This window comes from Arthrobacter sp. D3-16, from assembly GCF_054408515.1.
Genome location: NZ_CP096437.1, coordinates 2,323,321 through 2,553,507, shown reverse-complemented (window position 1 = coordinate 2,553,507; position 230,187 = coordinate 2,323,321). Strand labels below are relative to the sequence as shown.

The window sequence follows — 230,187 nt, the reverse complement described above, 5'->3', positions numbered from 1 at the left end:
TCAATTCGAAATCGGAAAGGACCGGCTGGGACGGACCGGCGTGGTGAATTCCGAGCGGGAGCGCCGGATGGCGGTGGAAAAAGTGGCCCGGGCAGCCTTCGAGGCCGGCCTGGACCTCCGCGGCCTTGCACAGAGCCCGCTTCCCGGCCAGGACGGAAACGTCGAATACTTCCTGTGGATAAAGCGCAGGATCAGCCAAGAGTTGCCTAAGATCGAAGAGCGAGACGCAGCCACTGCTGCCTTGCTCGGACGTATCTGGCACAACCACTAGAAGGCGGAACCTGATGAGCAGGCGTGTACTGGTCCTCGCCCACACCGGCCGTGAGGAATCACTAAAGGCCGCCTGGGAGGCCTGCGCCCAGCTGCATGCCTCCGGCATTGTCCCGGTGATGCAGGAGTCCGAGCTGGATGACATGGAACGGTTCTTTGGGCACCTGTCCCAGCCGGTGGAAGTGCTCCACGACCACGTCCAGCTCCCTGACGTTGAACTGGTGATGGTTCTCGGCGGCGACGGCACCATCCTGCGGGCAGCCGAGCTGGTCCGTGAAGTGGACGTGCCGCTGCTGGGCGTGAACCTGGGCCATGTAGGCTTCCTTGCCGAGAGCGAGCGGGCGGACCTGGCCCAGACCGTTGAATGGATCGCCAGCCGGGACTACACGGTGGAAGAACGCATGACCATCGATGTCCAGGTGTGGGTCCGGGGACAGAAGATCTGGCATACCTGGGCACTGAACGAGGCTGCGATCGAGAAGGCCAACCGGGAGCGCATGCTGGAAGTGGTCACGGAGGTGGACGAGCGTCCGCTCACGACTTTCGGCTGCGATGGCATCGTGCTCGCCACCCCCACGGGTTCCACGGCCTACGCGTTCTCGGCAGGGGGCCCGGTGGTATGGCCGGAGGTGGAGGCCCTGGTCATTGTTCCCATCAGCGCCCATGCGCTGTTCGCCAAGCCGCTGGTGGTATCGCCGCGCTCACGGCTCGCCGTAGAAGTCCTGGGCAGGACAGATGCCCAGGGCGTGCTGTGGTGTGATGGCCGGCGTTCGGTGGACCTGCCGCCAGGCGCCAGGGTGGAGGTCACGAAATCAGCCACACCCGTACGGCTGGCGCGAACCCATCAGACACCCTTCTCGGCCCGGCTGGTGCGGAAGTTCGAACTGCCCATCCACGGTTGGCGGGGGCCCGTCCCCAAGGCCGGCGCCATCCACACCGGCCCCATTCCCATCGTCCGGACACCGCGGCCCATGCCGCCGCTTCAGCTGCCGCACAGCGGGCAGCCGGACATCGATCCCGATCCCTCAACCGCAAAGTGAACCATGCTTGAAGAACTGAGAATCCGCGATCTGGGCGTCATTACCGACGCAACATTGCCGCTGGGCCCGGGGCTGAGCGTGGTGACCGGCGAGACCGGCGCCGGCAAAACCATGGTGGTCACCGCCGTCGGCCTCCTCCTGGGAGCCCGTTCGGATGCCGGTGCCGTCAGGAGCGGCGCCAAGAGCGCAACGGCCGAGGCAGTGCTGAAGCTCGACGCCGGCCACCCCGCCATCGCGCGCGCACTGGAGGCAGGCGCCGAGGCGGAAGAATTCGACGGCGGTGCCGAGCTTATCCTCGCCCGCCGGCTGGGTGCTGACGGGCGCAGCCGTGCGTTCCTGGGTGGGCGGGCCGCCCCTGTCGGCGTCCTGGCCGAAATCGGCGAAACGCTGGTTGTGGTCCACGGCCAGTCGGACCAGATCCGGCTCAAGGGTGCCGTTGCCCAGCGCGGCGCGCTGGACAAGTTCGCCGGCGAAACGCTGGCCGGGCCCCTCGCCGACTACCAGGGCCTGTATAACCACTGGAAAGCCATCCAGTCCGAGCTGGACGCCCTCCGCAGTGCCGCCCGGGACAGGCTCCGCGAAGCCGAATCCCTGGAAGCAGCACTGGCCGAGATTGACGACGTGGACCCGCAGCCCGGTGAGGACGAACTCCTCAAGGCGGAGGCAGTCAAGCTCGCCAATGTCGAGGAATTGCGGATCGCGGCAAGCACTGCCCACCAGGCCCTGATCGCCGAGGACTTCGGCGAAGCAGGTGACGCCACCACCTTGGTGGACGCCGCGAAGCGGACCCTTGAGCACGTTGCCGAGCACGACGCCGAACTCGGTTCCGCAGCAGCACGCCTGGCCGAGGTGGGCTTCCTCCTGAACGATATCGCCACCGAACTGGCCAGCTACCAGGCCGGTCTGGACAGCGAAGGACCGGAACGGCTGGCGGAGATCGAGGACCGGCGCGCCGTCCTGGCCAAGCTGATCCGAAAATATGCCCCGTCCATCGACGAAGTCCTCCAGTGGGCTGAAAACGCCAGGGTGCGCTTTGACGAACTGCAGGATGACTCAACCCGCATCGAAACACTGGACGCGGAAGTGGTGAGGGCCGAGGCTGACCTGCAGAAGCAGGCCGCTGCCATCACCAAGATCAGGACCAAAGCCGCCAAGGAGCTCTCCTCGCGGGTCAGCGCCGAACTCAAGGCCCTGGCCATGGCAGACGCCACCCTGGTGATCAACCTTGAGCCGGCCGGCCAGCTGGGAGCGCACGGCGCGGACGAGATCAGCTTCCTGCTGCAGCCGCACTCAGGAGCTCCGGCGCGGCCCCTGGGCAAGGGGGCGTCCGGCGGTGAACTCTCCAGGGTCATGCTGGCCATCGAAGTGGTGCTTGCCGCAGTGGATCCCGTCCCCACGTTCGTCTTCGACGAGGTGGATGCCGGAGTGGGCGGACGCGCCGCCGTCGAAATCGGGCGCAGGCTGGCCATGCTGGCACGGCACGTGCAGGTGCTTGTGGTCACGCACCTGCCGCAGGTGGCGGCGTTCGCGGACCAGCACATCACTGTGACCAAGACCTCGGTCAGGGGAGCCGACGGCAAAACGGCCACCGGGTTTACCTCAAGTGATGTCCGCCTCCTTGACGGCACCGAACGGGTCCGCGAACTGGCCCGGATGCTGGCCGGCCAGGAGGACTCGGAGTCAGCGCAGGCACACGCCCAGGAACTGCTGGACGACGCGAAACTGCTGCCGCAGCGGGCCTGACAGCGGCACGCGCGAGGGCAATGCAGCGGGGCCGCCCTTGCTTACGGGACGCCCGGACGCGCAGACTGGATCGTTTGGGAAAGCAGTTCCCGACCCGTGGAAGGCTCATTTGATGATAGGCTCGAATTCCGTGGTGCAGCGATCAAATTCCCGTGTAAATTCCCGGTTCCCGGGCTCGTCCAAGACGACCAAACACATCTTCGTAACCGGTGGTGTGGCGTCCTCGCTCGGTAAGGGACTGACGGCATCAAGCCTCGGTCATCTCCTGCGGGCACGCGGCCTGTCTGTAACTATGCAGAAGCTCGATCCCTACTTGAACGTGGATCCGGGCACGATGAACCCCTTCCAGCACGGCGAAGTCTTTGTCACTGACGACGGCGCTGAGACGGACCTGGACATCGGACACTACGAGCGCTTCCTCGACGAAAACCTCGAGGGCTCGGCGAACGTAACCACGGGCCAGGTGTACTCCACCGTTATCGCCAAGGAACGCCGTGGCGAATACCTCGGCGACACCGTGCAGGTCATCCCGCACATCACGGATGAGATCAAGCGCCGCATGCGGCTGCCCGCCGAAGGCAAGAACGCTCCGGACGTCATCATCACCGAAATCGGCGGCACGGTGGGCGACATCGAATCCCAGCCGTTCCTCGAATCGGCCCGCCAGGTCCGGCAGGACATCGGCCGCACCAACGTTTTCTTCCTGCACGTCTCGCTGGTCCCGTACATCGGACCGTCCCAGGAACTGAAGACCAAGCCCACCCAGCACTCCGTCGCAGCCTTGCGCTCCATCGGCATCCAGCCCGAAGCGATCGTCATCCGCTCTGACCGCGAAGTGCCGGACGCAATGCGCGAAAAGATCGGCCGGATGTGCGACGTCGACATCGACGCCGTAGTGAACGCCGCCGATGCGCCCAGCATCTACGACATCCCCAAGACCCTGCACTCCCAGGGCCTGGACTCCTACATCGTGCGGGCCCTGGACCTTCCGTTCAAGGACGTGGACTGGACCAGCTGGGACAAGCTGCTGGAAGCCGTCCACAACCCCAAGCACCACGTGGAAATCGCCCTGGTCGGCAAGTACATCGACCTTCCGGACGCCTACCTGTCCGTCACCGAGGCCCTGCGCGCCGGCGGCTTCGCCAACGACACCAAGGTCAAGATCCGCTGGGTCCCCTCGGACGAGTGCGAAACCCGGGAAGGCGCCATCAAGGCACTGGACGGCGTCAACGCCATCTGCGTCCCGGGTGGCTTCGGCATCCGCGGCCTCGAGGGCAAGCTCGGTGCGCTGAAATTCGCCCGTGAAACCAAGCTGCCCGTCCTGGGACTTTGCCTGGGCCTGCAGTGCATGGTCATCGAGTACGCCCGTAACGTTGTGGGCCTGGAAGGCGCATCCTCCAGCGAGTTCGAGCCGGATTCGAAGTACCCGGTCATCGCCACCATGGAAGAGCAGCTCGACATCGTCGAGGGCAAGGGCGACCTTGGCGGCACCATGCGCCTGGGCCTGTACGAGGCCAAGCTCGACGCCGGTTCGGTCATCGCAGGTACGTACGGCAAGACCACCGTCAGCGAACGCCACCGCCACCGCTACGAGGTGAACAACAAGTACCGCGACCAGATCGCAGCCGAAGGGCTGGTCTTCTCCGGCACGTCCCCGGACGGCAAGCTGGTGGAATTCGTCGAGCTGCCCGCCGACGTCCACCCGTACTACGTGGCCACCCAAGCGCACCCTGAACTGAGCTCGCGCCCCACCCGGCCGCACCCGCTGTTCGCCGGGCTCGTCAAGGCAGCCCTGGACCACCAGGAGGGCTCCGACACGGCAGCCGGCCTGGATACTGTTGCCTCCGAAGCCGGGCAGTCCGGTACCGTAGCCGCTAAGTAGTTCCGCACGACAAAAAGGACGGCGCGATGCCCGGTACACCTGAAGCCACCCCTGCAGTAAAGGTTTCGGATGCACCGAGCCCGCGCCGTCTTTTGTCTACCGAGAAGGTCTACGAAGGCCGGATCTGGGATGTGGTCAGCGACAGCTTCCAGTTGCAGGAAACGGGCGAGGCCCTCACCCGGGACTACATCGAACATCCGGGTGCCGTGGCCGTCCTGCCGATGAACGACGACGGCGAGATCCTCCTGCTCAAGCAGTACCGGCACCCCGTGGGCATGGACCTGTGGGAGATTCCCGCCGGACTGCTTGACGTCGAAGGCGAGGACTTCGTGGTGGGGGCAGCGCGCGAACTCGCCGAGGAAGCGGATCTTGCGGCGGGCACCTGGAACGTCCTGGCCGACTTCTTCAACTCCCCAGGTTCCTCCAGTGAGGCCATCAGAATTTACCTCGCCCGGGACCTCACCGACGTCCCGCACCATGAACTCCATGAGCGGACGGACGAGGAAGCCGACGTCGAGTTCCACTGGATCAAGCTTGACGACGCCGTGGAGTCGGTACTCGCCGGAAGGCTCCACAACCCTTCCGCCGTCGTTGGAATCCTTGCCGCCGCAGCCGCCCGCACTGAGGGATATGCCAATCTCCGCCCCGCGGACGCGCCCTGGCCCGCGCACCCCAGCCAGCGCTGATGGTCCCTGGTCCTTCTGCTGAAGCGGCTCCTGCTGAACTGGCTCCTGCTGGACCGGCCGCGCACGGAGAGGTTCGGGACGCCGCGCCGCCGGCCTTACCGCCAACAGCCATCGACCGCGGCATCACCGACTACCTCCAGCACATGGGCGTGGAACGCGGTGTTGCGGCCAATACGCTGGCAGCCTACCGCAGGGACCTGGCCCGCTACTCCCGCTACCTGGCAAAAGCCGGCTGCAGCCGCCCCCAGGACGTCACCCGCCACCACGTGACCGGTTACGTCCGGGCGTTAACGGAAGGGTCCGACGGCGGATCGGCCCTAGGTGTGCGGTCCGCGGCCAGGACTGTGGTCGCCGTCAGGGGGCTGCACAAGTTCTGGGCCTTGGAAGGCTTCACGCCTGCGGACCCCGCCAGCGACGTCCATCCGCCCATGCCCGGAAAGCGGCTGCCGAAGGCCATCAGTGTGGACGAGGTAACCAGGATCCTTGAGGCAGCGGGTACAGACACTGCCACGGGCTTGCGTGACCGTGCCTTGTTGGAGTTTCTCTACTCCACTGGTGCGAGGATCAGCGAGGCCGTGGGCCTGGATGTGGACGATATTTCCCTGCAGGAGGCGGAAACCGGGCCGGCCATCGTACGGCTCTTTGGCAAAGGCTCCAAGGAAAGGCTGGTGCCGCTGGGCTCCTATGGAGCCCGGGCACTCGACGCCTACCTGGTCCGCGGGCGTCCCCTGCTGGCGGCCAAGGGGAAGGGCACCCCCGCGTTGTTCCTGAATGCCCGGGGAGGCCGGATCAGCCGCCAGAGCGCCTGGACCATCCTGAAGGCCGCAGCCGAGAAAGCGAACATCACCAAGGACGTCTCGCCGCACACCCTGCGGCACTCCTTCGCCACCCACCTGCTCGAGGGCGGTGCAGACGTCCGCGTGGTCCAGGAGCTGCTCGGCCATGCATCGGTCACCACCACCCAGGTCTATACCTTGGTCACGGCTGACACCCTGCGCGAGATCTATGCGGCAGCACACCCCCGTGCCCTGGGCTGAGCTTGCTCGAAAACAGCCAGCCTTGGGACAGCTAGAGCAGCGCCTCGATGGTCAGTTCCACCGGGCCCAGCAGGAAAGCCAGCGCCGACGTGCCCATTCCTGCGAGCAACATCAGTCCCGGATGCGCCAAACCGATCACTACCCGGCGCAGGCGCGGGCGGCCGCGGAGGAATGACTTCGGCACCCGTGAGAGCGTGGGGACCTGCCGCCAGCCACGAAGCCTCCTCAGGAACCAGGCGCACCGGGCGACAAACGCCAGCCATAGAACGGCCACCACAACCGGGAACAAGGCTGCCATCAGGTTGAAGCCCAGAGCTGTCACCTCACGTTCAGAGTCTCCCGCCACGGCTTGGATGGTGGTGGAGATGGACGCGCTGAGCACCACCGATATGGCCCACACCATGAAGGCCGCAACAAGGGCCAGGAAACGCACAAAGAACAGGCCCAAAACTGATTCCCGGGCGGGCTTCACTTGCTGCCGGGGAGTCACGTGCAGCACGGCCAGGGTGCTGAACAGGGTGGGCAGGGCAGCGGCGGCCACCAGCAGGTACCATGTCCACCCTGCCAGGTCCACGAATTCATCCACAACAATCAGCACCGTCCAGAAGCAGGCCCAGGCCCAGCCCCAGTACAAAGGGTTGCGGACCAGCCACTCCGGCAGGCGGGTGTCAATGGTGGAGATACGGGCCGGCCGTATCCCGTGTGCAGTTTCGGGAGCCACACGTAGAGCTTGGCATATTCACCGCCCCGTGGCGCTTCCTCGCCGGGAACCCGCCAACCCCATAGGCTTGAGCGCATGACTGCAGCAAGGGTGACTCTCTGCTTCCTGCTCCGTGACGGGTCTTCGGGCCCGGAGGTGCTGCTGGGCCTTAAACGGACAGGTTTCGGGACCGGAAAAATCGTGGGTATCGGAGGACACGTCGAACCGGGGGAGAGCGACGCGGAAGCCGTGGTCCGCGAAGTCAGGGAAGAAACCGGGGTGACGGTCCGGCAGGAAGATCTGGCGGACGCCGGCGTCGTGCAGTTCGTGTTTCCGGCCAAGCCGGCGTGGGACATGCACACCCGCCTTTTCACCGCCCGGCGATGGCTTGGGGAGCCGGAAGAAAGCGACGAGATCATGCCGCAGTGGTTCCAGACCGGCATCCTTCCGGTGGACCGTATGTGGCAGGATGCCGACCACTGGCTTCCAGTGGTGCTCGAAGGCGGCAGGGTCAATGTGGTGGTCACGCTGGACAGCGACAACGAAACCGTCGCGTCGTCCGTGAGCCTCCTGCCCTAGGCGTTAATGAACGACGGCGGGATGTCCACCCAGCGTGGCCGTCCCGCCGTCGTACGCTCCGCCCTTCAGCCTATGGAACGTGCCGTTCCTCGGGACCGACATATTCGCTCAACGGGCGGATCAGGGAGTTTGAATCCAGCTGCTCCATGATGTGCGCCGTCCACCCGGTGATGCGGCTGGCGACGAACAGGGGAGTGAACGTGGCGGTGTCGAACCCCATCAGGTGGTAGGTGGGGCCGGCAGGATAGTCGAGGTTGGGCTTGATGGCCTTGGCCTCGTCCATGGCCGTCTCCAGCCCCTGGTAGAGGCCAAGGAGTTCGGGCCGGCCGTAGTGGGCCACCATCTTGTCCAGGGCAGCCTTCATGGTGGGCACGCGCGAGTCGCCGTGTTTGTACACGCGGTGCCCGAAGCCCATAACCTTCTTCTTCTGGGCCAGGGCGTTCTCCATCCACGTCTTGGCCCGGGCTGCCGCTTCCTCCAGGGACTCCTGCGGGCGGATTCCGATTTCGTCGAAGGTGTGCATTACGGCCTCGTTGGCCCCGCCGTGCAGCGGTCCCTTCAAAGCACCGATGGCCCCCGTGACGGCCGAGTGCAGGTCGGCGAGGGTTGACGTGATCACCCTGGCCGTGAAGGTGGAGGCGTTAAAGGAGTGCTCCGCGTAGAGAATCATCGAGACGTTGAAGGCCTCCACCACCTCCGGCACCTGCTCCTCCCCAAAGGTCATCCACAGGAAGTTGGCCGAATAGCCCAGGTCGTCACGCGGCTCAATGACATCCTGCCCGTGGCGGCGGCGCTGGTCGTAGGCCACCACTGCCGGCATGGCCGAGAACAAGTCGATGGCCTTGGCCATGTTGGCCTCGCGGGAGGAGTCTTCCGCCAGCGGGTGCCGCGCGCCCATCACCGAGGCAGCGGTCCGGCAAACATCCATGGGATGGGAACTCTCCGGCAGTGCATTGACCACCTGTTTGACCACCGGGTCCAGGGGCCGGCCGCCCCGCTCCCGTGCAGTGAACTCCACCAGCTCCTGTTCCGTGGGAAGTTCACCGTTCCAGAGCAGGTAGGCCACCTCCTCGAAGCTGCACCTCGCGGCGAGCTCCTGAACCGGGTAGCCCCGGTACAGCAGGGAATTGGTATCCGGGTTGACCTTCGAGACGGACGTGTAATCCACCACGACGCCGGCAAGGCCCTTTTTGATGTCCTCTTCAGCCATGCTGAAACTCCTTCGTTCCTGTCGCCTGTTGTGCCGGCCGGAGCCGGCGCGGTTTTCCCTACTCCCCGGGGACCCGGAAATTGAACACTCCGCTGTCGAAGCGGTTGTAGCCTTCGTAGTCAACAAGATCGTATAAGCGTGCGCGGGTAAGCATGCTGCCCACCTGCGCCTCCTGCGTGCCCTGGGCCTTGATCGCTTCCAGCGTACGCTCGGCAGCGCCCATGGCACTACGGAGAAGGGTGACGGGATAGATCACCATGTTCACCCCGACGCCCTGGAGCTGGTCCACCGTGAACAGCTCGCTCTTGCCGAACTCTGTCATGTTGGCCAGGATGGGCACGTCCACTGCTTTGCGGATGGCCTGGAATTCAGCCAGGTCCTTCATGGCCTCCGGGAAGATCGCGTCCGCTCCTGCTTCCACAAGGGCTCTGGCCCGATCCTGCGCGGCGGCGAGCCCGTCCACGGCACGGATGTCGGTCCGGGCCATGATGAGGAAGTTGGGGTCACGGCGGGCGTCGGCGGCGGCACGAATCCGCTTGGTCGCCGTCTCCAGGTCCACCACGTTTTTGCCGTCGAGGTGCCCGCAGCGCTTTGGGTTGAACTGGTCCTCGATGTGCAGCCCGGCCAGGCCGGCGTTTTCGATCTCCTGGACAGTGCGGGCCACATTCATTGGTTCGCCAAAACCGGTATCTGCGTCCACGATCGCTGGCAGGTCCGTCATGCGGGCGATCTGCCCGGCCCTGGTGGCAACTTCGGTCAGGGTGGTCAGGCCGATGTCCGGCAGGCCCAGGTCGTTGGCCAGGACCGCCCCGGAGATGTAGACCCCGGCGAACCCCTTCTCCTCGATCAGCCGGGCCGAAAGCGGGTTGAAAGCGCCCGGGAACTGCTGGACGGTCCCCGAAGCCAGGAGCTCCCGGAACCGGATCCGCTTCTGCTCCGGCGTGACCTTGGAATACAGCATCAGAAAAGTCCCTTCGGAGCGGCGGCCAGGTCGATGACGCCCGGAGCCGCCGTGATGTTCAGCTGGTCCAGCTCACCTGCCGCGAGTTCTGGGAGGCGTTCGACGGCGGCCAGGAACCTTTCGATTTCAGCCTCTTCCACGAGACCCGCGGCCAGCGTCCGGAACTTGTTGATGTACTGCTCGCGGCCGAAGGGGCGGGCACCCAGAGGGTGGGCGTCGGCCACGGCAATCTCGTCCGTGATCACGGTGCCGTCAGCCAGGGTGATTTCCACGGAGCCGCCGAAGGCTTTTTCATTGATGTCCAGGGAGTGGTAGCGGCGGGTCCATTCCGGGTCCTCCTCCGTGGACACCTTCTGCCACAGGTCCACCGTGTCCGGGCGGGCTGCGCGTTCGGGGGAGTAGGAGTCCACGTGGTGCCAGGCGCCGTCCTGCAAGGCAACCGTGAAGATGTAGGGGATGGAATGGTCAAGGGTTTCCCGGGATGCGGTGGGGCTGTACTTCTGGGGGTCATTGGCGCCGGAGCCGATGACGTAGTGCGTGTGGTGGCTCGTCCTAATGAGGACGGATTTCACCTTGGCCGGGTCGGTAGTCTCCGGGTGCTCACGGTTCAGCTTCCGGGCCAGGTCGATCCAGGCCTGTGCCTGGTACTCGGCGGAGTGTTCCTTCGTGTAGGTGTCCAGGATGGCGCGCTTGGCTTCCCCTGCTTCCGGCAGTGGAACCAGGTAGGAGGCATCCGGGCCATCGAGGAGCCAGGCGATCACCCCGTCCTCGCCTTCGTAGATCGGCACCGGGGACGTCTGACCGCGCATGGCCCGGTCCGCGGCCTCAACGGCCATCTTTCCCGCGAACGCCGGCGCGTGCGCCTTCCAGGTGGAGATTTCGCCCTTGCGGGACTGCCTGGTCGCGGTGGTGGTGTGCAGCGCCTGCCCCACGGACTGGAAGATGGTCTCGACGTCGAGCCCCAGCAGGGTGCCGATGCCGGCCGCTGCCGACGGGCCGAGGTGGGCCACATGGTCGATCTTGTGCTTGTGCAGGCAAATCGCCTTCACGAGGTTCACCTGGACTTCATAGCCCGTGGCGATGGCCCGCACCAGGTCCCGGCCGTTGGAGCCCACGTGCTGGCCCACAGCGAGGATCGGAGGGATGTTGTCGCCAGGGTGGGAGTAGTCGGCAGCCAGGAAGGTGTCGTGGTAATCCAGTTCGCGCACCGCCACGCCATTGGCCCACGCCGCCCATTCCGGTGAGATGCGCTCGCCGATGCCGAAGACCTTGGCACCCTTTCCACCGGAGCTCGGACCATGGGTGAGGGCCTGCGCCCGGGCTGCCACGATCGGTGCCCTGTTGAGGGAAGCCACGGCCACCGAAGCATTGTCGATCACCCTGTTGATGACCATGTCGGTGACCTCGGCGGGCACCTCCACGGGGTCGGCGGCAACCCTGGCGATTTTGTGCGCAAGCTGGTCCTCGCGGGGCAGGTTTTCTTCGCTCTTGTAGACGCGGACGTGGTGTTCCTTGACCATGGTGCTCCTTTAGCGGGATGGATGGGTGGCTTTGATGTGGGACAGGCTGCGGTGCAGGTGGAGGGTAGTGGCTGCCTGCGCCAGGCCCGGGTTGCCAGTGGCGATGGCCTCGGCGATGGCCGCATGTTCGGCTGCTGCGGCTGTGAGTCGTGCTGCGTCGTCGGCGGCGAGGCGGCGGATACGGACCAGGTGCACCCGCAGGCTGCGCATGGCCTGGGCCAGGTAGGAATTGGAGATCGCGGCATCAACGGCGGAGTCCAGCCGGTCCACCAGCAGGTAATAGTCCTGCAGTGCCGGTGCCGGGCCGGCAATGAGTGACGGCGCTGCCCGGAACTCTGCCTCCAGGTTCCAAAACGTTGCGGGATCGCCCCGCTCCGCGGCCAGGGCGGCAGCCTTTCCTTCCAGCGTCTCCCGGAGCTCGAAGAGTTCGTCGATATCCGCCAGTGAGATGCCCGTGACGACGACGCCGCGGCCGCCTGCCGCCGTCGTCAGTCCTTCTGCGGTGAGCCGGCCCAGTGCCTCCCGGAGGGGCGTGCGGGAGATCCCCAGCCGCTCAGCCTGTTCCACCTCGGCGAGCAAAGCGCCCGGCTGGAGTCGCCACTGGACGATGTCGTCGCGGAGTGCGGCGTAGGCCCGGTCGCTGGCTCGCACTGGCTGTCCCTTCGTTGGCAATTACCCCATTGTATACAGCGAATGGCTTTAGCAGCAGGATTCCGTCTGAATTACTCATCAAGAAGTGGTTCTTGTATACATACGGCGCTGCCCATTGAGCTGGAGACAATGTCAGGCATGGACGGCCCCGTCAGCGCCCGCCCCACCGGTATTCGTTTTCCGGCCGCCCGGGGGTTCCATATCGGGCGGTCCTGGACACTGTTCCGGCATCGGCCAAATACTCCAGGTAGCGGCGCGCCGTGACCCGGGACATGCCGAGTGCATCCATGACCTCGGTTGCGGAGACGGCGCCCTCTTGCAGCTTCATGAACTCCTGGACGGATGCCAGCGTGGAAACCGAAAGGCCCTTGGGCAGGGGCAGCTCGGATGGTGCACGCAGGCTGGCGAACGCCTGGTCCACGTCGGTTTGGGAAGCACCCGCCTTCCCGGACCCGCCCCGCGGGCCCGCGAGTTGTTGCCGGAACTGCTGATAACTTGCCAGCTTGTCCGCGAAGGTCGCGTAGGTGAACGGCTTGATCAGGTACTGGACAACGCCGATCGCAACTGCGCTGCGGACAATGGCCAGCTCACGGACGGCAGTGATGGCGATGATGTCCGCCAGTATTCCCGCCGCCCTCATCCGGCGCGCAATGTCCAGGCCGTGAAGGTCGGGCAGGTTCATGTCCAGCAGGACAAGTTCCACGGGGTTTCCCGCAGCAGCAAACTCGGTGAGGAGCCGCAGGGCAGACTGGCCGTCAGGGGCGGTGCCGGCAAGTTCGAAGCCCGGCAGCCGGCCGACATACGCTGCATGCGCGGCGGCCGCGATGGCTTCGTCCTCGACGACGAGGACCCTGATGTTGCTCACTGTTCGTGCTCCTTCTGTGCCGGCACCGCTGCGGGGAGGAACACTTCGAACTTGGCGCCGCGCCGTCCGTTGATGGTCAGGGTACCTCCCAGGCGCTGCACCGCCTGCCGCACCAGGGCCAGCCCGATGCCCCGGCCACCGGGGCCCGCCGCCTTGGTGCTGAATCCGTGCCGGAAGATCCTCTCCGCGTCATCCGGATCTATGCCGGGACCGGAATCGTGCACAGTGATGTCCAGTCCTTCCTCGTCCGACTCCACCGTCAGCTCCACCCGCCGTGGCGGCGGACCGTCGGCGGCAGCATCCATGGCGTTGTCAAGCAGGTTACCAAGGATGGTTACCAGGTCCTGGACGGCAATTCCCGCCACGGTCGCGGAACCGAGCGCCGTCACATCCAGCTGGACTCCACGTTCATGGGCCTCGGCCACCTTGCCCATCACCAGGGCACCCAGAACTGGTTCGTCCACCGAGCTGACCATGTCATCCGTCAGCTGCTGACTGAGTTCCAGGTCCTTCGTCGCGAACGCCAGGGCCTCCTGCGTTCGGCCCAGCTCCAGTAGCGACACCATGGTGTGCAGCCGGTTGGCGTGCTCGTGCGTCTGCGCCCGCAGTGCATCGGAGAGTGTACGCATCGTTTCCAGCTCGCTGCCCAGGGCCTCGATCTCTGTCCGGTCCCGGAGCGTCGCCACCGTACCGTACACGGGGGTTTTCCCGCGGCTGCCGGTCGGCTGGGGCCCCTTCGCGGGTCCCTGGTTGACCACCAGGATGCGGGAGCCGGTGAGGAGGATCTCGTCCTTTGCGCTGCGCCCCGACTCGAACAGGCTCCGCAGCCCCTCATCAAGTGGCAGGTCGGCCAGCGACGGCGGCCGGGTGGGGTCCTTGCTGCCGGGACCGTCAAGCCCCAGCAGCTCGGCCGCCTGATCGTTGTACATCACCACACGGCCTTTTGTATCGATAAGGATCAGTCCCTCCCGCACGGAATGCAGCACCGATTCGTAGTACGCGAACAATTGGGCCAGTTGCTCGGGCCCCCAGCCGCGGGTGACGCGGCGGAGGTACCGGCCCAGCAGCCACGAGGCCAGCGAGCCTCCCACCAGCAGTGCAAGGCCAATGGCCAGGAGGGCGGGCAGGCGCCCGGCGAAAGCCACATCCACGGTCCGCACCGTGACGCCGACCGAAACCATGGCCCTCACTGAACCGCCGCTGTCCTCAACCGGAACTATGGTCCGCACCGAAGGCCCAAGGGTTCCTGCCGTCACCTCGGTGAAGGCTTCACCCCGAAGCGCGGCGTCAATGGAACCGATATAAGGCCTCCCCAGTTCCTCATCCCGGGGATGCGTCCACCGCGTCCGGTCCGGCGCCATGATGGTGATGAAGTCCACGTCCGTTGCCGCCATGACGTCCTTGGCATAGGGCTGAAGGATGGCCGAAGGGTCCGGGGCGGCGGCGGCCTCGAGCACCAGCGGGCTGGCGGCGATGGACGCGGCGATTCCTGACATCCGCAGGCCCGCTTCGTCGTAGGTACGGTCGCGGGCGTCAACGTAGGTAGCTGATCCAACGATGGCGATGAACACCACCACAATCAGCAGGTTTGCCACGAAGAGCCGCCGGGCGATACTCCAGCGGTGGATCATCTGTACCTCCCGGGCACGTTCGGCGACACATAGGGGCTCCACGACCAATATGAACGCAACGGTGAGCTGGGTCACCACCTGTCCAATGATGGATATCACACCGGAGGACGCGTTCAGCCCAGAGATTGTGCCGCAGCGTCTATCAGATTATCCAAAGGAGACACATCATGGCTTCTCAACGAGGAGAGTCGCTTGACACCGTGAAGTCGCGGCGCAAGGGCATCGACAAATCGCACTACCTCTACATCGCTGTTATTGCCGCCGTCATCCTCGGCGCGTTGGTGGGACTGCTGTTCCCTGAAGTTGGCAAGTCCATGAAGCCGCTCGGCGACGGCTTCATCAAACTCATCAAGATGATGATCGCTCCGGTCATCTTCTGCACCATCGTCCTGGGCATCGGCTCGATCGCGAAGGCTGCCACCGTAGGCAAGGTAGGCGGCCTGGCGCTGGGTTACTTCGTCCTGATGTCGACGTTCGCGCTCGCCATCGGCCTGGTGGTCGGCAACTTGATCCATCCGGGCGAGGGCCTGAAGCTTGCCCCCTACGACCCCAACAAGAAGGCGGAGGTAGACAGCACCGTTGCCTTCCTCCTTGGCATCATTCCAGGAGATATTCCCGTTCTCCCCACCCTCTTTGCTGCAATCCTCGTAGGGTTTGCCCTCCAGAAGATGGGCCCGCAGGGCGCGCCCATCCTTAAGGCCATCGGCCACGGCCAGGTCCTCGTATTCCGCATCCTGATCATGATCATGTGGCTTGCCCCCGTGGGCGCCTTCGGTGCCATTGCCGCCGTCGTGGGAGCTACCGGATTCCAGGCCATTGTCAGCATGTTCACCCTGATGGCTGCCTTCTACATCACCTGCGCACTGTTCATCGTGGTCATCCTGGGCGGCCTGCTCAAGGTGGTCACGGGCGTCAACATTTTCAAGCTGATGAAGTACCTGGGCCGCGAGTACCTGCTCATCTTCTCCACGTCATCCTCCGAAGCTGCCCTGCCCCGCCTGATCGCCAAGATGGAACACCTCGGTGTCTCCAAGCCCGTTGTGGGCGTTACGGTACCCACCGGCTACTCCTTCAACCTTGACGGAACGGCCATCTACCTGACCATGGCCTCCCTGTTCGTTGCCAACGCGATGGGCACGCCGCTGGACCTGGGTGCACAGGTCTCCCTGCTCATCTTCATGATCATTGCCTCCAAAGGTGCAGCCGGTGTCACCGGTGCCGGCCTTGCCACGCTTGCTGCCGGCCTGCAGGCCCACAAGCCCGAGCTGCTGGGCGGCGTGGGCATGATCGTAGGCATCGACCGTTTCATGTCCGAGGCCCGCGCCCTGACCAACTTCACCGGCAACGCCGTGGCCACCGTGCTCATTGGCACGTGGGTCAAGGAGATCGATGGTGGCCAGGTCAACCAGGTGCTCTCCGGCGAACTGCCCTTCGATGAGCAGACCATGATTGCCGGCCATGCTGCGTCTGCAGCTACTGAAACCGAGGCACGGCCGGTGCCCGCCAACGCCTAGGCGCCAGCACCTGCCACCCACCGCAACTGCCCCCGCAGCCCCCTCGCTGCGGGGGCAGTTGCGTGCCCGGGAAAGGCAACCTTCGACCTCAACTAGAGGGTAAAGGCTCAACATCCGCGGAAAGTCAAGTTGCCTGGAATACCGTGTCGGGCGCTGTAACCTTGGGAAGAAGAAGGAGCGTTGCTGGGCAGCCAGCGGCAGGAAATCACCGTCATCGAAAGTGTGGATAGATACGTGAGCAGCGAACAGGGTTCGGCAACTCTGGAGGGCACGCAATTCGACCTGGAAGACGCGGTGATGGGACCCACGGGGCGCCCATACCGCGAGTTCCCGGAACCTGCGCCCCTGGCCTCCCACGGTCCGGCCCGCGTGATCGCCATGGTGAACCAAAAGGGCGGCGTCGGCAAAACCACATCCACTATTAACCTGGCAGCAGCGCTGGCTGAATACGGCCGGCGTGTGCTTCTGGTCGACTTCGATCCCCAGGGCGCGCTGTCTGCCGGCCTGGGCGTGAACCCGCATGAACTCGACCTCACCGTGTACAACGTGCTGATGGACCGCAAAGTGGATATCCGGGATGCCATCCACCAGACCGGCGTTGAAAACGTGGACCTCCTGCCGGCAAACATCGACCTCTCCGCTGCTGAAGTCCAGTTGGTCAATGAGGTTGCACGCGAGCAGGTCCTGGACCGTGCCCTCAAGAAGGTCGAAGACGATTACGACGTCGTCCTCATCGACTGCCAGCCGTCCCTTGGCCTTTTGACCGTCAACGCGCTCACCGCGGCGCACGGCGTCATCATCCCGCTGATCTGCGAGTTCTTTGCCCTCCGTGCAGTGGCACTGCTGGTGGAGACCATCGACAAGGTCCAGGACAGGCTCAACCCCCGCCTGCAGGTGGACGGCGTGCTGGCCACCATGTACGACGCCCGGACGCTGCACAGCCGCGAAGTTATTACCCGCCTGGTGGAGGCCTTCGGTGACAAGGTCTTCGAGACCGTCATCAAGCGCTCCATCAAGTTCGCCGATGCCACCGTTGCCGCGGAGCCGATCACCAGCTACGCCGGCAACCACGTGGGAGCCGATGCCTACCGCCGGCTGGCCAAGGAACTGATCTCGCGCGGCGGCGCACCCTAGCTACGCTGTGGCCGAATCCAGGCCCGGCTTCGAGGTGCGGCTGGCCAACTTCACGGGTCCCTTCGACCTCCTGCTCGGACTGATCGCCAAGCACCAGCTGGACATTACCGAGGTAGCCATCGCCACGGTGACCGACGAATTCATCAAGTACATCCGGAACCTGCAGAAGCTGGGCGAGGAGTGGGCCCTGGATGAGGCCAGCGAATTCCTGGTGATTGCCGCAACGCTGCTTGATCTCAAGGCCGCGCGGCTCCTTCCGGCGGGGGAGGTCGAGAACGATGAAGACATCGCGCTGCTCGAAGCGAGGGACCTGCTCTTCGCGCGGCTGCTCCAGTACAAGGCCTTCAAGCACGTGGCCGGACTCCTTGGCGAGACCCTTCACCAGGAGGCCATGCGGTTCCCCCGGCAGGTCGCCCTCGAAGAACACTTCGCCGCCATGCTTCCCGAACTGGTCTGGAAACACACTCCGGAACAGTTCGCCCGCCTGGCCGAAGCGGCACTGGTGCCCAAGGCTCCAAAGCAAACCGAAGTAGGCCTGGCACACCTGCACGGCGGCAATGTCAGCGTGAAGGAGCAGGCAGAAGCAATGGGCCTGCGGCTTCAGATTGAATCCCCGCTGACCTTCCGGGCCCTGATTGCCGATGCCGGGTCCACCCTGGTGGTGGTCGCGCGGTTCCTTGCCCTCCTGGAGCTGTTCCGGGACAGGGCGGTTTCCTTCGATCAGCTGTCACCGCTGGGAGACCTGGCTGTGCATTGGACTGCCGGCAACGGGGAATGGTCAGCGGAAAACCTGAGCGAAGAATTTGAGGAGCAGCTGTGACTGGGCAGGCAACACAAGGTACCGGCGAAGGGGAGACAACTATCGCAAACCTTCCGGGTGGGCCGAAAGCCGCCCTTGAAGCGGTGCTGATGGTCATAGACCAACCCGCCACGGAGGAGGAACTGGCTGCCGGACTCGAACTTCCGGTTGACGCGGTCGCCGCCCTGCTCGCAGAACTCCAGCGGGATTATAGCGGCTATACTGTTAAAGCCCCGGATATGGATCAAGCCAGTGGAACTGGTTTCGGCTCCAGCCCCCGGGGTTTTGAATTGCGGAACGTCGCCGGCGGCTGGCGGATCTACTCCCGTGCTGAATTCGCCCACATCGTGGGCAAATATGTGCTGGAGGGCCAAACAGCCAGGCTTACCCAGGCCGCCTTGGAAACGCTGGCGGTGATCGCATACCGCCAGCCGGTTTCCAGGGCCAGGGTTTCCGCAATCAGGGGAGTCAATGTTGACTCTGTCGTACGGACGCTCGCCCAGCGCGGACTTATCGAGGACTCAGGAACGGATCCGGAGTCCGGCGCGGTCCTCTACCGGACCACTTCATATTTCCTGGAACGGATGGGAATCAGCTCTGTGGCTGAGCTGCCGCAGCTGTCCCCACACCTCCCGGGGCTGGACGGCATTGCGGAGTTCTACGACGCCGAAGGAATGTAGCCAGGGCACCACCCTGGCGGCACGCAAGAGTACTTATAAGGGCAGACTATTTCTGCACGGCTGGTTAAGGTAGTCCTTGGACACCTTTCCGGTCAACACATCGAAGGACGGGTCATGACACAGGCGGGACGCCAGGGTTCACCACGTAAAGGTTCGGGACGCGACAGTACCGAACGCAACACATCACAGCGCAGCGCCCCCCAGGGTGGTGCCTCCGGCGGCGGGTTCCGCGGCGGGGCCGCCAAACGCGGCGGCGGATTCGGCAGCGACCGCCCGCACCGGGCGCCGAAGCCGCGCGAGGAGCGGTTCATCGATCCGGACCAGGCACCGGCCGGTGGCCAGGGGGGCCGCGGAGCAACGGAACCCAAATCTGCAAAGCCTTCCTCCCGGAAGCCTGCCGTACGCAAGCCGGGTGCCAAGAAGGCACCGGGAACGCCCGGCGCGCTGAAGCCAAAGCCACGCACCGGCGCCCCGGGGGCAGCAGCTTCCCGTGCTTTCGGCAGCGAACGTTTCGGCCAGAACCTGGGTCCGGTACGCCGGCCAACCCGGAAGAAGGGCCCGCGCGGCGAAGTTCCCCAGTCGGAACTTCACGATGCCGACGGCGTGCGCCTGCAAAAAGTCATGGCCTCCGCGGGCGTAGCGTCACGCCGCGTCTGCGAGGAAATGATTGCCGAGGGCCGGGTGGAAGTGGACGGCCAGGTAGTCACCGAGCTCGGCGTGCGCGTCGACCCGAAGACCGCGGTCATCCACGTTGACGGACTGCGGATCCAGCTGGATGAGAACCTCGTGTACATGGTGTTCAACAAGCCCAAGGGCGTTGTTTCCACCATGGAGGACCCCGAAGGCCGTCCCTGCATCAGCGACTTCCTTCGCCACCAGCACGGCGAACGCCTCTTCCATGTGGGCCGGCTCGACGTCGCCACCGAGGGGCTGCTGCTGCTGACGAACGACGGCGAACTTGCCAACCGCCTGACGCACCCCTCCTATGAGGTGCCCAAGACGTACCTGGTCCAGGTCCGGGGCCCCTTCCCGCAGGGAATCGGCGCCCAGCTCAAGGAAGGCGTGGAACTGGAGGACGGCTTTGCTTCGGTGGATTCCTTCCGCCTCGTTGACTCCACCCCCGGCCACGTCCTGATCGAGGTAGTCCTGCACTCCGGCAAGAACCGCATCGTCCGCCGCCTGTTCGACGCCGTCGGATTCCCGGTCCTGCGGCTGGTGCGCGTCAAGGTGGGACCCATCGGTTTGGGCGACCAGCGCCAGGGAAGCATCCGCAACCTCGGCAAGCAGGAAGTCGGCCATCTGCTGGCATCCGTAGGGCTCTGAGGCATGTCCGCTTTCCACAGCCAGGGCCGCGGGCACCTGGACGGTCCGGTGGTGGTCATCGGTACGGGGCTGCTGGGCACCAGCATCGGGCTGGGCCTGCGCGGCCGGGGCGTTCCGGTTTACCTGTCTGACCCTTCGCCCACCAACCAAGCTGTAGCGGTGGATATCGGCGCCGGCCAGCCCTTGGCCGGGCTTGCGGGTGCTGTGCCGCAGCTGGTGGTCGTCGCTGCCCCGCCGGATGTCACGGCAGATGTTGTGGCAAAGGCGCTGGCTGAGTACCCGGACTCCGTGGTGGTGGACATCGCCAGCGTCAAGGCGGAGATCCTCTCGGCACTGCGCAGCCGCGGCGTGGACCTCTCCCGCTATGTGGGCACACACCCTATGGCCGGACGGGAAAAGTCCGGGCCGGTCGCAGCCCGCGGGGAACTCTTCACCTCGATGCCCTGGGTGGTGTGCCCGGCGGAGGAAACCTCCGGCGCAGCCCTCCAGACGGCCCGCTCGCTGGCCACGGACCTGGGGGCGGTTGTTTCCCAGTTCACAGCGGACGAACACGACGAAGCCGTGGCCCTGGTATCGCACCTGCCGCAGGTCATGTCATCGCTGTTGGCCAGCAGGCTGCAGGGTACGCCGCTGCACGCGTTGTCCCTCGCGGGCAACGGACTGCGCGACGTCACCCGGATCGCTGCCAGTGATCCATCCCTGTGGGTGCAGATCCTGGGCGGCAATGCCGCCAAGGTGGTCGAGATCCTTTACGGCGTGCGGGAGGACCTCAACCGCCTGATCGGCACACTGGAGGAGCCCACCGCACCGGGCGCCCGCCTCGACCTCGCACAGCTGATGAGTGAAGGCAACGCCGGCCAGGCCAGGATTCCGGGCAAGCATGGCGGGCCTCCCCAGGCGTATTCGTGGCTCACCGTCCTGGTGGACGACAAACCCGGCCAGATCGCACGGCTCCTCACAGAAATCGGTGAGATCGGCGTGAACCTGGAGGACCTGCGCCTGGACCACTCTTCGGGCCAGAACGTGGGTATGGTGGAAATCTCCGTGTTGCCGAACAAGCATGACCACCTGATCGAGGCACTCAACGACCGCGGATGGCGGGTACTCCAGTAATGACACAAGAACTTCTTGACACGCTGCCCGCGCTCCGCGTCGGCAGGCCGCTGGTGGTTGCCATCGACGGGCCGTCAGGCTCGGGCAAGTCCAGTGTCAGCAAGGAAGTGGCCCGCAGGCTCCGGCTCGCGTACCTGGACACCGGTGCCATGTACCGCGCCCTTACCTGGTACTGCGTTACCAAGGGCATCGACCTGGAGGACGGTGCGTCCGTGGAGCAGGCGTCCCGGGACCTGGTCCTGGACCTGAGCACCAGCCCGCAGGAGGAGTACGTCCGGGTGGACGGGATCGATGTCACCGACGCCATCCGGGAACCCGCCATTTCCTCAGCTGTCAGTGCCGTGGCCACCACCCTTGGTGCCAGGACAGAGCTGATCCGGCGGCAGCGCGAACTGATCGAAAAGCACCACCGCCGGATGGTGGTGGAAGGCAGGGACATCACCACCGTCGTCGCGCCCGGGGCTGAAGTGCGGATGCTGCTCACCGCCAGTGAGGAAGCGCGGCTGCGCCGGCGCGGAATCCAGCTCGGCGGCACCCAAAACGCGGAGCAGCTGGCGGCACAGGTGACCCACCGCGACGCCAAGGACTCCACGGTGGTCAACTTCACGCAGGCCGCTTCCGGGGTGGTAACCCTGGATTCCTCGGACCTTGACTTCGACCAGACTGTTGCCGCGGCGCTCGTGATTGTCACCAAGGTCCTGAACCGTGACTGAACCCAGCGTCGGAAAGTCCGGGCCGCAGATCCCGTCCGCCTGGACCATGACGTGGAGCCGGCCGGTGGGCTGGATCCTGGACCACCTGGTCTACCGGACATCCGTCACCGGCCGGGACAACGTTCCCACCGGCGGCCCGGTGATCTTTGCCGGCAACCACATCAGCTTCCTGGACGGGCCGGTGATGTTCGGCGCGTCACCACGGCCCATGCACATCCTGGTGAAACAGGAGATGTTCAAAGGCTTCCTCGGCCAGGTGCTGACGGCGTCCGGGCAGCTGCCCGTCGACCGCGCGGGGGACCGTGCTGCGCTGCAGCGCTGCAAGGAAGTGCTCGACGCCGGCCGTTGCGTGGGGATTCTTCCTGAAGGCACCCGGGGGAGCGGTGCTGCCGCGGACATCAACGGGGGTGTGGCCTGGTTGGCGCTGAACTCCGGCGCTCCGGTGGTGCCCGTGGCGATCCTGGGCACGCGCAAAGGGAACGAGCACCTTGATTCGGTGCCGCGGCCGGGCAGGCGTTTCCATGTCAGCTTCGGTAATGCGCTGACACTGACCCGCCGGGCCGGGGAAAGCGGGCGTGCTTCAATGGACAGGGCGGCGCTGGAGATCCGGGCCGCATTGTCAGGGCACGTGCAGGATTCCATCCAGCTCACGGGGCAGCCCCTGCCGGCGGCAGATTTTTTCAAAGACTTCACAGCAGTAGCCGGGACGCCGGCAGATGACCACTAAGGACAATGCAATGAGCGATACAACACAAACGACCGGCCCCTCCGGCGCCGGCGACGACGAATATACCCCTTCGGGCACCGACCAGGTGGCCGAGCGGCTTGCGGCGATCGACGACGACGAGGCCGAGCTCCGTGCCGCGTCCCTCCGGGCCGGCCTGGAGGACTACGAGCTCGACGAGGACGACGCCGCGCTGCTCAGCGGTGAATATGACGACGAGGACTATGACGGTCCGGTCAAGCTCGATCCGGTGCTGGCCATCATCGGACGCCCCAACGTGGGCAAGTCCACCCTGGTCAACCGTATCCTTGGCCGCCGCGAAGCGGTGGTGGAGGACACCCCTGGCGTCACCCGTGACCGCGTGATGTATTCCGCCAACTGGAACGGGCGCAACTTCACCCTCGTGGACACCGGGGGCTGGGAACACGACGCCCGCGGCATCCACGCCCGCGTGGCCGAGCAGGCCGAGATGGCCGTAGAACTCGCGGACGCAGTCCTCTTCGTCGTCGATTCCGCGGTGGGTGCCACTGCCACTGATGAAGGCGTGATGAAGATGCTGCGCCGCAGCAAGAAGCCCGTCATCATGGTAGCGAACAAGGTGGATGACTTCGCCCAGGAGGCAGATTCCGCTGCGCTGTGGGGACTCGGATTCGGCGAGCCCTACCCCGTCTCGGCACTGCACGGCCGGGGCGTGGCCGACCTGCTTGACCACGTGATGGATACGCTTCCCGAGTTCTCCACCATCGAAGGACTGGAGCGGTCCGGCGGCCCCCGCCGCATCGCGCTGATCGGCCGCCCCAACGTGGGCAAGTCGTCTCTGCTGAACAAGCTGGCCGGTACCGAGCGCGTGGTGGTGGACAACACTGCAGGCACCACCCGGGACCCGGTGGATGAATTCATTGAACTCGGTGGCCGCACCTGGCGTTTCGTGGACACGGCAGGCATCCGCCGCCGCCAGCACATGGCCCAGGGCGCGGACTACTATGCCTCCTTGCGGACGCAGGCCGCGCTCGAGAAGGCGGAGGTCGCCGTCGTGCTCCTCGCCGTGGACGAGGTCCTCAGCGAGCAGGACGTCAGGATCCTGCAGCTCGCCATTGAATCGGGCCGCGCCCTGGTGCTCGCCTTCAACAAGTGGGACCTGCTCGACGACGAACGCCGGCGCTACCTCGAACGCGAAATTGAGCAGGACCTGGCCCATGTGGAGTGGGCACCCCGCGTCAACATCTCGGCCAAGACGGGGTGGCACAAGGACCGCCTGGTTCCGGCCCTGGACCTGGCGCTGGAGAACTGGGACAAGCGCATTGCCACCGGTCGCCTCAACGCCTTCCTCGGCGAACTCGTGGCCGCACACCCGCACCCCGTCCGCGGCGGCAAGCAGCCCCGCATCCTCTTCGGGACCCAGGCCTCAAGCCGGCCGCCGAAGTTCGTGCTGTTCACCACCGGATTCCTGGACCCCGGATACCGCCGTTTCATCACCCGGCGGCTGCGGGAAACCTTTGGTTTCGAGGGCACTCCCATCGAGGTCAACATGCGTGTGCGGGAAAAGCGCGGCAAGAAGCGTTAAGTCCGACACACCTCGGCGCAAAAGCCGGAAAGTGTCACTTGCACCCTCCGGAATCGTGTAAGCTCTTCTAGGTGGTTCGGCCGGACTGCTGGTGGAAATCCCCGGGTTAGCCCGTGGATGAAGCACAGCGGAGAACGGCGGAACTAACGGGCTGTAGCGCAGCTTGGTAGCGCACTTGACTGGGGGTCAAGGGGTCGCAGGTTCAAATCCTGTCAGCCCGACCATGAAGGACCGGAACCACGCGGAAACGCGGGTTCCGGTTCTTTCTTGTTTCCGGCTAGTCAGCCTTCAGGTGGAGGAGCCGCGGGAGCACCCCCACACTTCGGCGATCAGTACCTGATGTAGACGATGTGACAATTCCGTTTGTTGTCATGCTTCTTGCCCCACTCATACCAGTCGTGGCCCCACCTGCCATGGCAGTGGTAAAGGTACTTGTAGTTGTTGTTGTGGTGGCCGGAGTGGTGGCGGTCATGGCGGCGATCACTGTGGTCGCGGCCGCGGTCGCGGTCCCTCTTGTCGTTGTAGTCCCTGCTGTGCGACGCCCCACGGTCACGGTCTCGGTCGTAATCGCCAGCATAAGCAACACCAGCTGATCCACCGAAGATCAAGCCGGTAGCAAGGGTGGCGGAGCCGAGAAGGCGGGATACTTTGTTCATTGCATTTCCTTTAGGTGATCGAATGATCGATACCGCGGGAACGGGTGAGCCGGCAGAGTGGGCACGGCCTTCGTTGGGCGCGGTCCACTCCGTTGTTGACTCGCCTGTCTGCGGTTTTGTCTCAAGCCCGATCGGCGCTAAAGAAGCGCCTTGCTTGAGGGTGACAGCGCCGGCGTCAGAGGTGAACCTGATACTTCCCCCGGTGCATCGCTGCGGGGCGCTGTAGTGATGACTGAACACATGGAAAAGGCCCAGTTAGGCACTGTGTGTGAGCAGTGAGCGCCGGTGTCTGGACCCTCATGAAATCAGTTGCCGTCCTCCATGTATTTTCGTTGGGAGGGACGTGGCAACTACGATACTCCGTATTTTTCGCCTGTGAAGATCCCTGCTTTTATTACAAGAAGGTCCCTGCAAACATAGTGTTGAGAGGTGCTGACGACGCCTCCCGCAGGTCTCTGCGCGGGTTTTCGGGCTACTCACCGGTATGACGGCATGAAGCACAGCGCCCGTGCCTGGTTGTTACGGAGCCTCCTACGGGCGAGGCCGGGCAGGCCTGGCGTGAAAGCAGGAATTGCACACAATGGGAGCCTTCCGGCGCATCCCTCCAAGCGCGGCTCGGGAGTTAGCCCTACTGACAGATGGTTGCGCTTACTTTAGGAACTTGGACGTCCTGCGGTCGGCAAGGATCTTTCCCTTTGTCTGGCAGGTGGGGCAGTACTGCAGGGCAGTATCGGCGAAGGACACTTCACGCACGGTGTCCCCGCACACGGGGCACGGCATACCTGTCCGGGCATGGACACGCATGTGGCTGCGTTTGACGTCCTTCAAATCCTTCGGCGGCTTTCCGCGGGCCTCCGCCAGCGCCGTGCCCAGCACGCCGTGGATGGAATCATAGAGGACCTGAACCGTTTCCCGGTCCAATGATTTGGCAGTGGCGAAGGGGGAGATCCGGGCGGCGTGCAGGATCTCGTCACTGTACGCGTTGCCGATGCCGGCGATCACGCTCTGGCTCCTGAGCAGCCCTTTGATCTGCTGCGAACTGCCGGCGAGGATCTCGGCCAGCATGCCGGCGTCGAACGCTTCGGTGAAGGGGTCCGGCCCGAGTGTGGCGATGCCCGGGACGTCCTGGGGCTCCCGCACCACATAAACGGACAGGCTCTTCTTGGTTCCGGCCTCGGTGAGGTCGATGCCGCGCGGCCCATCGGGGCCGCTAAAGGCAAAGCGGGCCGCGATGTGGCCCTTGCCCATCCTCAGCTGGGCGTCGGTGGGGGAGTCCTTGAAGCGCACCCAGCCCGCCCTGGCCAGATGGAACACCAGCGATATCCCGCCGGTGTCGATGCTGACGAACTTACCGAAGCGGCGCACTCCCGTCACCGTCCTGCCTTCCAATGCATTGAAGGGGGGATCAGCCGTCTTGAGCACGGCGAAGGAAACAATCTGCACCTTGGTTACCGAAGTGCCCCGCAGATGCTCATCAAGGAATTCAGCCAGGCCGGCCACCTCGGGAAGTTCCGGCATGTCTTATCCTGCCTCTTCCCGGAGTGCCGGAAGGGTGCGTGCGCTCATGGCTCCCATCTTGTCAGAATCCCCGGCGAAGGCTCCGGCAGTTGTGCCTATACTTTCAGCGGCGGCCTGTTTGGCCCCGTTGACCTTGGTGTTCGACCCCATGAAAGGCCCCTGATGAGCAACATTCCCGAAGACCTGTCCTACACCGCCGAACACGAGTGGGTTTCTGCTCCCACTGCCGACGGTGTGGTGCGGGTGGGCATCACCGACTTCGCCCAGGATGCCCTCGGCGACGTCGTCTACGCCCAGATGCCGGAAGTGGGCACCAAGATTACGGCGAACGACGTTGTGGGCGAGGTTGAATCCACCAAGAGCGTCAGTGACATCTACGCGCCGGTCACGGGCGAGGTGGTGGCCCGCAACGAGTCACTGGACACGGATTCCGCACTGATCAACACCGATCCCTACGGCGACGGCTGGCTCATCGAGGTCAAACTCGCCGAAGCAGACGCCGTTGAGTCGTTGCTCAGTGCATCGGAGTACGAACAACAGGTAGGCTAAAAGCTAACCGGTAAATCCGGTTCGGCCAGCGGTGCAGACGGCACGTCTTCGCACGTCAGCGGCCGGATCGGGAGCCGGCGCCGGACCTGCGAGGCAGGCCCGGACGGCAAATGTTAATTGCAGGCGTCAGAGCTGCAACGTTCAAGAGGAGGAATCCATGGCTGGCCACACACACAACCCTGCCGATGGCGAATACGGCAATGGTGCGGCCAAGGCGTCGGAGACCACCTCGATCCATCTCACCCCCGTGCGGGATGAACCCACTATTGCCCCCAAGCTGTCATCCGAAGAGCGCAACTCCGTTGAGGCACTGCCGGCTGGATCCGCACTCCTCGTTGCGCACAGCGGCCCGAACGCCGGTGCACGCTTCCTGCTCGACTCGGACGTCACTACCGCCGGCCGCCACCCCGACGCCGACATCTTCCTGGACGACGTCACGGTCTCCCGCCGGCACGTCGAATTCCGGCGCACCGCCCGGAGCTTCGAGGTAGTGGACAAGAACAGCCTTAACGGCACCTACGTTAACCATGACCGCGTTGACAGCGTGGAGCTCAAGTCCGGCAGTGAAGTCCAGATCGGCAAGTTCCGCCTCACCTTCTACCTGAGCCCTGCCAGCGCTGCAGGCCGCGGCTGATTCGGGGACCGCTGCCTGTGGCAATGGCACAACCGGAACGCCGGGGACCGCAGGTCCTGAACATCGGGGAGGTCCTCGCTCAGCTCAGCGGGGACTTTCCCGGCATGACAGCGTCAAAAATCAGGTTCCTTGAGGAAAAGGGACTGATCAATCCCCGCCGCACGCCGGCGGGCTACCGGCAGTATTCCGACGGCGACGTGGAGCGGCTGCGTTTCGTCCTGGCTTTACAGCGGGACCAGTACCTGCCGCTGAAGGTTATCAAGGACTACCTTGACGCCATCGACAGGGGAGAACGCCCCGAAAACCTGCCACCCGGCGTCGTGGTGTCCCCGCGCATTGTCTCGGACGAACTGGCCGCTGAACTGCAGAGCCGGGGGCGGAAGCTCACCGAGGAGCAGCTGCGAACGGAGTCCGGGGCCAGCGTACCCCTGCTCCAGGCCCTCCTGAGCTTCGGTTTGATCAGCCACTCCAACGGGCAGTTTGATGAGCACGCCCTGCAGGTGGCCAGGGCCTGCGTGCAGCTGGAAAGCCACGGGCTCGAACCCCGCCACCTGCGGCCCTTCCAGGCAGCTGCCGAAAGGGAGTTCGGTCTCGTGGAACGTGCCGTGGCGCCGCTTGCTTCCCGCAAGGACGCCGCTTCCCAGGCGCGGGCGGCGGAGGCCGCCCGCGAAATCAGCGACCTCTGCCTCACCCTGCACCGGGCTCTGGTGCAGGACCACATCTCACGCATGGACATCTGATGATTGAAGTCGAGATCGTAGGCGTTCGGATCGAACTGCCTTCCAACCAGCCACTGGTCCTCCTGCGGGAGATGCACGGTGAACGCCATGTGCCCATCTGGATCGGCACCCCGGAGGCAAGCGCCATCGCCCTTGCCCAGCAGGGTGTGGTTCCGCCACGGCCCATGACGCACGACCTCCTGGTGGACGTGGTCGAGTCGCTGGGCCACTCCGTGGTCAGCGTGAACATCGTGGCCGTGGAGGACAACATCTTCTACGGCCAGCTCCAGTTCGAGAACGGCACCACCGTCAGTTCGCGTGCCTCCGACGCCCTTGCCGTCGCCCTTCGCGCCAAGTGCCGGATCTGGTGCGCGGACTCCGTGATGGACGAAGCCGGCGTACGGATCACCGAACACGATGAGGGCGAGGACACGGAGCCCGGCCCCACTGTCGACGAAGAGCGCGAACTGCGCCGGTTCCGGGAGTTCCTGGACGACGTGGAACCCGAGGATTTCGACGGCTAAGGTCACGTTAAGGTTAAAGCTGAGGATGAAAGTTTCGACACGCCTCTTCGAAGTGCCCAACGTCTTTGACCTTGGGTCCCCACGGGCCTAACGTCTAAGTATCGAGTTCCCATTGCTTACGGCAGCCGCGCAGGTCACACTGGAAGGTGCGCCCCGCGGAAATTACAGGCATGATCTTCATTCCTGTTAAGGCTGCTGCAGTTCTTCTCGGGGAGCTTATGACAAGGAGGATCCAGGTGAGTCCCAAAGGCGAAGCAGGCGGGCTGAAACAGCCCACGGCTGGTGTTGCTGTGCCCGCAAGCGGTGCCCAGGGCCTCCTGTTCACCGAAGATCTCCCTGTCCTGGATGAAGACGCAGGCTACCGGGGTCCCACCGCCTGCAAAGCAGCGGGCATTACTTACCGCCAACTGGATTACTGGGCGCGCACCGGACTTGTGGAACCTGCAGTCCGCGGTGCCGCCGGCTCGGGATCCCAGCGGCTCTACGGCTTCCGCGACATCCTCGTCCTTAAGGTCGTGAAGCGCCTGCTCGACACGGGTGTGTCGCTGCAGCAGATCCGCACCGCCGTGGAACACCTGCGTGAACGCGGCGTGGAGGACCTGGCGCAGATCACGCTCATGAGCGACGGCGCCAGCGTCTACGAGTGCACCTCCGCGGACGAAGTCATCGACCTCGTCCAGGGCGGCCAGGGTGTCTTTGGTATCGCTGTTGGACGCGTCTGGCGCGAGGTGGAAGGCAGCCTGGCATCGCTTCCCAGCGAACATGCCGCGGAGCAGTCCTTTCCCGACGACGAACTGAGCAAGCGGCGGGCCGCCCGCAAGATCAGCTGACGCTGCAGCACGGTTTTTAAGCCAACAACAGAGGCCGCTCTCCATGGGGAGGGCGGCCTCTGCTGTTGGCGTCGCTTTTTCCTACCTTGCCCGGCTGCGCAGGCCGCTGCCAACCGCCATCAGGTTGGCCAGCAGGTCATCAAACAATTCCGCGGCGGCCTTGGCGGAGTCGCCGGGCCAGTGGTGCACGGGGTGGGCGGCGCCCTGGATTTGCTGCCAGTTCGCCTGTTCCGGGATTCGGGGGCTCAAGAGGAGCTCGCCGAACATCGACTCCATCTCCGCAAGCCGGTAGCTGTGCTCGGAGGACCCTGACCGCACCCGGTTGGCGATGATGCCGGCCGGTGAAAGGTTGGGCGCGAACTCCTGGCGGAACAGCTGGATGGCCCTCATGGTGCGTTCGGTGCCGGCCACGGAGAACAGCCCCGGCTCGGCAACAAGCGCCACCTTGTCGCTGGCTGACCATGCCATCCGGGTCAGGCCGTTCAGGGATGGCGGGCAGTCGATCAGGACGAGCTGGTAGTTCTCGGCGGTGGCCAGGACCGAGGACAGCCGCCGCAGGTCGCGGCGGCTGAGGTCCGGCCGGTCGTAAATTCCCGTGTAGGCGGAGCCGACGGCCACATCCAGGACGGCTGGATCCGAGCCATTGGACCGGGCCCGCGCCGTCCAGCTGCTGCCCACAACATTCTCGGCGAGTTTGGCGCGGCGGGGGCTCTTGAGCATCCTTCCGATGTCGAGCTGGTCGTCAGGCTGCACACCCAGTGCGGTAGTTGCGTCTGCATGGGGATCAAGATCCACCACCAGCGTGCGGATGCCTGCGGCAAGGGCTGCAGACGCCAATCCTGTGGTGACGGAAGTCTTGCCGACTCCACCCTTGAGGCTGCTGATGCTGACTACTTGCACTTGAGAGACCAAAACCTAACGCCGGATGCCGTGTTGGGAGTAATGTTTGCTCCGGCAGTGCCGAAGCCGGACGGTCCTGCCGCCCTACTCATCATATGTGGATGCGTCGGCGATTCCTGCTTTAAGGGGCGTCGGCATGGCACCGACTATGCTGCCGGGGCGGTTTCCGCCCGGGCTGGCAGAAGGGCTCGGGACATGACGGGGAAATCTGTGACGGTGGCCACAAAGATTTGTGTTTGCCCTTGTAGGTCCTAGACACTGTGACCACTCACCGATCCACCCGCAATGATGCAGGAGAAGTATGTTTTCCAAAGTTCTGGTGGCCAACCGCGGCGAAATCGCGATCAGGGCCTTCCGCGCCGGCTACGAGCTGGGCGCCAAGACGGTTGCCGTATTCCCCCATGAGGACAGGAACTCGATCCACCGCCAGAAGGCGGACGAGGCCTACCTGATTGGCGAAGAGGGCCACCCCGTCCGGGCCTACCTGGATGTTGCCGAAGTAGTGCGCGTAGCAAAGGAGTCCGGTGCGGACGCCATCTACCCCGGCTACGGCTTCCTCTCCGAGAATCCGGACCTGGCCCGCGCGGCCAAGGATGCCGGTATTACGTTCGTCGGTCCGCCGGCCGAGGTGCTGGAACTTGCCGGCAACAAGGTCGCAGCCCTGAAGGCTGCCCGTGATGCGGGTGTTCCCGTCCTGAAGTCCAGCGCGCCCTCTAAGGACCTGGACGAGCTCATTGCGGCAGCCGACGAGATTGGCTTCCCCATCTTCGCCAAAGCCGTGGCCGGCGGCGGCGGGCGGGGCATGCGCCGGGTGGATACCCGCGAGGCACTCCCGGAGGCACTGCAGGCCGCCATGCGAGAGGCGGACGCAGCATTCGGTGACCCCACCATGTTCCTGGAGCAGGCCGTCCTTCGCCCGCGCCACATCGAAGTGCAGATCCTGGCGGACGCCGAGGGCAACGTGATGCACCTCTTCGAGCGGGACTGCTCCATCCAGCGCCGCCACCAGAAGGTTATCGAGATCGCCCCGGCCCCCAACCTGGACGAAGGCATCCGGCAGGCCCTGTACCGGGACGCCGTCAAGTTCGCCAAGGCCCTGAACTACGTCAACGCCGGCACGGTGGAGTTCCTCGTTGACACGGTCGGTGAGCGCGCCGGCCAGCACGTCTTCATCGAAATGAACCCCCGTATCCAGGTGGAGCACACCGTCACGGAGGAAGTCACCGACGTCGACCTCGTCCAGGCCCAGATGCGGATTGCCGCCGGTGAAACGCTGGCGGACCTCGGCCTCTCCCAGGATTCCGTGCAGCTCAAGGGCGCAGCATTGCAGAGCCGCATCACCACCGAGGATCCCGCCAACGGGTTCCGCCCCGACGTCGGAAAGATCACCGGCTACCGCTCTGCCGGCGGAGCCGGCGTACGGCTCGACGGCGGCACTGTCTACTCGGGTGCCGAAATCAGCCCGCACTTCGACTCGATGCTGGTGAAGCTCACCTGCCGCGGCAGGGACTACCCGGCCGCCGTCGCCCGCGCCCGCCGCGCCCTGGCGGAGTTCCGTATCCGTGGCGTCTCCACCAACATTTCCTTCCTCCAGGCGGTGCTCGACGACCCCGACTTCATCGCCGGCGATGTGGCCACCTCCTTCATCGACGAGCGACCGCAGCTGCTCAAGGCGCGTGTCTCTGCCGACCGCGGCACCAAGCTCCTCACCTGGCTTGCTGAAGTCACCGTGAACAAGCCCAATGGCGAGCTGACCGTGCACTCGAATCCCGCCAGCAAGCTGCCGTCCGTGAAGGACATGCAGGCGGCACCGGGTTCACGGCAGAGGCTCCTTGAGCTGGGACCTGATGGCTTCGCCAGGGCGCTTCGTGAGCAGAACGCCGTGGCTGTCACGGACACTACTTTCCGGGATGCCCACCAGTCGCTCCTGGCCACCCGCGTCCGCACCCGCGACCTCGTGGCAGCGGGCCCCGCAGTGACGGCGCTCATGCCGGAACTGCTTTCCGTTGAGGCCTGGGGCGGCGCCACCTATGACGTCGCCCTTCGGTTCCTGGGCGAGGACCCCTGGGACCGGCTCGCCGCCCTTCGCCAGGCGCTTCCGAACGTATGCCTCCAGATGCTCCTCCGCGGCCGCAACACCGTGGGCTACACGCCCTACCCGGAAGAGGTCACGGAAGCCTTCGTCAATGAGGCCGCGGCCACGGGCATCGATATCTTCCGCATTTTCGACGCCCTGAACGATGTCAGCCAGATGGCGCCCGCCATCCGGGCCGTCCGGGCAACAGGCACCGCCGTCGCCGAAGTGGCGCTCTGCTACACAGGCGACATGCTGGATCCCGAGGAGACGCTTTACACGCTGGACTACTACCTGGGCCTGGCCCAGAAGATCGTGGACGCCGGAGCCCATATCCTGGCCATCAAGGACATGGCAGGCCTGCTCCGTCCCGCCGCCGCGGCGAAACTTGTCTCGGCCCTTCGGGAACGCTTCGACCTGCCGGTGCACCTGCACACCCACGACACCGCGGGCGGCCAGCTGGCCACCCTGCTGGCCGCCGTGGATGCCGGTGTCGATGCAGTGGACGTCGCCTCCGCATCGCTGGCCGGAACCACCAGCCAGCCGTCGGCCTCTGCCCTGGTCGCAGCGCTGGCACACACGCCGCGGGATACCGGGCTGAGCCTGGCCGCAGTCAGCTCGCTGGAGCCGTACTGGGAAGCGGTCCGCCGCGTCTACGCGCCGTTCGAGTCGGGCCTCCCGGGCCCCACCGGGCGTGTGTACCAGCACGAAATCCCCGGCGGGCAGCTGTCCAACCTCCGCCAGCAGGCCATGGCACTCGGACTGGGGGAGCGGTTTGAGGCGATCGAGGACATGTACACCGCCGCCGACCGGATCCTGGGGCACCTGGTCAAGGTCACGCCGTCCTCCAAGGTGGTGGGCGACCTCGCCCTGCACCTGGTGGGCCTGAATGCGGACCCCGCGGATTTCAACGAGAATCCGCAGAACTATGACATCCCGGATTCAGTCATCGGTTTCCTTTCCGGTGAGCTGGGTGACCCTCCGGGAGGCTGGCCCGAGCCGTTCCGCACCAAGGCCCTCCAGGGCAGGAGCGTGAAGGTCCGCGACGTGGAGCTCAGCGCCGAGGACAGTGCCGCCCTGAAGTCCGATTCCAAGACCCGCCAGCACACGCTTAACCGGCTGCTGTTCGAGGGACCGACCAAGGACTACTTGAAGAGCGTGGAGACCTACGGCAACATCTCGGTCCTGGACACCCGGGACTACCTCTACGGACTCCAGCGCGGCGCCGAGCACGAGATCCAGCTGGAGAAGGGCGTGCGGCTGATCGCATCCCTGGAAGCCGTCTCCGAGCCTGACGAAAAGGGCATGCGCACGGTCATGTGTACCCTCAACGGCCAGTCCCGGCCGGTGGTGGTCCGGGACCGCTCAGTAGTCAGCAACGTCAAGGCAGCCGAGAAGGCCGACCCGGGCCAGCCCGGCCACGTGGCAGCACCGTTCGCCGGTGCCGTCACCGTCACCGTCAAGCCCGGAGACACCGTGAACGCAGGAGACACCGTTGCCACCATCGAAGCGATGAAGATGGAAGCGTCCATCACGACGCCCGTGGCCGGCAAGATCGCCCGGCTCGCCATCTCCTCGGTGGAACAGGTAGAGGGCGGAGACCTCCTGCTGGTAGTGGAGCAGTAGAACACGGCAGCGAGTGATACAACGAGAGGGTCCTCCGTCAGGAGGACCCTCTCGTTTGTTTGCGGCAGTGGTTGAGGCAGGGCCCGATCCTCTGCGTGCTATTCCCCCCGCCCCGCTGAGGCCGCTTCGCGGCGAGCGGGGGCGCGGGGCCCCTTTTACGCACGCTGCCGGACCGGGGCCCTGCCTGACAGTCCTGCCTTGCTACGAGCGCGGTGCCGCGTACATTTCCTCGATCACCGTCTCGAAATCCTTCATCACCTGCGCCCGCTTGACCTTCATGGACGGCGTCAGGTGCCCGGAGGCCTCGGTGAAGTCAGCAGGCACAATCCGGAAGGACTTGATCGCTTCAGCCTGCGACACGGAGCCGTTTGCCGCGGTGATCAGGTCCTGGACGGCTGCCTTGACCACGGAGTTGTTGGCCGCATCCTCGAGGGACGTGTCTGCCGGGAGGTTGTGGCGCTGCAGCCAGCCGGGCAGGGCCTCCTGGTCCAGGGTGACAAGGGCTCCAATGAAGGGCCGGTTGTCACCGACCACCAGCACCTGGGAGACCAGGGCATCGGCGCGGATCTGGTCCTCCAGCAGCGCTGGGATCACATTCTTGCCACCGGCGGTGACGATGATTTCCTTCTTGCGGCCGGTGATCCACACGAAACCGTCTTCGTCGAGGCGGCCGATGTCGCCGGTACGGAACCACCCGTCGGCAAAGGTTTCCGAGGTCAGGTCCTCGCGCTTGTAGTAGCCGCGCATCACGCAGACACCCTTGGCCAGGATTTCGCCGTCTTCGGCAATCCGGACTGCGTTCCCGGGCAGCGGCTTGCCCACGGACCCGATCTTGATCAGCGAGGGCGTGTTGACGGAAATGGGGGCCGTGGTTTCAGTCAGGCCATAGCCTTCGAGGACCTGCAGGCCGATGCCCTGGAAGAAGTGGCCCAGGCGTTCACCCAGCGGGCCGCCGCCGGACACGGCATGGGCAACGTGGCCGCCCATGGCAGCCCGCAGCTTGCCGTACACCAGCTTGTCGAAAAGGGCGTGGCGGAGCTTAAGGCCCAGGCCTACCCGCCCGCTTTGGCGCGCTTTGGAAAAGGCGATGGCAGTGTCAGCGGCCTTGTGGAAAATGGCACCCTTGCCGCCGTCCTCCGCCTTGGTCAGCGCCGAGTTGTAGACCTTTTCGAACACGCGGGGCACGGCAAGGATAAAGGTGGGCTCGTAGCTCTGCAGATCGGCGAGGAGGTTCTTGATGTCCGGCGTGTGGGCCACGGTTGTCCCGGCGGCCATGGCCAGCACGGAGATAAAGCGTGCAAAAACGTGGGCCAGCGGCAGGAACATGATGGTCTTCGCGTTCTCATGGACGATCTCGCCGATGATGGCAAGGGCATTGTCCGAGAGTTCAACGAAGTTTCCGTGCGTAAGTTCGCAGCCCTTGGGACGGCCCGTCGTGCCGGAGGTGTAGATGATGGTGGCGATGTCGTCCAGGTTTGCCATGGCGCGCCGCGCCTCGAGGTCGGCGTCGCTGACCTCGCGGCCCGCTTCGCGGAGGGCGTCCAGCCCCTGGCCTTCCAGTTGCCACACGTGGTGGAGCGCGGTGAGGCCCTCGGCGGTCACCGCCTGGCGGATCACATCCTCATGGTGTGCTGCTTCGCCGAACGCTGCCACCGCACCGGAGTCACCGAGGTTCCACGCCACCTGCGACGGGGAGGAGGTCTCGTAAATCGGAACCGATACTGCGCCCGCAAACCAGATGGCAAAGTCCACCAGCGCCCATTCGTAACGGGTGCGGGACATAATGCCGACGCGGTCACCGGCAGCCACGCCGCTTGCGATCAGTCCTTTGGCCAGGGCAGAGACGTCGGCCAGGAAGTCCTTGGCCGGGATGTCCTGCCAGGCACCGGCGGAGTCGAGCCGCGAGAACAGTGCCGGGTTGCTGGGCTTTGCAGCCTGCCGCAGTACCAGATCAGTGATGTTGGTTTCCGGTGGGACAACAACAAGAGGCGGAACACTGAATTCGCGCACTATAGCTCCTTTGATATCCGAAGACCCGCGCAGGGGTATGCCTAAAGACTAGTACGCCTGTACCGGACCGTGCAGTATCTAAACCTACTGACGAGTAACTTTGCCGTCAATGGTGCCGGGCGGGACATGTGGCGACTTTCCTTCGCCCCCGGAACCGCCAGCCTAGAATGGTTGACTATGTATGCACCGCCCCCCGGCGAACAGGCCGGCCCCTTGCGACGACCGGTTCCCTGGAGGCGGCGCCCAACCACCGGCCGGACCAGGCTGCGTCACGGTGAAGGCTTCCGCGAGCACCTGCGCCTCGGCCGGAAGGGCCTTGCCATCGGGATCGATATCGGGGGCACCAAGGTGGCTGCCGGTGTGGTGGATGCCGAAGGCAGGATCCTCAACGAGGCGCGCCGTTCAACGCCCGGCACGGATCCGCGGGCGGTTGAACGAGTCATCGTGGAGCTGGTGGAGGAGCTTGGCCGGGGCCACCGGATCTGGTCGGTAGGGATCGGCGCCGCCGGGTGGATGGACCTCGACGGCGGCACGGTACTTTTCAGTCCGCATCTCGCCTGGCGGAACGAACCGCTCCGCAAAAACCTGCAGAACCTGTTGCGCCGTCCCGTCCTGCTCGCCAACGACGCCGACGCCGCAGCGTGGGCCGAATGGCGTTTTGGCGCCGGGCAGGGTGAAGCCCGGCTGGTGTGCATCACCCTGGGCACGGGAATCGGCGGGGCCATGGTGATGGACGGGCGCGTGGAGCGCGGCAGGTTTGGCGTAGCCGGCGAGTTCGGCCACCAGATCATCATGCCCGGCGGCCACCGGTGCGAGTGCGGCAACCGCGGGTGCTGGGAACAGTACGCGTCGGGGAATGCGCTGGGACGTGAAGCCCGGATCCTGGCGCGGGCGAACTCCCCGGTGGCCCAGGACCTCCTCGCTGCCGTCGGTGGCAAAACCGACACGATCACCGGTGCAATTGTCACCGAACTGGCCTTGGCCGGTGACGCTGCTTCCCGTGAACTGATCGACGAAGTAGGAGACTGGCTTGGGCTGGGGCTGGCCAACCTGGCCGCGGCCCTGGATCCCGGGCTGTTCGTCATCGGCGGCGGCCTCTGCTCAGCCGGGGACCTGCTGGTGGAACCTGCCCGAAAGTCCTTCGCCCGCAACCTGACCGGCCGCGGCTTCCGGCCGGCCGCCGGGATTCAGTTGGCGGCCCTCGGACCGAATGCGGGCCTGATCGGGGCGGCTGATCTGTCCCGGGTGAGCAGCAGGGTGCGCGCCTGAGGCACTAAACGCGGGCGCCGTCGTCGTTCTCGTCTTTCTCCTGTGGAAGCTTCATGATCAGGTAGACCGTGCCCAGCACAAACACGGCCACAATGCCCAGGATGGCGAGCAGCGGTGCCGAGCGCCAGAACATGGCCGACAGCAGCAGGGCTATAGGCCCGCCGACCGCCGCCAACCAGGCCAGCATGGTCAGGGGGTCGGTCCCGGCCAGACTCGGCGGCTCCTCGGGAACGAACTCGCCGTCGTCCCCGTCCACGTCGTAGTCGCGCGGCCCCGGAGCCGCCGTGCCGTTCGCGGCGCCAGGCGGTGTTGCGGCGGACTCCTGCCGTTCGGCGGCGGAAAGCTCGGTGGGAGCAGCTCCAGCAAGGCCCAGGGGATCGAAGTCCCGGAAGGCGGCGGGCCTGGCCGGGGGAGCGGGAGTGTCTTCCGGCGCCCCCGGGCGGTCAACACTGTCCGTACCGGCAGTATCTGAACCGGCAGTATCTGCCGGGGAGTCTGATTCCAGGCGGGCCACCAAATCAAGCCAGACGGCGTCGTCGTGGTTGGCGCCCTGGTCCGGGGAGCCCGGGTCAGGCCTGTTCATGGGAGGCCTCCCTGCCGGGCGTAGCAACCGAAGCAGACGCAGCGCCGGCGGTGGAAACCAGGCTGCGGATAAAGTCCACCGAACCCGCAAAGATTTGGTCGGCGTCGTTGTCCATAGTGGCCACGTGGTAACTGTTTTCCAAACGGATCAGCTCCAGGGGTGCGTGCGTGAGGCCGCGGCGCAGCGCCACGATGCTGGAGTCGGACACCACATGGTCAATCGTGGACCGGTAAACCTGCACGGGAGCAGTAACCCTGGGCAGGATCCTGAGGGTGTCCTTGAACATCTTGTTCAGTTCGTGGGCGGCCGCCACCGGAGTGCGGGCATAGGCGCCCTCATCCATGCCCTCTTTAAGGATGTCGTTCCCGATGGCCGGCGTGCTTTTCATTACCAGCTTCAGGATTCCGGCGAGCGGAGCGCGCGGATCGTCAATCACCAGCCCCGGATTCACCAGGACCACCCCGGCCACTGGACGCGTGGCGGCGATGCGCAGCGCCAGCGCCCCTCCCATGCTGATGCCGGCCGCAAAGACGAAGTCGCAGTCCGCGTCAAGTTCCAGGTAGGCGTCATCCAGTGCTCCATGCCATTGCTGCCACGTAGTCCGGGCCAGCTCCTGCCAACTGGTGCCGTGGCCCGGCAGCAGCGGCATGCGGACAGCGAACCCTGCGGCGGCGAAGGCATGAGCCCAGGTACGCAGGCCATGCGGGCTTCCCGTGAATCCGTGCGAGAGCACCACGCCGATCCGGGGCCCCTCGCCGTTGAAAGGACTGCTGTACGGGCTATGGTCCGGACTGGAGGTCATGGGGTCTCCACTGAGGTGTTCTGGCGGGCGCGGGCATGGAAAAAGGCGCTGGATTTCGAAAAGATCTCCGGCGCATCCACGTCCAGCGTAGCCACATGGCCGCTGCTGGCAAGGCTGACTACCTCTTCAAGGTGCGTCCCCAGGCGGTTTTTCAGTACTGCCAGCGAGGTGGGCGGGACTACTGCGTCCGTCTGCGACTTGAACACCTGCACTGGAGCCGTGACCCGGGGCAGGCCCCGGGTGGCAGCCCCGAACAGTTTCTTTAACTCGTGGACGGCGGAGAGCGGTGTGCGCGAATAGTCGCCGTCTTCGGTGACAACCGCCGTGGGCTGCTCCTCCTGGATGGGGAGGGTGGTCTTCTGGAAATACTTCAGCACCCCAATGACGCGTACCCGGCGGTCATAGAAGCTCAGGCCCGGGTTCACCACCGAGACTCCCGCCACGGTGTGCCTGGAAGCAGTCAACAGCGCGATGGCTCCGCCCATGGACAACCCCGCGACAAAACACGTATCGGTCCGCTCCGAAAGCTCCAGGTAGGCGTCTTCGAAGCTGTCGTACCACTCGGTCCAGCGCGTCCGGGCAAGATGGCGCCAGTCAGTCCCGTGCCCGGGCAGGAGGGGAACGGTTACCGCGTACCCTTGCGAGGCGAGGTGTTCTGCCCAGGGCAGCACACTCAGGGGGCTGCCGGTGAAACCGTGGCAGATGGCCACTCCAATCCGCGCGTTGGCTCCGTGGCCGGGATAGCTGAAAGCGGCAGGACGGGACGGGGTGCTGCTTTCGCTCATGACTCCATCGTGTCACTGTTCCCGGCAAATCTCACTAGAGTAGGGTTGCATTGAACTGCTGGCCAGGCCCGACGCGGGGCCTGAGGGCTGCTTTCCGGAGGGGTTTCGCACGTGTTCTATTGGGTGATGAAAAGGATCTTCCTGGGTCCGGTGCTGAAGCTGCTTTTCCGCCCGTGGGTAAAGGGCCTGGACAACATTCCGGCCGAGGGTGCGGCGATAATCGCTTCCAACCACCTCTCGTTTTCCGACTCCATCTTTATGCCCTTGATGGTCCGCCGGCCGGTGGTGTTCCTGGCCAAATCCGAGTACTTCACCGGCACGGGAATCAAGGGCAGGTTGACGGCCCTGTTCTTCAGGCTCACCAACCAGTTGCCCATGGACCGGTCCGGCGGTGCGGCGTCGGAGGCATCGCTGAGCGCCGGAATGGACGTCCTTACGCATGGCGGGCTGCTCGGCATCTACCCGGAAGGGACGCGCAGCCCCGATGCGCGCCTCTACCGCGGAAAGGTGGGCGTGGCCAGGCTCGCGCTCAAGGCCGGAGTCCCGGTGGTTCCCGTCGCCATGATCGGCACGGACAAAGTGCAGCCCATCGGCAAGCGCCTGCCGAACATCCGCAGGATCGGCATGATCTTTGGTGAGCCGCTGGACTTCAGCAGCTACCACGACCAGGCCGAGGACCGTTTGGTCCAAAGGCAGGTCACGGACGAGATCATGTTCGAGCTGATGCGGCTCTCCGGGCAGGAGTATGTGGACGAGTACGCGGCCGTGGTGAAGCTCCGGCTCGCAGCCAAGCCCGTTGACCCTGCTGCGGCCGCGGAACCCCTTGCCACCCCCGTGCCCCTCGAGGGCATCCGTGGCGGCTCGGATGCCGATGCCCCCCGCGCCGGTGCCGGGGAACTGGATCCCGACGCCGAAAAGCAGCAGGACGACGGCGGAACTGCCGCCACCGCGTGACCCCTGCCGGCAGCCTCCCGGGTCCGCTGGCGGTCGTGTAGGGGTCTGTGACGCCGTCGCCGGGATGCGTGACGCCGTGGTGTTCCCCGCGCCTGCGCGACCGTTAGTCTTAGAGGGTGACTGAGCTATCTGCAAAACCTGCCTTCTCGCTGTCCAGCACCGCCCAGAGCGGCGCGGCCAACTATCCCGGACTCGATGACTGGCGGGACCTGCCCATTTCCCAGCAGCCCAGTTGGCAGGACAGGGACGTATTCGATGCCTCGGTGAAGGAACTGTCCGTTCTTCCCCCGCTGGTCTTCGCCGGCGAGGTGGATGTCCTCCGCGAGCGGCTGGCTGCTGCTGCCCAGGGCAAGGCGTTCCTGCTGCAGGGCGGCGACTGTGCCGAAACCTTCGAAGCGGCCACGGCGGACAAGATCAGCGCCCGGGTCAAGACCATCCTCCAGATGGCGGTGGTCCTGACGTACGGCGCCGCGATGCCCGTCATCAAGATGGGCAGGATGGCCGGGCAGTTCGCCAAGCCCCGCTCGTCCAATGACGAAACCCGCGACGGCGTGACGCTTCCGGCATACCGCGGCGACATCGTGAACGGCTACGAGTTCACGCCGGAATCCCGCGGCCACGACGCCGCACGGATGCTCCGCGCCTACCACACGTCCGCCTCCACACTGAACCTCATCCGCGCCTTCACCCAGGGCGGATTCGCGGACCTGCGCTCGGTACACCAGTGGAACAAGGGCTTCACCGAGAACCCGGCCCACGCCCGCTACGAATCGCTGGCCCGCGACATCGACCGCGCCATCCAGTTCATGGCTTCCTGCGGTGCGGACTTCGAGGCACTCAAGCGTGTCGAGTTCTTCGCCAGCCACGAGGCTCTCCTCCTGGATTACGAGCGTGCCCTCACCCGGATCGACTCCCGTACCGGCTTCCCGTATGACACCTCCGCGCACTTCCTCTGGATAGGGGAGCGGACCCGCGAACTGGACCACGCGCACGTGGACTTCCTGTCCCGGGTGCGAAACCCGATCGGCGTCAAGCTCGGCCCGTCCACCACTGGCGACGACGCCCTCCGCCTGATCGACAAGCTGGACCCGGAGCGCGAGCCCGGCAGGCTTACCTTCATCACCCGCATGGGTGCCGCCAACATCCGCGAGAAGCTGCCCGCCGTTGTCGAAAAGGTCACCGCCTCGGGTGCGCAGGTTCTCTGGGTTACCGACCCCATGCATGGCAACACCGTGACGTCCCCGAACGGTTACAAGACCCGCAACTTCGACGACGTCATCGACGAAGTGCGCGGCTTCTTCGAGGTGCACCACGCCCTGGGGACTGTTCCCGGCGGCCTGCACGTGGAGATGACCGGTGACGACGTCGCGGAGTGCCTGGGCGGCGCTGATCCGATCGACCAGGAAGCTTTCCTGGACCGCTACGAGTCAGTCTGCGACCCCCGGCTGAACCACATGCAGTCACTGGAAATGGCGTTCCTGGTGGCAGGGGCACTCGCCAAGCACTGAGCTGTTCCAAGCACTGATGTCCGGCCGGCACCTGCGGGTGCCTGGTGTGGGCGGGCCGGTCCCGCCTACACCACGGTCAGTGTGATGACGGACCCTTCAGGTACCTCTGTGTCCACAGGGTCCTGGTCGCGTACTGTGCCGAAGAAGCCGCCCAGGATATTGTCCACCTGCACGCGGAAGCCGAGTGCCTCAAGGGCCCGCTTGGCCTCCGCCGCCTGCTTGCCGATGTAGCTGGGCACCTCCACCATCCTGGGCCCCTTTGAGATGGTCAGGGTCACCGTTCCGCCGCGCGTGAGGGTTCCGCTGGCCGGAGACTGGCTGACCACAGCGCCCTCGGGGATGTTCCTGTCGAATACTTCTTCCCGCGCAACGTCAGCCTCCAGCCCGGCGGCTTCGATGGCGTCCCTTGCGTCATCCTCATCCTGCCCCACCACGTCGGGCACCGGGATCGGCTCGGGGCCCTTCGAGACCACCAGGTTGACAGGCGTTCCACGGGGCGCGGGAGCGCCGGCGGCCGGATCCTGCGACAACACAACGCCGGCGGCTACAGCCTCGTCAAACTGTTCGGTGACGCTTCCAAGCGCCATCTCCGCGGCGTTGAGGGCGATTTTGGCTTCCTCCAGCGTCCCGCCGGCCAGTCCGGGCAGAGGGAAAAGCTGCGGTCCCTTTGAGACAAACACCGAGACCGGCTGGAATTTCCGGATTTCAGAGCCGGCCGGCGGCTCAGTGCCCACTACCAGGCCGTTGGGGACGTCGTCGTCGAAAACATCCCTGGTGGTGGACCGGAAACCTGCCTGGCCCAGGAGTTCCTGGGCCTGTGCCACCGTCTTGTTTGCCACGGAAGGGATGGCTGCGGCGGAGCCGGGGCCCATACCGAAGAACCAGCCGGCACCTGTGGCCAGTAGTGCGGCGATGACCAGGACCACCACCCACAGGACTCCGCGGCGGCGTGGGCTGCCTTCACGGAGGTTGCGTGCCGGAGTGGCTGCAGCACGCGCCCGGGCTCTCTCATCCTCCTTGTCGGCTTTGCGCTGCGCCCGCTTGCTCAGCGGCGGCGGCGCGGCGCCAGTCCACCGGGCGTCGTCGTCCCTATCCGGCGGGGTGAGGACGTGCCGCTGACCGGGCGCCGACTCCCGCCCCGGGCCCCGACCTGCCTGCGGGTGCAGCGGCTGGTGGCGTGGCGCAGGCGGCCGGCCAAACGGCATAACGCTTGTCGGATTATTTGTGCGGGATATGACTTCAGTGTGGTTCCGGTTGCCAACCGGGTCCTGGCCGCCGGTATCCAAGGCGGCGGGAGGTTGCAGGTCCAGTTCGCGATCGCTGAGGTTGGTCCTGATGTGCCGCAGTTCCTGGAGCAGAGCATTGCCGTCGATGGGGCGGTTCTCAGGATCGTTGGCCGTACACCACTGCACCAGTTCGTCCACCTCCGCGGCCAGGCCCGGCACCAGGGCGGAAGGTGGGCCTACCACGCTATTGACGTGCTGGTAGGCCACCTGGATCGGCACCTCGCCGGTGAACGGCTGCTGGCCTGTCAGCATCTCGTAAAGCATGATGCCCACCGAGTAGACATCGCTCCGGGCATCAGCGGCCTTACCGAGGACGAGTTCGGGGGACAGGTAGGCGACGGTGCCGAGGAGCGCTCCCGTGCTGGTGGAAGTGGTGACTGCGCGGGCCAGGCCGAAATCGCCGATTTTGATTCTGCCGTCATCGGCTATCAGGACGTTTTCGGGTTTCACGTCCCGGTGGATGAATCCCGCCGTGTGTGCTGCGCCGAGGCCTTCCACCACGGGATCGATCAGCGCCAAGGCAAGCCGGGGCGGAAGCGCACCCTTGTCCCTCATCACATCCCGCAGCGTGTGGCCTTTGATGTACTCCATGACCAGATACGCGGTGTGGGCGTCAATGCCCTGGTCCAGCACTCCCACTACGTGAGGGTGGGACAGGCGGGCGGCAGCCTTGGCCTCCCGGCCCAGCCTGCCGAGGAAGCTCTCATCGGCGGAGAGATGGGGGTGCAGCACCTTCAGGGCCACGTCCCGCTCCAACCTTTGGTCCGTAGCCACGTAGACGGTGGACATTCCGCCGCGCGCCAGCCTGGACCTGACGGCGTACCGGTTGTCCACCAGGGTTCCTACGAGAGGGTCTGACACGTGTTCCTGCACCCTACGATCGTAATCCAGCAATGAAACGGGTCCGAACCGATACCGGTCCGGACCCGTGCCGAGTTCTCCCCGCCTCTCCCGATCCTGGGGAAAGCGGATTGGTGCTAGCTGAAGTTCTTCTGGTGTGCCTTGATGGCCGCGACGTAAGCCTTGGTGTCGTTGTACATGCCGTACTTGCTCACCGAATACTGGCCCTGGTAGTAGCCGGCGATGGCTGTGTCCCGGTCCTTGCTGGTGGCGAGGAGCTGGCGGATGATCGCTACTCCGGCCGTCGCATTGTCATACGGATCCAGGAGGTTCAGCTTCCGCCCCACGAGGTCCGATGCCCACTGGCCCGAGCTGGGGATGACCTGCATGGTCCCGATGGCGTTCGCGGGGGATACCGCGCGCTGGTCGAAGCCGGACTCCTGGTGGGCGAAGGCGAGGGCAAGTGAAGGCTCCACGCCCATGGCACGGGCGGTGTCCGCCACAATGCCACGCATCTGCTCGCGGGAGGGGACAGGCGAAGCGTTCAGGAGCGCCTTGTTTTCATTCGCTGAGCTCACCACGGCTGCCGGGTAGCTGAAGCCAAGGAACGAACTGGGCACCAGCGGCGTAACGGAGGCTGCCGGCTGCGGGGCCTGCTTTCCGGCGCCGGGGATGGCCAGCTTGTTGCCCGGGTAGATCACGGTGCCCAGGTTCATATGGTTGGCGGACAGGAGATCCGAAAGCTTGACGCCGTGGCGCGAAGCGATGCCGGAAAGAGTGTCGCCGGCCTTAACCGTGTACGAGCCGGATGCCGGGGCAGTGCCGGAGGTGTTCGCCATGGCCGGGGCCGGTGCAGCAGGAGCAGGAGCGGCCGGGGCTGGAGCGGCAGCGCCACCGCCCACTTTGACTTTCTGCCCGGGGTAAATGATCGAACGCATGGTGAGGTTGTTCCAGGCGAAGACGTCGGCCAGGCTCACCTTGTGCTTTGCGGCAATGGCACCCAGGGTGTCGCCTGGCTTCACGGTGTAGCTGGCACCGCCGGCCGGAGCGGAAGGGGCGGCGGGAGCAGCTGCCGGAGCGGGGGCTGCCGGCGCGGCGGCCGAGCCTGAGAGTTTGATCTTCTGCCCCGGGTAAATGATGGTGTTGGCCTTCAGGTTGTTCAGTTTCAGGATTTCGCCCGTATTCAGCCCGAACCTGCCCGCAATGGCGCTGATGGTGTCGCCCCGGGCGATCGTGTACTCAGCCGGCGCCGCGGGCCGCGCGGGCTTGAAGGCGGTGGGGATGGCGGTGGAGACGGACGACGCGGGGATGACAGCCGCCGTCGCCTGGGCTGCCGCCTGTGCTTTCATGGCCGCCGCGAGGGTGGCCGGTACCGCGCGGGCAGGCTGTTCCGCGGCGGCGGGCTGGGCGAGCGCCAAGGATGACAATACGACCGCTGGCAACGCTGCCGTAGTGGCAGCGATCATAGGCAGACTCGGTTTGGGGGGCTGCTTGGGCGAGCGGGACATCGTCATGGAAAGAATCCTCTTCTCAACTGCGGGCGCGGGCGGGGATGCCGCTCATTCTGATACTAGTGTTACTCGTGTTATTCCTGTTACGAGTGTGATCTATGTGAATCTCTCACGAATTTGCAATTAGCACAAGAATTCCCGCATTACTTGCAAGCAGTGATTCCTGGAGTGTCCGCATGCCGGCAGCGCTGGCATGAATATCCCGACTAGGCGCGACGGTGCGCACCATGGCAACCTTGATCCGTGAGTAATGTAGAAAACCTCGTGGGCGAATGGTTGCCCTTGCCCGACGTCGCCCGTTTATTGGATGTTTCCATCACCAGGGTCCACAGTTTGCTTGACGAACATGCTTTGGCTGCTTTGCGGGTGGGAGAGCGCAATATTCGTTCGGTTCCGGCTGAATTCATCCAGGACGGCCAAGTGGTGGAGAGCCTTAAAGGCACCATTGTTGTACTGGCAGACGCCGGCTATTCCGACGAGGACCTCATCGTTTGGCTTTTCACGCCTGATGAATCACTGCGCGGCCGTCCTATTGACGCCCTGCGGGAGGGCCGTAAAACGGAAATAAGGCGCAGGGCACAGACCCTCGCCTGGTAGCCGTCAGGCTTTAGCGGCCTGGATCAGGAGGCGCGGCTGACGGTTGCTTCGGCCAGCCTCCGCAGGGCGGTTTTCGGCAGTTCGTCCAGTGGAAGTGCCTCGAGGGCGTCGAATGCTGCAGCGCCGAATTCATTAATCAGGACTTCGGTGGCCTGCAAGGCTCCCGACTCCTCGATAATCCGCCGGATTTCATGAATGTCTTCATCGGCGAGGTCGGGGCTGCCGAGCCTGGCGTCGATGAAGGCAGATTCGGCTGCAGATGCCTGGTCCAACGCCAGCGCCACCAAAACGGTCCGCTTGCCTTCACGCAGGTCGTCGCCGGCGGGCTTGCCGGTGGTGAGTGGATCGCCAAAGACGCCGAGTACGTCGTCGCGAAGCTGGAAGGCCTCGCCCAGGGGCAAGGCGAACGCGGAGTAGCCGCGCAGCAGTTCGTTCGAGGCGCCCGCGAGTGCTCCACCGAGCGCGAGAGGGTGCTCGGTTGAATACTTGGCTGACTTGAACCTGATGATTGACTGGGCCCTGCTGACCGCACCTGCGCGGTCCCGAACCGGGCCCGCCACTTCCTCCAGGATGTCCAGGTACTGGCCGGCCATGACCTCTGCGCGCATGAGGTTGAAGATCAGCCGGGCACGGCTGCCTGCCGCGGCGTGCTCACCGATATCCGTGAACGCTTCCTCGCTGAACGAGAGGCACAAGTCCCCCGTGAGGATGGCAGCGGCCTGCCCGAACCGCTCACTGTCCAGTGCCCAGCCACGGGTCCCGTGGAGTTCGCTGAAGCGACGGTGGACACTGGGTCCGCCCCTCCGGGTGTCCGAACGGTCAATGATGTCGTCATGGATCAGCGCGGCAGCCTGGAACAATTCCAGCGCGGCTCCGGCCGTGACGACCTGCTGGGCTGACGGCTCGCCGCCGGCGCCCCGCCACCCCCAATAGCACATCAGCGCCCGGAGGCGCTTTCCACCGGTCACCAGGTTGGAGATGGAGCCCATGATGGGTTCGATGTCCGGTGAAATCGCGGACATAATGGACTGCCGGGACGTGAGGAAGTCAGTCAGTTCCCCGGCAACTGCGGCCACAAAAGCGGCCTGTTCATTCCTTAACTGCTCAGCCGCCGTCACTTGGCTGACTCAGCTGCCACGTTGGCGCCGATGGTAAACGTGACAACACCGGCCGCTTCCACGGCGGAGAGATTGACCGTCTCGTTATCGCCCCGGACAAAGTCCTTCGAAGCTATGGCCCCCACGGACTCACCCGGGACCGCCTTGAATCCGCGGGCCTCCAGCTCCTTGGTGTAAAAGTCCAGGACGGCTGCAGTAGGCGACGTGATGGTGGCCACCAGGGCGGCGGTCGCCGGCGTAGACGCCTTGTCGAAGCTGCTGGACACCACGCTCGCGCCGGGCATGAGCGGCAGGAGCTGCTGTGGGAATCCTTCGACGACGGCACCCACTGTGGCGGACGTGTTGGGCGAGGGGGAGGGGCTGGCCGAGGCGGTCACGGTGGCCTGCGACGTTTCCGTCACGGAAGCGGAAGCGGAAGCGGAGGCGGAGGGTTCCGGTGTTCCTGAGGGCGTTGGGCTGCAGGCAGCGAGGACAAGCGCCGCCCCGACAGCAAAAGCGGCCAGGGCTGCTGGCCTAGGGTTTCCAATGACCGTCACAGGGACTTTCCTCCTGGTGTAGAAGCCGGATTCAGCCTCCAGTTTAGTCAGTACAAAGCGATAGGATTGCAGCCGTGGGACCTGTGGTGACGAACGAACCGGCCGGAGCAGGCCTCCAACGCCGCAGGCGCAACTGCATCATGCACGTGGATATGGACGCCTTTTTCGTCTCCGTGGAACTGCGCACCCGGCCCGAACTGAGGGGTAAGCCGGTCATTGTTGGCTATCCGGCGGAGCGTTCAGTTGTCCTGTCCGCCTCTTACGAAGCCAGGGCATTCGGCGTCAAGTCGGCCATGCCAATGGCAGTAGCGATGCGTATGTGCCCCCAGGCTGTCATCATCGAGCCCCGGCACAAGGTGTACTACGAAGTTTCCGCCGAGCTGATGGCAATCTTCGGATCCGTCACGGAACTCGTAGAACCGCTCAGCGTGGACGAAGCGTTCCTGGATGTTGGTGGCGCCATACGCCGGCTTGGTCCGCCGCGCACTATCGGTGAGCTGATCCGGAGCAGGGTGGCGGCGGACCTGGGAATCACAGCCTCGGTGGGGATCGCCGAAACCAAGTTTGTGGCAAAAATCGCCTCCACCCGCTGCAAACCTGACGGCCTGCTCCTGATTGGGCCGGATGAAACCGTTCCCTATCTCCACACCCTGCCGGTCGGAGCGCTGTGGGGCGTGGGTTCGAAAACCACCGACGTCCTGGCGAGGATGGGAATCAAAACCGTAGCGGACCTGGCGGCCACGCCGGTGTCCTCCCTCAAGAAGATGCTTGGCGCCACCGGAATCCACGTACACCAGCTCGCGTGGGGGATAGACCCCCGCCCCGTCACGCCGGTCCGGCTCGAGAAGAGCATCGGGGCCGAGGAAACCTTCGCCGAGGACACCGCCGACGACGCCCTTCTCCACCGTGAGCTGCTGCGGCTTTCACACCGGACGGCAGAGCGGCTGCGAAGTTCGGGCATGGTGGCCCGAACCATTGCCTTGAAGCTGCGCTTCGCCGACTTTTCCACCATCACGCGCAGCCGGACCGTTCAGACCCCCGTGGACAGTGCGCAGCTCATCTATGGGGTGGCGCTTCAGCTCCTGGACTCCGTGGCCAGGCCAATGACCGTCAGGCTGGTCGGGGTGCGGGCCGAACAGCTTGAGGAAGCAGCGACGACCTCGCTCCAGCTGAGCATCGACCGCAGGGATGACAACTGGCGGGCCGCCGAGCAGGCCGTGGACCAGGTGGCCCGCAAATTCGGTGGTAAATCCGTTCTTCCGGCCCGCCTCCTGGAACCGGGGAACGGGTCCGGATAAATCGGACAAACAAGCGGCCAGAAGGCCCCCGGGAAAGTCATTGCCGTCTTTCAGAACGGCCCTGAACAAACTATCCTTATAGATACGAAGTTTTTGAGTGACTGGACTTACTACCGGGCTCTCTTGGACATGCTTCCGCTCCGGCGCCGGCATGCCAGGTGAACGTTTTCGCCATAGCCGGCGGGGCGGGAACCTCTAAGGCATGCCGGACGTTATCCGAGCAGAAGTAGTGGCTGGGATCAGCCCGGACGTTGGCCTACAAAAGGAGGTCGTGATGCCGCTGTCGGAGCACGAACAGAAGCTGCTTGAGCAGCTGGAGAAGCAGCTTCACGAGGATGACCCAAAGTTCGCGAATTCCATGGGGTCGGACCCCGGGCGCTCGTGGTCGACGAGACACGTCGTGATCGGCGTCCTCTGCGCCCTGGCAGGCGTCTTCCTGTTACTGGTGGGCGTCACCCTCCAAAGCATATTTGTTGGTGTCCTCGGCTTCATCGTGATGGGCGGCGGCGTCTACTTCGCCACCATGCGAAGCAACCCGTCCGGCGCCAAGGGCGCGAAGCCCGGCACGGGCAAAGCCGGTAAACAGCGCAGTTCCTTCATGAGCAGCCTCGAGGAACGCTGGGACGAGAGGCGCAGGGGCGAGCCCTAGCCCCTTGGGGCGCCGGCCCTTGCGGTCGCCAGCCCCTCCGGGCGTCCGCTGATCACGGTAGCTCCCTGGCACACCACATTGCTCCCCCAACGGGGTGAGTGCGCCCAAAGACCCGCTTCGGCGGGTCTTTTGGCGTTTAACGCGGTTATTGGACCTGCAGAAGCAATCAATGCGGCGCGTTTGATATCGCTGGCGCTAATTGTCCACCCAGGGGTGCCAAAGTCCTCCACTTCCCACCACCACCGCAATTACGCGCGATTTAGCGGCTGTATTCCCAATAATTGCGCCTCCTTACCCCCTTTTCGCGTTGACTGTGATGGAAAGTGGAGTAATGTGGAGGACATAAGAGGGTGGTTGCAACATAGGGGATGTGCAGTTCCTGACATCGGACAGGCGGTGGGCCAGTGTTCCTGGGCACGCATTCGCCACGTCTGGATGAAAAGGGGCGGATCATTCTCCCCGCGAAGTTCCGGGAGGAACTTGCCAGCGGGCTGGTCCTTACCAGGGGCCAGGAACGTTGCATCTACGTCTTCAGCGAGAAGGAATTTGCCCGGGTCCACGAGCAAATGCGGGAGGCGCCAATCTCCTCAAAACAGGCGCGGGACTACATCCGCGTCTTTCTCTCTGGAGCCTCTGACGAGGTACCTGACAAGCAGGGGCGCGTGACTATTCCACCGGCGCTCCGGGAGTATGCAGGGCTCGGCAGGGAACTGGCCGTCATTGGCGCCGGGACCCGCGCCGAGATCTGGGATGCCCAAGCCTGGAACGAGTACCTCGCAGAGAAGGAGACAGCCTTCTCTGAGACCGATGATCCCATTCCGGGCATTCTCTGACCGGAACAGGGAGAGCGGCAGCTTTCTTGGTTGAGATCTCCAGCCGGCCCATCGGCTGCCAACCTGGCTCACTTCCCCGGAGCCAGGCGGGCAGGATGATAGGCGCGGATGGGGATCTGGGCCAAGAACCAACCAGGTGACAGCGACGGCGAGAGAGGACGAGGCATGAACGATCAACCGAAGCCCACGTCCGAACGCCATGTGCCGGTCCTGCGGGACCGGTGCATTAATTTGTTGGCTCCCGGTTTTGAAGCAGCCAGGAGCCGTGGTGCAGCCCCGGTAGCCATCGATGCCACCTTAGGTATGGGGGGCCACTCCGAGGCCATGCTGCAGCGCTTTCCGGACCTGCACTTAATCGGCATCGACCGGGATGAAGAAGCACTTGCCCTCGCAGGGGAGCGGCTGGCGCCGTTTGAGGCGCGGACGGATCTGGTCCACGCCGTTTATGACGAAATCGAAGAAGTCATGGCTGACCTGGGCGTCCCCGAAGTCCACGGAATCCTGATGGACCTGGGCGTTTCCTCGCTCCAGCTGGACGAGCGCGAACGGGGCTTTGCCTACTCGTTCGACGCCCCGCTGGACATGCGGATGGACACCAGCCGCGGCCAGACCGCGGCCGACGTCGTCAACAACTACAGCGAAGAGGAACTCGTCCGGATTATCCGGAAGTGGGGCGAGGAGAAGTTCGCCGGCCGGATCGCGAACAGGATCGTTGCCTCCCGGGCCATCAAGCCTTTCACCACCACGGGGGAACTGGTGGAGCAGATTCGCGCGGTCGTTCCCGCGGGCGCGGCCAAGACGGGCGGCCACCCGGCCAAGAGGACGTTCCAGGCCCTTCGGATCGAAGTGAATGAGGAACTCGACGTCCTGGAACGCGCCGTTCCCGCGGCCGTGGACGCAACTGCTTTGGGCGGCCGCATTGTGGTCATGTCCTATCACTCCCTGGAGGACAAGATCGTCAAGGGGGTCTTCCAGGCCCGCTCCAAATCCTCCGCTCCACTCGGATTTCCGGTTGAGCTGGAAGAACATAAACCGGAACTGAAGACCCTGACCAAAGGCACCGAGGTGCCAACCGCCGTCGAAATCGCCGAAAACCCCCGCGCAGCTTCAGCAAGGCTGCGCGCCGTGGAACGTATCCGAACCAGGAGAGCTTAATGAGCACCGCTGCCGTCAAGAACTTTCCCGTCGTATCCGGCTCGGCGGCCAAGCAGCTTCCGGCGGGTTCGCCGGCGGGGCCACGCCGGAGCCGCACTCCGCTCTCCGTCGTCCGGACCGTTCCGCGCAAGCGCCGCGCCCCCTTCGTGGTGCTGTGCTTTGCCATGCTTGCTGTGGCCCTGATCGCCGTTCTCGTCCTTAACATTTCAGTGTCCACGGCGCAGTACCAACTGGTGGAACTGCGCGCCAGGCAGAGCACCCTGACGAAACAGAACCAGGACCTCACCCAGCAGGTCCAGAACTTTGAGGCACCCCAAAACCTGGCTGCACAGGCGACAAAACTGGGCATGGTGCCTTCCACCGTCAAGGGCCAGATTGACCTGTCAACCCTCTCCGTTACGGGCAAGGCCACCCCCGCTGCCAAAGACGGCGCTGCAGGGGCCGTTATCCCGGCGCCTGCTGTCCCCGGCCAGCTGACAGTGGTTCCCCCGGCAAGCAAACGCGATCCCCTGGAGGCCCGGAAACCGGTCGAGGATACCCCCGCAGCGGCCACCTCCGGCGCTGCCCGTGAGGCAGCCCCCGGCAACGCTGCAGCAGCTGCAGCTCCCGGCGCTGGTGCTGACGCCGCCCCCGCCCAGACTCCGCCCGCGCCCGCTCCGGCAGTGCCGCCCGTGGAGCTCCACGGCGGATCGGTTCCCGCGCCTGAGCAGAAGGTCCCCGGACAATAGCACGGCAGGTCTGACAGGCAACAAGGTCGAGCAGCAAGGAATATCACGGTGGCGCAGAGGACCGGCAAGGCTAGAACCGGCAAGGTACCCAACGCCAAAAGGCGCCTCCGCCTGGGCCTTGGCATGATGCTGACGCTCCTGCTGGTGGTGGGCGGGAAACTCTTCCTGGTCCAGGGACTGGACGTTGGGGGAATGGCCGAAGCTGCGCTGAACAGCCGGATGAAGCGGACCGTCCTGCCTGCCGAAAGGGGGAGCATCCTGGACTCGCGCGGCACCGTGCTTGCCAACAGTGTGATCCGCTACAACGTGGTGGTTGACCAGCGGGTGAACACCAAGACGGAAACGTTCAAGCGCCTGGACACCGTGGACGGCAAAGAGAAGCTGGTGGACGTCAGCCGGGACCAGGGGCTCACCGAGCTCGCTGCCGCCCTGGGCATGGAGAAAGATGCCATCCAGGAGGCGGTCACTGGCGAACAGCCCTATTACATCGTGGCCAAGGATGTGAAGCCGGACATTGAGGACCGGATCTCCAAGCTGCAGATACCCGGCATCGTCACGGAAGGCGTCAGCAAGCGCGTCTATCCCAATGGCTCTGTGGCGGGTGGAATCATCGGGTTCCTGCAGGACGGCGGGACCGGCCAGGCGGGCATCGAACAGACCCAGGACGGACTGCTGAAGGGCGAGGACGGCGAACGCCTGTTCGAGATCGGCGCCGACGGCCTCCGCATCCCTGTGGGCGTGGATGAGCTGACTTCGCCACAGGACGGCAAGGACGTTAAGCTCACGCTCAACTCGGACCTGCAGTACTTCGCCCAGCAGGCCATCCAGAGCCAGTCGGACAAGCTGGGTGCCGAATGGGGTGTCATCATCGTGATGGACGCCAAGACCGGCGACCTGGTGGCGATGGCTGACACCAATTCCCCTGATCCCAATGACCCCGGCCGGGTGGCTGCCAAGGACCGCGGTGTCCGGGCCGTCACCGCTGCATACGAGCCCGGTTCCGTTGAAAAGGTGATGACGGCGGCCGCGCTTATCGAAGAAGGCAAGGCCAAGCCGCTCGATTCGTTCACCCTTGGACCCACCTACACCGTGGACGGACAGACCTTCAGTGACTCGTTTGCCCATGGCACCGAGGAGCGCACCCTCGCGGGCATCCTGGGCTACTCGATGAACACCGGCACCGTCATGGCCGGCCAGCGCCTCAGCAAGGAGCAGCGGTACGACTGGCTGAAGAAGTTTGGCATCGGCGAGGCTCCGGATGTCGGGCTGCCGGCCACCGCCTCTGGCATCCTCACCCCCTGGCAGCAGTGGGACGGGCGCCAGGAATACACGGTCCTGTTCGGCCAGGGCGTGTCCCAGTCCACGCTCCAGACAGTGCGCGCGTTCCAGTCCATTGCCAACAATGGCGTGATGCTGCAGCCCCGGCTCATCGACGCGTACATTTCCCCCGACGGTACCGAGGAAAAGGTGCCCGCAGCGCCGCCGCGGCAGATCGTGTCGGAGAACACGGCCCAGCAGGTCCAGGACATCCTTGAAAGTGCCGTGACCGAGGGCCAAATCAAGGATGCGGGCATCGACGGCTACCGGGTGGGCGCAAAGACGGGCACCTCCGAGTCACCGTGCGACGACGGCAAGTCCGGGTTCTGCGGCTACACCGCCTCCATGGTGGGCATGGCACCGATGGACGATCCGCGGTTTATTGTGGAGGTGGTACTCCAGCGGCCCAAGGGCAGCATCTACGGAATTACCAACGGGCCGGTCTTCCGGTCGGTCATGAGCCAGGCTCTGCGGACCTACAACGTCCAGCCGTCCACGGGCGAACCGGCCCGGCTGCCCCAGTTCGCCGAGTAGCATCCCGGCAGCAGCAGTCCGCACCAGCAGCACCACCGGTTCAACCATGCCGGGCACGATCCACTAGCACCATCGGAGATTCCTTGTCTGAGCTCAACCCGTCCGATAGCCGCGCCGTCCCGGAAGGACCATCCGGCCAGGGCCGCTTCCGCCCGTCAACTGTTGAAGCGGTCCGGCTGGCAACCATTTGCGACGCCATCGACGTCGCGGTTCCCGGCCCGGCGGCGGAGGTGGCAGTCACCGGAATTTCATTGAACTCACGCGCAGTGGAGAAGGGCGACCTATACGTAGCGCTCCCGGGCGCCACCCGCCACGGCGCCGACTTCGTTCCGCAGGCTATCGAAGCGGGAGCCGTCGCCGTTCTCACTGACGACGCCGGCGCCAGGCTGCTGGCTCTGTCCACGGACATTCCGGTACCGGTGATCATCGTGGACTCACCCCGCAACGTGGTGGGGCCGCTGTCCGCCTTGATCTATCGGAGCCAGCCGGGTGCCGGGCAGCCGCAGTTGTTTGGCGTGACGGGCACCAACGGGAAGACCACCACCACCTACTTCATCAACTCGCTGCTGCGCGCGCTGGGCAGGAAAACCGGGTTGATCGGCACCATTGAGATCCACGCCGGCGGTGACCCTATTCCCAGCCTGCTCACCACCCCCGAATCGACGGATGTCCATGCGTTGCTGGCCCTCATGCGGGAGAGGGGACTGGCAGCAGCGGCCATGGAGGTCTCGTCCCACGCCATTTCCTTCCAGCGGGTGGACGGGGTCCTGTTTGACGTTGCGGGCTTCACGAACCTGACCCAGGACCACCTGGACCTGCACCTCACCATGGACGACTACTTCAGCACCAAGGCGGAGCTTTTTACGCCTGCCCGGGCGCGTGCTGCGGTCGTCACGGTCGACGACGAGTGGGGCCGCCGTCTTGCGCGCGCCACAGAGGTGCCCGTCACCACCCTCGCCACCTCCGCCGGAGCCGTAGCCGACTGGACTGTCACGAAGACTGCCGCGCGCGGGCTCGGGACGGAGTTCACGCTGAGCGGCCCCGACGGCGCCCTGCTCACAGTGCACACGGGACTCCCCGGCAGCTTTAACGTTGCCAACGCAGCGCTGGCGGCAGTCATGGTCCTGACGGCAGGCGTGGACACCGGCACCCTGCAGGCAGCCCTGGACGAGTCCGACCCCTTCACCGTCGCGGTGCCCGGGCGCATGCAGCTGGTTTCCCAGGAGCCAGCCGCCATTGTGGATTTCGCCCACAATACCGATGCGCTGGCCCGGGCCCTGGAGGCGGTACGGTCCCCGCAGCCGGGGTCCAGCCTCATCGTCGTGTTCGGTGCCACCGGCCAGCGTGACCAGGGAAAACGCCCCGCAATGGGTGCCATTGCCGCCCGGCTCGCAGACACCGTCATCATCACCGATGACGACCCCCATGATGAAGACCCCGCTGCCATCCGCGCCGATGTCCTGGCCGGAGCCCGGGAGGCGAAAGAAAAGGATTCCCATTCCGCTGAGGTCCTGGAGGTCTTCCCCCGCGCCGAAGCCATCCGCCATGCCGTCGGGCTCGCCCGGCCGGAGGACACCATCCTCGTAGCCGGCCGGGGCCATGAAGTGTGGCAGGAGGTCAAAGGCGTCAACCTTGCCCTCGACGACAGGGTGGAGTTGCGCAGTGCCTTGACAGCCAGGGGATTCAACGTTCTCCAAGACGACCGGATAGAGTCCTAGACCGAGATGATTGCATTTACTGCGGCGGAGATCGCCGAAATCACTAACGGGCGCCTGGACGCCGATCCCGGGATCACGCCCCTTTCGGTGGTCACGGACTCACGCGAATCCACAGCCGGTTCGCTCTACGTCGCCAAGCCGGGTGAGCACGCGGACGGCCACGACTTCGTGGCAGCCGCCTTCGCAGCCGGCGCCACCCTTGCCCTGGTGGAGCGTCCGGTGTCCGCGCCGGACGGGACTCCTTATCCCTCGGTGCTGGTTCCGGATGCCGTGCTTGCCATGGGGGCACTGGCCGCAGAAGCTGTGCGCAGGATCCGTGCTGCGCGCGCCCGGGAAGGCAGCGAACTCACAGTCGTAGGCATCACCGGCTCTGCCGGAAAAACCACCACCAAGGACCTGCTCGCAGGAATCCTGGCCGGCCAGGGAAATACCGTGGCCCCACAAGGGTCCTACAACGGCGAGATCGGCGTTCCGCTTACCGTCTTCCGCGCCGGAACGGAAACGCGCTACCTGGTCATCGAGATGGGCGCCACGGGAATCGGGCACATCCGGTACCTCGCGGAAATGGTCAAACCCGATATCGGCGTAGTGCTCGCCGTGGGAACCGCCCACGCCGGGGAGTTCGGGGGAGTGGACAACATCGCTTTGGCCAAGGGGGAGCTTGTCGAAGCCCTTGCCCCGGCAGGCACCGCCGTGGTGAATCTCGACGACGAGCGGGTGGCTGCCATGCGCACGCGCACCGCGGCGTCGGTACTCGGCTTTTCCGCGGAAGGCCGCGGGGACGCAGCCGTCCAGGCACTCAACGCCGACACCAATGCCGGGGGCCATCCCGAATTCGACCTTCAACTGCCCGACGGCGAAACCGGCCTGCACGTCAGCAGCCGCCTCATCGGCGCGCACCATGTGGGCAACCTTCTGGCCGCCGCCGCCGCTGCCTGGGCTGCCGGCGTGCCGGGACAGGACATCGCGAACTCCCTCAGCAGCCAGACTGCCGCCAGCCGGTGGCGCATGGAGCGCACCGAGCGGGCAGACGGCGTGACCATCATCAACGACGCCTACAACGCCAACCCTGAGTCCATGCGCGCCGCCCTGCGGACGCTGGCGGACCTTGGCCGCGGCAGACGGACCTGGGCGGTGCTCGGGGCAATGCTCGAACTCGGTGGGGATTCCATCCGGGAACACACAGCCGTGGGCACCCAGGTGGTCCGGCTCAACATCTCCCGCCTGCTGGTGGTTGGCCGGGAAGCCCGGGCGCTGTACGTGTCAGCTGTTCAGGAGGGCTCCTGGGGCGATGAATGCCTTTTCGCGGAAACAGTGGAAGAGGCGTACGAACTGCTGGATTCCGAACTCCAGCCCGGCGACCTGGTCCTGTTCAAGTCCTCGAACAGCGTAGGACTTCGCCATTTGGGCGATTGGATAGCATTACCCCGACAAACCCCGCAACCCGCCGATGAAAGGAGCACTCTGCTGTGATTGCACTTTTGATCGGCGCCGGACTGGCACTCTTATTCGCCCTGGTGGGGACACCGCTCTTTATCCGGCTGCTCGTCCGCCGCGGCTACGGCCAGTTCATCCGGGACGATGGCCCCACCTCGCACCACACCAAACGCGGCACACCCACCATGGGCGGGACGGTGGTGGTGGCCGCGGTACTGCTGAGCTACGGCCTCACCCACCTGATCATGCTGATGGTGAACCCGGATTCTTCAGGCCCCTCCGCTTCCGCCCTCATCCTGCTGTTCCTGATGGTCGGAATGGGGCTGGTGGGGTTCCTGGACGACTTCATCAAGATTTCCCGGCAGCGCAGTCTCGGCCTCAATGCCAAGGCAAAACTGATCCTGCAGGCAGCGGTAGGCATCATCTTCGCGGTGCTTGCCCTGAACTTTCCCAACGGCGCCGGCGTCACGCCGGCCTCCACCAAGATTTCGCTGGTCCGTGACCTGCCCTGGCTGGACCTTGCCTTCGGCGGAACGGTCCTCGGAGCCATCCTGTTCGTGGTCTGGTCCAACCTGATTGTGACTGCAGCGACCAACGGCGTAAACCTGACCGATGGCCTCGACGGGCTCGCCGCAGGTGCCTCCGTGATGGTCTTCGGCGCCTATACGCTGATGGGTATCTGGCAGAGCAACCAGGCGTGCGGCTCACCTCGCGAAGCCGGCAGCGGCTGCTATTCGGTCCGGGATCCGCTCGACCTGGCGCTGCTGGCAGCCATCATGAGCGCCGCGCTGGTGGGCTTTCTGTGGTGGAACACCTCTCCGGCCAAGATCTTCATGGGTGATACCGGTTCGCTGGCCATCGGCGGCGCCATCGCCGGGTTCGCCATCCTGTCCCGGACCGAACTGCTGCTGGGCATCATCGGTGGCCTGTTCGTTCTGATCACCCTTTCCGTCATCATCCAGGTGGGCTACTTCAAGGCCACCGGAGGCAAGCGCGTGTTCAAGATGGCACCGCTGCAGCACCACTTCGAACTGCAGGGCTGGGCTGAAGTGACAGTGGTGGTCCGGTTCTGGATCCTGGGCGGGCTCTTCGTCGCCGTGGGTCTTGGCATCTTCTACGCTGAATGGGTTGTGCTGCTGTGACTGTTTCCTCCCGACTCGAGAACCTCACCAGCTGGGACTCCGACTGGGCGGGGTTGCGGGTCGCCGTCACCGGCATTGGTGTCTCCGGATTCGCGGCGGCCGATACCCTCATCGAACTCGGTGCCCGCGTGGTGGTGGTTGACGCGGCAACCAGCGCCACGGCCAAGGCCCACGCGGAAACGCTTAGGATCGTCGGTGCAGCCGACGTCCTGCTCGGAGAGGACGCCGTAACCCGCATCCCCCGGATCGACGGCGAACTTCCCGAACTCATCGTGACCTCACCAGGGTGGCGCCCCGACCAGGCCCTGCTGGCAGCAGCCGCGAGGGCGCACATCCCGGTGTGGGGCGACGTCGAACTCGCCTGGCGCGTACGCGTCCGGGAAGGCCGCAAGACGGCGGACTGGCTCGCCATCACGGGAACGAACGGAAAGACCACCACTGTTGGCCTCACCGAATCCATGCTTCGGGCAGCCGGCCTGAAGGCCATCGCCGTCGGCAACGTCGGCACGCCCATCCTGGATGCCATCCGCGATCCTGTTGAGTACGACGTCTTCGCCGTCGAACTCTCGAGTTTCCAGCTCCACTGGGCGGAGTCACTCTCGCCCGTGGCCAGCGTCTGCCTGAACGTCGCCGAGGACCACGTCGACTGGCACGGCTCCTACGATTCCTACCTTGCCGACAAGGCGAAGGTCTACGAGCAGACGCAAAAGGCGTGCATCTACAATGCCGAGCAAATTGAAACCGAGCGCATGGTGGAGAACGCCGATGTGGTGGAGGGCTGCCGCGCCGTCGGTTTCACCACCGTTACCCCGGCCATCAGCATGCTCGGCGTGGTGGAGGGACTGCTCGTGGACCGGGCGTTCATCGCCGAACGCAAGGACAGCGCCGCGGAGCTCGCGTCAATGAGCGACCTGGGAGCCTTTGCGCCGCGCCACATGGTGGCCAACGCCCTGGCCGCCGCAGGGCTGGTCCGTGCGTACGGGGTCGAGCCCAAGGCCGTGCGGCAGGGCATTAAGGACTACGTCCCGGGTGACCATCGCATCCAGCCGGTGGCGCGCCGCAACGGCGTGTTGTGGGTCAACGATTCCAAAGCCACGAACCCCCATGCCGCGGCCGCCTCGCTCGCTACGTTCAGCAACGTCATCTGGATCGCCGGGGGCCTCTCCAAGGGAGTGACCTACGACGACCTGGTCCGGGAGCACGTCCAGCGGCTCAAAGCCGTGGTCCTCATTGGAAGTGACACCTCGGCGCTCACCGAGGCCCTCCAGCGACACGCGCCGGATGTCCCTGTGATCCTCCCGCAGGCGGGTGAAACTGAAGAGGTGCAGACTGCCGCATTGGCTGGTGCCGTCCAAACCGGTACTTCCGTGCCCGGGGAGACGGTGATGGCCAGGGCCGTGGCGTCAGCAGCGCAGCTCGCCGAATCCGGCGACACTGTGCTGATGGCTCCGGCAGCTGCTTCCATGGATCAGTTCTCTTCCTATGCTCACCGTGGTGACACTTTCATCGAAGCTGTCCTCGAGCTGGTGGAAGGGCAGGCCCAGACCGGCGAGGAGTAACAATGGTCAGCACGCCAACGCGCCCGCAGCCAGCAAAACAGCAGCCAACTAAGCAGCAGGCGGGCAAGCTGCGCCCCGGCTCCTCGGTAACAGCCGGTGCGCGCCAATCACCGGCGGCCGCCCGACTCCGGACCATCTACCGCAGGTTCTGGTCCGCCCTGGAAGGGACCGGGACCTCCCGGAACGGCTCCACGTACTACCTCATCCTGGGCTCCACCCTGGCCCTGACGGCCATCGGCATCATGATGGTGCTCTCGGCCTCCAGTGTTGAATCCATCGCTGCCGGAAAATCGCCCTACGGTGACGCGCTGAAGCAAGGCATGTTTGCCGCCATCGGCATCTTCACCATGTTTGTGCTGTCCCGGATCAACGTCACCTGGCTCAAGCGGCTCGCCTGGCCGGCGATCGGCGCGGCGGTGGTCCTGCTTGCCCTGGTCCAGGTGATCGGCGACGAGGTCAACGGCAACAAGAACTGGATTGACCTCGGCGGCATCACCTTCCAGCCGTCGGAAGCATCAAAACTTGCCCTTGCGCTCTGGATGGCCACGGTCCTGGCCATGAAGGGAAAGCTGCTCAGCCGGGCAATGCATGTGTTCGTCCCGGCCGTTCCCATGGCGGTCATCATCATTGGGCTGGTCCTCGTGGGCAACGACCTCGGTACCGCCATGATCATCATGATGATTGCCGCAGCAGCCCTCTTCTTCGCCGGGGTGCCGCTGTATTTCTTTGGCATTGCGGGACTGCTCGGCGTCGCTTTGGCCGGCGTGATGGCCGTGACGAGTTCGAACCGCATGTGCCGCATCACGTCCTGGTGGACCGGTGAGTCCTGCGCCAACGGCATCGATGCCAACTACCAGGCCACCAACGGCCTCTACGGCCTGGCCTCCGGCGGCTGGTTCGGAGTGGGCCTGGGGCAAAGCCGGCAGAAATACAGCTGGATCCCCGAAGCCCACAACGACTTCATCTTCGCCATCATAGGCGAGGAACTCGGGCTGGTGGGCACCGTCGTCGTCCTTATCCTTTTTGCCATCCTCGGTGCAGCCATCTACCGGGTCGTGGTGGCGCAGGAAGGGCTGTTCCACCGCGTGCTCGCGGGCACCATCATGGTGTGGCTGCTCGGCCAGGCAACGGTGAACATGTCAGTGGTGACCGGGCTGATGCCCGTCATCGGCGTGCCGTTGCCCTTCATTTCCTATGGCGGGTCCGCCCTGCTGATGTCCCTCTGCGCCATCGGCGTGGTGCTTTCCCTGGCCCGCGAGCAGATGGCCCCGGCGATCCGGCCCAAACGGATGCTGAAGTTCAAGGCGAAGCAGGCCCCCGCCACCACGCCCAAAAAGAAGACTGCAAGAAAGCGTGCCTAGCCCCACATGACGTCCCAAAATCCCTCCATTGTCCTGGCGGGCGGCGGAACCGCCGGCCACATCAGCCCTCTCCTGGCCATCGCAGCCGCCGTCCGCACGGCAGCTCCCGGCGCGGCCATCCTCGCGGTGGGAACACCGGCAGGAATGGAAATCCGCCTGGTTCCCGCCGCCGGAGTTGAGCTGGCGACGATCGACCGCGTGCCCTTCCCGCGGAAACCCTCAGCGGATCTCCTTCGCCTCCCCGGGCGCCTCGGCGGCGCCGTGCGGCAGGCAGGCGCCATCCTGGACAAAGCCGGCGCAGACGTCCTGGTCGGCGTCGGCGGTTACGTCTGCACGCCCATGTACCTCGCCGCACGGAAACGCGGTATTCCGATCGTGATCCATGAGGCCAACATCCGTCCCGGACTCGCGAACAGAGTGGGCGCCCTCTTCACGAAGCGTGTGGCGGTAGCCTTCGACACCACGCCACTGAAGGGTGCCCTGCACGTAGGCATGCCCATGCGCACGGAAATTTCCCACCTTGACCGGACTGCTGCCCGTACCGCTGCCCGGGAGGCACTGGGACTGGATGCAGCCAAGCCCACCTTGATCGTCACGGGCGGTTCGTCCGGTGCGCAGAGCATCAACCGGACCATCGCCGCAGCACTCGGGCAACTCGCCGACGCCGGGATCCAGACACTGCACATCACCGGCCGGGGCAAGTCCGTCCTTGACGACGGCGGCAGGCCGCTGGCCGCCGAGGGCTACCGGCAGGTGGAATATATCGACGGCATGGAGCTGGCCTACGCTGCGGCTGACGTGCTGCTGGCCCGCTCCGGTGCCGCGACGGTATGCGAGATTGCCGCCGTCGGCGTGCCCGCCGTCCTGGTTCCCCTGCCCATCGGCAACGGGGAACAGGCACTCAACGCGGCAGGACTGGTGGCCGCCGGCGGAGCCGTGCTTGTTGCCGACCGTGACTTCACATCCGATTGGGTGGGCAACGAACTCATTCCGCTCGTCACCGACCAGTCCCGTCTCGCCACCATGGCCGCCAATTCCTACCGGCTTGGCATCCGAAACGCCGACCAGCGCATGGCTGGCCTTGTCCTGGAAGCGGTATACGCATGAATCCCGTCAGCATTCCCGGCCTTGCATCCCTGGGCAAGGTCCACTTCGTCGGCGTCGGCGGCGTGGGCATGTCCGCGGTCGCCCGCATCATGGTGGCCCGCGGAGTTCCGGTCAGCGGGTCGGACGCCAAGGACCTTCCCGTCATGGCTGACCTCGCCGCTGCCGGTGCGCGCATCTCAGTTGGATACGACGCAGCCAACCTGGCAGACGCGCAGACCGTAGTGGCAGGTTCGGCCATCAGGGCGGACAACCCGGAGGTGATGGCAGCAAGGGAAACAGGCGTGCCCGTGCTTCACCGCTCCGAGGCCCTGGCCGCAACCATGGGGGAGGACGCGGTAGTGACGGTGGCCGGGACACACGGCAAGTCCACTACTACCTCCATGGTTACTGTCCTGTTGCATGGTGCCGGCCTGGACCCGTCCTTTGCCATCGGCGCCAATGTTCCGGCCCTTGGCGTTAACGCCGCTTCGGGAACGTCAGGCATTTTTGTGGCCGAGGCGGACGAATCGGACGGGTCCTTCCTCAACTACCGGCCCAGGATCGCCGTGGTGACGAACGTGGAGCCGGACCACCTGGACTACTACGGCACAGCGGAGGCAGTTTACGAATCCTTCGACCGCTTCACCGCCCTGCTGCCGGCCGACGGCGTGCTGATCGCCTGCGCCGACGATGCCGGGGCCCTGGCCCTCGCCGAGAGGACACGCGCCCGGGGCAATACCCGCGTTGTCCTCTACGGCACAGGTGCCGAGGCAGAGCTGGTGCTGCACGACGGCGGACCCGGAGACGTTGCGGTGTCCATACCGGCCGGCCGCTTCAAGCTTGACCTTCAGGTGCCCGGCCGGCACAACGCCCTGAACGCCGCGGCAGCCTTTGCCGTCGCCCTTGAACTGGGGGTCGAGCCCGCAGCGGCTGCCGGTGCCCTGGCACACTTCTCGGGGGCATCCCGGCGCTTCGAGCTGAAGGGCCAGGCACGGGGCGTACGTGTCTTCGATGATTATGCCCACCATCCCACCGAAGTCCGGGCAGCCCTTGCGGCGGCCCGTTCCGTGGCAGGCAGTCACAAGGTGCATGTCCTGTTCCAGCCGCACCTGTTCTCACGGACCAGGGAATTCGCCCGGGAGTTCGCCGAGGCGCTCAACCTTGCCGACACTGCCTGGGTGCTGGATATCTACCCTGCCCGTGAGGATCCGATCCCCGGCGTCACGAGCCAGCTCATCGCCGACCACCTGGACGACGGCGGGCGGCTGGTCCGGGCCGCGGAGGCCGTGGCTGCCCTCGCCGCCGCCGCCGGTGACGGGGACATCGTCCTCACGGCGGGCGCCGGTGACGTGACGGCTTACGGGCCGCAGATCGTAGAGGCCCTGAATGCCTAGCTCCCGCCGCCCCACGTATGCTTCCACCGGCAGGCGCCCTGCAGGTGGAAGCACTACCGGCCGAACCCCGAGCTCCGGCACCATGAACCGGGATGCGGGCAGCGGCCCTGACGTCATTTCGGCCTCGCGGCCGGTGTCCGAGCAGGCTGTGCAGCCTCCTGCGAAGCCACCGCAGGAGGCGCCGAAAACCATGTTCGGGGGCCGGAAAAACGAAAAACCCGCTGAATCCCCGCCGGCATCCAGAGGTTCGGCCGGAAATGTTCTGGCGTTTCCCGAACCCAAGGGCAAGCGGCGGAAGCGGAATGTCCTGGTCGTGACCGCCACGCTGTTTGCGGTCGTGGCCGGACTGTTGGCCGCGGCGGTCTTTTCACCGGTCCTTGCCGTGGACACCATCTCGGTTTCCGGTACCCGCCTGCTGACGCCGGCCCAGGTGGAGACGGCACTGGAACCCCTGCATGGGAAGCCCCTGCCGCAGATCACGGACGAGGAGGTGGGCCGCCTCCTTGAACCGCTGGTCCAGGTCAAGTCCGTATCCGCCGAGGCGCGCCCGCCGTCGGGCCTCGCGGTAGAGGTTCGCGAACGCGTCCCCGTAGCCCTGGTCAAGCAGGGGGAGCAGTACCAGCTGGTTGATGTCGAGGGCGTGCAGCTGGCAGCTACCGCCGATGCGGCGTCGGTGTCCCTGCCGGTGATTGACGGCGGTGCCGGCACCATCGGCAAGGAGCTTTTCCGCGCCACCGCGGAAGTCCTGGGCGCCCTTCCGGCAGATGTGCTCGCCAAGCTGTCCAACGCGTCCGCACAGTCGGTGGATGCTGTGGAGCTCAAGCTTGTGGACGGCCAGACCATCATCTGGGGCAACGCGGGTGAGAAGGAACTCAAGGCCAAAGTGCTGGCCGCCCTCCTCAAGGTCCCGGCGGATCCCAAAAATCCCGTTAAGGTGTACGACGTGAGTGTGCCCCGGCACCCGGTGACCCGTTGAGACGCTTTCTTTCCGCTATTAATCCGACACGCGGAGCCGGTTATTGAATGTGTGAACCAGAGGAAATACCGTCACAGACATGAGTTACTTGACATAACTATAACCTTCAACTCGAAGGTTAAGGTTGCAGGCACTAAGCTCTTCATCAGATTTAGCAATAAGACACGAACAAGGGACACGTAACGTGGCAGCTCCGCAGAATTACTTGGCCGTCATCAAAGTCGTCGGCATCGGCGGCGGTGGCGTGAACGCAGTCAACCGCATGATCGAGGTCGGCCTCCGAGGTGTTGAATTCATCGCCATCAACACTGACGCCCAGGCCCTGCTGATGAGCGACGCCGACGTCAAGCTGGACGTGGGGCGCGAGCTGACCCGCGGCCTTGGGGCAGGCGCGAACCCCGAGGTGGGCAAGCAGGCGGCCGAGGACCACGCGGACGAGATTGAGGAAGTGCTCCGCGGGGCGGACATGGTCTTCGTCACCGCCGGCGAAGGCGGTGGAACGGGCACCGGCGGCGCTCCCGTCGTCGCACGCATTGCGCGGTCCCTAGGTGCCCTGACCATCGGCGTCGTGACCCGCCCGTTCACCTTCGAAGGCCGCCGCCGCGCCGGTTCCGCCGAGGCCGGCATTGACGCACTGCGCGACGAAGTGGACACCCTGATCGTCATTCCGAACGATCGCCTCCTGTCCATCAGCGACCGCAACGTCTCAGTCCTGGACGCTTTCCGCTCCGCTGACCAGGTGCTGCTCTCCGGTGTCCAGGGCATCACTGACCTCATCACCACTCCGGGCCTGATCAACCTTGACTTCGCGGACGTCAAGTCCGTGATGCAGGGCGCCGGTTCCGCCCTCATGGGCATCGGTTCTGCCCGGGGAGAGGACCGCGCCGTCAAGGCCGCCGAGCTTGCCATCGCCTCGCCGCTGCTGGAAGCCTCCATCGACGGTGCACACGGTGTGCTGCTGTCCATCCAGGGTGGTTCCGACCTCGGCCTGTTCGAGATCAACGAGGCCGCACGCCTCGTCCAGGAAGTGGCGCACCCGGAAGCGAACATCATCTTCGGTGCCGTTATCGACGACGCCCTCGGCGACGAAGCCCGCGTAACGGTCATCGCGGCCGGGTTCGACGACGTCAAGGCCACCTCACCGTCCATGGACCAGTCCCAGCCCCAGGTTGCTCCGCAGCGGCCGGCAGCCGTTGCCCCGGCACCCGCCCAGGCGCCGTCCGCCGGCAACCACTCGATGAACGTCCAGCCGGTGCACGCAGGCGTCGGCGCAGCGGGCCTCAGTAACTGGGGGCAGCAGCGCCCCTCGGCAGTGCCCGCCGACTCGGGTTTCGACGTCGACCTCCCCTCCGTGGTGGAGCCGGACCTCACCGGCAGCCACTCGGATGACCTGGATGTCCCCGACTTCCTGAAGTAGGCCCCGGCCTTGTTCCACTGGCGTGCCGAAGTCCGGCCTGGCGTGTCTGTCGCCTTCACTGACGCTGCCGCCGGAAACCTGGCGCTGCACGTGGGTGACGATCCCGCCGAGGTGGGCCGGCGCCGCGGGGACCTGGAGCGGACCATCGGCGTCGCCCCGCACCGGCTGCGGTTCATGAACCAGGTCCACGGCACCACCGTGGCCGTCATGACCCCGGAAAGCCCCGCACCCGAGGCTGACGCCATGGTTTCCCAGGGCCTTCCGCTGGCCGTTATGGTAGCCGACTGCATTCCAGTGCTGCTGGCAGGGGAGTCCCCGGAAGGGCCGGTCCTGGCAGCTGTCCACGCAGGCCGGCCCGGCCTGGCCAACGGCGTCATTCCAGCGGCGGTAGCGGGCATGGAATCACTGGGCGCCGCAGGCATCCGCGCCTGGCTGGGACCATCCATTTGCGGGAAGTGTTACGAGGTTCCGGCCGCGCTGCAGGATGAGGTTGCTGCCGCCGTGCCGGCAGCCCGGAGCGTCACCTCGTGGGGCACTCCGGCGCTGGATCTGCCGGCCGGTGCCACGAGCCAGCTGGGCCGCTTGGGAGTCAGCGTGGAGTACTGCGGACCCTGCACGCTTGAGACGGACTCCCTCTTCTCCTACCGGCGGGACAAAAACACCGGACGCTTCGCAGGTGTGGTGTGGTGCCATGACTGACGCCGGAGCAGCCGGAGACGCGCGCTCCGAAGAGCTGAAAGGCCGACTCGATGCGGTACGGGGCCGCATCAGTGCGGCGTCGCGAACGGCAGGCAGGGAGGGAAACCTGCCCACCTTGATCGTGGTCACAAAGTTCCATCCGGCAGAAGACATCAGGCGGCTCGCCGCCCTGGGTATTACCGACGTCGGCGAAAACCGGGACCAGGAAGCGGCCGCCAAAGCCGAACAATTGGCAGAGTGCGGACTTGCCTGGCACTTCGTGGGGCAGCTGCAAACCAAAAAGGCCAAGTCAGTGCTCCGGTATGTGGCTGCCGTTCATTCGGTTGACCGGCCGCAACTGGTGGACGCCCTCGCCAAGGCGGCCATGGCGGAGCGTGACGCAACGGGACGGGCGCCCCTGGAGTGCTTCATCCAGGTCAGCCTGGAGGACGACGCCGGAACGCACCGGGGCGGTGCCGCCCCTGGTGAGGTCGGGATGCTTGCCGAACGGATAGCGGCAGCCGGGAGCCTCAATCTTGCGGGGGTGATGGCAGTGGCCCCTCTGGGCGCCCCGCCGGAACCTGCTTTCGAAAAACTTGCTGCAGTGTCTGCCGGCCTGGTCGCGGAGCACCCCGGTGCGACCGCAATCTCGGCAGGCATGAGCCAGGACCTGGAAGCTGCCATCCTGTTCGGGGCGACACACCTGCGAATCGGTTCCGATATTCTCGGATCGCGTCTTGCCGTGGGGTAGCGTCGGTGCTATTGGAAGTGATGGGCGGGGGACTCCAGTGCTGTCAAGTTATTGGGCGGCCCGCTTAACGGACACGATTAGGAGTCGACCATGGCCGGCGCTCTGCGCAAGACAATGATCTATCTTGGGCTCGCCGACGGCGATGAACACTACGAGTCCGAGCAACAGACCACACGTAAGGATGAGGACGAACCGATGGAAGCTGACCGCGAGGAGCGCCGTGCGCCTGCACCCGTCCGCGAGGTCAGCCGTGAAACGTCCTACACCCCCGAAGAGGAATACCGCGCCCCAGTGACCCCCATCAAGCGCGCGGCATCGAGCCGCGAGGAGACCAGCGGTCTCCGCCAGATCACTACCATCCACCCGCGCTCCTATAACGATGCCAAGCTGATCGGCGAAAGCTTTCGTGATGGAATCCCTGTCATTATGAACGTGACCGATATGGGCGAGGCGGATGCGAAGCGCCTGGTCGATTTCTCTGCCGGCCTTGTTTTTGGGCTTCGGGGGAGCATCGAGCGGGTGACCAACAAAGTGTTCCTGCTCTCGCCGTCCTACGTCGAGGTCATCGGTGACGACAAAAAAGTCAGTGAGACCCAGGCCAGCTTCTTCAACCAAAGCTGACTGAATAACCTGACAGATGCCAGGCAGGGACACACCTGCCTGGCATCTGTGCTGAAATAGACGAGAAGCATCGGCTGGAGCCGCGGTAACCACTATGGACATGGAGATATGAATTAAGTCATGGGAATTGTTTTCGGGCTTGTCTATCTCGCGCTTTTGCTCTTCTTTGTGGCACTGATCATCCGTCTGGTTTTCGACTGGGTCCAGATGTTCGCCAGGGAGTGGCGTCCCCGGGGAGCGGCCCTGGTGGTGGCACACGCCGTCTACTCGATCACGGACCCGCCGCTTAACGGACTGCGCCGGCTGATCCCGCCACTGCGCCTGGGCGGGATTTCGCTGGACCTGGGATTCCTGGTCCTGTTCATTGCCGTCAGTATTGCCATGGGGATCACCAGAAGCCTCGCCTGATTTATCCGCTAGACCAGCAGCGCACGGATGGAACCCGCCGGGAACCAACCCTTGCAATGTGAAGAAAACTCACGTTTGACACCGCAGTGTTGAATTAGAGGAACCAGACCAACTTTAGGTACCGTAGTTTTGACGGCCGGAAGGCCTACTGACTAACCAGACCAGTGAGGTGACCAGATGGCTTTGACGCCAGAAGACGTTGTCAACAAGCGCTTTCAGCCGACCAAGTTCCGCGAAGGCTACGACCAGGATGAAGTTGATGACTTCCTGGACGAAATCGTTGTTGAACTCCGCCGCCTGAACCAGGAAAACGACGAACTTCGCAAGAAGCTCTCCGAAGCCGGGTCCAGCGTTCCGGCCAGCGCCGCGGCCGCACCCGTGGTGGAGAAGGTCACCGCGCCCGTCAAGTCCGACAAGGATGAAGCACGCGAGAAGGCAGAGGCCGAAGCCAAGGCTGCCGAAGAGCGCAAGAAGAAGGACGTCCAGCCGGCCGCTCCGGCTGCTGCCGCCCCCGTTGCCGCCGCTCCGGCTGCCACCACTGCCTCAGCCGAATCCGCAGCCGGCCTGCTCGCCATGGCCCAGCAGATGCACGACCGCCACGTCGCAGACGGACAGGCACAGAAGGACAAGATCATCGCAGAGGCGCAGATCGAAGCCAGCAGCCTCGTCAACGATGCGCAGGAGAAGTCCCGCAAGATCCTCGGAGCCCTTGAGCAGCAGCGTTCCGTGCTGGAGCGCAAGGTAGAGCAGCTCCGCGGTTTCGAGCGCGACTACCGTTCACGCCTGAAGGCCTACATCGAGGGTCAGCTCCGCGACCTCGATGCCCGCGGTTCAGTGGCAACGCCGGAAGTCAGCGAAGCCAACTAATCCGGCAAGCACGTATTCTGAAAGCCGGTGGCTGAGGATTCCTCGGTCACCGGCTTTTGGCATTGACACAGGTCTTACGAATGAAAGCACCATGACTGACGAACTCGCTGCCGGCCCGGCACGCCCCGTACCGCCTTCGCCCCGCCCCCGGAGGGCCGTGCTGTTGTCCCTCTTTGCGGGGTTCGCAGTTTTTGCCTACGTTTTCGACCAGCTGACGAAAATGTGGGTCACGTCCGCGATGGTTGAAGGGGAGCGGATTCCGGTATTCCCGCCCCTGCTGCACTGGTACTTCATCCGAAACTCCGGGGCGGCGTTTTCCATCGGGGAAAACGTCACGTGGGTGTTCTCCATCATCATGGCCGCCGTTGCCGTGGCCATCCTGTTCCAGGTGCGCAAACTGGGCTCCAAGTGGTGGTCCCTGGCCCTCGGCCTGCTGCTGGGCGGTGCGCTGGGCAACCTCACCGACCGGCTTTTTCGGGAACCGTCCTTCGGGATGGGGCACGTCGTGGATTTCATCCAACTGCCCAATTTTGCGATCTTCAACATCGCCGACTCAGCTGTTGTGTCCGCCGTCGCGATCATCTGCATCCTGACGCTGCGCGGAATCGCCCTGGACGGAACCCGGCTGACCCATGAGCGCAAGGAGAAGTCCAGCGATGCCTGAACGCGTGGTCGTCGCGGAAGAATTCGCGGGGTCCCGCGCGGACGCGGGCCTCGCCGGGCTGCTGGGAATCTCCCGTTCCCTCGCGGCCACCCTGATCGCTGAAGGCAATGTCCTCAGCAGAGGCAAAGCACTGGGCAAGTCAGCCAAGCTCGTGGCCGGAGACGTCCTCCAGGTGAGCCTGCCGGAACGGCGTGACCCCCTGGAAGTCGTGGAGGAAGTTGTGGAAGGCCTGAAGATCCTGCTCGACGACGACGATTTCGTCGTCGTCGATAAACCCGTGGGTGTCGCTGCCCATCCTTCCCCTGGCTGGGTGGGTCCGACCGTAGTGGGTGGCCTCGCCGGGGCGGGCTACCGCATTTCCACCTCCGGCTCGTCTGAGCGCGCCGGCATTGTCCACCGGCTCGACGTCGGGACGTCAGGGGCAATGGTAGTGGCGAAGTCCGAACGCGCCTACACCGCCCTGAAGCGGGCTTTCAAGGAACGAACGGTGGACAAGGTTTACCATGCAGTGGTCCAGGGCCTGCCTGATCCGCTGGTGGGCACCATTGATGCGCCGATCGGCCGGCACCCGGGACATGACTGGCGGTTCGCGGTCATTGAGGACGGGCGGCCGTCTGTAACCCACTATGAAGTGGTGGAAGCCTTCGGCAAAGCGAGCCTTGTGGAGGTGCATCTCGAAACGGGACGGACCCACCAGATCCGGGTGCATTTCTCGGCACTGCGCCATCCCTGTGCCGGTGACCTGACGTATGGGGCCGATCCCCGCCTGGCCGCCACCCTCGGCCTGACGCGGCAGTGGCTGCACGCCCGCGAGCTCGGCTTTGAACACCCGGTAACGGGCGAGCCGGTACGTGTAGTGAGTGACTACCCGCAGGACCTAGCGTTTGCGCTCGAAGTGCTGGAGTCCGGGCAGGCCTAGCCAATCTCCGGCCGGCCCAGCGCATAGAATAGTGCGGTGACTTCCAGCAACGACTCGTTTGTCCATCTCCACAACCACACCGAGTATTCAATGCTGGACGGTGCTGCACGGCTCGGTGAGCTGTTCGACGAAACCGAACGGCTGGGCATGCCCGCCATCGCCACTACCGACCACGGCTATCTCTTCGGCGCCTTCGACTTCTGGAAGAAGGCCACCGACAAGGGGATCAAACCGATCATCGGCGTTGAGGCCTACGTAACTCCGGGCACTGCCCGCGGTGACAAAAGCAGGGTGCGCTGGGGCGAGGAGCACCAGCGTAAGGACGATATCTCCGGCGGTGGCTCATACACCCATATGACGCTGCTCAGCTACAACAATGCAGGCATGCGGAACCTGTTCCGGGCGTCGTCCATCGCCTCCCTGGATGCGGTCTTCGGAAAGTGGCCGCGGCTGGACCGGGAACTGCTGAACACGTACTCCGAGGGACTTATCGCCACGACCGGCTGCCCCTCAGGGGAGATCCAGACACGCCTGCGGCTGGGCCAATACCGCGAGGCGCTTGAGGCAGCCTCCGAATTCCGCGACATCTTCGGTGCCGAAAACTATTTCTGTGAACTGATGGACCACGGGCTGGACATCGAACGGCGCGTTACGGGGGACCTGCTCCGGCTCGCCAAGGAACTGAACCTTCCCCTCGTCGCCACCAATGACCTTCACTACACGCATGAGCACGACGCCAAGGCCCACGAGGCGCTGCTGGCCATCCAGTCCGGTTCCACCCTCCTGGAACCCACGTACGACAACGGCGGCTCCCGCTTCGCCTTCTCCGGCAGCGGCTACTACCTGAAGTCTCCGCAGGAGATGCGGGAGCTCTTCCGGGACCACCCCGATGCCTGTGACAACACCCTCCTGATCGCCGAGCGGTGCGAGGTTTCCTTCAACACCGGCGCCAACTACATGCCCCGGTTCCCGTGCCCGCCCGGCGAGGACGAAACCTCTTGGCTGGTTAAGGAAGTAGCCAAGGGACTCGAATACCGGTACCCGGCCGGCGTTCCGGACGAGGTGCGGGCGCAGGCCGACTACGAGCTGGGCGTGATCACCTCCATGGGGTTCCCCGGCTACTTCCTGGTGGTGGCGGACTTCATCAACTGGGCCAAGAACAACGGCATCCGGGTAGGTCCCGGCCGTGGTTCCGGCGCCGGGTCCATGGTGGCCTACGCCATGCGCATCACGGACCTGGACCCGCTGCGCCACGGCCTCATCTTCGAGCGGTTCCTGAACCCCGACCGCGTCTCCATGCCCGACTTCGACGTCGACTTCGATGACCGGCGCCGCCCGGAAGTCATCGACTACGTGACCCGCAAGTACGGTGACGAGCGCGTTGCCATGATCGTCACCTACGGCACGATCAAGACCAAGCAGGCGCTGAAGGACTCCTCGCGCGTGCTGGGATATCCGTTCAGCATGGGGGAGCAGCTGACCAAGGCCCTGCCCCCCGCCGTGATGGCCAAGGACATCCCGCTGGCGGATATCCAGAACCCGGAGGCCAAACGCTACGGCGAAGCCGGTGACTTCCGCCAGCTGATCAGCACTGATCAGGAAGCCGCCAAGGTATTCGAGACCGCGCTGGGCATTGAAGGGCTGAAGCGCCAGTGGGGCGTGCACGCCGCCGGCGTGATCATGTCCTCGGACCCGATCATCGACGTCATCCCCATCATGCGCCGGATCCAGGACGGCCAGGTGATCACGCAGTTCGATTACCCCACCTGCGAGGGCCTTGGGCTGATCAAGATGGACTTCCTGGGGCTGCGGAACCTCACGATCATTTCCGACGCCCTGGAAAACATCAAAATGAACCGCGGCATGGATCTGGACCTGGAGTCCCTGGAACTCGACGACGCTCCGTCCTACGAGCTGTTGGCCCGCGGCGACACCCTGGGCGTGTTCCAGCTCGACGGCGGGCCGATGCGGTCCCTGTTGAAGCTGATGAAGCCTGACAACTTCGAAGACATCTCGGCCGTCCTCGCCCTGTACCGGCCGGGTCCCATGGGCGCCAACGCGCACACGGATTACGCGTTGCGCAAGAACGGGATCCAGGAAGTCATCCCGATCCACCCGGAGCTGGAGGAACCGCTCTCGGAAATCCTCGGCGGAACCTACGGCCTGATCGTGTACCAGGAGCAGGTGATGGCGGTGGCCCAGAAGCTGGCCGGCTACTCGCTGGGCCAGGCGGACATCCTGCGCCGTGCCATGGGTAAAAAGAAGAAATCCGAGCTGGACAAGCAGTTCGCCGGCTTTTCCCAGGGCATGCAGGACAACGGCTACTCCATGGAGGCCGTGAAGACCCTGTGGGACATCCTGCTGCCGTTCTCGGACTATGCGTTCAACAAGGCACACTCCGCCGCGTACGGCGTGATCTCCTACTGGACCGCGTACCTCAAGGCCCACTATGCCCCGGAGTACATGGCCGCCCTGCTCACGTCAGTGGGCGACGACAAGGACAAGTCCGCCATCTACCTGAACGAGTGCCGGCGCATGGGCATCACCGTGCTGCCGCCGGACGTTAACGAGTCCGCGCTGAACTTCACGCCGGTGGGTAACGACATCCGTTTCGGTATGGGCGCCATCCGCAACGTGGGCGTCAACGTGGTGGAAGCCATGGTGGCCGCCCGTGAAAGCGAGGGCGCGTTCACGTCCTTCAAGGATTACCTGATGAAGGTGCCGGCAGTGGTCTGCAACAAACGCACCATTGAATCGCTGATCAAGTCCGGCGCCTTCGATTCGCTGGGGCATCACCGCCGTGCACTGGCCATGATCCATGAGGAGGCCATCGATTCGGTTATCACGCTCAAGCGGAACGAAGCGATTGGCCAGTTCGACCTTTTCGCCGGCTTTGAGGAAGCCGAGTCAGAGTCGTCGCTCAGCATCGATATCCCTGACCTCCCGGAGTGGGAAAAGAAGGACAAACTTTCCTTCGAACGGGACATGCTGGGGCTGTACGTCTCGGACCACCCGCTCCAGGGCCTTGAAGGGGTGCTGAGCCAGCATGCCGAAATGACCATCACGTCCGTCGTGGGCGAGGACGGGCCGCAGGACGGTGCCATCATCACCATCGCCGGCATGATCACGTCGCTGAGCCGGCGTATCGCGAAGGCCAGCGGCAACGCCTACGCCAGGGCGGAGGTGGAGGACCTCGGCGGTTCAATGGAAGTGATGTTCTTCGGCCAGGTTTACGGACCCATTGCCTCTGTGCTTGCCGAAGACCTGATCGTGGTGGTCAAGGGACGCCTGCAGAAGCGTGACGACGGCGCGATCACGCTCAACTGCATGGAACTGTCCGTGCCGGACCTGAGCGAAGGGCTGAACGGGCCCCTGGTGATCACTATGCCTACCCACAAGGCCACGGAGGCCGTGGTGACCGAGCTGGGCGATGTGCTCCGGACACACCGCGGAAACTCGGAAGTCCGCCTGCATCTGCAGGGCGACACCCGGACCGAAATCATGGGACTGCCCGTCCACCTCCGCGTGAACCCAAGCCCGTCGCTCTTTGGCGACCTGAAGGTACTCCTGGGCCCAGCCTGCCTGGACGCCTGAGGGGCCTCGGGGAGGGGCAGCAACCAGCAGCCGACGGCGGGACTGAGTCACGCCGTCGGCTGCGGTTTTGTTGGCTGGGGGCTGTCAGATCTCGTAGTCGAGCGGCACGGGCTGGCTGTAGCCGCCCCCGTGGTAAAGCAAGGGCGATCCGTCCCCGCCCACCTGGCCGTCAACGACCTGGACCACCACCACAGCGTTGTTCTCGAAGGAGAGGCGCATCTGCACCTCGCCGATCAACCACCCAGCCACGTCCTTAAGGATCGGCACCCCGTGCGGCCCGATATTCCAGTGGTCGCCCTCAAAGCGGTTGCCGGCTCCGGCAAACCGGTCTGCGAGTTGCTGGTTTTCCAGGCCAAGCATATGGACCCCGAGATAGGTGGTGTTGGCCACGGCAGGCCATGACCTGGAACTGCGGGCCATATTAAAGGTGAAACGCGGGGGCTGGGCTGACAGCGACGCTACGGAGGTGGCGGTGAAGCCAAACGGCTTGTCCTGGTAGTTCACCGTGATGATGGCAACGCCCGCCGCATGGCGCCGGAACATCTCCCTGAACGTCCGCTCGAACGGAACGTCATGTGCGGTCACGGGAACTCCTGATGGTGGGTGGCTATCTGCTCTCCTTCAAGGGTATGGGCCCGCTGGCCAGGCAGGGAATCTCTTGAAGCCGCACGTCCGGCGGTTAAGCGTGCGGAACATTTGTTAAGGTTTGTTGCATGACGACATCAACCCGCCGGGGACGTCCGCGGCTGCCCTGGGCCATACTTGCGGTCCCGGCATCTGCGGGCGTGCCTGCGGGAATCCTCTGGTGGCTCCTGGCGCCGGGCGGCCTGAACCTCATTACCCGGGACCCGGCCTTCGGCGCCGGCACCAACCCCCTCGTGTGGCTGCCAAGGGACCTCACGCTCGCCGGGCTGCTGGTCTTCGCCGGGTGCCTCCTGGCAGTGTTCCTGACCAGCAAAAAGCGGCGTGATCCGCAGGCCGACCTGTTGATGGGGCTCGCCGGTGCGTTGTGCGGCGCCGTCCTCGCCTGGCAGGCCGGACTGCTGTCGGCATACCTTTGGGCGCCTGAGGTGGACGCCTCGGCCAACGCCAGTATTGCCTTTTCGTTGCGCTCCCTGCCCGTGCTGCTGCTGTGGCCCGCTGCGACTGCTGTGTCCGTCTTCGTGCTGGAGTTAATGCACCTCCTGGGCAGGAAGGACGACGGCGGCGCGGACAGTTCGCGGCCCGTTGCAGTTGGGCCCGTAAAATAGTGCGGTGACCATTTCTTCGGAGTTCCCCGCCACCCCCGCCGCTTCAGCCGTGAGTTTCAGGACCGTTGACCTTCGGGGCCGGAACCTGACGCTCGCGGGACTTCGAGCTGCGGTGCCCCGCGCCCAGGGCCACACGGTAGCCGACGCGGAGGAAAAGGTCCTCGACATCATCGGGTCCGTCCGGCAACGGGGTTTCGATGCCCTGGGCGAACTCGCCCTCCGTTTCGACGGGGTGGCGCAAAACCACCCGCTCGTCCCGCAGGAGGCCCTCTCGGCGGCGCTTCAGGAGCTGGATCCGGCCGTCCGCCAGGCGCTGGAGGAATCCATCAGTCGGGCGCGCCGGTTCGCCGACGGCCAGCGGCCGCGCAACGTGGAGGTCCAGCTCGGGGACGGCGCGCTGGTCAGCCAGAACTGGGTGCCGGTGGCGCGCGTGGGACTCTACGTTCCCGGCGGCCTGGCCGTTTACCCCTCCTCTGTCATCATGAACGTGGTTCCGGCCCTGGCAGCCGGGGTTGGATCCATTGCCCTGGCATCGCCCCCGCAGAAGGAGTTCGGCGGCCTGCCCCATCCCACCATCCTTGCGGCTGCTGCACTGCTGGGCATCACTGAGGTGTACGCCATTGGCGGCGCCCAGGCTATTGCCTCCTTTGCCTACGGGGTCCCTGCAGCGGAGGCCGGTCCTGCCCTGGAACCGGTGGACGTGGTCACCGGCCCTGGCAACATCTTCGTTGCCACGGCCAAGCGCCTGGTGAAGGGTGCAGTGGGCATCGATTCCGAGGCGGGCACTACCGAAATTGCCATCCTGGCGGACTCCACGGCCCAACCTGCCCTGGTGGCCGCCGACCTGATCAGCCAGGCCGAGCACGATCCCAAGGCGGCCTCGGTGCTGATCACGGATTCCGAGGATCTCGCGGCTGCCGTCCGCAGGGAACTGGACCGGCAGGCCGTGGCCACCAAGCACTCCGGCCGGGTCCGCGAAGCACTGTCCGGCCCGCAGTCCGGAGTGGTCCTGGTGGACGACCTGGAACAGGGCATCGCTGCCTGCGATGCGTATGCCGCAGAACACCTGGAAATCATGACCCGGGACGCAGCTGCGGTGGCGGCCAGGATCCGCAATGCCGGAGCCATCTTTGTTGGGGACTACAGCCCCGTCAGCCTGGGCGACTACTGTGCCGGCTCCAACCACGTACTGCCCACCAGTGGCACGGCTGCCTTCTCGTCCGGCTTGAATGTCACCACCTTCCTGCGTGCCATCCAGGTAGTGAACTACAGCCGTGAGGCCCTGGCGGAAGTCAGTGGCCACATCGTCAGCCTCGCCGGGGCAGAAGACCTGCCCGCCCACGGTGAGGCGGTGACGGCACGTTTCCCAGGGGGTCAGGACCGGCCGGGCTCCGATATGTAGTAGCAGCCACCACTACATGTAGTAGTTACAGGCTTGTGATTTGGCTGCGCCGGGACGTAAACTTAGAGGCGGTACCGGGCTGCCCGTGCTTTATCAGAGCAGCGCCTCACACCGAAGAAAATCCAGCGAAAGAAGGGACGCCATGTATTGTCCGTTCTGCCGCAACCCCGATTCACGGGTGGTGGACAGCCGTATGGCGGACGACGGCTCAGCCATCCGCCGTCGCCGCCAATGCCCTGAGTGCGGTCGCAGGTTCACCACGGTGGAGACCACCAGCTTGTCCGTGATCAAGCGTTCCGGCGTGGGGGAGCCTTTCAGCCGCAGCAAGGTGATCAACGGTGTCCGCAAGGCCTGCCAGGGACGCCCGGTCAGCGAGGACGACCTCGCGCTGCTCGCCCAGGAAGTCGAGGAGCAGATCCGCTCATCCGGCGCCGCCGAAATCGATGCCCACGAGGTGGGACTCGTCATCCTTGGTCCGCTGCAGAAGCTGGACAAGGTGGCTTACCTCCGCTTTGCGAGCGTCTACCAGGCCTTCGAATCCCTCGAGGATTTCGAAACGGCCATCGCCCTGCTTCGCCAGGAAGCAGAAGAGGACGCAAAGCGTACCCCTGGCAAGGGCGCCAAAAGCTCCGAAAAGAGCCCGCTGTAAGCTCCGGTGGTGGCAGCGGAGGGGAAGCCGCAGCCACCACCGGCACCACACCTCGCCCTCAGAGGGCCAGGCTGGTTACCTTCCCCCTGAAACGGGCAGCACCGCGCCGGTGATATAGCCCGCCTCCGCTGACATCAGCCACAGTACGGCGGCCGCTACCTCTTCAGGTTCAGCGCCCCTGCCGAGCGGAATGGTCGGGTTGAGCCGCTCAACGCGGTCCGGCATCCCGGCCGCCGCGTGCAGGCCGGTGTTGGTGCTCCCGGGGGCAACTGCGTTCACCCGGATACCCTGCTTTGCCACTTCAGCCGCCAGGCCTGTGGTGAGCACATCCACGGCACCCTTTGAGGCCGCGTAGTGCGCCCAGGTGCCGGGGGAACCTGCTTTGGTTGCCGTGGAAGAGATGTTGATGATGGATCCGCCGGCGCCACCGGCGCGGGTGTCCAGGCGGCGCACGGCCTCCTGGCACACGTAGATCGTCCCGGTCACGTTGACGTCCATGACCCGGCGGACGGCCTCCGCAGGCACGTCGATGAGGTTCCCGATCAGGTTGCCGGTGATGCCCGCGTTGTTCACCACTGCTGTCAGCGGCCCAAGCTGCGCGGCGGCGTTGAACAGCGACCGGACTGCGGCGGGATCGCTGACGTCCGCCCGGGCACTGATTCCTGTGCCGCCGTCGTCCGTGATGTCCCTGACCACGGCCGTGGCGCCCTCAGCATCGGCGGAGTAGTTCACCACCACCGCGTAACCGGAGCGGGCAGCCAGCCGGGCGATGGCGGCGCCGATGCCGCGGCTGGCACCGGTGACCACCATGACGCCGCGGGTGGCGGGGCCGGAAGCATTGCCCACCGCTATTTCGCGAGCTTGTGCTTCAGGGCAATTTCGATGGCGGCGCCCACGATGCCGGCCTCGTTCCGCAGGACAGCAGGCACGATCGGCGTCCGGAGCTTGAGGTTGGGCAGGTACTCGTCTGCCCGCTTGGAAATGCCTCCACCCACGATGAACAGTTCGGGGGAGAACAGGAACTCGACATGGGAGAAGTAGCGCTGCAGCAGGACGCTGTATTCGTCCCAGCTCAGGCCGTCCCGCTCACGGGCCACTGCGGAGGCTTTGGTTTCCGCGTCGTGGCCGTCGATTTCCAGGTGGCCCAGCTCGGCGTTCGGTACGAGTTTGCCGTCGAAGATAAAAGCTGAGCCGATGCCGGTGCCGAGGGTGATCACCAGGACCGTGCCGGCAACCCCGGCCCCGGCACCATAGCGGGCCTCCGCGAGTCCGGCGGCGTCGGCGTCGTTGATGACCTCGACGGGACGGCCCAGGCGCGCCGTCAGGAGGCCGTCGATGTCGGTGTTCAGCCAGCTCTTGTCCACGTTGGCGGCGGAGTGGACCACACCGTGCTGGATGATGCCGGGGAAGGTGACGCCAACGGGTGAGCCGGCAGCGGGCGCTTCGGGGCGTGCCGAGAGCTCGGAAACCACCAGTGCCACTGCCTCGGCAACCGACTCCGGGGTGGCGGGCTGCGGGGTGGGTACGCGGAAGCGTTCACCCAGCAGCTTGCCCTTCTTCAAGTCGACGATGCCGCCCTTGATTCCCGTGCCTCCGATGTCGATGCCGATCAGCGGGGCGTTCTTGTGCGACTTCTCGTCCTTCTTGGCCAATGGGTTTCCGTTCGTGGCAGGGGCGGGCAGGGAAGGGGCGGCGGGAAGCCGGCCCCGGGGAGTTGCGTGGCCAGCGGCACTGGCCGGCCGGTAACAGGTGGTGGGCAGCTTGGACTTGCTGCGTGTCAGGGCAGGGTCAGGATCTCCGCACCGGACTCGGTGACCAGCAGGGTGTGTTCAAACTGGGCGGTGCGCTTGCGGTCCCGGGTCACAACGGTCCAGTCATCGGCCCACATGTCCCACTCCACGGTGCCCAGCGTCAGCATCGGCTCAATGGTGAACACCATGCCCTGCTCAATCACTGTGCTGTAGGCGGGGGCGGCGTCATAGTGAGGGATGATGAGCCCGGTGTGGAAGGCTTCGCCCACACCGTGCCCGGTGAAGTCGCGCACCACGCCATAGCCGAAGCGCTTGGCGTAAGACTGGATGGCGCGGCCGATCACGTTGATTTCACGGCCCGGGGCAACGGCCTTGATGGCACGGTTCAGGGACTCCTGCGTCCGTTCCACGAGCAGGCGGGACTCCTCGTCGACATCCCCTACCAGGAAGGTGTAGTTGGTGTCACCGTGGACACCGTCGATGTAGGCCGTGATGTCGATGTTGATGATGTCCCCGTCCTTGACCACCGTGGTGTCCGGGATCCCGTGGCAGATGACCTCGTTAAGCGACGAGCACAAGGACTTGGGGAATCCCCGGTACCCGAGGGTGGAGGGGTAGGCGTGGTGGTCAAGGAGGAACTCGTGCCCCACCTTGTCCAGCTGGTCAGTGGTGACACCAGGCTCGATGTGCCTGCCTACTTCAACGATGGCCTGCGCGGCGATTTTGGCGGCCACACGGATCTTTTCAACGGTTTCCGCGGACTTGACCTCGGAGCCGGTGAACTTCGCGGGTGCCGGCCGGCCCACATACTCGGGGCGGGGGATGGACGCCGGTACGGGACGCTGCGGGCTGACGGTTCCCGGGGTAAGGGTGCCGATGGGTGCAGTCGAGGCAAGGGAAGGCATAGATTGATCATATAAGGCACCACAGAAGGCCTAACAACCGGGAGCCGCGTCTGTCCCGCGTAGGGGTTTAAGTTACGCGCGTCACGCAGCTTCCTGCCTGCCGGAACGGGGAACAACGATGACTGAATACTGGTACAACATCAAGACCCGCCAGGTGGAGGAGGACCGGCTCTCGGACTGGAGCCAGCTGATCGGCCCCTACAAAACAAGGGAAGAAGCGGAGCATGCCCTGGAGAAGGTCCGCGCCCGCAATGTAGCTTGGGAGAAGGACGACGACGACTGACGGGCACCCGGGCAGGCCGGCTTACCGCCGGCCTGCTTCCTGGCACCTGCGGCTAGAACGTGTGCTCGGGCCCGGGGAACTGGCCGGTCCGGACATCATCACCGTACGCGGCGGCCGCCTCAAGGAGTGTGGTCCGAAGGTCTGCGTACTGCTTGACGAACTTGGCCATCCTGCCGCCCCGGAGCCCGGCCATGTCCTGCCAGACCAGCACCTGCCCGGTGGTCTCCTTGCCGGCGCCGATGCCCACGGTGGGAACGGTGACGGCCTTATCCACCGCTGCCGCCGTCTCCGCGGGGACCATCTCCATCAGCACGCTGAAGGCGCCCGCATCCGCCAACGCGACGGCGTCGTCAATCAGCCGCTGGGCGTCGTCGCCGCGGCCCTGGACACGGTAACCGCCCAGCGCGTGCTCACTTTGCGGCGTAAAGCCGATGTGGGCCATCACGGGAATCCCTGCCTGCACCATGGCCCGGACGGTCGGGGCATAGTATTTTCCGCCTTCTATTTTGACGGCATGGGCCAGGCCTTCCTTCAGGAACCTCACCCCGGCGGCGACGGCCTGCTCAGGGGAGACCTCGTAGCTGCCGAACGGAAGGTCGGCCACGATGAGCGCGCGCCTGGCGGACCTCGCCACCGCACGGCACAGGGGCAGCAGCTCGTCAACGGTCACCGGCAGGCTGGTCTCGTTGCCGTAAACATTGTTGGACGCCGAGTCGCCCACGAGGAGCACCTCAATGCCGGCGGCGTCGAAGATTTCTGCCGTGTACTGCTCGTAGGCGGTCAGCATGGCGAACTTGGTGCCGTCATTTTTGGCCTGCTGCAGGTGGTGGAGGCGCACCTTGGCCGGCTTCCGCTCCGGGGATGGCGGCGCGCCCTGGCCGGGCCCGTTGCCGTAGGGGGCGGGGACGTCGGCGGACATGCTTGAGTCGGGGCGGTTGCTGGAGGCCATGGCATGAGCGTAGTGCGGTACCGATGGTCCTAGCTACAGGCGGTGTCTCCAGCAAGGGTGATTCGCGTCATAAGGGAGGCGCCCCCGGGGGCTCGTACCGGGGCTGCCGCCGGTGCCATTCCCCGGCCGCCGTGTTAACGCTGTGTTACGCGGTCTGCAGGCTCCAGCATCGGCGTCAATTGCTTAGTACAGTGTTTGTGAACTGCTGCCGGCTTTCTGCGGACCGGGGCATGGACGTTGACCGGAGAAGAGGCCATCATGGACCGCCAGCAAGAGTTTGTCCTGCGCACAATCGAAGAGCGCGACGTACGTTTCGTGCGCCTGTGGTTCACCGACGTCGTGGGTTCACTCAAGTCCGTGGCGCTGGCGCCGGCGGAAGTAGAGGGCGCCTTCGAGGAAGGCCTCGGTTTCGACGGTTCAGCCATTGAGGGGCTGGCACGTGTGTTTGAGTCCGACATGCTCGCGCAGCCGGATCCGGCCACCTTCCAGATCCTCCCGTGGCGCGGCGAAACCGAGCAGACGTCCCGCATGTTCTGCGACATCCTCACGCCTGATGGCGAACCTTCCACCGCCGATCCCCGCAACGTCCTCAAGCGCACCCTCGCCAAGGCCGCCGACATGGGATTCACCTGCTACACCCACCCGGAGATCGAGTTCTACCTCCTCAAGTCCCAGGAACCCGGCCCGGATGGTGCGCCGGTGCCGGTTGATGAGGGCGGCTACTTTGACCACGTCCCGGGCGGCGTGGCCCAGGATTTCCGCCGGACGGCGGTCACCATGCTGGAATCCGTGGGTATCTCGGTGGAGTTCAGCCACCATGAAGCGGGGCCGGGGCAGAACGAGATTGATTTGCGCTACGCGGATGCCCTCCAGACGGCGGACAACATCATGACCTTCCGCACGATCATCAAGGAAGTGGCGCTGCAGCAGGGGACCTATGCCACCTTTATGCCCAAGCCCTTCACTGCGCACCCCGGGTCCGGCATGCACACCCACTTTTCCCTGTTCGAAGGCGACACCAACGCCTTCTACGAGGCAGGCGCCGAGTTCCAGCTGTCCAAGACTGCGCGGCAGTTCATTGCCGGCATCCTCAAGCACGCCCCCGAGTTCACCGCGGTGACCAACCAGTTCGTGAACTCCTATAAGCGCCTGTGGGGCGGCGGCGAGGCGCCGAGCTACCTGAGCTGGGGGCACAACAACCGCTCGGCCCTGGTCCGTGTCCCGCTGTACAAGCCGGGCAAGGGCCAGTCGGCGCGGATCGAGTACCGCGGCATCGACTCCGCTGCAAACCCGTACCTTGCCTACGCCGTCCTGCTGGGCGCCGGGCTGAAGGGCATCGAGGAAGGCTACGACCTGCCCGCTGCAGCCGAAGACGATGTCTGGTCGCTGAGCTCGGCGGAGCGCCGCGCCATGGGGCATGATCCCCTTCCCGCCAGCCTGCATGACGCCATCCGCTCGATGGAGGACTCCGAACTGATGCCGCAAATCCTGGGGGAGCAGGTCTTCGAGCACTTCCTGCGGAACAAGCGCGCCGAGTGGCAGGACTACCGGCTCCAGGTGACGCCCTACGAACTGCAGCGCAACCTGGCCATTCTCTAGGCAGCGGTTGTGAGCCTCGCACGGCGCCTGATTGCGGCCGGCTTCAGCGACCTGGAGAAGGGCGAGCGGTTCCTGGCTGCCCGCGAGCTTGAAGGACTGGACGAAGACCGGCTCTTTGCGGGGCTGCAGATGGCAGCCAGTCCGGACACTGCCCTTCAGTCGCTGGTGCGGTTGATCGAAAAGCATCCGGCCCTGCGGGAGCTGGCGGGCGCTGACCCCGAAACCAGCGAACCGCTCTACCGGGTGCTGGGGGCTTCGGAGGCCCTGGGGGAGTTCCTCATCCGCCACCCCGAACACCTCGATGCCTTTGATGTGCGTCCCAGCCCGGAGCCCGTGCAGGCTGATGCGTCGGCGTTGCGCGCCACCCTTCTGCAGTCGGTGGGTGCTGATCCGAAAGCCGCACGCCCGGTCGCCGGGGTCACCGGCACGGAGGCGTACGCGGCCCTGCGGACGGCTTACCGCCGGGGGGTGGTGGATCTTGCAGTCAAGGACCTGTGCGCCGCGGATCCACTGGACTTCCTGCCCCTGGCGGGCGGCGAACTCGCGGACCTTGCGGGGGCAGCCATCGAGGCTGCCCTGGCTGTCTCCCGTGCCGAGGCAGCCGGCCAGTTCAGCGCCTCGGACGTGGCCGACGTCGGCCTTGCCGTCATTGGAATGGGTAAGTGCGGAGCGCGCGAGCTTAACTACATTTCCGACGTCGACGTCATCTACGTGGTGGAGGGGGGCAGCCTGGAGGACGCACAGGCCAGCACTATCGGCGCTGCCCTGGCCAGCGGAATCTCCCGCGCCATCTCATCAGTCGCGCGGGAACCCGGGTTGTGGGAAGTGGACGCAAACCTCCGCCCGGAAGGGAAGTCCGGGCCGCTGGTGCGCACTCTCGTTTCCCACCAGGCGTACTACGCGCGATGGGCTGAAAGCTGGGAGTTCCAAGCACTGCTGAAGGCGCGCACGATCGCCGGCGATGTTGCCCTGGGCCAGCAGTACGAGGACGCCATTGCACCGCTGATCTGGAGCTCAGCCAGCCGCGACGGGTTCGTTGAATCGGTGCAGGCGATGCGGCGCCGGGTCACGGAGCACATCCCGCAGGCCGAGGAACAGCGGCAGATCAAGCTGGGCCGCGGAGGACTCCGCGACGTTGAATTTACGGTGCAGCTGCTCCAGCTGGTCCACGGCAGGTCCGACGAAACCCTGCGCCGGCGGGACACCACCTCCGCCATCGCGGCCCTGTCCGCAGGCGGCTACATCGGACGCGCCGATGCCGCGGCCTTCGACAACGCCTACCGGTACCTGCGGCTGCTGGAGCACCGCATCCAGCTCTTCCAGCTCCGCAGGACGCACCTCATGCCCGTAGCGGAGCCGGCGCTCCGGGCGTTGGCCAAGGCGGTCCTGGGGCCGTTTTCCAGTGAGCGGCCGCATCCGGACGCCCTGCTCGCCGCCTGGCAGAAAACCAAGCGTTCGGTGCGCGAGCTGCATGAACGGATCTTCTACCGGCCCCTGCTCAACACCGCAGCCAAACTCAGCAGCGAGGACGCCAAGCTCACACCCGAAGCGGCACAGGGCCGGCTGGCCGCCCTCGGCTACCGGGACCCGCAGGGCGCCATGCGCCACATCGAAGCGCTGACCGCCGGTGTGAGCCGCAGGGCCGCCCTGCAGCGGCAGTTGCTGCCCATCCTGCTCGACTGGCTCGCGGAAGGCGTTGACCCCGACGCCGGCCTCCTCGCCTTCCGCAGGGTCAGCGAGGCCCTGGGCACCACCCACTGGTACCTGGGCATGCTTCGCGACTCCAATGCTGCGGCGGAGCGGCTGTGCCATATGCTTTCGAATTCGCGGCTGATTGCCGACCTGCTGGAAGTTTCCCCTGAATCGGTCGCGTGGCTCGGCCAGGATAAGGACCTCGTCCCGGTGACGTTCGAGGCCCAGTGGCAGGAGATCACCGCCAAGATGTCCCGCCACGCGGATCCCGAGAGTGCCATGCGGTTGATCCGCCTGATCAGGCGGCGGGAGACGCTTCGGATCGCGATCGCCGATTCTGCCGGGCTGGTGGGCCAGGACGACGTCGGGGCGGCCCTTGCGGACACCGACCGTGCAGCCGTCCTGGGCGCCCTGCGGGTGGCGGAAGGCATCGTGTCCGCCCGCGGGCCCCTTAAGACCGCCGTCCTGGTGGTTGCCATGGGCCGTCAGGGCGGCCGCGAAATCGGCTACGGCTCCGACGCCGACGTGATGTACGTTCACCGGGCCCTGCCTGGTTTTTTCGAGGAGGAAGCGCAGGAGCAGGCCTCGCGGATAGTGGCAAAGGTTTCCAGCCTCCTGACCCAGCCGCTGAAACCGGCCATCATGGCGGAACGGGTGCTGCAGGTGGACGCCGACTTGCGGCCGGAGGGCAAGAACGGAGCGATGGTGCGCTCCCTGGACTCTTTCGCCGAATACTACCGGCGCTGGTCGCTCATCTGGGAGGCCCAGGCGCTGCTGCGTGCACGGCCGATGGCCGGGGACGATGCCTTGGCCGCGGACTTCTTCGACCTCATCAACCCCATCCGGTATCCGGAATCCATATCGGAGCAGGATGTGCGCGAAATTCGGCGGGTCAAGGCCAGGGTTGAAGCCGAACGCCTGCCCCGTGGGGCTGATCCCGCCAGGCACCTCAAACTGGGCCGCGGCGGGCTCAGCGACGTCGAGTGGCTGGTCCAGCTTCTGCAGCTTCAGCATGCGGCCAAACATGAGGAGCTGCGGACCACCTCCACCCTCGGGGCCCTGGAAGCCGCAACCCGGGCAGGGCTGCTGGACACGGAGGATGCAGACCTGCTGGCCGCTGCCTGGCGCCTCGCCAGCCGGATCCGCTCGGCCAACGTCATCTGGAACGGCAAAGCCTCGGACCTGCTGCCGTCCTCGCGGCGGGACCTGGAAGCGGTGGCGAGGTGGTGCGGTTACGAACCCGGCCAGGCCGCGGTCCTGGAAGAGGATTACCTGCGGGTCAGCCGCCGGGCCAGGGCAGTCTTTGAGCGGGTTTTCTACGGGCATTGACCCGGTTACTGCACCTTGTCCGAGGGAGTGGCTGACACTTGTCCGGGGCCGGTGCTAGTTTGAGCCCATGGCTACCCAAATCTTCTTCAACCTGCCCGTCAAGGACCTGAAACGCTCTGTGGACTTCTTCACGGCCCTTGGGTTCACCTTCAACCCGGACTATACGGATGAGAACGCCACCTGCATGATCATCAATGAGAACGCCTACGTCATGCTCCTGGTGGACAGCTTCTTCAAGACCTTTACGTCCAAGGAGATTGCGGACAGCAAGGCCGCCGCGGAAGCGATCGTTGCCTACTCCGTTGATAGCCGAAAGGCAGTGGATGAGGCCGTCAGGACCGCATTGGCCTCCGGCGGGTCCGCTTCCGAAGACCCCCAGGACTACGGTTTTATGTACAACCACAGCTTCCAGGATCCGGACGGCCACCTCTGGGAAGTGACGTGGATGGATCCTGCCGGTCCGCCGGCTGAGTCCGTGGCCGCTGAATCAGCGGCCGGTGACGGGTCCGCCGGCGCGCAGTCCTGAACGGGATGGACCCGGGCATCTGGCTGATCCCGCTTCAGGACCTCGACGACGACGCCTGTGCCATCCAGTTGGGCGCAGTGGCGAACCTTGAACTCGGGCCGGGCCAGGAGCAGTTCGTGGGCGATCCGCTGCGGATGGTACTGGTGGGGCTCGCGGAGGAGTCCCGCCGCCCCTACGTCATGGAATTCCGGGGCCGGGCCGTGGGCGTGCTGACCCTGCAGGCAGGGGCAGCCCGGCTGGCGGGCTGGCCGGACGACGATTCAGCCTGGCTGCTGCGGGGCTTCCTGATCGACCGGCGGGAACAGGGGAAAGGCCTTGGCCCGTTGGCTGCTGCCGCCGCTGTGGCGGCTGCGGAAAAACTCAGCGCCAGGCATGGGACGGGAGAGACCGGCGTCGTCCTCTCCGTCAATGAAGCAAATCCGGCGGGATTGTCCGCCTACCGCCGCGCCGGCTTTGAGGACCGCGGGCAATATTCGGGAGGGCCGGCCGGTCCCCAGCGGGTGATGTTCCGCGGTTTTGGCCGGTCCGCCGCAGGGTAGCCGGGGATCCCGGCGTTGCGCTCTGTCCCGTATTGCCCGAGGATGTGGGTTGGCGGTGTTCTTCAAACCTTGTTGGGGGGAAGGCTTGCAAAGTCTTCGTCTCGGGGAGCATTCGTCAGGGGATCCGGTTCCCGGTCTCAGCACGTCTGGAACCGGGTCCCCACCCTCAGCAGCCGGTGTTGCACCGCAGCACCCACCCGTAGCCGCCTTCGGAAAAAGTGAGTACCGCCTACTGGTGCCCCCGAACCACCAGGAGCGGTTAACTATGAGTGCCGGCAGGTTGCGGGCCTGGTAGCCCCCACAGCCTCTGCCGGCACCATCATCGCCTTACCTGAACGATAGCCGGCCCCGCGAGCCGGGCCGGCTTCAGAAAGCCGCAGGCATTCCATGCGAATAACAGTACATACCGAAGACGGGGTGGATCCCATGGATTGCCCCCATCAGTTTGTGGGCCGTTGTGACAAATGCTCCGCACCGGCAGGAATTGTCCAGCCCGCCGGGATAACAACCGACAGCCCCACGGTCGGGTATTGGACGGAAGCTGGCGGGCTGGCAGGCTGAGCGGCCGCACGGGGGCGCTCAGCGCACAACAAAGGCCGGCCCCCGAGGAGACCGGCCTTGTTGCGACTCAAATTTTTGCGGGCTGCCTGCGGGCTAAAGCCGCTTCAGCCGCAAGTCCGGCTAGACGCCGTAGTAGAGCTCGAACTCGTAGGGGTTCGGGCGCAGCGACAGCGGACGGATCTCGTTCTCGTACTTGTACTCGATCCAGGTGTCGATCAGGTCCTGGGTGAACACGCCGCCGGCCTGCAGGAACTCGTTGTCCTCGGCCAGGGCCTCCAGGGCTTCCTCCAGCGTGCCCGGAGCCTTGGGGATGTCCTTGGCCTCTTCTGCCGGGAGCTCGTAGAGGTCCTTGTCGATCGGTGCGGGCGGCTCGATGCGGTTGCGGATACCGTCGATGCCGGCCATCAGCTGGGCAGCGAATGCCAGGTAAGGGTTGGAGGAGGGGTCCGGCGCGCGGAATTCGATGCGCTTGGCCTTGGGGTTGGTGCCCGTGATGGGGATACGGATACCGGCGGAGCGGTTGCCCTGCGAGTAGACCATGTTGACCGGAGCTTCGAAGCCCTTGACCAGGCGGCGGTAGGAGTTCACCGTCGGGTTGGTGAAGGCCAGGACGGCGGAGGCGTGCTTGAGCAGGCCGCCGATGTACCAGCGGGCTGTGTCGGACAGGCCGGCGTAGCCCTTCTCGTCGTAGAACAGCGGCTCTCCGCCGTTCCACAGCGACTGGTGGCAGTGCATGCCGGAGCCGTTGTCGCCGAAGACCGGCTTGGGCATAAAGGTCACTGACTTGCCCCAGGCGTCTGCGGTGTTCTTGATGACGTACTTGAACTTCTGCAGGTCATCCGCAGCGTGGGTCAGGGTGGTGAACTTGTAATTGATCTCAGCCTGGCCGGCGGAGCCAACTTCGTGATGGCTGCGCTCGACCTCGAGGCCGGCTTCGTCCAGGGCGACACACATTGCATCGCGCAGGTCGGCCTGCTTGTCAGTGGGGGAGACCGGGAAGTAGCCGCCCTTGACGGGGGTCTTGTAACCGAGGTTTCCACCCTCTTCCTCGCGGCCGGTGTTCCAGTGGGCTTCCTCGGAGTCGATCTTGTAGAAGCTGCCCTGCGGGGAGGACTGGTACTGGACGTTGTCGAATACGAAGAACTCGGCTTCGGGAGCGAAGAAGGCGGTGTCAGCGATGCCGGTGGAGGCCAGGTAGGCTTCGGCCTTCTCTGCCACGCCGCGGGGGTCGCGGTGGTAAGGATCGCCGGTACGGGGGTTGACGATGGAGAAGTTCAGCGCCAGGGTCTTCTCCATGCGGAACGTGTCCAGGAACGCGGTGGTGACGTCCGGGATCAGCTGCATGTCGGATTCGGCGATGCCCTGGAAACCGCGGATGGAGGATCCGTCGAAGAGCTGGCCGTTGATGAAGAAGTCGGCGTCAACGCTCTTGGCCGGGACGTTGAAGTGCTGCTGGACACCCGGAAGGTCGGTGAAACGGATATCGACGAATTTAATGTCTTCGTCTTTGATGAACTTGAGGACCTCGTCCGCAGTCTTGAACATCTATGCTCCTAACGCATATGTAACTATCTGGCGTGAAAGCCATCTGATCCAGCGCAATCCAAAGCAGGGAAACGCCGCAGTGTTTCCCTGCTGAAAGTACCCGCTGCACATGTATGCCGGTGGATTTGCTTGAAACTGCTAACAGCCTATGGACGCGGCATTTCCCGTCCATGTCCGCATTGTTTCGGGCAGGTTACAGAATGCCCTGTTATGGCAAGGCTATCCGCCGTCCACAGTGTGGTCTAACTGCTTCCACACTGTGGGCGAGGGAACCGAGTAAACTTGGACGGTGGTAGATCGCAAAGACATTGGCTCCTGGCTCACCGGCCCTGACACCTCGGGCATCTCCAAGTATCCGGGTGAGCGGCTGGGGCTGCCGGAGTCCGGATCCGGCTCCATTGCCCGCGCCGGACGCAGGATCATCGCGCTCATGATCGACTGGGGCATTGCCTTGCTCATCAGCAACTTCGCCTTTGGGGGCGATGCCTGGGCCACCCTGGCGATTTTCGCCGTCGAACAGATCCTCCTGGTGGGCACGCTCGGATACAGCATCGGGCACCGCATCACCGGCATTCACGTGGTGGCAGCCGGCGGCGGAGCGCCAGGACCGCTGGCAGCCTTGGTGAGGTCGTTGCTGCTGTGCTTGGTGGTTCCCGCCGTCATCTTCGATCCGGACCACCGCGGGCTCCACGACAAGGCCATGAACACGTTGCTCGTGGTCCGCTAAGGTGCCCGGAGTCAGACGCGGCTGGTTTCTTTTGCTTCAGGGGTTGGGGCGCCGGCAGCCGTAAGGTGCCCCCGCTTGCCGGCCCAGCGCTCAAACCAGAGGGTGGCAAACGGGAAGACGGCGGAAAGGCCGGCCAGGAGGGCCACTACGAACGGCCAGCGCTGCAGCCGCCAGAGCGCCAGCGCGGCGATCCCGTAGCCCACGAACAAGGCACCGTGGATGGGCCCGGCCACCTGTACGCCAAGTTCCGTGGTGCCGGCAATCCATTTGAAGTACATGCCCACCAAAAGCGCAGCCCAGCTGAACGCTTCGGCGATCGCGAGAACCCTGAAGGCGCGGAGCACGGCGCTCCTCGCGGAAGATCCAACCTGGTCCTGTTTCACCTTGTGCTGTTCCACTTTGTCCTGTCCTGTAGTTCGGGTGGCGGCATTGGCCGGCCATAAAAAAGCCCCGGCCCGGCTTGTAGCCGGAATCCGGGGCGTTTGCTCTAGCGTCCGCGGTTGGGGCGGGCCTTGTAGGGGTCGATGCCCTTGGGGATGGGGAGCCGGTTGCCCAGCGATGCGATCCGCTTGGACACGGCATTCACCTCAAGCTTGGTCAGTTCCTTCTTCAGCTTGCCCATCTTCTTCGCCACCTGGCTGATGGGAACCTGCCCTTCGCCGCGGCCGCTTTCAATGACGTGCACAGTGACGTTGGGAAGAATCCGCGCCAGGCGCTTGCGTTCCGCGTCCAGCAGCGGCTTCACACGGTGCGTGGGGCCTTCGCTGACCAGCACGACGCCGGGGCGGCCGATGGCGCGGAACACGGCGTCCTGCGTGCGCGGGTTGACGGCGACGGGCTGTTCCTCGGTGATCCAGCCGCGCCGAAGCGTTCCCAGCGCCGCGCCGGAGGCGCCGGGCTGGTTTTCGATCTGGGCGAAAGCCGCACGTTCTGCGCGCCGCGAGAGAATCAGTGTGGCTCCCAGCAAACCCAGCGGGATGCCGATGATCAGGCCCGTGATCCAGTTTTCAAGCCAGAAACCCACCAGGAAGCTGACAGCCACCACGCCGAGGAAAACCAGCAGCATCAGCCACGGAACCATGGGGTCGTGGCGGCGGGTCATGGTGAAGACCTCGCCGATCTGCTTGAGCCGGCTGGGCTTCTTGACCTTTGCTTCTTTCGGCTTGCGGGAGAAGAGGCCACGCTTGACTGCGCTGGAGCCAGACGGAGTGGAGTTGCTGGAATCAGGGGATTTCGCCATAGTGACTTAATTCTACGTGACCAAAGCCGAAGGGCCGGCACCGGAGTCTTCCGGTGCCGGCCCTTGGGCTATAAGGAGTTTCCGGGGTCAGGAGTGGGCTGCGAGGAGGGAGCTGGCTTCCTGGCGGGTGGTGCCGGAGGACTCGATGTGGGCCAGTTCCGCGGGGATGTCCCAGCCCTTCTTGCGCATCGCGGTGGCCCAGAGCCGGCCGGCGCGGTAGGAGGAGCGGACCAGCGGCCCGGACATCACGCCCAGGAACCCGATCTCGGTGGCCTCGTCCTGGAGGTCAACGAATTCCTGCGGCTTGACCCACCGGTCCACCGGCAGGTGCCGCTCACTCGGGCGCAGGTACTGGGTGATGGTGATCAGGTCACAGCCGGCCTCGTGCAGGTCCCGCAAAGCTTCGGAGATCTCCTCGCGGGTTTCGCCCATGCCCAGGATCAGGTTGGACTTGGTCACCATGCCCAGGTTCCGGCCCTGCGTGATCACATCCAGGGAGCGCTCGTACCGGAACGCCGGCCGGATCCGCTTGAAGATCCTGGGCACGGTCTCGACGTTGTGCGCGAACACCTCGGGCTTGGAGTCGCAGATCGCGGCGATGTGTTCGGGTTTGCCGGAAAAGTCGGGGATCAGCAGCTCCACGCCGGTGCCGGGGTTCAGTTCGTGGATCTTGCGGACCGTCTCGGCGTACAGCCAGACGCCCTCGTCCTCGAGGTCGTCACGGGCGACGCCGGTGACGGTGGCGTAGCGCAGCTGCATTGCCTGCACCGACCTGGCCACCTTGGTCGGTTCGAACCTGTCCACCGGGGAGGGTTTGCCGGTGTCGATCTGGCAGAAATCACACCTGCGGGTGCATTCGGACCCGCCGATCAGGAACGTGGCTTCCTTGTCCTCCCAGCACTCAAAGATGTTGGGGCAGCCGGCCTCCTCGCACACCGTGTGCAGGCCTTCCTTCTTCACCAGGTTCTTGAGCTGGACGAACTCCGGGCCCATCTGGACCTTGGCCTTGATCCAGTCCGGCTTCCGCTCCACCGGGACAGCAGAGTTGCGCTGTTCAACGCGCAAAAGCTTCCGGCCTTCAGGTGCCAATGTCACAGTAGAGCTCCTTCGGGGGTAGCGACCAGGGCGTCTTCATTCTTGCGCAGTTCTTCGGTGATTCTTGAAACGAGGTCAGCCGGGGAGATGTCATAACCGGTTTCCTGGGCGATGGTTGTGACGCCGGCATCGGTTATTCCACAGGCAATGATCTGCGAATACGGGGAGAGATCGTTGTTGCAGTTGATGGCGAACCCGTGCATGGTGACACCCTCATGGACGCGGATGCCAATGGCGGCAATCTTCCTGTCCGGGCCGTTCGCATCTGCTGCGATCCAGACCCCTGCCCGGCCCTTGATCCGCACGGCCCGGATGCCGTAGTCAGCAAGGACGTTGATGATGACGGATTCGAGGCGTTCGACGTAGTCGCGGATCCCTGCCCGGTTCTTCAGCTTGATAATGGGGTATCCCACAAGCTGGCCAGGGCCATGCCAAGTGAGCTTGCCGCCGCGGTCCACCGGGACCACCGGCGTGCCGTCGAACGGCCGCTCGTGATCCTCCGTCCGCTTACCGGCCGTATACACCGGGGCGTGTTCGAGGAGAAGTACAGTGCTCGGGGCCTTTCCGGCGACGACGTTGTCGTGGAGTTCGCTCTGGATGGCCCAACCGCGGGTGTAGTCGACAAAATCCGGAGCAAGACCCAGCTGTGAAAACTGAAGAGTCATGGCATCCAGCTTAGACCTTGGGCGGCCACGCACCGGGTTTAGTGCTTAAGCTCACCGTGCACCCCGGGCGCTGGCGGCCGGGCCTCCGGCCCCTGTGGATAACTTCTGCGGGCCGCGCCGGATTCGACTAGACATAGGTCATGGAAGATTTGCAGGGAATGACGGCCGCCGGCTACGCCGTCGGGCGGTTGCTCGGCCGCGGCGGCAGTTCCACTGTCTGGTTGGTCCGGGAGGAACGAAGCAGCCGGGAGTTCGCCCTGAAGTACTTCAGTCCCCCCGCCAGAAGGTCATCCCGGGGAACCTCGATGACCGAAGAAGGCATCCGGCGAGAGATCCGCATCCTGTCCGTCCTGGATCATCCGCACCTCATCAAAGCCCACAACACTGTCGCGTTGGCTGCGGAGGGACCGGCCGCACTGATTATGGACTACGCACCCGGCGGCTCGCTCGCCGGCATCGTAGCTGCCAGGGGCAAACTCAGCGTCGGGGAAACCGTGACGGTGCTGACGCCCATCGCCCAGGCCTTGGCGTATTTGCACGGCAAAGGGTTCACGCATGGCGACGTCTCCCCGGGCAACGTCCTGTTCACCGCCCAGGGCAAACCAATGCTGTCCGACGTCGGCATCGCCCGGATGCTGGGTGACCCTGGCCCGGCGGCCAGTGCAGGCACACCCGGATTTCTGGATCCGGCGCCGGTGGACGCAGTTCGGGCAGGCCTGCAGCCCGAACGTGACGTCTATTCAGTGGCAGCGCTCGGCTGGTTCTGCCTCACCGGACTGCCTCCGCAGCGTACGGCGGACCGGCCGCCCTTGTCACTCCTGCTTCCCGGGGTCCCCCGGGAACTCGCCGCCGCCTTGGAGTCCGGACTGAACGAGGACCGGCGGCTCCGGCCTGCCGCCGCCTCCCTCGCCACAGCCGTATACCGGAGCGCATCACCCCTGCCGCTGGACCTGGCGCCTGCAGTCCACCCCACAGTCCTTCCGGCACTGGTAACCCGCCTGCAGGCACCCGCAACTCCACGCAGCGGGCTGGGCGAGCGGGTCCGCCGGCTGCGGCGCCGGCTGACGACGTCGACATGGTCGGGCCCGTTCGTTGCCCCGGGAAAAGTGCCCTTTGGTGAGGCGAAGGAAGTGATCCCTCCGGCCCGCCCTGGGGACCGGGGGAGAGGTCGGCACGCCCCGCCGCGGGGTGGCCGGCAGGTGCGGCGGGCCGCTCTTGCCGGTGCAGCTGCTGCAGCAGTTGCTGCAGCCTGGTGGCTGTCCGGTGCGGGGGTCACCGGCGCCGGACCTGATTCCCCCGCGGAGACGGCTGGCGGGGCAAACACAACCAGCGTCCCCCACGTCCTTCCTGCGGAAACACTCCAGCCCGCCGATCCTTTGGAGGCAGCCAGGCAACAGGCGGCGTCACCCGATCCTGGAGTGGCGGTCCACGGCCTCGCGGTGCTGAGGTCGCTGGCCCTCAGCACGGGACAGCTGGAACTCCTCGATGAGGTGAACCAGCATGGCTCGGCTGCGGCGGCAGCAGATAATGGGATCAGCGGCCGGCTGCGCCAATCCGGCCGCGTCCTGTCCGGCTTCTCCACGACGCTGTCACAGGTGCAGGCGCAGGAGGGCGGAACCGAAGCCGGCACCGTGGTTGCCGTCACCTCAGCCTCGTCCGCCTATGAGGAAAAGGACGCCCAGGGCGTTGTGACCGCAAGGGGAGAGGCCGGGGGCGGGCAACGGCTTCGCCTGGTACTGGTTCTTTTGGACGGCAGGTGGCGGGTCAGCGACATCCTTCCCGGCACCTGATGCCGGCTGATCCCGCGCGCAGGACAGGCTTCTACTCCTTCCCTGCTACCCAGTGCGCGGCCTGGGCGAGTGTGGGATGCTGCCAGGTGAAACCGGCCGAGGACAGCACGGCGGGTTCCAAACGCTGGCTGGCGAGGAGCAGTTCGTCGGCCAGATCGCGCATCACCAGGCGCAGTACCGGGGCCGGGACCCGCAGCGCGGCGGGGCGGTGCAGGGCCTTGGCCAGCGCAGCCACCAGGGCGTTCATGTTTGTGTCCTCGGGGGCGCAGAGGTTGACCGGCCCGGACAGCTGGGAGTCCAGCAGGAAGAGGAATGCTGCCGAAACGTCCGGCAGGGTGATCCAAGGCCAGTACTGGCGGCCGTTGCCGAGCGGCCCGCCAACCCCCAGCCGGATCAGGGGGAGCAGCCTGCCCAGTGCGCCGCCGGAACGGCTGAGGACCACCGCGGTCCGCGCCACCACCACCCGCACACCCGGGGGAGCGGTGGCGGCTGCCGCTTCCCACTCACCACAGATCCGGGCGAGGGTGCCGGCTCCCTGCGGGGCGTTTTCGGGCAACACGGTCTTGCCGGCGTCGCCGTAGTAATTTGCCCCGGACTGGCTGAGGAAGACGGGGGGCGGGAAATCAAGCTGCCGCATGGCGTGGGTGAGCGTCCGCGTGGAGTCCAGCCGCGAGCTGAGAAGTTCATCAACGCGCCTGCGGGTCCAGGGCCTGTCGCCGATGCCGGCGCCGGAGAGGTTGACGACGGCGTCGGCATCGGCGAGTGCCGCCGGGTCGAGTTCGCCGGCCGCCGGGTTCCACCGGACTTCCGTTGCCGATGCCGGCTCGCCACGGACCAGGGACACGACGTCGTGGCCGGCATCACGGAAGGTGGCCGACATATGGGTACCGATCAGCCCGGAGGCGCCGGCGATGACTATGCGCATGGGGTCCATCACACCACGCCAGCGGCGGCGCAGGAACCTCCAACAGGCGTAAGCGGGGGTTGACTATGATCAAACGATGACCTCCTCGAGTTACTTCCGTTACCCGCATCTGCACGGCGATCTGGTCACTTTTGTGGCTGAGGATGACGTGTGGATTGCGCCTCTGCGCGGAGGGCGTGCCTGGCGTGTCTCCTCGCTCCAGCTGCCCGCCCGCAATCCCCGCTTCACCCCGGACGGACAGAGGCTGGTGTGGACCGTGGTTCAGGGAACAGCGCCGGAGGTGGTGTCGGCAGCGGTGGACGGCGGCGACTACCGGCAGCTGACCTACTTCGGCCACGGCACCACCCGGGTAAAGGGCTTTACTGCCAAGGGCTCCATCGTGGTCACCAGCGCCTTCCGCCAGGCCGAAAGCCGCCACACCCACGCCTACAGCGTGCCGCTTGAGGGCGGCTGGGCCGAGGAACTGCCCTTCGGCCCGGTGGAGTCGGTCGCTTTCGGCCCGGAAGTGGGTGACGAGCGCCCGGTGGTGGTGGGCAGCGTGTTGTCGCGCGAACCCGCGTGGTGGAAGCGCTACCGCGGAGGCACCGCAGGAAAGCTCTGGCTGGACAACGACGGCAACGGTGAATTTGAGCGCCTGCTGCCCGACCTTGACGGCAACCTCGCTGATCCCATGTGGGTGGACGGCCGGATCGCATTCCTGTCCGATCACGAGGGTTACGGCAACCTGTACTCGGTCCTTCCCAATGGAAAAGACCTGCGCAGGCACACGGACCACGAGGACTTTTACGTCCGGCACGCCGCTTCCGACGGCAAGCGCATCATCTTCGAGTCCGCGGGCGAGCTCTGGATTCTTGCTGGTCTTGGGTCCGATCCCGTGCGGCTGGAGATCACGCTGGGCTCTGCTTCCCAGTCGCGGCGCCCGGCGCTGCTCAACACCAGCAAGCACCTTGCCGCGGCAGTCCCGGACGGCGCCGGGGCGGCCAGCGCGGTCGAAGCGCACGGCACTATCCACTGGCTGCGCCACAAGGACGGGCCTTCCCGGATCGTTGAAGCAACGCCGGGCGTCCGGGCCCGCCTTCCCAGGCCTCTCGGCAACGGGCGCCTGGCCTACGTCGCGGACCACGACGGCGTCGAAGCGCTGTACATCAAGGACGTTGCCGCGCCGGTGGCCGGCAGGACAACGGAAGCAGGCGTCGTGGGGACATCCGCCCCCGCCCGAGAGTCAAGCAGCGGCACTGCTTCGGTGCCCGGGCAGGACGAATTGGCCGTAGCCTTGCCGCAGCCTGTCCCGGCCGCCGGGGCTGCGGTGCTGGCAGGAGCCGGTCCTGCTCCCGCCGTCCGGGATGACCAGCAGGCTGACGTCGCGCCGGAGAATGCCCCCTCAGCCGCCGCGGCTCCTGCTCCCGCGGCAGCAACCCGCATCGACTTTCCCCGCCCCACCCGCACCAGCTCCCTTGAGGCCAGTCCGGACGGTGACTGGCTTGCACTGGGTACGTCCTTCGGCGAGGTCTACGCAGCGAACACGCGGACCGGGGAACTGACGCTGGTGGCCAGCATCGGTGAAGGCACCGTCACGGATTTGGCATGGTCGGCGGACTCCCAGTGGCTGGTCTGGTCCGAACCCGTGACCTCCTTCGGTTCCCGCAGCCGGCTCCGGCTTGCCAAGGTAACGGATCTTGATTCCGGCCTGGTGGACGTCACCGATGGCCGCTTCTGCGACACCTCGCCCGCTTTCACCCCGGACGGTAAGTTTCTGGCGTTCCTCTCCAACCGCAGCTTCGACCCCGTCTACGACGGGCACTCCTTTGACCTCTCCTTCCCCAGCCCCATCAAGCCATACCTCGTGGCACTGGCGGCTGACACGCCGTCGCCGTTTGGTCCGTCGGTGGATCCGGATGCGGGGGAGGACGGGGCAGGCGACGGAGCCGGGGAACCGAAGCAGGAAGCTGCGGCAGCGGTGCCTGAGGTCGGGGTGGACCCGGAAGGACTCGCCCACCGCGTCATCGGCGTCCCCGTACCCCAGGGCAACTACACGTCCCTGAAGGCAGCCGACGGCGCACTGCTGTGGCTCGACTGGGCCCTCGCCGGGGTCACCGGTGACGGCAAAGCCAGCCAGGACGACAAGGATGCCCGCCCCAGCCTTGCCCGCTTCGACCTCGCCCGCCGGAAACAGTCCACGCTGGTGGAGTCGCTGGACAGCTTCCGGCTCTCCGGCGACCGCACTAAAGTGGTGCTGATTTCCGACAAGCAGGTCAGCGTTGTACCGGCGGACAAGAAGGCTGACGAGGAATCAGGCGAGCTGGTCAAGGTGGACCTTGGCCGGATCCGGGTGATGATGGACCCGCTCAGCGTCTGGGGCCAGGCCTTCGACGAGGCATGGCGCCTGCAGCGTGACTTCTTCTGGACTGAAGACATGGCAGGGCAGGACTGGGAGTCCATCCATAAGCGCTACCGTCCGCTGGTGGACCGGCTGGGTTCCCACGACGACCTGGTGGACCTCCTTTGGGAACTGCACGGTGAACTCGGCACCTCCCACGCCTACGTCCGTCCCGCACCCGTCACGGAGAACGGAAGCCATGGCCAGGGCCGGCTTGGGGCCGACCTTGCCCTCACAGAGAGGGGCTGGGAGATCACCCACATCCTTGCCGGCGAGTCATCGGATCCGCTGGCAACGTCGCCCCTGACGCGGCCGGGCGTCGGTGCCAAGGCCGGAGACGTCCTCCTGGCCATTGACGCCGTTCCGCTGTCCGCTACCGTGACCCCGGCGATGCAGCTGGTGGGGGCGGCCGGTCGGCCGGTGGAGCTGACACTCCTTAACGGCGGAGCCCACGGCGACAGCGCCGGCAGGCAGCGGCGGGTCGCCGTCGTCCCCGTCAAGGACGAGGAGCGCCTGCGGTACCAGGAATGGGTTGCCTCAAACCGCCGGACTGTCCGGGAGGCCTCGGGCGGCACCTTCGGATACCTGCACATCCCGGACATGATGGCGAACGGCTGGGCCCAGCTCCACCGCGACCTCGATACCGAAACAGCGCTTGACGGCCTTATTGTGGACGTCCGGCGCAACCGCGGCGGGCACACCTCCCAGCTTGTGGCTGAACTGATTGGCCGCAAAGTCACCGGCTGGAGCATGCCGCGGGCTGAGAAGCCGCGGACTTACCCGCACCACGCGCCGCGCGGGCCGGTCATCATCCTCGCCGATGAGTTTGCCGGGTCGGACGGTGACATCATCACCCAGGTATCAAAGCTGCGGGGCATCGGTCCCGTCATCGGAACGCGCACCTGGGGCGGCGTGGTCGGCATCGACAACAGGTTTGCCCTGGCAGACGGCACGGGTGTCACCCAGCCGCGATACGCTACCTGGTTCGGCGGCGGTGTGGGCTGGGGCGTCGAAAATTACGGTGTGGACCCGGACATTGAGGTTACCTATCCGCCGCACGCCTATGCAGCCGGACGTGATCCCCAGCTGGAATACGGCATTGGGGCACTCAAGGAGATGGTGCAGGAGCTTCCCACCGACCGCCCGCCGGCACGCGAAGGCTACCGCCGGCTACGCCCTGCGCCGCTGCCGCCACGCGGCAAGGGCAAGTAAACCCTCAGAACGGAAAAGCCCTGCCTGGCCGGAAACGGCCAGGCAGGGCTTTTTGGCGCATGCGCGCTGAAGCGGTTTAGGCCTCGAGCGTAGCGTCCAGGGTGATGTCGATGCTGGCAAGGGCGCCGGAAACGGGGCAGCCGACCTTGGCCTCGGCAGCGATCTTCTGGAACTCGTCTTCGGAAATTCCCGGGATCCGGGCGGACATGGTCAGGTGGCTGCCGGTGATGCCGGTGCCGGGCACGAAGGTGACGTCAGCCTTGGTGTTGACTTCCTCCGGCGCGTGGCCGGCCTGGGCCAAGGCATGGCTGAAGGCCATGGAGAAGCAGGCGGAGTGGGCTGCCGCGATGAGTTCCTCCGGGCTGGTCTTGCCGCCGGCAGCTTCGGTACGGGCCTTCCAGGTGACGTCATAGGTACCCAGGCCAGAGCTGTCCAGCGTGGTGTTCCCGGAACCTGACATCAGGTCGCCGTTCCATACTGTGTGCGCGGTGCGTGTTGCTGCCATAACCACTCCTCAAATCGATTCGAACCGGGGCAGGCTGGTGCCTGGACCCGCCGTTTCCCATCCTAGGGACTTAGCCCCGGGCATGCACAGATGTCCGCTCCCGGTGGATTATGACCACGGTGTTAAAAGACGACGGCGACGCACCCAAGGTGGGGCGCCGCCGTCGTCTGGTCTCCAGCGGGGGGGCAGTTACTGCCAGATGGTGGCGATCGCGATGTTCAGCAGCGCGAGTCCGCCCACGCCGTGAGCCAGGCCCTTGCTGATGTCCTCGCCGTTCTTATACTTCCGGCGGCCGATGAAGGCCAGCACGCCGACGGCCAGGGCGATCACGAACTTGATGCCCAGCTTGACATAGTTTGCGTCCATATCGAGGGCCGGGATCAGCCCCATCAGGGCGATGCCGGTGAGGAGCTGGAGCATGGCGCCGTCGAACTGGCGGGGATGGACTGTGGGCTTTTTCATCTGGCCGATCCAGATGCCCACGATCATGGCCGCGCCGACGATGTGCAGGAAAACCACAATGTTATAGACGATGTTCATGGGACCAGTGTAGCCAGAGGTTCTACAGCTTGTAGTAGCACGGGAGCGGCGCCTCCCGTGCGCTTAAACGCCGACGGCGGCCCAGGCCCTGCGGTGGTCTCCCACCGCTGCCTGTACCGCCGTCAAACGTTGTGCTGCTCTACAGCCCCAAGTCGGCCTCGAAGGCGCCTTCCTCGAGGCGGGCCTTCAGGGTCTGGAGGAACCGGCCTGCGTCGGCGCCGTCCACCAGGCGGTGGTCGTACGTCAGGGACAGGTACATCATGGACCGGATGGCGATCGAGTCGTCACCGTTCTCGTCGGCCACAACCACGGCGCGCTTTACGATGGCGCCGGTGCCCAGGATACCCACCTGCGGCTGGTTGATGATCGGGGTGTCGAACAAGGCGCCGACGGAACCGATGTTCGTGATGCTGAACGTGCCACCGGACAGCTCGTCCGGGCCGATCTTGCCGTCACGGGTGCGGCCCGCAACGTCGGCGATCTTCCCGGCCAGTCCGGCGAGGTTCAGGTTGCCGGCGTCGTTGATGACCGGAACCAGCAGGCCCTTGTCCGTGTCGACGGCGATCGCCAGGTGCTCGGCGTTGTGGTAGGTGATTTCCTGCTTGTCCTCGTCGTAGGCAGCGTTGAGCTTGGGGTGCTGCTTGAGCGCCTCGGCGACGGCCTTGGCGATGAACGGGAGGAAGGTCAGCTTGACGCCGTTCTGGGCCTGGAACGAGTTCTTCGCACGGGCGCGGAGTTTGGCGACCTTGGTCATGTCCACTTCGTGGACCTGCGTCAGCTGGGTGGAGATCTCGAGGGACTCGCGCATGCGGCGGGCGATGACCTGGCGGATCCGCGGTGCCTTCTGCGTGGTGCCGCGCAGCGAGGAAACAGCGGCGTTGGACGCTGCCGGTGCCGCGGCGGGCGCTGCTGCAGGGGCAGCGGCGGGTGCGGCCTTGGCTTCGGCGGCGGCGATAACGTCCTGCTTGCGGATGCGTCCGCCCACACCGGTGCCCGAGAGCGAGGCGATGTCCACGCCGTGCTGGTTGGCGAGCTTCCGGACCAGGGGAGTGACGTAACCGGATTCGGACCCGCCGTTGGACGGGGCGGCCTGGGCCGCGGCAGGTGCCGCCGCGGGGGCGGGTGCAGCCTGCGGTGCCGGTGCAGCCTTGGGGGCTTCCTGGGCCGGTGCAGCCTGCGGGGCAGGTGCCGGTGCGGGCGCTTCAGCTTTCGGAGCTTCAGCCTTGGGGGCTTCCTGGGCCGGCGCCTCAGTGGACGGTGCTTCGGCAGGGGCAGCCGCTGCACCTGAACCGATAACAGCCAGGACAGAGCCGACCTCCGCCGTTTCGTCTTCGTTAACGCGGATTTCCTGGAGGGTACCGGCTACCGGGGACGGAATTTCGGTATCAACCTTGTCGGTGGAAACCTCCAGGAGCGGCTCGTCCACCTCAACGGAGTCGCCCACGGCCTTCAGCCAGCGGGTGACGGTGCCTTCGGTGACGCTTTCGCCCAGCGCCGGGAGGGTAACTTCATGCCCTTCGCCGCCGGCCGCCGGGGCCTCTTGGGCGGCTGCCGGTGCTTCCTGGGCGGGTGCTTCCTGTGCAGGAGCCGGGGCAGCGGCGGGAGCTTCTTCTGCAGGTGCTGCTGCAGGTGCTTCTGCGGCCGGGGCGGCAGAGCCGTTGCCGGAGCCGTCGCCAATGCGTACCAGGGGAGCGCCGACCTCGGCGGTCTCGTCCTCGGCAACCAGGATTTCCTCAATCACGCCAGCTACAGGAGAGGGGATTTCAGTGTCTACTTTGTCGGTGGAGACCTCGAGCAGCGGCTCGTCCACCTCTACCCGGTCACCTACCTGCTTGAGCCAGCGGGTGACGGTTCCTTCGGTGACGCTCTCACCGAGGGCGGGCAAGTTAACGGATTCAGACATGTCGTCCCCGTTCTCCTTATTGATCTTTAGTGCGGATGATTGCTGCCTTGTTGGAAGCCTAGTGCACCCGGCATTCCGTGCCGGGTGCACCAGGCTCTGTGGTGCTTGGGGAAACTAGCCGTGAAGCGGCTTGCCCGCGAGTGCCAGGTGGGCTTCGCCCATGGCCTCGTTCTGGGTGGGGTGTGCGTGCACCAGCTGGGCCACATCCTCCGGGTAGGCTTCCCAGTTCACGATCAGCTGGGCCTCCCCGACCTGCTCGCCCATCCGGGCGCCAATCATGTGGACGCCCACTACGGGGCCGTCCTTCTGGCGGACCAGCTTGACCAGTCCTGAGGTGCCCAGGATGGAGCTCTTGCCGTTGCCGGCCAGGTTGTATTCCTGGGTCTGCACCTGGTCGTCGCCAAACTTCTCCTTGGCCGCCTTTTCGGTGTAGCCAACGGTTGCAATTTCGGGGTCCGAGTAGGTGACCTTGGGGATGTTGATGTCCTCGACAACCACCGGCTTCAGGCCGGCGATTTCCTCGGCCACGAAGATGCCCTGCTGGTATCCGCGGTGCGCCAGCTGGACACCGGGGACGATGTCGCCGACGGCGTAGATGTTGCCGACGCCGGTGTGCAGGCGCTCGTTGGTGATGACGAAGCCGCGGTCGATGGTGATTCCCGCTTCCTCGTAGCCGAGGTTGGCGGTCACGGGGCCACGGCCGACGGCGACGAGCAGCAGGTCCGCTTCGAAAGTCTTGCCGTCCACCAGGGTGACCTTGACGCCGTCGTTGTTCTGCTCAACGCCCTGGAAGAACACGCCGGTGGAGAACTTGATGCCGCGCTTCTTGAAGGCGCGCTCGAAGTTCTTGACGATGGTGGCGTCCTCGTTGGGAACCAGCGAGGGCAGGCCCTCCACGATGGTGACGTCCACGCCGAAGGACTTCCAGACGGACGCGAACTCGACGCCGATGACGCCGCCGCCGAGGATGATGGCGCTCTTGGGGATGGAATCCATGGTCAGGGCCTGGTCAGAGGTGATGACCTTGCCGCCGATTTCCAGGCCGGGAAGGGTGCGCGAGTAGGAGCCGGTGGCCAGGACGATGTTCTTGCCCTTGTACGCGGTGCCGTTGACGACGACAGTGTCGGTGCCCTGGAGCTTGCCCTCACCTTCGATGACGGTGATGCCCTTGGACTTGATGAGGCCCTGGAGGCCCTTGTACTTGCCGGCGATGATGCCGTCCTTGTACGCGTTGACGGCAGTGATGTCGATGCCGTCGAGGGTGACGTTCACGCCGTACTTGGCGGAGTCACGGGCGTGGTCGGCGAGCTCTGCAGAGTGCAGCAGCGCCTTGGTGGGGATGCAGCCGTTGTGGAGGCAGGTGCCGCCCAGCTTTGCCTTCTCCACGAGGCCGACGGTAAGGCCAAGCTGTACGGCCCGCAGAGCGGCGGCGTATCCGCCGCTGCCTCCACCGAGTACCAGGATGTCGAATTCTTGCGCAGTTGCCTGATCGGCCACTTAAACGCTCCCTCGCGTGAACGATGACGCGATCTGCGCGCATCATCTGGTCTTGGAACTTGCACTGCCGTGATTATGTCAGCAGGCCTGTTCTCTTGCATTTGTGACTACCGTGGTTCACCTTAGCGAACCACTTATCCATGCTCCACCTTGGCGCCGCGTTTGTGGAGCGCTTGTGTCCAGTGTCACGCGGCCCTGCGGCGCAGGGAACATTCCCCGTGCCGCAGGGCACCCGTGGCGGCCGGACTGGCCGGACCCGCCGGTGCTATCAGGCCGCGGCGGCGAGGATGTCCTCTACGTAGGCCACCAGGGTGCGGACGGTGCAGCCCGTTCCCTGCTTATGGGTGTAGCCGTACGGGCTCCCGTTGTTGAAGGAAGGCCCGGCGATGTCGATGTGGGCCCAGGGGATCTGTTCCCCGTCCTTGCCCTTACCCACGAATTCGCGCAGGAAAACGGCGGCCGTCATCATGCCGCCGTGGCGTTCGCCGATGTTGGCCAGGTCCGCTACCTGGGAGTCGATGCTGGGGCGCAGTTCCTCGGGCAGGGGCATGGGCCATACCAGTTCCCCGGCCCGGTCCGCTGCGGCCTTGAGGGGCCCCGTTACGCTGTCGGAGCCCATGACGCCGGCCGTGCGGTTACCCAGCGCGATCAGCTGCGCCCCCGTCAGCGTGGCAACGTCGATGATGGCATCCGGGTACTCGCGGCTGGCAGCCACGATGCCGTCTGCCATCACCAGCCGGCCTTCGGCGTCTGTGTTCAGGACCTCGACAGTCTTGCCGCCGTACATGGTCAGGACGTCCGCCGGGCGCGAGGCCGCGCCGGAGGGCATGTTCTCGGCGATGCAGAGCCAGGCGGTCGCCTTGACGGGCAGGCCAAGTCCGGCGAGGGCCAGGACAGTGTTAAGGACGACGGCGGCGCCCGCCATATCGCTCTTCATGTCGCCCATGCCGAGGGCCGGCTTAATGGAGATGCCGCCGGTGTCGAAGGTGATGCCCTTGCCCACCAGCGCGATCTTCGAGGTTGCCTTGGCGGGGGAGTATTCCACCTTAACCAGGCGTGGCTGGCGGGCGGAGCCCTTGCCCACGCCCATGATGCCGCCGAAGCCTTCCTTTTCGAGGCGCTTTTCGTCCCAGACGGTGACCTTCACGGGCAGTCCCTTGGCCAGTTCCTTGGCAGCCTCCGCGAATGTTTCCGGGTAGAGGTGGCTGGGCGGCTGGTTGACCAGGGAACGGGTGGCGTTCACGGCCTTGCCGATCAGCCCGGCACGCCTCAGGGCAGCAGCGGTCTCCTTGTGGTCGGCGAACTCCGTGAAGATCACGGCATTCGTCACCGGATCCTTGAGCCCGTCCTTTGAGGAGCGGAACTCAGTGAAGGAATAGGCGCCGAGGGCGGCACCCTCGGCGACTGCCGCGACGTCGGCAACTGTCGCCGTCGGAAGTGCCAGGACAACCCTTGCGAGGCCGGCAAGCTGGCGGACAGCGGACCCGGCCGCCCGGCGCAGGGCCTCTCCCGTGAGCGGTTCAGCGGCGGAGACCTTGCCGGTGCCGGCCAGGACCAGGATTCCGGCGCCGGTCTCCGGAAGGCCCGGGAGGCGGACGATCTGGTCTGCCGCGCCGGTGACACCCAGGGACTTGAGGGACTCGGCGACCGCTTCCGCACTCTTAGCGGTCAGCGGGTTGTCCAGCAGGACGGGGCCGTCAGTGCCCTTCCCCACGCCGATGACCACTGCGTCACTGGGGCTCTTCTTCAGGTCCCTTGAGAGGGTACTAAGGTTGATTTCAGTATTCTTGACCACAGGGATCAGTCCTCAATTCTCGAGAGATGTTCGGGCAGGGATGCATGTTCGGCGCTCTGCCATGGATGCCCGGATGCTATCGTTCGGGACGCAGTCCGGGTGTCTGCAAGCCCGACTGGCAGGCCAGTTCCGATCGTAGCCCTTCCCCGCCGGAGCTGGTGTATTTCCTGAGAGGTGCGCCACACCCTTAGCAGGAATGCCGGGCTGGCCCGGGGCGTTGATAAGGATGTCCACCCCGCACCAAATGAAAGGAACATGCCGTGCTTGAACGGATCTCCGGCTCCCTGCTGGACCCTGACGCGCTCTATGCGAGCAACATTGAGCTGTTCCACAGCCCCGGACTCCGGGGGCTGAATTTGGTGATGGGCTTCACCGGGTTCGCCGATGCAGGGCACGTGGTAAAGCAAATCAACGCCGAACTGCTGGACGCACTCGACGCCGAGCCGGTGGCAGTCTTCGATGCCGACCAGCTGATCGACTACCGGTCACGCAGGCCTCACCTGACGTTCGTCGAGGACCACCTCCAGGATTACCAGGAGCCGACGCTCGCCCTCTACCGGCTTATCGACGGCCTGGGCAATCCCTTCCTGTTGCTGGCAGGGTTCGAGCCCGACCTGAAGTGGGAACGGTTCGCGCGGGCAGTAGTGGGCATCGTGGAGAAGCTGGACGTCAACCTGGTCACCTGGATCCATTCCATTCCCATGCCGGTACCCCACACCCGTCCGGTGGGCGTCACCGTGCATGGCAACAGGCCCGAACTGATCGAGGGCATCTCCGTGTGGAAGCCCACGGTGGAAGTCCCCGCAGCGGTGGGCCACATCCTGGAACTCCGCCTGGTGGAGGCCGGACGCAATGTCGCCGGCTACGTCATCCACGTGCCGCACTACCTCGCCGAGGCGGAATACCCCACCGCCGCCGTCGCAGGACTTGAATACCTGGGTGCGGCCACCTCGCTCATGCTGCCCTCGGACAGGCTCCGGGAAGCCGGCCGTGAAGTCAGCCGCCAGATCGCCGAGCAGATTGACGCCTCCGAGGATGTCCAGCAGGTGGTGTCCCGCCTCGAATCCCGGTACGACGAAAAAGCCGAAGGCACGGTCCGCCGGTCGCTCCTTGCGGACGAAAATGACGAGCTGCCAAATGCGGAAGTCCTCGGTGCTGCCGTCGAGGCCTACCTCGCGCGCGAGAACCCCGGCCAGTAGCGGAGCCCGCTGCTGGCCGGGACCGCTACGGCTGTCCGGGCATAATGAAGAGGTGACTGCACCCCGCGCCTGGCTGATCTGGACCGTTGGTATCTTCGGGTACCTTGTGGCGGTTTCCCAGCGCACGTCCTTTGGCGTGGTGGGCCTGGAGGCCACCGAACGCTTTCACGCCAGCGCTTCCGCCATCTCGTTCTTTACCGTCCTCCAGCTGCTGGTCTATGCCGGGCTCCAGATTCCCGTGGGCCTGCTGGTGGACCGGTTCGGTTCACGCGCCATGATCGCCGGCGGCGCCGTGCTGATGGGCCTGGGCCAGCTCCAGCTGGCGTTCGCTGACAGTATTCCCGGGGGCGTGGCCGGACGGGTCCTGGTGGGTGCCGGGGACGCGATGACTTTTATCTCGGTGATCCGCCTGATCCCGCTCTGGTTTGCGCCCGCCCGGGTACCGCTCGTGACCCAATTGACGGGTATGTCCGGCCAGCTGGGACAGCTGTTCAGTGTCATCCCCTTCGCCTTCGTGCTTCACGCGTCGGGCTGGACCCCGGCGTTCCTGATGCTGGCCGGGATGTCGGGACTCGCCGTCGTCCTGGTGCTGCTGCTCCTGCAGGACGTGCCGCCCGGCACGCCGCGTCCCCAGGCCCAGCAGGGCCTGAAAGCAACAGGAGCCTCGCTGGCCCGTGCCTGGCACCAGCCGGGAACCAGGCTGGGCTTGTGGAGCCACTTCACCATCCAGTTCAGCGGCACCGTCTTCGCGATGACCTGGGGTTACCCGTTCCTCCTCTCCGGCCAGGGCCTCGACGCCGGAACGGTCGCCGCCCTGATGGCGCTGTACGTGGCAACCGCCATGGCGGTGGGGCCCTTCATCGGCCGCTTCGTTTCCCGCCACCCGTTGCGGCGCTCAACCATGGTCCTGCTGATCGCCGCTGCCACCGCCGGAGCCTGGGCAGCGGTACTGCTGATTCCGGGCCGTTCGCCGTTGTGGCTGCTGGCCGGCCTGGTGGTGGTGCTCGCCATCGGAGGGCCCGGCTCAATGATCGGTTTCGACTTCGCCCGCACCTTCAACCCGGCGCACCGTATTGGCACCGCGACGGGCATCGTCAACGTGGGCGGCTTCATCGCCGCGCTGATAGCGATCTTCCTGATCGGCCTGGTGCTGGACGTGCTGTACGCGAGCGGGTTCTCCAACGGAGTGCTGTACGGGCTTGACCCGTTCCGGATCGCACTGAGTGTCCAGTTCCTGCTGCTCGGCTTCGGGGTTGCAGCAACGCTGGTGTGCCGCCGGAAGGTACGGCGGCAGATGGCGGCCCAGGGTGTTGTGGTCCCGCCCCTGCGCAGCGCGCTGGCCCGCCAGCGCCGCCAACACCTGGCCCGGCGCAGCCAGGCATCCGCTTCGGAGGACTGACTGGTCCTCCACAGGACCGGCGGCACTGCGGTGGTTTCCACATAGCTGCCGCCCTTACTGTCGGGCGGCCCGCCTCCGGCGAATGCTGGAGCCATGACACCTCCAGAACGGCTCACAGTCCGCGGCCCGGAAGACATCCTGGGTTTCATTCCCCACTCGCTGGGATACTGGCCGGCGCAGAGCCTCGTGGCCATGACGCTGCAGGGCAAAAGGGTGGGGGCCACCCTGCGGCTGGACCTCCCCGGACCTGACGTCCTGGCCAATCCGGCAAGATTCCTGCGGGCCGTCCGGCGCTATCTCGAGGCGGACAAGGACGCTGACGGCACATTGCTGGCCGTCTTCACCAGCAATGGCGGCGCGACGTCGCCGTCCCGGTACGACGTTTTGATGGCCGGCCTGGACTCCATGCTGCAAAGGGCGCGGATGCCAGTCCGGGAAGCCTGGTATGTCGGGGATGATTTCTGGCGGGAGGTTTGGTGCCTGGATGTTGCATGCTGCCCACTGCCGGGGCGTCCCATCCAGGAAATCCGCGACAGCCTGCTTAGCACCGAGATGGTGTTCCGGGGAAGCAGCATTGGACCGGCACCGGAACAGCGGCAGCCGGCCGGCCCCGTTCCCGCCCTCCATCGAGCCGCGGTGCTGGAAGCGGAGGCCGTGTGGTCGGCCCAGCTGGACCTGAGACGGCAGAGCCGGCCGCAGTTTGCCGTGGTGCTGGGTCAATGGGAAGCGATGCTGGCCCGCCCGGCCGGGGACCTGCATCGGCCGTCGGTACACCGGGACGCTTTCCTGCGGGCCACACTCCTGGTGCCGGCCTGGCGCGACGCCGTCCTCGTTATGGCGGCGGCCGGGAAGACAGCCGCTGCAGCCGGGGCCGAAGAGTTCGGGATTTTCGGTCCGGACGGACAGTTGGAGCCATTGGCACCTGGAACTGAACACGGCGGACCCGAACCAGTGCCATCCGCAGCGGATGGCTCTGGTTCTCCGTCCCCCGCGCTGCCGGACCAGTGCGGGGAAGAGTTCCTGATGCCCGGCGGCCAGGATGGAAATCCGGGCTAGGGTGATGTGCTGATGGGGCAGAAGCCGGCCGTTCCCCAATGGCACAGCCTTGACGCGCTCGACCTCGTCCTGGAGCATCTCGCGATGTGGGGCGGGCCACCGGCAGCGGCTGCATTGACGGGGAGGGGCTGGATCGCATGGTGCCGCGGACGCGGCTCGTACTCCGCCGCCTACCTGGGGGAGGCCCTTGGCATCGAGCCCGGTTACCGGCTCGCGGAGCTGCTGCTCGAAGTGGTCAGCCGGGGTACGTTGTGCGGCTGGGCGGCGCGGAAGGAGGCTGCCTGGCAGAAATTCGGACCGGACGCCGCCTGAAGGCGAAGACGGCAGGAACGGCGGGTTAGGCCCCATTTGGGGAAATCGTGAGACAATGGATGCCGAGACCCGGTTGGGTCCGTGTATCGAGTGCTTGTAGTGACCGCTTTTTGGGAACATTACAGCCGCTCCGGCAGTTCTATTCATAGACTCTGCCGGCCGTGGTGGCGCTTGGTTTCCACCACGGACTTGACAGGGTCATAGTGGTGTTGCCCGTATGGTGATTCCACAGACCACCGCTAGAAAGGTTTTCTGTGACCCCGTCTTCCACGAAGAAGGACCCCGCCGCCCAGGACGAACTGTCCGCCGAGGAGAAGCAGGCTGCGACAAACGCCAAGCGGGCCGCCACGCGGGCAGCCAACAAGGCTTCTGCCGGTGAAGCTGGTGCGGACGGCAAGCGTGAGCCCAAGAAGCGCGGGCCCAAACCCGGCGCGAAGGCTGCTGCTGAGGCGGCCGGGAAATCGGCCGGTGACACGGACGCCGATGAAGTAGAAGAAGTCGAGGAAGACCTCGATGAGATCATCCTCGAAGGACCTGACGTCGTTGAGGAGGACGCCGAGGCCGATCCCGTCAAGGGAGCCGCCGGCTCCGGCAAGGGCTTCGTCTACTCCGACGCCGACGACGACGACGCACCTGTCCAGCAGGTCATGTCCGCCGGGGCTACCGCCGATCCTGTTAAGGACTACCTGAAGCAGATCGGTAAGGTCGCACTGCTCAACGCCGAGCAGGAAGTGGACCTTGCGCTCCGGATCGAAGCCGGCTTGTTTGCAGAAGAGAAGATCAATGCAGACGACGGTTCCATGGACCCGAAGTACAAGCGCGAGCTCGAATTCATCATCCATGACGGCAAGCGCGCCAAGAACCACCTGCTGGAAGCCAACCTCCGCCTGGTGGTCTCGCTGGCCAAGCGTTACACGGGGCGCGGCATGCTGTTCCTGGACCTGATCCAGGAAGGCAACCTCGGCCTGATCCGCGCCGTGGAGAAGTTCGACTACACCAAGGGCTTCAAGTTTTCCACGTACGCCACCTGGTGGATCCGCCAGGCGATCACCCGTGCCATGGCCGACCAGGCACGCACCATCCGTATTCCAGTGCACATGGTGGAAGTCATCAACAAGCTGGCCCGCGTCCAGCGCCAGATGCTGCAGGACCTCGGCCGCGAACCTACGCCCGAAGAGCTGGCGCTCGAACTGGACATGACCCCCGAAAAGGTCGTTGAAGTCCAGAAGTACGGCCGGGAACCCATCTCGCTCCATACCCCTTTGGGCGAGGATGGCGATTCGGAGTTCGGTGACCTGATCGAGGACTCCGAGGCTGTTGTCCCGGCGGACGCCGTGAGCTTCACGCTCCTGCAGGAGCAGCTTCACTCCGTGCTGGATACCCTCTCGGAGCGCGAGGCCGGAGTGGTGGCCATGCGGTTTGGCCTCACTGACGGACAGCCGAAGACTTTAGACGAAATCGGCAAGGTCTACGGAGTCACGCGCGAGCGTATCCGCCAGATCGAGTCCAAGACCATGTCCAAGCTCCGCCACCCCTCGCGGTCGCAGGTGCTGCGGGACTACCTGGACTAGAAGCAGAACGCATCACAAGCGGCCCGCCGGCTGCCGTACCCGTTAGGGGAGCGGTAACCGGCGGGCCGCCTTTTTGCCGGCTCCCTACAGGACGTTTGGGCCGGTTACAGAATTCGGCCTTAAAAAGATTGGGACCCCACCTTCCGGTGAGGTCCCAACAGCTTCAGCCAAGCTAGTCGATTTCTACGGCAGCCTTCTCGTGAAGCTTCCCCGTCTCATCGTGCCAGTCGGAGCTCAAAGGCTTGAGCGTTGCCTCAACTGCACGGGCGTGGTGGCCGCAGAAAAGCAGTTCACCACCGGAGGACTCCAGTACAACCCGGACATATGCCTGAGCTCCGCAACGATCGCACCGGTCCAGTGCGTTGAGTGTGCGGTCTGCCACTGCTGTTGTCATGTCGGCCTCCTTAGTAGATCAGTACGTCTATATAACCAGCATTCGTAACAAAACCATCGCAAGGATGGGACAAGTTCGCTGTGCGCGTAGCCGCAAGAATGAATCAAGATCGCATTACGGGTCCGGGGAGAGCGGCACGTGGCGCGGGGCACACGCCCCGGAAGGTGTGGCAGTCGGTACTGCCGGGCCCGGCCGACTACCCTAGGAAGAGCGATTCCAGCCCGCTGTTCCGTCCCTGAAGGAGTTCATCACCAGTGGCACCAAGCTCTGATTACACTGCCCGGCACCTGTCTGTACTGGAGGGCCTCGAAGCCGTCCGCAAGCGCCCCGGCATGTACATCGGTTCCACTGACTCCCGCGGCCTGATGCACTGCCTTTGGGAAATCATCGACAACTCGGTGGACGAGGCACTGGCCGGATTCGGCCACGACATCAAGATCATCCTCCATGCGGACAACTCCGTGGAGATCCACGACGACGGCCGCGGCATCCCCATCGACAAGGAACCGAAAACAGGGCTCACCGGCGTCGAGGTGGTCTTTACCAAGCTGCATGCGGGCGGCAAGTTCGGCGGCGGTTCGTACACTGCTTCCGGCGGCCTGCACGGCGTGGGTGCGTCCGTGGTTAACGCATTGTCCTCCCGCCTCGATGTTGAAGTGGACCGCGGCGGCAAAACCTACAAGATGTCCTTCCGCCGGGGCGAGCCCGGGCGCTTCAAGGACACCGGGTCCAGGATTGATCCGGCTGCGCCGTTCACCGCCTTCGTGGACGACTCGGTGCTGGACGTGGTGGGCAAGGCCAAGCGTGGCGTTACGGGAACCAGGATCCGCTACTGGGCAGACCGGCAGATCTTCACCCCGGACGCAAAGTTCTCCTACGAGGAACTCGCCGCGAGGGCCCGGCAGACGTCCTTCCTGGTGCCCGGCCTCAAACTGACGGTCCGCGATGAGCGGAAGGTCCCGGGAACACCCGGTGAGTCCGGACCCCACGAGGAGGTCTTCCACCACGACGGCGGCATCTCCGAATTCGTTGAGTTCCTTGCCGCCGATCCCGCCGTCACCGATGTCTGGCGGCTGCACGGGTCCGGAAAGTTCAAGGAGACGGTTCCAGTGCTGGACGAGCGGGGGCACAGCCAGCTCGCGGAGGTGGAGCGCGACTGCGAGGTGGATGTGGCGCTGCGCTGGGGGATCGGCTATGACAGCACGGTCCGGAGCTTCGTCAACATCATTTCCACCCCCAAGGGCGGAACCCACCAGTCCGGCTTTGAGCAGGCGCTCGTCAAGACCTTCCGCAAAGCGGTGGAAAACAACGCCCGCAAGCTCAAGGCCGGCAATGACAAGATCGAAAAGGACGATATCTTCGCCGGCCTCACCGCCGTCCTGACCGTCCGCCTTGCCGAGCCGCAGTTCGAAGGCCAAACCAAGGAGATCCTGGGCACCTCGGCCGTGCGGGCGATCGTGGCCAAGGTCGTAGAGCGCGAGGTCAACGCCAAACTCACCTCCGCCAACAGGAACGACAAGGCGCAGTCCGCCCTGCTCCTCGAAAAAATTGTGAACGAGATGAAATCCCGCATCTCGGCACGCGTGCACAAGGAAACGCAGCGGCGCAAGAATGCGCTGGAAACCTCGTCAATGCCCACGAAGCTCGCTGACTGCCGCACGGACGACGTCGAACGTTCCGAACTCTTTATTGTGGAAGGGGACTCGGCGCTGGGAACAGCCAAGCTGGCGCGGTCCTCGGACTTCCAGGCCCTGCTGCCCATCCGTGGCAAGATCCTCAACGTCCAGAAGGCGTCGGTGGGGGACATGCTCTCCAACGCCGAGTGTGCGGCCCTCATCCAGGTGGTGGGGGCAGGATCGGGACGCAGTTTCGACATCGCCGCCGCCCGCTACGGCAAGGTCATCCTGATGACGGACGCCGACGTGGACGGCGCGCACATCCGTACGCTGCTCCTCACCCTTTTCTTCCGCTACATGCGCCCGATGATCGACGAGGGCCGGGTCTTTGCCGCCGTCCCGCCGCTGCACCGGGTGGAAGTGATCAACGCGGGCCAGAAGGCCAACGACATGATCTACACCTACTCCGAAGCCGAGCTGCACGTGCTGCTCGCGAGGCTGGCGAAGGAGGGCAAGCGCTACAAGGAGCCCATCCAGCGCTACAAGGGCCTGGGCGAGATGGACGCTGAACAGCTGGCCGAGACCACCATGGACCCGCGGCACCGTACCCTCCGCAAGGTGGGGATCGAGAACGCTAAGCAGGCGGAGGAGATCTTTGACCTGCTGATGGGTTCGGATGTTTCGCCGCGCAAGGATTTCATCATCGCCGGCGCCGCAAGCCTGGACCGGGAGCGCATCGACGCCTGACGGGCCTGCGGCCGCGCCCGCAGGCCCGTGCACGAGGCTGTGCGGGAAGTACGACGGCGGGCGTCAGCCCAGCAGGCCGGGCACCACCAGCAGGGCCGTGGGCAGGGCCAGCAGGAGGACGCAGCCTGCCAGCACCAGGCTGCGGACGGGGGCGGGCAGGTCAGGCTGCGGGGACAGCAGCCGGCTGACGCGTGAGGCAGTGGTGCGGGCCGAGTCAGAGCCGGACGTGCCGGCTGCGGCATCCAGCCCGGCCAGGGCGAGGCTGGGCGCGCCGGAACGAAGGTCGGCCTCACCGGCAGACCCCGCTGAACCGCTGGCCACGATGGCAATGGCCTTGATCAGCGTCGCCTTGCTTTCGGTCTTGAGTGCGACGTCGTCGGCCAGCATCTCGATTAACGAGTTGACTGACTCCTGGGCAAGGCGGGTGGTGGGCAGCCAGGGGAGTGCCTGGCGCCAGGCAGCGAAAGCCCACAGCAGCAGGTGGTGCCGTTGGCTCAGGTGGGCGTTTTCGTGAATCAGGACCGCACGGAGTTCAGCGGGCTCAAGCGCTGCCATCAGGCCATCGGACAGCACGGTCACCGAGCGCGCACCGCCCGGGAGGCAGTACGCCACAGGCGAATCGTGGTTGATGACCAGGGTCCTGGTTCCTTCGGCGGAGGGCGAAGCAAGGAGCGCGAGAAGTTCACGGTGCCGCCGCCGCTGGCGTTCGATCTTGTAGTACGTCAGCAACAGGGTGAACACCAAATGGGCCGTCAGCAGGGCCGCGGCGGACAGCGCGAAGATATGCCAGAAGCCCAGGGCGGTGGTGGGGGCGTTGAAAAGCACCATGCCTGCCAGTGCTCGAAGCCCGGCGATGAGGTTATCGCCGATGGGTTCCAGGCCGTACACCAGCATGGCGCCGATCATGGACAGTCCGCCCGCCAGTGCGATGGCCTGCCAGAGCAGCATGGCCGTGAAGGGGGAGCGCGCGGGCCAGTTCGCCCTCGAGAGGAGGATAGGTACCGGCCACGCCAGGACTATCGCAAGGACCGCCAGCAGGTACGAGGCCCAGAACATGGTCCGTTAGGGGTGGCCAAGCAGCTTGCGCAGAGTCTCGGCTTCACCTTCGGAAACGGATCCGATGAATCGTGCCAGCACGGCCTCGCGGTCCGGAGCCGACCCCAGTACTTCGTGCATCAGCTCGGCGGTGTGGTCCTCGCGGCTCGACACTGCCTGGTAGCGGTGTGGACGGGTGCCCCGCTCGCGTTCCACCAAGCCTTTTTTCTCCAGCCGGGACAGCACGGTGAGCACCGTGGTGACGGCGAGTTCCTTGCCTTCGTGCCCGGCGGCACCATCCTGGCCCACCGATGTCTGCGCGAGCCGGTCCCGCAAAGTGTTCGCGGTGGCTGCTTCATGGCCCGCCCAGAGCAGGTCCATCACTGCCCGTTCCAGTTCACCAAGACTAGCCATTGCACTTTTCCTTTGTTTCCCCGCACCGCAACCGGAGGGCTGCGGTGACTTCAAGCGTGTGTTCCAACTACAGGATCCAATTTACCCCGATTCCCGGCCACTTTCTACATTGGGTAGAACAGAAGGGCCCCGCGTCCGCTGGAGAACCCGGGGGAGGGTGCTGCAGTGCGTTTTACTCCACAACGGGCGTTGTTCTACACTTTGTAGAAGTTAGAGTTTCTACAGAACGTAGAAAACCTGCATCGGCTGACAGTAGGGACCGCCTTGGACGCTTTGGACGCTCTGGAAATTGCACGCTGGCAATTTGGCATCACCACCGTTTACCACTTCATGATGGTCCCGCTGACCATCGGCCTGGGGCTGGTCGTGGCCGTGATCCAGACTGCGTGGCACCGCACCGGAAAACCTGAATACCTCCGGATGACCAAGTTCTGGGGAAAGCTCTTCCTCATCAACTTCATCATGGGCGTGGCCACCGGCATCGTCCAGGAGTTCCAGTTCGGAATGGCCTGGAGCGAGTACAGCCGCTTTGTGGGCGACGTCTTCGGTGCGCCCCTGGCGCTCGAGGCGCTCCTGGCCTTCTTTGTCGAATCCACCTTCCTGGGCCTGTGGATCTTCGGCTGGAAGCAGCTGAAGCCGGGCATCCACCTTGCGTGCCTTTGGATCGCGGTGGTGGGCTCAGTGTTCTCCGCGTACTTCATCATCGTGGCCAACAGCTGGATGCAGCACCCCGTCGGTGTGGAGATGATCGACGGCCGGCCCGTGATGACGGACGCCTGGGCAGTCTTCACCAACAACACAGCACTCGTGGCAGTTCCCCACACGCTGTTCGGCGCCCTCGCCGTCGCCGGCGGCTTCCTGCTCGGCATCGCCTGGTACCACCTGTGGCGGAGGCGGCGCGACGGCGTCGACACCGTAGGTGCCGGCGGCAAGGTGATCGCAGGTGCTGCAGCGGACATCCCCGGCCGTGACAAGGATGACCACAAAGTCTGGATCCGGTCACTTCGCATCGGCGCCGTCGTTGCCATGATCTCCTTCGCCGGAACGGCCCTCACCGGAGACCTCCAGGGCAAGCTGATGTTCGAGCAGCAGCCCATGAAAATGGCGGCGGCAGAAGCAGCCTGCCACGACGGCACCGGCTTCTCCGTCCTGAGCGTCGGCAACCTCGGCTCCCAGAATTGCGACGACATCGTGGCCCTGATCGAGGTCCCCGGCATCCTTTCCTACCTGGCCAAGGGCGACTTCACCACCGAAGTCCAGGGCGTCAACAGCCTCCTGCCCCAGTACAAGGAGGCCTACGGAACGCACCTGCCTGACAACCCCATCTACGGCGAACGTGCCGGCCAGGAAATCGACTACCTTCCGGTCATGGAGGTCACCTACTGGGGCTTCCGCATGATGATCGGGTTCGGCGGGCTCGCCGCCCTCGCGGCACTGGTGGCCCTTTGGCTCACCCGCAACGGAACCGTCCCCGAGTCCCGGTGGCTGATGCGCCTCGCCGTCTTCGGAATCCTCGCCCCGTTCGGAGCCAACGCAGCCGGCTGGATCTTCACCGAGATGGGCCGCCAGCCCTTTGTGGTGGCGCCCAACCCCGATCCCAACGGCATCGACCAGGTCTTTATGTTCACCGCGGCCGCTGTCTCACCCGGTGTCACCGCAGGGGAACTGCTGGCGTCACTCGTCACGCTCACGGCCATCTACGCGGTGCTGCTGGTGGTGGAAGTGAAACTGCTGGTCAAGTACATCCGGGGTGGCGTGGTGTCTGCCATGCCGGAACTGGTCCACGCACCCGTTGACGAAAACGAGGACGCTACCCCCGGCCCGGGCGGGCAGGGCGGCGGAAAAACTCCTGACGACGTCCTGGCCTTCGCCTACTAGCCCCGAAGATAGTCCCCGCCAAAGAAGAGCAGAGGAAACGAAGAATGGAACTGCTGCCAACCATCTGGTTCATCGCCATCGCGGTGCTGTGGACCGGCTACCTCTTCCTTGAGGGCTTTGACCTGGGCGTGGGGATGCTGATGAAGCTGTTCGCCCGGGACAACACCGAGCGCCGCGTCCTGCTCAATACCGTGGGCCCGGTCTGGGACGGCAACGAGGTCTGGCTCCTGACCGCCGGCGGTGCAACCTTTGCCGCGTTCCCGCTCTGGTATGCCTCCCTGTTCTCGGCCCTGTACCTTCCGTTGCTGGTGGTACTGGTTGCCCTGATCTTCCGGGCCGTGGCCTTCGAGTACCGAGGCAAGGTGGACACGGACCAGTGGCGGGCCAGATGGGACTGGGCCATCGCGCTGGGATCCTTCTTCGCAGCCTTCGGCGTGGGTGCAGCCCTGGCCCTGACCACCACCGGCCTTCCCCTGAACGCCAACGGGGACCGCGAAGGCGGGCCGCTCGCCTGGTTCAGCGGCTACGCAGTGCTGGGCGGACTCGCCGTCGTCGGGTTCTCGCTGGTACACGCCCTCGCCTTCCTGGCATTGAAGACCGACGGCGACGTGCGGCACCGTGCGCGGAAGTGGTTTGTCCGGCTGCTTCCCGTCCTGCTCCTGCCCATTGCGGGCTGGGCCCTGAGCATCCAGTTCCTCGACGGCAAGGCCTGGACCTGGGCGCTGGTCGTGCTGGCGGTTGCTGCGGCGGCTGCAGCCTGGACCATGGCCCGCAAGGGCGCGGAAGGCAAGGCCTTCGTGGCTCTGGGAGCTTTCCTGGCGTTGGGTTCGGCGTCCATCTTCGGCGCTGTGTTCCCGGTGGTGCTTCCATCTACGCTGAACGGGGCTTTTGACCTGACCATTTCCAACGCCTCATCCTCCGACTACACTCTGGGCCTTATGAGTGTTGTGGCAGCGTTCGGCCTGCCCCTGGTCATCGCCTACCAGGCCTGGACCTACTGGGTGTTCCGAAGGCGGGTCAGTGCCGCGCACATTCCGGAAGCCCACAGCTTCCTGCCGGCCATCGCCGCCAAGGCCTTCACCACCAAGGGCTGACATATGCGTCCAACTTTCCCGCCCGGCCCGGCCACCCGTTCAGCCATCTACTGGCTGGGACTCCTGGCCGCCCTCAAGGCGTTGTCCCTGGTCCTGATCGGGCAGGCTGTGGCCTCGGCTCTTGCCGGACTCGCGGCGGGGAATCCGGCCTGGGCGGACCAGGTGGCAGTCGGCATGGCGGGAGTGGTGCTGCGGTCCCTCACGGTGTGGGGGCAGGCAGTGGCAGCCCGCCGGGCAGCCCTGGGCATCAAGGAGGAGCTGCGTTCCGGTTCGCTGGAAAGGGCGCTGCGCAACGGCGTCCGCGGCACGGGTCCGGCCGACGGCGGACTGGCAGTGCTTGCCACCCGCGGACTGGATGCGCTGGACAGCTACTACACCCAGTTCCTGCCCGCGCTGGTGAACTGCGCGGCCATCCCGCTCCTGGTGGGGGCCCGCATCCTCTTCGCCGACTGGGTCAGTGCTGTAGTCATCGTCCTGACCGTTCCACTGGTGCCGCTGTTTATGGTGCTGATCGGCCGGTACACCGAGGACAACGTCCGTGAGGCGCAGGCGTCCCTCGCCAGGCTCTCCACCCACATGCTGGAACTCGCCAAGGGACTGCCGGTCCTGGTGGGCCTGGGACGGGCCACCGCGCAGCGCAGGGCGCTCGAGGAGATCTCCGAGGAATACCGTGCCCGCACCATGGGAACACTGCGGACTGCATTCCTCTCGGCGCTGGCCCTGGAGCTCGTCGCCACCATCTCCGTAGCCGTGGTGGCTGTTTTCATCGGTGTCCGGCTGGTCCACGGCGACATGCCGCTGGAGGCCGGCCTGCTGGCCCTGATCCTCGCACCGGACTGCTACCTGCCGCTGCGCGAACTGGGCACCGCCCACCATGCCAGTGACGATGGCCGGGTGGCGCTCGCCGAAACAACTGCAGTGACTGACGCGCCGGAGCCGCAGCCGCTCCGGACGACCCCGGCCGGCAGGCCGGGCGCACCCATAACTGTCAGCGGCCTTACAGTCAGCTATGAAGGACGGTCCCTGCCCGCCGTTGGACCGCTCAGTTTCAGCGCACCGCAGAGCAGGATCACCGCGCTGGACGGACCCAGCGGCGCCGGCAAAAGCACGGTGCTGGGCATACTGGCCGGGACCATCGGCCACGGAACAGGCACCACGGTCAGCGGCACCATCACGGGCCTGGACCGCAGCAAAATTGCCTGGGTTCCGCAGCATCCGGTCATGGTGGCGGAGACGGTACTCGACGAGGTCGTGCTCTACCTGTCGGCCGGCTCCGGCCTTGAAACAGGCGACCACAGGCGCCACGGAGCGGAAGCTGCTGCCCGCGCCTGCCTGGCCCGGGCCGCAGCCGCACACCTTGCTGCGAAACACCCTGCCGAGCTGAGCCCGGGAGAACTCCGCCGCGTGGCCTTCGCGCGCGGCCTGGCGCGGATCGAAGCCGGCGCCACCGTCCTGTTGCTGGATGAGCCCACGGCGCACCTGGACGATGCCTCGGCAGCATTGGTCGAAGACGCCATCAGGAAGCTCCGGGGACAGGTAACTGTCATCCTGGTGGCGCACGAGGACCGCACCCGCGCCCTCGCGGAACACCTGGTGCCGGTGGCCGGGCACAGCATGACGGCCGTGGCTGCCGCCCAGCCGGGACGCATCGTCGAACCCCGCCCGGATACTGTGATGCCGAACGTGGCGGCACCTGCTGCCCTTCCGCCCGCGGGTGCCAAGCGGGGCCCTGCAGAGGCTCCCGCCGCAAGCGCCGGAGAGCTGGACGCATGCAAGCGCGGTGCCGCCCGGCTGCTGGCCGCACTCCTGGCGCCCGTTCGGGGCAAGTTCGCCGCCGCAGCCCTGGTGGGCACCCTGGCGGCGGTCTTCGCCGTCGCCCTGTCCGGGCTGTCCGGCTGGCTCATCATCCGCGCCAGCGAGCAGCCACCCATCCTGTACCTGCTGACCGCGATCGTTGGGGTACGGTTCTTCGGAATCGGCCGCGCGGTGCTCCGCTACTGCGAGCGGCTCCTCCTGCACGACGCCGTGTTTGCTGCCCTTACGCAGTTGCGGGGCAGGCTCTGGGAGTCCCTGAGCCGGCGGGCGCTGCCGCTCCGCCGCCTGTTGCAGGGCGGAAACGTCCTCGGAACCGTGATTGACGACGTCGATACCGTCCGCGACCTCCTGCCGCGCGTTGTCCTGCCGCCGGTCACAGCATTCGCGGTTTCCGTTCTGGCCCTGGTCACCACGTCCTTGCTGGTGCCTGCCGCGCTTCCCGCCGTGATCGCCGCCAGCGTGGCGGGCCTCCTGCTCGCTCCGGGGGTCGCATTGTGGGGCGACCGCAAGTCCGCCACCGCCGAACAGCTCCTCCGCTCCAAGGTCCTGCGCCGTGTTTCGGCAGCCCTTGACGCCCGTGCCGAGCTCCACGCCAACGGCGCAGCTTCCCGCGTGCTGAACGAACTGCGCGCCCGGGACCGCGAAGCGACCAAGGCTTCCCAGCGTTCGGCCTGGGCTGACGGCCTGGGACAGGCCATCACCACTGCGGCCTGCGGTGCCGCCGCCCTCGGCGCCGCCTGGCTGGCGGGTCCGGCCGTGCTCGCCGGCCAGCTCCCGCCGGCAACGGCGGCCGTGGTGGTCCTGCTGCTCCTCGCTTTGGTGGAGCCGTTCGCAGCCACGACGACGGCCGCGCGCCAGTTCCCGGCGCTGCGGACGGTAATGGAGCGCGTGGCTGCGTCCGGGGCGCTGGAGGCGGATACCCGGGACCACAGCGGGCACCGTGATCCTGACGGGGCCGATGGTGACGGCCTGCAGGCTGTTCCTGCCCGCCCGGGCGGCCTTCCCGGCGTCGAACTGGCAGCCCTCTCGGCATCCTGGCCCGGGGGTGCTCCCGTGTTCTCCGGCCTGGACGCCGTGGCGGAACCCGGGAGGTGGCTGGCCGTCACCGGCCCGTCGGGGTCGGGAAAGTCCACGCTGTTGTCGGTGCTGCTCGGCTTCCTGCCGGTTGCCGCCGGACGGGTGGGAGTTACCGGCCGGGCTGCCTGGTGCCCCCAGGAAGCGCACCTGTTTGATTCCACCATCCGGGGAAACCTGCTGCTGGGCCGGCCCGGCTCAGGTAATGGAACTGCCGGAAGCGGGGAAGAAGCCGACAGAGAGATGACAGCTGCGCTGGCGTCGGTTGGCCTGGCTGGACTGCTGGAGCGGCTGCCTGCGGGCCTGGACACGCGGATCGGTCCCGGCGGGGCATTCCTCAGCGGCGGGGAGCGGCAGCGCCTGGCTGTGGCCCGCACCCTGATGACCGGTGCGGAAGTGATCCTGCTGGATGAGCCAACGGCCCACCTGGACGCAGAGTCGGCCCGGGCCATGCTGGCGGACCTGCGGCAGGGACTGCGCCACCGCACCGTGGTGCTGGTGACGCACAACCCGGCCGACATCCGGGACGAGGATGCACGCATGGTGCTTGCGCCCGGTACCGGCAAGGAAGGCGCAGAGCACGGCTTTCCACCGGGTCATCACCTTGTGGCGTCGTTGGCGGGGGATCAGCCGTCCACGTCGTGAAGGTGATGGACCACGTCGTGCAGGAAGTACTGGGAAAGCGTCAGGACCGTGAACTCCGAGCCGTTGCTGCGCAGCCCCTTGCGTCCCCACTCCGACTCCCGGACTGCCGCGAATGATTCCGCCGCCTGCTGTCCTTCGGCCGTGAGCTCGGCGCTGACCACGGCGGGGTCGGCGTTGGCGTAGTCCTTGTCGATGGCCGTCTGGTCCTGGTCCCAGTTGTCGAACCGTGCGTGGTCCGAATCGAGCATGAGGTTCAACCGCTGGTCGAAAAGGCTGAACACGTCGCGGACGTGGCAGGCATACTCCAAAGCGGACCACGTGTGGTCGTCGGGACGCTCGGCCACGTCAGGCCGCCGCAGCACGGCGCGCCAGCGGGGGAGCAGGCTCCCGATACTGCCAGCGACGGTCGAGGGCGTGGCAGTGGAGGCATCGAACGAGCATTCCGGACAGGGACGGGTGAGGACCCAGGTCCAGTCCTTTTCATCAGGCACGATAGGCATGAGAGCAGTCTAAGCGGGATCCGGCCAGGCCATGGCAGGGCCTACCACCTCGACCGGCTGGGACAGCGGGATCCCCGAACCGTCACGCCGGCCGTGCTCCTGCGGCAGGGACCGGGCCACCCCGGCGGCCGAGGAAGCCTTCGCGGGGCCGTGGCCGGCCCATGCCAGCAGCAGTGTGTCCTCGCCCTTCAGGAAGCGGTGGGCCCGCACTCCCGCCGTCGCGCGTCCCTTCGCAGGGTACTCGGAGAATGCTGTCACTTTGGCCGTGCCCGGTGCCGTGCCCGGGAGTGCTCCTGTCGTGCCGGCGATGGTCACCACCACCGCGGACTCGTCCTTGGGCTGGACGGCGCCGAAGAAGAGAACGCGGTCACCGGCAGCGAGCTTGATTCCTGCCATGCCGCCGGCGGTGCGCCCCTGCGGGCGGACCACGCCGGCGCCGAACTTGAGGAGCTGGGCCTGGCTCGTCAGGAAGACCAGTTCGCTATCCTCAGCTCCCGCCGGCGCGACACCCACCACATAGTCCTTGTCCTTCAGCGCAATGACTTCCCAGTCCTCGCGGTTCAGCGGATAGTCCGGCTGAACCCGCTTCACCACTCCCTGGGCCGTGCCGATGGCCAGTACTTCATCGAGCGGGGCGAATGCCACCAGGGTTTCCCCCTTCAACAGGGTGATGAAGTCCTTGGCGGGAACGCCGCCGGCGAGGTTCGGCAGCCCGGACACCGGCGGCAGGACGGGCATGTCCATTACCTGCAGGCGGAGCATGCGCCCGTGCGAGGTGACGGCGGCAATCTCGCCCCGGGCGGACGTCTTGACGACGGAGGTGTACACGTCGTGCTTGGTCCTGGGGCCAGCCTCTGCCAGCGGTTCGCGGTTGCTGGTGCGCGCAATCTGGCCCGAGGCCGTCAGGATGGCCCAGCAGGGGTCGTCGGCGATTTCCAGTGCCAGCGGGACTGCCTTGCCCTTCTTCCCGTTGGCCAGCGCCAGGTCGGCGGCGACAGTGGGGGACACGGCCTCGGATTCGAGCAGCACGGTCCGCCGCGGGGTGCCGTGCTCTTCGGCGATGGCACCAAGTTCGTCCGACACCAGGGTCCGGAGCCGCTCCTCGGAACCGAGGATGGCCTCGAGCTCAGCGATCTCACGGCGCAGCTCGTCCTGTTCCTTCTCCAGCTCAATCCGCGAATACTTGGTCAGCTGGCGGAGCCGCAGCTCCAGGATGTAGTTCGCCTGGATTTCGGTGAGGTCGTAGATGGACATCAGCCGGGCACGGGCGGCGGCGGCCTCGTCCGAAGACCGGATGATCTGGATGACCTCATCGATGTCCACGATGGCGATGAGGAGGCCTTCCACCAGGTGCAGGCGGTCCTTCTTCTTTCCCAGCCGGAAGACAGTCCTTCGGCGTACGACGTCGATCCGGTGGTTCACGTACACGGTCAGCAGCTGCACCAGGCCCAGTGTCTGCGGCTGGCCGTCCACGAGGGTGACGTTGTTGATGCCGAAGGAGTCCTCCATCGGCGAATAGCGGTAGAGCTGCTGGAGCACCGCGTTGGGGTTGAAGCCGTTCTTGAGTTCGATCACCAGGCGCAGGCCGTGTTTGCGGTCCGTCAGGTCAACGATGTCGCTGATGCCCGTCAGCTTTTTGGAGTTGACGGCGTCCTTGATCTTCTCGATGACCTTTTCCGGGCCCACCATGTAGGGGAGCTCGGTGACCACCAGGCCGGTCCGGCGTGCGGAAAGCTGTTCAACCTCAACCTTGGCCCGCGTCTTGAAGGACCCGCGGCCGGTGGCGTAGGCATCGCGGATACCGTCCAGTCCCACAATCCGTCCACCGCTGGGCAGGTCCGGCCCGGGAACGAAGCGCATGATGTCGTCCAGCGTGGCGCCCGGGTTGGCAATGAGGTGCCGGGCGGCGGAGATGACCTCCACGAGGTTGTGCGGGGCCATGTTGGTGGCCATGCCGACGGCGATGCCCGTGGCGCCGTTGACCAGCAGGTTGGGGAACGCGGCCGGCAGGACGTCCGGCTGGGTGAGCTGGTTGTCATAGTTGGGGACAAAGTCCACCACGTCCTCATCGAGGTGGTCGGTGAGGGTGAGGGCAGCAGCCGCGAGCCTCGCCTCGGTGTACCGCGGGGCGGCCGGGCCGTCGTCGAGCGAGCCGAAGTTGCCGTGTCCGTCAATCAGCGGCAGCCGCAGCGAGAAGTCCTGGGCCATGCGCACCATGGCGTCATAGATGGCAGTGTCACCGTGCGGGTGCAGCTTGCCCATGACCTCACCCACCACACGGGCGCTCTTGACGTGTCCCCGGTCCGGGCGCAGGCCCATGTCGCTCATCATGTAGAGGATCCGGCGCTGCACCGGCTTGAGGCCGTCCCGGGCGTCCGGAAGCGCCCGCGAGTAGATCACCGAGTACGCGTACTCCAGGAAGGAGCCTTCCATTTCGGAGGTGACATCGATATCCACGATGTTCTCCGTGTAGGCGGAGCTGTCATCCACAGCGGGGGCGGAACTTTGGCGGCGGGCCATGGGGGTTGGTAAATCCTTCTGGGTACTGTGCAGCTGACGGGGGTGTGCTGCGGAAGTTTTTGGCTAGGCTAAGCCTATGGTGGATCAGCCCGGGGACGGCGAATATCCGGAACATTGGGAAGCCGATGTCGTGCTTCGCGACGGCGGGACAGCCCACTTGAGGCCGATTCATCCCTCCGACGCTGACGCTGTCCAGGCCTTCCACGTCGGGCAGTCGCAGGATTCAATCTACATGCGGTTCTTCGCCTTCAAGGCCAGGCTGTCCAGCAAGGAGCTCAAGCGCTTTACCGAGGTTGACTACAAGGACCGGGTGGCTTTCGTCATCACCATCCGCGGTGAAATCGTCGGTATTGGGCGCTACGACCGGCTCGATGACCCCACCGAGGCGGAGGTGGCGTTCAACATTGCCGACTCCCACCAGGGGCGGGGAATCGGCTCCATCCTGCTGGAGCATCTGGCCGCAGCGGCACATGAAAACGGGATCCGGCGCTTCAGTGCCGAGGTACTGCCGGAAAACCGCAAGATGTTGAAGGTATTTTCCGAGGCCGGTTACGACGTCCGGCGGCATTTTGACGACGGCGTCGTCAGCCTCGAGTTCAACATTGACCCTACTGAAAAGTCGCGTGCCGTGATGGAATCCCGGGAGCACCGCGCGGAGGCGAGGAGCGTTCGGGACCTGCTGACGCCGTCGTCCATTGCCGTGATCGGTGCCAGCCGCAAGTGGGGGACCGTCGGCTACCAGCTCCTGGAGCACATCATCGAGGGCGGCTTCAGCGGCCCCGTTTACGCCATTAATCCGGAAGCGCTGGAACTCGCCGGCATGATGTCGTTCGGCAAACTCTCCGAGGTCCCGGATCCCGTCCAGCTGGCCGTCGTCGCCGTCCCGTATGAAGAAGTCCCCGCCGTGGTGGCGGACTGCGCCGCTGCAGGCGTCAGGGGACTGGTGGTTGCCTCGGCAGGCTTCGCGGACGACGGCGAACGCGGCCTGCTGCGCCAGCGGGACCTGGTGCGGCAGGCCCGGGCAAGCGGCATGCGGGTGATTGGGCCGGCGTCGTTGGGAATCGTGAACACCAACCCGGACGTGTCATTGAATGCTTCGATGGCGCCCACCCTGCCGCTCCGGGGCGGGCTGGGCCTGTTCAGCCAATCGGCGGCGATCGGCGTCTCGCTGTATGCCGCTTCCAGCCGGCGACGGCTTGGCCTGTCCACGTTCCTGTCCGCCGGTAACCGGGCCGACGTCTCGGGCAACGACATGATGCAGTACTGGGAGGACGATCCCGATACCACCGCCGTCGGGCTCTACCTCGAATCCATCGGCAACCCGCGCAAGTTTTCCCGCCTGGCCCGGCGGCTGGCGCGCACCCGGCCGGTCATCGTGGCCAAGTCTGACGCCATGGGGCTGCGGCTGCCGCCCGGGCACGCCGTACGGACAACCCAGGCGCCCTCCGGCGCGCTGGACGCGATGCTGCGCCAGTCCGGCGTCATCCGGGTGGAAACCATTGAGCAGCTCGTGGACGTCGCGCAGGTAGTTTCGGCGCAGCCGCTCCCCGCCGGCCCGGGACTGGCCATCTTCAGCAACTCCCAGGCGCTGGGCAAGGTCGTGGCGGACAGTGCGTCTTCGCAGGGCCTCATCGCCGCGGAACTGGTCACCGGCGTGGACCTCGACGCCGGCCAGTCGATTGCCCTGCCCGCCCTGAGGGCCAGCCTGCTCAAGGCACTCGAGTCCGACGCCGTCCACTCGGCCGTTGCGGCGCTGCTCCCTGCCCGCGGGCTGACCGTGGACAGCATCGCTGAAGTATTGGCCGAATGCTCGGCAACAGCCGGAAAACCGGTGGTGGCCGCCTTCACCGGCATCCTCGACCCTTCCATATCCGTGGAGGGGATGCTGGGGTCCGGGGAACATATGGTCCCTTGCTTTTCGAATCCGGGGGCAGCCGTCGCTGCGCTCGCTGCCGTGGTCCGCTACGCCGAATGGGTGTCCCGGGACCAGGGGCATTTCGTGGAACCCGAAGGGTGCAACCCCGAGCTTGCCCGGGCGGAGATCGAAGCCCTGCTCAGGGATGTCAAGGGTGAGCAGCTGAAGAAGCTGGACCCGGCAGCCGCGGCCTCACTGCTGGGGCATTACGGGATCAGGGTGCTGCCTTCGGTGGGCTTTGACAACCCAGACCAGGCCGTTGAGGCTGCGGAGGCCCTGGGCTGGCCCGTGGTGCTGAAGACAACCGATCCGGCGCTGCGGCACCGGCTGGATCTCGGCGGGGTACGCCTGGATATCCAGGATGCGGAATCGCTGCGGCTGAACGTGCTGCAAATGCGTCGCGTGCTTGCCAATTACGGGGACCCCGCGCTGGAAGTACAAAGCATGGCGCCGGTGGGGCAGGCCTGCACGTTCCGGGCCATCGAGGATCCGCTGCTGGGTCCGGTGATCTCGTTCGGGCTCGCCGGGGACGCCGTGAACCTGCTGGACGACTGGGCGCACCGGGTGCCGCCGCTTTCGGCCGCCGACGTCGACGACTTCATCCGCGCCCCGCGTGCGGCGCAGAAGCTGTTTGGCTACCAGGGCCTGCCGGCCGTGGACGTCAAGGCGCTTGAGGACCTCGCGGGCCGCCTCGCCTGGCTCAAGGACAACCACCCCGAAATCGCCCTGGTGGAACTCAACCCCGTCCTGTGCGGCACCTCGGGAGCCACCACCCTGGCTGCTGACGTACGCATCGGCAATGCCGCCCAGCGGACAGACAGCGCGCGGCGTGCCATGCTGGGCTGATTCGGTTAGCAAGTGACCGGCCGATCTGTGAAAATGGGGGAATGAGCTCACAGCCTCCCGCGTCGGCGCCCGAAACGCCCGGCAATGAAACCCAGGCAGTCCGCCACCACAGCTCACACAGCCACAGCGCCCAGGGCCAGAGCCTGGAAGGCGCCCTTCAGAAGGCAGGCTTCTACCCCCGCCTCGTGGCCGATGTCGTCGATGACGCCCTGGACGGCCGCGACTGTGTGGCTCACCTCGTGCACCTGGAAACCCACTTCGACCGTGCTGAAGTCCGGCGCCACATCACGGTGCTGGTGCTCACCTCGGACATGCTGGTGATCACCCACGTAGACGACCAGCAGCTGGACGAGGCCGGCGAGCAGATCGTCGCCCAGATCTCCACCGAATCCGTTCCCGTGGCCCAGATCCGGTCTGTTGTGCTGAGCTATATGTACTCGCAGCCGCAGAACTACAAGCCCTCGGACCCGGTGCGCGAAGTAACGCTGTCCATTGCCTGGTCCGGCGGCCAGCGGCTGGACATGGGTCCTGCCAGCTGCGGTGATCCCCAGTGCGAAGCGGACCACGGCTACAGCGGAACCATCGCCCAGGAGGACATCGTCCTGCGCATCAGTGCCGAAGCGGACGGCTTGCAGGCAGTGCAGGACGCCAAACTTTTCGCCCGCGCACTTCGTGCCGTCAACACCGGTTCCCCCGCTCCTCAGCCGCACGTGCAGTCGATGCCGCCGCGGCCGCGCGCAGGAGTCTTCGGCAACCGCCTCAGCCGCGGGCACCAGCAGCGCTGATGCCCGAAGACCGCCACCTGAACGTTAACGTGTCCGCCCAGCCCCAGGTTGTCCTCCCGCCGGCGCCTGCCTACGGACAGCGCTCCATCGCCGACGTGCTCACCAGCGCCGCGGCAAGCCTGGGGGTTGAAGGGTTTAAGAACACCCTTGGCCTCCCTGCCGCCTCACGCGTGTGCGTGGTGTTGGCCGACGGCCTCGGCCGGAACCTGCTGAAGCAGAAATCGGCCCACACGCCCTTCCTGCGCTCAGTCATCCAGGCCGGTCAGGGGGCCGTGCCCGTCTGGCTGGATTCCGCGTTCCCTTCCACCACCGCAGCCGCCCTGGCCAGTTTCGGCACCGGTCTCCCGCCAGGCCAGCACGGCATGGTGGGCTATGACGTGCTGGACCCGGAGCAGGACAAGGTAGTCAACCTGCTCGGAAACTGGGATCCCGGCGTCGACCCCGCCACGTGGCAGCCGTTCCCCACTGTGCTGGAACGCGCCCAGGAACACGTGGACGTCACCACCGTCAGCCTCCCGCAGTTCGGCGGCTCGCCCATGACCCGTGCAGCCTTGCGGGGCGGCACATTCATCTCGGCCACCACGGCGCACGCCCGGACGGAAGCTGCGGCCGAGGCCATGTCCTCCGCTAATCCATCATTGATGTACTTCTACCTCAACGAGCTGGACAAGGCCGGGCACCGCTACGGCTGCCAGTCCGAGCAATGGGAGTACCAGCTCGAAGAGCTTGACGCGACCGTAAAGCGGCTCAACGCTTCCCTCCCGGCCGGCACCACCATCCTGCTCACGGCGGACCACGGCATGCTGGACGTCCCCGAGCAGCAGCGCATCGATTTCTCCGCAGAGCCTGCCCTGGTGGAAGGGGTCCGGCATACCGCAGGGGAGCCGCGGATGGTCCATCTCTACCTTGAACACGGTGCAGGGGAGGACGTCCGGGAACGCCTGCTTTCGGCTTGGCGGGCACGCTTCGGCGGGCAGGTGTGGGCTTTCACCCGCGAAGAAGCACTCGCTGCGGGCCTTTTCGGCACCGTCCGTCCCGCCGTCGAGGGCCGGATCGGCGACGTCATGATCGCAGCGAGGGACGCCGTCGCCCTGTATGACACACGCCGAGTGCGGCCCACCGCCATGGAAGTGGTGGGTCAGCACGGCTCGCTCACCAAGGCCGAGCGGGAGGTCCCCCTGCTCTGCTTCACGGCCGGCGGCAGGAGTCCCCGCCGTGGCTGAACTGGTCTTTTTCTCCGGCACCATGGACTGCGGTAAGTCGACGCTCGCCCTGCAGATGGACCACAACCACCGTGCCAGGGGCCGCGGAGGAGTGCGCTTCAGCCGGAACGACCGTGCCGGCGAATCACGGATCTCCAGCCGTCTGGGTTTGCAGACAGACGCAGTTGAGGTGGTTGACGGCACCGACTTCTGGGAGGAAGTCATGCTGCGGCGTACGCAGGGGCAGCGGGTGGACTACCTGATCTGTGACGAGGCCCAGTTCTACACGCCGGAGCAGGTGGAACAGTTGGCGAAAGTCGTGGACGAGATTGACGTGGACGTGTTCGCGTTTGGTATCACGGCCGATTTCCGTACCAGGCTGTTTCCCGGTTCCCAGCGGCTTGTCGAACTCGCGGACAGGGTGCAGGTGCTGCAGGTGGAGGCGCTGTGCTGGTGCGGCCGGCGTGCCACCCACAATGCGCGGACCGTCGACGGCGTGATGGTCACCGAGGGCGCGCAGGTGGTGGTGGGCGACGTGGACATGGCGGGTGACACTGCCGCACCGTGGGGCAGCGACCACGTCCCCGTTGTGGGTTACGAGACGCTTTGCCGAAGGCACTACATGCGGCGTGTTACTGCCCATGGCGCCACCTTGATGGGCCAGCAGGACCCGCTGCTGCCGTTCGAAGTCGATGCCTGCCTGTGGCGGGGCTCAGGTGGAGCCGGAGCCGACGGGGCTACCGGGGCTTAAAGCAGGCACCGGGCTGAGCTGCTCCGGTGCCGGCACCTGACACAGGTCTGACGCCACCTCCTGCCCGTTGGGAGGGTGCTGCTCCGGTGCCGGCACCTGACGCAGGTCTGACGCCACCTCCTGCTCCGGGTGGGAGTTGCTGCTCCGGTACCGCGGCCATTTGCCGCTTGCTGCTCCTTCGTCGCTCTGACGCAAGCTACACAAATGACCCCGGCACCTTCGCTGGACTTCGGGTACCGAGGCAAGCTGCGGCCTGCTACCACTCCGCGACGCGCGATTACTGGCTGCCTTGACGCGCCGTTTCCATAAATATCGAAAAGTCTTTTCCTGAGCCCTGCGTAGGGGCCCTGTTTTGTCAGACCCCCTCGCCATGATGGGGGTATGGAAACGAACCCGGCAGTAGTGCAGGCGGAGGCGGCTGTTGAGGCTGCTGTCGCTGCGTTCATGGCGGCGCTGGCTGGCGGCGATACTGCTGTTTCCGGTGCCAGTGATGGACCCGAGGCGGCGGGTGTGCCTGAGGCTGCGGCGGGTTTCGATGATGACCCGTTGCAGCGGGTTGCTGATGGGGCTTTGGCTGTTCTTGCCGTGGTGGGGCGGTCGGAAGCGAAACTGGCGGCGGTGAAGACACAGGCCGTGGCCGTGTTCGCCGGGGCCACAAAAGCTCTGAACGCTCCTGTGCGGTCGCCGTATGAGGCGACGGCGCAGGAGCGGAGCCTGGTCGCTGAGGTCGGGTGTGTGCTGTCGATCGGTGACCGCGCCGCCGGTGCCCTGCTCGCCGACTCCCACGCCCTGACCACCTCCCTGCCCCGGACCCTGGCAGCTTTGCAGGCCGGGACGGTTTCCTGGGCGCACGCCCGGGCCATGGTGGACCAAACCGTGAGCCTTGACCGTGCCGGGGCGGAGGCGCTGGAGGCGCACTTCCTGGACCCGGACACGCCGGGACCGGCCGCAGCCGCCAGGGTCGGGGAGATGCCGGCGTACCGGTTCAAAGCCAAGGCCCGGGCCTGGCGGGAACGTCACCACCCGGAGAGCCTGGAGAAGCGGCACGCCAAGAGTGTGGCGGACCGGCGGGTCGAGTACTGGCCGGACAACGACGGGATGGGCTGGGTCGCAGCCTGCCTGCCCGCGGACCAGGCGTCGGCGATCTGGGACCGGCTCACCGCCATCTCCCGGGAAATGCAGGGACCGGACGAACCCCGCACCCTGACCCAGCTTCGGGCCGACAACTTCGCTTCAGGGCTCCTCGACACCGGGCCCGGCATCAGCGCCGGAAACAGTTCCAGTAACGGCGCCGTAAATAGTTTTGGAAACGGCGGGGCCAGCAGTGCCCGCGGCGCCGGTGGCGGTGGGGAGGAAACCGGTCCGGGGCAGGGATCTTCGATCCGGGCGCAGGTCCTGGTTACCGTGCCGGTGTTCTCCCTGCTGGGCCAGACCGATGAGCCGGCGATGCTGGACGGGTCAGGACCCATCCCCGCCTCGGTGGCACGGAATTTGGTCGCTGACGGGGCGGACTCGTTTTACCGGGTGCTGGTGGATCCGCGGGACGGGGGGCCACTGGAGATCGGCCGCACCAACTACCGGGTAACCAAAGCGATGCGGAACTGGCTTAGGTTGAGGGACGGTAAATGCCCGTTCCCGGGCTGCAACAACAGCTCCCTGGACAACGAAGCGGACCATCTCCTCGCCTGGCACAAGGGCGGCACCACCGGCATATCAAACCTCGGCCAGCCCTGCCCGAAACACCACAAACTCCGACACACGAGCGCCTGGAAACCAGCATCGGCCACCAAAAAGGAACCACCCGGCTGGACCTCACCCACCGGGAGACACTATAAAAGCGAACACCAGGACTGGGAACCACCAGCGTGGCCGGAATGGCTGGCGCCGGAATCGATTACGGACGGGCTACACGGTGATGGCGGCGTTCAATGCCCTCGAATGTCTCATTCGGCTCTGCCCCACCTGGACCTCGAGCTGTCCAATATGTGTGGCAAAAATCCAGGTCTGCCGGAACAAGGCATGCCGTGTTCCGAAACCGCCTATGAGGACCCGCCCCTCGAAGACCTGCCGGACTTCGACATCCCTGAGGACCCCGGAGTCCCCGAAGACGAACTGCCCGAGGACCCATTCGCCGAGTGGCACCTGATGCTGGCCATGGCGGTCCACGCCTAGTCAGGAAAACAAGAACGAAGGTGAAGCTTCAGGCTCCGAACGTTTGCAGCTTGGGCGCTAGTCGCCCCGAGTACCGAAGACTATCTCGTCCCAAGAAGGGACGCTGGAGCGCTTGGGCCTGCCCGGCTGGCGCTCAGGAGCGCCAGTCTCCGGAAGCTGGCCTGTAACGGGGGAATTGTCTTCGTTCCGCGTAGCTTGCCGCCGAGGATTCCCGCCCAGCAGCTCGTTCAAGCCTCCGCCACTAACAGGACTGCCGTCGGTGTCGCCACTGCCATCACGGGTGCCGTTCACATCCCCGTTTCCGGGGACGGGGGTGCTGCCGGAGGGCCTGCGGGGGGACGCCACAATGGTGATTTCGCGGGTATCAGTACTCACGCCGTCGTGCAGCTTTAGAGCGTCTTCCATGGCATCACGGTGAGGGGGAATGAGGCTAAGCCGGGACAGCATGGAAGGCCTGGCATCGCGGCGGCGGGTAAAGGAAGTGGCCTGTGCGGCAGGGGATTCCGGGGTGTCATCCTGCGACTCGTCGCCGGGCTCCTCCGGTTCAGGTACTACTTCCGATGGACGCGGGTGGGCAGCAGGCACGCCGTGGGTCAGGAGCAGCGCCAAAGCGTCGTCAGAATCCTCGTCGACACCCAGGCGCTGTCCGCGGCGCGAGCGAAGCATGTCCAGGAGTCCGTCTGATTCCTTGCCATCCGCCTGCTCGGCCTCGGGGCCGGGACGGGGTGAAGGGCGGGCGGAATCGGCGTCGGTTTCGAAGTCGAAGGGACGGTCGGAGACGGCCGAAAGCCTGCGCGCCGGGACTGGTCCGTCCAAGGGCTCAAGCTCGCTGAGCTGCTGCGCCCATCGGTTTGTGTTCTGCAGGGATTTCCTGGCAGGACTGAACGTCCATAGTGCCGGCGGCTCCTCGCCGATGCCGGCCTTACCGTCGGAATTGGTTTCGAAGCTGGCCGAGACCGTCCAGGTACCGTCCTGGCGCCGCCAGGAATCCCACTCCACTGTGGACGGATCAATGCCATGGGCTGACAGCCGGTGCGCAACCATGTCATCCAGGGTGGCGGGACTGTCCCCAAATGCGGACCGGTAGATATCGTGGCCTGGCGAAGGCGAGGCGACCTCAACCTTCCGTGCCTGCTGGGCAACATACTCCCGTTCGGCCAGGACAGGCCCCTCGTAGCGTTCGACCTTCGCCAGCGGGAGGCCGGAGAGTTCCGCCACGTCCGCAGCAGTCGCACCGGCCCGAATCCGGGCCTGGATGTCCCTGGGAGACATGGGAATGGCAGACCGCTCGGCCGGCGGCCTCGCGGCTGACCTGGTCGCGGTCCTCAGCGCTTCGTCGATCGGCAGCTGGAACATCTCGCCGCCGGCACCGCTCAACAGGAGATGCGCCCCGTCGTCGTGCACGCCTACAAGCCGTAGATCCTGCATACAAATCCTCCACCCTGGCATTACTATCAATCGAAACTCTGCCACCCGCTGATCCCGTTTTGGCTCAAGGGGCAGGGCGCGCCGCGATATTCCGGCCCGGGGTTGGGTATAGGCGCTTGCCCGCGGAGGGGAAGGAGGCGCCCCGGCCGGGCACAAACCCGGATCATCCAGCGTTATGCAGGGTGTTGTTCACAGGCCGGCAAAAAAGGAAGAAGGATACGGCGACAATGGCCACCGATTATGATGCGCCGCGCAAGTCTGAGGAAGAGCTCGGAGAGGATTCCATCGAAGAGCTGAAGACCCGGCGCTCCGACAAACCGGTTGCGGTGGTGGACGAAGACGAAAGCGATCTTGCCGCAGGCTACGAGCTGCCCGGCGCAGACCTTTCCGGAGAAGAACTGACGGTTCAGGTTGTTCCCGCCCAAGCGGACGAGTTCACCTGTTCTTCGTGCTTCCTGGTCCGGCACCGCTCCCAAATTGCCCGGGAGAAGGACGGCCGCTTCTACTGCAAGGAGTGCGAAGGCTAGCCTGCGGGCAGGTTCAAAGCACCTGCAACCGTGATAAACCGGCCAACGGAAGGGCAGTTATCGCGACGCCGGCAGGCGGGCTGAGCCGGCCTGTCACCGGCGTTGCAGAGCCGCCGAAGGGCACGTCACCGGCGTGACAGGGCCGCCGTCAGTTCGTCGGGGCGGCGGGTGGAGGCCAGCCAATACGGCGTCTGGTCCGAGGGATCCGTAATCCCGATCTTGACTACGGGGTCGATCCAGCCGCGGATGCAGAGGTAGGCGAGGGCGTTAAGCCGGGTCCCGCGTTCGGCTGTTGCTTCCGTACCCCGGAATGCCTCAACTGCGCCCACGAACCGGCGCTCGATGCTGGCCCGGCCAACGGTCAGGGAATCATCGGTCACCACGATGGCCGGGGTGGACAGGACCAGGAGCACTGCCATGATGACGAAAAGCACGCCGGCAGCAGTGAAGCCGGCTGCTGTGCTGATGGGTGCAAATACCAGGATGCCCGCTCCTGCCACGCCTGCAGCGATGATCCAGATCCAGACGTTGGGCCAGAGCTTCTCCTTATAGATCACCGCAGCCCCGGAGGACGGTTTCTGGGGCACGGGCGCGGAGGAGCTTGATTCGGGCATGTGCCCAGCTTTCCATCTTTGCGCGGCTATTTCATCTTGTGGGGCCGCCCCTTACCGGCATCCACTTGCCCGTGCAGCCGCTTCCTCCCCGGGTTCCGTTCCAGGGCAGGGGGCCTGCCCTAGGACTGATTTGGGGGTGCGGGTTAGAGTGAGTGACTGTGACTGATGATCCCGCCACAGTAGATACTCTCCACGTTGAAGCAACCGCGCCCGCCGCGGCTTCAGGTGCTCCCACCCTGCAGGTCCAGCTGAAGATGCTGGACCCGGACCTGGAGGCCCCGTCTTACGCCCACCCGGGCGACGCCGGCGCAGACCTTCGTGCCCGCGTGGACGTTGTGCTGCAGCCGGGGGAGCGGAAGATGGTCCCAACGGGAGTGGCTATTGCCCTTCCTGAGGGTTTCGTCGCATTGATCCATCCCCGTTCAGGCCTGGCCACCAAGCACGGGCTCACCATCGTGAACGCTCCAGGAACTGTGGACGCCGGTTATCGCGGCGAGATCGCTGTCACCCTCCTGAACACCGATGCTAAGCAGAGCATCGAGCTGCACCGCGGCGATAGAATTGCACAGATGGTTATTCAGCGCGTGGAGTACGCGCAGTTCATCTCCGTCAACGAATTGAGCACATCGGTACGTGGCACTGGAGGATTCGGCTCCACCGGCGGCTTCAAACCGCCGGAAGCCTGACCCTATATCTCTTCCCCAACCCGTTCTGCCGCACCGGCGTTTGCGCGCCGGACGGCAACAGAGCACGACGGCGGGACCCCCCACGGGCCGGACCGGCAACTTCACACATAAGGAGAAACCCCAATGGTCTTTGGGCTCGGCAGGAAAGCCAAGAAGGAACAAGCAGCCGAACCGGACGACGTGTCCGCTGCGGCGGAGACTGCGGAAGAGGCAGTGGACAGTTCCGGACGCCGCTCGAACGGCCCCTTCGACGAATCGGAAATCAGCAGCCGCGACGGCTATGTCGACCTGGGCGCCCTCCTGATCACCCCGAGCGAGGGGCTTCAGCTCCGGCTCGAGGTGGAAGAAGCCACCCAGCGCGTCGTCGCGGTGACCCTGGACCTGAACGGCTCCAGCCTCCAGCTCCAGGCTTTCGCAGCACCCAAGAGCGAGGGGCTCTGGGACGAGATCCGCGAGCAGATCGGCCAGTCGGTGGGTGTGCAGGGCGGACAGGTCGAGGAGGTCGAGGGCACGTTCGGAACCGAACTCGTGGCTAAGCTGCCCGCGGGACTGCCGGACGGCAGCCAAGGCTACCGGGTGGCGCGCTTCATTGGAGTGGACGGCCCCCGCTGGTTCCTGCGCGGGGTACTGGGTGGAGCTGCTGCACTCGAGCGCCCTGCGGCGGAGCCCCTCGAAGCACTGTTCCGCAAGGTAGTTGTGATCCGTGGCGACAGCCCCATGCCGCCGCGCGATCTGCTGCAGCTCCGGCTGCCCAAGGACGCCACCACCACACCTCCGCCTGCTGCACCTGCACTTCAGGAACCTGAACGTGGTCCTGAAATTACCCAGATTGGCTGACAAGCCCGGGGGAGCTCCGCTGAACGAAAACGACGATGTTCCCCTCAGCCGGCTTCCGGACAAGGGCCGGATAGTCTGCCGCGGCCGCATTGAATCCGTGACCTATGTCCCGGCGGACCAGACGGCTGCCTTCAGTGCCATCGTCACGGACGCTGATCCCCGTGAATCGGGAGCCGGTGCTGCTGCCGGTCCCGGAGGGCGGCTCCGTGTGGTGTGGCTGGGGCGGCGGCGCGTGCCGGGCATCGACGCCGGCACTGAAGTGCGGCTCAAAGGCATGCTGTCCCGTGTCGACGGCCTGCCCACCATGTTCAATCCACGCTACGAGATACTGTCCCGCCAGGAGAACGAATGACTGCATCCCAGCCCCACCCGTCCTCCGGTGCACCAGGTCCGAACGGAGCAGGCCCGAAGGGCACTGGTTCGGACGGCGCGGACAAGGACAAACTGCCGGACGATGCGGGCCAGGAAGACTCCCCTGTAGCTGGCCTCGCTGCTGACTACGCCGCCAAAGCAGGGCTGCACCGGACCCATGACGGCCGGGTGGATGTGCTGCGCAGCGCCGGCGGTGTCCAGGGCATTGCCGAAAGCATCCTCCCGGGACTGTTGTTCCTCGTGACGTACACCATCACGCAGGATCTCACGGTCTCGCTGGTGGCCGCGCTGGCCGTCGCGGCAGTCTTCACCGTGGTCAGGCTGGTACAGCGGCGTCCCCTGACGCAGGCACTGGCCGGCGTCGTCGGTGTGGGCATCTCCGCCTGGGTTGCCAATACCACCGGAAAAGCCGAGGACTTTTACCTGCCGGGCTTCTTCACCAACGCTGCCTACATCGTGGCAATGGTGATTTCGATCCTCGTGAAGTGGCCGGTGGCCGGGCTGCTGTTCGGGTTCATCCGCAATGAGGGCCTTGACTGGCGCAAGGACCCGGCCCGGCTCAAGGCGTACCGGCTCGGCACCTGGATCATCGTTGCGGTCCTGGTACTCAGGCTTGTGGTGCAGGTTCCCCTCTACCTCCTGGGACCGGAGGGGTTTGCCGCGCTGGCCACCACAAGGCTCATCATGGGTGCGCCTTTGTACATCCTGGGAGTCTGGATCGCATGGCTCGTTACCAAGCCCGCCTCGGTCGCAGACGAAGCGGCGGACGGCGCGCCCGCGAAAGGCTAGCCGCCTACCCGTCGAACCCGTCGTCCTCGGGACCTTGCTGCTCCAAGTGACCTGCGTCTTCCGCCGGCCGGGGCTGCGGCGACTCAGCGGAATCGGGGGAGAGCAACGCCCGCAACTCGTCCTCGGCAGCGATGGTGGTCACAAAAAACAGCTCGTCGCCGCCGTCAATCACGTCGTCCCGGCTGGGCGTGATCGGGGCGTGGTCCCGCAGGATGGCCACCAGCGTGGAATCTTCCGGCCAACGGATTTCCCCTACGGTCCGGCCAATCACGTGTGAATCATGCGGAACGGTGAATTCCACCAATGCGGACACCCCAGTCTGGAGGGTGAGGAGCCGGACAAGGTCGCCGATCTCCACTGCTTCCTCCACCAGGGCGGTCATCAGTTGCGGGGTGTTGACCGCGACGTCCACGCCCCAGGAATCATTGAACATCCAGTCGTTCTTGGGATTGTTGACCCGGCCTACGGTTCGGCCGACGCCAAATTCGGTCTTGGCCAGCAACGAGACAACAAGGTTCACCTTGTCATCACCGGTGGCCGATACCACCACGTCCGCGTCCTCCACCTTGGCGCCCTGAAGCGTGCTCAGCTCGCACGCGTCGCCCACGAGCCAGTGGGCGCCGCGGAGTCCACTCCGTCCAATAACCTCCGGCTTCAGATCGATCAAAAGGATCTCATGCTTGTGCGCCAGCAATTCCCTGGCAATGGACGAACCGACGCTGCCGGCCCCCACGATCACAACTTTCACTGAATCTCCTTGGCGGGGGCTTTGGCCAGGATCTGGGCCACCTGGGCACTGCGGTCAACCTGCAGCATGGCGTGCACGGTGTCGCCGTCCTGGAACGCGGTCCCGGCGTCGGGCAATAATCCTTCACCGAACCGGGTGAGGTAGGCAATGCGGATGTTCGCCGCTTTTTCGATGCTGCTGATCCGGTGGCCGATCCAGCCGGCGTCGAGATCCAGCTGGGCGAGCACCAGGCGTCCGGAGGGCTCCCGGAAGTCGCCGGCGAGGTGCTGTTCGGGAAGGATGCGGCGCAGCACCTGGTCCGCACTCCAGCGCACCGCCGCCACGGTGGGGATCCCGAGGCGCTGGTAGATCTCGGCGCGGCCGGGATCGTAGATCCGGGCCACGACATGCGGTACATGGAATGTTTCCCGGGCCACCCTGGTGGCCAGGATGTTGGAGTTGTCGCCGCTGGAGACCGCGGCGAAGGCGTACGCGTCGGCCACGCCGGCCTGCTTGAGGGTGTCCCGGTCGAAACCGACGCCGGTGACCTTGCGCCCGGTGAAACCCTGGCGGAGCCTGCGGAAAGCGCGGTCGTCCTGGTCAATGATGGCCACGGAGTGGCCGGCGTCTTCAAGCGTATGCGCCAGCGTCGCCCCCACCCGGCCACATCCCATGATCACGAAATGCGCCACCAGTATCTCCTCTGCATCTTTCCCCACGGTCCTGCCGCTAGAACTCTACCGTCAGCGTCCTGCTTCCGGCTGTCCACCGGCCGTCATGACACAGCCCGCGAATCAGACTAGCTTTGTGGAGTGCTGACAATATTGAACGCCGCGAAGCGCGTGCTCGTGGGAAGGCCGTTCCGGAATGACCGGATGGCCCACACGCTGCTTCCCAAGCGGATCGCACTACCGGTCTACGCATCCGATGCCCTGTCGTCTGTTGCCTATGCCCCCGATGAGATCCTGCTCACCCTCGCACTGGCAGGTGTCAGCGCGGTGGCGTTTTCACCCTGGGTGGGACTGGCCGTCATGGTGGTCCTGCTGACCGTGGTTGCCTCCTACCGGCAGAACGTCCATGCATACCCTTCCGGGGGCGGCGACTATGAGATCGCGGGCGAGAACCTGGGGAAGCATGCCGGCCTCACCGTGGCGTCAGCCCTGCTGGTGGACTACGTACTGACCGTTGCCGTGTCGATGTCATCGGCCGCCCACTATGTCACCACCGCCATCCCGGCCCTCCACGGCCAGCAGGCCCTGATTGCCACGATCGGCGTGGTGATCCTTGCGCTCGTGAACCTGCGCGGCGTTAAAGAGGCCGGCAGTGTGTTTGCCGTACCCACCTACATTTTTATGGCCTCCATCCTGGGCATGACGGCCGTGGGCATTTTCCAGGCGGCCACGGGCCAGTTGGGTGAAGCGCCCTCCGCGGCGTTCACCATTGTTCCGGCACCCGGCTTTGATGAGGGGCTGGTGGGACTTGCCGGCGCCTTCCTCCTGCTGCGTGCCTTTTCTTCCGGCGCCGCAGCTCTCACCGGCGTCGAAGCCATCAGCAACGGCGTGCCGAACTTCAAGCCGCCCAAGAGCAAGAACGCGGCCACCACGCTGCTGCTCCTGGGCGTCATCGGCGCATCCATGCTTGCGGGCATCATGTACCTGGCCAACGCCACCAAGGTCCACATCGTCCTCGACCCCGCCACGGAGTTCCTGCTGAACGGCAGCCCGCTCCCGGAGGGCTACATCCAGACCCCCGCCATCAGCCAGATCGCCCAGACCATCTTCGGCCCGGGATCCGTCCTGTTCTACGTCGTGGTGGCTGCCACCGGCATCATCCTGGTGTTTGCCGCGAACACGGCCTTCAACGGCTTTCCGGTGCTGGGATCCATCCTTGCCCAGGACGGCTACCTGCCGCGCCAGCTGCGCACCAGGGGCGACAGGCTGGCCTTCAGCAACGGCGTCCTTGCCCTCGCCGCGGGAGCGCTGGTGCTCATCCTCGCTTTCAACGCGGACGTCACCAAGCTCATCCAGCTGTACATCGTGGGCGTCTTCATCTCGTTCACGGCAAGCCAACTGGGGATGGTCCGGCACTGGGGCCGGCAGTTGAAGCTGGCCAGGAACAAGGGAGTCCGACGCCGGATGGCCAAGTCCCGCGCCATCAACAGCATCGGTTTCGGCATGACCGCCCTGGTCCTGGTCATTGTGCTGGTCACCAAGTTTGAGCAAGGGGCATGGATTGCTCTGCTCGCCATGTTCGTCCTCTTCCTGATCATGTGGAGCATCAGGGCGCACTACGACAACGTGGCCAGGGAACTGGCAGTGGATGAGGACTCGTCCCCCCGTGCCCTGCCCACCCGGGTGCATGCCGTGCTGCTGGTGTCGCATGTTCGCAAGCCCGTCCTGCGGGCGCTGGCCTACGCACGCGCGTCCCGGCCGTCCAGGCTGGACGCGGTGACGGTGGATATCGACCCTGAGGAAACCGCAGGTACGGTTGCCGACTGGGAAAAGCTTGACATTCCCGTGCCGCTGACCGTCCTGGCCAGCCCCTACCGCGAGACGGTTACCCCCATCATGGAGTACGTCAAGCAGATGCGGCGTGACTCCCCGCGGGACCTGATCGTGGTCTACATCCCCGAATACGTCGTGGGCAAGTGGTGGGAGCAACTGGTGCATAACCAGACCGCCCTGCGCATCAAGACCCGGCTCCACTTCGAACCCGGCGTTATGGTGGCAAGCGTTCCCTGGCAGCTCAAATCATCCGAAGAAGCAAAGAACCTGCAGGACATCCAATGACTTCAAAGACACAAACCCAGCCGGCATTGACCGGAGAAGCGGGCACGGACGTCGTGCTCGACGTCGGACCCGTGGCACACGGCGGCCATTGCGTCGCAAGGCATGAAGGACGCGTCATCTTTGTCCGGCACGCCATCCCCGGCGAGAAAGTGCGGGCACGGCTGACGGACGCCGACGAAAAGGCCAAGTTCTGGCGCGCCGACGTGGTTGAGGTGCTTGAAGCATCACCGGACCGCGTGGACCACTTCTGGCGCCCTGCAGATTCCCGCCGCGCCTGGGGCCACGGTCATCCTCCTGTGGGCGGAGCGGAGTTCGGCCACATCACCCTGGCCCGCCAGCGGAGCCTCAAGGCAGACGTGCTTACTGAACAGCTCAAGCGGCTCGCCGGCGTCGAACAGCTCCCGGACGGCTGGGACGGCACGGTGGAAGCCGTGGGCGGCCCCACCCCGGCGCCGGATGCAGGCGCCGAGGCAACAGCCGACGGCGGGGACGGCCTCCGCTGGCGGACGCGGGCAAGTTTTTCGGTCACCCCCGGCGGCAAGCTCGGCATGCATGCGCACCGCTCGGGGCACATCATTCCCATCAACGAAATGCCGCTGGCCATCGATGCCATCAACAGCCTCCGCTTGTGGGACATCGACCTGCAGGGCGTTGACCGCGTGGAGGTGGCCGCACCGGCCAACGGCTCGCGCCCTCTGGTGTTGCTGGCTGCGGCCAAGGGAACCAAGCCCAAACGCCTGAGCGCCATCGCAGCAGAACTTCCCGCTGATGTCTCCGTTGCCGCCTTCGACCCCACCACCGAGGACGTACAGCAGGTGCGGGGCAGGCTGTGGGTGCAGGAATCCGCCGCAGGGCACGAGTACCGGGTGACCGGGGCAGGGTTCTGGCAGATCCACCGCGACGCGCCCGGGACCCTTGTGGGGGCTGTCACAGATTTCCTTCATGGCGGCGGCTTCCTCCACCCGGGCGCGGTGGTGGCCGACCTGTACGCGGGAGCCGGCCTCTTCACCGCCGTCCTGGCTGACGCGGTGGGGGAGACGGGGTCTGTCCTCTCGGTGGAGGGCGCTGCCGGAACCAGCCGGGACGCACGCAAGAACCTGCACGCGGCACCCCAGGTGGAGATTGTCCAGGGCCGCGTCGAGCGGGTCCTCCGCCAGAAACCGCGGGACTTCGACGCCCTGATCCTTGATCCGCCCCGGGCCGGCGCCGGAAAGGCAGTGGTAAGCCAGCTTGTTGCGGCGGGCCCGCGCGCCGTTGCCTACGTATCCTGCGATCCGGCATCGTTCGCGCGGGACGTGGGCTACTTCCGGCAGGCCGGCTGGGATCTTGCAGGCCTCCGCGCCTTCGACCTCTACCCCCACACCCACCACCTGGAGACAGTCGCGCTGCTGACACCTCGTCCCTGATACCGGAAGCGGGATCGACTACTATGGCGGTAGTAGTCCCACGTCGCGCTCCGTAATCACGGCCGGCCGTGTGCAATTTTCGGGCCCTGCACTAATTAGGGCCTCCTAACTAGCAGGCGGTCAACCGCGCGACAAAGATGAAACTGTTGCGAGAGGAGTCCTGCGATGAGCACTGTGGACAGCTTCGGTTCAAAAGGCAAACTTAATGTAGCCGGAACCGATTACGAAATTTTCCGGTTGAACTCCGTTGAAGGTTCAGAAAACCTTCCGTTCAGCCTCAAGGTATTGCTTGAAAACCTGTTGAGGACCGAGGACGGCGCGAACATCACTGCCGATCACGTCCGCGCCTTGGCAGGCTGGGATCCCAACGCCCAGCCCGATACAGAAATCCAGTTCACGCCCGCCCGCGTGATCATGCAGGACTTCACCGGCGTTCCCTGCGTGGTTGACCTGGCGACGATGCGTGAAGCGGTCAAGGAACTGGGCGGCGACCCCAAGCGGGTGAATCCCCTGGCACCGGCCGAGATGGTGATCGACCACTCGGTCCAGATCGATGCCTTCGGTAACTCCGGCGCGCTGGAGCGCAACATGGAGATCGAATACCAGCGCAACGGGGAGCGTTACCAGTTCCTGCGTTGGGGCCAGACGGCGTTCGATGACTTCAAGGTGGTTCCCCCGGGAACCGGCATTGTGCACCAGGTCAACATCGAGTATTTGGCCCGCACCGTGATGACCCGCGACGTTGATGGCGCCCTGCGCGCCTACCCGGATACCTGCGTTGGTACCGACTCACACACCACCATGGTGAACGGACTGGGTGTGCTCGGCTGGGGCGTCGGCGGCATCGAAGCCGAGGCCGCCATGCTGGGACAGCCCGTTTCCATGCTGATCCCGCGCGTTGTGGGCTTCAAGCTGACCGGGTCCATCCCGGCCGGCGCCACCGCAACCGACGTGGTGCTCACCATCACCGAACAGCTCCGCAAGCACGGCGTTGTGGGCAAGTTCGTGGAGTTCTACGGCGAAGGCGTGGCCGCTGTGCCGCTGGCTAACCGCGCCACCATTGGCAACATGAGCCCGGAATTCGGTTCCACGGCTGCAATGTTCCCGATCGACGACGTCACCTTGGACTACCTGCGCCTCACGGGCCGCTCGGACCAGAACGTAGCCCTCGTTGAGGCCTACGCCAAGGAACAGGGCCTCTGGCACGATCCCTCCCGCGAGATCAAGTTCTCCGAGTACTTGGAACTGGACCTGTCCACGGTTGTTCCGTCCATCGCCGGCCCCAAGCGCCCGCAGGACCGGATCGAACTGACCGAGGCCAAGGACGAGTTCAGGCACGACCTGAAGAACTACGTCTCCCACGACGCTGACGCCGGTACCCTGGACGAATCGCTTGAGGAGACCTTCCCGGCCTCCGACTCGCCGTCCTTCACCGCCGGAACCACGCACATCTCCGACACAGACCGGGAGCCCCCGAAGTACTCGGCGGGCCACGGGGGAGCGGGACGCATCTCCCAGCCTGTTCCGGTCAAGATGGCTGACGGCCGCGAGTTCGAGCTGGACCACGGTGCAGTCACCATTGCATCCATCACGTCCTGCACCAACACTTCCAACCCGTCGGTCATGCTGGCCGCCGCGGTCCTGGCCCGCAACGCCGTCGACAAGGGCCTCACGTCCAAGCCGTGGGTCAAGACCTCCGTTGCGCCCGGCTCCAAGGTGGTCACCGACTACTACGAGAAGTCCGGCCTGACCCCCTACCTGGAGAAGCTCGGCTTCTACATCGTGGGCTACGGCTGCGCCACCTGCATCGGCAACTCCGGTCCGCTGGAAGCCGAAGTTTCGGAAGCCATCCAGGCAAACGACCTCGCTGTCGCGGCTGTCCTCTCGGGCAACCGCAACTTCGAAGGCCGCATCAACCCGGACGTCAAGATGAACTACCTGGCCTCCCCGCCGCTGGTCATCGCTTACGCCCTGGCCGGTTCCATGGACTTCGACTTCGAAACCGACGCCCTGGGCCAGGACCAGGCCGGCAACGATGTGTTCCTGAAGGACATCTGGCCGAACCCGGTTGAGGTTCAGCAGGTCATCGATTCCTCGATCGACAAGGAAATGTTCGCCAAGGGCTACGAAGGCGTCTTCGAGGGTGACGACCGCTGGAAGGCGCTCGACACGCCGGCCGGTGACACCTTCGCCTGGGATCCGAACTCCACCTACGTCCGGAAGCCCCCGTACTTCGAGGGCATGCAGGCACAGCCTGAGCCGGTCAAGGACATCACGGGCGCCCGCGTGCTCCTGAAGCTGGGCGATTCGGTCACCACCGACCACATCTCCCCGGCCGGTTCCTTCAAGTCCGATACCCCTGCCGGCCAGTACCTGCTGGCCAACGGTGTGGAGCGCAAGGACTTCAACTCCTACGGTTCCCGCCGCGGCAACCACGAGGTGATGATCCGCGGAACGTTCGCGAACATCCGCATCAAGAACCAGATCCTGGACGGCGTCGAAGGTGGCTTCACCCGCGACTTCACCCAGGAAGGCGGCCCGCAGGCCTACGTCTACGACGCCTCGCAGAACTACCAGGCAGCCGGCACCCCGCTGGTGGTCCTGGCCGGCAAGGAATACGGTTCGGGTTCTTCCCGCGACTGGGCTGCCAAGGGTACCGCCCTGCTGGGCGTCAAGGCCGTCATCGCCGAGAGCTACGAGCGCATCCACCGCTCCAACCTCATCGGCATGGGCGTCCTGCCGCTGCAGTTCCCGGCCGGCGAATCCGCTGCCACCCTGGGCCTGTCCGGCACGGAGACGTTCTCGGTTGAGGGCGTCACCGCCCTGAACGAGGGCACCACGCCGAAGACCCTCAAGGTGACCGCCACTGCCGAGGACGGCAGCTCGACGTCGTTCGACGCCGTCCTGCGCATCGATACCCCGGGCGAAGCGGACTACTACCGCAACGGCGGCATCCTGCAGTACGTTCTGCGCCAGATCTCCGTGAACTAGCGGGTTCTGACAGCAGGCACCACCTCCCGAAGCCCCGGCCGGTCACCGACCAGCCGGGGCTTCGGCTTTGCATTTGGACCAAGGCGTTAGAGTTAAACGGCACGTCTACCACCCGAAGGAGGGGTCATTGGGAATCTTGGACACCATCCGGAATCCGCAGGACCTGAACGAGTTGTCCGAAGAACAGCTGAAACAGCTGGCTTCGGAGGTCAGGGATTTCCTGATCACGAACGTCTCCCAGACGGGCGGGCACCTCGGTCCCAACCTGGGCGTGGTGGAATTGACGCTGGCCGTGCACCGCATCTTCGACTCGCCCCGCGACAGCATCGTTTTTGACACCGGCCACCAGTCCTATGTCCACAAGCTGCTGACCGGCCGCCAGGATTTCAGCACCCTGCGCCAGGAGGGCGGCATCTCCGGCTATCCGTCCCGGGCCGAATCCGAGCACGACATCGTGGAAAGCTCGCACGCCTCCTCGTCGCTGTCCTGGGCCGACGGCATCTCCCGCGCCCGCCAGCTCACGGGTGAAGGCGACCGCCACGTCGTGGCAGTCGTTGGCGACGGCGCCCTCACCGGAGGAATGGCCTGGGAAGCGATCAACAACATCGCCGCGGACAAGCGGCGCCGTGTGGTGATCGTGGTGAATGACAACGGCCGCTCATATGCAGCCACCGTGGGCGGCTTTGCCGATTACCTCGCGTCCTTGCGCCCCACCATTGATTCCTTCCGCACCACTCCGGCTTATGAACGCGCCCTGGACTGGTGGAAGAAGAAGCTCCAGGACGGCGGGCCGGCGGGCCAGTTCACCTACAAGAGCCTTCATGCCATGAAAAAGGGCATCAAGGACTGGTGGGCGCCGCAAGGCATGTTCGAAGACCTCGGCATGAAGTACATCGGCCCGGTGGACGGCCACAACCTCCAGGCCATGGAGCACGCACTGGCCACGGCGAAGCACTACGCGGGCCCCGTGATCGTGCACGCCATGACCGAAAAGGGCCACGGCTACGCTCCGGCACGCGCGCATGAGGCGGACCAGTTCCATGCCGTGGGCATCATCGACCCCGAAACCGGGGAACCCACCGGCACCGCCGGGGCGCAGTCCTGGACCTCTGTGTTCGCTGACGAGATCGCTGCCATCGCTGATGAGCGGAAGGACGTCGTGGGTATCACCGGCGCCATGCTCATTCCCGTGGGCCTGCACAAGTTCGCGGCCCGGCACCCGGACCGGGTGATCGACGTCGGAATCGCCGAACAGCACGCCCTGACCTCCGCGGCCGGCATGGCCTTCGGCGGCCTGCACCCCGTAGTTGCCGTCTACGCCACCTTCCTGAACCGGGCGTTCGACCAGCTCCTGATGGACGTCGCCCTGCACAAGGCCGGCGTCACCATCGTCCTGGACCGCGCAGGCGTCACCGGGCCGGACGGCGCCAGCCATCACGGCATGTGGGACATGTCCATGGTCCAGATCGTCCCTGGCCTCCACCTGGCCGCACCCCGTGACGCCAGCAGGCTGCGCGAGGAACTCCGCGAAGCCGTGGCCATCAGCGATGCGCCTACCGTGGTCCGGTTCTCCAAGGGATCCGTCGGTGCCGAAGTCGAAGCGCTGGAACGCCTCAGCGACGGCGTGGACGTCCTGTCCCGCAGGCCCAGCGGTTCCACCGAGAACGACGTCCTGATCATCTCCGTGGGCGCTATGTCCGAGCTCGCCCTGGACGTAGCCAACCGGCTCGGCGCCCAAGGTATCAGCACCACCGTGGTGGACCCGCGCTGGGTTCTTCCCGTTCCGCGGTCCATCATCGCGCTGGCATCGCACCACCGCCTGGTCATCTGCATCGAGGACGGCGTCCGTGCCGGCGGCGTGGGCTCCCGGATCCGCCAGGAGATGCGCGCGGCCGGCGTGGACACCGCCCTGAATGAGGTGGGCCTGCCGGTTGAATTCCTGGACCACGGCACCCGCAAGCAGGTTTTGGAACGCGTGGGCCTGACTGCCCAGCAGATAACGCACGACGTCGTTGCCCAGGTTCTCGGGACAAAGGTCCCCTTTGCGCGTCCCCTGCCGGGCCAGCAGCACCCCACCACCGGCAGCCTTCCGATCCTGTGAGGGGAGAGGACCTACTCAAGTACCCGGGAGTGGTGGCCGAGCCGGCAGCTGAAGACCAGCCCGGGCCCAGCCGGGAACCCCGGCACCTTGAGCCCGGCCAGCTGGTAGTTGCCCGAAACCGGAAGTGGAACGGCAAGGCGCACTGGGTGGTCCCCGGACGTTACCTGGGCGAGGACCGCCACGGCTGGTGGATCTTCCAGGGAACCAACGAATTCTGCTCCCGTCCCGGTGCCGCGTTCTACACCAGGTCCGACGCCGTACTCCTGGTCCCGCGGGAAGGCGACTGGGTGGCCACATTCTACGACGACGCCCACCCCGGCGGTGTACGGATCTACATCGACCTGGCCGTGGCGCACGAATGGCACCGGATCCGGCCGGGCGTGACGGAGTTCCACGTCATCGACATGGACCTGGACGTGGTGCGGACCGCAGGCCGCGGTGTGTTCATCGACGACGAGGACGAGTTCGCCGAACACCTTGTGTCTATGGATTACCCCGCAGCCCTGGTGGAAGCACTCGAGGCCGGTGCGGACCAGCTTTACCAGGCCGTCAAGGCACAGCAGGCACCCTTCGACGGCACCGACGTTGAATGGTTTACAAAGGGACGTTCATGAGCGGAATTGTCAGGGTCTACAAACGCGACGACGAGGGTACCCTCCATTTCCGGGAGGCCTGGTTCGATGAGGACTACAACCAGTTCGTCATGAATTACGGAGCAGTGGGCCACCAGAGCAAAACCGAGGAGACCGACGTACCGGACCCCGAGGCAGCCGAAGGCCTTCTGGACGCCTTTGCAGCCCAATGCGCCGAGGACGGCTACGCCGAAATTCCGGACGAGGAACAGTTCTGGGTTGTGGCCCAGTTCGCGCTGAAAACCCGGGAGGGTACCGACAGGGACCGCTACCTGGAAGAAAAGGCAACGGACGCGCTGATCAGCCACCTCGCCTGGCGCGGACTAGGTACGGTGGAACGCTCTGAATTCACTGACTACAAGCTCAACATCTTTTGCCTCTGTCCCGACGTCAACAAGGCAGTCGCCGCCATCAAGGTCTGCAGCCGCGGTGAGGACCTGGACTTCACCAAACTCAGCATCGGCGCAGCGCCCTACAGCGACCCGCAAAACTTCAAGCTCAAGCACTCAGCCAAGCCCGCCAATACCTTCAGCCTCTAAGGAGCGTCCGTGACCACCTACCGCCGCGTCGGAAAGTCAGGCCTGACCGTCTCCACCGTCGGCCTGGGCTGCAACAACCTGGGCCGGGCCAACACTGCCACCGAGACCCAGGAAGCAACGGATGCTGTGGTCCACGCGGCGGTGGACGCCGGGATCACCCTTTTCGATGTCGCCGACACCTACGGCCGGGAGCCCGGGCTCAGCGAAACGATGCTCGGCAGGGCGCTCGGCAACCGGCGGGCCGACGTCGTCGTGGCCACCAAGTTTGGGATGGACATGAAGGGGGCCAGCGGCCCGGACTTCGGTGCCCGCGGCTCGCGCCGCTACATCATCCAGGCAGTAGAGGCCTCGCTGCGGAGGCTGGGCACCGACTGGATCGACCTCTACCAGTTCCACACCCCGGATCCGCTCACCCCCATCGACGAAACCCTGTCCGCCCTGGATGCCCTCGTCTGGAGCGGCAAGGTCCGCTACATCGGGCACTCCAACCGGGCCGGCTGGCAGATTGCCCAGGCGGAGTACGTGGCCCGCGAACTGGGAAGCGCCCGCTTTATCTCCACCCAGAACCACTACAACCTCCTGGACCGGCGGGCCGAGCTTGAGGTAACGCCGGCAGCAGAGGAATTCGGCCTGGGCGTCCTGCCGTATTTCCCCCTCGCCAATGGGTTGCTGACCGGCAAGTATGCGCCCGGCCACGCCCCGGACGGCTCCCGGCTCAGCCACACCCGCACGCACCTGGTCCACGACGCCGACTGGGACCAGCTGGACAGCTTCAGCAGCTTTGCCAGGGACCGCGGGCTGAGCGAGATCCAGGTCGCGTTCTCCTGGCTGGCGGCACAGCCGTCTGTGGCCAGCGTCATCGCCGGCGCCACGAGGCCGGAACAGGTCCGGCAGAACGCGGAATCAGCGGACTGGCTTCCCACGGAAAAGGACCTCGCCGAGCTGGACAGTATTTTCCCTGCCGCCCCCAAGGTGGCTCTGTTCTAGGACCCTCATGACTGCCTTCCTGCTGGACGTGGACACGGGCATCGATGACGCCCTGGCCCTGGCCTACCTTGCCGCCCTTCCGGACACGGAGTTCGTTTCCGTCACCGCCACCCCCGGGAATGTTGATGTGGACCAGGTGGCGCGCAACACCCTGGCATTGCTGGAACTCTGCGGCCGCAATGGAGTGGAAGTGGCCGTGGGTGCGCGCGAACCGCTGGCCATTCCGCTGCTGACCACTCCGGAAACGCATGGGCCGCAGGGCATCGGCCACGCGGTCCTGCCGGAACCGGCCGGCAAAGTCTCGGAGCGGAACGCCGTCGACCTCTGGGTTGAGCACGCGAGGGCACGGCCCGGGGAGCTCACCGCCCTCATCACCGCACCCCTGACCAACTTCGCGCTGGCCCTGCGGCAGGAACCCCGGCTGCCGGAACTGCTGGCCAGAGTAGTGATTATGGGCGGCAGCTTCTACTACCAGGGCAATACAACGCCCACCGCCGAGTGGAACACGCACGTGGACCCGCACGCGGCCAAGGAAGTCTATGCCGCCTTCCAGGGCCGGCCGCTGGAAAAGCTTCCCATCATCTGCTCGCTGGACACCACGGAGCGGATGGAGCTCCAGCCCGCGCATGTCCGCCAACTGGCTGAGGCGGCCGGGGCGAAGGTGCCGGAACTGGTCCTGCCGGAGCAGCCGGAGGGCCAGCGCAGCACATCGGAGAACACCCTGATCCGGCATCTGTCCGATGCACTGCGGTTCTATTTCGAATTCCACCGCCGCTACGACCAGGGGTACCTGGCCCACGTCCATGACTATTTCGCCGCCGGTGTTGCCGCCGGCACCCTGGATTTCGAGGCCCGTCCGGCAACCGTGGATGTGGAAACAGGTTCCCGGATGCTGATCGGGACCACGGTGGCGGACTTCCGCGGGCTCTGGGGCCAGCCGCCAAACGCCCGGGTGGTGTCCGCCAACTATCCGGAGGCCGCGTTCCGGGAGCTGGTCTCCGCTGTCGGCGGCCTGGCCCGGCGCGTGGGCTGAACCAAAAAACCGCCCCGGCCCGACACCGCATGGCAGCCGCGGTAGAATAGTCCGCGGACCGGACAGGCGCAGCTGCCTGGCGGCAGCTGCCGAGGTGACATAGGCGGCGTTCCATTCCGGCCGCGGATTCCCGGGCCGGCCGTGCGTACCCGAAGGAACTCCATGTCATCGCCCTCCCTGACGCTGCCGTCTCCGGCACCTGCCGCCGCCCGCAAACGCCGGCTGCTGGAAATCCTCGGTGCCCTGGCCATCGCCGGCACCTACATCTACCTGGTCCTCAACCAGCCCACCGACATCACCGGCGGTCCGGGAAGCGCCTCGGCGCTGATTGCCCTGTCCGGTTTCCTCGTGGGCGCCGTCCTGCTCATCGTCGCTGTCCTGCCGGCCCTGCCGACGTCCACCGTGGTGCTGATCCCCGTGGCCCTGGTACTGAACATCGTGCTCGGCCAGTTCGTGGGCAGCACCCTGGTCCCGTTCTACCTTGATGCGATCGGTACGGTACTGATCGCGGTCCTCGCCGGCCCGGCGGCCGGCGCGGCCACCGGCGCGTTGAGCAGTATCGTCTGGTCCTTCTTCAACCCGACGGTGCTGCCATTCGCCGCCGGCGCCGCATTGATTGGCTGCCTGGCAGGCGTGGCTGCCCGCTACGGACTCTTCCGCCGTTTCTACCTCGCACCCGTTGCTGGATTTGCGACCGGGATCATCGGCGGCGTGGTGTCCGCACCGGTGGCGGCCTTCGTCTTCGGCGGGACGTCCGGGGTTGCCACCGGAGCCATCGTCAGCGCCTTCCGCTCGATGGGGGACACCCTCCTCGCCGCCATCACCAAGCAGGCCCTGATCTCGGATCCCATGGACAAAGCCATCGTGTTCACGGTGGTGGCCGTGCTGGTCTATGCCCTGCCCCGCCGCGCAACGCTGCAGTTCCCGTTTGTCCGGCGGCACCGCGTCCTGGCCGGCCGGACGCCCGGACAGGATTCCTGACCTCCTGCCCATGCGACTGCATCCGCTGACGTCCCTCGCGGCTGCCGGCAGCACGGCGGTGATTACGACGGCGGCAGCAAGCTGGCCGCTGTCCCTCGCCGTGATCGCGGCCGCAGTGGGCCTTTCGGTCTTGGGCGGCACGTTCCGGCGGCTCCTGCCTGCGGCAGCCGCCGTGCTGGTGCCGCTGTGTTTGTCCCTGCTGGTCCTGCACGGCCTGTTTTTCCCGGAAGGGCAGATCATCCTCGCCCAGTGGGGACCCGCGCGCGTCACCGCTGAAGGACTTTCCTTTGCAGTCGAGCGGGCCGTGCAGGTTTCTGCCGCCGTCATGGCCCTGCTGGTCTTCTCCTTCAGTGTCAGCGTGCCGGACCTGGTCGCGGCGCTCTCCGCCAAAGGTGCGCAGGGCCGGTTTGCCTTCGTGCTGGCGTCAACCCTGACCCTGCTGCCGGCCATCACATCGAGGCTGGACCGCATCCGGCAGGCCCAGGAAGCGCGGGGGTTGGTGATCCGGCGCGGCCTGCCCCATCGGGTGGCAGCTTTCCGGCTCCAGGCAGTCCCGCTGGTCTCTGCTTTGGTGGAGGACGCCGCAACCCGCGGTGCTGCCCTGGAAGCCCGCGGCTTCGGCAGCACCGGCCCCCGCACCAGCTACCGGGACGTGCCGGATCCGGCGGTGCAGCGGTGGCTGCGGATTCTGCTGGTGCTGGCCGCCGCGGCTGCAGTGGTGGCCCGGCTGTGGCCGGCGGGAGGCTGAGTGACGACCTCGCGTGCCCTCGCCGCCAGCATCAAGAGCCTTACCTTCCACGACAATGACGCTCCCGTCCTGCGCGGCGTAGACGTCTCCTTTGCCCCCGGAACTTTCACCGCGATCCTCGGCGCGTCGGGAAGCGGCAAGTCAACGCTTGGCCGGCTCCTCGCGGGCTGGTTGTCTCCCGGGGCAGATGGAAGGCTGGCAGGACACCTCGAAGTTGCGGGGACCCGCCTGCACTTCAGCGGAGCCGCGGAGGACCCCCGCATCGACCCTGCACAGTGGGGCGCCTGCGTGGGATTCGTTCCGCAGGACGCCTCCACCGCGCTGTCCACGGTCCGCGCCACGGCGGCCGAAGAACTGGCGTTCGGCTTGGAGAATGCCGGTACGGAGCGGGCCGGCATGTATGAAGCAGTAGAACGCACCGCCGGCATGCTGGGCCTGACCGGGCTGCTGGAACGCCACCCGGGCACGCTTTCCGGCGGCCAGCTGCGGCGCCTGGCCATCGGCTGTGCGGTCATACTGGAGCCCGCGGTGCTGGTCCTGGACGAGCCCTTTGCCTCCCTTGATACCGCCGGGGCGGCCGGGCTCGCACTGCTGCTGCGCAAGCTCGTGGCCGGCGGGACCGCCGTCGTCGTCCTGAGCCAGGCGATTGACGAGGTGCTGCTCGAGGCCGACGGTTGGATTGTCCTGGACGCGGGCACGGTCGCGGCCAACGGCACACCCACGGAAGTGATGGCGGCGCCGGAGCGTCTGCCGGCCGGTATCCGGCGGCCGGTTGCTACACGGCGGCCGGCAGGGCAGCGGAATTTCAGCGTGCCCGCGTCCACCGCAGTCACTTGCCCTTTCAGTGTTGCCGGCACCCCTGCCTTGGAGCTGCGGGGTGTGGATTTCGCGTACCAGGCCACAGCAGCCCGCGGCAGGAAGGCCCGGGGATCCAACGGCAGTGCCGCCGGGCATCAGCAGAGCACCGTGCTGCAGGGCATCGACCTTGTGCTCCAGCCGGGTGAGGTTGTTGCCGTGACCGGTCCGAACGGGGCGGGCAAATCCACACTGCTGCGCCATCTCAATGGCTTGCTGCAGCCCTCGTCCGGTACCGTCCATGTCAACGGGAAGGACATTGCCGGCGTCCCGGTTGGGGAGGTGGCCGCTGCCGTGGGACTGCTTTTCCAGAACCCGAGCGACCAGCTCTTCGAACGGACTGCTGCCCGTGAGGTCCGGTTCGGCCTGGACCGGCGGTTCGGTGCAGGCGAAGCAGCGGAAAGAACCGCTGCAGCCCTGGCCACAGTGGGTCTCTCCGCCGCCGCCCAGGACCACCCGGCCGCGCTTCCGGCGTCCCGGCAGCGGCTGCTGGCGCTGGCAACAGTCCTTGCCCGCAGTCCGTCGGTCCTCGCCTTGGATGAACCCACGGTTGCCCTGGACGGGGAGGGCCTGGCTGTACTCGACGCAGCGGTCCGGTCCGCAGCAGCGGCGGGCGCCGCCGTCGTCCTGGTCACCCACGACGTGCCCTACGCCCACACGGTAGCGGACCGCCTGATGACGCTCGACGGCGGGCGGCTGCTGGGAAGCTGAGGCGGGCACACGCAAGGGGCTTCGTCCGGAAGAATCGGACGAAGCCCCTTGCGTCTGTGAACGGACTCCCACCAGGTCAGGCCACTCTCAGCTGGCCGGCCTGCCCGCTGGCGTCCCGGCAGGCCGGGACGCCACACCCGGCGGCAGGAACCGTTTGCCGTTGACCCGTTCGGAGGCGCCCACCCGGTCCAGGTAGGGTGTGATGCCGCCCAGGAACATTGGCCAGCCGGCGCCCAGGATCATGCAGAGGTCGATGTCTTCCGGCCCGGCCACCACCCCCTCCTCCAGCATCAGGCCGATTTCCTCGGCGAGGGCATCCTGGGTGCGGCGCAGGACTTCGTCGGCGGTGGAGGGGCTGGTCCCGAAGGACATCAGTGACAACGTGGACCGGGGAATCTCCTGTACGCCGTCCGGACCGGGTGCCCACAGGCTCTTCACGCCGTTGTCAATCAGTTTCTGCAGGTTGGCAGAAACGGTAAACCGCTCACCAAACGCGGCATGCAGCGACTCCTGGACGTGCTGGGCCACCGGAAGCCCCACCATGGCGCCCAGCGTGAAAGGCGTCATGGGCAGTCCCATGGGCCGCAGGGCGTTGTCCGCCACCTCAGCCGGGGTTCCTTCATCAAAGGCTGCCGTTACTTCACCCATCAGCCGCAGCAGGATCCTGTTGACAACGAACGCGGCGGCATCCTTGACCAGCACCCCGGTCTTTTTCAACGCCTTGGCGAGCTCAAAGGCCGTGGCCAGTACGGCGTCCTCGGTCTTCGGGGCGCGGACGATTTCCAGCAGCGGCATCACGGCCACCGGGTTGAAAAAGTGGAAGCCCACCAGCCGTTCCGGGTGCCGGAGGTCCTCCGCCATGGCAGTAACGGACAGCGAGGACGTGTTGGTGGCCAGAATGCATTCCGGGGTAACAATCGCCTCGAGCTCGGCGAACACCTGCTTCTTGACGTTCAGCTCTTCAAAAACGGCTTCGATCACGAAGTCGGCATCAGCGAAAACATCCTTGGAAACGGAACCTGTCACCAGCGCCTTCGTGCGGTTTGCAGCGTCCTGGCTGATCCGCTTCTTCCCCAGGAGCTTGTCCACTTCGGCGTGGACGTAGCCCACGCCTTTGTCCACCCGGGCCTGGTCGATGTCTGTCATGACCACCGGCACCTTGAGCTGGCGGGCGAAGAGCAGGGCCAGCTGGCTGGCCATCAGGCCGGCACCGACAACGCCAACCTTGGTGACCGGCCGGGCCAGTTTGCGGTCCGGGGCGCCGGCCGGGCGCTTGGACCGCTTTTGGACGAGGTCCAGGAAGGCGTAAACGGTGGCGCGGAACTCGTCGGTCTGCATGAGTTCGGCGAGGATTTCGCACTCCAATTCCGCGGATTCGGCCTGGCTAAGGGTCCGATTGGCTTCGAGGATGTCCAGGACCTTGGCAGGAGCCGGTGCTGCGTTGGACGTCTTGCCTTCAACCAGTGCCCGCCCCGCAGCTACGGCAGCCGCCCAGCGTGCTGCGGTGTCCGGATCGGCGGGGTCGACGGCGTTGGTGCGTTCCGCCGCGGCCTCGCCGGTGATGACTTTCGCGGCCCAGGCAAGGGACTGCTCCAGGAAATCCGCCGGCTCGAACATGGCGTCGGCGATGCCGAGCGCGAAGGCCTCGGGGCCGGTGAGGGTCCTGTTGTTGCTCAGGGGGTTTTCGATCATGACCTTCACGGCATTTTCCGGGCCAATGAGCCGCGGCAGGATGTAGACGCCGCCCCAGCCGGGGACCAGGCCTATGAAGGCCTCCGGCAGGGCCAGCGCACCCGCTCCCGTGGAGACTGTGCGATAGGTGGACTGGAGGGCAATCTCCAGGCCCCCGCCCAGCGCTGCGCCGTTGATGAAGGCGAAGCTGGGTACGCCCAGGTTTGCCAGGGTGCTGTAGACGTCGTGGCCCAGCTGTGCCATCCACAAACCGTGCTCGCGTTTGTCCAGGGTCTTGACCGTTGAGAGGTCGGCGCCGGCCACCAGGTAGTAGGGCTTGCCCGTGACACCCACTCCCACAATCTCGCCCCGGCGTGCCCGCTCCCGGAGTTCCTCAAGCACCGTGCCCAGTTCCACCAGCGTGTTGGGCCCCAGCGTGGTGGGCTTGGAGTGGTCCAGGCCGTTGTCCAGCGTAATGAGGGCAAACCTGCCGGGGCCGGGCTTACCGGCAGGACCCGGGAGTTCGATGTCCTGGACGTAGGAGTGGGTTACGGTTTCATGGGGGAAGAGGTCGGCAAGCTTGGTGAAATCTGCGGCGCTCATGCTGCTCCTTCGGAAACGGCTTCGGTGGTGGCGGATTCCGCTGGCCGGGCTCCGCTGTAGTCGGCGTGGTGGGGGTTCTCCCAGATCACGGTGGCGCCCATGCCCAGTCCAACGCACATGGTGGTGATCCCGTAACGAACGGAGGGATCTTCCTCGAATTGCCGGGCCAGCTGGTTCATGAGCCGCACTCCGGAGGACGCCAGGGGGTGGCCCACGGCGATCGCTCCGCCGTAGCGGTTGACCCGGGGATCGTCGTCGGCAATGCCGAAGTGTTCCAGGAAGCTCAGTACCTGGACGGCAAAGGCTTCGTTGATTTCGAACAGCCCGATGTCCTTGATGGAGAGCCCCGCATTGTTCAGGGCCTTCTCCGTGGCGGGAACAGGGCCGATGCCCATCACCTCGGGCTCAACTCCGGCGTAGGCGTAACTGACTAAGCGCATCCGGACCGGCAACCCCAGCTCGGCGGCGGCTTCGGCCGATGCCAGGATGGCGGCCGTGGCGCCGTCGTTCAGGCCTGCCGCATTTCCTGCGGTGACACGGCCGTGGGCGCGGAACGGCGTGCGGAGGCCGGCGAGGTCAGCCAGGGTGGTGCCTGGGCGCGGCGGCTCGTCCACCGTGTTCAGGGTCCAGCCCTTGCCGGGCTTCAGGGTTGCTACCGGCACCAGGTCCGGCTGGATCTTGCCGTCACGGCGGGCTTCTTCAAACTTCTTCTGCGACGCCACGGCATAAGCATCCGTCCGCTCCTTGGTGATGGCGGGAAAACGGTCGTGCAGGTTCTCGGCGGTGTTGCCCATGTTCAGCGCTGCCGGATCAACGAGCCGTTCGGACATAAACCGCGGGTTCGGGTCCGCCCCGGAGCCCATGGGGTGGTTGCCCATGTGCTCGACACCGCCGGCGATCACGACGTCGTACGCGCCAAAACCGATCCCGCCGGCGGTGGAGGTGACGGCCGTCATGGCACCGGCGCACATGCGGTCAATGGCAAACCCCGGAACAGTCCGGGGGAGTCCAGCGAGGAGAGCCGCTGTCCGTCCGAGGGTCAGGCCCTGGTCCCCGCTTTGGGTGGTGGCCGCGATGGCCACTTCGTCGATCCGCGCCGGCGGCAGCGAAGGGTTCCGGCGCAGCAGCTCGCGGAGGCACTTCACTATCAGGTCATCGGCCCGGGTGCCGGCATAGATGCCTTTTTCTCCCGCCCGGCCGAAAGGCGTGCGGAGGCCGTCGACAAAAACGACGTCCCGGACAGTGCGGTTGGACGCGCTGCTTCCGTTGTGGCTCACGTGTAACTCCTCATCGAGACGTAGGCGTCAGTGCGCGCCGCAGGGCGGCAGGCAGCTGAACGGCAGTACGTCCGATGTTACTCGCGAGTAACTTAGCCCGCAAGAGGAGGATTGACCAGCCGCAAGGGGCCGCAAAAGCGGCCCAGTCCTGATGGGGCGGCTACTGTCCGGCGGCGGCCACGTCCGGTTTGGGTTCCTTGGGCGGCAGCGGCTGCGGGTTGAGGAAGGCGTGCGTGATCAGCGGCGCGGCAAGGTCCACCTGCCACGCCCGTGCGCCGAGGGCACGCAGTTCCGCTGCTACTGATTCTTCGCTGACCTCCGCAGGGGGCCGCCACGCCACCCGGCGCAGGTAGTCAGGGGTCAGCAGATTCTCCAGGGGAAGGTTCAGCTGGTCCGCTTTCTCCTGCAGCAGAGGCCTGGCGGTGGCCAGCCGTGCAGCAGCCTCGGGATCGCGGTCCGCCCAGACACGTGGCGGCGGTGGCGCGTTGGTGGCCAGGTGCAGCGGCGGAAGTTCCTCCAGGTCCCGGGCTGTTGCAATGCAGCGCAGCCACCGGGGAGCCTCGCGCTGCGCCGCCCGCCCGTGGAAGCCCTTGGTGCCCAGCAGTTGCGGAACCGTGGACGGCATGGCCTTCGCCGCGGCCACCAACGCCGAGTCCGGAATGAGCCTTCCGGGGGCCACGTCCCGCTTCTGCGCCAGGGAATCGCGTTCCAGCCACAACTCGCGGACTGCGGCCAGCTGCCGCCGGTCGCGGATCTGGTGAAGGCCGGACGTTTTCCGCCAGGGGTCGACGCGCGGCGGAGCGAGTCCGGCATCCAGGATCGCGGCGAACTCCTGCTGCGCATACTCCAGCTTGCCGTCGGCCTCCAGGAGTTCAATGAGTTCTTCGCGCAGCTCCGTCAGGACCTCAACGTCCAGTGCCGCATAGCGCAGCCAAGGCTCAGGAAGGGGCCGGGTGGACCAGTCAGCGGCCGAATGTTCCTTGGCCAGGCCGAATCCCAGCAGCTGTTCAATAACGGCGGCAAGGCCTACCCTGGGCAGGCCTGCCAGGCGGGCGGCGAGTTCGGTGTCAAAGAGCTTGTCCGGCCACATACCGAGTTCGGACAGGCAGGGCAGGTCCTGGCTGGCTGCGTGCAGGATCCATTCGACGCCGCGGAGGGATTCGTTGATGATGGCCAGGTCGTCGAAGGGTTCGGGGTCGATCAGCCATGTCCCGGCGCCCTCGCGGCGGATCTGGACGAGGAAGGCACGCTGCCCGTAGCGGAAGCCGGAGGCGCGCTCCGCGTCGACGCCCGCTGGACCGGTACCGGCGGCGATGGCGGCTGCGCACCGCTCCAGCCCGGCCTGCGTTTCGATGACCAGCGGAACGCCGTCGCGGGGCGAGGCAAGCTCAACGATTTCGGGGACAGGGCTGTCAAAGCCTTCAACCGTGATCTGGGGTGCGGTATCAGCAGCCGGAGCGCCGGCCGTGGTGTTTTCCGGAATGTTAGGGGTCATGATGCCTTTAGTTTACCGGCCGGCCGGTTGCGGACTGCTTTCGGTCCTCGCCGGGCCCGCCACGAGCCATGCGGTCAGTTCCGGCGCCGGTGCGGGAGCGGCGTGACGCCCTCAGGGAGTGGCGGCAGGCCGGCGAAAGTGCACACCATGTCAGACCAGGCTTCGAGGTGGGCTGTTACGTCCGACGTCGCCGGCGTCCAGGAGGCTCGCAGCTCGATGTCGATGGAGCCGGGCCGCTCCGCCAGTGTTCCGAAGCTTTCGGACAGGACCCTGGTGGCTGTGCCGCCGGCGGCCCTGTACGGGGCCTTGTGGTTCTCCAGCGCCTCCACCAGCCACGTCCAGGCCACCGTTCCCAGCATCTCGTCGTTGCCCATTTCCGGCTCCAGCTGGGCCCGGATGTAAGTGACGATGCGGAACTCGCCGTCCCAGACTGCAGAGCCTTCGGGGTCGTGGAGCAGGATGAAGCGGCCCGTGGCCAACTCTGTTTCGTCGTCGTCCGCTGTTCCGGACGCGGCCGCCAGCGCCATCGCGGCCGGGCCATGCAGGGGAGTAGCGGTGCTCGGCCCCGGTGCCAGGACCTCCGCGCCAAGCGCGACGGCGAAAGGCGCCAGCCGGGCAGGCGCGGGAATCTCCGCCAGGTGGAGTTCCCCGCGGCACTGGGCTTTCCTGAGGGTTCCCAAGGCGTGGAGAAATTCCGGGGGAACCTTGTCAAGTGCGTTCACCTTCGCAGGTTACGCAACCATGCTGGTGACGGCGGGAAGGCTCGCCGTCACCAGGCGGCGTCTAGCTGGACTGGCTGCTGCCGTCAGCGCGAAGCTCATGGCGGATTGCTGCCACAAAGGCATCAATGTCCTCCTCGGTGGTATCGAATGAACACATCCACCGGACTTCCCCGGCGGCCTCGTTCCAGTCGTAGAAGCGGAACGATTTGCGCAGCCGGTCCGCCACGCCCTCGGGCAGGATGGCAAAGACGCCGTTGGACTCGGTTTTCTGCGTCGGCTGCACGCCGTCAATGGTGTCGACGGCGGTGCGGAGCCTGGTGGCCATGGCGTTGGCGTGGGAGGCGGACCGCAGCCAGAGGTCACCTTCCAGCAGCGCGATGAACTGGGCCGACATAAAGCGCATCTTCGACGCCAGCTGCATGTTCATCTTCCGCAGGTACACCAGTCCATGGGCGGCCTCCGGGTTCAGCGCCACCACGACTTCACCGAACAGCAGGCCGTTCTTGGTGCCGCCAAAGGAAAGAATGTCCACGCCGGCGTCGCGGGTGAAGGCCCGCAGCGGTACCTGGAGGTGGGCTGCAGCATTGGCCAGGCGGGCGCCGTCCATGTGCAGCTTCATCCCCTTGGAGTGTACGTGGTCCGCGATGGCCCGCACCTCTTCCGGCGTGTAGCAGGTTCCGAGTTCCGTGGTCTGGGTGATGGAGACGGCCAGCGGCTGGGCGCGGTGCTCGTCACCCCAGCCCCAGGCCTCCCGGTCGATCAGTTCAGGCGTGAGTTTGCCGTCCGGGGTGGGAACATGCAGGAGCTTGATGCCGCCAATCCGTTCCGGCGCGCCGTTCTCGTCCATGTTGATGTGGGCGGTGGAAGCGCACACCACGGCGCCCCAGCGGGGGAGCAGCGACTGCAGGGACAGAACGTTGGCGCCGGTTCCGTTGAAAACGGGGAAGCATTCGATGCCGGACCCGAAGTGGTCCTCCATCAGTTCCTGCAGCCTGGCGGTGTAGTCGTCTTCCCCGTAGGAAACCTGGTGGCCGTCGTTGGCGGCGGCCAAGGCCGCGAGGACCTCCGGATGTACCCCGGAGTAGTTGTCCGAGGCGAATCCGCGGATGGTGGGATCGTGCAGCCGGGTTCCGGCGGCAGTTTCTGCTGTTGTTGTCATGGCTTTGCTCACGCTTTCAGTCTAAATACAGTCGGGCGCCTTGCAGGCAGGGACCGGACTCTCAGGGGGCCAGCACGAGCCGGCTGCCGTTCAGGCTGCTGGCCGGGGTGTCAAAAAGGGCGACGACGGCGCGGGCAAGGTCTTCGACGTCAGTTGCGCCGGGGAACTTCCGCTCCGGGTGGTTCCGGCGCATCTCATCGTCCACGAGGGCCTTGACCACCAGGACGACAGCGGCAGCGTCCCCGGCCGGGACGTTGGCAGTGTGGCCGGCGGCCGTGCCGTTTGCGGCGGGGGCATTGGCCCGGCGGAAGCCGTCCGCCATTGCCATGGTCCACGCTTCGGCTGCGGCCTTGGCGGCAACGTAGCTGGCTGCGGCTGCTGCCGGTTTGGCCACGGCGGTGGAGGACACCACTGCAAAGCGACCGGAACGTGAAGCGGCGATATCGTCGAAGAAGACGCGGGACACGTTCCGGAGCGTGGTGATGGCGCCGCGTTCCAGGAAATCCCAGTCCTCGTCTGTCTGGTCGGCGATGCCTGTGGCGCCGCGCCAGCCGCCCACCAGGTGGATGACGGCGTCAATCGTCCCGGCAGCGGCGGACACGTCCTTGCCCAACTGCCGCACGTCGTCGAGCCGCGACAGGTCGCACACGAGGCCGGTGACGCCGTCGCCCGCCTTTTCCGCCGCTGTTTCGATCCTCGCCTGGTCCGAACCCACCGTGAAAACCCGAAGGCCAGCGGCGTGAAGCGCCCGGGCGACGGCGACGCCGGACGCTCCACTGCCGCCGGTCACCAGGACGTTCAGCTGCGGTGCCTGGGCCCCGGGCGTCCCGGTCCAGGCCTCGTCCGCTGCTTGCTTTTTCGGCTCTTCTGTCACAGTGCGGAAGCTCCGGTGATGCCGGCAGTTGAGTCAATGACAGGGCGCATCTTCTTCTCCAGTGCTTCGTAGAACATGGACAGCGGGAACTCGTCATCCAGCACCTGGTCCGTCAGGCCGCGCGGCGGACCGGCCAGGGCCAGCGCTTCAGGGCCCTTCGCCCAGACGGAAGCCGGGTTCGGGGTAACGGTAGCGGAAACCAACTCGTACGCCGCGATCCAGTGCGCCGTTTTTGGACGGTCGATGGAGCGCCAGTACAGCTCGTCGATGCTGGCACCCAAGGCGATGACGGCGTCGGCCACTTCATCCCAGTCGATAGTAAGCCTTGTGTCGGTCCAGTGCAGGACGTGCTGCTGGTGCAGCCAGGCGAACAGGAGCTGGCCGCCGAGGCCGTCGTAGTTTCGGACCCTGCTGCCGGTAATGGCAAAGCGGAAAATCCGGTCGAAGATGATGGCGTACTGCACCAGCTTGGCGTGGCGGCGGGCTTCCGGATCGGCGTCCTCGTCCTTCTCGATACGCACAGATTCACGGAAGGCCGTCAGGTCACAGCGCAGCTCTTCCAGGGAGTACAGGAAGTAGGGCATCCGCTGCTTGATCATGAACGGATCGAACGGCAGGTCGCCGCGCATGTGGGTGCGGTCGTGAATGAGGTCCCACATCACAAAGGTGGCTTCCGTCAGGTCCTGGTCGGCGAGCAGTTCCGCGGCTCCTTCGGGAAGTTCCAGGCGGGTGGTCTCGGCGGCAGCCTTGAGTACGCGGCGGAACCGGGCGGCCTCGCGGTCGGCAAAGATGGCGCCCCAGGTGAAGGTGGGGGTTTCACTCACGGCAACGGTTTCGGGGAACAGCACGGCGGAGTTGGTGTCGTAGCCTGCGGTGAAGTCCAGGAAACGGATGGGGACGAACAGCTTGTTCGAGTATTCCCCTGCCTCCAGTCCGGCGATGAATTCGGGCCAGATCACCTCGATCAGGACTGCCTCGACCAGCCGGTTGCTGCTGCCGTTCTGGGTGTACATCGGAAAGACCACAAGGTGCTGGAGCCCGTCGCGGCGCTGTTCCTGCGGCTGGAAGGCCAGGAGCGAAGACAGGAAGTCGGGGACGTTGAAGCCGTTGGATTCCCAGTTGGAAAAGTCCGCGCAGACTGCGTCAAGGTAGGCGGCGTCATGAGGAAATGCGGGGGCGAGGACGCGGACGGCGTCCACCAGCTCGCTCACGTACTGGGAGGCCTCGCCGTGGTTGCCGGTTTCGGGGATGGAGCCGTCCTTCACCTGCAAAGACTGGAGGGAAGAGGCTGCGGCCTTAAGCCGAAGCCAGTCCTGGTTGTCCGCGGTCACTCGGGTGGGGGCGGTGATCAGGGTTTCGGTCATCGTCGGCTGCCTTTCTGGTTGCTTGCTATCTACGGTGAGCGTAGCAAGCAACCAGCAGGACTAATGTAAAAACGGCCTTAGCCTAAGAAAGCCTTGTTCTCAGGGCCCACTGCGCGGCTGGTAGGTCCAGCGTTGAGCAGTGTCAGGCTTGCGTACCCGGGCCGCTGACCTGCGGTTTTTCCTGAGGGACGAGTTTCAGGGAGACGGAGTTGATGCAGTAGCGCTGGTCAGTGGGCGTGCCGTACCCCTCGCCGTCGAATACGTGACCCAGGTGGGAATCGCAGGTGGCGCAGCGGACCTCCACGCGGTCCATGCCCAGGGTCCGGTCGTGGATGTACCGGACCGTGCCTTCAGCCAGCGGGGCCCAGAAGGAAGGCCAACCGCAGTGGGAATCGAACTTCTCATTGCTGGTGAAGAGTTCGGCACCGCACGCCCGGCACTGGTAGACCCCGGCAGTATGGGTATCCCAGTATTCACCGGTGTAGGGACGCTCCGTCCCGGACTGCCGGAGTACGTGGTATTCCTCCGGCGTGAGTTCCTCGCGCCACTCGGCGTCGCTTTTTTGGACGGCGGGTTCAGCTGCGGGGGACTCGGGCGCCGGATCTGCAGCCTTGTTCCCGAAGATGCTGTTTCCCAGGATGTTGTTACCGAAGATGCTCATAGCCTTGTCAACGCTCAGGAGTCGCCGATAAATCCCGAACCTGCGTACAGGTGCAGGACGGGGAGGCCCAACTGGTCCTGTGCCTTATTGGCCCAGTCGGTGTGGAACGTATCTGCAACTGCATGCGGCCTGGTGATCACCACGGCCTGCGCGGCGCCGGTTTCCTTGACTTTGGCTACCAGGCCCTCGACCGCCCCGCCGTCCACGACCTCGCCCGTGACGCCGCCGCCCAGTCCCGCCAGCGCGGCCAGCGATACTGTCAGCGTTTCGGCTGCCTGCGCCCGCTCGGTGGCGGGATCCGGAGCGTGGGACGTCAGTTCCCGGAACGCCTTGGCAATGTCCAGCAGGGACAGGTTTTCGAGGAAGTCCACCAGCAGGTGCCGCTCGGTGTTTGCCGGTACCAGCACGACGAGCCGGGTGTCTGCTCCGTCCACCAGACGCTCGATGTTCAGGCGGTCGTCCGCCCCCAAGGGTTCTTCGGTCAGGATGACGATGGGATCACTCATGGCCTTAGCCTAGTCCCGCGCCTGGGGTGCTGCACTCCTTTGCCCGCGCAGGCAGTCCCCGCCGGGCAGCCGGAAATACGGGCTCCCGGCGCCGGGGCGGTAAGAATAGTTCCATGGCACTTTTCCAGCACACCCGCCCTGCCCCCGCTCCACTTATCCCGGACTCCGGGGCGGGCATGTCGCTGCGGACGAAGTGGGCCATTGGCGGCGCCATCGGGGGCGGGGCACTGGCGGGGCTGCTGGCCACCGGATCGTCGGCCCTGGCCGTGTATTTCGCCCGCCGCGTCATCACGCCGGCCCGGCAGCGGGCGTCGGACCAGGAAGTGCTGGCGGTTATCCGCGACGGCCGGCGGCAGCAGGTAATCCTGGCGGCTAATGCGGACACCACTGTTGACGGTGTGTACGGATTCTATTTCGACGGCGGCAAGGGGCATGCACGCATCGGCCGCATCGTCTCGTACTCGCCGGCTGAACGTACGGTGCTGCGCGAGGTCGAAGCGGTCTATGCGGGAGACCTCACTGCCGCGCGCTGGGGCTGGTGGAGCGGCGCTGTGTATCCGGACCCGGCCGCCGCCGGAATTCCGGCCGAGGATGTGGTGATCGAGGTGGACCGGGGGCAGGCTCCCGCCTGGCTGGTTCGCGCCGGTGGCACCGCACGCACGTGGGCTGTGATGGTCCACGGACGCGGGGCCAGCAGGCAGGAGGCGCTGCGCGCGGTCGGGCCCGCGCTGGAGCTGGGACTCACCAGCCTTCTGGTGTCCTACCGCAATGACGGGCTGGCCCCATCCGCCGATGACGGCCGCTACGGCCTGGGTTCCACGGAATGGCGGGACATTGAGGCGGCGATTGAATACGCACTAGCCAACGGCGCTGAGGAGATTGTCCTCTTCGGCTGGTCGATGGGCGGTGCCATTTGCCTGCAGACTGCGGACCTGTCCCGCTACCGGCACCTGATCAGGGCCATGGTTCTGGACGCGCCGGTCACCGACTGGGTCAATGTGCTCGCCCACCATGCTCAAATCAATAGAATCCCGTCGCTCGTTGGCCGCTACGGCCAGCTCATGCTGGGGCACCCGCTGGGGCGCCGGCTCACGGGGCTGTCCGCGCCGGTGGACCTGAAGGTCATGGACTGGGTTTCGCGTGCAGTGGAACTGAGGACTCCGACGTTGATCATCCACAGCGTGGACGACGAGTACGTGCCGTACGGGCCGTCCGCAATCCTGGCCGAACGGAATCCGGAAATGGTGACCTTTGAGGCTTTTCACCACGCGCGGCACACGAAGGAGTGGAACGTTGATCCTGCCCGGTGGGAGAGCGTGGTGAAGGCATGGCTGCGGCAGCAGCTTGCGCCCCGCCTGAACCCGGGTGGGATAAGGCTGGGATCGGAACCGGCAGGTGCGGGGGAGGCGGCAACGGCCGCGAACCCTGCAACCGCTCGGTAGCGGTTTCAGTAGCCGCCGGGACTGTCCGGAGGGGTGAAGGGGTCCGTGTAGCTGGAGCGGGTGGGACGGTCGCGGTCAGAGAGACGCTCTGACCACCGGGCGCCGTGCCGATCAAGTTTTCCGCAGTACACGCAATGGCGCGTGAAGTTACCGTCGCCGTCCGCTTCGGCCACCCAGTGGTGCACCAGGTTTGTCTTGCACAGCAGGGTTGTGAGCATGAGGTTCGTCCATGTAAACAGCGGCTCCACGCGGGGCGAGGCGCCTAATGGCTGGACCGACCAGAGTGAGGTCGAGTCAGATGATCGGGTGACCCTGCCTGCAGGTGACGTCTCCCGGCAGGGTCTCGTGTCCTTTGAGGCACGTCACCGATGGGGTGACGGATTCTTGTGGGCGATGGAAAATAGCTCTGCAGTGGTGCCGGTGCAACAATTCTAGATCCGCAGCAGGACGATTGACCGTGCGGTCTTACGACGCGGACAGCGAGCTAATGGGAGCGGTGACTGCATCGGTGAGGCGAATAAGGTCGGCAGGGGCTAGCTCAATGTCCAGGCCCCGTTTGCCTCCCGAAACCAGCAGCGTTTCCAGCGCCAGCGCGCTGTGATCAAGAACGGTAGGGGAGGGGAGCCGCTGGCCGAGCGGGGAGATGCCACCCAGCACATAGCCCGTGCGGCGCTGGGCTGCAACAGGATCGGCCATGGCAGCCTTTTTGGCTCCCAGTGACGACGCAAAGGCTTTGAGGTCCAGGGTGCCGCTGACGGGTACGATTCCGACCGCCAGCCTGCCCTCCACCTCGACCATCAACGTCTTGAAAACCTTCGACGGATCAATGCCCAGCACCTCGGCTGCTTCCACCCCGTAACTGGCAGCGGAGGGGTCGTGGGCGTAGGGATGCAACACAAAGGGAACCCCGGCCGCCGCCAGTACGGCGGTGGCCGGAGTTCCCTGTGATGCGTTTTTGCGAGCCATTGCTGCTTTCGAGGCTAAGAGCGCATAGCGGACGAAGCGGCGACCTTGCGTTTGATCCTTCCCAGCATTGCCGTCATTCCCCGCATCCGCAGCGGGGTGATGGCGCGGGTAAGGCCCAGCAGTTCAGGCATGTCGTCAGGCACCGAAAGGATCTCTTCGGCGGACAGCCCGTCCAGGCCCTCATGCAGGACGCCGGCAAAACCGCGTGTAGTGGGAGCCTCTGCGGGAGCCTTGAAGTAGAGCCGAACGGTGCCGGACGTGCCTCCGCCATGTTCCGTCTCAATGGTCAGGAACAGCGGGGACTGGCACTCCACCACCTGCTCGAGCAACTCGGGGTGGTCCTGGAGCCGCTCGGGCAGCTCCGGCAGTCCCTGGGAGAACTCGAGCAGCAGCTGCAGGCGCTCCGGCTCGGTGAGGGCCTGGAAGTCGTCCACAATGGCCGCCAGGGCGGAAGGCAAGGCTTGAGTAGTCATCATTCCAAGTCTACGCAGGTAGTGCCGGCGGTGCGGCCTCAGACCCCGAGTGCAACGGGAAAGGATCCCCGTTCCGCGCCTTTGGCGATGGGCACCCGCACGGCATTGCCCCACTCGGTCCATGAACCGTCGTAGTTGCGGACCGAATCAAAACCCAGGAGGTACTTGAGGGCGAACCAGGTGTGGCTGGAACGCTCGCCGATGCGGCAATAGGCCACAACGTCATCGCCTTCGCTCAGGCCCGCCTCCCCCAGATAGAGGGCTTCGAGTTCTTCGCGGCTGCGGTACGTTCCATCGGGAGCGGCCGCCCGCGCCCACGGAATGGAGGCTGCAGTGGGAATGTGGCCGCCACGCAGGGCACCTTCCTCAGGGTAAGCCGGCATGTGGGTGCGCTGGCCGGTGTACTCCTCGGGAGAGCGGACATCGATGAGCGGCTTGCCCAGGTGGGCCAGCACATCTTCCTTGAAAGCACGGATCGGAGCGTCGTCGCGCTCAACAACCGGGTACTCGCCCCTGGCCGGAGCCGGCTTCTCCGTGGTCAGCTCCCTGCCTTCGGCAATCCACTTGTCCCGGCCGCCGTCAAGCAGCCGCACGTCCTGGTGGCCGAAGAGGGTAAAGACCCACAGGGCGTAGGCAGCCCACCAGTTGGACTTGTCCCCGTAGATGACCACGGTGCTGTCGCGGGAGATGCCCTTCGACGCCGCCAGCTCAGCGAACGCGGCGCCGTCGACGTAGTCGCGGGTCACTTCGTCGTTGAGGTCTGTGTGCCAGTCGATCTTCACGGCGCCGGGGATGTGTCCGGTTTCGTACAGGAGCACGTCTTCGTCAGACTCCACCACGATCAGCTGGCCGCTGGCCACGGCTCCGTTTTCGATGGCCGTAGCAAGCCATTGAGTGGAAACCAGGCGCTCGGGGTGGGCGTAGGCGGCGAACTTCTCGTTTTGTTCAACTGGGTAGGACATATCTTTGCCTTTCATCGAGAACACGGCTGATCCGCGGGACCGGCATGGGGGCCTCCTCCCACCCTAGCCACCGCCTCTGGTGATGTCCGTTTTCCGTTAACAGGAGGAAATGTTGCCTTCGTCACGCTGGCTGGCCGGTAGCCCTGCGCCACCCGGTGCGGCGGTTGGTTGCCGGTATCCTTTCTGGGGACGAACCACCAGCAGAATGGACCACCTTGGTACAGATCGAACAGCTTGCCGCCCGAACTCCGTCGGTATCGGTGGATGAGCTCCTGAAGGGTTTCTTTCCCTCGCCGCGCTTCGGCCAGGTCTCCTTTGCGAGTTACCGCCCGGACCCCAAGCAGCCCAGCCAGTCCCATGCCGTCCGGGCCCTCGAAGGATTTTCCGGCGGCGTCGGCGCCAACGACGGAGGGGGACTGTTCAAGAAGCTGTTCGCGAAGAAGGACACATCCCGTGCAGGGATCTACCTGGACGGGGGGTTCGGTGTGGGGAAAACGCACCTGCTGGCCTCCCTGTGGCACGCATCGCCGGGGCCCAAGGCCTTCGGCACGTTCGTGGAGTACACCAACCTGGTAGGCGCCCTGTCCTTCCGTAAGACGGTGGACGCGCTGAGCGGCTACAAGCTCGTCTGCATTGACGAGTTTGAGCTCGATGATCCCGGCGACACGGTTCTGATGTCGCGGCTGATGCGTGAACTTGCTGATGCCGGCGTGAAACTCGCGGCCACGTCCAACACCCTGCCGGGCTCGCTGGGTGACGGCAGGTTCGCCGCTGTGGACTTCCAGCGCGAAATCCAGGTCCTCGCCGACCAGTTCGACGTTATCCGTATCGATGGGGAGGACTTCCGCCACCGAGGACTGCCGGCGGCCCCGGCGCCCCTGAAGAACAGCGAGCTGTCCGCGCATATGAAAGCGGAGTTCGACGGCAAGACCGTGGCGCAGGACGAGTTCAGCACTCTCATCGCACACCTGGCCGGCGTGCACCCCAGCCGCTACCGCCAGCTGATCGACGGGATCGACGGCGTGGTCTGGCGCAACGTGGCAACCATCACCGAACAGGCCGTGGCACTTCGGTTCGTGGTGCTGGCTGACCGGCTCTATGACAAAGACGTGCCCATCCTGGCCAGCGGTGTTCCGTTCGATCAGCTCTTCACCGAGGAAATGATGACCGGCGGCTACATGAAAAAGTACTTCCGCGCTGTCTCCCGCCTCACTGCCCTGGCCCGGGAGGGGCAGAACCACGAACCGTCCTAAGGCCGCCGGCGCGGGCGGCCAGCCGACGTCGTCCGTTCAATAGACAGAAGGCCCTGCTCCGAACGCGTGAGCCGCTGCCGGACGGCGGGGCTTTAAACGCCAAAGGTGCGGGTGCCGCCTCCCGGCGGGACCCGCACCCCCTTGACGTACTAGGGCAAAGCCCTGGCCAAATCCTTTTTACGGAGCCTTGTCAACCGGCGGAACCGGGTTGACCGGCGGAACCTGCCCGGGGGCAGGTGCCTGGCCCGGTGTTCCGTTCTGGTCAACGAGCTTGGAAGCGCCATGCTGGATCTTGTTGACATGACCTGAGTACTTGCCTCCGGTCTTGGTGTCGACAAAATCGCCGGCCTTGGTGATGCCGTTCTTGATGGCCTGCTCGTTACCGCGGATAAGACCCTGAGCCTTGCCCTTTAGGTCGCCAATCAGTCCCACGAGCACCTCCCTTCAATCGCGGAGCCAGGTCGCTCCTCCGCAATCGATCCTAGCGCCGCAGGCGGTGCCGTGCCAAGGAAATCAGGGGCTTTGGGCGTTCGCCTGCAGCGGATAGCGCCGCTGCTCCAGTGCGGGGCAATGGCCGCAGGGCAAGAAAAAAGCAGCTCCGGGGAGCTGCTGAATGTGGGCGATACTGGGATCGAACCAGTGACCTCTTCCGTGTCAGGGAAGCGCGCTACCGCTGCGCCAATCGCCCGGAACCGGAAGCCCGGCTTATGGGATTGTAAGGAGTAAGAGAGCGGACGACGAGATTCGAACTCGCGACATCCACCTTGGCAAGGTGGTGCTCTACCAGCTGAGCTACGTCCGCATATGAAGTACGCTCCGGCCGGGGCCGGTCGAACTGCATGAAGCAAGTTTCCTTGCTTGGTGGGCGATACTGGGATCGAACCAGTGACCTCTTCCGTGTCAGGGAAGCGCGCTACCGCTGCGCCAATCGCCCATGTTTATCCGGAACACACCGGAAACCATGGTTTTCACCGAGGTGGGTACGGGATTCGAACCCGTGTATACGGCTTTGCAGGCCGCTGCCTCGCCTCTCGGCCAACCCACCGTGTAAGCGCCGATTCAAAAGAACCTTTGCCGTGACAGTGTCCTGCGAGCGGACGACGAGATTCGAACTCGCGACATCCACCTTGGCAAGGTGGTGCTCTACCAGCTGAGCTACGTCCGCATTTTGGAGGGCCGATTCGCTGCCGTTCCCGGCATTTCCTCGCTTTCCAACGAGTAAAAACAATATAGGAGGTTCCGGGATTCTCCAAATCGCGCCTGCCGCATAAACACCCAATGGCGCTGCTTCCCAGCAATGGCGCGGAGTTTTAGGAGTTACAGGTGTGTAATTCACGACGTCGGCAAGCGGCTCTGGCTGCCTTTGGCCACGTTCAGGCCGGGCTGGCGTGCAGGTCCTCCTGCCGGTCCGCGCCTTTTGGTCCGGTCCGATGCCTGCTCGAGTTCCTGGTTGGGTGGCCCTTTTTACTGCCGGCCGGAGCCGATTTCCGAATTGCCTGCAAGGTCCGCTACCATTCAAATGCATCAGGGCGATTGGCGCAGTGGTAGCGCGCTTCGTTCACACCGAAGAGGTCACTGGTTCGAACCCAGTATCGCCCACCGCATATTGGTCCGTTTCCGCTCATCTGCAGCGGAAACGGACCTTTTTTGTGCGCCCGGACATTCTGTCAGCCCCCTGTGAAAGAGTCTTTGTTATGACTGCTCCACTTCTTGCCCACACCACGGAATACGGGCGGATGTACGCCCGGTCCACCTCTGAGCACTTCTCGGTACCGTCCATCACCACCGTGATCGGCCAGCAGCCGCACGGGCTGGACGGCTGGTTTGGATACATGGGGGCCAGCAGCCTGGCCAAGGATCCCCTGCTCGCAGACTGCCTGGGCAGCCCGGCCAAAATCAAGCAGGCCGTCAACCGCGCCGCCAAGGCTGCGGAAACCTACCGGGACGAGGCCGCCAAGCGTGGCGACCGCGTGCATTACTACTGTGAGCAGGTAGCCCTGCGGGCGTTGGGCCGCCCGCATGCCATGAAGGAAGCCCGGGAGGCACTGGCCGCCAACGGCGAAGAGGCATTCGCCGTCCGCTTTGATGAGTGGTGGGAGCTTTTCCGGGTGGAACCCATCGCCCCGGAGATTACCGTCTGGAACAACGCCGTAGGCTACGCCGGCACCCTGGACCTCGTGGCCCGCATCAACGGCCGGGTTTGCCTGATCGACTACAAGACAAAGGGCACCACCCGGGACGGGCTGGTCAAGCCGCTTGATGACAAAGTGGTGATGCAGCTGGTGGCCGGCATGAAGGCAGAAGAGAGCCTGGTGGATCCGGAGGCCGGAACCTGGGAGCCCTGGAAATATGGCGACAACCCTGTCCTGCTGGCTGTGGCCATCGGTGAAACCGAGGTGCGGCCGGTCAGGGCCAACCCCGAGGTCCTCAAGCACCACTGGTGGAAGTTCTGCGCCCTTCGGCGCGTCTGGGAACTGTCTGCGGACACCATTTCGGCCGGGGCCGCACTGCTGCCCATTGCACCGCCGCCGCTCGCGCAGGTGCAGACCGCCTAGGCGTTTGGCTACGCCCAGGGCGTCTGCGCCTAAACTGGATAGGTTCCCTTTGCCGCCAACCGTAAGGAAAAACAGCGCATGGCTATTCTGAATATCCGCATTATCGGTGATCCTGTGCTGCGCACAGTTGCCGATCCTGTGACGGAATTCGGGCCTGAGCTGGCCAAGCTGGTGGCGGATATGACCGAAACGATGGAAGACGTTGACGGTGCAGGCCTGGCAGCGCCCCAGGTTGGGGTGAGCCAGCGCGTCTTTACCTACCGGATTGACGGCGTGGAAGGGCACATCATCAACCCGGTGCTGGAAAACAGCGAAGATTTCCAGCCCGACCAGATGGAAGGCTGCCTGTCCATCCCCGGTCTTGGTTTTCCCTTACGCCGCTTCCGCTCCACCCGCGTCACCGGCGTGGACATGCACGGAAACCCCGTCACAGTCGAGGGCGAGGGGATGCTGGCACGCTGCTTCCAGCATGAGAACGACCATCTGGACGGAATCCTCTACACAGACCGGCTGGAGGGCGAGGACCGGAAAGCTGCGCTGCGCTCCATCCGCAATGCCAGCTACGACTCCGTTACCGAACGGACGACGGCGAAGCGCGCCAAAACGGTCGGCTCAAGTTTCGGTGGCGCTGCCTCCGGATCGAGCTTTGGTGCCGGCGCGGCTGGTGCCAACTGGTGAGGGTCCTTTTCGCCGGGACCCCCGCCATCGCTGTTCCGTCCCTTGATGCGCTCGTTAAAGCAGGTTTCGATGTTGTTGCAGTCCTGACCAGGCCCGACGCGCCGGTTGGCCGCAAACGCCTGCTGACCCCCTCGCCGGTAGCCGCCCGTGCCGCGGAGCTTGGCATTGACGTCATTCACGCGGCCCGGATTGATGCGGATACCACCGCCAGGATTGCGGCAGTCAGCCCCGATGTTGCCGCGATCGTCGCTTACGGCGGCCTGGTTCCCGCCGCCGCGCTCGGTATTCCGCCCCACGGCTGGATCAACCTGCACTTTTCGCTCCTTCCCGCCTGGCGTGGCGCCGCGCCGGTACAGCGTGCCGTGATGGCCGGTGATGACGTCACCGGGGCGGTGACCTTCCAACTGGAGGAGGGCCTGGACACCGGGCCCGTTTTTGGCACCCTTACGGAAACGGTGGGGCCGGAAGATACCGCGGGGGAGTTGCTGGAGCGGCTGTCCCACAGCGGGGCAGTGCTCCTGGCCCAGACCCTCTCTGCCATTGACGCCGGCAAGGCAGCAGCCGTTCCGCAGTCCGGCGAGGTTTCCCTCGCCCCCAAGCTGACCCTCGATGACGGCCGCCTCGACTGGCAACACCCTGCGCTGGCCATTGGCAGGCAGGCCCGGGGCGTCACTCCCGAGCCCGGAGCCTGGACAGTGATGGACGGCCAGCGCATCAAGCTGGCTCCCGTACGGCTTCGGCCGGACGTTGCCGGCCTCGCGCCCGGATCCGTCTCGCTGCAGGGCAAAAGCGTGCTGGTAGGAACCGGTTCCCATGCTGTTGAGCTGACCCGGATCCAACCGGCCGGCAAAAAGATGATGACCGCTGCCGATTGGGCACGCGGTATGGCTTCCCCTGAAAGTGTGGTGTTCGAATGAGCGGGTCCGGCGGCAATCAAGGCGGTCGCGGCAGAACCGGAGGCGGGAGCGCAGCCGGCGGCGGGAGTGGCGGCCAGCGCGGTGGCCGCGGCCAAGGGGGGCCCCGTGATGCGAGCAACCGAAACGCCAAGGGCAGGGAACGGAACCGCAGCGCGCAGCGCAGTTTCACCGACAACGCCCCTTCCCAGCGCACCCGCAGGGCAGATCCCGCCCGACTGGTGGCCTTCGAAGTCCTTCGCGCAGTAGCCGCCGAGGACGCGTATGCCAACCTGGTGCTGCCCGCACGGATCCGGCACCACGGGCTGGACAAACGGGACGCGGGCTTCGCCACCGAACTCAGTTACGGGGCGCTCCGCGGACAGGGAACCTACGACGCCATCCTTGCCCGGTGCGTGGACCGGCCGCTGGAACAACTGGACCCGGCCATCCTCGACGCACTTCGGATCGGAGCGCACCAACTGCTGGCCATGCGCGTCCCGGCGCACGCAGCCCTGGACCAGACCGTTGGCCTGGCCCGTGCGGTCATCGGCGCCGGGCCGTCGGCCCTCATCAATGCCGTCCTCCGGAAGGTCACTGCCCACACCCTCGAGGAGTGGCTGGAGCAGCTGGTCGCCGGAGAAACCGACGAGACCAAGGTCGCCTCCCTCCGCTACGCGCATCCTGAATGGATCGTCCGTGCCATGCGCCAATCACTCGTGGCACACGGACGGTCAGCGTCAGAAATCAACGACCTGTTGGAAGCGGACAACGCCGCGCCGGTGGTCAATCTGGTGGCCCTGCCCGGCATCGGCAGCCTCGACGAGGCCCTGGAAAATGGGGCCATCCCCGGCGAACTGGTGGAAGGTTCTGCACTTTCCAGCGGCGGAGACCTGGGCCGGCTTGCCTCCGTACGGGAGGGCAGCACCAGGGTGCAGGACGTTGGCTCGCAGTTGGTGGCGCGCGCCATGGCGGCCGTGGACCTGGGCCAGAACAGCGGCGCAGGTGGCGAAAGTACCGGCGAGGCCTGGCTGGACTTGTGCGCCGGACCCGGTGGCAAGGCAGCCCTGCTCGGTGCTCTGGCCAGCCAGCGGGGCGCTACCCTGCTGGCCAATGAACCTGCACCGCACCGGGCAAAGCTGGTGAGCCAGGCGCTTTCCGCTGTTCCGCGGGACACCTGGCAGGTCCGGACGGGTGACGGCCGTGAGGTGGGCACAGAGAATCCTGAAGCTTTTGACCGGGTACTCGTGGACGTCCCCTGCAGCGGGCTGGGCGCACTCCGGCGGCGGCCGGAGTCCCGCTGGCGCCGCACGCCCAAGGACCTCGCAGACCTTGGCCAGCTCCAGCGCGATCTCCTGAAATCGGCCCTGGCTGCCGTCCGTCCCGGTGGAGTGGTTGCCTATGTGACGTGCTCGCCCCACCCGGCCGAGACCACAGCTGTGGTCACGGATGTGCTCCGCAAACGCGATGACCTTGAACTGCTGGAGGCTGGCCAGGCCCTGGACAGCGTCAGCCTTCCGGGCAACCTCGGTGCCGGGCATGATTCGACCGCACAGCTGTGGCCCCACGTCCACGGCACCGATGCCATGTTCCTGGCCCTGATCCACAAAAAGCCCTAATCCGCAAAAATCCGTCATCCGCCAAAGCCCTGACCCGCAAAAGGGTCCTGGTTTTACTCAGTCCCTGGCCCGCAAGGCCATAACGGCAAAGACACCTGACCTGTGAAAGGCTCCCACTGTGACGCAATGCTGCATCAACCCGAGCATCCTGTCGGCCGATTTCGTCAACCTTGAGGCTGAACTGCAGCGCATCAGCACCGCGGACGCGGTGCATGTGGACGTGATGGACAACCACTTCGTGCCCAACCTCACCATCGGCCTGCCAGTGGTGCAGCGGATCCAGGCCGTGAGCCCGGTGCCCGTCGACGCCCACCTGATGATTGCCGACGCTGACCGCTGGGCCCCCGGCTTTGCGGATGCAGGCCTGGCATCCGTCACCTTCCACGCCGAGGCCGCCATTGCGCCCATCAAGCTGGCCCGGGAACTGCGGGCCCGGGGTGCCAAGGCAGGAATGGCCCTTCGGCCCGGTACACCCGTTGAGCCGTACCTGGACATGCTCCCCGAGCTGGACATGCTGCTCATCATGACGGTGGAGCCGGGATTCGGCGGCCAGGCATTCCTGGACGTGACCCTGCCGAAAATCCGGCGTGCCCGGAAAGCCATCGACGGTTCGGGAATCGGCGTGGCCATCCAGGTTGACGGCGGTATCACCGAAGACACCATCACCCGTGCTGCAGAGGCCGGCGCCAACGTCTTCGTCGCAGGTTCGGCCGTGTACGGTGCGGAGGATCCGGCCGCGGCGATCGACCGCCTGCGCGAGGCAGGAAGCAAAACGTTACGCACGGCGGCGGAATAGCAAGGAGCCATACGCGGTTATGGCACAATAGCAACACACATACGTGCTCCGGGGTCGGTGTAAGTCCGAACCGGCGGTGACAGTCCGCGACCCGCGAGCCGGTGGTTTTCCCTTGGGAGAATCCCGGCGGACGGTTGAACCGGTGAAATTCCGGTACCGACAGTTAAAGTCTGGATGAGAGAAGCACGTACAGCTGTTTCTGCGGCGTCATGGGACGCCGCGGCCTTCTGCTGTCGTATACCCCCGGAGCCATCGCGGTTCTAGAGGGAAGGAACGACACAAGCACTATGAACCTGCTGCGATGGCTCTACGCCACAAGTCCCGCTGCCGCCATGCCCGGCAGCGCCACCACCGAGGCCCCGGCATGACGGCCGGAGTTGTTACAGCCTTTACCGCCACCGAGACCGCCGCGATGGACACTGCCCTGAAGGCGGCCCTGCAGGGTCCCCGCGGCGCGAACCCCCTGGTGGGGGCCGTCGTCGTCGATCCGGAGGGCCGGGAGATCGTCACGGGTTACCACCGCGGGGCTGGTACCGCGCACGCCGAAGCAGACGCGATTGCGCAGGCGGCTGCCGCAGGCCTGGATCTTTCCGGCTGCACCATGGTGGTCACCCTGGAGCCCTGCAACCACGTCGGTCGCACCGGCCCCTGCGCCCAGGCGATTATCGCCGCCGGAATCGCCGACGTCATCTACGCCGTGGACGATCCCCACGATCCTGCTGCGGGCGGTGCAGCCACCCTCCGGGAGGCAGGCGTACGCGTCCGCAGCGGGCTCGGTGCCAGTGAAGCGCTGGACCTGAACCGCCGCTGGTTTGAGGCGGTGGCGGCGAAGCGCCCGTTCGTGACGCTGCACATCGCACAGACACTGGACAGCCGTATCGCAGCAGAGGACGGCACCAGCCAGTGGATATCCAGTCCGGAATCCCTGGCCGACAACCACGCAATCCGGGGACGCATTGATGCAATCCTCGTGGGAACCCAGACCGTGCTGGTGGACAACCCCCGCCTCACTGCCCGGGACGCCACAGGAACGCCGGCACGGAAACAGCCGTTGCGGGCTGTGATGGGACTGCGTGACATCCCGGCAGATGCCGCGATCCACGGGACGGATGGCCTGGCCACCCACCTTTCCACCCGCGACCCCCAGGAAGCGCTATCCTCCCTCTACGGGTCCGGGATCCGCCATCTTATGGTCGAGGGAGGGTCGCGCATCCTCAGCGCATTCCTCGCGGCCGGTCTCGTTGACGAACTCATCGTTTACCTGGCCCCCACGCTGCTTGGCTCCGGAACTCCCGCCCTCACCGGGTTGGGAATCAGCACCCTCGCTGAGGCACAGCAGTGGGAATGGGACCCGTCCGACGGCGGCGCCGTCCGAACGTTGGGCCGGGACCTAAGACTCCACCTTCGACCGCAACACTCCGTTGCCCTAGACCCACAACCGTCCCGCGCCACCGCGGAGCAAGCCCAGGGAGGCTACTGATGTTTACCGGAATTATTGCCGAGCAAGGGCACGTCCTATCCGTCGACAGGGACGGGGATGCCAGCGCCACGGTCCGGCTGCACGCGCCCGGCACCACGGAAGGGCTCGCCCTGGGAGGGTCAATCGCCGTTAACGGCGTTTGCCTCACCGCCACCGAAATAGACGGCAAGGAATTCAGCGTGGATGTTATGGGGGAGACCCTGGTCCGCAGCACCATCGGCGAATTGGCTCCCGGTGACGCCGTCAACCTCGAGCGCTGCCTCCCTGCCGGTGGCAGGTTGGACGGGCATGTCGTCCAGGGCCATGTGGACGGCGTCGGCGTGCTGCTTGAACGCGAGCCCCTTGGCAATTGGGAAAGGCTTCGTTTCGGGGTGCCCGGGAACCTGGCCCGCTACATCGCCGAAAAGGGATCCATTGCCATCGACGGCGTCTCACTCACCGTCACGGCGGTCAGCCCCGCAGCCGAACAGAGCCCCTGGTTCGAGGTGGGGCTCATCCCCACTACCCTCGCCGAAACCGGGCTCGGTACCAAGAGCGCCGGCAGCCGGGTGAACCTGGAAGTGGACGTCCTGGCCAAATACACCGAACGCCTCCTTGCGTTCAACACCCCAGCGCCCGCCGCTGTTGAAGGAGGAGCACGATGAACGCCGCAGTCCGGGTCGAACCTGAGGTGGCCCCCGCCGCCCCTACTACCCAGGCAGACAAAGCCGCGGGATTGAGCACCATCGAGGAAGCGGTGCGGGCCATGGCGGCCGGACGGCCGGTCCTGGCCGTGGACAACGAGGACCGGGAAAACGAGGGCGACATCATCTTCGCCGCCCAGCACGCAACTCCTGCGCTGATGGGATGGACCATCCGGTACAGCTCCGGCGTCATCTGCGTTCCGCTGTCCGGTGACCGCGCGGACGCACTCGCGCTGCCTCCGATGGTGGCCGTCAACGAGGACGCCAAAGGCACCGCCTACACGGTTTCCTGCGACGCCGCCATCGGCGTCAGCACCGGAATTTCCGCCACGGACCGGGCCCTCACGGCCAGGGTCCTCGCGGATCCGCAGTCCGGGCCGCAGTCCGTGACCCGCCCCGGGCATATTTTCCCTCTGCGTGCGGTTGATGGTGGTGTGCGGGAACGTCCCGGCCACACCGAGGCCGCCCTGGACCTGTGCCGGCTGGCCGGCCTGGAAGCTGCGGCTGTGATCGCCGAAGTCGTCTACGATGACGGAGAAATGATGCGGCTGGACGGGCTCCGTGCCTTCGCAGCTGAACACGGATGTCCCCTGATCTCCATTGAAGACCTGGTGGCCTACCTCGAGGCGGCGGGCACATCGGCTGACGGCGGCACCCGGGCAGGACGTCCGGGCGGAGAAGAGGAGATACGATGACGGCTTCCGGAGCTTCGGGGAACGGCCACCACCTGCCCGACTCAGGCAACAGCCACCACAGGACGACGCCTGCCAACGGCCATCATCCTGCAGAGTCCGGCAGCGGCCAGGTACCCCACCCCGTCAGCGGAGGACCTATCGTCCAGCTGCCCACGGCTTTTGGAGATTTCATCGCCCAGGCATGGATCGACCTGGAGACCGGTGCGGAACACCTGGCCGTCAGTTCCCCCAATCCGCCCAAGGACGGCCAGGCCCCCTTGGTCCGGCTGCACTCCGAGTGCCTTACTGGCGACGTGTTCGGTTCCTACCGCTGCGATTGCGGCGAGCAGTTGGCCTACGCGCTGGAAATGATCCGTGAACATGGCGGAACCCTGCTGTACCTGCGCGGACAGGAAGGCCGGGGCATCGGCCTCGCCAACAAGATGAAGGCCTATGCGCTGCAGGAGGCCGGTTTCGACACCGTGGAGGCCAACGAACAGCTTGGGCTGCCCGTGGATGCCCGGTGCTACAAGGCAGCCGCACAGGTGCTGGCCGAGATGGGCCTGCACGAAGTCCGGCTCCTGAGCAACAACCCGGACAAGCAGAACAGGCTGGCAAAGGCCGGCGTCAAGGTTGTGGAAATGGTCCCCACCGAGGTCCCGTCCCGCGAGCAGAACATCCGGTACCTGCAGACCAAGAAGGACCGCATGGAGCACCGCCTGGTCCTGGACACCCACGTGGGCATCCCGGTGCCCGTCACCGCCCCAGGTACTTCCTTTGACCACGAGCAAGACTGACCCACTACAAGACTGAACGGAACAGCACATACCTATGAGCGGACACGGCGCCCCCGATATCGACCTCACCACCCTCAACCCGGCGGAAACATCCCAGCTGCGGCTGGCCATCGTTGCCGCCAGCTGGCACACGCAGATCATGGATGGGCTCCTGGACGGTGCCCTGCGTGCCGCGAAGGACGCCGGCATTGCCGAGCCCACGGTCCTGCGCGTGCCGGGCAGCTTTGAGCTGCCGGTCGCCGCCGCGCGGCTGGCACCGCACTTCGACGCCGTCGTAGCCCTCGGCGTGGTCATCCGCGGGGGTACGCCGCACTTCGAGTACGTCTGCCAGGCTGCGACGTCCGGCCTCACCGACGTCAGCGTCAACACCGGAGTTCCGGTGGGCTTCGGCGTCCTGACCTGCGACACGGAACAGCAGGGCCTGGACCGCGCCGGCCTCCCCGGCTCAAAGGAAGACAAAGGCCACGAAGCCGTTACCGCGGCACTGGCCACCGCCGTCGTGCTCAAGCAGTACCGCAGCTAGCGTGTGCGCAGATGGCGGGCGCGTGTGTGTTCACTCACATCGCCCCCGTCATGCAACGGCCCGACAGGCGCCCTTTGGGCCGCACCAAGTAGGCTGGAGGGCGTGAAGAATTTCGAGACGCTGTTCGCTGAACTCAGCGAGAAGGCAGCCACCCGCCCGGAAGGCTCCCGCACCGTCGCTGAATTGGACTCCGGTGTCCACGGCATCGGCAAGAAAGTCGTTGAGGAAGCAGCCGAAGTATGGATGGCTGCCGAATATGAATCCGATGAAGCTGCGGCCGAGGAAATCTCCCAGCTGCTGTACCACCTGCAGGTTCTGATGCTCGCCAAAGGCCTGACCCTGGAAGACGTCTACAAGCATCTGTAGCCACCGGTCCGGCGCGCCTTTGCCGCCGGTGCCCGCCGTGGCCTGCATTGCCTGAATACCTAGACCTCCCGAATCCAGAAAGATTTCCCCATGCTGCGAGTAGCCGTCCCCAATAAGGGTTCCCTGTCCGAAGCCGCCTCCGCCATGCTGTCCGAAGCCGGCTACCGCCAGCGCCGCGATACCCGCGAACTGGTCATGGTTGACCCGGACAACGACATCGAATTCTTCTTCCTCCGTCCGCGTGACATCGCCGTTTACGTCGGGCAGGGAACGCTCGACGTCGGCATCACCGGGCGGGACCTGCTGCTGGACGCGGAGGTGGAAGCCGAGGAACTGCTTCCGCTGGGATTCGCTGCCTCCACCTTCCGCTTCGCCGGTCCGGTAGGGGATTTCGCCAAGGTGGAGGAACTGGAGGGCAAGCGGCTGGCCACAAGCTATGACGGCCTGCTCCGCGGCTACCTGGCCGAACGCGGCATCAACGCCAAGGTGGTGCGCCTGGACGGCGCCGTCGAGTCCTCCGTGCGGCTGGGGGTTGCGGACGCCATCGCGGACGTCGTCGAGACGGGCAACACCCTCAAGGCGGCCGGGATGGAGATTTTCGGCGAACCCATCCTGAAGTCCGAAGCCGTCCTGATCCGGCGGACTGAAGGTGGCGGCGCCGCGAACGGCACCACCAAGGAAATTGAGGTCCTGATCCGGCGCCTGCAGGGTGTGCTGGTGGCCCGTCAGTACGTCCTGATGGACTATGACATCCGCAAGGAACTCGTGGAACAGGCCGCTGCCCTGACGCCCGGCCTGGAATCACCTACGGTTTCCCCGCTGCGGGACTCGGACTGGGTTGCCGTGCGTTCCATGGTGCCGAAAAGGGAAACCAACCGGATCATGGATGAGCTGTACGATCTTGGCGCCCGCGCCATCCTGGTCAGCAGCATCCACGCCTGCCGTATCTGATTCCGCACGCACCGCTGCATCAACGCACCACAGAATTCCAGGAGTTCCCATGGCAGTAGCCGTACGTGTCATTCCCTGCCTCGACGTCGACGCCGGGCGCGTCGTTAAGGGCGTCAACTTCGAGGGCCTCCGCGACGCCGGGGACCCGGTGGAGCTGGCACACCGCTACGACAACGCCGGCGCCGACGAGCTGACCTTTTTGGACGTCACGGCTTCCTCGGGCAACCGCGAGACCACCTTTGATGTGGTTCGCCGGACCGCGGAGGAAGTGTTCATTCCGCTCTGCGTGGGCGGCGGGGTCCGCGGCGTGGCAGAGGTGGACAAGCTTCTTCGCTTCGGTGCGGACAAGGCGTCCATCAACACGGCAGCCGTGGCGCGGCCCGACGTCATCGACGAGATCACCCGGCACTTCGGTTCCCAGGTCCTTGTCCTGTCCGTTGATGCCCGCCGCACCCGCCCCGGGTCCGAGCCCACGCCGTCGGGATTTGAAGTAACCACCCATGGCGGACGCACCGGCACGGGGATTGACGCCATCGCGTGGGCAAAGGAAGCCGCTGACCGCGGCGTGGGCGAGATCCTGCTGAACTCCATCGACGCCGACGGCACCAAGGACGGTTTCGACCTGGAGCTCATCAGCCTGGTCCGGGCAGCCGTCAAGGTGCCCATCATCGCTTCGGGCGGCGCGGGGGAGCCCGCGCACTTTCCGCCCGCCGTGGCAGCAGGCGCCGACGCAGTGCTGGCCGCATCCATCTTCCACTGGGGACCGGATGACATGATGTCGCAGGTCAAGACCGCCATCAGGGAAGCGGGCTTCGAAGTCAGGTAATCCCCACCCGCCCTCTAACCTCGCAAGTCCGCACCGGCTCCCTGCCCTCGCAAGCTCGGGCTGGGGCCCTCGCCGGGCGGCTCCACGGTCAGGGAATCCTGCGGGCGTGGGCCCAGTAACCCGCCCCCTAACCTCGCAAGCTCGGGCTGGGGCCCTCGCCGAACGGCTCCACGGTCAGGGAAGCCTGCGGGCGTGGGCCCGGTGTTGGGTGTTAGAGCCCTACTTCGGCTGACTGCAGGAGGGCGACGGCGTCCGGCTGGCCTTCGAAGGTGACCAGGGCGTGGCGGGTGCGGCCGTGGGCATGCATCAGCAGTTCGCCCGGCTCGCCGACGATGGCCACCGAAACGGGAGCGCGTTTGGCAACATGCCGCGGTCCTGACGGCCGTACCAGCACGATGCCCAGGTCAACTCCGCGGTACAGGATGGCGGCGCGCTTGACGAGCTCGTCCCAGAGGGCTTCCGAATAGGCCTCGTCCAATGCCCGCGGCGCCCACCGGTCCACGGCGCGGCGAACGTCTTCCGTGTGCACAAAGTACTCAATCAGGTTGGCGCTCTCGTCCAGCCCTTTGATGTTCATGGGGGAGAGGGCCGGCGGTCCAGCACGGAAAGTGTTGACCAGCCGGGCGTAGGCCTCCGCGGTGGTGATCTTCGCGGCCAGCTTCGCGGTGGCTTGGTCAGATGCCTTCGCCAGGCGCTTGATGATCAGGCCAAGTCCCACGGCGGCTTTGCGTTCGCGCAGGTAAAGGTGTGCGGCAAGGTCCCTGGTGCGCCAGCCTTTGCAAAGCGTGGGCGCGTCTGGACCGGCCGCAAGGAGGGTTTCGGCCAGGACTTCTCGGGACGGGTCGACGAAATGCATCACTTGTGAAACTAGCACGAGAGCCGCGCAGTTGGGCAGCGTGGCCGGCGGGGAAGGCGTGCCGCTGTTCATACAGGAATTGGGGCATGGCCAAGGCACTAGACTTGACCTGATGTCTGAGCAGCCCGCCCCCGCCCCAACCACTGATTCCGCCGTGCCCGCAGCGCCGCCGGCAAGTCCGCTCCCCGCCGAACTGGCCGCCGCGCTCAAGCGCGACAGCGCAGGCCTGGTGGCCGCCGTCGTGCAGCAATTCGACACCAACGAGGTGCTGATGCTGGGCTGGATGGATGACGAGGCGCTGCACCGGACCATGACCAGCGGACGGGTCACCTTCTATTCCCGCTCCCGCCAGGAGTACTGGCGCAAGGGAGACACGTCCGGGCACGTCCAGTGGGTTAAGTCCGTGGCCATGGACTGCGACGGCGATGCGTTGCTGGTACGTGTGGACCAGGTGGGTGCCGCCTGCCACACCGGCACGCGCACCTGCTTCGACGGCAGGGACCTGGCGGTCAGCACGGGCCAGGCAGGCTGACTTTCTTTTCTTCACCGCAGGTTGCTGCGGAACGCGGGGGAGGGCTGGCCACCCCTGCAAGCACACCACCAGGTGCCGGCGCGGCCGGCCCTACGAGAACAGGCGGAACAGCATAGCCATGCAGGACCTTGGAATCATCAGCCCGGGCCTCGAGGAGTTCCGGGAACTGGCCGGCCACAGCCGCGTCATCCCCGTACGGCTCAAGGTACTTGCCGACGCCGAGACGCCCATTGGTTTGTACCGGAAGCTTGCGCAGGGGCAGCCCGGAACGTTCCTGATGGAGTCCGCTGCGGTGGGCGGGGCATGGTCCCGCTACTCGTTTATCGGCGCCAGGTCACGGGCAACGCTGACCACCAAGAACGGGAACGCGCACTGGCTGGGCGAGCCGCCCGCGGGCGTTCCGGTGGACGGCAGCCCGGTGGATGCCGTCCGCGACACCATCGAGGCCCTCCGCACGGACAGGTTCGATGGCCTGCCGCCCTTCACCTCCGGCCTGGTGGGTTTCCTGGGCTGGGAAACCGTGCGGCACTGGGAGCGCCTGGTGAGCCCGCCCGAGGATGACCTGCAGCTGCCTGAGATGGCGCTGAACCTCGTCACCGATATGGCCGTGCACGACAACGTTGACGGCACGGTGCTGCTGATCGCCAACGCCATCAACTTCGATGACAGCTCCGAACGCGTGGACGAGGCCTGGCACGACGCCGTGGCGCGGGTCAAGGCGCTCCTGGCCAAGGTCAGCACGCCGGTGGCGCAGCCCGTCTCGGTCCTGGCGCCGGCGGCGCTGGACTTCGCCTCCAGCGTCCAGGAACGCTGGGACGAAGCCGAGTACCTGGCTGCGCTGGACCGCGGCAAGGAAGCCATCGTGGACGGGGAGGTGTTCCAGGTGGTGATTTCCCGCCGCTTCGAGATGGAATGCAAGGCCTCCGCCCTGGACGTCTACCGGGTGTTGCGCAACACCAACCCGAGCCCGTACATGTACATCTTCAGCCTGGAAGACGCCGAGGGCCGGGAGTACTCAATCGTCGGGTCTTCGCCGGAGGCCCTCGTGACCGTCACGGGTGAAGAGGTCATCACGCACCCCATCGCCGGATCCCGCCCGCGGGGCAAAACCGTTGAGGCGGACAAGGCACTTGCTGAGGAGCTCCTGGCGGACCAGAAGGAACGGGCCGAACACCTGATGCTCGTGGATCTCTCCCGCAACGACCTTTCCAAGGTGTGCGTGGCCGGAACCGTGGACGTTACCCAGTTCATGGAAGTGGAACGCTTCAGCCACATCATGCACCTCGTCTCCACCGTGGTGGGCCAGCTCTCGCCGAAGGCCAAGGCCTACGATGTCCTGAAGGCCACGTTCCCGGCCGGAACCCTGTCAGGAGCCCCGAAGCCCCGCGCCCTGCGGCTCCTCGATGAGCTTGAACCGCACCGCCGCGGCATCTACGGCGGAGTAGTGGGCTACCTCGATTTCGCCGGCGACATGGACATGGCCATCGCCATCCGCTCCGCGCTGCTCCGTGAGGGCCGGGCATATGTCCAGGCCGGCGGAGGCATCGTGGCTGATTCAGTCAACCGCACCGAAGCCCTCGAAACGGTCAACAAGGCCGCGGCTCCGCTCCGCGCGGTGCACACGGCCGGCTCGCTGCAGAACATCTCGGCGGACACCTTGCCGGGCGGGACCGGTTCCTGATGTCCGGCCTGGATCCGGCAGCAGGCCACACGGCCACTAACACAAAAAGCTCCGGAACCCCTGCCTGGGCACGAAAATCGACGTTGGTTCTGCTCATCGCCGTCCTGGCGCTGGCGGTATTCGGCACCACCACCCAGACATGGATGACGGTCACGCTTGACCCCAATCAGGTGGGCCAGGCCGGTGCCGCGCAAACAGCGCTGGACGTCCAGGGCAGCAAGGCCGCCACTGCCGTCACGGCGCTGGCCCTCGTGGCTCTCGCCGGCGGACTCGCCGCCGCGATCGCCGGCAGGATCGCGAGGTGGATCATCACCGCCATTATCGTCCTGGCGTCCGCCGGGATCGTTGCCGCCGCGGCCACCGTCCTGGCCAATCCGCTGGCTGCAGCCCAGGGGGCTATCGCAGCGGCAACCGGGATTACGGGCAGCCAGGCAAGGGTGGCGGTGACCGCCTTCCCGGTGCTCGCCGTCGTCGCCGGCTGTTTGCTGGCCCTGGCAGCCCTGCTCATCATCCCTGCCGGGCGGCACTGGAGGACCCGGACGAAATATGACGCGCCCGCTGCCGGCAGTGCGGCCCCGCCGGCGGGCCCCGTGGACGAGATCGACAGCTGGGACCGGCTCTCCCGGGGCGACGACCCCACCTGAGCCGTCCCGGCCCTGCGCCGGCGCCGCGGGCAGACCGCCGATACGCGGCCACCGGCCAAAAAATGGCAGAATGTAAGCAGTATCCACCCTGAGGAGATTTTCCAATGAGCAAAGCACCTGCGTCCGTTTCGAAGTCAGGCACCCGCACCGTAGCCCCCGGCGCCATTGACCACAGCCAGGAACTCGGCCACGGCAACAGCCCGGCGGCCTGGACCTGCGTCATCGTGATGCTGGTGGGCGCCCTCATCATGTCCATTGCTTTCGTCATCGCCAACACCCCCATCTTCATCGCCGGCGGCGGCGTGATGGTGCTCGGGCTCATCCTCGGCTTCATCATGCGCAAGGCAGGCTACGGCGTCGAAGGCAGCAAGCTGAAGAACTCCGGCCACTGATGGCAACTGTTCTCGATGACATCAACGCCGGTGTCAGGGAGGATATGGACGCGCGGAAACGCCTCGTTTCCCTCGCTGAACTGAAGGACCGGGCCCAGGCCGCACCGCCTGCCCGCGACGCCTGGGCCGCGCTCGGCGGTACCTCCCCGTCCCGGGAACAGCTGAAAGTCATCGCGGAAATCAAACGCCGCAGCCCCTCCAAGGGCGACCTCGCCGCCATCGGTGATCCTGCCTCCCTCGCACGGCAGTACGCCGACGGCGGTGCCTCCGTCATCAGCGTCCTCACCGAACAGCGCCGCTTCAACGGCTCGCTCGCGGACCTCGATGCCGTGCGTGCCGCGGTGGACGTTCCGCTGCTGCGCAAGGACTTCACCCTCGACGAATACCAGATCTGGGAAGCCCGGGCCCACGGCGCAGACCTGGTCCTGCTGATCGTGGCGGCCCTCTCCGACGCACAGCTCACCGAGTATTCGGCGCTCAGCTCCGAACTCGGCATGAACGTGCTGGTGGAAACCCACACTGAAGAGGAAATTGAACGGGCGGTCGCCGCCCATGCGCGCATCATCGGTGTCAACGTCCGGAACCTGAAGACGCTCGACGTCGACCGTTCCGTGTTCGCGTCCCTGGCGGGGCTGATCCCGGCCGAGGCCCTCGTGGTCGCCGAATCCGGCGTCCGCGACGTGGACGACGTCACGCACTACGCCGCCAGCGGCGCCAACGCAGTCCTGGTGGGCGAGGCCCTGGTGAGCCACTCCACCCCGCGCGAGCGGATAGCCGAATTTACGGCGGCAGGCGCCGCCGCCATCGCAGCCCGCGGCTGACCGGACGCCCCTGCACACACCACTGTGGCCAGGGGTTGCTTGCCGCCCGCGGAATTTGTCCGGCCCCGCAGCCGGAACGCCAACACTTACTGAACGATCAACTGGAACAGGACGGGACTGATGGCTGACGCACCCTCAGCGAACGCTGACAACAACGCCGCGGAAGCATTCCTGCAGGGCGGCTCCCTCAAGCACGCCCCGGGACCCTACTTCGGCAGCTACGGGGGACGCTGGATGCCGGAGTCCCTCATCGCCGCTTTGGACGAACTCGAGGAGACCTTCGACAAGGCCAAGGAGGATCCCGAATTCCGGGCCCAGATCGCGGACCTGAACAAGAACTACTCCGGACGTCCGTCCCTCCTCACGGAAGCAAAGCGCTTCTCGCAGCATGCCGGGGGAGTCCGGATCTTCCTCAAGCGCGAGGACCTGAACCACACCGGTTCACACAAGATCAATAACGTCCTTGGCCAGGCCCTGCTCGCCAAGCGCATGGGCAAGACCCGCGTCATCGCCGAAACCGGCGCAGGCCAGCACGGCGTTGCCAGCGCGACCGCCGCCGCCCTCATGGGCTTGGAATGTGTCGTTTACATGGGCGCGGAGGACTGCCGGCGCCAGGCGCTGAACGTTGCGCGCATGGAACTCCTGGGTGCCACCGTCATCCCCGTCACCAGCGGCTCGCAGACCCTCAAGGACGCCATCAACGACGCCCTGCGGGACTGGGTGGCCAACGTGGACAACACCCACTACCTTCTCGGCACGGCAGCCGGAGCGCACCCGTTCCCGGCCATGGTCCGGTACTTCCACGAGGTCATCGGCGAGGAAGCCCGCGCCCAGATCCTGGAGCAGGAGGGCACGCTCCCTGACGCCGTCTGCGCCTGCATCGGCGGCGGCTCCAACGCCATCGGCATCTTCCACGGCTTCCTTGATGATCCGTCCGTCAAGATCTACGGCTTCGAGGCAGGCGGCGACGGCGTGGAGACCGGCCGCCACGCGGCCACCATCACGCTCGGCAAGCCCGGCGTCCTGCACGGCGCCCGCTCCTACCTCATGCAGGACGACGACGGCCAGACCATCGAATCCCACTCGATCTCCGCCGGCCTCGACTACCCGGGCGTAGGCCCGGAGCACTCCTACCTCGCCGACATCGGACGCGTCAGCTACGAGCCGATCACGGACAGCGAGGCCATGGAAGCCTTCCGGCTCCTGTGCCGCACCGAAGGCATCATTCCCGCCATCGAGTCCGCGCACGCCCTGGCCGGCGCCCTCAAGGTGGGGCAGCGGCTCGCAGACGAAGCCACCGCCACCGGCGGAACGGCGCAGGACAAGATCGTGCTCGTCAACCTGTCCGGCCGCGGCGACAAGGACGTGGCCACCGCAGCCGAATGGTTTGACCTGTTGGACAAGGATTCCGCCGAAGCGGAAATCGGCAAAGAGGGGGAGCAGCTGTGACCACTGCACAGACCATCAGCAAGTCAGCGGCGGCCATCGACAAGGCCCGCGCTGAAGGCCGTGCCGCCCTCATCGGCTACCTGCCCGCCGGTTACCCCAGCGTGGAACAGACCATCGCCGCCGGCATCGCGCTGGCGGAAAACGGCGCCGACCTCATCGAAATCGGCATCCCCTACTCGGATCCCGTCATGGACGGCCAGGTCATCCAGGCCGCCACCACGGAGGCCCTGGCCAACGGCTTCTCAGTTCGCCAGGTCTTTGACGTGGTGGCAGGCATCACCAGCAAGACCGATGCCGCCGTCCTGGTCATGACCTACTGGAACCCGGTGGTCCGGATGGGTGTGGACGAGTTCTCGCTGCGCCTGTCCGAGGCCGGGGGAGCCGGGCTCATCACCCCGGACCTCATCCCCGACGAGGCAGCCGAGTGGATGGAAGCGTCGGACAAATACGGCCTGGACAGGGTGTTCCTTGTGGCGCCGTCCTCCACCACCGAGCGGATGCAGCGGACCGTGGACGCGAGCCGCGGCTTCGTCTACGCAGTGTCCATCATGGGAGTCACCGGCGCCCGGACCTCGGTCAGCACGGCAGCCAAGGACGTGGTGGCCGCGGCCCACGCCGCCGGCGCAGAGCGCGTCTGCGTAGGACTCGGCGTCTCCAACGCCGAGCAGGTCCGCGAGATCGCCGCGTACGCCGAAGGCGTCATCGTGGGCACAGCACTGGTGGCCGCCATCCGCGACGGCGGCGTGGACGCCGTCGCTGCCCTCACCAAGGACCTCAGCACCGGCCTGAGCCGTGACACCGGACTGACAGAGGAAGAAGCCTAATTCATGCAGACGCTCCTCCAGGCAGCCGCCATGGTTCCGGCCAGCATCCCCAGCCCGGACTGGTCCGGCTTCGACATTCCCCTGCCGTGGGGAACGCTGCGCATCCACGCCTACGCCCTGTGCATCCTGGCGGGAATCGTGGTGGGCCTGTGGCTGACCTCTGCCCGCTGGGCAAAGCGTGGAGCACCTGAAGGCAGTGTCTGGGACATCGTCGTCTGGGCCATCCCGTTCGGCATCATCGGCGGCCGGCTCTACCATGTTGTGTCGTCGCCGGACGCCTACTTCGGCCCAGGCTTTGACGGCACCGGGGACCTCTCCCTGATCCCGCAGATCCAGCGTGGCGGCCTGGGCATCTGGGGCGCCGTGGTCCTGGGTGTGGTGGGGGCCTGGATCGGCTGCCGCCGCAGCGGGGTCAAACTGAGTGCGTTCCTTGATGCCGCGGCACCAGGGCTGCTGCTGGCCCAGGCCCTGGGTCGCTGGGGCAACTACTTCAACCAGGAACTGTTCGGCGGCCCCACCACGCTGCCGTGGGGGCTGCAGATCGACGCCGACAACGCCAACTTCCCGGCAGGTGTCCCCGCCGACACCCTCTTCCACCCCACATTCCTCTACGAATCGCTGTGGAACCTGGCCGGCGTCGTGATCCTGCTTGCCCTGGACCGGAAGTTCAACTTCCGCCGCAGCAGGCTGTTCTGGCTCTACGCCATGTATTACACGCTGGGCAGGGTCTGGATCGAGGCGATGCGCATCGACGACGCCGAGCAGATTTCGCTGTTCGGCATCACCACCCGCCTCAACGTCTGGACCAGCATCGTCGTTTTCCTGGCCGCACTGGTGGCGTTTATTTTGCTGGGACGGAAGAAGCGGACGGAGCCGGACAGCGTGTACCTGCCGGGCCGGGAACCGGCGGAAAAGCAAGAGGCGGAGCCGGATAAAAAGGCTGTGTCAGCAGCCGGCGATTCGGTCCGTGATACGGACTCCGTTGTCTCAGATAGTGAATCGCGTGATAATCTCCCTGATAACCAAAGCGGTTCCCGGCGTGCCTCCGTCCCCACGGAGCAAGCCGAGGCTGCGCCGGTGGGCCCCAAGCCCGGACCGGACGCAACCGCTGCCGGAAGTTCCGGCAGCACGGCCACAGGAACCGCGCCGGAAGCCGGCACTACCAAGTAGCGCGCAGGCCAGGCAGGGCAGCAGAGCCACCGCTCGAAGCGCCCAATCACCACAGTGTCGTGGCATCGGGGCCACCCTGGGCAGCATAGAGCTGCTGCCCAGTGTTGCCCGGGGCAGGGGCCTGCGTAACTGTTAGTTCAGCAGGCCACGCTGACCTACAATTTCCAGTAATCAACACTTTGTTGTGCCCCTAACCGCGGCGCCGACGAGTGGGGCCAACGGTGTCCCTTCCATACGCACGATCAGGAGGAAGGACGTCTCCCATGAGCCAAACTCTTCACACTCCCAGCTGGTCCGAACCGGACCAGCCTGAGGCTGCCATGTCGCCGTTCAAGCGCTTCGCCGCCATGCCGGAGGCACAGGGGCTGTACAACCCGGAGCAGGAGAAGGACGCCTGCGGTCTTGCGATCATCGCCACCCTCCGCGGCGAGCCCGGGTACGACATCGTAGACGCCGCCCTCACCGCGCTGCGCAACCTGGAGCACCGCGGTGCCGTGGGTGCTGACGAAGGCACCGGCGACGGCGCAGGCCTCCTGATGCAGATTCCGGATGAGTTCTTCCGCGCGGTCACGGAGTTCGAACTTCCCGCCCCCGGCCAGTACGTTGCCGGCACAGCCTTCCTTCCCGCCGAACAGCGCGAGGCCGACGCCGCCAAGGCAGGCATCGAGGGCCTCGCGGCTGACGAGGGCCTGAAGGTCCTCGGCTGGCGTGAGGTGCCCATCGTCGCCGACCTCGTCGGTGCCATGGCGCGCGCCTGCATGCCCTACTTCTCCCAGCCCTTCCTGGCGTCCGCCACCGGCGAGGAGCTGGACCGCAACGAGCTGGACTCCCGCGCCTGGCGGATCCGCAAGCGCGCCCAGAACAAGTTCGGCGTCTACTTCCCGTCGCTGTCCTCGCGGACCATCGTCTACAAGGGCATGCTCACCACTGCCCAGCTCGAGCCGTTCTACCCGGACCTTTCGGACAAGCGCTTCAAGACCAAGCTCGCGATCGTCCACTCGCGCTTCTCCACCAACACCTTCCCGTCCTGGCCGCTGGCCCAGCCGTTCCGCACCATCGCACACAACGGCGAAATCAACACGGTCAAGGGCAACCGCAACTGGATGCGCGCCCGCCAGTCCCAGCTCGCCAACCCGCTGCTCGGCGATTCGCCGGAAGAGCTGTACCCCATCTGCACCCCCGGCGCCTCGGACTCCGCGTCCTTCGACGAGGTGGCCGAGCTCCTCTGGCTCTCCGGCCGCCCCATCACGCACTCGATCATGATGATGATCCCGGAGGCGTGGGAAAACCACGCCACCATGGACCCGGCCCGCCGCGCGTTCTACGAGTACCACTCCCTGCTCATGGAGCCGTGGGACGGACCGGCAGCTGTTTCCTTCACCGACGGCAACCTGGTGGGCGCAACCCTGGACCGCAACGGCCTGCGTCCGGGCCGCTTCTGGATCACCGAGGACGGCCTGATTGTCTTCGCCTCCGAGGTGGGCGTCATCGACGTCGAACCCTCCAAGGTGGTCAAGAAGGGCCGCGTGTCCCCGGGCAAGATGTTCCTGGTGGATACCGACGCCGGCCGCATCATCGATGACGAAGAGGTCAAGGCCGAAGTCGCCGCCGCCAACCCATGGGCGGAGTGGGTCAAGGACAACCTGATCGACCTGAACGATCTTCCCGAACGCGAGCACGTGGTGCACACGGCGGCGTCGGTGAACATCCGCCAGCGCACCTTCGGCTACACCACTGAGGAACTGAAGATCCTGCTGGGCCCGATGGCCCGCACCGGTGCAGAGCCGCTGGGCGCCATGGGCTCGGACACCCCGGTGGCCGTGCTGTCCAAGCGCCCCCGGCTGCTTTTCGACTACTTCGTGCAGTCCTTCGCGCAGGTGACCAACCCGCCGCTGGACGCCATCCGCGAAGAGCTGGTCACGTCGCTGACCTGTGCCATCGGCCCCAACGGCAACCTGCTGGACACGAAGCAGGTCCGCCAGCCCCAGGTCCAGCTGCCGTTCCCGGTCATCAACAACGACCAGCTCGCCAAGATCGCCAACATTGAGGATGCCGACGGCAACCGTGTCGCGATGAAGGTCCGCGGGCTCTACCGCCCCGAAGGCGGCGAGAACGCGCTCCGCGCACGGCTGACGGAAATCTGCGAGCAGGTATCCGGCGCCATCAACCGCGGCGTGCAGTACATCGTGCTGTCCGACCGCGACTCGAACGCGCAGTGGGCGCCCATCCCGTCCCTGCTGCTGGTCAGCGCCGTGCACCACCACCTGCTCCGCAGCGCCAACCGGACCAAGACAGCCCTCGTGGTCGAAGCCGGTGACGTCCGCGAGACGCACCACGTGGCTGTCCTGATCGGTTACGGCGCGTCCGCCGTCAACCCCTACCTGGCCATGGAATCGGTGGAGCAGCTCATTGCCGCCGGCGACGTCACCGGGGTCACCCCGCAGGACGGCGTCTACAACCTCATCAAGGGCCTGGGCAAGGGCGTCCTGAAGATCATGTCCAAGATGGGCATCTCCACTGTTGCGTCCTACACCGGCGCCCAGACGTTCGAAGCGCTGGGCCTGGGCCAGGAACTGGTGGACGAATTCTTCGCCGGTACCCACTCGCAGCTGGGCGGTGTGGGCCTTGACGTTATCGCAGCCGAGGTTTCGGCACGGCACCAGATGGCGTACCCGGAGGGCGGCATCGAGCAGCCCCACCGTCCGCTCCTGGGCGGCGGCGAGTACCAGTGGCGCCGCGACGGCGAGCCGCACCTGTTCAACCCGGAGACCGTCTTCCGGCTGCAGCACGCCACACGTGAGCGGCGCTATGACATCTTCAAGGCGTACACCAGGGGAGTGGACGACCAGTCCCAGAACCTGATGACCCTCCGCGGCCTGCTCAAGTTCAAGAATGAGCGCCCCGCGGTTCCGCTCGAGGAAGTGGAGCCTGTCTCCAGCATCGTCAAGCGGTTCTCCACGGGTGCCATGAGCTACGGCTCCATCTCGCAGGAAGCCCACGAGACGCTGGCCATCGCCATGAACCAGCTGGGCGGCAAGTCCAACACCGGTGAAGGCGGCGAGGACGTGGACCGCCTTCTCGACCCGAAGCGCCGTTCCGCGGTCAAGCAGATTGCCTCCGGCCGTTTCGGTGTCACCAGCCTCTACCTGACCAACGCCGACGACATCCAGATCAAGATGGCGCAGGGTGCCAAGCCCGGCGAGGGCGGCCAGCTGATGGCGCAGAAGGTCTACCCGTGGGTGGCCCGAACCCGCCACTCGACCCCCGGCGTCGGACTCATCTCCCCGCCCCCGCACCACGACATCTACTCCATCGAGGACCTCGCGCAGCTCATCTACGATGCGAAGCGCGCAAACCCCTCGGCCCGCGTGCACGTCAAGCTGGTATCGGAAGTCGGGATCGGCACCGTGGCGTCCGGCGTGACCAAGGCGAAGGCCGACGTCGTGCTCGTTTCCGGCCACGACGGCGGAACCGGCGCGTCTCCGCTGAACTCGCTCAAGCACGCCGGCGTCCCGTGGGAGCTCGGCCTCGCCGAGACCCAGCAGACGCTGATGCTTAACGGCCTGCGCGACCGTGTGGTGGTGCAGGTGGACGGCCAGCTCAAGACCGGCCGCGATGTTGTGATCGCTGCGCTGCTGGGCGGTGAGGAGTTCGGTTTCGCCACCGCTCCGCTGGTAGTGGAAGGCTGCATCATGATGCGCGTCTGCCACCTGGACACCTGCCCGGTGGGCGTCGCCACGCAGAACCCGGAACTTCGGGCACGCTTCAGCGGCAAGCCCGAGTTCGTGGTCAACTTCTTCGAGTTCCTGGCCGAGGAAGTCCGCGAAATCCTGGCTGAGCTGGGCTTCCGGAGCCTGGAAGAGGCCATTGGCCACGCCGAGGTCCTGGACGCACGGGATGCCGTGAACCACTGGAAGGCCGATGGCCTGGACCTGGATCCGATCCTGCACGGGCTGGAGTTCGACGACGACGCCCCGCTGCGGAACATGACCGGCCAGAACCACGAGCTGGACAAGCACTTCGACCAGCGGTTGATCACCATGGCGACGGAGGCCCTTACGGACCGCAGCCCGGTGAAGATCGCCGTGGACGTCATCAACACGGACCGTTCAGTGGGCACCATGCTGGGCCACGTGGTCACCAAGACGTTCGGTACTGACGTCCTGGCCACGGACACCATCGATGTCACCCTCAGCGGCACCGCCGGCCAGTCACTGGGCGCATTCCTGCCTGCAGGCATCACCCTGCGGCTGTTCGGCGACTCCAACGACTACGTGGGCAAGGGACTTTCCGGCGGGCGCATCATCGTCCGGCCGGACCGCACCAACGTCTTCAAGGCGGAGACCAACGTCATCGCGGGCAACGTGATCGGCTACGGCGCCACGAGCGGTGAAATGTTCCTGCGCGGCCAGGTGGGCGAACGCTTCCTGGTCCGCAACTCGGGTGCCACCGCGGTCGTGGAAGGCATTGGCGACCACGGTTGCGAGTACATGACCGGTGGCCAGACGCTGATCATCGGGCGCACCGGGCGCAACTTCGGTGCCGGCATGTCCGGCGGTACCGCCTACGTCCTTGACCTGGACGCAGCCAAGGTCAACAAGGACGCCCTGCAGTCCGGTGAACTCCAGCTCCGTGAGCTGGACGCCGAAGACCGCGACATCGTGCACGGCCTCCTGGCCAAGCACGTTGAAGAAACTGATTCCCAGCTGGCCGCGCGCCTCCTCGAGAACTTCGATGACACCGCCGCCCGCATTACCAAGGTGCTGCCGCGCGACTACGCGGCTGTGCTGCAAACCCGTCTCGACGCCATCGAAGAGGGCCTGGACCCTGACGGCGAAGAAGTGTGGTCCCGAATCCTGGAGGTAACCGGTGGCTGATCCACGCGGATTTTTGAAAGTACGTCAGCGTGAAACCCAGCCGCGCCGTCCCGTTCCCGTCCGCATCATGGACTGGAAGGAAGTGTACGAGGCGCAGGAGAAGGGCACCCTGAAGGCACAGGCCGGCCGCTGCATGGACTGCGGCGTGCCGTTCTGCCACCAGGGCTGCCCGCTGGGCAACCTCATTCCCGAGTGGAATGACCTCATGTGGCGGGACAAGGGCGAGGAAGCCATCGAGCGCCTCCACGCCACCAACAACTTCCCGGAGTTCACCGGCCGGTTGTGCCCCGCCCCGTGCGAGGCGTCCTGCGTGCTGGGAATCAACCAGCCTGCCGTCACCATCAAGCAGGTGGAAGTCTCCATCATCGACGAAGCCTGGGACAACGGCTGGGTCAACCCGCTGCCTCCCGCACGCCTGACCGGAAAGACCGTTGCCGTCGTCGGCTCCGGGCCTGCCGGCCTGGCCGTCGCGCAGCAGCTCACCCGCGTGGGCCACACCGTGGCCGTGTACGAGCGCGACGACAAGATCGGCGGCCTGCTGCGCTACGGCATCCCCGACTTCAAGATGGAAAAAGAGCAGGTTGACCGCCGCGTCGAGCAGATGAAGTCGGAGGGAACCCGCTTCCGCACCGGCGTAGCGGTGGGCACGGACGTGACCTGGGAGCAGCTGCGCAGGCGCTACGACGCCGTCGTGATCTGCACCGGCGCCACTGTCCCGCGTGACCTGCCCATCCCGGGCCGCGACCTCGAAGGCGTGCACTTCGCGATGGATTACCTCGTGCCGGCGAACCGAGCGGTTGCGGGTGAGACGGTGGAGAACCAGATCCATGCCCAGGGCAAGCACGTGGTCATCCTTGGCGGCGGCGATACCGGAGCCGATTGCCTGGGCACGGCGCACCGCCACGGTGCTGCCTCCGTTACCACGCTTGCCATCGGCAAGCAGCCCCCGGCGGAGCGCGCGGGCCACCAGCCCTGGCCGACGTTCCCCACGCTGTTCGAAGTTGCCAGCGCCCACGAGGAAGGCGGCGAGCGGACCTACCTCGCCTCCACCGTTGAGTTCGTTGGGGAAAACGGCCAGCTGACGGGCGTCAAGGTTGCCGAAACCGAATTCGTTGACGGCAAGCGCCTGCCCAAGGCCGGTACCGAGCGAATCATCCCTGCGGACCTGGTCTTCCTGTCCCTGGGCTTCACCGGGGCCGAGCCGGCGGGTATCAACGAACAGGTCAACGCCGAGTTCGACGGCCGCGGCAATGTCTCCCGCGACGGTTACTACATGACCAACACGGAGGGTGTCTTTGTTGCCGGCGACGCCGGGCGTGGACAGTCCCTGATTGTCTGGGCCATCGCCGAGGGACGCGCCGCCGCAGCAGCAGTGGACAAGTACCTGATGGGCAGCACCATCCTGCCCGCACCCGTGGCGCCTACCGACCGGGCCATCGCCGTCCTCTAGTGCAGCATCGAGGGTTCACCTCCACGACAACTTAACCAATGCAAGAGACCAATAGGGTAGGTATATGAGACGCGCAAAAATTGTGGCTACGTTTGGCCCGGCAATTGCCAGCTACGAAAACACCCTCGCGGTGCTGGAGGCCGGCGTTGACGTCGCCCGCATGAACATGAGCCACGGCGACTACACCGTGCATGACAACACCTACGAAAACGTCCGGAAGGCAGCAGCCGATCTCGGCAAGGCAGTGGCCATCATGGCTGACCTGCAGGGGCCCAAGATCCGCCTGGGCCGGTTCGTTGACGGCCCGCACGCTCTCGCCGTGGGTGACACGTTCACCATCACCACCGAGGACGTTCCGGGCACCAAGGACATCTGCTCCACCACGCTGAAGAGCCTCACCGAGGACGTCAACGTGGGTGACGCCCTGCTGATCGACGACGGCAAGGTGGCGCTGCGCGCCACGGCTGTGGACGACGTCAAGGTCGTTGCCGAGGTTACGGTGGGCGGCATGGTGTCCAACAACAAGGGCATCAACCTCCCCGGAGTTGCCGTCAACGTCCCCGCATTGAGCGAAAAGGATGAGGACGACCTCCGCTGGGCAATGCGACGCGGCGTTGACCTGGTGGCCCTGTCCTTCGTGCGTGACGCCACTGACATCACCCGCGTGCACGAGATCATGGACGAGGAAGGCCGCCGTGTGCCGGTCATCGCCAAGATCGAAAAGCCGCAGGCTGTTGAGCAGCTCCCGGAGATCATCGATGCTTTCGATGCCATCATGGTGGCCCGTGGCGACCTGGGCGTGGAGCTTCCGCTGGAGGAAGTGCCAATCGTCCAGAAGCGTGCCATCGAACTGGCCCGCCGCTGGGCCAAGCCGGTCATCGTGGCAACCCAGGTCCTGGAATCCATGATCGACAACCCGCGCCCCACACGCGCCGAGGCCTCAGACTGCGCCAACGCCGTGCTGGACGGTGCGGACGCGGTGATGCTCTCGGGCGAGACCAGCGTGGGCAAGTACCCGATCGAGACCGTGAAGGTGATGGCCCGGATCATCGAGTCCACTGAGGTCCACGGCCTGGAGCGCGTTCCTCCGCTGGGCACCAAGCCCAAGACCCGTGGCGGCGCCATCACCCGTGCCGCCGTCGAAATCGCCGATCAGCTGGACGCCAAGTACATCTGTGCTTTCACCCAGTCCGGCGACTCGGCACGCCGCCTCTCCCGCCTGCGGCCCATCAAGCCGGTCTTCGCATTCACCCCGGTGGAGCAGGTCTGGAACCAGCTGGCGCTGACGTGGGGCATCCAGCCGGTGCTGGTCCAGATGGTGGACCACACGGATGAGATGACCGCGCAGGTTGACCGCAGCCTCCTGGAGATGCAACTCGTTGAAGATGGCGACCTGGTGGTTATTGCCGCCGGTTCGCCTCCCGGAAAGGCCGGTTCCACCAACTCCCTGAAGGTGCACAAGGTGGGCGACCTCGCCGACTCCACACGTGTTGGTGAAGCAGTCAGCAACAAGGAAAAGCTCGGCCCCTGGCCGGAAAAGAAGAAGAAGGCCTAGGCTTTCGGACAGCGAAAAGGACCCCTGCCGCTTGGCAGGGGTCCTTTCGTCTGTCTACAGCAGCTGTTAGTTGACCTGGTTGATGATGGTCTCTGCCACTTCGCGCATGCTGAGGCGGCGGTCCATGGAGGTCTTCTGGATCCAGCGGAAGGCTTCCGGCTCCGTAAGGCCCATCTTGGTGGTGAGGAGGCTCTTGGCACGCTCCACGAGCTTGCGGGTGGCGAACTGCTCCTGGAGGTCGGAGACTTCGCTCTCGAGTGCCTTGATTTCCTCGTGGCGGGAGAGAGCGATCTCAAGCGCCGGGATGAGGTCCGCAGGGGTGAAGGGCTTCACCACGTAAGCCATGGCGCCGGCGTCGCGGGCGCGCTCCACGAGTTCCTTCTGGCTGAAGGCGGTCAGCAGCACGACGGGGGCGATGCGGGCCTTGACGATCTTCTCCGCTGCGGAAATGCCGTCCATAACAGGCATCTTGACGTCCATCAGGACCAGGTCCGGCTTCAGCTCTTCAGCCAGCTGGACAGCCTTCTCGCCGTTGTCTGCTTCGCCGATGACGTCATAGCCTTCGCCGCGCAGGATTTCGATGATGTCGAGGCGGATGAGGGTTTCATCCTCGGCCACAACGACGCGGCGCGCCGGCTGGGACGTGGGTTTTGACTCCGTCTGTTCAGTCACGGGATCTCCTTGGAAATGTACGGCGGGGACATCACTATCTTAGGTGCGCCCGGTCCTGTACTTGATCTGCATGGTCGGTGTGCGGCGTCGGCGGCGCGATTCTGGAATTCAGCCTATCTGCATGTAGAGTAATTCCGCGTACGTGAAGCGATCGCGTTGCTCACAATCAGCTGTGGGCGTAGCCTTTTGCTTCATGTAATCCGCGCCCGAGTGGCGGAATTGGCAGACGCGCCGCACTCAAAATGCGGTATCGAAAGGTGTGTGGGTTCGAGTCCCACCTCGGGCACAGTGTTTCCGCAGGTCAAAGGCCTGTCGGGCGGTGGAGTGTGTACAAATCCACCAAAAGTGTGTACACGGGCGTACCGTTTTTTTATGGCCAGCATCAGTACACGCACCAAGAAGGAGGGTTCCAAGTCCTACATGGTGCGTTGGCGGGATCCGAAAAATCGGTCGAACCAGGGGCTGACCGTCGCCACCCTTATTGAAGCTGAGACGCTCAAGCGGCTGCTGGACGCCAACGGCCAGTCCTTCGAAATCGCCCAGCATGCCATCATCTCCAATGAGAAGCGCACACCCACTGTGGCCGAAGTCATCCAGGAACACATCGACCTGTTGATCCGTCCATCGAGCGGAACCACGAAGACGTACCAGACCATGCTGGAGCTGCATATCCGGCACGTCATCGGCCACGTGCAGAGAGTTCCCCTTTAATTACGAGTTGACTGCCACCCGGCTCGTGCAACTCGCCGCATCATGGACGTTCGTCTCGCAGAGGTCCGACAGCTCCTTTGTCCTGTCCAGAATTCGTCATCTGAGTGAGCAAGCGGTGTCGTCTACTACAGACCTTGTCAGATTCCCTCACGTCACCGCCGCCTTCCGCCTGGGAGGCCCAGAAAGCTGCCGCAATGGCCCCGTTTATGCTCCTGAAGGCTTTGTGACATGACCGCCGGCAGTCCCGACGACTAGGATCACTGAGAGGCGCCACTGGGGTGCGTAGAGGTTGAGGAGCAAGTCATGGAATTGGGGGCCACGCGGGTAGAAGTGTTTGCCGACGGCAGGTTGACTGTTGGCGGAGAAGCAATTTCACCTCCTCCGGGCACTGACCCATACACGGCGGCCATTGCGGTGTTGGCTGACTTCGCTCAGACATCTGGTGCTCCGGTTGTTGCTGCAGCGACTGACCACGCCAAGGGTCAGCACGGCATGTTTCAGGTCTACCCGGACGGCAGGGCAGAACCTGTGTCACCGGAAGTTCATGTTGATGCCCCGGTTCAGGATGTCCCTCCGCAGGCAGCACCAGATCCTCAGGGCGCCGTGACTGGCGCAGTCGGTGCAGCGGCCATGGATGCGTTTCCGCTCGGAAGTGATGCGACTCGTCGCTCGCCTTACGGTTCGGCGACTGTCGAGACTCAATTCGTTCGTCCGGACCGGCCCCGACCCAATTCGGGCTTCCGAGGTGCCGTTTACTCCGCTACCGGCGGTCTGGTGAACCTTGGTCCCAGCGCAAGGGACCAGGATGAAGCGGAGTTGGAGCGGCGGATTGCCCGACCTTTGTCCGGCAGCTTCAATACGGCCATCCTGAGCTTGAAAGGCGGTATCGGGAAGACTTCCACCACTGTCGGTGTCGGCATGATTCTGGCGGAATACCGGGGTGACCACCCCTGCGCCATTGATGCTAACCCTGACAGCGGTGACCTTGCAGAGCGCGCCTTGGGTGAAATGCTGTACCAGAAGGTCAAGCCCCGCACCGTGACGGACATCGTGAGGGACATTGGCGAAATCAAGTCCTTAACGGTGCTGACCGACTACATGCATCACGCGAACCGGTTGCACCTGATCGCCGGCGAGCAGGACCCGGCACTTTCTGACGCGCTTACGGCTGAGGAGTACCTGAAGATCAAGCAGCTGGTCTCCCAGTATTACGCAGTGACTCTGACCGACTGTGGTACAGGCGTATCGCACCCGGCAATGGCTGGTGTGCTGCCGCAGGCGACCAACCTGGTAATCGCAAGCGGCTACGCGGTCAGTGGCGCCAAGCGTGCACGCAACACCCTGGAATGGCTTGCCGCCCATGGTTACGAGAGCCTTGCCCGGAACGCCATCGTCGTGGTGACCGACAAGGACCAGGTCTCCAGCAGGGTCAACAAGCGTGCCATCGAAGAACACCTGGCGGGCTACTGCCGTCAACTCATTACCGTCCCGCACGATCGTGGTGTGGCAGATGGCGACCGTATTTCTCTGAACAAAATCTCAGCGGCCACGCGGCGGGCTTACAAGGAAATTGCTGCAGCGATTGTGGATGGCTACGTCTAGGGACGTTTTATTTTCCTTTAGCTGGCTACCCCGGCGAGGATCTGCTGGTGGAGGTCCCTGGTGCGACCACCGTCCCAGGTGAAGCCCGAAGGGTATTGAAGAATCAGGTGCTCAAAGGGGGAGGAGCCCCGCACCTCAAAGTCCACGCCGGGGTGGGCGGTCGAGGAAATTTCCAAGCCTCGATGAAGTGCCGGACCCAGTACCAGTAGTTGGGGACGCACCAAAGCATCCCCGCCCGCGTGGACACCCAACCCTCGTGCCCCAAAATGCAACTCCACACCAAAATTCTGCACGTTGGATTCGATGGCAGCCTCCACCTGGTTCGCCCGTAAAGCCGGATTCCAAGCAGGCCTTTGGTCGCTACCAGCAAAGCCGCCTTCAGCTTGGTTCCCCTGCAGCAGCACATCGAAGGACTCCACGACGCCGGCTTCGGTCCGGCAGGCAGTCATGACGCCGGCGAATCCCGGCCCGGACAGCAACAAAATCCCTAACGGCATGTGCTGCCGGAACCATCCGGTCAGAGAACCTGTTTCCCAGTCGTTCACCAGCGGCTCCGTAGGGCCGACGCGATCTGGCTCGCCTCCCGTAGAGGTCAGAAGCATACGGCCAGTGAAGGAGCCCAGGATTAGCTCGTCGCTTGCCGCGTGGAGCACGCTGCCGTGAACTCGGACGGCGGGTGGCGCAGGATGCCCGACATCCTGGCCATGTGCCATGAGGGCGTTCTCCAAATGACCGTCTGGACCTTCGGTGACCCAGAGAATGGCGGCTGCCTTCATAAACGCCAGCATGGGATAGCTGATAGCAGCTTCGTGCCGGGTCTGCAGGGCGACCATGCTCCGCGGCGGAGCATCAATAACCGCCTTACGCAGTTCTTTGAGCATCGTACGGTTTAGCCAGGGCGTAAGAGCCTGGGTCGGGACCAGGACGAGAGGCGCGGCGCTCATGATCCCCAGTTCGCGTTGAGGACCTCATTCGATTGCGGGTCTACCACCAGTCCTTTTGTGCCTGCGACTGTGATCATCAGGAACGCCCGAACAGCTTCAGCTGCTTCCTTGGCATAGGGGCAATTAACTTCTGATACCCATGCCTCGCCCTGGAGTTGGTTTGCGATCCTCTCGCCAAAGATCCTGAGAAGTTCGGGTTCCTGGATTCGTTGCGGCATGGTCAGGAGGGCGAGCTCCTCCCCGTTGAAACCGACAACAAGGTTGTCTGAACCTTCGACGGGTGCCAGCGTGAACTTGTTCTCAAACTGTTCCGATGCGTCCGGGAACAGCGCCAGTCTGGGGTCCTGGTCGCATATGAGGTGGAAGTCATAACTCATGGTCTGAGACCTCGCCGTTGTGGTGGAACGTTTGGAGCATTACGGGTGAGCGGCTCGAGCGGAGGACTCTTGCACGACCGGTGGCCAGGGGAATGGGACGCTCCCCGTTGGCAACTACCCCTTCAGACCGGTCACCTGAGAACATGATCACAGGGGCGCCGGCGGCCCTGATGCTTGAGATGAACGGATCATGCGCAGTTAGGGCAGCCCCGCTTGTTCGGCTGGTGACCAGAGCAAAAAGTCCAATGTCGGCGCCGGAGGGAAGGTAGCCGGTTAAGGGCCGCAACGGTTGGTTTCCGGTGGCGGCCAGAATGTCGTAATCATCGACGAGAAGCACGATGCGTGGTGTTCGAACAGGGGCACTGGTCCCATCTCCAAGCCGGTCCCTCGCCTGCCCGGCAATGAAGTCCGCCAAGTGGGCCGCGCGCTGGCCGTTGGCTGCGTATTCGCCGAGGTAAGCGTCTGGGATGAAGTCCTGCAGTTGCTGGCGTGGATCGAAGACGGCGAAGGCCAGCTCTCCTGGTTTATGCGAGGCGATGAGTTGCGCCGCCGTGGAACGCAAAAGGTTGGTCCTGCCGGTTTCGGGGTCGCCAAAGACGATCGCTCCCCGGTCAGCACCGAACAGGTCGAGGTCTTCGGTTTCGGCGTCGTGCTCCCGGATGCCGAGTGCGACCTTTCCGGCCGGGGGCTTGTAGCCGTTCGGCAGCGCGACGAGTTGCGGGAGGACCCGGACTGGCTGCGCGGTCTGGGGTGAGTACTTTCTCAAGACGGAGGCGAGTTCTGCCAGTTCGTGTCCGGCGTCTTCGGGGTCAGAGGCGCTGCTGAGGGACGGCAGCGAAAAGTGGCCGATCTTCTTATCAGTTGTGAGGGCGCGGCCGGGACGGTGGGCTCCCAGGGTGCTGGCCAGCCTACGATCGACAGAGTCGGCAGGGTCGGAAATGTGCAGCTCGATCCTGGTTCCCAAAAGCGATTGCCTGGACATGCGGATTTCCGACCAGCTCCGGACTGAAAGCACCACATGCACGCCCAAGGTACTGCCGCGCGTCATGATGTCGTGCACGGCTTCCTCGAGTTCCGTGAATTCAGATGTCAGGCTTCCATAGCCGTCAATGAACAAGAACGCATCTGTACAGGTCAGCTCTTTTAGCGCTCCCTTGTTTCGAAGGGAGCGCATGGCGTGGAGAGAATCCAACTTGTGGTGGTCAAACACGGCCTGACGGATATTCAGGAGACTTTGGACTTCCTCCACTGTTCGGCGCAAGACTTCGCGGTTACCGCGTCCTGCCGCCCCGCTGCAGTGGGGCAGGTCCGCGAGGCCGGCAAGCGCGTTACCCAGGAGGTCTACTGCGTAGATGTTGACTTCCTGCACGGTGTGGCCGAGGGCGAGCGACGCGGCGATGGTACGCAGGGCTGTAGATCTACCGCTTTGCGGGGCGCCGATCACGGCAAGATTGCCGCCGCGCGCCGACAGGTCCAGGTGCCAGGGGCCCTGCCACTGCCGTGCAGGATCGTCCAGAATGCCGATGGCTGGCCGGAGGTAACCGGGTTGGGCGAGCCGTGGCCCGGTGGAGGTGAGGTCCAGTGAAGCGCCGGTACCGGACAGGGAAACGACGGTTGGCAGCGGGGGAAGCCATACAGGCTGGGTCTGGCGGGGCTGTGCCGAAGCGAAGCCGACGACTGTTGAGAGGATTGTGGCGGACTCCGGTTGCCTTTTTTCCTGGAGGCTGACTGGTGTTGATACTGCTCTGGGATCTACGGCTCCTGTGTTCCTGCTCGCCTTCCCCGCCCATTCGAATGCGGCCACCGGTGCCGCGATCGGCTCACTTTCGAGCGGCTCGTCCTCCTGTGACGGGAGGGCACCGGATACATAAGCTGCCCGGAACCTCTTGAAGACTGTCGTGTCCACTTTGAGGATGCCGTGCCCGGGGGTGCTGGGCAGGTGATAGGCGTCAGGGACGTCGATGATCGTCCGGCTCTCGCTCTCGGAGTTTGTGTGGAGCGCGATGCGGTAGGCAAGGTAGGTATCGAGGCCGCGAAGCATGCCGGACTCCACCTTTTGGGAGGCCAGCAGCAGATGGATGCCGATGGAACGGCCTATTCTGCCAATGGAGAGCAGCAGGTCGATAAAGTCGGAGCGGGCCGTGAGGAGCTCGCCGAACTCGTCGATGCAGACGAACAGGTAGGGGAGAGGGTCCTGAAGCGCCTTGTTGCCGGGGTCGCGGTCACGCGCGAGCCGGTATTCACTTATGTGGGCAAAATCCCCGCCGCTTCTGAGAAGTTCCTGCCGCCGCTTGACCTCCCCAGAGAGGCTGGAGTAGATCCTGTCCACCAGGCTGGCGTCCGTGACCAGGTTTGTGACCAAGCCCGCGACATGGGGGGCGTTCTCGAACGGGGCAAAGGTGGCACCCCCCTTGTAGTCCACGAGGACCATGTTGATGTCCTGCGGGGAATGGTTGGCGATCAGGGAAAGAACGATGGTGCGCAGTAGTTCGGATTTTCCTGAGCCCGTTGCTCCCACGCACAGCCCGTGCGGTCCCATGCCCTCCTGTGCTGGTTCCTTGAGGTCGAGGTGCACTGGTGCGCCGTCCTCGTCTTGACCCAACGGGACGCGAAGAAAGTCATGGGTCCGCTGCAAGCCCCAGAGCTGGAGCATCGCTTCGGCTGTGTAGCCGGTCAGACCAAGGGCTTCCGCGTAGCTGCGCGAGGACTTGTGCTCCCCGAATTCATGGGAGAGTTCCGAGAGGCGAAGCGGGGCCAAAGCACGGGCGACAGCGTCGGCTATCGTGGGTGGCACGTTATCGGCGACGCCGGTCACCTTCTGCCGCGTTGCGGTCGACTCAAGCGTCAGAGAACCGGACGCGACAGTGAGCCGCAGGTCAACACGTTCCGGCTCCTGGTGCTGTTCGGCCAGCAGATGGACCCGGGTCACAGCAAGCCGGGTCAGCTGCGTGTCCGCAGGCAGACCGGGAAGGCTTCCTGCATTCTGTCCAGGCAGGTCTGAGATGATAATCAGCCGTGGAAGCGCGTCCGCCGGCAGTTGTTGAAAGTTCCGGACCGCGCTGCTCAGCGCAGTCATGCGGGCATCCAATGAGCTGCGCAAGAGCGCTGCCAGTTCCTCGAATGAGCTGGCCTGACGGACTGCCCCGTGTGCCTGCAGATGAGGCAGCCATTTCGTCCATTCCCAGGCTTCCTGCTCTGCGTCAGCAGCGACGATTGCCAGTTCGACGTCCTCGGGTGACTGTGCGGAGGCAAGCTGGCAGATCAGGTTTCTACACACCATCAGTGCCGTGTCGCGGTCACCGACAATGGACACGTCTGAGACGGCGCCAAGGGGCAGTGTCAGGGGCATATTTGGAGTGCTGCTAAACCTCTGGCGCAGTTGTTCGGCCTCGGACAGCATGAATGCGTCGGGGCGTTCGACGGCGTCCCCGCTGTCCTGCACGTTGATGCCGCGTCTGGGCACCGTACCGGTACCGATGCGGGTGATGAGAAAATCAGGGCTGGTCCGGCGGCGTTCCCAGAGCCGGTGCGGGTCGTTGATGATATTTTCGACCAGGCGGGCAGCAGGAGCGTGGGCGACATTCGCTCCTGCCCGGGCGAGATGTTCGTCGGCCTCGAATTCCTGACGGCGGCGTCGCAGGTAATCCATGTACAGCCGGCGCTTGCTGGCCCGCTGCCGCGTCGCTTTGCCGCGCTGGGAGAACATCAACACCACGGACGCCAGGACAGTTGCAACCATCATGATCGCTCCGATGCCGGCCAGGGAGGAGCCGCGGAACAGCATCATTACCGTAACTGAGGTCGCAGCGCCCAGCATGGGCACCAGAGCCAACAGGTTTACTCCGCCAGCGCCGGTAGCGAGTTGCGGGGGTGCATCGAGTTGGGCAGGTTCCGGGGTACTTTCCGGCTGGGTCGTACGGGCGGGCCTGTGCACAATTCGGGTCGTCATGGCCCTAGGCCTTATTGGCGGTCAACAACGCCTTGCCGGCGATTTCGGTGGCGGCAAGCCGGGTGCGTGAGCCGAGCTTGCTAAGCTGCACCGCACCGCCGGCGAAGTGCCGGTCAAACGGCAGCTCTCCTTTAGCAAACCCTTGGTCGTGCCCCTGCCGCGAATGCACGACCACGCCTAACTGCTGCACATAAGGGAAGGTTTCGGCCAAGGACGCCTTCACGGATGCCAGTCGAGCCGCTTCATATCCGCCGGGAGCCGAGACGAGCACGACAGCATGGGCGGTCCCCAGCAACGCTGCTGCATGGCTGGACAATGGTGAGGCGCCGGCGTCGACCACTGTCACGGCCATGAAGCGGGACAGTGTGGACGAAACGTCCGTCCATTCGCCAGCGTGGATCGGAGAGTCCCCCAACGCTGCAATGTCCTTGCGGTCAACAGCGAAGACCTGGTTGCCGCAAGCGATGGAGTTGACCGTGGCCTCGGTGACGGTTCGAACCGGTTCGGTTTGGAATTGGTGGATCAAGGCAGAGAGAGGGGCAGGCCCGGGAGCACCCAGACAACGCAGAAGGCTTCCGCCTTGATCCGTGGCGTCCAGTGCCATGATGGGTTCCTGACGGATGCTGCCCAGGAGTTTAGAGATAACAGCTGCGAGGGTGGTGGTTCCCGCACCTCCAGCCGTTCCCAGGACGATGATCCGCCTCCCTGTGGTTATCGGCGCTTCCACGTCTGCGCATGCCCGGATGAGTCGCTCCGAAAGTGCCCCTGATATGACGGCATCAGTGATCTCGAAACGGACCCGTTCCCACAGACTGTCGCCACCTTTTCTTCCGGCCCTGCGAGGGTCCGGTGCAGTGCGCCGAATGGTTGGCAGAGCCGGGCTGGTCGCCGGCGCTCCTCCACCTACCGGCGAAGGCTGGAATGGTGCGCGGGTTGGGCTCATGGCCGGGCTTGCCGCGGCAGCCATTCCGGGAAATCCGGAGGCCGCGGTCGAAGGGGCAGGCGCGCCCGGCTGGTGCACGGTTGCTGGGCTAGGCCCGGGGCCGTGGCCAGGCTGACGGAACGGGAACTCTGTGCGTGGTTGGTCAGCCAAAGGTTTGTCCTAGTTGGGTATAGGCCCCGGAAAGTCCCAGGACCAACGGAACGGTCGACAGAACGCACAGGAGTTCCAAGCGGGACGCGGTCACACGCAGACGTGCGGCCGTTTGATCCCGCACCCGGGCCATGGAGGCAACGAGCACCAGCCCTGCCACTGTGGCAGGGATAAAAAGCAACAGAGGCTGATCCATGGCGAGGGAAAAAGTAATCGTTATTCCGATACACGCTGTTGCCGCAGCGACATACACTCCCGCCCGTTGTGCCAGAAGTGGCAAGGAGAGCGCCCGGAACGCCAGCGACGCTAGCAGGGCTACTGATAACAGTGCGGCCCAGGGCAGCCGTTCGGTGGCGGTGGCGGTGACGATAGCTGAGGCCGCGGCCACCGCCCCTGCTGTCATTACCCACCCGCTGAGTGTTGCATGGGCGGAGTGCACGGCATCGAGTGTCCTCATCCGTGAGATGCGTTTGCCCTGCCGCTGGTCATCGTCCAGACCACTCAAACCCGTCAAAACCGTAGCTAGGCGTGGGGCCAAGCCCAATGCGAAGATCGCAGCGATGCCGGTCAGCCCGGCGGCCAGCGGCTGGTCACCCGTGCTCCATCCCAGAAGCGCCCAAGCTCCTGCCAACGCAAGCAGCAGCACGGCGCTGGAAAGCAGGGCGACGTGGCGTCCCGTGGCGATCGCCAACGCCGCCAGTGCCAGGGTAGCGGCAGCGGAAAACAGCAGGGCCCCAGGTCCCAGTGGCCCCAGAACCATGCTGGCTGACGCTGCTGTAGCCAGCCCGGCCAACACGATCGAGACGCCAGCCGGTGCGGAACGCCACCGGCCTACAACGGCACCGGCAGCCATGAGGACCGTGGCGATGAGAAGCCCGGTCTGAAGGCCTCTATCGCCCTCGCCGCCGAGCAACATCACTGTTGATGCTCCGGTGCCGGACAAGAGCAGACCGCTGACAGCGGAAAGACCGGTGATGCGCAGCGGGTCAGCCCACAGGGTGGGAAGGCTGTCGGTGGAGTCCGCAACAAAATTTGGGACGTCGTAGACCTCCGGTGCGGGAGGCATGTCCCGTTCGCTCCTCAGGTACAGCAGGGCCCCATCAGAAATGCCTGCCTGCCGGAGGGAGTGGGCGCTGTCAAGGATCTCGCCCACATTGGTCGTCAGCACGGATGCCGTCAATGTCGCCTTGTGACCAGGGGCGGGTCCGTTCTGAAAATTGTCCGTGCCGTCGTTCACGAGGGTCAGGATCGATGGCAGCAGTGATGCCACGGGCTCATCGGACGGCAGCCGCAGATCGAGGTGCCGGTGGGCAGCGATGACGGTGACTCGGCTAAGGGCGCCGCTCATGGAGTTCCTTTGAAGAGGGTGATCGCCGCCGTCGCTCCAAACTCCCGGGCGGATTGTTCGTTGAGCAGATGCTGGACAAAGCTATAGCCGACACAAATAGCCGCAATGAGGGCGGCTACCAGGAGTGACTGCATCAGCCTTTTCGTCACGCTGGTGTAGGTCCGTTCTTGAGGATTCCCGCCATACAGGATGGCGTCATCAAGCCGGTATTTCCGCACCCGGGCGGACTCCAGAAGCCGCGAATCATAGTCGTCCGACAAGCTCATTCCCCCTATAGTTTGCCAACGCGGCGATCCGGCTTTGTTGAAGTACTGAACAGCCCTTTAACCTATCGCGGAGCGCCTCGGTTGCAAGTCACAAGCTGAATCTTGTTTGTTTACTGCATCGACTGGACTTAAGAATACGAGTTGTTCATGCTGTTAATGGTGTCGGTGCAGAATTGCTTCGGTGCCGTCCTACATTCCTACTGGGGGGAACGATGGCAATCTTTGATATGGGTGCTGACACGCTCGGCAACCTGAACAAGCAGACTGACGTATCGCAACAGGATCTCGGTGCGCTCGTTCGACGCTTTGTTGATGCTGTGACGCCGCTGGAGGGCCGCTTCAGTGGTTCTGGAAAAGCGGCGTTCGATGCCTTTAAGAATCGGTCGGACCTCGTCGCATCCGAGTTGAACGCGGCGCTTGCCGCGATTGTTCAGGGCCAGTCCGGGATGAACACCGCTTTTCAGCAAGGCGACCTGGCTGCCAGCGACAACGCCCGCCGTAGCGAGGGCTCGGCCAACTTTGATGCCGCACGCTTTCAGGGCCGGGCCGGCTAAGCCGGTCCCGCCCTCTGTCCGCAGCAATCCTTTCTTTGAATTCTGAACGGAGCAGGAGCCGGTAAGGCTCTGACACAAGATGACTGCTAACCGCATCGCATACGATACGAATGTTTCCTCTCAGGTCCAGGGCGACATTCAGGCCCTGGCCGCCCAGCTGGAGAGCCTGATTGCCCAGCGCGAGTCCGACGTAAACCAGGCTATGTCTGATTTCCGTGCCGACGGGGTGGACGCCGAATACCAGGCTGTCGAAGCACGCTGGGGCAATGCCGCTTCGGAGGTCAAGGCGATCATTGCCTTGGTCCGAAGCACGCTAAGCCTGAATGACGAAACTGCTACCACCGCCTCAACCTCTGCCCGCAGCGCGGTGCAGGGGATCGGTTAGCGGTAGGGGCGCGCTCAATGGCAGGGGTGTGGAACATTGACGTGGCCGCCAGCGCTGCCACCATCAGGGCCACCGCTGCGCAAGTCGCAGGTGCGGAACCGGCATTGGTGGGACTTGAGACTGCCCTGAATGAAGCTGCAGCTGCCATACCCGGCCAAGCCGCCGGTGTGATCGCGGCTTTAAGCGATGTGCTGACAATGGGCATTGCTCCCTCAACGCGTGAGGTGCTGGAGCGTTCCGGCACCATCTTCGCTTCTACTGCGCAGGCGCTGAGCTTTTATCAGCAAGGTGACCTGACGATGGCAGCCGTGTCTCAGCGGAACGCCGCGAACATCGGTGCAGATGCCTTCGCGCGGGGCCCGAATGCCCATGGACAATAACCGATGTGATGTTGAAAAAGGACTCTTAGCAATATGGCTCTGTCCCCGGAAGTATGTGTCGCACTCGGTCCTTCAGGCCTAGATCCGACAGCTGGCTGCCGCCTTCCTGACGTAGATTCGCTGGACGCCGCGGCCACTGGTCTAAAAGGACACGCAGCGGATTTTCATCAGTCAGTTACTGCGTCTGCTCGCCAATGGCAAGCTCTGGGATCGACTTATGCCTCAGATGAAGCACCTGTGGTCCTTGCTGCCTTCGATAAGGTCACCCCGGTGTCTGGCCGTGTGCAGGCCCAAGGGCAGCAAACTTCAGCCGCTCTCGCAGATTTCTCCAGTACCTGCAGGCAATTGAAGGAGCGGCTGGAGCAGTACGGACGAGACGTTCGCGCTCTCGACGCTGATATCCAGGCCTTTCCCACCACCGTCGAGAAAGTCACGATGGTCAAGGGTGAACAGATTAAGAGCGAAGTCCATCAAGATTGGACAGGCGACGGCGAACTCAGCGGCCGAAGAAGCGAGCTCGAAGCTGAAGCGAGGGCCATCTACAACGAATACGTGGCCGCCCAAAACACCTGCTCTGCCGCCCTTGCGGGCATCTCGGGGGGTGAGACTTACTCTGTGGCCAGCGCCAGTGCCCACAAGCCGTCGGGAAACCCTGTAGACGAAGCGCTTTACCATGTCGGGTCCTTCTTCGGCGTCGACAACAACGGCTCGCAGCAGCCATGGGGGAGAGAGAATATTCCCTACCGATGGAATGGCACGCTTGGCTTCCTTCAAGGCCTCGGAGCCGGAGCCGTTGCTCTTGTCGACGGTGTATGGTCGCTCACCCTCACGGGAGACCAAGCGAAGCGGGATCAGGCCTGGGGCGGCATCAACGCGCTGATTGCAGACCCACTCGCCATAGACGTTGGCCAGATGGCTTCCTCGTTCTTCCACGCGGAAGAGGCCGAAACAAACTCTTCGTGGGCCTTCGGCGCGACCCTCACCGGCATAGCCTCGATGGTTGCCGGTGGAGGAGCGGGCGCCGCTGTTAAATCGGGAACTGCAGTCAGCAAGGCGGGCCTTACCGCTGAAAAGTTGAGTATCGCCACAATGAACACCCCTCGGTTGGGTGACGTATCCTCCGCCCTGGGCCGCGCCGCCAGAGGACTGGAATCAACAGGATCGTTCCTGGCCAAGCCCGGGTCGCTCACCCTTAAAGTATCCGACGTTCTGATGCCTCAGACGACAGCGAAGATCCTCGACACTATGGCTCAAAGCCGGGTCGCAGTCTTTTCATCACTGGACACAGGCAAATCGGCGGTAATCGAAACTGTCGCTGGCACCAAACGCAGTACGGCCGCGGCGATGGCAGCAGTGGCCGAGGGCATCCGTACTGTCGACAACGCGGTGCCGAAGCCCCAGTACGCACTTGCCCACGGTGCTGTCGTCCCGGACGGCTCGCCCCGGTCAGCTGATTGGTTGGACAACAAGGCCGCCTCGATCCGGGACAGCAACCCGCCGGCGTTTGTCCCTCCAGAACGCTCTTCGATTGGCGGAGGCCCTGCACCTACAACTGCCAAGCCCGAGCTCTTTTCCAGGCCAGAACACATATCCGAGACCGTGGTACTTCGTCACGGCGACAAAACCTTCCCAGTCAGCAAAAAGGAAAATTTCGCTGCACGGACCGGATTGCAACCAAACACCGAGTACATCGTTGAGCACCGAGGCAAGATGAAGGATGACTCCGGGGCACTAGTAGCGGATACCGTGGAAAAGTACTACACCGATGCTGCTGGCAGAGTTACCAGAGTGGACACCTATGCCGGCGTAAAGGGAGCGTGGTCTCCGGAACTTAATAAGCCTGTCCCGAACGCGACATACAACGTCGTTGCTCAGGTGGATGGCGGCCTGCAAAACACATTCACCCTTGTCATGGACCACAATGGTCGCCTTGCCTCGGCGAAAGGCCACATCACTTCAACGCTTGTTGGCGACATGAACCGGAACGGTTGGCAACAGCTTAGAGCCGGTCGGCTTGGCGGAGAAGGTTACGACGGCGGACATGCCGCACCCTCAGCCCTGGGGTTTATCGGTGAGCGGGCGGGGCTTTTCCCCCAGCATGAGTGGCAGAACCGCCTCAAGGGTGAGGCTATTGATGCTGAGGACAACAATTACTTCAACACTGAAAAAGAGGTAATTGGTAAGGTAAAGAAGTTGCTGACACGTGGCGAGAACGTGGACTTGGAGTGGGAGATGGAGCTTGTACCTGGTGCAAAGCCAGACCTGCCTTCAAACCTCGACCTCGGATATAAATTTGGAAACGGTTCATGGCAAGACTTCGACTTCAATAATCTTCAACATAAGGCGGCTGCCATTGACTAGCAACGGCTCGAACGGCTCGAACGCAGAACCATTTGTCGTCAAAGGTCTCGAGAAACTTCATGAGGAAGCCTTCGGTAAAGATGGTTTTGCGCTGGGCATGGACGAAGTAATCGACATTATCGTTTTCCGAACGTCCTCGACGTACAAACGTGGTCATATGGTCTTGAAGGGCAGCGTTGTTCAGCGTGATCGCAACGCCAAGTATTCACGTGAAGCGTTGAACCGCTGGCTCGATGCATGCCGCGTACGTGCATACAAGCCCGGTCTGGGAACGTGGACGACGGCTGAAGTTCATGTCTTTCCCAACCGCCCCGGGCGCTTGGACCTATTCGATGAGGAGCATTTGGCGAGGGACACCGACGGGGACTGGTATCCCGGTGCTCATCCATCCGGCGCCGCGTCCTGGTCGGAGCAACTACTGACCTTCCCCAGAACGGCAGCAAATATTCCAGACTGGATGTGGGACATATTCCGCGCTGAGGGAGTGACCCCGCCGCTCTACAACACCGAGTTTGGGTCAGTGGACTGGAAAAACAAGCGCTGGCCTGTGACAGAGAACGGAACCGACTTCTCTGCCGAACCCAAGGTTATCGACCAGTCTCAGGAACCTGGAGTCTTCGCCAAGATCGGCAAGAAGCTGTTCGGTAGTTAGTCAGAAGGGTTGAAGCCAGGGGGAGAAGAGGAAGGACGAACAGCTCCAGCGCGTCCTGACCGTCCGTACTACTACGGGTATGCGATGGCCGGCAAGACCATCTATGCCCACACCGAGGAAGAGTGGGCATCGGTGCCAGCTCCGGCGGTGGCGACCACAACCTGATCCGTTCCTTTTACTTCAGTCTGGCCATGCTGGTCCTGATGATCCCGGCCTCGTTGTTCTGCCCTGGTCTTCGGGATTCTTGCCCTGTTCCGATCATGGAGCGCTGGTCATGGTGTTCTTCGGGCTGCTCTTCTTCGGCGGGGCAGTTGTCCAGTGCTATTACAACGTCAAGGAAGAATGGCGGGGGCGGAAGGCGAGGAAGCTCAAGGGCCTCCCGAAACCCTGCTGGGAGGCCGACGGTGACCGGGCCTACGCATGGTTCTTGGAGCACCCCGAACCACGCATTCAAATGACCCTGGACTACTTCCCGTATTCGGTGAAGCTGCAGAAGCAGGAAGCAGTTCGATGGCTCAGCCGGAAGACTCGGACAAGAAATACGGACCGTGGGGGACAACGCGAACAGATGAGGGGAGACACGATGAAGAATGGCGTTAGCCCAAACGCAGGGGAGGCAGCCATTCCGGAAGGGTTGACAGAGGAAGACCTCATGCTCGGTAAGGTAGCTTGCCGGCGGGTCGAAGTCATCAAATGGATTGCCTTGGCGCTCTGCATCGGCATTGCCATCTACACGTGCATGACTGTTCCCTGGGACACCAGGATGCCGTACGACGGAAAGTACGACAGGAGCGGCAAGGGGCTCCCCATGCAGATCGCGATGCTTCCCGCTCCTGTCGTTCTCGTCGGATTCCTGCGTTCGGGGAGGAAACCGGATGCGCACCAGATGGGCAAGGGTTCACGCATCGCGACGTACATCCTCATACCGGCTGTGACAGTTGGCTGTGCCTGGGGCCAGTGGATTATGGCGGAAGGGATCCTGATTGCAGGCGGAGCGCTCCCCGGGTAAGAAGCCTTGGGTACACCGAGGTCTGCATCGGCGCCGGCCTGCTGATCGATTGACGAGACAAACTGAAGGGGAAGCTCATGACTGATGAGTTCCGGTACACGTGAGGGCAACGAGAGTGGCCCGAAAGCGTCGTCCCTCCTGCTGGGTAGGACCTATTTCGCCTACGATGTGCGATTCCGTGATGGTGAGGTACGCACCAACGTGGATCCCAAGGCGGTACTGCACGGCGCCCGTTTCCCGGCTGACTTTCGTTCAGTCATGCGTGGTGCGAAGGCAGTAGCCGGCGGTGGAGCCCGGGCGAGTGGGTGGACTATCCATACGGCCGTCCCCTTGACATCAGCATCAACCCGCACGATAGGACCCGTGGGAATCGCGCTCTACGCCATCTGGGCGGCATTCTTCGTCGCCGTCGCCCTCACCTTAATCCATGCTGTGCGGAAGGCCAGAAGCCAGGAGCAACTCATCGCCCGCTGGCCAAGGACCCAGGCCACCGTCACCGGCAGCCGGCAAGGCTGGACCCGCGGCGGCGGCAACACCACCCGTAGCGTCCGCCACTGGCCCGCCTACCAGTTCCAGGATGCGCGCGGGCTGTGCCGTACGCCGGGGAGTCAGAGGTCTCATACGCGAACCGGCCGACACCCATGTCCTTCATCAATGGCCTGGGTGAGAAAAACCTCAAAATGCGGATGGGTCATCACAACTGCCTTTCATCAACACCACTACTGCGTCCGGGCTCCGCTGGACCCCCGGACTTTGCTGCGGCAGATGGGGGTTGCTTTGTTTCTGCCGTGTGTGACTTGGGACTGTCGCTGTCCGCTGGTAGGAAGAGGCGTATGGAAGATGAGCGGCCCAACATTGGCCTGGACAATTTCACACACACCGCCCAGGAACTGGCCAAGGTGGTTATGGCCAGCCCTTATCTGAAGCTGGAGCTGTTCTTTGGCCTGGAGGGCTTTATTGCCAGGGATCCCGAGGGGGTCCGCATTTTGACGGCGGACGTCGGCGTGCGGACAGACAAGAAGACGGACGAACGCACCGGGGCGCTTGAACGACTGCGCCTAAAGAAGACGCACCGTGAGCTGCCAATGCCGATTTCAGTGCTGGCGGCGAAGCAGGTAGTTCTTCAATACGACCAGGAACGTGCAGGACTGGCTCTGCGACCGTACTTTTTTGAGAACCGGCCGTTTCCGCAGGCAACGGAAGGATAATGCCCTCCCTGGGACAGCAGAAGCCCCCGTTGTCATGGGACAGCGGGGGCTTCCAAGCGCGGAGCGCTGGTCAGGAACTGGTTGGCTGGTCGTACTGCTGACCTGCCGGGTCCGGTGGCAGCAGGACGAAGACCAGCAAAATGATCGCACCCGCGAACGGAATCACGCTGATGAAGTACCACCAGCCGCTCTTGTTGCTGTCGTGCAGGCGGCGCACCGTCAGGGCAATGGACGGAACGATGATTGCCAGCATCCAGAGGAAGAACACGGCCACGATGATGGCTGCGCCTACGCCGAATTGCGGGGTTTGCCCGTCCGAGTCCGGCATCGACATCAGCGACATGATGAGGAACCAGACGATCAACCAGGTCCTGCCCCGAATGTCCCAGTGATCCGTTATGACAATCTGGATCAAGCCGTAGGTGGCGAGCATGTTCAGCATCAACCGACCTGTCGAGGTCGCCGGGTCGATACCGTCTGAGATGGATCGGACCTGGGCGCCGCGTTCACGCAGCAGGTTCACGGTGTTCAGCACGTCGATCAATGACCGGCCCAGCCGATCGACCCGCCACACAACAACGGTGTCGCCCTCCTCGGCGTACTCGAAGAGTCTCTTCATCCCTGGCCGTTCGATGGCCGTCTTACTTCCCGAGGTTACATCGGCGAAGACGTCGCGCTTTTGCACGCCGACGGAGAGCAGAGCGTTGAGCTGCAGCTGGGCATCCTGGTTCGAAGTACTCACCGGTGCGTAGCCCAATTGCCTCATCAGGACATTCTGACTCAAAAAGTCCCTCACGAGGCTATGCTGAGACGATTTACAGTGAGACGTGTTTCCGGGACTTCTGCCAGCCCGGTTTTCTCAATCCGCAGCTGGCTCCTCCCGACGCCCCGAACAGTGCCTCGAAAAGCTTTTGTTTTTCAAGACACCGGATTGCTGAACTACGCGTGTTGGCGTCCTTTTGTGATGGGGTGCCAAAATTCCGTCAGAAGGAAGCGGTAGCCTCGGAGTGCATCGAGTCGGCGGGGCAGGTGCGGGGTTGGTCAATACTTACTCGCAACCAGGTGAGGCAAAGAGTGAGGATCTTGTGAAGGACCTGTTCAGGGGTTTGCCAATGGTGCCACCGGGCCTGTAAGCGGCCGTCGTGCGAGTGGGTGGTAACTGGGGATGGGAGAGGGAACGATGAAGACCAGTGATGCATCGGAGCGAAACGCTAACAGACCGACATTGAAGTGGTATTGGAACTTGGCCGGAGCCCTAATTTTTGGGTCCATAATATTTTTCATGTTCATACCATTTTGGGAGTCGATTGGAGCTGAAACCATGCGGTGTGAAGTGGTCTCCGCGGAGCCGCGTACGAGTTCGGGCGGCTCGCGGGGGTCTGCGTCGACTGCAGGTGTTTTGGTGACGACCTTGAATTGTGGGAGCATTTCCGTTTCCAACGGAGTGACGTTCGATAACCGTGAAGAGATTGCTGCTTCTTTTGAGGCCGGACGTGAATATGAGTTTGATATTGGTTGGTTCTCACGAGTGGTCATGGAGGACGTCTTGAGGCAGGGTTATTCAGCAAGAGACTATCGATTGGTGAAGTGATGGTCCGCTGTGCTTAGTGCGCGAAGTTTCTTGATCGCTGCGACAAACTACCACTGAGTCTCTGAGGCAGGGTAGTGCGAGTGGGACAGTAGGGTCGCCCCCGCGTGCACACGGCTACGGGCCTGATGGACTAGGTGACGGACTGCGACGAGGGCTCCCTTTCTGTGGCTGCAATAGCAGCCTGCGCCGGGATCGCTGTCTTTTTCCTACAGAGGACTATTGAGCAGAATGCTTTTTCGTGCAGGGCACAAGGGTGACATTTAGCGCTGCAAAAATGCCGCCACTTATCGCTGCAAATCACACCTCCCGGATCCTGATCGCTGTGACGTCGGCATTCCGACCGCATCTGACACTTTCCAGGTGCTATCCGATCCAGCAAAGTCCGACTCGGATGGTGACGGGCTCCCTGATCCCGCCGAGCTGGACGAGGGCACTTCAGTTTGGCGTTCCGATACCGATGCCGACACGGGAATCTGGACGCTGAGTCGTCCGTCGCCACGATCGAAGAACACCTCGCCGGCCGTATCCACGCGGAGTACTTGCGCGGTTACACGGATCTCTTCCCAGCACAGCAGGCCGCTGTCGCGGCCACGCTCAGACGTTTCGGCCCGGCCGGCCGGAATGACTATGTGGTTGCGGCGACCTCCCGCGACGGCGATTACTGGCGGGTCCGCATCACCGGCAGCCCGCCTCACCCGGCGCAAGTCGACGTCGAACTGCAGGCCCGCCACGCACCGCCGGGCCAATTGACCTGCCGCGGGCCGGCACTGAGCTCGGCCATGGTCTACGAGCTCAACTCAATCCACGCAGTCTAAAGGACGGGTTTACCGAAGGCAGTCCGTTTGTCGGTGAGTCGACGAAGGTTCCAATCGACCCGGCGACCCAGGCCTCGAGCACCGCATATTTTGTTGGATTCGCCGATGCAGAGTTTTGATCGTCGGCCTCGGTCCCGCGTCGGCGAGCGTCGGCATCGTTGCCCTACGGTGTGGGCTGCTCGGCCGATCCGGGATCTGAGAAGACCTCCGGCCCCGAAGTCCCGTCGGGGGCAGGCTCCGGGCTCTGTTCGGTTTCGGGGGCGGGGTCCGCTGGCGGGGTGTCGCCTATTTCCGTCGTTCCCGGCTCTTGGGTTGTGGTCGAGCCGTTGTCCCCGTCACTGGGGCTGCCGTTGCTCGTCAGGCCCCCTTCTTCGTTGGAGCCTCCCTCGACTTGCCCAGGCACTTGCCCCACGTCCTCACCGGATGTGTCAGTCTCGCCGGGGGCCGTCGTATTGCCGCTCAATGCTTTGCCGAGCGTCGTCGTGTGTTCGGCCGCACCGTCATCAATGCTCGACGTCGACGAGACAAGACTGGAAATGGGCTGGTTGGTTCCAAACTCGACCGCAGTGAGGCCGACCATCGCGAGGACGAATGCGGCAGCACTGACCGCCCCCAATTTAATCCAGGTCTTGGCGGTAAACCGCTTGCTGCCAGATTTGGCTTGAGGTTCATCGCTCCCGGACGAAGCGCTGGCAACGGGCACGTCGCCGTCGTCAACCCGCAGGCCGCGCCTGCGTTGCTGAGGGATTTTCGTGAGGGCCATGGTGGCGGCGGAACTAAGCGTTCGGGCATAGAGAGCGGCGCCTACTGTGGCAACGACAGAGCCGAGCGCGGCACCGATAAGTGTTCCGGCAACACCGAGAAAGGACCCCACCAAGGCAGAGGTCACGGCGGCCAAAGCCGAGCCAATAGTCTGGGTGCCGCTTAGTCCTAGGAACTGTTTCGGCTTGTCTTCGGTAGCGGAGTCCGCAGGCATATATTCACACGCAATTCGATTGGGATTGTTACGAACAGATAACGATACCAGCCTTGCGGCCGGTTGCTCGAAGTGAGCTGCGAGGACGAAGGGAGTCGCCGCCTGTGACGGGCACCACGAATGGGCCTGGCTGTAACAGGCGGTGTTGGAAGTTAGCGTGGAAGAGCCCGCTGCAACAGAAGGACCCAAGATCAATCGCTTCGCCACCCGAACCCTGACCGCTGTCGCCTCCCTGCTACTGGCCGGTTCCCTCACCGGTTGTGACGCTGCCGCCAACGCTTTCGAAATCATCGAGTCGGCTCCACGCAAGGCAGCCGATGCGCCAGCACCGGCAGACCCGTCCTTTGCCCTTGAAGCCACTAACGCCCTCGCCCAATTGGAGAACATCCCGGTAAAGGGTCGTGCCCCAAAGACCGGCTATACCCGCGATGAGTTTGGACCGGCTTGGGCTGACGTTGACCGGAACGGCTGCGACACCCGCAACGACATCCTCGCCCGAGACTTGACGAACGAAACGTTCAAGCAAGGCACCAACAACTGCGTCGTAACCACAGGCACCTTGGCGGACAAGTACACGGGCACTGGCGTTAACTTCGTTCGCGGCCAAGACACCAGCTCCGAGGTGCAGATCGACCACATCGTTCCCCTCAGCGACGCCTGGCAAAAGGGCGCGCAGCAGCTCAACGCTGACCAGCGCAAGGAACTCGCCAACGACCCGCTCAATCTCATGGCCGCGGACGGCCCTACCAACAGTGCCAAAGGTGACAAAGATGCAGCTACCTGGCTTCCGCCGAACAAAGCTTTCCGGTGCGAGTACGTCGCCCGGCAAACTGCCGTCAAGGTGAAATACGGCCTCTGGGTCACTCAAGCCGAGCACGACGCCATCGTCGGCATTCTTGAGGGCTGCAAATAGGGTTATCGGCGGGGAGAAGCAATTCCGGGGTGCCGGTCGCGAAATAGATAGGCATTCCCACGGCAGCGGCCGCGCATCCGGTCAGGCCAGCCAGCGCCACCAGCGTGACGGTTCCGGTTCCGGTTCCGGCGGCGGTTCCGGCTCCGGCTCCTCGCCCAAGGCCAGCGCGGCCTCGGTGATGTCGTCCGCGGTGAGCGTCATGACGGCCTCACGGTCGAGCGCGTCGAGACTTCGTTCCTCGTCGAGAGATAGCCGCAGCGCCTGGCGGTTGAGCGCCTGCTCGAACAGTGTGCGGGCGAACCGCGCATTGCCGGAGTCCTCGCTTGCGTGGAGCCCGGTGAAGATGCGGCGCAGCATCTGGTCGGCACCTGGCTCCAGCGTGTACTCGTGCTGGGCCAGCATCTGGTGGAAGATCGTCTGGAGTGCGTCGACGGAGTAGTCGGGGAACGTGATCTCGCGGGCAAACCGGGAGCGCAGCCCCGGGTTCGAGAGCAAGAAGGACTCCATCAGCCGCGGGTACCCGGCCACTATCACGACCAGGCGGTGGCGGTGGTCCTCCATCCGCTTGAGCAGGACCTCGATCGCCTCGGGGCCGAAGTCCATCCGGCCGTCCTCCGGGGCCAGAGCGTAGGCCTCGTCGATGAACAGGACGCCGTCCAGCGCACGCCGGATTACCCGGTCCGTCTTGATGGCGGTCGCGCCGACGTACTGCCCCACCAGGCCCGACCGGTCCACCTCGACCAGATGGCCTTTCTGCAGCAGTCCCACTGCGCGGTACATCTCGGCCAGGAGCCGCGCCACGGTGGTCTTACCTGTGCCCGGGTTTCCGAGGAACACCAGATGCTGTGACGTGGCCACCTCCGGGAGGCCGTGTGCCTTGCGGCGGGCCTGCACCTGGAGCAGTGCGACGAGGGCCCGCACCTGTTCCTTCACGGTCTCCAGTCCGACCAGAGCGTCGAGCTCGGCCTGCACCTCGGACAGCGGCCGGGCCGGCCCGGGCCTGACACCGATGAGATCGCCGACCAGGTCGTCGACACGCTCCGAACTGGGCAGCTTAAGCTGATCGGCGAGATGGCCGATGGTTTCGCGCAGGTCGTCGAGCGGATGGCGGCTGGGAGCCATGCATCCACTGTAGTACTCGATTCCCGACCGGGGTGTGGTTGGCCCCACCAGTATCGATTCCTTTTGGTCGTCGTCCTGGCACGCCCGCCATCGTCCGCGATCCTGTCAGCACCGGGAGTTGAAGGTACGACGGCTCCCACGGTGGAGGCTGTGATGCATGAACTGATGGATCTCGCCTGGAACGTCTGTCTATGACCGACTCGGGGAGCGGACCCCCTGGGTAGCAGGTTCTTCGTCACGGCTGACTGGATTGGGTGTGGATTCTGTCGCCGTTATCGCGGACCCGGTGAGAAGGTCGCCATCGGTGTGCCGCTGGCGGTGAAGTAGCAGTTGTCGCTCCCTGGCAGTAGTAGCGGTGGATAACCTCTGAGAATCGTCCCCGGACCCGGTCGGCACACCCGCTGGGTCAAGAGGAACGGTGTGGGCCTCGGGCAGCAACTCGTCCACCCAGCTAAGGTTCCGGCGATTCTTTCCTTGAAATACGGGCAGACGTATGTGACCGTTGACACCTTCTGCGTTGTACTCTAATGTTCAACAAAAGTTTCTCTCCAGGCATAAACGGTATGCCCTTTAGCTAGGATGCGACATGCATTTATCCGGCCTTGCCGATGTACCAACAGATCAGGAAGTGCTAGCAGCAGCATCCGCCATTGTGGAGGCTTTCGCTGCGACTGATACAGATCGCTACTTTGCTCTTTTTGCCGAGGATGCGACCCTTGTGTTCCATAGTGAGCCGACGGCATTGGGCAGCCGCAGCGATTACGCGGAGCTGTGGCAGGGGTGGTTGGCCAGCGGGTGGAGAGTACTTACGTGTCAGTCGACCAATCCACGGGTGACGGCTTTTCCCGGCGGTGCCGTCTTTGTCCATGAGGTAGCCACAACCGTAGAAACCGGTGAAGGCCAGGCGTCATACAAGGAACGTGAATCGATTGTCTTCACCCAGATCGAAGATGGCAGCCTGATTGCAGTGCACGAGCATCTTTCCCCGTTCCCGGCTGCAGGGCCGTAGCCGGGACCTCTCATCCCCTCCCCTCAAGGACCCCATGAACATCTACAAGCGCCTCGATGCGCACCTCCAGCACAACGCGGACGGCTTCGGGCCAATCCGCGGTTCCTTGTCCACCCGTCGAATCGGCATGATCTGGCTCGCCGCCAACTTCGTCGTCACAACGCTGCTGACCGGAACCCTTTTTGTTCCAGGGGTCAGTTTCGCCTCGGCCCTGGCAATGATCGTAATAGGCACCGTCATCGGCGCTGTTGTGCTGACACTGATTGGCAATATCGGAACGCGTACCGGCCTGCCTACCATGGCCATCACCCGCGGCGCGTTCGGGACACGGGGCAGCCTATTGCCCGTCGCGGCCAACTTCATCATCCTGATGGGCTGGAGTTGGGTGCAGGCCATGCTCGCGGGCGTGACCGTCAATTACCTGCTTGAACCGGTGACCGGATTCTCCAGTCCGATCCTCTTTGCAGTGCTATGCCAAGCGATTGTCGTTTGTCTTGCGATCCTGGGCCATGAGGGCATCGCCAAGGTGGAGCCCTGGCTTGCGGTGGTGATCCTGGCGATCATGGCCTATGTCTTCGTAACGGCCTTCACTACCTTCAATCCTGCCGAGTTCGTTGCTCTGGACGTGGATGAGTCCTTAGGCTTCACGAACTTCACGGTGCTGGACATCGTTGTTGCCACGGCCATCTCCTGGACCGTTCTCTCCGCGGACTTCAACCGCTTCGCCAAGTCAACCCGGGCCGGGATAATTGGCTCGGGGATCGGATACACGCTGTCAACGATACTGTCCATGACACTGGGCGTTACGGCCCTCGGTTTCGTGATCCTCTCCGGCCAGCCGGCAGCTCCATTTGATCCCACGGTGATTGTGGCTGCCTTTGGAACACCATTGGCCATCGTGATTTTCATGTCGGTAATGGCGACCAACACCATGGTGGTTTACGGCATGGTTACGTCGGTGGTCAACGCCCAGCCGCGCTGGAAGCTGCGCTTCCTGCCCACGGCCCTGGTGGTCGGAGTGATTTCGATCCTAGGATCTACGTGGATGGCGCTGCTGAACCAATTCACCGATTTCCTGTTTGTTATTAGCGCGTTTTTCGTACCGGTGTTCGCCATCATGATTGTGGATTACTACATCATCAAGCGCAGCAGCTACACCCGTGATATTTTGCGCGAGCGTGGCGGCAGCTACTGGTATGCCGCGGGAGTCAACTGGTCTGCAGTAGCAGTGTGGGTGGTGGGGGCGTTGGTTTCCTACGTCCTGACCTACCTGTGGCCAAGCCCGGTAGGGGCTACGATGCCGGCATTCGCCATCAGTTTCCTGCTCTATTTTGCTCTTACCATCAGGGACCGTCGCCGCTCCGGCCAGCCCAGCAGACACCTGACAGCTAAGGACGAAGCCGAGCTCCCGGCAGGACAAACCAGCCCGTGACACTCATAGACCTGACTCATCCCGTCACCTCAGGAATGCAGGTTTTTCCAGGAGATCCGGACGTACAACTACCTCACGCGCTTTCGCTGGACCAAGACGGGGTGGCCGTCACCAGTATCCGGATGGGATCACACACTGGCACCCATCTCGATGCTCCCAGCCACACCATCGAAGGCGGACGCACTACCTCCGATGTGCTGCTCGATGAACTCATCGGCGAAACCCTCGTACTGCACGTTCCCGGCTTGGCAGCAGGAGAGGACATAACGTGGGAGCAGATCGTGGGGCAGGCGGGAGACACTGTCCCGCCGATCGTGCTGCTCGCTACCGGCTGGGACAAGCACTTTGGTACCCAGGCCTATTTTGATCACCCCGTCCTCACCCTTGAGGCCGCCGAAAAGCTCCGGGACCGCGGGATGCGGGTCTTGGCTCTCGACACGCTCAACCCTGATCACACCATTCAGCCAACGGGAAGCACTGATTTGCCTGTCCATCAGCTCGTGCTCGGATGCGACGGCCTCATCATCGAAAACGTGCGTGGTGCCACTGATTTGCCTGCAAGGTGCCGGAGCGGCTTCTTTCCGTTGAGACTGGACCGGGCTGATGGTGCCCCTGTCAGAGCGGTCGCTTGGTTGGATTAATCAGGCAGGCAGGGCAGGCACACGGAGGAACCCCAGTGATGGGTGGCAGCTATGTTGCTGGCGCAATCTGTTAGACCGCTCAAGTAGGCTACGGACGAGAGCGGGACTGCCCCCGGTTTTGTTCGCTCCTGGACCTACGAGCTTGTGCTCGTGGAAGGATGTTGACCATGCCCACGGCAGCCCTTAGCCGTTGATGACCTGGGGGACGCCGAGGGCTTTGAGGCCTTCGACGCCGAATTCAAGGCCGTAACCGGATTGTTTTGCTCCGCCGAAGGGGATGCGTGGATCTACAACGCCGTGTTTGTTGATCCAGACGGAGCCGGCTTGGATCCGGGCTGCGACTTTGCGGGCGGCGGGGAGGTCTGAGGACCAGACGGAGGCGCCGAGGCCGACGTCCAGGGCGTTGGCCATGTCCACGGCCTCATCCACGCTGCTGTATTTGATGATGGGCAGGGCGGGGCCGAACTGTTCCTCGGCAACGAGCGGGTTGTCGTTGTCGATGTCGGCGACCAGGGTGGTGGGGTAGAAGTAGCCGGGCTGGCTGCTATCCGGGTTTCCGCCCAACAATACGCGTGCGCCGGAGTCCTTGGCTGCCTGCACGAGGGTGGCGACGACGTCGTATTGTGCTTTGTTCTGCAGGGGCCCCAGGACGTTGTTCTCGTCCAGGCCGTTGCCCATCGGCATAGCCTTGGCCACGGCGGTGAGTTCGTCGCAGACGGCGTCGTAGATGTCCTCGTGGACATAGAGGCGTTTGAGCGCGGCGCAGGTCTGGCCGGTGTTGATGAAGGCGCCCCAGAAGAGGTCCTGGGCGATGGCTTTGGGGTCCGCGTCGGGCAGGACGATGCCGGCGTCGTTCCCGCCGAGCTCCAGGGTGAGGCGTTTGACCGTGTCGGCGGAGGACTTGATGATGGCCTTGCCCGCGGCGGTGGAGCCGGTGAACATGATTTTGCCGATGGCGGGGTGGTTGGTGAGGCGTGCGCCGACTTCCCGGCCGCAGGAGACGACTGACAGGAGGCCTTCGGGGAGTTCTTCGTTGATGACCTTGATCAGGGCCAGGACGCTCAAGGGGGTGTTGCCCGAGGGCTTGACCACCGCTGCGTTGCCCATCCGCAGGGCGGGGGCGATCTGCCAGATGGTGATCATCATCGGCCAGTTCCAGGGGCCGATCGCGCCGACGACGCCGATGGGCTTGTAGTGCAGTTCGGCGCGCGTCTCGCCATCGTCCACGATCGTTTCCGGCTCCAGGGGGATGGTGGCTGCGGCGCGGAGCCAGGCAGCACAGGCGCCGACTTCGAAGCGGGCGTTGGGCCCGTTCAGGGGTTTGCCCTGCTCGCGGGAGAGCAGCTGGGCGAGTTCTTCGGCGGAGCGTTCGACGGCGTCGGCGGCCTTCAGGAGCGCAGCGGACCGGCCTTCGTGGCCCAACGCAGCCCACGTGGGCTGGGCGGAGACAGCTGCGGCAACAACGTTCTCCAGGTATGCGAGGTCGTGAAGGGGTGCTTCGCCCACGGTCTCGCCTGTTGCCGGGTTAAGGATGGTCTTGCTAGGACCGGACGCGGGGGTAATGGACGCAAGAAGCGCATCATAGGATTCCAAGAGTTACTCCACTTCGAGTATGCGGGTGCGTGCAGCCGAATGGCTGGACGGATTATTTCCAGTTTTGTTGACTGTGAGTTGCTTATCTTGTTTTTCGGCGCAGGGCTCTTGTCGCTGGGAGAACGGCAAGGGCACAGATGCTCAGGGGGGTTAGGTCAGCGGGCGTACGGGTCGGCGATGCCGATGTATTGGGTGGTGGTGTATTCGGCGATGCCTTCGGTGCCGCCTTCTCGGCCGAGGCCTGATTGCTTGACGCCGCCGAAGGGTGCTGCGGCGTTGGAGATGACGCCGGCGTTGAAGCCGACCATGCCGAATTCGATTTCCTCGGCCACCCGCAGCAGCTTGTTGAAGTCACGGCTGTAGACGTAGGACGCGAGGCCATATTCGCTGGCATTGGCCAGGCGGATGGCGTCTTCCTCGGTGGCGAAGGTCGTTACCGGGGCAACGGGTCCGAAGATTTCCTGGCCCAGGATCGCGGCGCCGTTGGGAACGTTGCCCAGGACCGTGGGCTGGTAGAAGTAGCCGGGACCGTCCACGGGTCCGCCGCCGGTCACGGCAACTGCCCCGGCGTCGACAGCGGCAGTGACCAGTGCGTGGACGTCGTCGCGGGCTCCGGCATCAATCAGCGGCCCTACCTGGGTGGCGGGCTCAGTCCCTCGACCGGTGGTGAGGGCGGCCATGGCAGCAGCAAACATCCGGGTGAACTCCTCGGCGACTGATTCCTGGACCAGGAACCGGTTCGCGGCGGTGCACGCCTCGCCCATGTTCCGCATCTTGGCTGCCATGGCCCCTTCAACAGCCTTGTCCAGGTCGGCATCCTCAAAGACGATGAACGGCGCGTTCCCGCCCAGTTCCATCGAGGTGCGCAAGACGTTCTGCGCCGCGTCCGCCATGAGACACTTGCCGACGGGGGTGGAGCCGGTGAAGGAGACCTTCCGGAGCCGGGAGTCCTTCAACAGCGGCCCGGAGATCCCCGACGCGCTGGAGGAGGCGACGACGTTGAGGACGCCGGCGGGCAGCCCGGCCTCCATCATGGTCTGCGCGAACAGCTGCGAAGTCAGTGGAGTGAGTTTGGCGGGTTTGAGGACCATGGTGCACCCGGCGGCGACGGCGGGGGCGACCTTGCGGGTGGCCATGGCGAGCGGGAAGTTCCAGGGGGTGATGAGCAGGCAGGGACCGACGGGTTTGTGCTGGACCAGGATCTTGTTCTTTCCCTCCGGGGACGTCAGGTAGCGGCCATAATCCCGGACGGTTTCTTCGGAGAACCAGCGCAGGAACTCTGCTCCGTAGGCGACCTCGCCGCGGGCCTCTGCCAGCGGCTTGCCCATTTCCAGGGTCATCAGCAGGGCGAAGTCCTCGGCGCGTTCGGTGACCAGGTCAAAGGCCCGGCGCAGGATCTCCGCCCGCACCCGCGGCGCGGTCCGCGCCCAGGACGCCTGCACGTCGTCCGCGGCGTCCAGGGCGGCAACCGCATCTTCACTGGTCGCCGAGGCGAGCGTGGCGAGCACCTCCCCGGTGGCGGGATCATGCACATCAAACGTGCCGCCGTCGGACGCGTCCCGCCACTCACCATTGATGAGGAGGCCGGTGGGAACGGAAGCAAGCAGTGCCGCCTCACGCTGAGGCGAGGCAGAAGAGGTGGTCGCAGCAGATGTAACAGTCATAAGAGGGGTCCTAAAAAGAATGTCAGTAGCTGGCGGTGGTTTCGCCGTCTGACGGCTGGATGTATTGGGCGGCGAGGGCTTCGGAGCCGCGGGCCAGGAGCGCGACGTCGGCGCCGACCAGGATAAAGTTCGCCCCGTTGTCGAGGTAGTGCCGGGCGGTGTCGGGGTTGAAGGCGTTGACGCCGGCCGGCTTACCGGCTGCTTTGGCTGCGGTGAGGCAGTGTTCGACGGCGGCGCGCACTTCGGGGTGTTCCTGCTGGCCGAGCAAGCCCATGGACGCGGCGAGGTCGGAGGGCCCGATGAAGACAGCGTCCACGCCGTCGACCTTCAGGATGTCCTCGACTGCCTCTACCGCGGAGGCGGATTCGATCTGGACGGTGACGCTGATGGTCTCGCCGGCCCGGGCGAGGTAGTCCGGGACCCGGTTCCACCGGGCGGCGCGGGCCAGCGCCGAGCCCACGCCCCTGACGCCTTCGGGCGGGTAACGGGTTGCCGCCACCGCGGCTTCAGCTTCGGATACGGAGTTGACCATGGGGATGAGCAGGTTCTGCACGCCCAGGTCCAGGTACTGCTTAATGACCACGGTGTCGTTGACGGGCGGGCGGACCAGGGTGTGGACGGGGTAGCCGTGGATGGCCTGGAGCTGGGCGAGGATGGATTCGAGGCCGTTGGGGCTGTGTTCGGCGTCCACCAGTAGCCAGTCCAGGCCGGATCCGGCGCAGAGCTCGGCGATGAGCGGGCTGCCGGAGCACACCCACATCCCGGCCAGGGGCCGGCCCGCTTCACCCTTTTGCCCAGCCAGGGCGTCGCGGAAGGTGTGTTCTATTCGAAGCGGCATGTGACACTCCCGAGGGGTCCGTAGTCGGCGTGGACGGTGTCGCCCTTGTACACCCAGAGCGGGCGGGTGAAGGAGCCGGCGAGGATGATGTCCCCGGCCTGCAGTGAATCGCCGTGGGCGGCGATCTTGTTCGCCAGCCAGTGCACCCCGTTGGCTGGGTGGTCCAGGACCCCTGCGGCGACGCCGGTTTCCTGAACGGTCTGGTTCTTGTAGAGGATGGCGGAGACCCAGCGAAGGTCCACGGCGTCCGGTTTCACGGGGCGGCCGCCGATCACCATGGCGCCCATGGCGGCGTTGTCGGAGATGGTGTCCACGATGGTCCGGCCTTCCATCTCGATCCTGGA

General features: G+C 65.1%; 202 protein-coding genes, 8 tRNA genes, 1 pseudogene and 1 riboswitch (2 of these 212 cut by a window edge). Of the genes and pseudogenes, 133 read left to right on the top strand and 78 right to left on the bottom strand.

What is annotated here, in order from left to right; genetic code table 11:
• The 6 genes from M1D32_RS12190 to xerD form a co-directional block, all read left to right on the top strand.
• Window positions 1–271: the final stretch of a TlyA family RNA methyltransferase gene (locus tag M1D32_RS12190; RefSeq protein WP_458778925.1), read on the top strand. The gene continues 545 nt to the left of window position 1, outside the view; 271 of the gene's 816 nt are visible here — the last part of the coding sequence; its start codon lies off the left edge, out of view; it ends in the stop codon at window positions 269–271.
• 13 nt (window positions 272–284) lie between these two features.
• Window positions 285–1,310, top strand: a complete 1,026-nt coding sequence (locus M1D32_RS12185) for an NAD kinase (protein WP_458778924.1) — start codon at window positions 285–287, stop codon at window positions 1,308–1,310.
• 3 nt (window positions 1,311–1,313) lie between these two features.
• Entirely contained in the window at window positions 1,314–3,053 is a 1,740-nt protein-coding gene (recN, locus tag M1D32_RS12180; protein WP_458778923.1) for a DNA repair protein RecN, read from the top strand.
• Window positions 3,054–3,165: 112 nt separating this feature from the next.
• A complete protein-coding gene (locus tag M1D32_RS12175) occupies window positions 3,166–4,935 on the top strand; it encodes a CTP synthase (RefSeq protein ID WP_458778922.1) in 1,770 nt (589 codons plus the stop codon).
• Window positions 4,936–4,961: 26 nt separating this feature from the next.
• Complete coding sequence (locus M1D32_RS12170) at window positions 4,962–5,621, top strand: NUDIX domain-containing protein (RefSeq protein ID WP_458778921.1); 660 nt, start codon at window positions 4,962–4,964, stop codon at window positions 5,619–5,621.
• Window positions 5,621–6,658: a site-specific tyrosine recombinase XerD gene (gene xerD / locus M1D32_RS12165; RefSeq protein ID WP_458778920.1), complete on the top strand. Its 1,038-nt coding sequence runs from the start codon at window positions 5,621–5,623 to the stop codon at window positions 6,656–6,658. Before M1D32_RS12170 ends, xerD begins: the two co-directional genes overlap by 1 nt.
• A gap of 31 nt (window positions 6,659–6,689) precedes the next feature.
• Here xerD and M1D32_RS12160 read toward each other — a convergent pair whose 3' ends face one another.
• A complete protein-coding gene (locus M1D32_RS12160; protein WP_458778919.1) occupies window positions 6,690–7,379 on the bottom strand; it encodes a hypothetical protein in 690 nt (229 codons plus the stop codon).
• A 75-nt stretch (window positions 7,380–7,454) separates the two neighbouring features.
• Between M1D32_RS12160 and M1D32_RS12155 the strand changes: the two genes are divergently transcribed.
• Window positions 7,455–7,937, top strand: a complete 483-nt coding sequence (locus M1D32_RS12155) for an 8-oxo-dGTP diphosphatase (RefSeq protein ID WP_458778918.1) — start codon at window positions 7,455–7,457, stop codon at window positions 7,935–7,937.
• Window positions 7,938–8,007: 70 nt separating this feature from the next.
• Here M1D32_RS12155 and M1D32_RS12150 read toward each other — a convergent pair whose 3' ends face one another.
• From M1D32_RS12150 to M1D32_RS12125, 6 genes and pseudogenes are all read right to left on the bottom strand, one after another.
• Window positions 8,008–9,147 carry a bifunctional 2-methylcitrate synthase/citrate synthase gene (locus tag M1D32_RS12150; protein WP_458778917.1) on the bottom strand — a complete coding sequence of 380 codons (1,140 nt, stop codon included), beginning with the start codon at window positions 9,145–9,147 and terminating at the stop codon, window positions 8,008–8,010.
• 58 nt (window positions 9,148–9,205) lie between these two features.
• Window positions 9,206–10,108, bottom strand: coding sequence for a methylisocitrate lyase (gene prpB, locus M1D32_RS12145; RefSeq protein WP_458778916.1), 903 nt, complete (start codon window positions 10,106–10,108; stop codon window positions 9,206–9,208).
• The gene (locus M1D32_RS12140) at window positions 10,108–11,628 is read right to left on the bottom strand and encodes an MmgE/PrpD family protein (protein WP_458778915.1); all 1,521 of its coding nucleotides are present in this window, start codon (window positions 11,626–11,628) and stop codon (window positions 10,108–10,110) included. The genes prpB and M1D32_RS12140 overlap by 1 nt, the downstream gene beginning before the upstream one ends.
• A pseudogene (locus M1D32_RS12135) lies at window positions 11,624–12,279 on the bottom strand (GntR family transcriptional regulator); the annotation flags it as partial. The gene M1D32_RS12140 and the pseudogene M1D32_RS12135, both read right to left, overlap by 5 nt.
• A gap of 151 nt (window positions 12,280–12,430) precedes the next feature.
• Window positions 12,431–13,144: a response regulator gene (locus M1D32_RS12130; protein WP_458778914.1), complete on the bottom strand. Its 714-nt coding sequence runs from the start codon at window positions 13,142–13,144 to the stop codon at window positions 12,431–12,433.
• Window positions 13,141–14,775, bottom strand: coding sequence for a sensor histidine kinase (locus tag M1D32_RS12125; RefSeq protein WP_458782181.1), 1,635 nt, complete (start codon window positions 14,773–14,775; stop codon window positions 13,141–13,143). Before M1D32_RS12125 ends, M1D32_RS12130 begins: the two co-directional genes overlap by 4 nt.
• A 167-nt stretch (window positions 14,776–14,942) precedes the next feature.
• On the opposite strand from M1D32_RS12125, the gene M1D32_RS12120 reads away from it, so the two are divergent.
• The 10 genes from M1D32_RS12120 to M1D32_RS12075 all read left to right on the top strand — a co-directional run bounded on the left by M1D32_RS12120 (window position 14,943) and on the right by M1D32_RS12075 (window position 24,563).
• The gene (locus M1D32_RS12120) at window positions 14,943–16,289 is read left to right on the top strand and encodes a cation:dicarboxylate symporter family transporter (protein ID WP_458778913.1); all 1,347 of its coding nucleotides are present in this window, start codon (window positions 14,943–14,945) and stop codon (window positions 16,287–16,289) included.
• Between the two features lie 234 nt (window positions 16,290–16,523).
• On the top strand, window positions 16,524–17,423 hold the full coding sequence (locus tag M1D32_RS12115) for a ParA family protein (protein WP_104045332.1): 900 nt from the start codon (window positions 16,524–16,526) through the stop codon (window positions 17,421–17,423).
• A 7-nt stretch (window positions 17,424–17,430) separates the two neighbouring features.
• Entirely contained in the window at window positions 17,431–18,243 is an 813-nt protein-coding gene (locus M1D32_RS12110; protein ID WP_458778912.1) for a segregation and condensation protein A, read from the top strand.
• Window positions 18,240–18,902 (top strand): SMC-Scp complex subunit ScpB, encoded by a 663-nt coding sequence (scpB, locus tag M1D32_RS12105; protein WP_458778911.1) that lies wholly within the window; start codon window positions 18,240–18,242, stop codon window positions 18,900–18,902. Before M1D32_RS12110 ends, scpB begins: the two co-directional genes overlap by 4 nt.
• A 114-nt stretch (window positions 18,903–19,016) precedes the next feature.
• Entirely contained in the window at window positions 19,017–20,225 is a 1,209-nt protein-coding gene (locus M1D32_RS12100) for a pseudouridine synthase (protein WP_458778910.1), read from the top strand.
• Between the two features lie 3 nt (window positions 20,226–20,228).
• Window positions 20,229–21,338: a prephenate dehydrogenase gene (locus M1D32_RS12095; RefSeq protein ID WP_458778909.1), complete on the top strand. Its 1,110-nt coding sequence runs from the start codon at window positions 20,229–20,231 to the stop codon at window positions 21,336–21,338.
• Window positions 21,338–22,051, top strand: a complete 714-nt coding sequence (cmk, locus tag M1D32_RS12090; protein WP_458778908.1) for a (d)CMP kinase — start codon at window positions 21,338–21,340, stop codon at window positions 22,049–22,051. Before M1D32_RS12095 ends, cmk begins: the two co-directional genes overlap by 1 nt.
• 46 nt (window positions 22,052–22,097) lie before the next feature.
• On the top strand, window positions 22,098–22,778 hold the full coding sequence (locus M1D32_RS12085) for a lysophospholipid acyltransferase family protein (RefSeq protein WP_458782180.1): 681 nt from the start codon (window positions 22,098–22,100) through the stop codon (window positions 22,776–22,778).
• Window positions 22,779–22,788: 10 nt separating this feature from the next.
• Window positions 22,789–24,339, top strand: coding sequence for a ribosome biogenesis GTPase Der (gene der, locus M1D32_RS12080; protein WP_458778907.1), 1,551 nt, complete (start codon window positions 22,789–22,791; stop codon window positions 24,337–24,339).
• A gap of 147 nt (window positions 24,340–24,486) precedes the next feature.
• Window positions 24,487–24,563, top strand: a tRNA-Pro gene (locus M1D32_RS12075).
• Window positions 24,564–24,668: 105 nt separating this feature from the next.
• On the opposite strand, the gene M1D32_RS12070 is transcribed toward M1D32_RS12075, so the two are convergent.
• The 3 genes from M1D32_RS12070 to M1D32_RS12060 form a co-directional block, all read right to left on the bottom strand.
• Window positions 24,669–24,995: a hypothetical protein gene (locus tag M1D32_RS12070; RefSeq protein WP_458778906.1), complete on the bottom strand. Its 327-nt coding sequence runs from the start codon at window positions 24,993–24,995 to the stop codon at window positions 24,669–24,671.
• Between the two features lie 648 nt (window positions 24,996–25,643).
• Complete coding sequence (locus tag M1D32_RS12065; RefSeq protein ID WP_458778905.1) at window positions 25,644–26,513, bottom strand: Fpg/Nei family DNA glycosylase; 870 nt, start codon at window positions 26,511–26,513, stop codon at window positions 25,644–25,646.
• A 3-nt stretch (window positions 26,514–26,516) separates the two neighbouring features.
• Window positions 26,517–26,663 carry a hypothetical protein gene (locus tag M1D32_RS12060; RefSeq protein WP_458778904.1) on the bottom strand — a complete coding sequence of 49 codons (147 nt, stop codon included), beginning with the start codon at window positions 26,661–26,663 and terminating at the stop codon, window positions 26,517–26,519.
• A gap of 12 nt (window positions 26,664–26,675) precedes the next feature.
• Between M1D32_RS12060 and gcvH the strand changes: the two genes are divergently transcribed.
• From gcvH to M1D32_RS12035, 5 genes are all read left to right on the top strand, one after another.
• Window positions 26,676–27,062 (top strand): glycine cleavage system protein GcvH, encoded by a 387-nt coding sequence (gcvH, locus tag M1D32_RS12055; protein WP_458778903.1) that lies wholly within the window; start codon window positions 26,676–26,678, stop codon window positions 27,060–27,062.
• A gap of 157 nt (window positions 27,063–27,219) precedes the next feature.
• Complete coding sequence (locus M1D32_RS12050) at window positions 27,220–27,696, top strand: FHA domain-containing protein (RefSeq protein WP_458778902.1); 477 nt, start codon at window positions 27,220–27,222, stop codon at window positions 27,694–27,696.
• A 23-nt stretch (window positions 27,697–27,719) separates the two neighbouring features.
• Window positions 27,720–28,436 carry a transcriptional regulator FtsR gene (gene ftsR, locus M1D32_RS12045; protein WP_458778901.1) on the top strand — a complete coding sequence of 239 codons (717 nt, stop codon included), beginning with the start codon at window positions 27,720–27,722 and terminating at the stop codon, window positions 28,434–28,436.
• Window positions 28,436–28,939 (top strand): bifunctional nuclease family protein, encoded by a 504-nt coding sequence (locus tag M1D32_RS12040; RefSeq protein ID WP_138135016.1) that lies wholly within the window; start codon window positions 28,436–28,438, stop codon window positions 28,937–28,939. Before ftsR ends, M1D32_RS12040 begins: the two co-directional genes overlap by 1 nt.
• A 236-nt stretch (window positions 28,940–29,175) precedes the next feature.
• Window positions 29,176–29,769, top strand: a complete 594-nt coding sequence (locus tag M1D32_RS12035; protein ID WP_009358601.1) for a MerR family transcriptional regulator — start codon at window positions 29,176–29,178, stop codon at window positions 29,767–29,769.
• Window positions 29,770–29,850: 81 nt separating this feature from the next.
• Here the strand turns inward: M1D32_RS12035 and M1D32_RS12030 are convergent, their stop codons facing one another.
• Window positions 29,851–30,669 carry a ParA family protein gene (locus M1D32_RS12030; RefSeq protein WP_458778900.1) on the bottom strand — a complete coding sequence of 273 codons (819 nt, stop codon included), beginning with the start codon at window positions 30,667–30,669 and terminating at the stop codon, window positions 29,851–29,853.
• Between the two features lie 301 nt (window positions 30,670–30,970).
• Between M1D32_RS12030 and M1D32_RS12025 the strand changes: the two genes are divergently transcribed.
• Window positions 30,971–34,369 carry a pyruvate carboxylase gene (locus M1D32_RS12025; protein WP_458778899.1) on the top strand — a complete coding sequence of 1,133 codons (3,399 nt, stop codon included), beginning with the start codon at window positions 30,971–30,973 and terminating at the stop codon, window positions 34,367–34,369.
• 201 nt (window positions 34,370–34,570) lie between these two features.
• Here M1D32_RS12025 and M1D32_RS12020 read toward each other — a convergent pair whose 3' ends face one another.
• The gene (locus tag M1D32_RS12020) at window positions 34,571–36,379 is read right to left on the bottom strand and encodes an AMP-dependent synthetase/ligase (protein ID WP_458778898.1); all 1,809 of its coding nucleotides are present in this window, start codon (window positions 36,377–36,379) and stop codon (window positions 34,571–34,573) included.
• Between the two features lie 177 nt (window positions 36,380–36,556).
• On the opposite strand from M1D32_RS12020, the gene M1D32_RS12015 reads away from it, so the two are divergent.
• Window positions 36,557–37,648 carry an ROK family glucokinase gene (locus M1D32_RS12015; RefSeq protein WP_458778897.1) on the top strand — a complete coding sequence of 364 codons (1,092 nt, stop codon included), beginning with the start codon at window positions 36,557–36,559 and terminating at the stop codon, window positions 37,646–37,648.
• A gap of 4 nt (window positions 37,649–37,652) precedes the next feature.
• Here the strand turns inward: M1D32_RS12015 and M1D32_RS12010 are convergent, their stop codons facing one another.
• The 3 genes from M1D32_RS12010 to M1D32_RS12000 are packed head-to-tail and all read right to left on the bottom strand — an operon-like array spanning window position 37,653 to window position 39,818.
• Window positions 37,653–38,231, bottom strand: coding sequence for a hypothetical protein (locus M1D32_RS12010; RefSeq protein ID WP_458778896.1), 579 nt, complete (start codon window positions 38,229–38,231; stop codon window positions 37,653–37,655).
• Window positions 38,218–39,033 carry an alpha/beta hydrolase gene (locus M1D32_RS12005; protein ID WP_458778895.1) on the bottom strand — a complete coding sequence of 272 codons (816 nt, stop codon included), beginning with the start codon at window positions 39,031–39,033 and terminating at the stop codon, window positions 38,218–38,220. The genes M1D32_RS12010 and M1D32_RS12005 overlap by 14 nt, the downstream gene beginning before the upstream one ends.
• Window positions 39,030–39,818, bottom strand: a complete 789-nt coding sequence (locus M1D32_RS12000) for an alpha/beta hydrolase (RefSeq protein WP_458778894.1) — start codon at window positions 39,816–39,818, stop codon at window positions 39,030–39,032. Before M1D32_RS12000 ends, M1D32_RS12005 begins: the two co-directional genes overlap by 4 nt.
• A gap of 111 nt (window positions 39,819–39,929) precedes the next feature.
• Here M1D32_RS12000 and M1D32_RS11995 point away from each other — a divergent pair, with 111 nt between their 5' ends.
• Complete coding sequence (locus M1D32_RS11995) at window positions 39,930–40,772, top strand: lysophospholipid acyltransferase family protein (protein WP_458778893.1); 843 nt, start codon at window positions 39,930–39,932, stop codon at window positions 40,770–40,772.
• 116 nt (window positions 40,773–40,888) lie between these two features.
• Window positions 40,889–42,280, top strand: coding sequence for a class II 3-deoxy-7-phosphoheptulonate synthase (locus M1D32_RS11990; RefSeq protein WP_458778892.1), 1,392 nt, complete (start codon window positions 40,889–40,891; stop codon window positions 42,278–42,280).
• A 65-nt stretch (window positions 42,281–42,345) separates the two neighbouring features.
• Here the strand turns inward: M1D32_RS11990 and pknB are convergent, their stop codons facing one another.
• Window positions 42,346–44,439: a Stk1 family PASTA domain-containing Ser/Thr kinase gene (pknB, locus tag M1D32_RS11985; protein ID WP_458778891.1), complete on the bottom strand. Its 2,094-nt coding sequence runs from the start codon at window positions 44,437–44,439 to the stop codon at window positions 42,346–42,348.
• 104 nt (window positions 44,440–44,543) lie between these two features.
• A complete protein-coding gene (locus M1D32_RS11980; RefSeq protein WP_458778890.1) occupies window positions 44,544–45,920 on the bottom strand; it encodes a lytic transglycosylase in 1,377 nt (458 codons plus the stop codon).
• Between the two features lie 240 nt (window positions 45,921–46,160).
• On the opposite strand from M1D32_RS11980, the gene M1D32_RS11975 reads away from it, so the two are divergent.
• The gene (locus tag M1D32_RS11975; protein WP_458778889.1) at window positions 46,161–46,514 is read left to right on the top strand and encodes an Rv2175c family DNA-binding protein; all 354 of its coding nucleotides are present in this window, start codon (window positions 46,161–46,163) and stop codon (window positions 46,512–46,514) included.
• Window positions 46,515–46,537: 23 nt separating this feature from the next.
• Here the strand turns inward: M1D32_RS11975 and M1D32_RS11970 are convergent, their stop codons facing one another.
• Both M1D32_RS11970 and M1D32_RS11965 read right to left on the bottom strand, forming a co-directional pair.
• Complete coding sequence (locus M1D32_RS11970; protein WP_458778888.1) at window positions 46,538–47,632, bottom strand: polyprenyl synthetase family protein; 1,095 nt, start codon at window positions 47,630–47,632, stop codon at window positions 46,538–46,540.
• Complete coding sequence (locus M1D32_RS11965) at window positions 47,629–48,168, bottom strand: hypothetical protein (RefSeq protein WP_458778887.1); 540 nt, start codon at window positions 48,166–48,168, stop codon at window positions 47,629–47,631. Before M1D32_RS11965 ends, M1D32_RS11970 begins: the two co-directional genes overlap by 4 nt.
• 140 nt (window positions 48,169–48,308) lie before the next feature.
• On the opposite strand from M1D32_RS11965, the gene dinB reads away from it, so the two are divergent.
• The 23 genes from dinB (at window position 48,309) to dnaE (ending at window position 75,274) form a co-directional block, all read left to right on the top strand.
• Complete coding sequence (dinB, locus tag M1D32_RS11960; protein WP_458782179.1) at window positions 48,309–49,466, top strand: DNA polymerase IV; 1,158 nt, start codon at window positions 48,309–48,311, stop codon at window positions 49,464–49,466.
• A gap of 274 nt (window positions 49,467–49,740) precedes the next feature.
• Window positions 49,741–50,115, top strand: coding sequence for a DUF3040 domain-containing protein (locus M1D32_RS11955; RefSeq protein ID WP_458778886.1), 375 nt, complete (start codon window positions 49,741–49,743; stop codon window positions 50,113–50,115).
• A gap of 404 nt (window positions 50,116–50,519) precedes the next feature.
• Window positions 50,520–50,948 carry a division/cell wall cluster transcriptional repressor MraZ gene (gene mraZ / locus M1D32_RS11950; protein WP_018763545.1) on the top strand — a complete coding sequence of 143 codons (429 nt, stop codon included), beginning with the start codon at window positions 50,520–50,522 and terminating at the stop codon, window positions 50,946–50,948.
• Between the two features lie 165 nt (window positions 50,949–51,113).
• Window positions 51,114–52,103: a 16S rRNA (cytosine(1402)-N(4))-methyltransferase RsmH gene (gene rsmH, locus M1D32_RS11945; RefSeq protein ID WP_458778885.1), complete on the top strand. Its 990-nt coding sequence runs from the start codon at window positions 51,114–51,116 to the stop codon at window positions 52,101–52,103.
• Complete coding sequence (locus M1D32_RS11940; protein ID WP_458778884.1) at window positions 52,103–52,831, top strand: hypothetical protein; 729 nt, start codon at window positions 52,103–52,105, stop codon at window positions 52,829–52,831. Before rsmH ends, M1D32_RS11940 begins: the two co-directional genes overlap by 1 nt.
• A gap of 48 nt (window positions 52,832–52,879) precedes the next feature.
• Window positions 52,880–54,682, top strand: coding sequence for a peptidoglycan D,D-transpeptidase FtsI family protein (locus M1D32_RS11935; RefSeq protein ID WP_458778883.1), 1,803 nt, complete (start codon window positions 52,880–52,882; stop codon window positions 54,680–54,682).
• An 83-nt stretch (window positions 54,683–54,765) separates the two neighbouring features.
• Window positions 54,766–56,400 (top strand): UDP-N-acetylmuramoyl-L-alanyl-D-glutamate--2,6-diaminopimelate ligase, encoded by a 1,635-nt coding sequence (locus M1D32_RS11930; RefSeq protein WP_458778882.1) that lies wholly within the window; start codon window positions 54,766–54,768, stop codon window positions 56,398–56,400.
• Between the two features lie 6 nt (window positions 56,401–56,406).
• Window positions 56,407–57,873, top strand: a complete 1,467-nt coding sequence (locus tag M1D32_RS11925) for a UDP-N-acetylmuramoyl-tripeptide--D-alanyl-D-alanine ligase (protein WP_458778881.1) — start codon at window positions 56,407–56,409, stop codon at window positions 57,871–57,873.
• Entirely contained in the window at window positions 57,870–58,979 is a 1,110-nt protein-coding gene (gene mraY, locus M1D32_RS11920) for a phospho-N-acetylmuramoyl-pentapeptide-transferase (RefSeq protein WP_458778880.1), read from the top strand. The genes M1D32_RS11925 and mraY overlap by 4 nt, the downstream gene beginning before the upstream one ends.
• The gene (gene murD, locus M1D32_RS11915) at window positions 58,961–60,538 is read left to right on the top strand and encodes a UDP-N-acetylmuramoyl-L-alanine--D-glutamate ligase (protein ID WP_458778879.1); all 1,578 of its coding nucleotides are present in this window, start codon (window positions 58,961–58,963) and stop codon (window positions 60,536–60,538) included. Before mraY ends, murD begins: the two co-directional genes overlap by 19 nt.
• Before the next feature lie 2 nt (window positions 60,539–60,540).
• Window positions 60,541–61,899 (top strand): putative lipid II flippase FtsW, encoded by a 1,359-nt coding sequence (ftsW, locus tag M1D32_RS11910; protein ID WP_458778878.1) that lies wholly within the window; start codon window positions 60,541–60,543, stop codon window positions 61,897–61,899.
• 6 nt (window positions 61,900–61,905) lie between these two features.
• Entirely contained in the window at window positions 61,906–63,006 is a 1,101-nt protein-coding gene (murG, locus tag M1D32_RS11905) for an undecaprenyldiphospho-muramoylpentapeptide beta-N-acetylglucosaminyltransferase (protein WP_458778877.1), read from the top strand.
• On the top strand, window positions 63,003–64,379 hold the full coding sequence (murC, locus tag M1D32_RS11900; RefSeq protein ID WP_458778876.1) for a UDP-N-acetylmuramate--L-alanine ligase: 1,377 nt from the start codon (window positions 63,003–63,005) through the stop codon (window positions 64,377–64,379). The genes murG and murC overlap by 4 nt, the downstream gene beginning before the upstream one ends.
• Window positions 64,372–65,355 (top strand): cell division protein FtsQ/DivIB, encoded by a 984-nt coding sequence (locus tag M1D32_RS11895; RefSeq protein ID WP_458778875.1) that lies wholly within the window; start codon window positions 64,372–64,374, stop codon window positions 65,353–65,355. Before murC ends, M1D32_RS11895 begins: the two co-directional genes overlap by 8 nt.
• Window positions 65,356–65,539: 184 nt before the next feature.
• Window positions 65,540–66,772 carry a cell division protein FtsZ gene (ftsZ, locus tag M1D32_RS11890; protein WP_430228449.1) on the top strand — a complete coding sequence of 411 codons (1,233 nt, stop codon included), beginning with the start codon at window positions 65,540–65,542 and terminating at the stop codon, window positions 66,770–66,772.
• A gap of 9 nt (window positions 66,773–66,781) precedes the next feature.
• The gene (locus M1D32_RS11885; protein WP_458778874.1) at window positions 66,782–67,471 is read left to right on the top strand and encodes a polyphenol oxidase family protein; all 690 of its coding nucleotides are present in this window, start codon (window positions 66,782–66,784) and stop codon (window positions 67,469–67,471) included.
• Window positions 67,464–68,201: a YggS family pyridoxal phosphate-dependent enzyme gene (locus M1D32_RS11880; protein WP_458778873.1), complete on the top strand. Its 738-nt coding sequence runs from the start codon at window positions 67,464–67,466 to the stop codon at window positions 68,199–68,201. The genes M1D32_RS11885 and M1D32_RS11880 overlap by 8 nt, the downstream gene beginning before the upstream one ends.
• A 90-nt stretch (window positions 68,202–68,291) precedes the next feature.
• Window positions 68,292–68,822 carry a cell division protein SepF gene (locus tag M1D32_RS11875; RefSeq protein WP_458778872.1) on the top strand — a complete coding sequence of 177 codons (531 nt, stop codon included), beginning with the start codon at window positions 68,292–68,294 and terminating at the stop codon, window positions 68,820–68,822.
• Between the two features lie 120 nt (window positions 68,823–68,942).
• A complete protein-coding gene (locus M1D32_RS11870) occupies window positions 68,943–69,230 on the top strand; it encodes a YggT family protein (RefSeq protein WP_458778871.1) in 288 nt (95 codons plus the stop codon).
• Window positions 69,231–69,407: 177 nt separating this feature from the next.
• Complete coding sequence (locus tag M1D32_RS11865; protein ID WP_458778870.1) at window positions 69,408–70,097, top strand: DivIVA domain-containing protein; 690 nt, start codon at window positions 69,408–69,410, stop codon at window positions 70,095–70,097.
• A 91-nt stretch (window positions 70,098–70,188) separates the two neighbouring features.
• Window positions 70,189–70,761, top strand: coding sequence for a signal peptidase II (gene lspA, locus M1D32_RS11860; protein WP_458778869.1), 573 nt, complete (start codon window positions 70,189–70,191; stop codon window positions 70,759–70,761).
• A complete protein-coding gene (locus M1D32_RS11855) occupies window positions 70,754–71,680 on the top strand; it encodes an RluA family pseudouridine synthase (protein WP_458778868.1) in 927 nt (308 codons plus the stop codon). Before lspA ends, M1D32_RS11855 begins: the two co-directional genes overlap by 8 nt.
• Before the next feature lie 36 nt (window positions 71,681–71,716).
• The gene (gene dnaE, locus M1D32_RS11850) at window positions 71,717–75,274 is read left to right on the top strand and encodes a DNA polymerase III subunit alpha (protein WP_458778867.1); all 3,558 of its coding nucleotides are present in this window, start codon (window positions 71,717–71,719) and stop codon (window positions 75,272–75,274) included.
• 84 nt (window positions 75,275–75,358) lie between these two features.
• Here dnaE and M1D32_RS11845 read toward each other — a convergent pair whose 3' ends face one another.
• Complete coding sequence (locus M1D32_RS11845; RefSeq protein WP_458782178.1) at window positions 75,359–75,817, bottom strand: flavin reductase family protein; 459 nt, start codon at window positions 75,815–75,817, stop codon at window positions 75,359–75,361.
• Window positions 75,818–75,987: 170 nt separating this feature from the next.
• Between M1D32_RS11845 and M1D32_RS11840 the strand changes: the two genes are divergently transcribed.
• From M1D32_RS11840 to nrdR, 3 genes are all read left to right on the top strand, one after another.
• Window positions 75,988–76,524, top strand: a complete 537-nt coding sequence (locus M1D32_RS11840; protein WP_458778866.1) for a hypothetical protein — start codon at window positions 75,988–75,990, stop codon at window positions 76,522–76,524.
• Window positions 76,525–76,528: 4 nt separating this feature from the next.
• A complete protein-coding gene (hisD, locus tag M1D32_RS11835; protein ID WP_458778865.1) occupies window positions 76,529–77,926 on the top strand; it encodes a histidinol dehydrogenase in 1,398 nt (465 codons plus the stop codon).
• A gap of 142 nt (window positions 77,927–78,068) precedes the next feature.
• The gene (gene nrdR, locus M1D32_RS11830) at window positions 78,069–78,575 is read left to right on the top strand and encodes a transcriptional regulator NrdR (protein ID WP_458778864.1); all 507 of its coding nucleotides are present in this window, start codon (window positions 78,069–78,071) and stop codon (window positions 78,573–78,575) included.
• Between the two features lie 75 nt (window positions 78,576–78,650).
• On the opposite strand, the gene M1D32_RS11825 is transcribed toward nrdR, so the two are convergent.
• The 3 genes from M1D32_RS11825 to map all read right to left on the bottom strand — a co-directional run bounded on the left by M1D32_RS11825 (window position 78,651) and on the right by map (window position 81,231).
• A complete protein-coding gene (locus M1D32_RS11825; RefSeq protein ID WP_458782177.1) occupies window positions 78,651–79,385 on the bottom strand; it encodes an SDR family oxidoreductase in 735 nt (244 codons plus the stop codon).
• A 38-nt stretch (window positions 79,386–79,423) separates the two neighbouring features.
• Window positions 79,424–80,227 carry a polyphosphate--glucose phosphotransferase gene (gene ppgK / locus M1D32_RS11820; RefSeq protein ID WP_458778863.1) on the bottom strand — a complete coding sequence of 268 codons (804 nt, stop codon included), beginning with the start codon at window positions 80,225–80,227 and terminating at the stop codon, window positions 79,424–79,426.
• A gap of 125 nt (window positions 80,228–80,352) precedes the next feature.
• Window positions 80,353–81,231, bottom strand: a complete 879-nt coding sequence (map, locus tag M1D32_RS11815; RefSeq protein WP_458778862.1) for a type I methionyl aminopeptidase — start codon at window positions 81,229–81,231, stop codon at window positions 80,353–80,355.
• A gap of 118 nt (window positions 81,232–81,349) precedes the next feature.
• Between map and M1D32_RS11810 the strand changes: the two genes are divergently transcribed.
• Complete coding sequence (locus M1D32_RS11810) at window positions 81,350–81,514, top strand: SPOR domain-containing protein (RefSeq protein WP_458778861.1); 165 nt, start codon at window positions 81,350–81,352, stop codon at window positions 81,512–81,514.
• Between the two features lie 52 nt (window positions 81,515–81,566).
• Here M1D32_RS11810 and panB read toward each other — a convergent pair whose 3' ends face one another.
• Window positions 81,567–82,463, bottom strand: a complete 897-nt coding sequence (panB, locus tag M1D32_RS11805) for a 3-methyl-2-oxobutanoate hydroxymethyltransferase (protein WP_458778860.1) — start codon at window positions 82,461–82,463, stop codon at window positions 81,567–81,569.
• A 258-nt stretch (window positions 82,464–82,721) separates the two neighbouring features.
• Here panB and glnA (M1D32_RS11800) point away from each other — a divergent pair, with 258 nt between their 5' ends.
• The 4 genes from glnA (M1D32_RS11800) (at window position 82,722) to M1D32_RS11785 (ending at window position 88,148) form a co-directional block, all read left to right on the top strand.
• Window positions 82,722–84,062 carry a type I glutamate--ammonia ligase gene (glnA, locus tag M1D32_RS11800; RefSeq protein ID WP_458778859.1) on the top strand — a complete coding sequence of 447 codons (1,341 nt, stop codon included), beginning with the start codon at window positions 82,722–82,724 and terminating at the stop codon, window positions 84,060–84,062.
• 9 nt (window positions 84,063–84,071) lie between these two features.
• Complete coding sequence (locus tag M1D32_RS11795; protein ID WP_458778858.1) at window positions 84,072–87,083, top strand: bifunctional [glutamine synthetase] adenylyltransferase/[glutamine synthetase]-adenylyl-L-tyrosine phosphorylase; 3,012 nt, start codon at window positions 84,072–84,074, stop codon at window positions 87,081–87,083.
• Window positions 87,084–87,150: 67 nt separating this feature from the next.
• On the top strand, window positions 87,151–87,609 hold the full coding sequence (locus tag M1D32_RS11790) for a VOC family protein (RefSeq protein ID WP_458778857.1): 459 nt from the start codon (window positions 87,151–87,153) through the stop codon (window positions 87,607–87,609).
• A 5-nt stretch (window positions 87,610–87,614) separates the two neighbouring features.
• Complete coding sequence (locus M1D32_RS11785; protein ID WP_458778856.1) at window positions 87,615–88,148, top strand: GNAT family N-acetyltransferase; 534 nt, start codon at window positions 87,615–87,617, stop codon at window positions 88,146–88,148.
• Between the two features lie 681 nt (window positions 88,149–88,829).
• On the opposite strand, the gene glnA (M1D32_RS11780) is transcribed toward M1D32_RS11785, so the two are convergent.
• Window positions 88,830–90,254: a type I glutamate--ammonia ligase gene (glnA, locus tag M1D32_RS11780; protein ID WP_050055503.1), complete on the bottom strand. Its 1,425-nt coding sequence runs from the start codon at window positions 90,252–90,254 to the stop codon at window positions 88,830–88,832.
• A 289-nt stretch (window positions 90,255–90,543) separates the two neighbouring features.
• Between glnA (M1D32_RS11780) and M1D32_RS11775 the strand changes: the two genes are divergently transcribed.
• Window positions 90,544–90,981: an RDD family protein gene (locus tag M1D32_RS11775; RefSeq protein ID WP_458778855.1), complete on the top strand. Its 438-nt coding sequence runs from the start codon at window positions 90,544–90,546 to the stop codon at window positions 90,979–90,981.
• 11 nt (window positions 90,982–90,992) lie between these two features.
• Here M1D32_RS11775 and M1D32_RS11770 read toward each other — a convergent pair whose 3' ends face one another.
• From M1D32_RS11770 to lipB, 4 genes are all read right to left on the bottom strand, one after another.
• Window positions 90,993–91,379 (bottom strand): DUF3817 domain-containing protein, encoded by a 387-nt coding sequence (locus tag M1D32_RS11770; RefSeq protein ID WP_458778854.1) that lies wholly within the window; start codon window positions 91,377–91,379, stop codon window positions 90,993–90,995.
• 89 nt (window positions 91,380–91,468) lie between these two features.
• Window positions 91,469–92,221: a DUF4191 domain-containing protein gene (locus M1D32_RS11765; RefSeq protein ID WP_458778853.1), complete on the bottom strand. Its 753-nt coding sequence runs from the start codon at window positions 92,219–92,221 to the stop codon at window positions 91,469–91,471.
• 87 nt (window positions 92,222–92,308) lie between these two features.
• Window positions 92,309–93,316: a lipoyl synthase gene (gene lipA / locus M1D32_RS11760; protein WP_163163093.1), complete on the bottom strand. Its 1,008-nt coding sequence runs from the start codon at window positions 93,314–93,316 to the stop codon at window positions 92,309–92,311.
• On the bottom strand, window positions 93,313–93,981 hold the full coding sequence (lipB, locus tag M1D32_RS11755; RefSeq protein ID WP_458778852.1) for a lipoyl(octanoyl) transferase LipB: 669 nt from the start codon (window positions 93,979–93,981) through the stop codon (window positions 93,313–93,315). Before lipB ends, lipA begins: the two co-directional genes overlap by 4 nt.
• Window positions 93,982–94,121: 140 nt before the next feature.
• On the opposite strand from lipB, the gene M1D32_RS11750 reads away from it, so the two are divergent.
• On the top strand, window positions 94,122–95,771 hold the full coding sequence (locus tag M1D32_RS11750) for a serine/threonine-protein kinase (protein WP_458778851.1): 1,650 nt from the start codon (window positions 94,122–94,124) through the stop codon (window positions 95,769–95,771).
• Window positions 95,772–95,802: 31 nt separating this feature from the next.
• Here M1D32_RS11750 and M1D32_RS11745 read toward each other — a convergent pair whose 3' ends face one another.
• Window positions 95,803–96,696: a TIGR01777 family oxidoreductase gene (locus tag M1D32_RS11745; protein ID WP_458778850.1), complete on the bottom strand. Its 894-nt coding sequence runs from the start codon at window positions 96,694–96,696 to the stop codon at window positions 95,803–95,805.
• A 76-nt stretch (window positions 96,697–96,772) separates the two neighbouring features.
• On the opposite strand from M1D32_RS11745, the gene M1D32_RS11740 reads away from it, so the two are divergent.
• A complete protein-coding gene (locus M1D32_RS11740; protein WP_458778849.1) occupies window positions 96,773–100,285 on the top strand; it encodes a S41 family peptidase in 3,513 nt (1,170 codons plus the stop codon).
• 76 nt (window positions 100,286–100,361) lie between these two features.
• On the opposite strand, the gene M1D32_RS11735 is transcribed toward M1D32_RS11740, so the two are convergent.
• The 5 genes from M1D32_RS11735 to M1D32_RS11715 form a co-directional block, all read right to left on the bottom strand.
• Complete coding sequence (locus M1D32_RS11735) at window positions 100,362–100,790, bottom strand: OsmC family protein (protein WP_163163103.1); 429 nt, start codon at window positions 100,788–100,790, stop codon at window positions 100,362–100,364.
• A 189-nt stretch (window positions 100,791–100,979) separates the two neighbouring features.
• Entirely contained in the window at window positions 100,980–101,330 is a 351-nt protein-coding gene (locus M1D32_RS11730; RefSeq protein WP_458778848.1) for a hypothetical protein, read from the bottom strand.
• 139 nt (window positions 101,331–101,469) lie between these two features.
• Window positions 101,470–103,233: a 2-oxoglutarate dehydrogenase, E2 component, dihydrolipoamide succinyltransferase gene (sucB, locus tag M1D32_RS11725; RefSeq protein WP_458778847.1), complete on the bottom strand. Its 1,764-nt coding sequence runs from the start codon at window positions 103,231–103,233 to the stop codon at window positions 101,470–101,472.
• 114 nt (window positions 103,234–103,347) lie between these two features.
• Window positions 103,348–104,730 (bottom strand): dihydrolipoyl dehydrogenase, encoded by a 1,383-nt coding sequence (gene lpdA, locus M1D32_RS11720; RefSeq protein ID WP_458778846.1) that lies wholly within the window; start codon window positions 104,728–104,730, stop codon window positions 103,348–103,350.
• Window positions 104,731–104,998: 268 nt separating this feature from the next.
• Window positions 104,999–106,525 (bottom strand): leucyl aminopeptidase, encoded by a 1,527-nt coding sequence (locus tag M1D32_RS11715; protein WP_458778845.1) that lies wholly within the window; start codon window positions 106,523–106,525, stop codon window positions 104,999–105,001.
• Window positions 106,526–106,785: 260 nt separating this feature from the next.
• On the opposite strand from M1D32_RS11715, the gene M1D32_RS11710 reads away from it, so the two are divergent.
• From M1D32_RS11710 to M1D32_RS11690, 5 genes are all read left to right on the top strand, one after another.
• Window positions 106,786–107,724, top strand: coding sequence for a proteasome assembly chaperone family protein (locus M1D32_RS11710; RefSeq protein WP_458778844.1), 939 nt, complete (start codon window positions 106,786–106,788; stop codon window positions 107,722–107,724).
• A gap of 52 nt (window positions 107,725–107,776) precedes the next feature.
• A complete protein-coding gene (locus tag M1D32_RS11705; RefSeq protein ID WP_458778843.1) occupies window positions 107,777–109,123 on the top strand; it encodes an MFS transporter in 1,347 nt (448 codons plus the stop codon).
• Between the two features lie 93 nt (window positions 109,124–109,216).
• A complete protein-coding gene (locus M1D32_RS11700; protein WP_458778842.1) occupies window positions 109,217–110,179 on the top strand; it encodes a DUF4192 family protein in 963 nt (320 codons plus the stop codon).
• 12 nt (window positions 110,180–110,191) lie between these two features.
• The gene (locus M1D32_RS11695) at window positions 110,192–110,491 is read left to right on the top strand and encodes a DUF4192 family protein (protein WP_458778841.1); all 300 of its coding nucleotides are present in this window, start codon (window positions 110,192–110,194) and stop codon (window positions 110,489–110,491) included.
• Window positions 110,492–110,745: 254 nt separating this feature from the next.
• Entirely contained in the window at window positions 110,746–112,062 is a 1,317-nt protein-coding gene (locus M1D32_RS11690; protein WP_458778840.1) for an RNA polymerase sigma factor, read from the top strand.
• A 172-nt stretch (window positions 112,063–112,234) separates the two neighbouring features.
• On the opposite strand, the gene M1D32_RS11685 is transcribed toward M1D32_RS11690, so the two are convergent.
• Window positions 112,235–112,456, bottom strand: coding sequence for a DUF7455 domain-containing protein (locus M1D32_RS11685; protein WP_013600696.1), 222 nt, complete (start codon window positions 112,454–112,456; stop codon window positions 112,235–112,237).
• Between the two features lie 254 nt (window positions 112,457–112,710).
• Between M1D32_RS11685 and M1D32_RS11680 the strand changes: the two genes are divergently transcribed.
• The gene (locus tag M1D32_RS11680; protein WP_458778839.1) at window positions 112,711–114,819 is read left to right on the top strand and encodes a DNA gyrase/topoisomerase IV subunit B; all 2,109 of its coding nucleotides are present in this window, start codon (window positions 112,711–112,713) and stop codon (window positions 114,817–114,819) included.
• A gap of 63 nt (window positions 114,820–114,882) precedes the next feature.
• Here the strand turns inward: M1D32_RS11680 and M1D32_RS11675 are convergent, their stop codons facing one another.
• A complete protein-coding gene (locus M1D32_RS11675; RefSeq protein WP_458778838.1) occupies window positions 114,883–115,875 on the bottom strand; it encodes a M56 family metallopeptidase in 993 nt (330 codons plus the stop codon).
• 6 nt (window positions 115,876–115,881) lie between these two features.
• Entirely contained in the window at window positions 115,882–116,268 is a 387-nt protein-coding gene (locus tag M1D32_RS11670; RefSeq protein ID WP_256247476.1) for a BlaI/MecI/CopY family transcriptional regulator, read from the bottom strand.
• 273 nt (window positions 116,269–116,541) lie between these two features.
• Between M1D32_RS11670 and M1D32_RS11665 the strand changes: the two genes are divergently transcribed.
• From M1D32_RS11665 to cydD, 3 genes are read left to right on the top strand one after another with little or no spacing between them, the layout of a single operon-like run.
• Window positions 116,542–118,146, top strand: coding sequence for a cytochrome ubiquinol oxidase subunit I (locus M1D32_RS11665; protein ID WP_458782176.1), 1,605 nt, complete (start codon window positions 116,542–116,544; stop codon window positions 118,144–118,146).
• Window positions 118,147–118,190: 44 nt separating this feature from the next.
• Window positions 118,191–119,240 carry a cytochrome d ubiquinol oxidase subunit II gene (gene cydB / locus M1D32_RS11660; protein WP_458778837.1) on the top strand — a complete coding sequence of 350 codons (1,050 nt, stop codon included), beginning with the start codon at window positions 118,191–118,193 and terminating at the stop codon, window positions 119,238–119,240.
• 3 nt (window positions 119,241–119,243) lie between these two features.
• Complete coding sequence (cydD, locus tag M1D32_RS11655) at window positions 119,244–122,774, top strand: thiol reductant ABC exporter subunit CydD (protein WP_458778836.1); 3,531 nt, start codon at window positions 119,244–119,246, stop codon at window positions 122,772–122,774.
• Here the strand turns inward: cydD and M1D32_RS11650 are convergent.
• Both M1D32_RS11650 and M1D32_RS11645 read right to left on the bottom strand, forming a co-directional pair.
• Window positions 122,756–123,274, bottom strand: a complete 519-nt coding sequence (locus M1D32_RS11650) for a DinB family protein (protein ID WP_458778835.1) — start codon at window positions 123,272–123,274, stop codon at window positions 122,756–122,758. The two genes, cydD and M1D32_RS11650, sit on opposite strands and share 19 nt — an antisense overlap.
• Window positions 123,275–123,283: 9 nt before the next feature.
• On the bottom strand, window positions 123,284–125,794 hold the full coding sequence (locus M1D32_RS11645; protein WP_458778834.1) for a DNA gyrase/topoisomerase IV subunit A: 2,511 nt from the start codon (window positions 125,792–125,794) through the stop codon (window positions 123,284–123,286).
• Window positions 125,795–125,870: 76 nt separating this feature from the next.
• On the opposite strand from M1D32_RS11645, the gene M1D32_RS11640 reads away from it, so the two are divergent.
• The 5 genes from M1D32_RS11640 to M1D32_RS11620 all read left to right on the top strand — a co-directional run bounded on the left by M1D32_RS11640 (window position 125,871) and on the right by M1D32_RS11620 (window position 133,465).
• Window positions 125,871–128,555, top strand: a complete 2,685-nt coding sequence (locus M1D32_RS11640; RefSeq protein ID WP_458778833.1) for a bifunctional acetate--CoA ligase family protein/GNAT family N-acetyltransferase — start codon at window positions 125,871–125,873, stop codon at window positions 128,553–128,555.
• A 41-nt stretch (window positions 128,556–128,596) separates the two neighbouring features.
• On the top strand, window positions 128,597–129,340 hold the full coding sequence (locus tag M1D32_RS11635) for a DUF5998 family protein (protein ID WP_458778832.1): 744 nt from the start codon (window positions 128,597–128,599) through the stop codon (window positions 129,338–129,340).
• Window positions 129,340–130,563, top strand: coding sequence for an alkaline phosphatase family protein (locus tag M1D32_RS11630; RefSeq protein ID WP_458778831.1), 1,224 nt, complete (start codon window positions 129,340–129,342; stop codon window positions 130,561–130,563). Before M1D32_RS11635 ends, M1D32_RS11630 begins: the two co-directional genes overlap by 1 nt.
• Entirely contained in the window at window positions 130,556–131,293 is a 738-nt protein-coding gene (locus M1D32_RS11625) for a thymidine kinase (protein WP_458778830.1), read from the top strand. Before M1D32_RS11630 ends, M1D32_RS11625 begins: the two co-directional genes overlap by 8 nt.
• Window positions 131,294–131,674: 381 nt before the next feature.
• Window positions 131,675–133,465, top strand: coding sequence for an HNH endonuclease signature motif containing protein (locus M1D32_RS11620; protein ID WP_458778829.1), 1,791 nt, complete (start codon window positions 131,675–131,677; stop codon window positions 133,463–133,465).
• Between the two features lie 57 nt (window positions 133,466–133,522).
• On the opposite strand, the gene sepH is transcribed toward M1D32_RS11620, so the two are convergent.
• The gene (gene sepH / locus M1D32_RS11615; RefSeq protein ID WP_458778828.1) at window positions 133,523–134,893 is read right to left on the bottom strand and encodes a septation protein SepH; all 1,371 of its coding nucleotides are present in this window, start codon (window positions 134,891–134,893) and stop codon (window positions 133,523–133,525) included.
• Between the two features lie 227 nt (window positions 134,894–135,120).
• Here sepH and M1D32_RS11610 point away from each other — a divergent pair, with 227 nt between their 5' ends.
• Window positions 135,121–135,420, top strand: a complete 300-nt coding sequence (locus M1D32_RS11610) for a DUF4193 domain-containing protein (protein WP_163163146.1) — start codon at window positions 135,121–135,123, stop codon at window positions 135,418–135,420.
• A 125-nt stretch (window positions 135,421–135,545) separates the two neighbouring features.
• On the opposite strand, the gene M1D32_RS11605 is transcribed toward M1D32_RS11610, so the two are convergent.
• Window positions 135,546–136,034 (bottom strand): DUF3093 domain-containing protein, encoded by a 489-nt coding sequence (locus M1D32_RS11605; protein ID WP_458778827.1) that lies wholly within the window; start codon window positions 136,032–136,034, stop codon window positions 135,546–135,548.
• A gap of 158 nt (window positions 136,035–136,192) precedes the next feature.
• Here M1D32_RS11605 and dut point away from each other — a divergent pair, with 158 nt between their 5' ends.
• The 4 genes from dut (at window position 136,193) to M1D32_RS11585 (ending at window position 138,718) form a co-directional block, all read left to right on the top strand.
• Window positions 136,193–136,720: a dUTP diphosphatase gene (gene dut, locus M1D32_RS11600; protein WP_458778826.1), complete on the top strand. Its 528-nt coding sequence runs from the start codon at window positions 136,193–136,195 to the stop codon at window positions 136,718–136,720.
• A 123-nt stretch (window positions 136,721–136,843) separates the two neighbouring features.
• Window positions 136,844–137,557 (top strand): DUF3710 domain-containing protein, encoded by a 714-nt coding sequence (locus tag M1D32_RS11595; protein ID WP_458778825.1) that lies wholly within the window; start codon window positions 136,844–136,846, stop codon window positions 137,555–137,557.
• The gene (locus M1D32_RS11590; RefSeq protein ID WP_458778824.1) at window positions 137,550–137,909 is read left to right on the top strand and encodes a single stranded DNA-binding domain-containing protein; all 360 of its coding nucleotides are present in this window, start codon (window positions 137,550–137,552) and stop codon (window positions 137,907–137,909) included. The genes M1D32_RS11595 and M1D32_RS11590 overlap by 8 nt, the downstream gene beginning before the upstream one ends.
• Complete coding sequence (locus tag M1D32_RS11585) at window positions 137,906–138,718, top strand: DUF3159 domain-containing protein (protein WP_458778823.1); 813 nt, start codon at window positions 137,906–137,908, stop codon at window positions 138,716–138,718. Before M1D32_RS11590 ends, M1D32_RS11585 begins: the two co-directional genes overlap by 4 nt.
• Before the next feature lie 4 nt (window positions 138,719–138,722).
• Here the strand turns inward: M1D32_RS11585 and M1D32_RS11580 are convergent, their stop codons facing one another.
• Window positions 138,723–139,466, bottom strand: a complete 744-nt coding sequence (locus tag M1D32_RS11580; RefSeq protein WP_458778822.1) for a potassium channel family protein — start codon at window positions 139,464–139,466, stop codon at window positions 138,723–138,725.
• Window positions 139,463–140,137 (bottom strand): potassium channel family protein, encoded by a 675-nt coding sequence (locus M1D32_RS11575; RefSeq protein WP_458782175.1) that lies wholly within the window; start codon window positions 140,135–140,137, stop codon window positions 139,463–139,465. Before M1D32_RS11575 ends, M1D32_RS11580 begins: the two co-directional genes overlap by 4 nt.
• A gap of 120 nt (window positions 140,138–140,257) precedes the next feature.
• On the opposite strand from M1D32_RS11575, the gene M1D32_RS11570 reads away from it, so the two are divergent.
• From M1D32_RS11570 to M1D32_RS11520, 11 genes are all read left to right on the top strand, one after another.
• Window positions 140,258–142,234, top strand: a complete 1,977-nt coding sequence (locus M1D32_RS11570; protein ID WP_458778821.1) for an APC family permease — start codon at window positions 140,258–140,260, stop codon at window positions 142,232–142,234.
• The gene (locus tag M1D32_RS11565) at window positions 142,231–143,640 is read left to right on the top strand and encodes a class I SAM-dependent RNA methyltransferase (RefSeq protein WP_458778820.1); all 1,410 of its coding nucleotides are present in this window, start codon (window positions 142,231–142,233) and stop codon (window positions 143,638–143,640) included. Before M1D32_RS11570 ends, M1D32_RS11565 begins: the two co-directional genes overlap by 4 nt.
• A 165-nt stretch (window positions 143,641–143,805) precedes the next feature.
• On the top strand, window positions 143,806–146,631 hold the full coding sequence (locus M1D32_RS11560; protein WP_458778819.1) for an aconitate hydratase: 2,826 nt from the start codon (window positions 143,806–143,808) through the stop codon (window positions 146,629–146,631).
• Window positions 146,632–146,758: 127 nt separating this feature from the next.
• On the top strand, window positions 146,759–148,732 hold the full coding sequence (gene dxs / locus M1D32_RS11555) for a 1-deoxy-D-xylulose-5-phosphate synthase (protein ID WP_458778818.1): 1,974 nt from the start codon (window positions 146,759–146,761) through the stop codon (window positions 148,730–148,732).
• Complete coding sequence (locus M1D32_RS11550) at window positions 148,729–149,346, top strand: DUF402 domain-containing protein (protein WP_458778817.1); 618 nt, start codon at window positions 148,729–148,731, stop codon at window positions 149,344–149,346. Before dxs ends, M1D32_RS11550 begins: the two co-directional genes overlap by 4 nt.
• Window positions 149,343–149,903: a hypothetical protein gene (locus M1D32_RS11545; protein WP_458778816.1), complete on the top strand. Its 561-nt coding sequence runs from the start codon at window positions 149,343–149,345 to the stop codon at window positions 149,901–149,903. The genes M1D32_RS11550 and M1D32_RS11545 overlap by 4 nt, the downstream gene beginning before the upstream one ends.
• Window positions 149,904–149,912: 9 nt before the next feature.
• Window positions 149,913–150,890, top strand: coding sequence for an aldo/keto reductase (locus tag M1D32_RS11540; protein ID WP_458778815.1), 978 nt, complete (start codon window positions 149,913–149,915; stop codon window positions 150,888–150,890).
• A 7-nt stretch (window positions 150,891–150,897) separates the two neighbouring features.
• On the top strand, window positions 150,898–151,923 hold the full coding sequence (locus M1D32_RS11535; RefSeq protein WP_458778814.1) for a nucleoside hydrolase: 1,026 nt from the start codon (window positions 150,898–150,900) through the stop codon (window positions 151,921–151,923).
• A 162-nt stretch (window positions 151,924–152,085) separates the two neighbouring features.
• A complete protein-coding gene (locus M1D32_RS11530; protein WP_458778813.1) occupies window positions 152,086–152,904 on the top strand; it encodes an ECF transporter S component in 819 nt (272 codons plus the stop codon).
• A gap of 10 nt (window positions 152,905–152,914) precedes the next feature.
• Complete coding sequence (locus M1D32_RS11525; RefSeq protein WP_458778812.1) at window positions 152,915–153,652, top strand: energy-coupling factor transporter transmembrane component T; 738 nt, start codon at window positions 152,915–152,917, stop codon at window positions 153,650–153,652.
• On the top strand, window positions 153,653–155,218 hold the full coding sequence (locus M1D32_RS11520) for an ABC transporter ATP-binding protein (protein WP_458778811.1): 1,566 nt from the start codon (window positions 153,653–153,655) through the stop codon (window positions 155,216–155,218). It begins immediately after the preceding gene.
• 87 nt (window positions 155,219–155,305) lie between these two features.
• Here the strand turns inward: M1D32_RS11520 and M1D32_RS11515 are convergent, their stop codons facing one another.
• The 9 genes from M1D32_RS11515 to M1D32_RS11475 form a co-directional block, all read right to left on the bottom strand.
• Window positions 155,306–157,492, bottom strand: coding sequence for a 3-hydroxyacyl-CoA dehydrogenase NAD-binding domain-containing protein (locus M1D32_RS11515; RefSeq protein ID WP_458778810.1), 2,187 nt, complete (start codon window positions 157,490–157,492; stop codon window positions 155,306–155,308).
• The gene (locus M1D32_RS11510) at window positions 157,489–158,769 is read right to left on the bottom strand and encodes a thiolase family protein (protein WP_458778809.1); all 1,281 of its coding nucleotides are present in this window, start codon (window positions 158,767–158,769) and stop codon (window positions 157,489–157,491) included. Before M1D32_RS11510 ends, M1D32_RS11515 begins: the two co-directional genes overlap by 4 nt.
• A 160-nt stretch (window positions 158,770–158,929) precedes the next feature.
• On the bottom strand, window positions 158,930–160,264 hold the full coding sequence (locus M1D32_RS11505) for an HRDC domain-containing protein (protein WP_458778808.1): 1,335 nt from the start codon (window positions 160,262–160,264) through the stop codon (window positions 158,930–158,932).
• A gap of 74 nt (window positions 160,265–160,338) precedes the next feature.
• Complete coding sequence (locus M1D32_RS11500; protein ID WP_458778807.1) at window positions 160,339–160,986, bottom strand: DUF3000 domain-containing protein; 648 nt, start codon at window positions 160,984–160,986, stop codon at window positions 160,339–160,341.
• A gap of 61 nt (window positions 160,987–161,047) precedes the next feature.
• A complete protein-coding gene (locus tag M1D32_RS11495) occupies window positions 161,048–162,145 on the bottom strand; it encodes a threonine aldolase family protein (RefSeq protein ID WP_458782174.1) in 1,098 nt (365 codons plus the stop codon).
• 61 nt (window positions 162,146–162,206) lie between these two features.
• Window positions 162,207–162,947: an SDR family oxidoreductase gene (locus tag M1D32_RS11490; RefSeq protein WP_458782173.1), complete on the bottom strand. Its 741-nt coding sequence runs from the start codon at window positions 162,945–162,947 to the stop codon at window positions 162,207–162,209.
• Between the two features lie 68 nt (window positions 162,948–163,015).
• On the bottom strand, window positions 163,016–164,383 hold the full coding sequence (locus tag M1D32_RS11485; protein WP_458778806.1) for a DUF6421 family protein: 1,368 nt from the start codon (window positions 164,381–164,383) through the stop codon (window positions 163,016–163,018).
• 142 nt (window positions 164,384–164,525) lie between these two features.
• A complete protein-coding gene (msrB, locus tag M1D32_RS11480; protein WP_458778805.1) occupies window positions 164,526–165,044 on the bottom strand; it encodes a peptide-methionine (R)-S-oxide reductase MsrB in 519 nt (172 codons plus the stop codon).
• Between the two features lie 14 nt (window positions 165,045–165,058).
• The gene (locus M1D32_RS11475; RefSeq protein ID WP_458778804.1) at window positions 165,059–165,550 is read right to left on the bottom strand and encodes a hypothetical protein; all 492 of its coding nucleotides are present in this window, start codon (window positions 165,548–165,550) and stop codon (window positions 165,059–165,061) included.
• 113 nt (window positions 165,551–165,663) lie between these two features.
• Here M1D32_RS11475 and M1D32_RS11470 point away from each other — a divergent pair, with 113 nt between their 5' ends.
• A complete protein-coding gene (locus tag M1D32_RS11470) occupies window positions 165,664–166,992 on the top strand; it encodes an alpha/beta hydrolase family protein (protein WP_458778803.1) in 1,329 nt (442 codons plus the stop codon).
• 5 nt (window positions 166,993–166,997) lie between these two features.
• Here M1D32_RS11470 and M1D32_RS11465 read toward each other — a convergent pair whose 3' ends face one another.
• The 4 genes from M1D32_RS11465 to M1D32_RS11450 all read right to left on the bottom strand — a co-directional run bounded on the left by M1D32_RS11465 (window position 166,998) and on the right by M1D32_RS11450 (window position 169,393).
• Complete coding sequence (locus M1D32_RS11465) at window positions 166,998–167,210, bottom strand: hypothetical protein (protein WP_458778802.1); 213 nt, start codon at window positions 167,208–167,210, stop codon at window positions 166,998–167,000.
• 247 nt (window positions 167,211–167,457) lie between these two features.
• The gene (gene ybaK / locus M1D32_RS11460) at window positions 167,458–167,958 is read right to left on the bottom strand and encodes a Cys-tRNA(Pro) deacylase (RefSeq protein WP_458778801.1); all 501 of its coding nucleotides are present in this window, start codon (window positions 167,956–167,958) and stop codon (window positions 167,458–167,460) included.
• A gap of 14 nt (window positions 167,959–167,972) precedes the next feature.
• Window positions 167,973–168,431 carry a SufE family protein gene (locus tag M1D32_RS11455; protein WP_458782172.1) on the bottom strand — a complete coding sequence of 153 codons (459 nt, stop codon included), beginning with the start codon at window positions 168,429–168,431 and terminating at the stop codon, window positions 167,973–167,975.
• 38 nt (window positions 168,432–168,469) lie between these two features.
• Entirely contained in the window at window positions 168,470–169,393 is a 924-nt protein-coding gene (locus tag M1D32_RS11450) for a sulfurtransferase (protein WP_458778800.1), read from the bottom strand.
• A 215-nt stretch (window positions 169,394–169,608) separates the two neighbouring features.
• Between M1D32_RS11450 and zapE the strand changes: the two genes are divergently transcribed.
• On the top strand, window positions 169,609–170,646 hold the full coding sequence (gene zapE / locus M1D32_RS11445; RefSeq protein WP_458778799.1) for a cell division protein ZapE: 1,038 nt from the start codon (window positions 169,609–169,611) through the stop codon (window positions 170,644–170,646).
• A gap of 177 nt (window positions 170,647–170,823) precedes the next feature.
• Here zapE and M1D32_RS11440 read toward each other — a convergent pair whose 3' ends face one another.
• The 6 genes from M1D32_RS11440 to M1D32_RS11415 form a co-directional block, all read right to left on the bottom strand.
• Window positions 170,824–171,078: an antitoxin gene (locus M1D32_RS11440; protein WP_163163188.1), complete on the bottom strand. Its 255-nt coding sequence runs from the start codon at window positions 171,076–171,078 to the stop codon at window positions 170,824–170,826.
• Between the two features lie 184 nt (window positions 171,079–171,262).
• Window positions 171,263–171,334 (bottom strand) — tRNA-Val (locus tag M1D32_RS11435).
• 41 nt (window positions 171,335–171,375) lie between these two features.
• Window positions 171,376–171,448 (bottom strand) — tRNA-Gly (locus tag M1D32_RS11430).
• A 57-nt stretch (window positions 171,449–171,505) separates the two neighbouring features.
• Window positions 171,506–171,580 (bottom strand) — tRNA-Val (locus tag M1D32_RS11425).
• A gap of 40 nt (window positions 171,581–171,620) precedes the next feature.
• A tRNA-Cys gene (locus tag M1D32_RS11420) sits at window positions 171,621–171,691 on the bottom strand.
• Window positions 171,692–171,738: 47 nt separating this feature from the next.
• Window positions 171,739–171,811, bottom strand: a tRNA-Gly gene (locus tag M1D32_RS11415).
• Window positions 171,812–172,173: 362 nt separating this feature from the next.
• Between M1D32_RS11415 and M1D32_RS11410 the strand changes: the two genes are divergently transcribed.
• The 14 genes from M1D32_RS11410 (at window position 172,174) to hisF (ending at window position 183,487) form a co-directional block, all read left to right on the top strand.
• Window positions 172,174–172,245 (top strand) — tRNA-Val (locus tag M1D32_RS11410).
• 95 nt (window positions 172,246–172,340) lie between these two features.
• Window positions 172,341–173,201 carry a cytochrome gene (locus M1D32_RS11405; protein WP_458778798.1) on the top strand — a complete coding sequence of 287 codons (861 nt, stop codon included), beginning with the start codon at window positions 172,341–172,343 and terminating at the stop codon, window positions 173,199–173,201.
• 78 nt (window positions 173,202–173,279) lie between these two features.
• A complete protein-coding gene (gene def, locus M1D32_RS11400) occupies window positions 173,280–173,879 on the top strand; it encodes a peptide deformylase (RefSeq protein WP_458778797.1) in 600 nt (199 codons plus the stop codon).
• Window positions 173,876–174,796, top strand: coding sequence for a methionyl-tRNA formyltransferase (gene fmt / locus M1D32_RS11395; RefSeq protein ID WP_458778796.1), 921 nt, complete (start codon window positions 173,876–173,878; stop codon window positions 174,794–174,796). Before def ends, fmt begins: the two co-directional genes overlap by 4 nt.
• Window positions 174,793–176,391, top strand: a complete 1,599-nt coding sequence (locus M1D32_RS11390; RefSeq protein WP_458778795.1) for an RsmB/NOP family class I SAM-dependent RNA methyltransferase — start codon at window positions 174,793–174,795, stop codon at window positions 176,389–176,391. Before fmt ends, M1D32_RS11390 begins: the two co-directional genes overlap by 4 nt.
• Window positions 176,392–176,509: 118 nt before the next feature.
• Entirely contained in the window at window positions 176,510–177,187 is a 678-nt protein-coding gene (gene rpe / locus M1D32_RS11385) for a ribulose-phosphate 3-epimerase (RefSeq protein ID WP_458778794.1), read from the top strand.
• 39 nt (window positions 177,188–177,226) lie between these two features.
• Window positions 177,227–177,378: riboswitch (FMN riboswitch) on the top strand.
• 173 nt (window positions 177,379–177,551) lie between these two features.
• Window positions 177,552–178,667, top strand: a complete 1,116-nt coding sequence (gene ribD, locus M1D32_RS11380) for a bifunctional diaminohydroxyphosphoribosylaminopyrimidine deaminase/5-amino-6-(5-phosphoribosylamino)uracil reductase RibD (protein ID WP_458778793.1) — start codon at window positions 177,552–177,554, stop codon at window positions 178,665–178,667.
• Window positions 178,667–179,311: a riboflavin synthase gene (locus M1D32_RS11375; RefSeq protein ID WP_458778792.1), complete on the top strand. Its 645-nt coding sequence runs from the start codon at window positions 178,667–178,669 to the stop codon at window positions 179,309–179,311. The genes ribD and M1D32_RS11375 overlap by 1 nt, the downstream gene beginning before the upstream one ends.
• The gene (gene ribB, locus M1D32_RS11370) at window positions 179,308–180,045 is read left to right on the top strand and encodes a 3,4-dihydroxy-2-butanone-4-phosphate synthase (RefSeq protein WP_458778791.1); all 738 of its coding nucleotides are present in this window, start codon (window positions 179,308–179,310) and stop codon (window positions 180,043–180,045) included. Before M1D32_RS11375 ends, ribB begins: the two co-directional genes overlap by 4 nt.
• Window positions 180,042–180,821, top strand: a complete 780-nt coding sequence (gene ribA / locus M1D32_RS11365; RefSeq protein WP_458778790.1) for a GTP cyclohydrolase II — start codon at window positions 180,042–180,044, stop codon at window positions 180,819–180,821. The genes ribB and ribA overlap by 4 nt, the downstream gene beginning before the upstream one ends.
• Window positions 180,822–180,855: 34 nt before the next feature.
• Window positions 180,856–181,344: a 6,7-dimethyl-8-ribityllumazine synthase gene (gene ribH, locus M1D32_RS11360; protein WP_458778789.1), complete on the top strand. Its 489-nt coding sequence runs from the start codon at window positions 180,856–180,858 to the stop codon at window positions 181,342–181,344.
• 102 nt (window positions 181,345–181,446) lie between these two features.
• Window positions 181,447–181,710, top strand: a complete 264-nt coding sequence (locus M1D32_RS11355; protein ID WP_015936881.1) for a phosphoribosyl-ATP diphosphatase — start codon at window positions 181,447–181,449, stop codon at window positions 181,708–181,710.
• A 90-nt stretch (window positions 181,711–181,800) separates the two neighbouring features.
• Entirely contained in the window at window positions 181,801–182,661 is an 861-nt protein-coding gene (hisG, locus tag M1D32_RS11350) for an ATP phosphoribosyltransferase (protein WP_458778788.1), read from the top strand.
• A 49-nt stretch (window positions 182,662–182,710) separates the two neighbouring features.
• Window positions 182,711–183,487: an imidazole glycerol phosphate synthase subunit HisF gene (gene hisF / locus M1D32_RS11345; protein ID WP_458778787.1), complete on the top strand. Its 777-nt coding sequence runs from the start codon at window positions 182,711–182,713 to the stop codon at window positions 183,485–183,487.
• A gap of 211 nt (window positions 183,488–183,698) precedes the next feature.
• Here the strand turns inward: hisF and M1D32_RS11340 are convergent, their stop codons facing one another.
• Window positions 183,699–184,343 (bottom strand): TIGR03085 family metal-binding protein, encoded by a 645-nt coding sequence (locus M1D32_RS11340; RefSeq protein WP_458782171.1) that lies wholly within the window; start codon window positions 184,341–184,343, stop codon window positions 183,699–183,701.
• A 112-nt stretch (window positions 184,344–184,455) separates the two neighbouring features.
• Between M1D32_RS11340 and hisI the strand changes: the two genes are divergently transcribed.
• The 11 genes from hisI (at window position 184,456) to pyk (ending at window position 199,738) form a co-directional block, all read left to right on the top strand.
• Window positions 184,456–184,875, top strand: coding sequence for a phosphoribosyl-AMP cyclohydrolase (gene hisI, locus M1D32_RS11335; RefSeq protein ID WP_458778786.1), 420 nt, complete (start codon window positions 184,456–184,458; stop codon window positions 184,873–184,875).
• Between the two features lie 118 nt (window positions 184,876–184,993).
• Window positions 184,994–186,556 (top strand): anthranilate synthase component I, encoded by a 1,563-nt coding sequence (locus M1D32_RS11330; RefSeq protein WP_458778785.1) that lies wholly within the window; start codon window positions 184,994–184,996, stop codon window positions 186,554–186,556.
• Window positions 186,556–187,200: a Trp biosynthesis-associated membrane protein gene (locus M1D32_RS11325; RefSeq protein WP_458778784.1), complete on the top strand. Its 645-nt coding sequence runs from the start codon at window positions 186,556–186,558 to the stop codon at window positions 187,198–187,200. Before M1D32_RS11330 ends, M1D32_RS11325 begins: the two co-directional genes overlap by 1 nt.
• Before the next feature lie 104 nt (window positions 187,201–187,304).
• Entirely contained in the window at window positions 187,305–187,592 is a 288-nt protein-coding gene (locus M1D32_RS11320) for an HGxxPAAW family protein (RefSeq protein WP_458778783.1), read from the top strand.
• Window positions 187,592–188,413 (top strand): indole-3-glycerol phosphate synthase TrpC, encoded by an 822-nt coding sequence (gene trpC, locus M1D32_RS11315; protein WP_458778782.1) that lies wholly within the window; start codon window positions 187,592–187,594, stop codon window positions 188,411–188,413. Before M1D32_RS11320 ends, trpC begins: the two co-directional genes overlap by 1 nt.
• 120 nt (window positions 188,414–188,533) lie before the next feature.
• Window positions 188,534–189,862, top strand: a complete 1,329-nt coding sequence (trpB, locus tag M1D32_RS11310) for a tryptophan synthase subunit beta (RefSeq protein ID WP_458778781.1) — start codon at window positions 188,534–188,536, stop codon at window positions 189,860–189,862.
• Window positions 189,859–190,686, top strand: a complete 828-nt coding sequence (trpA, locus tag M1D32_RS11305) for a tryptophan synthase subunit alpha (RefSeq protein ID WP_458778780.1) — start codon at window positions 189,859–189,861, stop codon at window positions 190,684–190,686. The genes trpB and trpA overlap by 4 nt, the downstream gene beginning before the upstream one ends.
• 3 nt (window positions 190,687–190,689) lie before the next feature.
• Entirely contained in the window at window positions 190,690–191,856 is a 1,167-nt protein-coding gene (gene lgt / locus M1D32_RS11300) for a prolipoprotein diacylglyceryl transferase (protein WP_458778779.1), read from the top strand.
• Between the two features lie 263 nt (window positions 191,857–192,119).
• Window positions 192,120–196,733: a glutamate synthase large subunit gene (gene gltB, locus M1D32_RS11295; protein ID WP_458778778.1), complete on the top strand. Its 4,614-nt coding sequence runs from the start codon at window positions 192,120–192,122 to the stop codon at window positions 196,731–196,733.
• Complete coding sequence (locus M1D32_RS11290; protein WP_458778777.1) at window positions 196,726–198,183, top strand: glutamate synthase subunit beta; 1,458 nt, start codon at window positions 196,726–196,728, stop codon at window positions 198,181–198,183. The genes gltB and M1D32_RS11290 overlap by 8 nt, the downstream gene beginning before the upstream one ends.
• A 64-nt stretch (window positions 198,184–198,247) precedes the next feature.
• Window positions 198,248–199,738, top strand: coding sequence for a pyruvate kinase (gene pyk, locus M1D32_RS11285; protein ID WP_458778776.1), 1,491 nt, complete (start codon window positions 198,248–198,250; stop codon window positions 199,736–199,738).
• A gap of 66 nt (window positions 199,739–199,804) precedes the next feature.
• Here the strand turns inward: pyk and M1D32_RS11280 are convergent, their stop codons facing one another.
• Window positions 199,805–200,410 (bottom strand): ANTAR domain-containing response regulator, encoded by a 606-nt coding sequence (locus M1D32_RS11280; protein WP_163163231.1) that lies wholly within the window; start codon window positions 200,408–200,410, stop codon window positions 199,805–199,807.
• A 204-nt stretch (window positions 200,411–200,614) separates the two neighbouring features.
• Here M1D32_RS11280 and M1D32_RS11275 point away from each other — a divergent pair.
• From M1D32_RS11275 to M1D32_RS11265, 3 genes are all read left to right on the top strand, one after another.
• Window positions 200,615–200,696, top strand: a tRNA-Leu gene (locus tag M1D32_RS11275).
• Between the two features lie 86 nt (window positions 200,697–200,782).
• Window positions 200,783–201,121, top strand: a complete 339-nt coding sequence (locus M1D32_RS11270) for a hypothetical protein (RefSeq protein WP_458778775.1) — start codon at window positions 200,783–200,785, stop codon at window positions 201,119–201,121.
• Between the two features lie 303 nt (window positions 201,122–201,424).
• On the top strand, window positions 201,425–202,723 hold the full coding sequence (locus tag M1D32_RS11265) for a MinD/ParA family ATP-binding protein (RefSeq protein WP_458778774.1): 1,299 nt from the start codon (window positions 201,425–201,427) through the stop codon (window positions 202,721–202,723).
• Between the two features lie 17 nt (window positions 202,724–202,740).
• On the opposite strand, the gene M1D32_RS11260 is transcribed toward M1D32_RS11265, so the two are convergent.
• The 6 genes from M1D32_RS11260 to M1D32_RS11235 all read right to left on the bottom strand — a co-directional run bounded on the left by M1D32_RS11260 (window position 202,741) and on the right by M1D32_RS11235 (window position 210,700).
• Window positions 202,741–203,667 carry a DUF6177 family protein gene (locus M1D32_RS11260; RefSeq protein WP_458778773.1) on the bottom strand — a complete coding sequence of 309 codons (927 nt, stop codon included), beginning with the start codon at window positions 203,665–203,667 and terminating at the stop codon, window positions 202,741–202,743.
• Complete coding sequence (locus tag M1D32_RS11255) at window positions 203,664–204,044, bottom strand: hypothetical protein (protein ID WP_458778772.1); 381 nt, start codon at window positions 204,042–204,044, stop codon at window positions 203,664–203,666. The genes M1D32_RS11260 and M1D32_RS11255 overlap by 4 nt, the downstream gene beginning before the upstream one ends.
• Window positions 204,034–207,993 carry a type VII secretion protein EccCa gene (gene eccCa, locus M1D32_RS11250; protein WP_458778771.1) on the bottom strand — a complete coding sequence of 1,320 codons (3,960 nt, stop codon included), beginning with the start codon at window positions 207,991–207,993 and terminating at the stop codon, window positions 204,034–204,036. The genes M1D32_RS11255 and eccCa overlap by 11 nt, the downstream gene beginning before the upstream one ends.
• A gap of 4 nt (window positions 207,994–207,997) precedes the next feature.
• A complete protein-coding gene (locus M1D32_RS11245) occupies window positions 207,998–208,720 on the bottom strand; it encodes a hypothetical protein (RefSeq protein WP_458778770.1) in 723 nt (240 codons plus the stop codon).
• 358 nt (window positions 208,721–209,078) lie between these two features.
• Entirely contained in the window at window positions 209,079–210,434 is a 1,356-nt protein-coding gene (gene eccD, locus M1D32_RS11240; RefSeq protein ID WP_458778769.1) for a type VII secretion integral membrane protein EccD, read from the bottom strand.
• Complete coding sequence (locus M1D32_RS11235; RefSeq protein WP_458778768.1) at window positions 210,431–210,700, bottom strand: hypothetical protein; 270 nt, start codon at window positions 210,698–210,700, stop codon at window positions 210,431–210,433. The genes eccD and M1D32_RS11235 overlap by 4 nt, the downstream gene beginning before the upstream one ends.
• A 212-nt stretch (window positions 210,701–210,912) precedes the next feature.
• Here M1D32_RS11235 and M1D32_RS11230 point away from each other — a divergent pair, with 212 nt between their 5' ends.
• The 7 genes from M1D32_RS11230 to M1D32_RS11200 all read left to right on the top strand — a co-directional run bounded on the left by M1D32_RS11230 (window position 210,913) and on the right by M1D32_RS11200 (window position 217,249).
• Window positions 210,913–211,254, top strand: a complete 342-nt coding sequence (locus M1D32_RS11230; protein ID WP_458778767.1) for a hypothetical protein — start codon at window positions 210,913–210,915, stop codon at window positions 211,252–211,254.
• A gap of 79 nt (window positions 211,255–211,333) precedes the next feature.
• On the top strand, window positions 211,334–211,639 hold the full coding sequence (locus M1D32_RS11225; RefSeq protein ID WP_458778766.1) for a pore-forming ESAT-6 family protein: 306 nt from the start codon (window positions 211,334–211,336) through the stop codon (window positions 211,637–211,639).
• Between the two features lie 26 nt (window positions 211,640–211,665).
• A complete protein-coding gene (locus M1D32_RS11220) occupies window positions 211,666–212,019 on the top strand; it encodes a DUF6507 family protein (protein WP_458778765.1) in 354 nt (117 codons plus the stop codon).
• Between the two features lie 237 nt (window positions 212,020–212,256).
• The gene (locus tag M1D32_RS11215) at window positions 212,257–214,380 is read left to right on the top strand and encodes a hypothetical protein (protein ID WP_458778764.1); all 2,124 of its coding nucleotides are present in this window, start codon (window positions 212,257–212,259) and stop codon (window positions 214,378–214,380) included.
• Window positions 214,373–215,032, top strand: coding sequence for a hypothetical protein (locus M1D32_RS11210; RefSeq protein ID WP_458778763.1), 660 nt, complete (start codon window positions 214,373–214,375; stop codon window positions 215,030–215,032). Before M1D32_RS11215 ends, M1D32_RS11210 begins: the two co-directional genes overlap by 8 nt.
• Window positions 215,033–215,306: 274 nt before the next feature.
• Window positions 215,307–216,041 carry a hypothetical protein gene (locus M1D32_RS11205; protein WP_458778762.1) on the top strand — a complete coding sequence of 245 codons (735 nt, stop codon included), beginning with the start codon at window positions 215,307–215,309 and terminating at the stop codon, window positions 216,039–216,041.
• Window positions 216,042–216,874: 833 nt separating this feature from the next.
• The gene (locus M1D32_RS11200; RefSeq protein WP_458778761.1) at window positions 216,875–217,249 is read left to right on the top strand and encodes a hypothetical protein; all 375 of its coding nucleotides are present in this window, start codon (window positions 216,875–216,877) and stop codon (window positions 217,247–217,249) included.
• A 70-nt stretch (window positions 217,250–217,319) separates the two neighbouring features.
• On the opposite strand, the gene M1D32_RS11195 is transcribed toward M1D32_RS11200, so the two are convergent.
• Window positions 217,320–218,015, bottom strand: a complete 696-nt coding sequence (locus M1D32_RS11195; protein ID WP_458778760.1) for a recombinase family protein — start codon at window positions 218,013–218,015, stop codon at window positions 217,320–217,322.
• Between the two features lie 1,454 nt (window positions 218,016–219,469).
• Between M1D32_RS11195 and M1D32_RS11190 the strand changes: the two genes are divergently transcribed.
• Entirely contained in the window at window positions 219,470–219,655 is a 186-nt protein-coding gene (locus tag M1D32_RS11190; RefSeq protein ID WP_458778759.1) for a hypothetical protein, read from the top strand.
• A 163-nt stretch (window positions 219,656–219,818) separates the two neighbouring features.
• On the opposite strand, the gene M1D32_RS11185 is transcribed toward M1D32_RS11190, so the two are convergent.
• Complete coding sequence (locus tag M1D32_RS11185; protein WP_458778758.1) at window positions 219,819–220,631, bottom strand: hypothetical protein; 813 nt, start codon at window positions 220,629–220,631, stop codon at window positions 219,819–219,821.
• Between the two features lie 157 nt (window positions 220,632–220,788).
• Here M1D32_RS11185 and M1D32_RS11180 point away from each other — a divergent pair, with 157 nt between their 5' ends.
• Window positions 220,789–221,544, top strand: a complete 756-nt coding sequence (locus M1D32_RS11180; RefSeq protein WP_458778757.1) for an HNH endonuclease family protein — start codon at window positions 220,789–220,791, stop codon at window positions 221,542–221,544.
• Window positions 221,545–221,625: 81 nt separating this feature from the next.
• On the opposite strand, the gene M1D32_RS11175 is transcribed toward M1D32_RS11180, so the two are convergent.
• Complete coding sequence (locus tag M1D32_RS11175) at window positions 221,626–222,666, bottom strand: AAA family ATPase (RefSeq protein WP_458778756.1); 1,041 nt, start codon at window positions 222,664–222,666, stop codon at window positions 221,626–221,628.
• Window positions 222,667–223,252: 586 nt separating this feature from the next.
• Between M1D32_RS11175 and M1D32_RS11170 the strand changes: the two genes are divergently transcribed.
• The 3 genes from M1D32_RS11170 to M1D32_RS11160 are packed head-to-tail and all read left to right on the top strand — an operon-like array spanning window position 223,253 to window position 225,748.
• Complete coding sequence (locus tag M1D32_RS11170; protein ID WP_458778755.1) at window positions 223,253–223,675, top strand: YybH family protein; 423 nt, start codon at window positions 223,253–223,255, stop codon at window positions 223,673–223,675.
• A gap of 34 nt (window positions 223,676–223,709) precedes the next feature.
• Window positions 223,710–225,107, top strand: a complete 1,398-nt coding sequence (locus M1D32_RS11165; protein WP_458778754.1) for a purine-cytosine permease family protein — start codon at window positions 223,710–223,712, stop codon at window positions 225,105–225,107.
• 35 nt (window positions 225,108–225,142) lie between these two features.
• Window positions 225,143–225,748 carry a cyclase family protein gene (locus M1D32_RS11160; RefSeq protein WP_458782170.1) on the top strand — a complete coding sequence of 202 codons (606 nt, stop codon included), beginning with the start codon at window positions 225,143–225,145 and terminating at the stop codon, window positions 225,746–225,748.
• Between the two features lie 183 nt (window positions 225,749–225,931).
• Here the strand turns inward: M1D32_RS11160 and M1D32_RS11155 are convergent, their stop codons facing one another.
• The 4 genes from M1D32_RS11155 to hpaH form a co-directional block, all read right to left on the bottom strand.
• A complete protein-coding gene (locus M1D32_RS11155) occupies window positions 225,932–227,341 on the bottom strand; it encodes an aldehyde dehydrogenase family protein (RefSeq protein WP_458778753.1) in 1,410 nt (469 codons plus the stop codon).
• A 155-nt stretch (window positions 227,342–227,496) separates the two neighbouring features.
• Entirely contained in the window at window positions 227,497–229,005 is a 1,509-nt protein-coding gene (locus M1D32_RS11150; RefSeq protein ID WP_458778752.1) for an NAD-dependent succinate-semialdehyde dehydrogenase, read from the bottom strand.
• 22 nt (window positions 229,006–229,027) lie between these two features.
• The gene (locus M1D32_RS11145) at window positions 229,028–229,843 is read right to left on the bottom strand and encodes an HpcH/HpaI aldolase family protein (RefSeq protein WP_458778751.1); all 816 of its coding nucleotides are present in this window, start codon (window positions 229,841–229,843) and stop codon (window positions 229,028–229,030) included.
• Window positions 229,828–230,187, bottom strand: the 3' end of a protein-coding gene (gene hpaH / locus M1D32_RS11140) for a 2-oxo-hept-4-ene-1,7-dioate hydratase (RefSeq protein ID WP_458778750.1). 426 nt of this gene lie beyond the right edge of the window; the window shows 360 of its 786 coding nt (coding positions 427–786); its start codon lies beyond the right edge, outside the window; the stop codon is at window positions 229,828–229,830. The genes M1D32_RS11145 and hpaH overlap by 16 nt, the downstream gene beginning before the upstream one ends.

What these genes read in the sequence shown, in the direction of transcription:
- hisI (WP_458778786.1), top strand. Translation starts at nt 184,456, where the DNA reads ATGTCTGAGCAGCCCGCCCCCGCCCCAACCACTGATTCCGCCGTGCCC.
- M1D32_RS12060 (WP_458778904.1), bottom strand. Translation starts at nt 26,663, where the DNA reads ATGGGGTCGAACACCAAGGTCAACGGGGCCAAACAGGCCGCCGCTGAA.
- M1D32_RS11145 (WP_458778751.1), bottom strand. Translation starts at nt 229,843, where the DNA reads ATGCCGCTTCGAATAGAACACACCTTCCGCGACGCCCTGGCTGGGCAA.
- M1D32_RS11405 (WP_458778798.1), top strand. Translation starts at nt 172,341, where the DNA reads ATGACTGCTCCACTTCTTGCCCACACCACGGAATACGGGCGGATGTAC.
- hisG (WP_458778788.1), top strand. Translation starts at nt 181,801, where the DNA reads ATGCTGCGAGTAGCCGTCCCCAATAAGGGTTCCCTGTCCGAAGCCGCC.
- trpB (WP_458778781.1), top strand. Translation starts at nt 188,534, where the DNA reads ATGGCTGACGCACCCTCAGCGAACGCTGACAACAACGCCGCGGAAGCA.
- M1D32_RS11525 (WP_458778812.1), top strand. Translation starts at nt 152,915, where the DNA reads ATGCGACTGCATCCGCTGACGTCCCTCGCGGCTGCCGGCAGCACGGCG.
- M1D32_RS11330 (WP_458778785.1), top strand. Translation starts at nt 184,994, where the DNA reads ATGCAGGACCTTGGAATCATCAGCCCGGGCCTCGAGGAGTTCCGGGAA.
- M1D32_RS11675 (WP_458778838.1), bottom strand. Translation starts at nt 115,875, where the DNA reads ATGTTCTGGGCCTCGTACCTGCTGGCGGTCCTTGCGATAGTCCTGGCG.
- M1D32_RS11560 (WP_458778819.1), top strand. Translation starts at nt 143,806, where the DNA reads ATGAGCACTGTGGACAGCTTCGGTTCAAAAGGCAAACTTAATGTAGCC.
- M1D32_RS11610 (WP_163163146.1), top strand. Translation starts at nt 135,121, where the DNA reads ATGGCCACCGATTATGATGCGCCGCGCAAGTCTGAGGAAGAGCTCGGA.
- ribA (WP_458778790.1), top strand. Translation starts at nt 180,042, where the DNA reads ATGACGGCTTCCGGAGCTTCGGGGAACGGCCACCACCTGCCCGACTCA.
- lgt (WP_458778779.1), top strand. Translation starts at nt 190,690, where the DNA reads ATGCAGACGCTCCTCCAGGCAGCCGCCATGGTTCCGGCCAGCATCCCC.
- M1D32_RS11515 (WP_458778810.1), bottom strand. Translation starts at nt 157,492, where the DNA reads ATGAGCGCCGCAGATTTCACCAAGCTTGCCGACCTCTTCCCCCATGAA.
- M1D32_RS11740 (WP_458778849.1), top strand. Translation starts at nt 96,773, where the DNA reads ATGACCTCCTCGAGTTACTTCCGTTACCCGCATCTGCACGGCGATCTG.
- murC (WP_458778876.1), top strand. Translation starts at nt 63,003, where the DNA reads ATGAATCCCGTCAGCATTCCCGGCCTTGCATCCCTGGGCAAGGTCCAC.
- M1D32_RS11645 (WP_458778834.1), bottom strand. Translation starts at nt 125,794, where the DNA reads ATGGCCCGCCGCCAAAGTTCCGCCCCCGCTGTGGATGACAGCTCCGCC.
- M1D32_RS11650 (WP_458778835.1), bottom strand. Translation starts at nt 123,274, where the DNA reads ATGCCTATCGTGCCTGATGAAAAGGACTGGACCTGGGTCCTCACCCGT.
- M1D32_RS12010 (WP_458778896.1), bottom strand. Translation starts at nt 38,231, where the DNA reads ATGAACAGGCCTGACCCGGGCTCCCCGGACCAGGGCGCCAACCACGAC.
- sepH (WP_458778828.1), bottom strand. Translation starts at nt 134,893, where the DNA reads ATGCAGGATCTACGGCTTGTAGGCGTGCACGACGACGGGGCGCATCTC.
- M1D32_RS11260 (WP_458778773.1), bottom strand. Translation starts at nt 203,667, where the DNA reads ATGAGCGCCGCGCCTCTCGTCCTGGTCCCGACCCAGGCTCTTACGCCC.
- M1D32_RS11235 (WP_458778768.1), bottom strand. Translation starts at nt 210,700, where the DNA reads ATGAGCTTGTCGGACGACTATGATTCGCGGCTTCTGGAGTCCGCCCGG.
- M1D32_RS12000 (WP_458778894.1), bottom strand. Translation starts at nt 39,818, where the DNA reads ATGAGCGAAAGCAGCACCCCGTCCCGTCCTGCCGCTTTCAGCTATCCC.
- M1D32_RS11270 (WP_458778775.1), top strand. Translation starts at nt 200,783, where the DNA reads ATGGCCAGCATCAGTACACGCACCAAGAAGGAGGGTTCCAAGTCCTAC.
- gltB (WP_458778778.1), top strand. Translation starts at nt 192,120, where the DNA reads ATGAGCCAAACTCTTCACACTCCCAGCTGGTCCGAACCGGACCAGCCT.
- lspA (WP_458778869.1), top strand. Translation starts at nt 70,189, where the DNA reads ATGACTGACGAACTCGCTGCCGGCCCGGCACGCCCCGTACCGCCTTCG.
- M1D32_RS11955 (WP_458778886.1), top strand. Translation starts at nt 49,741, where the DNA reads ATGCCGCTGTCGGAGCACGAACAGAAGCTGCTTGAGCAGCTGGAGAAG.
- M1D32_RS12040 (WP_138135016.1), top strand. Translation starts at nt 28,436, where the DNA reads ATGATTGAAGTCGAGATCGTAGGCGTTCGGATCGAACTGCCTTCCAAC.
- M1D32_RS12150 (WP_458778917.1), bottom strand. Translation starts at nt 9,147, where the DNA reads ATGGCTGAAGAGGACATCAAAAAGGGCCTTGCCGGCGTCGTGGTGGAT.
- cydD (WP_458778836.1), top strand. Translation starts at nt 119,244, where the DNA reads ATGCGTCCAACTTTCCCGCCCGGCCCGGCCACCCGTTCAGCCATCTAC.
- M1D32_RS11875 (WP_458778872.1), top strand. Translation starts at nt 68,292, where the DNA reads ATGGCCGGCGCTCTGCGCAAGACAATGATCTATCTTGGGCTCGCCGAC.
- M1D32_RS11895 (WP_458778875.1), top strand. Translation starts at nt 64,372, where the DNA reads ATGCCTAGCTCCCGCCGCCCCACGTATGCTTCCACCGGCAGGCGCCCT.
- M1D32_RS11870 (WP_458778871.1), top strand. Translation starts at nt 68,943, where the DNA reads ATGGGAATTGTTTTCGGGCTTGTCTATCTCGCGCTTTTGCTCTTCTTT.
- M1D32_RS12015 (WP_458778897.1), top strand. Translation starts at nt 36,557, where the DNA reads ATGTATGCACCGCCCCCCGGCGAACAGGCCGGCCCCTTGCGACGACCG.
- eccCa (WP_458778771.1), bottom strand. Translation starts at nt 207,993, where the DNA reads ATGACGACCCGAATTGTGCACAGGCCCGCCCGTACGACCCAGCCGGAA.
- dinB (WP_458782179.1), top strand. Translation starts at nt 48,309, where the DNA reads ATGCACGTGGATATGGACGCCTTTTTCGTCTCCGTGGAACTGCGCACC.
- panB (WP_458778860.1), bottom strand. Translation starts at nt 82,463, where the DNA reads ATGGCCTCCAGCAACCGCCCCGACTCAAGCATGTCCGCCGACGTCCCC.
- nrdR (WP_458778864.1), top strand. Translation starts at nt 78,069, where the DNA reads ATGTATTGTCCGTTCTGCCGCAACCCCGATTCACGGGTGGTGGACAGC.
- prpB (WP_458778916.1), bottom strand. Translation starts at nt 10,108, where the DNA reads ATGCTGTATTCCAAGGTCACGCCGGAGCAGAAGCGGATCCGGTTCCGG.
- M1D32_RS11865 (WP_458778870.1), top strand. Translation starts at nt 69,408, where the DNA reads ATGGCTTTGACGCCAGAAGACGTTGTCAACAAGCGCTTTCAGCCGACC.
- eccD (WP_458778769.1), bottom strand. Translation starts at nt 210,434, where the DNA reads ATGAGCGGCGCCCTTAGCCGAGTCACCGTCATCGCTGCCCACCGGCAC.
- def (WP_458778797.1), top strand. Translation starts at nt 173,280, where the DNA reads ATGGCTATTCTGAATATCCGCATTATCGGTGATCCTGTGCTGCGCACA.
- M1D32_RS11630 (WP_458778831.1), top strand. Translation starts at nt 129,340, where the DNA reads ATGCCCGAAGACCGCCACCTGAACGTTAACGTGTCCGCCCAGCCCCAG.
- murD (WP_458778879.1), top strand. Translation starts at nt 58,961, where the DNA reads ATGGGTTGTGCTGCTGTGACTGTTTCCTCCCGACTCGAGAACCTCACC.
- M1D32_RS12185 (WP_458778924.1), top strand. Translation starts at nt 285, where the DNA reads ATGAGCAGGCGTGTACTGGTCCTCGCCCACACCGGCCGTGAGGAATCA.
- M1D32_RS11265 (WP_458778774.1), top strand. Translation starts at nt 201,425, where the DNA reads ATGGAATTGGGGGCCACGCGGGTAGAAGTGTTTGCCGACGGCAGGTTG.
- der (WP_458778907.1), top strand. Translation starts at nt 22,789, where the DNA reads ATGAGCGATACAACACAAACGACCGGCCCCTCCGGCGCCGGCGACGAC.
- M1D32_RS11785 (WP_458778856.1), top strand. Translation starts at nt 87,615, where the DNA reads ATGGACCCGGGCATCTGGCTGATCCCGCTTCAGGACCTCGACGACGAC.
- M1D32_RS12125 (WP_458782181.1), bottom strand. Translation starts at nt 14,775, where the DNA reads ATGATCCACCGCTGGAGTATCGCCCGGCGGCTCTTCGTGGCAAACCTG.
- M1D32_RS11160 (WP_458782170.1), top strand. Translation starts at nt 225,143, where the DNA reads ATGCAGGTTTTTCCAGGAGATCCGGACGTACAACTACCTCACGCGCTT.
- M1D32_RS11535 (WP_458778814.1), top strand. Translation starts at nt 150,898, where the DNA reads ATGACTGCCTTCCTGCTGGACGTGGACACGGGCATCGATGACGCCCTG.
- M1D32_RS12175 (WP_458778922.1), top strand. Translation starts at nt 3,166, where the DNA reads ATGATAGGCTCGAATTCCGTGGTGCAGCGATCAAATTCCCGTGTAAAT.
- M1D32_RS11825 (WP_458782177.1), bottom strand. Translation starts at nt 79,385, where the DNA reads ATGGTGGTCACCGGTGCCAGCCGCGGCATCGGCGCCGCCATCGCCCGG.
- M1D32_RS11790 (WP_458778857.1), top strand. Translation starts at nt 87,151, where the DNA reads ATGGCTACCCAAATCTTCTTCAACCTGCCCGTCAAGGACCTGAAACGC.
- map (WP_458778862.1), bottom strand. Translation starts at nt 81,231, where the DNA reads ATGCCTTCCCTTGCCTCGACTGCACCCATCGGCACCCTTACCCCGGGA.
- M1D32_RS12065 (WP_458778905.1), bottom strand. Translation starts at nt 26,513, where the DNA reads ATGCCGGAACTTCCCGAGGTGGCCGGCCTGGCTGAATTCCTTGATGAG.
- M1D32_RS11980 (WP_458778890.1), bottom strand. Translation starts at nt 45,920, where the DNA reads ATGACGATGTCCCGCTCGCCCAAGCAGCCCCCCAAACCGAGTCTGCCT.
- M1D32_RS12170 (WP_458778921.1), top strand. Translation starts at nt 4,962, where the DNA reads ATGCCCGGTACACCTGAAGCCACCCCTGCAGTAAAGGTTTCGGATGCA.
- M1D32_RS11450 (WP_458778800.1), bottom strand. Translation starts at nt 169,393, where the DNA reads ATGTCCTACCCAGTTGAACAAAACGAGAAGTTCGCCGCCTACGCCCAC.
- M1D32_RS11485 (WP_458778806.1), bottom strand. Translation starts at nt 164,383, where the DNA reads ATGACCGAAACCCTGATCACCGCCCCCACCCGAGTGACCGCGGACAAC.
- hisF (WP_458778787.1), top strand. Translation starts at nt 182,711, where the DNA reads ATGGCAGTAGCCGTACGTGTCATTCCCTGCCTCGACGTCGACGCCGGG.
- murG (WP_458778877.1), top strand. Translation starts at nt 61,906, where the DNA reads ATGACGTCCCAAAATCCCTCCATTGTCCTGGCGGGCGGCGGAACCGCC.
- M1D32_RS11545 (WP_458778816.1), top strand. Translation starts at nt 149,343, where the DNA reads ATGAGCGGAATTGTCAGGGTCTACAAACGCGACGACGAGGGTACCCTC.
- M1D32_RS11840 (WP_458778866.1), top strand. Translation starts at nt 75,988, where the DNA reads ATGACGACATCAACCCGCCGGGGACGTCCGCGGCTGCCCTGGGCCATA.
- M1D32_RS12005 (WP_458778895.1), bottom strand. Translation starts at nt 39,033, where the DNA reads ATGACCTCCAGTCCGGACCATAGCCCGTACAGCAGTCCTTTCAACGGC.
- M1D32_RS11230 (WP_458778767.1), top strand. Translation starts at nt 210,913, where the DNA reads ATGGCAATCTTTGATATGGGTGCTGACACGCTCGGCAACCTGAACAAG.
- M1D32_RS11150 (WP_458778752.1), bottom strand. Translation starts at nt 229,005, where the DNA reads ATGACTGTTACATCTGCTGCGACCACCTCTTCTGCCTCGCCTCAGCGT.
- M1D32_RS11175 (WP_458778756.1), bottom strand. Translation starts at nt 222,666, where the DNA reads ATGGCTCCCAGCCGCCATCCGCTCGACGACCTGCGCGAAACCATCGGC.
- M1D32_RS11925 (WP_458778881.1), top strand. Translation starts at nt 56,407, where the DNA reads ATGATTGCATTTACTGCGGCGGAGATCGCCGAAATCACTAACGGGCGC.
- M1D32_RS11225 (WP_458778766.1), top strand. Translation starts at nt 211,334, where the DNA reads ATGACTGCTAACCGCATCGCATACGATACGAATGTTTCCTCTCAGGTC.
- M1D32_RS11940 (WP_458778884.1), top strand. Translation starts at nt 52,103, where the DNA reads ATGAGCACCGCTGCCGTCAAGAACTTTCCCGTCGTATCCGGCTCGGCG.
- gcvH (WP_458778903.1), top strand. Translation starts at nt 26,676, where the DNA reads ATGAGCAACATTCCCGAAGACCTGTCCTACACCGCCGAACACGAGTGG.
- M1D32_RS11340 (WP_458782171.1), bottom strand. Translation starts at nt 184,343, where the DNA reads ATGCATTTCGTCGACCCGTCCCGAGAAGTCCTGGCCGAAACCCTCCTT.
- ybaK (WP_458778801.1), bottom strand. Translation starts at nt 167,958, where the DNA reads ATGGCTCGCAAAAACGCATCACAGGGAACTCCGGCCACCGCCGTACTG.
- M1D32_RS11695 (WP_458778841.1), top strand. Translation starts at nt 110,192, where the DNA reads ATGGGGCAGAAGCCGGCCGTTCCCCAATGGCACAGCCTTGACGCGCTC.
- M1D32_RS11845 (WP_458782178.1), bottom strand. Translation starts at nt 75,817, where the DNA reads ATGTTCCGGCGCCATGCGGCGGGCGTTGCCATCATCACGGTGAACTAC.
- M1D32_RS11730 (WP_458778848.1), bottom strand. Translation starts at nt 101,330, where the DNA reads ATGAACATCGTCTATAACATTGTGGTTTTCCTGCACATCGTCGGCGCG.
- M1D32_RS11375 (WP_458778792.1), top strand. Translation starts at nt 178,667, where the DNA reads ATGTTTACCGGAATTATTGCCGAGCAAGGGCACGTCCTATCCGTCGAC.
- M1D32_RS11735 (WP_163163103.1), bottom strand. Translation starts at nt 100,790, where the DNA reads ATGGCAGCAACACGCACCGCGCACACAGTATGGAACGGCGACCTGATG.
- ftsR (WP_458778901.1), top strand. Translation starts at nt 27,720, where the DNA reads ATGGCACAACCGGAACGCCGGGGACCGCAGGTCCTGAACATCGGGGAG.
- M1D32_RS11505 (WP_458778808.1), bottom strand. Translation starts at nt 160,264, where the DNA reads ATGACCCCTAACATTCCGGAAAACACCACGGCCGGCGCTCCGGCTGCT.
- M1D32_RS12140 (WP_458778915.1), bottom strand. Translation starts at nt 11,628, where the DNA reads ATGGTCAAGGAACACCACGTCCGCGTCTACAAGAGCGAAGAAAACCTG.
- M1D32_RS11685 (WP_013600696.1), bottom strand. Translation starts at nt 112,456, where the DNA reads ATGACAACAGCAGTGGCAGACCGCACACTCAACGCACTGGACCGGTGC.
- M1D32_RS11880 (WP_458778873.1), top strand. Translation starts at nt 67,464, where the DNA reads ATGACTGACGCCGGAGCAGCCGGAGACGCGCGCTCCGAAGAGCTGAAA.
- M1D32_RS11200 (WP_458778761.1), top strand. Translation starts at nt 216,875, where the DNA reads ATGGAAGATGAGCGGCCCAACATTGGCCTGGACAATTTCACACACACC.
- M1D32_RS11390 (WP_458778795.1), top strand. Translation starts at nt 174,793, where the DNA reads ATGAGCGGGTCCGGCGGCAATCAAGGCGGTCGCGGCAGAACCGGAGGC.
- recN (WP_458778923.1), top strand. Translation starts at nt 1,314, where the DNA reads ATGCTTGAAGAACTGAGAATCCGCGATCTGGGCGTCATTACCGACGCA.
- glnA (WP_050055503.1), bottom strand. Translation starts at nt 90,254, where the DNA reads ATGTTCAAGACTGCGGACGAGGTCCTCAAGTTCATCAAAGACGAAGAC.
- M1D32_RS11530 (WP_458778813.1), top strand. Translation starts at nt 152,086, where the DNA reads ATGTCATCGCCCTCCCTGACGCTGCCGTCTCCGGCACCTGCCGCCGCC.
- glnA (WP_458778859.1), top strand. Translation starts at nt 82,722, where the DNA reads ATGGACCGCCAGCAAGAGTTTGTCCTGCGCACAATCGAAGAGCGCGAC.
- M1D32_RS11205 (WP_458778762.1), top strand. Translation starts at nt 215,307, where the DNA reads ATGGTGTTCTTCGGGCTGCTCTTCTTCGGCGGGGCAGTTGTCCAGTGC.
- M1D32_RS12155 (WP_458778918.1), top strand. Translation starts at nt 7,455, where the DNA reads ATGACTGCAGCAAGGGTGACTCTCTGCTTCCTGCTCCGTGACGGGTCT.
- M1D32_RS11165 (WP_458778754.1), top strand. Translation starts at nt 223,710, where the DNA reads ATGAACATCTACAAGCGCCTCGATGCGCACCTCCAGCACAACGCGGAC.
- lipB (WP_458778852.1), bottom strand. Translation starts at nt 93,981, where the DNA reads ATGACTCTTCAGTTTTCACAGCTGGGTCTTGCTCCGGATTTTGTCGAC.
- ribH (WP_458778789.1), top strand. Translation starts at nt 180,856, where the DNA reads ATGAGCGGACACGGCGCCCCCGATATCGACCTCACCACCCTCAACCCG.
- ribD (WP_458778793.1), top strand. Translation starts at nt 177,552, where the DNA reads ATGACGGCCGGAGTTGTTACAGCCTTTACCGCCACCGAGACCGCCGCG.
- M1D32_RS11195 (WP_458778760.1), bottom strand. Translation starts at nt 218,015, where the DNA reads ATGAGGCAATTGGGCTACGCACCGGTGAGTACTTCGAACCAGGATGCC.
- M1D32_RS11640 (WP_458778833.1), top strand. Translation starts at nt 125,871, where the DNA reads ATGGTGGATCAGCCCGGGGACGGCGAATATCCGGAACATTGGGAAGCC.
- M1D32_RS11700 (WP_458778842.1), top strand. Translation starts at nt 109,217, where the DNA reads ATGACACCTCCAGAACGGCTCACAGTCCGCGGCCCGGAAGACATCCTG.
- cmk (WP_458778908.1), top strand. Translation starts at nt 21,338, where the DNA reads ATGACACAAGAACTTCTTGACACGCTGCCCGCGCTCCGCGTCGGCAGG.
- M1D32_RS11475 (WP_458778804.1), bottom strand. Translation starts at nt 165,550, where the DNA reads ATGAGTGATCCCATCGTCATCCTGACCGAAGAACCCTTGGGGGCGGAC.
- msrB (WP_458778805.1), bottom strand. Translation starts at nt 165,044, where the DNA reads ATGAGCATCTTCGGTAACAACATCCTGGGAAACAGCATCTTCGGGAAC.
- M1D32_RS11325 (WP_458778784.1), top strand. Translation starts at nt 186,556, where the DNA reads ATGTCCGGCCTGGATCCGGCAGCAGGCCACACGGCCACTAACACAAAA.
- M1D32_RS12085 (WP_458782180.1), top strand. Translation starts at nt 22,098, where the DNA reads ATGACGTGGAGCCGGCCGGTGGGCTGGATCCTGGACCACCTGGTCTAC.
- M1D32_RS11455 (WP_458782172.1), bottom strand. Translation starts at nt 168,431, where the DNA reads ATGACTACTCAAGCCTTGCCTTCCGCCCTGGCGGCCATTGTGGACGAC.
- M1D32_RS11855 (WP_458778868.1), top strand. Translation starts at nt 70,754, where the DNA reads ATGCCTGAACGCGTGGTCGTCGCGGAAGAATTCGCGGGGTCCCGCGCG.
- M1D32_RS11495 (WP_458782174.1), bottom strand. Translation starts at nt 162,145, where the DNA reads ATGACAACAACAGCAGAAACTGCCGCCGGAACCCGGCTGCACGATCCC.
- M1D32_RS11470 (WP_458778803.1), top strand. Translation starts at nt 165,664, where the DNA reads ATGGCACTTTTCCAGCACACCCGCCCTGCCCCCGCTCCACTTATCCCG.
- pyk (WP_458778776.1), top strand. Translation starts at nt 198,248, where the DNA reads ATGAGACGCGCAAAAATTGTGGCTACGTTTGGCCCGGCAATTGCCAGC.
- M1D32_RS11465 (WP_458778802.1), bottom strand. Translation starts at nt 167,210, where the DNA reads ATGCTCACAACCCTGCTGTGCAAGACAAACCTGGTGCACCACTGGGTG.
- M1D32_RS11620 (WP_458778829.1), top strand. Translation starts at nt 131,675, where the DNA reads ATGGAAACGAACCCGGCAGTAGTGCAGGCGGAGGCGGCTGTTGAGGCT.
- M1D32_RS11595 (WP_458778825.1), top strand. Translation starts at nt 136,844, where the DNA reads ATGGTCTTTGGGCTCGGCAGGAAAGCCAAGAAGGAACAAGCAGCCGAA.
- xerD (WP_458778920.1), top strand. Translation starts at nt 5,621, where the DNA reads ATGGTCCCTGGTCCTTCTGCTGAAGCGGCTCCTGCTGAACTGGCTCCT.
- M1D32_RS11635 (WP_458778832.1), top strand. Translation starts at nt 128,597, where the DNA reads ATGAGCTCACAGCCTCCCGCGTCGGCGCCCGAAACGCCCGGCAATGAA.
- M1D32_RS11565 (WP_458778820.1), top strand. Translation starts at nt 142,231, where the DNA reads ATGACTTCAAAGACACAAACCCAGCCGGCATTGACCGGAGAAGCGGGC.
- ftsW (WP_458778878.1), top strand. Translation starts at nt 60,541, where the DNA reads ATGGTCAGCACGCCAACGCGCCCGCAGCCAGCAAAACAGCAGCCAACT.
- M1D32_RS11750 (WP_458778851.1), top strand. Translation starts at nt 94,122, where the DNA reads ATGGAAGATTTGCAGGGAATGACGGCCGCCGGCTACGCCGTCGGGCGG.
- M1D32_RS11320 (WP_458778783.1), top strand. Translation starts at nt 187,305, where the DNA reads ATGAGCAAAGCACCTGCGTCCGTTTCGAAGTCAGGCACCCGCACCGTA.
- ribB (WP_458778791.1), top strand. Translation starts at nt 179,308, where the DNA reads ATGAACGCCGCAGTCCGGGTCGAACCTGAGGTGGCCCCCGCCGCCCCT.
- M1D32_RS11765 (WP_458778853.1), bottom strand. Translation starts at nt 92,221, where the DNA reads ATGGCGAAATCCCCTGATTCCAGCAACTCCACTCCGTCTGGCTCCAGC.
- M1D32_RS12095 (WP_458778909.1), top strand. Translation starts at nt 20,229, where the DNA reads ATGTCCGCTTTCCACAGCCAGGGCCGCGGGCACCTGGACGGTCCGGTG.
- M1D32_RS12120 (WP_458778913.1), top strand. Translation starts at nt 14,943, where the DNA reads ATGGCTTCTCAACGAGGAGAGTCGCTTGACACCGTGAAGTCGCGGCGC.
- M1D32_RS11585 (WP_458778823.1), top strand. Translation starts at nt 137,906, where the DNA reads ATGACTGCATCCCAGCCCCACCCGTCCTCCGGTGCACCAGGTCCGAAC.
- trpC (WP_458778782.1), top strand. Translation starts at nt 187,592, where the DNA reads ATGGCAACTGTTCTCGATGACATCAACGCCGGTGTCAGGGAGGATATG.
- M1D32_RS11810 (WP_458778861.1), top strand. Translation starts at nt 81,350, where the DNA reads ATGACTGAATACTGGTACAACATCAAGACCCGCCAGGTGGAGGAGGAC.
- M1D32_RS11745 (WP_458778850.1), bottom strand. Translation starts at nt 96,696, where the DNA reads ATGCGCATAGTCATCGCCGGCGCCTCCGGGCTGATCGGTACCCATATG.
- M1D32_RS12050 (WP_458778902.1), top strand. Translation starts at nt 27,220, where the DNA reads ATGGCTGGCCACACACACAACCCTGCCGATGGCGAATACGGCAATGGT.
- M1D32_RS12025 (WP_458778899.1), top strand. Translation starts at nt 30,971, where the DNA reads ATGTTTTCCAAAGTTCTGGTGGCCAACCGCGGCGAAATCGCGATCAGG.
- cydB (WP_458778837.1), top strand. Translation starts at nt 118,191, where the DNA reads ATGGAACTGCTGCCAACCATCTGGTTCATCGCCATCGCGGTGCTGTGG.
- M1D32_RS12070 (WP_458778906.1), bottom strand. Translation starts at nt 24,995, where the DNA reads ATGAACAAAGTATCCCGCCTTCTCGGCTCCGCCACCCTTGCTACCGGC.
- sucB (WP_458778847.1), bottom strand. Translation starts at nt 103,233, where the DNA reads ATGTCTGAATCCGTTAACTTGCCCGCCCTCGGTGAGAGCGTCACCGAA.
- M1D32_RS11670 (WP_256247476.1), bottom strand. Translation starts at nt 116,268, where the DNA reads ATGGCTAGTCTTGGTGAACTGGAACGGGCAGTGATGGACCTGCTCTGG.
- M1D32_RS11255 (WP_458778772.1), bottom strand. Translation starts at nt 204,044, where the DNA reads ATGAGTTATGACTTCCACCTCATATGCGACCAGGACCCCAGACTGGCG.
- rsmH (WP_458778885.1), top strand. Translation starts at nt 51,114, where the DNA reads ATGAACGATCAACCGAAGCCCACGTCCGAACGCCATGTGCCGGTCCTG.
- M1D32_RS11170 (WP_458778755.1), top strand. Translation starts at nt 223,253, where the DNA reads ATGCATTTATCCGGCCTTGCCGATGTACCAACAGATCAGGAAGTGCTA.
- M1D32_RS11185 (WP_458778758.1), bottom strand. Translation starts at nt 220,631, where the DNA reads ATGCCTGCGGACTCCGCTACCGAAGACAAGCCGAAACAGTTCCTAGGA.
- M1D32_RS11605 (WP_458778827.1), bottom strand. Translation starts at nt 136,034, where the DNA reads ATGCCCGAATCAAGCTCCTCCGCGCCCGTGCCCCAGAAACCGTCCTCC.
- M1D32_RS12100 (WP_458778910.1), top strand. Translation starts at nt 19,017, where the DNA reads ATGACACAGGCGGGACGCCAGGGTTCACCACGTAAAGGTTCGGGACGC.